Origin of the sequence: Oceanibaculum nanhaiense (genome assembly GCF_002148795.1) — a bacterium.
Lineage (GTDB): Bacteria > Pseudomonadota > Alphaproteobacteria > Oceanibaculales > Oceanibaculaceae > Oceanibaculum > Oceanibaculum nanhaiense.
The window spans coordinates 280,456-462,339 of sequence record NZ_MPOB01000003.1 but is presented as its reverse complement, the minus strand read 5'-3'; the positions used below and the strand labels follow the sequence as shown (position 1 = coordinate 462,339).

The following is a 181,884-nucleotide window of genomic DNA, read 5'->3' as shown; positions in this document are numbered from 1 at the left end:
ATCACAGCCGATTCCAGCCCCGCAAGCCGGAATCGCCAACCGACTCTGTCGACTCACAAACTCCCCGGACGGACACTAAGCAGGGTCGCTAGTTTTCAGTGCAGATGGCGGTGGGGTCTAAGGCCGTGCGCCAGGCCGCAGGGCATCGCCGCCAAACGCGCCACCGAAGGGCGACGGGTTGCCGGGGGCCGCGCCGCCGTCATTTTCCTTTGGGGCCGGGGCCGGGGCCGGGGCCGGGGCCGGTGCGGGTGCAGGCGAATCGCCCGGCCGCAGCCCGCCACCGAAGGCGCCGCCAAAGGGCGAGGGATTGCCCGATGCCGCCCCTGGTGCCGCCCCGCCGCCGGCAGGGGCCTGCAGCGCAGGCGGGGTGGCCCGGCGCTGTTCCTGTCGCAATTGCTCCTGCAGGGCGCGCTTGTCAGCCTCGATCTGCGCGATGCAGGCCGTCGAATCGTGCCGGCTGCCCTGCCAGATGAGGCCGGCTGCCAGCAGCACCAGCACGGCCCCCACGCCCGCCGGATGGGTCAGCACCCGCGCCACCGGATTGGCGTAGAGCCGCGATGCCCGGGGCCGGCCGGTGCGCAGCAGCTCCTGCCGGCGGACATGCGCCTCATGCACCATCGCGCCGATCAGGGTCAGGCCGATGATGATGACCGCCAGCGCCGACAGCGAAGGGTCGGTGCCGTGCCGCACCTTGGAGGCCAGCGCCGTGGTGAAGGTATTGTCCGACAGGATGGTGAAGACGGTGGTGTTGTAATTCTCGAAGGAGGCCAGCAGGGTGAGGAACGCAGCCGAGGCTATAGCCGGCTTCAGGAAGGGCAGCATGATCCGGCGGAAGGCCTGGCCCGGCGTGGCGCCGAGGTCGAGGGCGGCCTCGGTCAGTGTCGGGTCGAAGCGTTGCAGCCGCGCCATGAAGATAAGCATGGCATAGGCCGAGATGAAGGTCGCCTGGCCCAGCAACGTCAGGAAGATGCCGTTATAGAAGCCGCTGCCATAGCCGACGCCCAGCCCGCGCGCGACGCCGCCCCAGAACACGATGGTGGAGATGCCCAGCACCACGCCCGGAATCAGGATCGGCGTGATCAGCACGGCATAGAGCGCCGAGCGCAGGCGCGGGCCGATCTCGCTGAGCGCCAGCGCGCCGGCCAGACCGACCGGGACGGCCAGCGCCACCACGCCGATGCCGATGCCGATGCTGGTGACCAGCCCCGCCATCAGCCGCTGGTTGTCGATGAGGACGCCGAACCAGTCGGTGGTGAAGCACTCCCAGGGCGTAACCCTGGGAAAGGCGGAGGAGTTGAAGGCGGTGATCACCATGATGATCAGCGGCCCGAACAGGAAGGCGAAGAACAGCAGGGAGAACCCCGCCGCGAACGCGCCGTCGCCGGTCATCCGCCTCATCGTCCGATCGCCCCGATGGAGACCTTGAAGACGCGCATCGTCATCAGCACGAAACTGAGGCAGACCATCAGCAGGATGGTGGCGTAGGCGGCCCCGCGCGGCCAGTCGCCGGCCTCGTTGAACCATTGATAGATCAATTGGGTGAACCACAGGTTGGACGGGCCGCCCAGGATCTGCGGCGCGGCCAGCGCGCCTGCGGTCAGCATGAACACCATGGTCGCGCCCGACGCGATGCCGGGCTTGGCCACCGGCAGCACGACGCGCCAGTGCACCCGCCACCAGCTGGCGCCCATGTCGCGGGCCGCCTCGATCTGGTTGCGGTCCAGCGCCTCGACGGCGTTGTAGATCGGGAACACCATCAACAGGATGTAGGCGTAGGTCAGCCCGGCATAGAGCGCGACGTCGGCGCGGATGAAGTCCAGCGGCGCATCCCACAGCCCCATCCCCATGCCGACGCTGTTGATGAGGCCGGTTGAGCCGAACAGCACGCGGAAGGCGAAGGCGCGCAGGATCTCGTTCACCCAGAACGGCACGATCAGGCCGATGACCATCAGCCGCACCGCTACCCCCCTGGCCGAGTGGGCGAGGATGAAGGCGATGGGGTAGCACAGCGCAATGTCGATCAGCGTCACGAACAGGGCGGCGAGGACGGTTCTGAACAGCACGCCGATATCCAGGCTGTTCAGGCCCGCATCGCGCCCAAACAGGAAATAGCGGTAATTCTCCAGCGTATAGACGTCGTTCGGGCCGCCGATCTCCGGCGGTGGCAGATTGTGCCGGAAGGAGAAATCCAGCATCGACAGCTGCGGCAGCACGATCAGCACGAGCACCCACAGGAAGATCGCGATGCCGACGAAGATCGCGACGCCCAGACCGTGCCGGCCGGCCAGACCGGCGAAGGCCGTGCGCAGCGCCTGGATCATGCCGCGGCTCCCGGCATCTCTTCCTCCGGCAGGGCGATGGCGAAATCCGCATCGAACGTCACATCAATGGCGTCATCGGCGCGGCGCCCGGTGGCGGTGGAACCGTCATTCACCAGGCTGACGCGCAGGTCGCTGCCGCCCGCCCGCAGGAACAGATGGCGGATGCTGCCCTCGAACTCCTCCTTTACGTGCCGGGCGCGGATCAGGTTGCCGCTTTCGCTTGCAGAGTTGGCCAGCCGCAGCCTTTCCGGCCGGATGAACAGGACGCATCGGTCGCCCGGCCTGTAGGTCCGTCCGCCGCCGGCGCGGCCCGACAACCGGCCAAGCGGGGTGTCGAGATGGGCGATCTGCCCGTCCTGGCCGACCACAATGCCGGCGATCTGGTTGGTCTCCCCGACGAAGGAGGCGACGAAGGCGGTCTTCGGCCGCTCATAGACCGACTCCGGGTCGCCGACCTGTTCGACCACCCCCTGTTTCATGACGGCGACGCGGTCCGACATGGTCAGCGCCTCGCCCTGATCGTGGGTGATGTAGATGAAGGTAAGGCCGACCCGCTGCTGGATCGCCCGCAGTTCGGTGCGCATATGCTGGCGCAGCTTCAGATCGAGCGCCGACAGCGGCTCGTCCAGCAGCAATATGTCCGGCTCGACCGCCAGCGCCCGGGCGATGGCGACGCGCTGGCGCTGGCCGCCGGACAGCTCATGCACCTTCTTGTCGCCGGTGCCGGTAAGGGCGATCAGCTCCAGCAGCTCGTCGGCGCGCTTGCGTCGTTCCTTGCGGCCGATGCCGCGCACCTCCAGCGGGAAGGCGATGTTCTCGGCCACGCTCATCAGCGGGAACAGGGCCAGATTCTGGAAGATCAGCGCGGTGGGGCGCTTGTTCGGCCCGACATTCTGCATGTCCTTGCCGCCGATCAGCACGCGGCCTTCGCTGGGATCGACAAAGCCGGAAATGCAGCGCAGCAGCGTGGTCTTGCCGCAGCCGGACGGCCCGAGAAAGGAGAAGAACTCCCCGCCCTTGATCGTCAGATAGGCATTGTCCACCGCCGTATAGGTGCCGAATCGGATGCTGACGTGGTCGAGCAGGATATCCTTACTGGTCATTGAACGCCTTTATCCGGTGCCAAGGGGGGTAGTGATTGGCAATGATAGGAGGCGATGCGGCAAACCGGCCGCATCGCCGCATATCGTTAGCGGTCGGATAATCAGGCGCTCATGAACTTGTTCACGAACTCCGTGCGGGCCGTGGCGTACCAGGGCATTTCGGCGGGCCAGGGGTTCAGCTTCGCCAGCGCCTCGCCGGGATAGGCATCGGCGAAATTCTTGGCATAGATTTCGCCGCCGAACTTGTCGGCGCCGAGGACCGGCGAATTATAGCCATGGCTCTTGATCGCCTCGCCGGCCAGCTTGGCGTCGTAGGCGGCCTCGATGAAGGCGTAGATCTGGTCGATGTTCTTGGCGCCGATGGGCATGGCAAGACCGTCCACCCAGGCCATGGCGCCCTCGACAGGCGCCCGGTACATCACCGGTTCGCCGGCGGTCTTCAGCGCGATGGGCGGGCCATCCCAGGTCTGGCCGACGATAACGCCTTCGTTCAGCAGGCCGTTTTTCTGGGTGTCGGCATCGTTCCACAGCAGCTTGATGTTCTTCTTCTTGGCGATGGCGGTTTCGGTCAGCTTGGTCCAGACCTCCTTCATCTTGACCTCGTCCTTATAGGCCGCCCACATCGAGCCCGGCGCCATCTCGCCGCGCCGCTCCAGCCCGAGGCCGAGGCCCAGCATCATCGAATGGGCGCGGCCCATGGTCTTGCCGGCATTGGCCTCGTCCCAGACATCGTAATAGCTGGGGAATTCGCCGGCCGGCTTGAAGGCGTCGGTACGCCAGGCCACACCCTCGGTGCCCCAGATATGCGGCAGCCAATGCGTGCCCTTGCCGCCGAAATTCCAGTGCGCCTCGCCCAGCGCCATCGCCGGGTTCACCTTGTCCAGCGGCACCCGCTTCATGTCGAAGGGCTGCAGCAGGTTCAACTCGGCCCACAGCGGATTGCGGTTCACCGTCGGGGTGACGATGTCGAAGCCCTGGCCGCTGGTCGCGCGCAGCTTGTTGATGATCTCGTCGTTGGAGCCGATACCGGTGAAGTTGATCTTGATGCCGGTCTTGTCGGTAAACCCCTTCACGAAGCTTTCCGGCAGGTAATCCGACCACATCATGATGTTGATCTCGCCCGACGAGGCGAGAACGCCGCGGCTGACGATGGCCGGCATGGCAAGGCCGGCACCGGCCAGCGCTGTGGATTTCAGGAAGGTTCGCCGTCCCAGACTGGTCTTGAAGCTGAAATTCCGCATGTCCCATTCTCCTGTTCTGTCCGGCTGGCCATGATAGGCCGCCGGTTTATTGCCCCTGCTTTCCCGCAAGGTGCTGTCTGTCGCGTGCGTGTCTGTTCTTGTGGTTTTGTTTCCGCACTGCAAAAATCTTATTGCTCCGCAGCATTGCGGCTTAGAGCCACGGGTTGAAAACTATGGGGCCAGGGACTGACAACCGCGCCTGCGGCGCATGCTAGAGCGCTTCTTTGCAGCGCCCCTCGACCCCGCCAAGCGTCTGCAGCAGCAGATTCAGGAGCGGCTGGTGGAGGCGATTTTGGCCGGCGCCCTGCCGTTTCACGAGCCGCTGCCGGCGACGCGCGTGATGGCGCAGCGCATCAAGGTCTCGCGCAACACGGTGACGCTGGTCTATGAGCGGCTGGCCGAGGACGGCTATCTGAAATCCGTCAACCGCCGTGGCTATTTCATCGATGAGCGCTATGTCCGCGAACAGCTGAACATCAAGGTGGATGACCGGGCGCGGAACCTGATCCCGGCGGCGGCGGCATCGATCGATTTCCGGCACCGGCTGCGGCGCTCCTTCTCCGGCCAGCAGAACATCGTGAAGCCGGCCAACTGGAACGACTTCCCCTATCCCTTCATCTATGGCCAGACCGCGCCGGACAGGACCTCCCTCAGCCGCTGGCGCGACTGCGTGCGGATCGCCGGCACCACGCTGCATTCAAGGGACTGGATGGCGGACCACATCGATGCCGACGATGCCATGCTGGTCGAGCAGATCATCCGCCGGGTCCTGCCGCAGCGCGGCTTCCGCACGGAGCCGGAGAATCTGCTGATCACCGTCGGCGCGCAGAACGCGCTCTATCTGGTTGCGGTGCTGCTGTGCGGGCCGGGCACCCGGGTGGATATGGAGGATCCGGGCTATGTCGATGCCCGCAACATCTTCCTATCGCACGGGGCGGTGCTGCACGGCCATGCAGTGGACGGCAATGGCATCTGCGTGACTGAGGCGCTGGCGGGCGCCGGCCTGGTCTATGTCACGCCGGGGCATCAGTCGCCGACCAGCGTCACCATGACGATGGACCGGCGGATGTCGCTGCTCTCAGCGGCGGAGCGCCATGATTTCCTGATATTGGAGGATGATTACGAGCATGAGCTGAATTTCGTCGGCCCGCAGCGCCCGGCGCTGAAGAGCTTCGACCAGAATGGCCGGGTGATCCATGTCGGCAGCCTGTCGAAACCGCTGTTTCCGGGCCTGCGCCTCGGTTTCATCGTCGCTGAACAGCCGCTGATCGCGGAATTGCGGGCGCTGCGCCGGCTGATGTACCGGCACACCTCCACGCTGGACCAGCGGGCCATGGCGATCTTCCTGGCGGAGGGTCATTTTGACGCCCATATCCGCCGCCAGCGCGCCAGCCTGTCGAAGAAATGGCAGATTGTGATGAGCGCCACCGCCCGGCTGCTGCCGGAGTGCGACGTGACGATGACGACCGGCGGCTCGGCGATCTGGCTGACCCTGCCCAAAGGCATGTCAGCCGCGGACGTGGCTGAGCGCGCCGCCAAGGCCGGGTTGCTGGTGGAGCCGGGCGACGTCCATTACCTGCGCCCGGACCCGCCGCGCAACCGCCTCAGGCTCGGCTTCGCCGCGATCCCGCTGGAAGCTATCGAGCCGGGCCTGAAGCTGCTGGCCGAAATCGTGCGGGAACTGCGTCCTTAAAGGTCGCTGCGGCCCAGCACCCGGCGCAGGCTGTCGATCATCTGGTCGAGGTCGGATTCCTCGGAGACCAGCGCCGGCGCGAAGATCAGCGCATCGCCGGTCGCCTTCACATGCAGCCCGTCCTTGAACAGCAGGCGCTGCACGATGGAGCCTTTTTCGCCCGGCGCCTTGCCCGGTGTCAGCTGGATGCCGGCCATCATGCCATGGCCGCGCAGATCATAGACCTGCGGCAGGTTGCGCAGGCCGAATACACCGTCGAGGAAAGTGCCGGACATCGCCTTGCCGCGCTCGAACAGCTTCTCGTCGCGGTAGATGTCGAGCGAGGCGAGCGCCGCCGCACAGGCCACCGGATGCGCGGAATAGGTATAGCCATGCATCAGTTCCGGCCGGTCCGCCGTGACCGAGGCGATGACGGCCTGCTGGATTTCCGTCTTCACCGCCACGGCGCTCATCGGGATGGTGCCGTTGGTAAGCGCCTTCGCCATGGTGATGACGTCCGGGGTGACGCCGAATTCCTGCGAGGCGAAGGCCGCCCCGGTGCGCCCGAAGCCGGTGATGACCTCGTCGAACACCAGCAGGATGCCGTATTTATCGGCGATCTGGCGCAGACGCTGCAGATAGCCCTGCGGCGGCACGATGGTGCCGATGGAGCCGGCAATCGGCTCGACGAAGACAGCGGCGATGGTCTCGCCGCCATAGGTCTTGCACAGATCCTCCAGATCGTCCGCCAGATGCGCGCCGTCCTCCGGCTGGCCCCTTGTGAAGCGCTGCTCCTCGTTCCAGGTGTGGCGCATATGCACGACATCGCAGGTGACGCCGGAGAAGTCGCGGCGGTTGCCGACCATGCCAGCCAGCGAGGTGCCGCCCAGATTGACGCCATGATAGCCCCAGGCGCGCGAGACGAAGCGGGTGCGCTGTGCCTCGCCGCGCGCCCGGTGATAGGCGAGGCAGATCTTCATCGCGCTGTCGACCGCCTCGGAGCCGGAGGAGCCGAAGAACAGCCGGTCGATGCCGTCCGGCAGGATTTCCGCGAGGCGGCGCGCCAGCTCGAAGGAGATCGGCGCGGCGCGCTGGAAATGCGGCGTGTAATCCAGCTCCATCAGCTGCTTGTGCACCGCATCGGCAATCTCCGGCCGGCCATGCCCGGCGGCGGAGCAGAACAGGCCGGAAGACCCGTCGAGGATTTCCTGCTCCTCCGGCGTCCAGTAGCGCACGCCCTTCGCCCGCGCGAAGATCTGCGGCTCCTGGTGGAACAGCCGGTTGTTGGTGAAGGGCAGCCAGTGATTATCCATGGTGGTGGGCATGTGGGTCATGAGCCGGTCCTCGGAAAGTATGACGCTTTCCTGACAGCTACTCCCACGCGCGCGCCATCCCTAGAGCCACGGCGGATATTCGTGTGGGCCAGGGGCGGGCGGGACCCTATTCGTAGGCGCGCTGGCGCTGCCGGTGGGTCAGCAGCACGAGGAGGGCCGCCGTCAGGATGAAGCCCGCCAGGGTGCGGAACACGGTGCCGTAGGTGAACAGCTCCAGCAGCCCGCCGGTGGCGACCGGCCCGATGACCTTGCCGAGATTCTTCATGGTGCCGTACACGCCGAGGCCGAGGCCGGTATGGCTGGCCGACACCGCATTGCCGACCAGCGCCACGGTCGAGGGAAAGATCAGCCCCTGGGCGATGCCGCTCAGCACCGCGACGGCCACCAGCTCCGCCCCGGTCGTGGTCGCCGGCAGCAGCAGCAGGGCGGCACCCATCACCACCATGCCGCCGGATATCGCCGGCAGGTAGCCGCTGCGGTCGCCCAGCCGCCCGCCGACCGGCCGGGTCAGCATGTGCGCGGCCTCCTGCACGGTGAAGAACAGGCCGGCGGCCAGCACGCTGAATCCCGCCTCCTGCACCGCGAAGATCGGCAGGAAGGCCTTCAGCCCGTAGGTCACGCAATAGACCGTCACCTCAAGGCTGCTGGCGAACCACAGCTCGATGCGGCTGGCGGTATGGCCGAAACCGCTGGCGAACTGCCGCCACAGGCTGGGGCGCTGGCCGCGCTGCGCCTGCAGCGGGGTGGTGCCATGCTTCATGAAGGCGATGGGCACGAAGGCAAGGCAGCTCAGCAGGCCGATGATGGTGAAGACCTGTTCCGGCGGCAGGATGGTCAGCAGCCAGCCGGTGATCGCCGGGGCGAAGAAATAGCCGCCGGAGCGCGCCATCTCGAACCAGCCCAGCCGGGTGGCCCGCTCCTCCCGCCCCATCTCGATGATGTAGGCCAGCGTGACCGGCCCGAAGATGGCGGTCGCAGTGCCGTGGAACAGGCGCAGCAGGAACAGTTCGTCCGGCGTCGTCACAAGCTGGTAGAGGAAGGGCGTGCCGGCGAACAGCGCCACCGCCAGCCACAGCCACAGCCGGCGGCCCCAGCGGTCGGACAGCGCGCCGATCAGCGGCTTCAGCAGCATGCCGGTCACCGTTGAGACCGCCACGATGCTGCCGATCAGCATCTGCCCGGCGCCGATGGCCGCTGCGAACAGCGGCAGCACCGGCGTCTTGCCCATCTGATAGGCGGTGCGCAGGATGAAGTCGGCACCGAACAGATGCCAGAAGCTCGCCGGCTGTTTCAGCATCGACCGCCTGTTTTTCCCTGGCTTCCCTTAGGCCGACAGATGCGTGAAGCCGGCGGTTTTCGCCGCCGCGTTCAGCGCCGCCACATCGCCTTTCAGCAGCGCCTCGAAGCCGGCGATCTTTTCATCCACCTTGCCGATGATCTCTTCCGAGACCTCACGGGCCTGCTTGGTGGGCGCGGCGTCGGCGATGGCCACGACATTGATCAGATCGACCAGCGTATCGTCGAGTCCGGCCGGGTTGCGCAGCACGTCGCGCGAGCCTTCCCGCTTGATATCGACCAGCGCGGCCTCGATGGCCTCCAGCTTGCCGATCAGCCCGCCGGCCTGTTCCGCCACCGCCTTGCCGTCAGCGCGGCCCTTGATGTCGGCGGCCTGGCGTTTCAGCAGGCGGATGCGGTTGACCGTGCCGTTCAGCCGCGACAGGCAGTCGTGCAGCTCCTTATGCAGCGCGAACTGTGCGGTGAAATCCGCCGGCTTCGTGCTGACGCGCGGATCCTTCTCGATGGTGAAGCTTTCGCTCTGCGTCTTGCCGGCAGCTTCCAGCACGACGCTGTAGCTGCCCGGCACCACCGGCGGGCCTGCCGGCGGCTCGCCATTGCCGGCCAGCGGCTTCACCTTCTGCGCGCGCAGTGCATCGTCGATCTTCACCGCCGCCGGGTACTTCATGTCCCAGATGAAGCGGTTCAGGCCCGCCTTTGTGCCGGGCTTGCGCGCCGGGGCGGCATCCTTGTCGTCGCTGGCGAAGCTGGCGATCTCGGCACCGGCTGCATCGCGGAAGCTGAGCCGCACCGGGCCGTCCGCATCCTTGTCCAGCCAGTAATAGACGATGGCGCCCTGCGGCGGATTCTCGCCGACATCGAGATGCAGGCGCTGCTTCGTACCGTCCGGCAGCGTTACATTCTCGGTGCTGCCGGAAATGCCGAAGGCCGGACCGTAGGTAATGCCGTCGCGGCCGTGGCGGCCCGCACTCCACACCAGCTTGCTGCGGATCGACGGGCGCGGCGGGAACAGCTGCACGCCCTTCGGCTGCGCCCGCAGCTTCCGCAGCGGCGTCACATCGTCCAGGATCCAGAACGACCGGCCATGGGTGGCGACCACCAGATCGCCGTTCTTCACCTTGATGTCGTAGACCGGCACGACCGGGAAGCCGCCGCCCATGCGGGTCCAGTGCGCGCCATCGTCCAGGCTGTAGAAGACGCCGGTCTCGGTGCCGGTATAGAGCAGCCCGGCGCGGACCGGGTCGGCGCGGAGAACGCGGGTGATCTCGCCCTGCGGCAGGTCGCCGGTGATCTTCTTCCAGCTCTTGCCGCCATCGGTCGAACGGAACAGGTAGGGCTTGTAGTCGGCCAGCTTGTAGCGGGTGGCCGAGACATAGATCGTGTCGGCATCCAGTTCGGACACCTCGACGCTGCCGACATAGGCCAGCTCCGGCATGTCCTTCGGCGTCACATTCTGCCAGCTCTTGCCATCGTCGCGCGTGACATGCACCAGCCCATCGTCGGTCGAGGCCCAGATCTCGCCCTTGCGGTGCTTCGATTCGTACACGCTGGCGCAGCTGGCATAGGTTTCCGCCCCGGCGCTGTCGCGGTTCAGCGGCCCGCCGGAATAATCCAGCTTGCTGGTGTCGTTGCGGCTGAGGTCAGGGGAGATTTTCTCCCAGCTCATGCCCTCGTCGCGGGTGCGGAATATGTGGTTGCCGCCAGCATAGAGCGTGCGGCTGTCATGCGGCGAGAACACGATGGGGAAGGTCCAGGCGAAGCGGTAGCGCATGTCCTTCGGCGCGATGCCGGTGGATTCCTCCGGCCAGACATTGACCAGCTGCATCTGCCGCGTGCGGTGGTCATAGCGCTGCAGCGCGCCGCTGCCGCCGGGGCTGGAGCCGATGGCGCCGATATAGACGATGTTCGCATCTTCCGGGTTCACGGCGATGAAGCCGCTTTCGCCGGTGCCCGGATAGCTGCAGTCAGCCAGCGTGATGACGCCCCATTCCGAGGCGCTGGGCACCGAGATCGAGGTGTTGTCCTGCTGCGTGCCATAGACCCGGTAAGGGTACTGGTTATCGACATCCAGCCGGTAGAACTGTGCTGTCAGCTGATTGTAGATCGACGACCAGCTTGCCCCGCCATTGAAGGAGACGCAGGCGCCGCCGTCATTGCCCTCAATCATCCGCTTCGGGTTGGCCGGGTCGATCCACAGATCGTGATTGTCGCCGTGCGGCGTGGTGACTTCGGTGAAGTTCTGGCCGCCATCGGTCGATTTCCACATCTGGAAATTGGTCACATAGACGGTGTCGGCATGGCCCGGATCGGCAAAGACATGGGTGTAGTACCAGGGCCGGTGCATCAGGTCGCGGTTGCGCGACACATGGGTCCAGCTGTCGCCGTAATCGTCCGAGCGGTAGAGGCCGATCTTGTCGTCCCCAGCCTCGACCAGTGCGAACACCCGGCCGGCCTTGGCCGCCGAGACGGAGACGCCGACCTTGCCCAGCAGGCCGCCGGGGAAGCCGGATTTTTCGGTCACTTCCTCCCAGCTGTCGCCGCCATCGAAGGAGCGGAACAGGCCGCTGCCGTCACCGCCGCTGGACAGGCTCCAGAAGCTGCGCCGCGCCTGCCAGAAACAGGCGAACAGGATGCGCGGATTGTTCGGGTCCATCGACAGCTCGACGGCACCGGCATCGGGCCCGCGATAGAGGATCTTCTCCCAGCTCTCGCCGCCATCGCGCGAGCGATAGACGCCGCGCTCCTCATTGGGGCCGAAGGCATCGCCCAGCGCCGCGACATAGAGCAGGTTGGGGTCGGTCGGATGCACGCAGATGCGGCCGATATGATGGGTCTCGGTCAGACCCATATGGCGCCAGCTGCGCCCGGCATCGGTCGAGCGGTACAGCCCGTCGCCATAGGACACGTCGAGGCGGATGGTGGTCTCGCCGGTGCCGGCATAGATCACGTTGGAATCCGACCGCGCGACGGCCAGCGCGCCGATGGTGGCGCTGGTCAGGTAGCCATCGGTCACGCAGCGCCAATAGACGCCGGCATCCTCGGTCTTCCACACACCGCCGGCGCAGGCGCCGAAATAGAAGGTCATCGGGTCATTGGCATCGCCCGCCACCGCAACCACGCGCCCACCCCTGGACGGACCGATACAACGCCACTTCAAGGCATCCAGATGTCCGGACACCGCCCCGTTTTCGTGAGCCATCCCTGTTCCCCGCCGCTGATTATCGAATGAATATTCGAAAAGACTCTTGAGACTTTCTCGCAATCCTTGCGCGGTTGGAAATGGAAATGCAAGCGCGCGCGGGCAGGGCTGATCTGCGCTGCCGTTGCATCCGGCCAGTGCGGCCGGGATATCGGCCATCCCGGTTCCCGGCGGGGAATGGATTGGCGTAAGCATCCCGGAAGTGATAATCACTCGCATTGACAGCTGAGAGATGGCTGTCCGCGAGAGGGAAATCATCGGGTGGCTGGCAATCCGGACAGGCTGGATCTGTTTCTGGCGCATCGCGGCGCATTGCTGAACTATGCCAGCAGGATCGTTGGCGACCGCGCCCATGCCGAGGATGTCGTGCAGGAGGCGTTCCTGCGGTTCGACGCCGCCGTGGTGGAGCAGGGGCCGGGCGGGCAGGGGCTGAGTGAGCCGCTGGCCTATCTTTACCGTATCGTGCGCAATCTTTCCCTCGATCTGCGCCGCAAGCTGGGGCGCGAACGCAACCGGCAGGTCGCGGATTCCGAAGAGAGCTTGGCGCAAATCGGCGAGGACCGGCCCTCGCCCGAAGCGGCGGTCGGGGCGCGGCATGAACTGGCCCTTGTCGTAGCAGCGATGGCCGAATTGCCGGAGCGAACGCGCGTCGCCCTGGAGATGCACCGTTTCGGCGGCTGCAGCCTGCGCGAGATATCCGCCCATCTCGGCATTTCGGTCGGGCTGGCGCACAGCCTCGTCACCGATGGGCTGGAGCATTGCCGCCAGCGGTTGTACCGGCGATGACGGGCAGGGCGATGACAGGCGGGGCGATGACGGGCGGGGCGATTGAACAGGACCGGGTGCCGGAGCGTCTATGATGCAGCGGGATCGACGGCACCTCGAAGGGACGGAACCAGCCATGGAACAGCGGATGGAACCGCGCAAGGCCAGCGACTGGATGGTCGCGCTGCTGGACGCGCCCGGCGATATCGCGCTGCATGCCGGCTTTGAGCGCTGGCTGGCCGCCGATCCGGCGCATGCGCGCGACTGGGAGGAAATCCGCCATACCTATGAGGTGATGGGTATAGCCACACCGCTGCATCGCCCCGAATGGGCGGCGGCGGGCGGCGCCGGGCCGCGCCCGGTGCCATCCCTGAAACCGGAAGAGAGTGCGTCACCGCCGGCCGATGGGCGCGTTGTCGCCTTCCCGCAGCGCCGCCGCGCGCTGGTGCTGGCGGTGGCGGCGATGGCCGCCTGCCTCGCTGTCATCCTGCTGCCCGATGCCGTGCTGCGCCTGCGTGCCGACCATATGAGCGCGCGCGGCCAGATCATGGAACTGGCGCTGGCCGATGGCAGCGTGGTCCAGCTTGCCCCGGACAGCGCGATTTCCGTCGATTTTGCGGAAGGCCGCCGCGCCGTCACGCTGCTGGTCGGCCAGGCCTTCTTCGAGGTGAAGCCGGATCCGGCGCATCCCTTCGAGGTTACAGCGGATACGGTCCGGACCACGGTGCTGGGCACGGCTTTCGAGGTGCGCGACGCGCATGATGTGATCAGCGTCGCCGTGCGCGAAGGCCGGGTCCGGGTTGCCGATGCCTCGGCCACGGAGATGCTGATTGCGGGCGACTGGGTGCGGTTCGGGCCGGGCGGGGCCCATCAGCGGGGCAGCATGAACCCGCAGGAGGTGGCGGCGTGGCTGGACGGGCGGCTGATCGCCCGTGACATGCCGGTGGAGCAGGCGGTGGCGGAACTCCGCCCGTACTACAGGGGCGTCGTCATCCTGCGCGGGGACAGCCTCGCCCGGCAGCCGCTGACCGGCGTGTACAGCCTGAAAGACCCGGATGCTGCCCTTGAGGCCATTGCCGCCGCGCAGGGCGCGTGGCTCTACCGGCTGTCTCCCTGGATCACCGTCATCTCCGGCGGATAAAAAAATCACTATGCCGCGTTTTTTCTGAACAGCGGCCCGCGCGCCATCGTCCTTAGGTCAGAAACTAACATTGCGTCGTATTCGCAAGATGGCGGATCGGCGTTTTCCGCTGTTCATGGGGGAGCGAAGGCATGACGGGTCATATCGGGGCAAAGAATCACGCGAAGGGGCGGGCGAAGGCGCGGGCGGCGCTGCTGGCGGCGCTGGCATTGACGACCGCCATCGGCATGGCGCTGGCGGCGCCGGGGATGGCGCAGGCGCAGGCAGCGGGGGCCGCCGGGGCCGTCGGGGCGGTCGCCCAGGCGGAACAGCGCCGCTTCGACATTCCGGCCCAGCCGCTGGCGCAGGCATTGCCCACCTTCGGCCAGCAGGCGGGCATCCAGGTATCGGCCCATGGCGATGTGGTGCGCGGCATCGCGACGCCGGGCGTCAGCGGCACCATGACGCCGGCGGCGGCGCTACAGCAGCTGCTGGCCGGCACCGGTCTCGGCTTCCGCATGACCGGCGGTGGGGCGGTGATCCTGGCGCAGCCGGAGAGCAGCTCTTCCGCCACCATGCTTTCCCCGGTGGTGGTCGAGGGCGCGGCCTCGGCGGACCCCCATGCCGGGGCCGCGGACCGCGCCAATTCCATCACCATCGGCCAGGAAGAGCTGGAGCGCCGCAATCCCGGCTCGATGAAGCAGGTCTTTGCCGGCGAGGCCAGTGTCTCGGTCGGCGGCGGCCAGCCGATGAGCCAGAAAGTCTATGTCCAGGGCGTGGAGGAGACCAACCTCGCGGTCAGCATCGATGGCGCCCGGCAGAACAACAAGGTGTTCCACCATAACGGCACCAACCTGATCGACCCGGAATTGCTGAAGCTGGCGCGCGTCGATCCGGGCGTCGCCCCCGCCGATGCCGGGCCGGGCGCGCTGGGCGGTTCCATCGTCTATGAGACGGTGGATGCCGGCGACCTTCTGAAGCCGGGCCAGTCGGTCGGCGGTTTCGTTGGCACCGAGTACAACACCAATGGCGATACGCTCGCCTTCAGCGGCTCGGCCTATGCGCGGCATGAGGGGTTCGAGGTGCTGGGCTTCTTCAAGGATGCTGACGGCAGCAACTACAAGGATGGCGATGGCCGCTCCGTCGAGGGCACCGGTGCCGGCCTGCAGAGCGTGCTGGGCAAGCTGGGCTATGAGAGCGAGTCCGGCCATCGCTTCGAGGTCTCGGCCGAGCAGGTGCATGACGAGGCGGTACGCCCGTTCCGCGCCAATATCGGCCGGCTGACCAACCGCAATGAGGGGCTGCGCGTCTATGATCTGAAGCGGCAGAACTTCGTGTTCAATTACTCTACGCCGCATGCCGAGGGGTTGTTCGACCCCAAACTGGTGCTCGGCTTCGGTCGCACTGAGCTGGGTGTGCCTACGCCCTTCGGCAGCGCCGGCGTGACCAGCAGCCTGTCCGGCAAGGTCGAGAACGACTTCAACCTCAGCCCCGGCAACACCGTGACCGTCGGCGTCGATTTCTACGATGACGAGGCGGAATACAGCGACCCGACGGTGACGATCCGCGAGGCTGCCACCAATGTCGGCGCCTATGCGCAGGCACGGCTGACCCCGATCGACCGGCTGCGCCTGTCCTTCGGCGCGCGCGCCGACCGCCACGAATTCGAAGGCGTGGACGGCAGCACGACCGATAATGACGGGGTCAGCGGCAATGCCTCGGCGGCCTATGACGCCACCGACTGGCTGACGCTGAAGGCGGGATATTCCCGTGTGTTCGGCGGCGTGGCGCTGGCCGAGAACTTCATCCTGAACGAGAACTGGACCTATACCGGCGGCATCGAGGCGGTGCGCTCCGAGAACACCAATCTGGGTTTCGAGACTCACTATAAGGGCTTTACCTTCGGGGCCGGCATCTTCCGCAGCGATTTCGACAATGCCCGCAATGAGAGCTATGGCGGCGGGGCGGCGCTGACCGCCGATTTCGAGACCAAGGGCTATAACCTCTCGGTCGGTTACAATTGGGGCCCCGGCTTCGCCCGGCTGACCTATACCGACACGGATTTCGAGATCAACGGCCAGCCCGGCGATTCCGATTTCGGCCAGTATCTCGGCACGCCGGTCGGCCAGATCTTCGCGCTGGAGGTGGCCCACAGCTTCCGGGATATCGGTCTGATGGTCGGTGGTACGCTGGATGCGGCGTTGAAGAATGATGATCCGGAGACGGCCGGGCTGCGCCCGCTCGACAGCTATGAGGCGGTCGGACTCTATGCCCAGTACACCCCGCCTTCGATGGACTATCTGACCCTGCGGGCGGAAGCGAACAACATCTTCGACGAGACCTATGCCGACCGCGCCACCTATGGCCAGGAATTCGGCAATGTCATTCCGCTCTACGAGCCGGGCCGGTCCTTCCTGGTGAAGGCGAAGGTCCGCTTCTGATATCCAGTCCCCGGTGCCGCGGCGGGACTGCATCCCGCTGCGGCATCTTCCGGCGCCGCCGCTGGATTTCATTCTGGCCGATCCTCTATGCCAGCGGGTAATGTGCAGTCTGCTCGGCCGGTTGGCTGCGTGCCACCGGCTCGGGACAAACATTTCCCGTGAGGTACTGGTGCATATCGAGACCGAGATGACGCCCCCCTGTTGGGGGATTCCTGCAATCGGTCAGGGATCGGCGCTGTGATCGACCGGCTGATCCAGAACAACCTGGCCTGGTCGATCAACCGCCAGAAGCGCGATCCCGATTATTTTCGCCGGCTGGCTGCCCAGCAGGCACCGGAGTTCCTGTGGATCGGCTGCGCCGACAGCCGGGTGCCGGCGAACGAGATCGTCGGCCTCGATCCCGGCGAGCTGTTCGTGCATCGCAACATCGCCAATCTGGCGATCCCGACCGACATCAACTTCCTGTCCGTCCTGGCCTTCGCGGTGAACGCGCTGAAGGTGCGCCACATCATCATCTGCGGCCATTATGGCTGCGGCGGTATCCGCGCCGTTCTGCGCGAGGAGAAGCATGGCATCGTCGATCACTGGCTGGAGCCGGTGCGCGAGGTGCATCGCGGCCACGCCGGCAAGCTGGCGGCCATCGGCAGCCCCGATGACCGGGCGAACGCACTGTGCGAGTACAATGTCGTTCGCCAGGTCGGCAATGTGGCGCAGACCGTCACCCTCCGGGATGCCTGGGCGCGCGGTCAGGATGTGTCGGTCCATGGCTGGATTTATGGCCTGTCAGACGGGCTGGTGCGCGACCTCGACGTCACCGTGACCGGCCCCGCTGATAGGCATAACTCCTAGAAGCTCTTGTTGTTTCGATTATTCTGGAAATACGGTTGACAGCCACGTGCGCCGGCCGCATATTCATGCCATGAACGATCTCGAAACTGCCGCTGCCCGGCTTGAGGCACTTGGAAACCCGTCCCGCCTGCGGATCTTCCGCACGCTGGTGCGCGCGGGCGATCCCGGCCTCGCGGTCGGGCAAATCCAGGAGAAGCTGGGCCTGCCGGCCTCCACCCTGTCGCATCATCTGCACCGGCTGCTGATCGCTGGTCTGGTGACGCAGGAGCGGGCGGGAACCACACTGATCTGCCGCGCCGATTTCAGCGTCATGCAGGGGCTGATCGGTTATCTGGCCGACGAGTGCTGCAAGGATGTCGGCATTATCTGCGGGAGCGAAGACGCGGCCTGAAGCCGCATTTTTCGCTACTTTATTTCTATAATTCTGGAATTATGGATTCCGGAAGGTTGCTGAAGAAAGGAACCACGATGTCCGTCGCTGAAGCCCTTCGCGCCACCCGGCTGCCAAAGCCGGACGGCGCGCTTGTCGCCCTGATCGTCATCCTGCTGGGGCTGGCGCTGTTCGCGCGAGATCAGCTTGCCCCCAGCATCGGTTTCACCGTCGATGCTTTCCTGGGGGTGCTGCCGTTCCTGCTGGTCTCTGTGGCGCTGGCCGCTGGCGCCAAGGCCAGCGGTGCGGACGCGCTGATCGCCCGCGCCTTCGTCGGGCGCGAGGTGCAGATGATCACCTTCGCCGCGCTGATCGGCGCGCTGTCGCCCTTCTGCTCCTGCGGTGTCATTCCGGTGATCGCGGCACTGCTGTCGATGGGCGTGCCGCTGGCGCCGGTGATGGCGTTCTGGCTGGCCTCGCCGATCATGGATCCGACCATGTTTGTGCTGACCCTGGGCACGCTGGGCCTCGATTTCGCCCTGGCCAAGACGGCGGCTGCCATTGGTGTCGGCCTGCTGGGCGGTTACGGCACCTATGCGCTGACCCGGGCCGGCGCGCTGGCTGATCCGCTGCGCGCGGGCATCGGCAATGGCGGCTGCGGCGCCGCCTCGATCCGCAGCCACAAGCCGGTGGTCTGGCGGTTCTGGGGCGATGATTCAAGGCTCGCCAAATTCTCCCGCGCCTCCTTCGACACGCTGCTGTTCCTCGGCAAGTGGCTGGCGCTCGCCTTCCTGCTGGAATCGCTGATGCTGGCCTATGTCCCGGCGGAGGCGGTGCGGGCCCTGGTCGGCGATGGCGGGTTCCTGTCGATCCTCGCGGCCACGCTGGTGGGTGTGCCGGCGTACCTCAACGGCTATGCCGCCTTGCCGCTGGTCGGCGGCTTCATCGGGCAGGGTATGGCACCGGGCGCGGGCATGGCTTTCCTGGTGGCCGGCGGTATTACCTCCATTCCGGCGGCCATCGCGGTCTGGGCGCTGGCGAAGAAACAGGTCTTCGCGCTCTATATCCTGTTCGCGCTCGCCGGCTCGCTGCTCAGTGGCGTGCTGTTCCAGCTCGCAGTGGCGTAAGCGGTTTCCGAATCGGCGACAAAACGCCCGGTACCCTCAGGTGCCGGGCGTTTCGTCATCAAACATTCAAATAGTTTTGCTACGGTCGAACTGTGGAAACGACAACAGCGATACGCCGCCTGACCGCGCTGGCGCAGGAGACAAGGCTGGCGATCTACCGCCTGCTGGTCCCGGCCGGGGAGGAGGGGCTGTCCGCCGGTGTGATCGCGGAGCGATTGGGCGTCTCACCGGCAACGCTCTCCTTCCATCTGAAGGAGCTGGAGCGCGCCGGGCTGCTGCAGGCACGCCGCGAGGGACGCTCGATCTGCTACGCCGCCGATTATGACGGCATGCGCGATCTGCTGTCCTTCCTGGCCGAGGATTGCTGCCATGGCCGGCCGGAACTCTGTGCGCCCCTGTCCATTCTTGCAGCCGGGGAGAAACGGCAATGACCCTGCGTGTCGGCATCAACGGGTTCGGGCGCATCGGGCGGCTGGTGCTGCGCGCGCTGGAGGACAGGCGGGCTGATCTGGCCGGGCTGGAAGTCGTCCATATCAACGAGGCCAAGGGCGATGCCGCTACCGCCGCGCATCTGCTGGAATTCGACAGCGTGCATGGACGCTGGCTGGTTCCCGTGACAGCGGAAAAGGACGCGCTGACCGTCGCTGGACGGCACATCGGCTACAGCAGCGCCACCAGCCCGGTTGACGGTCCGTGGCGGGAGGCCGGCGTCGATCTGGTGCTGGAGGCGACCGGCAAGTTCAAGACCGTCGCCGCGCTGGCACCCTATTACGAGCAGGGCGTGGGAACGGTGATCGTCGCTGCCCCGGTGAAGGAGGAGGGCGCGCTGAACATCGTCATGGGGGTGAACGACCATCTCTATGACCCGGCGCGGCACCGGCTGCTGACGGCGGCGTCCTGCACCACCAATTGCCTCGCCCCGGTGGTGAAGGTGATCCATGAGGGCATCGGCATCCGCCACGGCATGATCACCACCGTGCATGACGTGACCAACACCCAGACCATCGTCGATGCGCCGCACAAGGATCTGCGGCGCGCGCGCTCCGCCCTCAACTCGCTGATCCCGACCTCGACCGGATCGGCCACCGCCATCGGCAGGATCTTCCCGGAACTGGAGGGCAGGCTGAACGGCATCGCGGTCCGGGTGCCGCTGCTGAACGCCTCGCTGACCGACGCGGTGTTCGAGGTCGCGCGCGCGACCGACGTGGCCGAGGTGAACGCGCTGCTGAAGGCCGCCGCCGAGGGGCCGCTTGCCGGCATCCTGGGCTATGAGGAACGGCCGCTGGTCTCCGCCGACTTCCTGAACGACACGCGCTCGGCCATCGTGGATGCGCCCTCGACCATGGTGGTGGCCGGCACGCAGGTGAAGATCCTCGCCTGGTACGACAATGAAACCGGTTATGCCCACCGCATGGCCGAGCTGGCGGCGAAGGTGGCGCACAGCCTGTGAGTGTCTCCCCAACTGCAGCAGGCGATATCCGCCGCTACGCTATCGTCACCGCCGCCTATTGGGGCTTCACGCTGACCGATGGCGCGCTGCGCATGCTGGTGCTGCTGCATTTCCACACGCTGGGCTACACGCCCTTCGAGCTGGCGCTGCTGTTCCTGCTGTATGAGCTGGCGGGGATGGCGACCAATCTGGTCGGTGGCTGGGTCGGCGCGCGTTTCGGGCTGAAGCTGACGCTGCATCTGGGGCTTGCCCTGCAGATCGTGGCGCTGGGGATGCTGGCGCTGCTCGATCCCGGCTGGCCGGGACTCGTGGCGGTGGCCTATGTGGTGGCGGCGCAGGGCCTGGCCGGTATCGCTAAGGATCTGACCAAGATGAGCGCCAAGAGCGCCATCAAGCTGGTGGTGCCGGGGGAGAGCGCGGGGCTGCTGTTCCGCTGGGTGGCGCTGCTGACCGGCTCCAAGAACGCGCTGAAGGGGGTGGGCTTCTTCCTTGGCGGCGCGCTGCTGGGCGCGGTCGGCTTCGCCATGGCGCTGTGGATCATGGCGGGCGCGCTGGGGATCGTGCTGCTGGCCGTGCTGGCCTTCCTCTCCGGCGATCTTGGCCGGATGAAGCAGAAGCCGGCCTTTGCCAGCCTGTTCGCCAAGAGCAGCGCCGTGAACCGGCTGTCGGCGGCGCGGTTCTTCCTGTTCGGCGCCCGCGATACCTGGTTCGTGGTCGGCGTGCCGGTCTTCCTCTATGACGTGCTGGGCTGGAGCTTTACCGAAGTCGGCGGTTTCCTCGCCCTCTGGGTGATCGGCTATGGTTTCGTGCAGGCGGCGGCGCCGGCACTGGTGCGCCGGTCAGGCGACGGCGTTTCGCATGAGGTCAGCGCGGCGCGGCTCTGGGCCCTGCTGCTGGCGCTGCTGCCGGCCGGAATCGCCTATGCCCTGGACCGGCCGGATGTGCTGGCGCCCGATCTCGCCATCATCCTCGGCCTTGGCCTGTTCGGGCTGGTCTTCGCCATGAACTCGGCCCTGCATTCCTACCTGATCCTGGCCTATACCGACCGGGAGCGCGTGGCGCTGGATGTCGGCTTCTATTACATGGCCAATGCCGGCGGGCGACTGCTGGGCACGCTGCTGTCCGGCCTGGCCTATCAGTCGCACGGCATAACGGGCTGCCTGCTGGCGGCGGCCCTGCTGGCGGCCCTCAGCTGGCTGCTGGCGCTCAGATTGCCGCGAAACCGTCAGCCTGCTCAGGCGTAGAAGGCAGCGTCGATATCGGCGGCGGTGAGCTGGCTGATGCCGAGCAGGGTGATGGTGGCGCCGGCGACGGTCAGGACCACGCCAGTCCCGGTCACGGTCTGCATGGCGATGGCGGCTTCCGGTTCCGCCAGTGTCGCGTTCTCCACCGCCAGCCGGTCCACGCCCTGCTCGAAGTCCGTGATGGTGGGCGTCAGCACAGCGTTCGGGAAGGCCGGATCGAACCCTTTCAGGAAGAATTTGTCCGCGCCGGTACCGCCGCTCAGCGTGTCGTTGCCCATGCCGGAATAGAGCACATCGTCGCCACCGCCGCCGGTGATCGAATCATGCCCCTTGCCGCCGCGGATGGTGTCGCTGCCCTGGCCGCCGATGATGGTGTCGCTGCCCTGATTGCCCTGCGCCCAGTTATTGCCGCCGCCGGTCATGTCGATGATGTCGTTGCCATCGCGGCCGGACAGGATGTCGTTGCCGGCACCGCCGGTGATGGTGTCGTTGCCGATATTGCCCGAAAGGATGTCGCTGCCGCCACCGCCGGTGAGTTCGATGGGCTCCGGCCCGTTATGGATGGTGACGGTATCTGGGTCGGGCGGCGGCGGGGGCGCGACAGGAATCCCCCGGACCGTCAGCACGGCATCGTTGCCGGTGCCGCCGGCATAGCTGATCTGGAAGGTATAGCCGCTGCGCGTCAGGTTCGTGCCTTCGGCGAGGCCGTCGAAGGTGCCGGTGATCCCGTCCACACCGTCATTGTCGATGAGTATCAGGTTGTCGCCGATGCTGAAGCTGCCGCCGATCGAGAGGTCCAGCGTGGCGCCGCCGAGATCGACCGTGCCGGTGACGTCGATCTGGTCGTATTGGGTGCCGGCGGTGGCGCCGTTCAGCTCGAAGCTGGCGGTACCGCCGGCATTCAGGGCCAGGTCGCCGGTCTTCAAGGTGCCGGGACTGGCGCCCGCCGCGATGGTGCCGCCGCTCTGCACCGTCACGGTACCAGCCACGATACCGGTGCCGCCCAGCGTGCCGCCTGACGCGACGGTGACGGCCGAGCCGGCGGCCAGCACTCCCGTTACCGCCAGCGTGCCGGCCGAGATCATCGTCGTGCCGGTATAGGTGTTCGTGCCACTTAGCGTCAGCGTGCCGGTGCCGGTCTTTTCCAGCGACCCGGTGCCGAGGATGACATTTCCCATCGTCAAGGCGATGGCGCTGGAGAGTTCCAGCGTGCCGGCATTGGCGATATTGCCGGTGATGGTGGAGCCGGATTCCAGCGTCAGCTTGTTGGTGCCGCCGGTGAAGTTGATGGCGTTGGCGCGGGTCGTGCCGTCGCCGCCCAGACCGCCGCTGATCGTGCCGCTGTTGGTGATGGTCAGGCCGCTGCCGGTGATGCCGACGCCGCCCGTGCCATGGGTGCCGGCATTGCCATCGACGCCGCCGGCCCCCCGTTCGCCGCCGGCCCCGCCCTGGATTGTGCCGGAATTGGTGATCGGGATCGCAGCGCTGACAGTTGAGGTGATCGCCGCGCCACCAGCGCCGCCATTGCCGCCATCGCCGTCGCGGAACAGGGTTCCACCGCCATCGCCGCCATCGCCGCCGCTGATTGTGCCCTGATTATCGAGAGTGGAGTTGGTTCCGGCCAGCCTTACCGCAAACTCGGCGCCGTCGCCGCCGGCCCCGCCATCCTCGAACAGGGGCGCCAAAGTGGCTGGAAACGGCCCGGTAAAGCCCAGCGCTGTCAGCGGCGTGTTGTTGTTGTTAGTCAAAGTGATGGTTTCGATGACACTGGTGCCCTGGCCGATGGTCATCGTGTCATTGGTGCCGGTCGCGGTGGCGCTGGCGGAAATGTTCGTGAAGGCGGCATCGATCTTGGCGGCGACATCCACCAAAGTCTCGCCAGCATTGATCGTTATGGTTTTCGTGGTGCCATCGACCTTGACATCGATGCTGTCGCCGGCGGCGATGCCGGCCTGGCCCGCCAGGGCGACGGTGCTATCGATGCCCGCGGTGGTGCTGATGTTGCTCTTTGCATCGCCGGCAACCAGCCCGCGACCTTTGCCGCCATTGCCGCCATTGGCTCCGCCGGTGCTCGTAAACACCGTGTCACCATCACTGCCGAGAGAAACCGCACCAGTACCGTTGGCACCGGCATTACCCACCGTACCGGTAAAACCCGACCCATCGGCGCCAGCGGGTCCGTTTGATATAGTAGTAAACGTGGTCATGGTTCCGCCTGTGTTTCAGCGCACATTCCAGCGCACGGTTGCGGAACCCATGCGCGAATACATCCGGGAAGGAAACCCAACTTCCAAAAAAGACAAAGATTCCAATCAGTGCGTTTAATTTTATATATAATTTCCATGTTATTTGATTTTTCATTCGGCAGGCTTAATCGCAGAAAACCTTTCATTTTTATCGCATTTGGAGAGATATTGCTTTTTCACGGAAAGAGTTTCGCGTTTCCCCTTGAATTTTCTCTCAATAGCGGCATTTTCAGATTTCCAATTATTGGAAATTGGAAATTATCGATTCGCTGGTTCCACCAGCCTCCCCGTCCGCATCACCAGGTTGCGATGAGCATCGATTTTCCGCAGAAGCTTCGCCTCGTTCAGATCGTCACCGGATGCGCGACCCAGAAGGAGATGTATGCGCGCTTCAAGGCGCTGAACCCGCAGACCGGCTACGACCCGCAGCGTGCGTATAAATGGCTTCAGGGGCGCTCCACCCCGCGCGACGCCTCGGTGTTCGAGGATATCGCCCGGCTCCTGGATCTGGAGGTGCCCGGCGAGGCGGTTCGCAACAGCACCATCGACGAGTTCCGCGCCCTGGTTGAAGCGCGCAAGGGGCCGCTGCCGGCGGAGGTGGTGCCGGTACTGTCGGCCGGTACAATGCGGTTGCCGGCTTATCTCGCCGGTCGCTATCTGGCAATCTCCAGGGCATGGGCGCCGGATCGGCGCGAGTCTATCCTGGCGGGTATCCTGACGCTGGCATTCGATTCCATGGCGGGCATGACGGCCCGTTATGAGGAATATCTGCCGGCCGGCCATCTGGATGTGACAGGGGCGATGCAGCGGGTCGGCCGCAGCATGCGGGCGACGGGAATCAACATCGAGGACGAAATCTTCATCGATTTCTGCCTGCAGATTCCGCCAGCGCCGGCGACCATGCTCTACGGCATTATCAGCGGCGCGGCGTTTCACGATCTGGAGATGCGCCCGTCAGCCTGCAAGATCATCTGCCTGCGTGCCGATTCGGTGCCCTTTGATACCCTCCGGGAGGTCAGCGGTTACCATTCCAACGCGCCGGAGACGATCAGCGATGTGGTTCTGGCGGCCGGATTGCCCCGGGAGCAGGCGTCGGTTTTCGGCAAGGGAACGCATGCGTTCCTCGCCGCGAGCGAACCCGGCCTGATCAGCGTGACACCATCCGAACTGGCGTCCCTGCTTGCGAGCGCCTACCCGAAGGGGTGACGCGGCTAAACCGCCTTCTGCGCGTGCTCTCAGCCTGAGGCCGCATCCTGGGGCAGGGCGTCGAACACCGCCATCTGGCTGGGGCCGCCAAGCGTCGGGTGATGGCCGGCGATATCGCGGCAGACCATGGAATATCGCTGGCGTTCGGCAACGCCTTCGGCCCATTTCAGGAATTTCGCGCGGTCCCATTCGAAGCGGTGGCCGGGATGACGGAAACGGTGTGGAGGCACGCCTAGCAGCGGATTATATTCGGCATTCGGCGTGGTGATGATCACGGTCGCCGGGCGCATCGCCACGAAAATATTGCGCTCCAGCACCGACAGCCGGCCCGGATCGATATGCTCGATGGTTTCCAGCAGGATCGCGCAATCGAAGCCGGCGAGCGCAGCACCACCCTCCGTCATCGAGCCATGGACCAGCCTGATCTCCGGTCTGTTTTCGCTGGCGGCCTCTTCGAGGCGGCGTTGCAGTCGAGACAGCGCGGCAGGGTCGGTATCCACGCCGACGATCCGCTCGATCCCCGGATCGAGGGCAAGCGGCAGGAGAAGATCGCCATCGCCGCAGCCGAGATCGAGGATGCGGCGCGCGCGCCTGTCGCGGATAATGGCGCGCACGGCATTCAGCCGTTCCTCATGCAGCCATGTCGTCAACTTGCAACCCTCCCGGCTACATCTAAAGTTTGCGGAAGATCCATACGCTTTGCTCCGCCATGACCAGTTTCCATCCCAGCCAGGAAGCCAGCCACTCAAAGGTTTCGGGCGCGTAGAAGCTGACATGGCTGATCTCGCGTGCGTACCACCAGTTCGGAAAATCGGTATCCCCGGTCAATGGCTGGGTCATGAGGCCAAGCAGGGCACCTGGCTTCAGCAGCCGCTGCAAAATGGCGAAGTCGCGCGCCGGCACATGGAAATGTTCGACGGCTTCCGTGCAGGTGACAAAATCATACTGCCGGGAAAGGCAATCACGGTCCGGCACGTAAACAGGATCGTAATTCACCATGTGATGACCCTGTTCGCGCAGTATCGTCGCGATCGCCGGGCCGGGACCGCAGCCAAAATCCAGCCCCTGCGACCCCGGCTCGATCAGCGGCAGCATCCGGTCCAGCAGCTTTGCCAGAAAGCGCCTGTAGCCAGGGTCGGCCGGGTCGTTCTCGTGCAGGTCGTATTCCGCCTTTTCCGCCGCGCGGGAGGGCAGGTGGGACGGTTCCAGGAATGTCAGGTGGCACTGGCCGCAGCGCTGGTAGGGGCGCCCGTACGCGACTTGCCAGGGGGCGGCCGATGTCGCGCCGCAGAGCGGGCAGGACTGTCGGGAACGGGGTTCGCTCGTCGATAAAATGAATTTTCTCCAGGGCAATGCCTGTGCAGATAAGCGCGGATCGCGTCCCGTATCCAGCCCTTCGGGACAGGGGTGTGGATTGGAGCAGGTTGATGCGGATGCCGGTCAGCGCCGGTTCCCGCCTCTCAGGCCCGCCTCTTAAGACAGGAAGCGCCTGAAGCGGCGCAGCGCCAGGAAGAACAGCACCGCGCCGATGGCCAGCAGCCCCAGCAATTGCGGCCAGACCGCCGCCAGCCCGGCGCCCCGGAACAGCACAGTCTGGGCCAGGATGACGAAATGCGTGTTGGGCGCGGCCAGCATCAGCATCTGGATGATCTCCGGCATGCTCTCGCGCGGCGTCATGGCGCCCGAGAGCATCTGCAGCGGCAGCAGCACCAGGATCATCAGCAGGCCGAATTGCGGCATCGAGCCGGCGACGGTGGCCAGGAAGATCCCCATGCAGGTGGTGGCGAACAGGTGCAGCGCCATGCCGGCCATGAACAGCGCAATGGAGCCCTGGATCGGGACATCCAGCAGTCCCTGCACCACGACCAGCAGCGAGAAGCCGGCGGCGACCAGCACGACCAGCCCCATCGCCCAGATCTTCGCCAGCATGATTTCCACCGGCGCCACCGGCATGACCAGCAGATGTTCGATGGTGCCGTGCTCGCGCTCGCGGATCAGGGCGGCGCCGCTCAGCACGATGGACAGCATGGTGATCGCATCGACGATCTCGGTGATGGCGCCGAACCAGCCCTTGTTCAGCTCCTGATTGAAGCGCGCGCGCAGGGTCAGTTCGACCGGCAGCACTGTTTCGGCGCGGTGGCCTTCCAGGAATTCGTCGATATCGCTGGTGACGATGGACTGAATATAGCCACCGCCGGTGAAGGCCTGGGTGATGCGGGTGGCGTCGATGTTGAGCTGCAGCGTCGGCGACCGGCCGGCCAGCAGGTCACGCTGGAAGTTCGGCGGGATATCGAGCGCGAACGTGTCCAGCCCGGCATCCATGCGGCTGTCCATTTCGGACTGGCCGATGAATTCGGGCGGTACGAAGAAGGGCGGGTAGAAGGCGTTTGCGAGGCGCGCCGACAGTGGCGAGCGGTCCTCGTCCACGATGGCGATGCTGGCGCGGCTCAGCGTTTCCGGCATCGCCTTGGAGGCGATGTAGATCGAGGCGGTGAAGGCATAGGCGATCAGGATCATCAGCGCGGGGTCGCGCGCCAGGCCCCACAGCTCCTTCACGCCCAGCCGGTAGATGGTGGATATCCGCATGGCTCAGCGCGCCTGTTTTTTCAGCAGCAGCGTGCCGAGGCCCAGCAGCACCGGCACGGCGATCAGCAGCGGCAGGAAGGAACCGGATAGGTCGCCGAAATCCAGCGCCTTGGAGAAGGTGCCGCGCGAGATCGTCACGAAATACGTCGTCGGGTAGATCCGGCCGATCAGCGCGCCAGCACCCTCCAGCGTGGAGACCGGGTCGATGATGCCGGAAAACTGCACCGCCGGGATCAGCGTCAGCAGGGTGGTGCCGAAGATCGCCGCGATCTGGCTGCGCATGAAGCTGGAGATCACCAGCCCCATCGCGGTGGTCGCCAGCACATAGAGCAAGGCGGCGACGAAGAAGGTCAGGAAGCTGCCGGTGAAGGGCACGCCGAACAGGAACACCGCGCAGCCGGCCAGGATCAGGAAGTTCAGCAGGGCCAGCCCGACATAGGGAAGCTGCTTGCCGAGCAGGAATTCCAGCCTTGTAACCGGCGTCACGTAGAAATTGACGATGGAGCCCAGCTCCTTCTCGCGCACGATGCTGAGCGCCGCCAGCATCGCCGGGATCAGCATCAGCAGCAGCGGGATCATCGCCGGCACCATGGCGACCAGGCTGCGGATATCGGGGTTGTAGCGGTAGCGCATGGCAAGCTGGAAATCCGGCGTGATCGCCGCGTCGCCATAGAGTTCGCGCGCCTTCTGGGTCAGCCAGTGGGCGTGGATACCCTGCACATAGCCGCGCACCGTCTCTGCCCGTGTCGGCATGGCGCCGTCGATCCAGGCGCCGACCTCCACCGTGCGGCCGCGCGCGATGTCGCGGGCGAAGCCGGGCGGGATTTCGATGGCGAGGCTGAGATCGCCGCTGCGCATGCGGCGGTCGAGATCGGCATAGTCGCTGAGCGGCGGCATTTCGATGAAATAGCGCGATCCGGCGAGTTGCAGGCTGTAATCGCGGCTGACCGTGGTGTCGTCGCGGTCGAGCACGGCGAAAGTCAAATCCTCGACATCCATGTTGATGCCGTATCCCATCACGAACAGCAGGATGAGGCTGCCCAGCAGGGCGAGCGTCGCGCGGATCGGGTCGCGCCGCAGCTCCAGCGCCTCGCGCTGGCTGTAGGCCAGCATCCGCCGCGGATCGAATGCCAGCGGAGCAGGTGCCGGCACGGACGCTTCCTCCTGGGGCAGGGCGATGCTTTCCGCGACCCCATTTTCGGCCTCACCGCCGTCCGCCGCCCCACCTTCTAAGGCGATGGCGTCCTCCAGATAGGCGATGAAGGCATCTTCCAGCGTTGCCACGCCGCACCCCTCGACAATGGCTTGCGGCGCATCGCTGACCAGCACCTTGCCGGCATGCATCAGCGAGACGCGGTCGCACAGCGCCGCCTCGTTCATGAAGTGGGTGGAGACGAAGATCGTCACATTGTCCTGGCGCGACAGGTCCGCCAGGATTTCCCAGAACCGGTCGCGCGCCACCGGATCGACGCCGGAGGTGGGCTCGTCGAGGATCAGCATTTCGGGGGCGTGGATCATCGCCACGGCCAGCGACAGGCGCTGCCGGATGCCCAGCGGCAGGGCGTCGGGGAGCGCGTCCATGACATCCTCCAGCCCGAAACGGCTGGCCATCTCCGCGATGCGGGCGGGGATCGTCGCCGGCGGCAAGGCGAACAGCCTGGCGTGCAGCTCCAGATTCTGGTGCACCGTCAATTCGGTATAGAGCGAGAAGGCCTGCGACATGTACCCGACCCGCCGGCGCATCTCGAAATTACCGGACTCGACCGTCCGCCCGAACAGCCAGGCCTCGCCCTCGCTGGCCGCCAGCAGGCCGGTCAGCATCTTCATGGTGGTTGTCTTGCCGCAACCGTTGGACCCCAGGAAACCGAAAATCTCGCCGCGCGCGATGGTGAAGCTCACCTTGTCCACGGCGGTGAAGTCGCCGAACCGCATCGTCAGGTTTTCGGCGCGGATCGCGATATCTTCCGGCCCATCGGCCGGGCGCGGCGGCATGGCGATGGCGTGGTAGCCCTGTCGTCCATCCTCCGGCAGCAGGGAGATGAAGGCGGTATCCAGAGTCTCCGCACCGGTGCGCTTCAACAGCTCGTCCGGCGTGCCGGTGGCAAGCACGCGCCCGGCATTCATCGCCACCAGCCAGTCGAAGCGTGCCGCCTCTTCCATATAGGCGGTGGCGACGATCACGCTCATGCCCGGGCGTCCGGCCCGGATGCCGTCGATCAGTTCCCAGAACTGGCGGCGCGACAGCGGATCGACGCCGGTGGTCGGCTCGTCCAGAATCAGCAGGTCGGGGTCGTGGATCAGCGCGCAGCACAGGCCTAGCTTCTGCTTCATGCCCCCTGACAGCTTGCCGGCCGGGCGGTCAGCGAAGGCGGCGAGCCCGGTATCCTTCAGCAGTGCGGCGATACGGCGCTGCCGTTCATGTCGGGCATGGCCGAACAGCCGCCCGAAGAAATCGACATTCTCGAACACCGAGAGGGTGGCGTACAGATTGCGCCCCAGCCCCTGCGGCATATAGGCGATGCGCGGGCCGGCCGCCTGCCGGTGCCTTGTATCGGCCATGTCGCCGCCCAGCACCTCGATGCGGCCTTCACGAATCATCCGCGCGCCTGCGATCAGCGACAGCAGGCTGGATTTCCCCACCCCGTCCGGGCCGATCAGCCCGACGATACGGCCCGCCGGGATGTCGAGGCTGACACCCTCCAGCGCCCTTGTCTTTCCGAAGGACAGGCCGACGCCGGACAGGCGCGCGACGGGTGCCGGCGTGGCGTTCATTGCACGAGATTGCGGTCGAGTTCGGCCGGCCACGCGACCTGCGGATCGACACGCAGATAGGCCATGCCGGGCAGGCCGGTCTTCACCTGCCTGATATGCTTCTGCAGCAGTTCCTTGTCGATATGCGCCTTGATCCGGAACATCAGCTTCTGGCGCTCCTCCGCCGTCTCCACGGTTTTCGGCGTGAATTGCGCGACATCGGCGACAAAGGTGACCCGGGCGGGGATCACATATTGCGGGGCGGCGTCGAGGACAAGCCGTACCTCGGTGCCGATGGCGATGCGCCCGGCCTCGCCGGTGGGCAGGAAGAAGGTCATGTAGACATCGCTGAGATCGACCAGGTTCAGGATGCGCCCGCCGGCAGACAGTACCTCGCCAGACTGCGCCACCCGGTATTGAACGCGGCCGTCGCGCGGCGAGACGAGGGTGCTGTCGTCGATATCCGCACTGATGCTCTCGATGGCGGCCCGGGCCGCATCGACCGACGCCTCGGCATCGATCACCTGGGCCTTCGCGGCGCCGATCGCGGCCTCGTTGGCGGCCAGCTGCGCGCGGGCTGCCTCCAGCGCTGCCTGGGCGCCCTGGGTGGCGGCGCGGTCGTCGTCCAGAACCTGGCGGGAGACATTGCCGCGCTGGGCGAGCTGTTCGGAGCGTTCGAGCTTGCTGGTAGCGGCGTCGAGCTGTGCCTAGCGCTGGGCGATGATGGCCAGCGCCGCGGCGCGCTCCGCCTCGCGCTGCACCACCAGGCTTTTCGCCGTGTCGATGCCGATCCGCGCGCGCTGCAGCTGTGCCTCGGCCTGCCGGCGCTGCGCCTCCAGTTGCGTTGTGTCCATGCGCGCCAGCACCTGGCCGGCCTCGATGAAATCCCCCTCATTGACGAGAATCTCCGCGATGCGGCCAGGGGCCTTGGTGGAAACGTCGATCTCCACCGCCTCGATGCGGCCATTGCCACTGGCGATGCCCTCCGGCAGTCCGCCATCGGCCAGCTTCTGCCAGGCGACATATCCGCCGCCGAGGGCGAGCAGCACGGCCACCAGCAGGATCGATGATCGTTTTGTCCAGGCACCCATCGGCAGGCCTCATCTGAGTCAAAAGAAGAAAGCAGAATGACAGATGCCGGCGATCCCGTTGAGTGGAACCGCCGGCGTCAGGTCATATCAGGCATGGTTCCCGCTTATGCCTGCGGGGGCAGCTGCGTGGCGTCCTGCATCAGTTTTGCCGATTTCGTCGCTTCGCTGGCATAATCTTCCATGGCGCCGCGAAAGAACGCCGTCTGCCGCTCGAGAAGCTCGGACGGGTTCCGGCATTTCGCCAGCGACTGCATGTGGTCGGCCTGTGCGCGCAGGCGCTTTGCCGTGAAGCTCAGCATCTCGTCGCACAATTGCAGGGGAGTATCCGACAGGGATTTCATCCAGTCGGTGCCGAAGGCGAAGGGCGGGAAGGCCGGCGCTTGCTTCGGGGCGGCAGTCTTGTCGCTAGACATGGCGTGACTCCTTTCCAAGAAGACCAAGGTGCTTATTTTGGCAGTGCAGCAAAATTACGCATTGATCTAGCTCAACTGCGCGCAGCAATATTTTCTCTATGCTTTACGCGGCCGGCAGGTAGCTGGGTATGCTGCGATGCAAAAAGGCTTTGGAGATCATGCAGGACAAGAGCGACGGACATCGTCCGGTTTTTACTGGGCCTGACCCCGACGAAGGCCTCGGCAGCGAGGCTTTCCGCGCGATTGACCGGATACGCGAGGCGCTGAGCGCCCGGGTGACCGGCGGCATTTCCCCGGCAGCGGTAGCGCTGGCCTATTTCGACTGGTCGATCCACCTTGCCTCGGCGCCGGGAAAACGCCTGGAACTGATCGACAAGGCGATGCGCAAGACGGCGCGCCTCTATGCCTGGCTGCTGATGGCCGGCATGCATCCCGACACGCCGCCCTGTATCGAACCGTTGCCGGGCGACAGCCGGTTCCGGGACGATATCTGGCGCCAGCCGCCCTTCTGCTTCTATGCCCAGTCTTTTCTGATGGCCCAGCAATGGTGGCACAACGTCACGCATGAGGTGCCGGGCGTCAGCCCGCATCACGAGAATGTGGTGTCCTTCATCGCGCGCCAGCTGCTCGATACCGTCTCGCCCTCTAACCTGCCTTTCACCAATCCCGAGGTGATCCGCAAGACCATCGAGACCGGCGGCGCCAATTTCCTGCGGGGATGGCAGAACTGGCAGGAGGACATCACCCGCCTGGCCACCAACCAGCCGCCTGCGGGCGCGGAGAAATTCGCGGTTGGCCGGGATGTCGCGGCGACACCGGGCAAGGTGGTGTTCCGCAACCACCTGATCGAGCTAATCCAGTATGCGCCAGCGACGGAGACCGTGCTGGCGGAGCCGGTGCTGATCGTGCCGGCCTGGATCATGAAATATTACATTCTCGACCTGTCGCCGCACAATTCACTGATCCGCTATCTGGTGGAGCAGGGCCATACGGTGTTCTGCGTCTCCTGGCGCAATCCGACCGCCGCCGACCGCGATCTCTCCCTGGACGATTACCGCCGCATGGGGGTGATGGAGGCGCTTGACGCCATCGCCGCCATCCTGCCCGGCCGCAAGGTCCACGCGGCGGGCTATTGCCTCGGCGGAACCCTTTTGGCCATTGCCGCGGCCGCCATGGCGCATGGGGCGGCGCATGGCCCGGATGATCGTCTGGCCACGATCACCCTCATGGCCGCGCAGACCGACTTCACTGAACCGGGCGAACTGGCGCTGTTCATCGACCACAGCCAGATGCATTTCCTCGAGAGCATGATGTGGAACCGGGGCTATCTCTCGGAAGATCAGATGGCCGGCGCCTTCCAGCTGCTGCGCACCAACGATCTGGTCTGGTCGCGCCATGTTCACGACTATCTCATGGGCGAGCGTACGCCGATGAATGACCTGATGGCGTGGAACGCGGATTCGACGCGCATGCCCTACCGGATGCATGCGGAATATCTGCAGCGCCTCTATCTCGGCAATGAACTGGCCGCCGGTTGCTTCATGGTGGAAGGGCGCGCCGCCGCGCTGCAGAACATCCGTGCGCCGATGTTTGTCGTCGGCACCGAGCGCGACCATGTCGCCCCCTGGCGGTCGGTGTACAAGCTGCACCAGATCACCGACACGGACATCACCTTCGTGCTGACCAGCGGCGGGCACAATGCCGGCATCGTCAGCGAACCCGGCCATTCCCACCGGCATTATCGCATCGCGCTGCACCGCGACGCCGATCCCTATATCGGCCCCGACGAGTGGCTGAAGGCGTCGGCGCTGCAGGAGGGCTCCTGGTGGCCGGCATGGTCGCGCTGGCTGGCGGCCAATTCCGGCGAGGAGCGCGTGCCGCCGCCGCCGATGGGGGCCGCGCGCAAGGGCTACAAGCCGCTGGGGGATGCGCCCGGCAGCTATGTTTTCCAGAAATGACGCGGTGTCGTAGGGAACGATACCGCCATTATGGTGAAGTCAGCAGGATGAGGAGCAGGATGGGTGAAACTCCCATCCGAAAAAATAAATGGTGACGTTGATAAATTAAAAGAAAACTGGCGGAGGGAGCGGGATTCGAACCCGCGAAGAGCTATTAACCCTTACACACTTTCCAGGCGTGCGCCTTCAACCACTCGGCCATCCCTCCGGCCTGACGGCGCGCGCCGGAGCGCACCCGTTTTGGAAGCGCCGCAACCTAGCCGAGAGCGCCCCCGGATGCAATGGCCGATACGCGCCGGAGGCAATCTTCCGCTTATGGTGCCGGAAGCGCGCGTCACGGGCCGTCACGAAACCGTTATGCGGCCGGCCGCGCCCCAATGAATCATTGCCGCCGCAGGGGGTTAACGGCACACTACTCCAGTCTTCCGCGATTGGAAAATCATGCGTATCGTCGGTCAAGTCCTGGGGTGGGTGCTGATTCTGGCCGCAGTTGCGGTGATCGGGGCCGATGTGCTGGCGGCACTCGACTCCGGCCAGTTCATGCCGCGCCCTGCCGGCCAGCTCTGGTTCCAGCTTGATGTCGGCAGCCTCAATCTGCTGCAGGCCGTGGTGCAGCGCTATCTGCATCCCTCGATCTGGGACCCCGGTATCGTCTCCGTGCTGCTGCTGCCGGCCTTTGTCGTGCTGGCCGTGCCCGGTGTGCTGCTGGCGCTGCTGTGCCGGCCCCGGTCGGATCGCCGCAAGCCGTTGTTTTACTGAGGTATTTGCTCTGCGACCTGATGGCCGGCGGTGAGGTGATCCTGCGCGAGGCAATGGCCATGGCTGTGGTCGGACAGCGTCTCGATGACCCGGCATTCGGCAATGCGGCCGCCCGCACATTCCGCAATCATGCGGACCAGCTCTTCCTCCAGCGCCTGCAGCCGCGCGATCTTGTGCCGGACATCGGCCAGGTGCCGGGTGGCGATCCCGTCGGCGGCGGCGCAGGATTCCTCGGGCGTGCTGTAGAGCGTCAGCAACTCGCGGATCGTCTCCAGCGAAAACCCCAGCTCCCGCGCATGGCGCAGAAAACCCAGCTGCTTGCGGTGGCGCTCGTCATAGCGGCGCTGCCCGCCCGCCGTGCGCCCGACCGCCGGCAGCAGGCCCTGTTCCTCGTACCAGCGCACCGTCTGCTCGTTGCAGCCGGCCTCGCGCGCAATTTCGCGGATTCCATAGCTGGTCATTTTTTCCCCTTGAAGCTCAAACGACTGTAGCTCTCATCTTCAGATGCGAAGCCCCTGCGGCAGATGCAAGAGGGCGGCTATTGCAAGAGGATGGAAAGATGAGCGGCTGTTGCGGTCCTTCGCACGACCATGGGGGGCACGATCATGGACATGACCATGGCGGGATGTTCGATGGCGCCACGCCGGCCTACCGCCGGGTGTTGCTGATCGTGCTGGCGATCAACGCGGCGATGTTCGCGGTCGAAGTGGCGGCCGGCGCCGTGGCCGGATCGGTCGCGCTCTATGCCGATGCGCTGGATTTCGCCATGGATGCGGCGACCTACGGCATTTCCTTCTGGGCCATCGGCCGGGCGGCGGAGACCCGTGCCCGCGTCGCGCTGCTGAAGGGGGGAAGCCTCGGGCTGATGGGGACGGGCGTGCTGGCGCTGGCACTGTGGCGGCTGTTCGACGGATCGCCACCGGAGCCGTTCACCATGGGCGCCATCGGGCTGCTGGCGCTGGCCGCCAATGTGGTCAGCGCGGTGCTGCTGTATCGCTGGCGCGATGGCGATGCCAATGTCGCCTCGGTCTGGCAATGCTCGCGCAACGACGCCATCGGCAATGTGCTGGTCTGCGTGGCGGCGCTGGGTGTGTTCGGCACCGGCAGCGCGCTGCCGGATCTGATCGTGGCGTCGCTGATGGCCGGGCTGTTCCTGAACTCGTCCTTCCGCATCGTGCGGCAGGCGCTGGGTGAGCTGCGCATGGCAGCAGCGCAGGCGGGATAGGCGGGGAAGCTGCGCGGGCCACTGGATTTTGCCTGTCCCGCCTGCTACCTGTTGCGCCGAACCCAGAACAGCAAGGCGGGCCGCCGAAGCGCCGCCCGGCACCAGCAGATCGAGGCAACGCCCCATGGTCGATTTCGTCTATCAGGACATGTTCCCGCTGGGGGAGGACAACACCCCCTACCGCAAGCTCACCGACGACTTCGTCTCCACCGCCACGCTGGACGGCACGGAGATCCTGAAGGTCGACCCACAGGCGCTCACCCTGCTGACCGATGAGGCGTTCAAGGACATCTCGCATCTGCTGCGTCCCGGCCATCTGGCGCAGCTGCGCGCCATCCTGGATGATGCGGAAGCCTCGCCCAACGACAAATATGTCGCCTTCGACCTGCTGAAGACGGCGAACATCTCGGCCGGCGGCGTGCTGCCGATGTGCCAGGATACCGGCACCGCCATCATCATGGGCAAGAAGGGCCAGAAGGTGTGGACCGGCGGCGGCGACGAGGCGGCCATCGCGCGCGGCGTGTTCAAAACCTATACCGAGACCAACCTGCGTTACAGCCAGCTGGCCCCCTTGAGCATGTTCAAGGAGAAGAACACCGGCTCCAACCTGCCGGCGCAGATCGAGATCTACGCCACCGAGGGCGACGCCTACAAATTCCTGTTCATGGCCAAGGGCGGCGGTTCGGCCAACAAGGCCTTCCTCTATCAGCAGACGCCGGCGGTGCTGAACCCGGAGAAGCTCTTCGGCTTCCTGGAGGAGAAGATCAAGACGCTGGGCACGGCGGCCTGCCCGCCCTACCACCTGGCCATCGTCATCGGCGGCACCTCGGCCGAGCTGAATATGAAGACGGTGAAGCTGGCCTCGGCGCGCTATCTCGACGGGCTTCCGACCCAGGGCAGCGAGACCGGCCATGCCTTCCGCGATCTGGAAGCCGAGGCGAAGGTGCTGGAGATGACCCGGCAGATGGGCATCGGCGCGCAGTTCGGCGGCAAGTATTTCTGCCATGATGTGCGCGTCATCCGGCTGCCGCGCCATGGCGCCTCGGTGCCGATCGGCCTTGGCGTTTCCTGCTCCGCCGACCGCCAGGCTGTCGGCAAGATCACCAGGGAAGGCGTGTTCTTGGAGGCGCTGGAGCGCCATCCCGAGAAGTACCTGCCGGAAGTCACCGACGACAAGCTGGGCGGCGAGGTGGTCCAGGTCGATCTGAACCGGCCGATGGCGGAAATCCGCAAGCAGCTCTCGCAGTACCCGATCAAGACGCGGCTGTCGCTCTCCGGCCCGATGATCGTCGCGCGCGATCTGGCGCATACCAAGATGAAGGAGCGGATCGACAGCGGCGAGGGCCTGCCGGATTATTTCAAGGAACACATCATCTATTACGCCGGCCCGGCCAAGACGCCGGCGGGCTATGCCTCCGGCTCGTTCGGCCCGACCACGGCGGGGCGCATGGATTCCTATGCCGAGATCATGATGAAGAATGGCGGCAGCTTCATCTCGCTGGCCAAGGGCAACCGCTCGGCCCAGGTGAAGAACGCCTGCAAGACCTATGGCGGCTTCTATCTCGGCTCGATCGGCGGCTCTGCCGCGCGGCTGGCGCAGGACTGCATCAAGAAGGTCGAGCTGCTGGAATATCCCGAGCTTGGCATGGAAGCGGTCTGGCGCATCGAGATCGAGAACTTCCCCGCCTTCATCATCATGGATGACAAGGGCAACGACTTCTTCGCCGACCTGCTGCCGGAGTAGGGATGCGGGGAGAACGGCGCAGGCCACGCCATTTCACCAGACGTCATTCCCGGCCCCAAGCCCCATGGGTGCCGGGAATCCAGGGTTCTCAGCCTGCTCGACTGACATCCATCGAGCCGAGGCCTGGACCCCCGCAACAAGTGCGGGGGTGACGACCGGAGTAGATGGTGGGGCGTCGGTTGTTTTTTGCCGGCTTACGCCTGCTTGGCCTCGATGATGCCGCGGCGGATGGCACGGGTGCGGGTGAACATCTGTTCCAGCGTGTCGGCCTCGCCCCAGCGGATCGCCCGCTGCAGATGGGTGATGTCCTCGGAGAAACGTTGCAGCATCTCCAGCACGGCTTCCCGGTTGTTCAGGAAGATGTCGCGCCACATCACCGGATCGGAGGCGGCGATGCGGGTGAAGTCGCGGAAGCCCGAGGCGGAGAATTTGATGACCTCGTTCTTCGTGCTTTCCTCCAGCCCGACCGCCGTGCCGACGATGGTGTAGGCGATCAGATGCGGCAGATGCGAGGTGATGGCCAGCACCTTGTCGTGATGCTCGGCATCCATCTCCTCGATCATGCTGCCGGCCCCTTCCCAGAACCGCCGCAGTTTCGCCGTGGCCGCCGGATCGCCGCCGGGCAGTGGGGTGAGGATGCACCAGCGCCCCTCGAACAGCTCGGCGAAGCCGGCGTCCGGGCCGGAATGCTCGGTACCGGCGATCGGGTGGCCGGGGATGAAATGCACGCCCTCGGGGATATGCGGCCCCATGTCGCGCACCACGGCCTGCTTCACCGAGCCGACATCGGTGACAATGGCGCCGGGCTTCAGATAGGGCGCCATCGCCTCGGCCGCCGCCCCGCAGGCGCCAACCGGCGTGCAGACGATGACCAGCTCGGCGTCGGTCACCGCGCCCTTTATGTCTTCATGCAACGAATCGGCGAAGCCCAGCTCCGCGATCCGCTGGCGTGTTGCCGCGCTGCGCGAGGTGACGGCGACATGCCGGGCCAGGCCCTTCTTGCGTGACGCCCAGGCCAGCGACGACCCGATCAGCCCGCCGCCGATCAGCGCAATGCGGTTGAAGACGGGTTCGGTCCCAGGGGTGTTCTCTTGGGGGGTGTTCTCTTGCATGCTCATGTCAAAAACTCTGCCAGCGTGTCCACGACGATCTTCATTTCCTCCTCGGTACCCACCGAGAAGCGCAGATAGTCGGGCAGGCTATAGCTGCGCATTTCGCGCACCAGGATGCCGCGGCTGTTCAGGAAGGCCAGCGCCGCGTCGGCATTCTTCGCCGGATCGGACGGGAACCGCACCAGGAAGAAATTGGCGACCGTCGGCACGCACTCCAGCCCCAGCTTGGCAAAGGCGTCCTGCGTCCAGGGCACCATCTTCTCGTTATGCGCGCGGGCCTTCTCCTGGAAGGCAGTATCCTCCAGCGCGGCGATGCCGGCGGCCTGCGCCGCCAGGTTCACGTTGAAGGGGCCGCGCACCCGCTTCAGGATGTCGATCAGATAGGCCGAGCCATAACACCAGCCGAGCCGGAGGCCGGCCATTGCATAGAGCTTGGAGAAGGTGCGCATCATGATGACATTCTGCGCATTCTCCACCATCTCGATCCCGGCGGAGTAATCGTTCTTGCTGACGAACTCGGCATAGGCCGCGTCCAGCACCAGCACGACATTCTCCGGCAGCCTGGCGTGCAGGCTCTTCACTTCCTCGACCGTGTTGTAGCTGCCGGTCGGGTTGTTCGGGTTGGCCAGGAAGACAATCTTCGTCCGCTCCGTCACCTTCTCCAGGATCGCCTCGATATCGACGTGGAAATCCTTCTCCGGCGCCATCACCGGGGTTGCCCCCAGCGACTGCGTGGTGATCGGGAACATGCGGAAGCCGTACTGGGTGTAGATCACCTCGTCGCCGACGCCGGCGAAGGCCTTCACGATGACCTCGATCAGCTCGTCCGAGCCGTTGCCGCAGATCACCCGCGCCTCGTCCAGCCCGTGCTTCTTCGCAATCGCATGGGCCAGCGTGCCGGAGCCGCCCTCGGGATATCGGTGCAGATCGGCCGCCACGCTCTTATACGCCTCGACCGCCTTCGGGCTGGGGCCGAGCGCGCCCTCGTTCGCCGACAGCTTGATGACGCGCTGCTGCGTCGTCTTGCCGTGGGTGGCGACGTAGGGCTTCAGGGTAAGGACACCGGGACGCGGCTGCGGCAGCGACATGGGACACCTGGCAGTTGGTTGGGTTGCGGACTGTAAAGCAGGAACGGGGAAAAATCTCGAGGCGCTTGGCGCGGCGTATCAGCCCTGATGGGGCGTGGTATAGGGCGCGGCATAGCAGCCGAGATGGCAATATCGATGGATAAGCGGGGAGGGCAGGGGGAGGCTGGCATCGGGGGCGATGAAACGGTCGATCTCGACCAGTCGCCATCGCCCGTCCTGCATATCGGCAGATGCGAGAATGCGGCCCGTTTCGCCGAGCGCCGTAAGGACCGCCTTGTCGCTTGCATCGGCAGCGGCCAGCACCGCTAGCAGCGTGCGGTCCTCGCCGGTCTCCTCGACATCGAGGCGGGCCAGCGCGAAGGCATCGCCGCCCTGTGTATCGCGGCGGTTCGGCGTGTCGAACAGCGGCAGCCGGGCGACGGCGCGGATATCCTTCTGTTCCGTCAGGGCCAGCCACCAGGGCGACGCCTCGCCTTGCAGCGGTGCCGGCACCACGGCGACGGACAGGTCGCCGCCGGCCACGGCACTGACCAGCGCGTCCGCGCTGTCCTGCTCGGTCATGGCGATGTAGCTGCCGAAATGATCGCGCGCCAGGTTCCACAGTTCGCCGGCCTTGTCGGCGAAGATACCGACCGAGAAGCTGCCCTGCAGCGCCAGCGAGGCGCCCATGATCTCCTGCCAGACGCGCACCAGCGCGGCATCCGGGCAGTTGCCATTGTGGCGGCTGACCAGCGCGCGCAGCAGCTGCGCCTGCCGGCCCGGCCGCCAGTTATTGGCGCTCTGCTGGCTGCGCTTCAGCGCCGCGACCCGGCCCGTCACCTCGAATCGGCGCATCAGCAGCGTGTGCATCTCGCGGTCGAGCGAATCGATCTCGCGGCGCAGCGCTTCAAGCTCGTTCTGGTCGATGGTCGGTGCGGTCAGGGTCATGGATTCTCACGGGCTCGCGACAAGCGGCTAGATTTAGTCCGCAGCGTACCCAAAATCAAAGAAAACATTGACAGAGAGTGCCGGCGGTCCGTAGCAATCGGCACTTTTGTTTCGCAAGGGTAGCGGGTGCAGCGGATCATGGCCAACGCCACGAATGCGGAAACGTCCCACGACGCGCCGGCCCGTCCGGTGAGTGCGGAAGGCCGCGCTTTGCCTGGCCACAGCTTCGTCATCGGGACGGACGCGCCGCTGAAGCTGGAGTGCGGCGTCGATCTGGCGCCGGTGACCATCGCCTACCAGACCTATGGCACGCTGAATGCCGACCGGTCCAACGCGGTGCTGGTCTGCCATGCGCTGACCGGGGACCAGTTCTGCGCCGAACCGCACCCGGTGACCGGCAAGGAAGGCTGGTGGACCAGCATGATCGGGCCGGGCAAGCCGCTCGACCCCGCGCGGCATTTCATCATCTGCTCCAACGTGCTGGGCGGCTGCATGGGCTCGACCGGCCCGGCCTCCATCGATCCGGCGACCGGCAAGCCCTATGGCCTCACCCTGCCGGTCATCACGGTGGGCGACATGGTGCGCGCGCAGGCGCGGCTGATCGACCATCTGGGCATCGACACGCTGTTCTGCGTCATCGGCGGCTCGATGGGCGCGATGCAGGTGCTGGAATGGGCGGCGAGCTATTCCGAGCGGGTCTTCTGCGCCATTCCGATTGCCGGCGCGGCGCGCCACTCGGCGCAGAACATCGCCTTCCACGAGGTCGGAAGGCAGGCGATCATCGCCGACCCGGACTGGCGTGGCGGCGATTATGCCAGCCATCAGGTCAGGCCGGTGCGCGGGCTGGCGGTGGCGCGCATGGCGGCGCACATCACCTATCTGTCGGAGCCGGCGCTGCACCGCAAGTTCGGCCGCAATTTGCAGGACCGGCAGGCGATCACCTATGGGTTCGACGCCGATTTCCAGGTGGAAAGCTACCTGCGCTATCAGGGCTCCAGCTTCGTGGACCGGTTCGACGCCAACTCCTACCTCTATCTCACCCGGGCGATGGATTATTTCGACCTGGCCTATGAGCATGGCGGCGTGCTGGCCAATGCCTTCAAGGGCACGAAGACGCGCTTCTGCCTGGTTTCCTTCACCTCCGACTGGCTGTTCCCGACGCCGGAAAGCCGCGCCGTGGTGCATGCGCTGAACGCGGTCGCCGCCAATGTCAGCTTCTGCGAGATCGAGAGCGACAAGGGCCATGACGCCTTCCTGCTGGAGGAACCGGAAATGTTCGCTGTGCTGGGCGGCTTCCTGAAGGGCTGCGCCGAACATCGCGGGTTGGGCGAAGGCGGGCTGGTATGAAGCAGACACCAATTCGCACCGCGCCCCTGCGCGTCGATCTGCGGCTTATCGCCGACATGGTGGCGCCGGGCAGCCGCGTGCTGGATATCGGCTGCGGCGATGGCGACCTGCTGGACTGCCTGTGGCGCGAGAAGCAGGTGGACGGGCGCGGCATCGAGATCAGCCAGGCCGGCGTGAACGCCAGCGTGACGCGCGGCCTGTCGGTGATCCAGGGCAATGCCGACACCGACCTGGCGGATTTCCCGGCCGGCATCTTCGACTATGCGATCCTCAGCCAGACGCTGCAGGCGACCTATAATCCCAAGCGCGTGCTGGCGGAGCTGGTGCGCATCGGCAAGCGGGCCATCGTCTCGTTCCCGAATTTCGGGCACTGGCGGGTGCGCCGGCATCTGCTGACGCATGGCCGGATGCCGGTGACCGGCGCGCTGGCGCATGCCTGGTTCGACACGCCGAACATCCATCTGTGCACCATCGCCGACTTCGTCGAGCTGTGCGGGGAGCTTGGCATCGAGATCGAGCGCGGCCTGGCGCTGGATCTCGGCGGCCGGCCGCTGCCCGGCATCTCCGGCACCGGCTGGCGCGCCAACCTGTTCGGCGAACAGGGACTTTTCCTGCTGAGCAAGGCCGGCTGACGGCTTTCCTGTCGGCAAGGTCTTGCTGGTGATGTATCCTTCTCTGGCTGAAGGAGGGGGGATTGATGCCGGCACCGAATCAGAGCGGATTTTACTATGAAGACGCGAGCAACAGTGGTGATTACCGCATTGACAGCCTGATTGGCGGTTACTACTGGCTCAGCGAGAGTTCTTCTGCTTCCGCTACCGTCATCACCTATTCCTTCGCGGGTTACGGCAGTTTCTGGGGAACCAGCGTTTACGAGCAGAATGATTCCGAACCATGGGATCCGGGTTTCGCGCCGCTGAACGACTGGCAGCAGGACGCCGTACGCGCCGCGCTGGAAAGCTGGAGTGACGTTGCCAACATCCAGTTTGTCGAGGTCGCGGAGACCTCCAGCAATGTCGGCACCATGCGCTTCGCTTTCACTGGCTACGAGATGGATGGATCGGCCGCCTATGCCTATTATCCTGGCTATTGGCCGAATGCCGGCGATGTCTGGATCAACCCGACATATGCCAACGATTCTGATTGGAGCGCCGGTACCTACAATTTCTCGACGCTGGTGCATGAGATCGGCCACGCGCTGGGGCTGAAGCACCCGTTCGAAGGCGGCGACAATGGCATGACCCTGTCGCTGGCCGAGGACGACTCGGCCAATTCGGTAATGTCCTACAGCGCGCTCGACGGCAATCAGAGCACCTACAACGTGCTCGAGCCATCGACCCCGATGGCCTACGACATCCTGACGATCCAGGCGCTCTATGGCGCGAATGCCAGCCACAACAGCGGCGACAGCACCTACAGCTTTGCCGCCAATGGCAGCTATTACGAGACGATCTGGGATGCTGGCGGTACCGACACCCTCGTCGCCACCGGCAGTCAATCGGTGCTGATCGACCTGACGGCGGGCAACTGGAGTTCCCTGGGCGCGCCGATCCAGATCTATGGCGACGGCATTGCCGACTATGTCTATCAATCCTCGACCGTGCGCATCGCCTATGGCGTGACCATCGAGAACGCGACCGGCGGCAGCGGCAACGACACCATCACCGGCAATGATGCGGACAATGCCATCACCGGCGGGGGCGGCAGCGATTCCATCGTGGCAGGTTTCGGCAGCGACTATATCGATGTGGCCGGCACCGGGAACAGCACCGTGAATGGCGGCAACCAGGGCGACACCATCCTGGGCGGTTCCGGCAATGACGAGCTGCGCGCCGGCAAGGGGCTGGACTACATCAATGCCGGGGCGGGCAACGACACGCTCTATGCCGGCCTCGGCATCGACACCATGGTCGGCGGCGGCGGGTCGGACGTGTTCGTGGTGCGCGGCTATGATGCGCGTAACCCTGGTGCATTGCTGCGCCCGACCATCACCGACTTCGAAGACGGCTTCGACCGCATCGCCATTCAGGGTGTGTCTGATATCGAGGCTGTCCTCAATACGCAGACGGCAATCGACGGCGGCGTGACGCTGACGGTGGACGGGCCGAGGCCGGCCATCATCACGGTGATGGGCGTCTCCACCCTCGATACCGGCGATTTCCTGTCAGGCGGTTCGTTCGTGTGATCCATTAAGGGCAAGGCGGTGGCATTTCGGTGCCGCCGCCTTATTGTCTCATGCGTCAGGTCCGCCTATGTTGGGGCTATCCCTCAACAAGGTTGCCATCATGCCCACGGAAAAGCACACCAAGCTCCTCATCATCGGGTCCGGCCCGGCCGGTTACACCGCCGCCATCTATGCCGCGCGCGCCAATATCAGCCCGATCATGGTGCAGGGGCTGCAGCCGGGCGGGCAGCTGACCATCACCACCGATGTGGAGAATTACCCGGGCTTCGCTGACGTCATCCAGGGCCCCTGGCTGATGGAGCAGATGGAGGCGCAGGCGCGCCATGTCGGCACCGAGATCATCTTCGACATCATCACCGATGTGGATTTCAGCCGCCGGCCATTCCGCGCCACGGCGGATTCCGGGGATGTCTATATCGCCGAGACGCTGGTGATCGCGACCGGCGCGCAGGCGCGCTGGCTGGGTCTCGAGTCGGAGAAGAAGTTCCAGGGCGGCGGCGTGTCGGCCTGCGCCACCTGCGACGGCTTCTTCTTCCGCGGCAAGGAGGTTGCCATCGTCGGCGGCGGCAACACCGCGGTGGAAGAGGCGATCTACCTCACCAACCATGCCAGCAAGGTGACGCTGATCCATCGCCGCGACAGCTTGCGCGCCGAGAAGATCATGCAGGACCGGCTGTTCCGCAATCCCAAGGTCGCGGTGATCTGGAATCACACGGTGGAGGAGGTGCTGGGCACCGAGAACCCGAACCAGGTGACCGGCCTGCGGCTGAAGAGCACCGAGGACGGGACCGAGCGCACGCTCGCCGCCGAGGGCTTCTTCGTCGCCATCGGCCACGATCCGGCGACCAGCCTGTTCAAGGGCAAGCTGGACATGGATTCTGAAGGCTATATCATCACCCGGCCTGATTCGACGGCGACCAGCATTCCCGGCGTGTATGCGGCGGGCGATGTGAAGGACAAGGTGTTCCGCCAGGCGGTCACCGCGGCCGGAATGGGATGCATGGCGGCGCTGGAGGCGGAACGCTTTCTGGCGGCGCAGGAGCATGATACCGTTGGACAGGCAGCCACCGTGGCCGCGCAGTAACGATACGCTCGCGCAGTCATTCCGCCAAAACCCTTGGCCAAACCCTTGGGGCGTAACGGTTTCTGTTGCGTTCCTGTAATCAGGTCGTCATCATCCAGCCATGGATTGGGATAAACTGCGCGTCTTCCACGCGGTAGCGGAAGCCGGCAGCTTCACGCATGCCGGAGAAACACTGAATTTGAGCCAGTCGGCCGTCAGCCGCCAGATCAGCGGGCTGGAGGAGCGGCTGCGTGTGCCGTTGTTCCATCGCCATGCGCGCGGCCTGATCCTGACCGAACAGGGCGAGATCCTCTACCGCACCACGCGGGAGATCTTCTCCAAGCTGGCGATGACCGAGGCGATGCTGGCGGAGGGGCGGGAGAAGCCCAAGGGGCCGCTGAAGATCACCACCACGGTGGCCTTCGGCTCGACCTGGCTCACGCCGAACATCAAGAGCTTCATCGACGCCTATCCGGAGATCGCCGTCACCCTGCTGGTGGACGATAACGAGCTGGATCTGTCGATGCGCGAGGCCGATGTGGCGATCCGCATGGCGCCGCCGCGCCAGCCGGACCTGATCCAGCGCCATCTGATGAACATCCATTTCCGCCTCTACGCCTCGCCCGCCTATCTGGAGCAGTTCGGCGAGCCGAAGTCGGCGGCGGAGCTGGGCAAGCACCGGCTGATCATCTATGGCGAACGCAGCCATCTGCCGTTCCCGGATGCCAACTGGCTGCTGCATCTGACGCGGCGTGAGAGCGGCGTGGCCACGCTGCCGGCGCTAACGGTGAACAATTACTATGCGATCTACCGCGCCTGCCTGACCGGCATCGGCATCGCGGCCCTGCCGGACTATATGGTGCGGCAGGATACCGAGCTGAAGCAGGTGCTGCCGGAAGTCGAGGGGCCACAGGTGCCGGCCTATTTCGTCTATCCGGAGGAGCTGCGCAATTCCAAGCGCATCACCGTGCTGCGCGAATTCCTGCTGCAGAACGTCGCGAACCAGCAATTCTAGGCGAAAAAGTCGCTAAAGGGCGGGAACGGAACGCAGATTCCGCCGTTTCGCTTTCCAGATGCTGGTGACGCGGCATCGCCTGCCTCGGATGCAAAGCATTTCGTATTAATGTTTTTGCAATACTTAAGACAGGGTCATGCAACTGGTGCATGACGGGCGTGAGAATTTATGCATGGAATTTCGGCAAGCGAGAGCATAAATCTTAGTCACTTCGATGTTGCGTTGCAGCATCAGGGTTCTCCGGAACCCGCGTCTCCCAGACGTGAAGCCTCCCTGTTCAACTTGCCGGCAATCCAATGGGTTGCCGGCATTTTTTTGCCTGATTGTCAGCCTGGCTTCCGGCTGTTCCCTTGTCATTGCCGGGTCAAGCTCGGGGGTGACAGAGAGTGTGGGACGGCTGGCGTCTGAAAATAAATGGCGGTGATCTGCGAAGAGCGCTCTTGGCGCCTTTCCCTCTACGCCGCGATGGCGTCCGGCACGAAGAAGGAATCGGCGTCGAAGCGCGTGCCGGCGCGCAGGCAGAAGACCGGGCGCAGCAGCTTCTCGCTGACCACTTCCTCGCCGGTATTGTCGGACAGAAGGAATCGGCCGCTCTCCAGCTTCAGCACGCTGATATCGGCCTCGCGGCCCGGCTGCAGCGTGCCCAGGCTGTCTTCCATGCGCAGCATGGTGGCCGGGTTCGCCGTCACCATCGCCACCACCTGTTCCAGCGACAGGCCGAGATGCAGCAGCTCGGTCATGGCGATGGTCAGGTTGAACGGGGCAACGCCGAAGAACGGGTTGCCGGTGCGGTCGCTGTCCTCGTTGGAGTTCGGCACCTGCACATTATAGCCATGCATGTCGGCGCCCAGCGTGAACGGCACCACGCCGGCCTCCAGCACCTTGCGGGCGGCGGCGAAGCTGAAATGCGAGCCATGGCCGACATCGACGCGCACGCCGCGATTATGGACCGCCTCCAGCAGGATCGGGTGGACTTCGCCGGTATCGGAGACGAAGCCGCCGGGATGCCGGGTGAAGGGGTGGGCCAGGATGTCGCCCGGCTCCATGATCGGCACCAGCTCGCGGATCAGCTCGTCCGGGTCGGGGATCGGCGCCGACTCGGCAGTCGGCCAGAGCTGGCCCAGATGGATATAGAGCGGCAAATCGAGCTGGCTGGAAATCTGCTTGCCCAGCTTGATGACCTCGATCCCCCAGCGCGACTGGCCGCCGATCTCGGCATGCGCCTTGATGCCCTTCACCAGATCCAGATTCTGCCGGGCGACGCGTACCGTATGCTGGACATTCACGCCGTTCGGCCCGTAGAGGTCCGGGTAGAGATGGCCTTCCAGCCCGCCCACCAGATAGGCGGATATGAAGCACAGCACGCGGCTGGCCGCCGGCTCCGACACATAATTGCGGAAGCCACCGATGGTCATGCAGCTGGGGCCGCCCTGATCGACCAGCGTGGTGACGCCGGAGCGCACGCCGACCATGTCCGGGTTCAGGCCGAACTTGCCGGTGACATGCTGATAGACATGGGCGTGGGTGTCGATCATGCCGGGCAGCACCAGCAGGCCGGCGGCATTGATCGTCTCTTTCGCGCGGGCCTGTGAGAGGTCGGGCGCGATGGCGGCGATCTTTCCATCCTGCACGGCGATATCGTAACGGCCATTGCGGCCGGCGGCGGGGTCGATCACCGTGCCGTTCAGGATCAGCGTGTCATACACCGGCTGCTCGCTCATCGAAATCTCCTCGCTGGCTGCGGGCGAAGCGCGGTCCGGGGTGTTCGGACAGGCAGTTCACCGGCGCTTCGGAAAAAAGTTGTAATACGGATCGTTGTACTTAAACTCTTTCTCAAAAGCTGTGCCAGCGGCCTCGAACTGTCAAGGGGCTGTCAAGGCGAAGCAGCATGAGGGTCAGGGGTACGGCGACAGCCGCGCCAGGCCGGATGGATCGATTCTGGATTGGGGCCGAAAGGGGGCCGCGATGGCGACGGAGTCCGGGCAAAACGAGAGTGGAAAAGGCATCGGCGCGCGCCTGCCGCGGCGGGAGGATGACCGTTTCCTGCGTGGGCGGGGCCGCTTTGTCGGCGATATGAAGCTGCCCGGCATGCTGGAGATGGCGTTCGTGCGCAGCCCGCTGGCACATGCCCGTATTCGTGGTGTCACCAAACCGGCCGAGGGCGGGCAACACGTCTATACCGTTGCCGACCTGATCGGCGTGAAGGGCATGCGCGCCGATTCCGGCCTGCCCGGCTTTCGCGGATCGGTGCAGCCGATCCTGGCCGAGGGCAAGGTGCGCCATGTTGGCGAGCCGGTCGCCGCCTGCCTGGCCGAGAACCGTGCCCTGGCCGAGGATCTGGCGGAGCTGGTCGAGGTCGATTTCGAGGAGCTGCCGGCGGTCCACGACATGACGAAGGCGTGCGATGCCGACGCACCCCTGTTGCACGCGCATTGGGAGAAGAACGCCTTTCTGGAATCCGCCGTCGATATCGGTTTCGAGGCGGCGATCAAGGATGCTGCCGCCGTGGTCACGCGGCGCTACCGCACCGCCCGGCAATGCATGGCGCCGCTGGAAGGGCGCGGCGTGCTGGCGGTCTGGGACCGCAATCTGGAAATGCTCACGCTGCATTCCGCGACGCAGATGCCGCATGTGGTGCGCACCGGGCTTGCCGAATGTCTGGGCCTCGATCAGGGGCAGGTGCGCATCGTCGCGCCGGATGTCGGCGGCGGCTTCGGCTACAAGGGCATATTGCTGGCGGAGGAGGTCTGCGCCGGCTATCTGGCGATGAAGCTGGACCGGCCGATCCGCTGGCTGGAGGACCGCAGGGAGCATCTGACCGGCAACGCCAATTGCCGCGAACATTCCTATGAGATCACCGGTTATGCCGCCGCCGATGGCGAGCTGCTGGCGGTCGATTGCAAGGCCATCGTCGATTCCGGCGCCTATTCGATCTACCCCTTCTCGGCCTGCCTGGAGGCGGCGCAGGTGCCCAGCATCCTGCCCGGCCCCTACCAGATGCGCGGCTTCCGCTGCACCACCATGGCGGCGGCGACCAACAAGCCGCCGATCCTGCCGTTCCGGGGCGTGGCGCGCACCGGTGTGTGCTTTGCGCTGGAACTGACGCTGGACGGGCTGGCCCGCGAACTGGGCATCAGCCAGGAGGAAATCCGCCGGCGCAATCTGGTGCGGCCCGACCAGATGCCCTTCATCAACATCACCAACAAGCATTTCGACAGCGGCGACTATCCCGAGGCGCTACGCCGCGCGGTGGAGGCCATCGACATTCCCGCTGTGCGCAAACGCCAGGCGGAGGCCACCGGCAATACGCGCATCGGGCTGGGCTTCGCGCTGTTCTGCGAGCAGGGGGCGCATGGCACCTCGGTCTATTCCGGCTGGGGCATCCCGATGGTGCCGGGCTTCGAGCAGGCGACGGCGCGCCTTACCCCCGATGGCGGGCTGGAACTGCGCGTCGGCGTGCACAGCCACGGCCAGGGGCTGGAAACCACGCTGGCGCAGATCGCCAATAGCGAGATCGGCGTCGATCCGGCGAAGGTGAAGCTGGTGCATGGCGATACCGCCTACACGCCCTATTCGACCGGCACCTGGGGGTCGCGCTGCGCGGTCATGGCCGGCGGTGCTACCGGCACGGCCTGCGCCGCGCTGGGCGAACGCATCCGCAAGATCGCCGCGCATCTGATGCAGGCGAAGCCGGAGGAGGTGGTGCTGGCAGACGGTTTTGCCCGCGCCGGATCAAGCCAGATCTCAATCGCGGAGGTGGCGGCCACCTGGTACCAGAAGCCGCAATTGCTGCCCGACGATGTCGATCCGCGTGGGCTGGAGGCGACCGAGGGCTACAAGACGGTGCGCGACACCGGCACTTTCTCCTATGCCTGCCATGCGGTGGTGGTCAGCGTCGACCTTTCGCTCGGCCATATCCAGTTGCTGGACTATGTGATCGTCGAGGATGCCGGCACCATGCTGAACCCGATGATCGTGGACGGCCAGGTCTATGGCGGCACGGTACAGGGCATCGGCACGGCTTTGTTCGAGGAGATGCCGTTCGATGCCGCCGGCCAGCCGCTGGCCTCCACCCTGGCGGATTATCACCTGCCGGTGGCCGCCGACATCCCGCCGATCCGCATCCTGCACATGGAAACGCGATCACCGATCAGCCGGTTCGGCCAGAAGGGTATTGGCGAGAGTGGCGCCATCGGCCCGCCGGCCGCCATCGCCAATGCGGTGAATGATGCGCTGGCCCCGCTGGGGGCCGCTGTGAACGAAATTCCGCTGACGCCGGAACGCGTGCTGCGCGCGCTGGCCGAGGCCCAGCCGAAGATGGCCGCCGAATGAAGCCCGCCCGGTTCGACTATCTCTCCGCCGCCGATATCGCCGGTACCGTTTCCCTGCTGGCCGAGGGCGCTAAGCCGATGGCCGGCAACCAGTCGCTGGGGCCGATGCTGAATCTGCGGCTCGCCCGCCCCGGCCATCTGGCCGATATCGCCCTGCTGCCGGAACTGCGCGCGGTCGAGGAAACGCCCGATGCCGTGCTGCTGGGGGCGGCCATCACCCATGCCGAGATCGAGGATGGCGAAGTGCCGGACCCGACCGGCGGCTGGCTCCGTGCGGCGGCGGCGAACATCGCCCACCGCGCGGTGCGCAACCGCGGCACCATCGGCGGCAGCCTTGCCCATGCCGATCCCGCCGCCGACTGGCCCATCGTGCTGACCGGGCTGGGTGTTTCCGTGCGGTTGCAGGGCCCAGAGGGCGTAAGGGAAATGCCGGTGGCGGACTTCCTTACCGGGCCGTTCTCCACGGCTTTACGGCCAGATGAGTTGCTGACGGCGGTGATCCTGCCGCGCCCGTCGAAGGGGGCACGCTGGGGCTACTGGAAATTCTGCCGGCAGGTCGGCGAATTCGCCAAGGCCAGCGCCGCCGTGCTGATCGACCCGAACGGGTTGGGGCTGCGCTGCGCGGTCGGCGCGCTGGGCCGCCAGCCGCTGCTGCTGGACGATCCGGCGGCGCTGATCGAAGGGCGGGTAAGCCCGGTCGAGGCGCTGGCCAAGGCACTGCCCGACCGCGCGCCAGCGGAACTGACGCTGCATGCCACGGCGCTGACCCGCGCCCTGATGCAGGCGAAAGGCGAGGAGTAAGATGAGCCTGCAAGAGATCACCCTGACACTGAATGGCGAAACCGTCACGAAGCCGGCGGAGCCGCGCACCCATCTCGCCGATTTCCTGCGCGAGGATCATCTGCTGACCGGCACCCATCTGGGCTGCGAGCAGGGCGTGTGCGGCGCGTGCACGCTCTATGTCGATGGAAGGCCGGTGCGCTCCTGCATCACCTTTGCCACATCGTGTGAGGGCGCCGATGTGCGCAGCATCGAAGGCTTCGAGGCCGATCCGCTGATGGCGCGGCTGCGCGCCGCCTTCACCAAGCATCATGGCCTGCAATGCGGCTATTGCACGCCCGGCATGCTGGCCACCGCCTATGACATCGTGCGCCGCCTGCCCGACGCCGACGAAACGCGTATTCGTGCGGAACTGTCGGGAAATATCTGCCGCTGCACCGGCTACGCCGGCATCGTCGAGGCGATCCGCGATGTGCTGGCCAACGATCCGCCGCAGGCTGCACTTCAGCCCCTGACGCGCAAGCGCCGGGCGGCAACGGATAACTCTTCCATATTGGCCACAGCGGTCCCGGCTGACGAACCCGCTGCCGATCTTCCGCTGTTGGACGTGACAGCACTGGCGGACGGGGTGGAGCTGACGCGCGAGATCGCGCTGGCGGCGCCCGCCGGCAAGGTCTGGTCGGTGCTGAGCGATATTCCCGCCGTGGTTGCCTGCATTCCCGGCGCATCGCTGGACGGTCCGGTCGAGGACGACATCGTGCGGGGCCGCTGCGTCGTCGCACTGGGGCCGATGCGGGCCAGCTTCGCAGGCTCGGCGCGGATTAAGCTGGATGCGGCGGCGCAGACCGGCACGGTGGCCGGCAGCGGCCGCGACCGGCTCAGCCGCTCCAGCCTGGACGGGGCGCTGAACTTCGCGCTGAAAGCGGAGGGCGAAACCGCCTCCCGCCTGTCTCTCGCCATGCGCTACCGGTTGAAGGGGCCGCTGGCGCAGTTCGGCCGGCCGGCGCTGGTGGCGGAGATCGCCGACCGCATCCTGGCCGATGTCGCGGCCAACATCGCCGCGCGCGCCAGCGGGCAGGCCGCACCCGCACAGCCGCAGGCGCTGAACGGGCTGGCGCTTTTGGTCGCGGCGCTGAAACGCCTCTTGCGGCTGGGCTGATCCGTGACCGATGGTGTGGACCCGATCACGTTCAGAACAGGACAAATCATGACTGTCGCCAAGACAGCGCGGACGGAGGAGTCCGCCATTGTGAAAAATTCCGCGCCGTCCGAGGAACCGGGCTGGCGCGGCGGGGTGCTGCAAGGCCGGCCGGGATTCCTGATCCGCCGCCTGCACCAGATCCACACCGCGCTGTTCCTGCAGGAATGCGGCGAGGAGAAGATCACCCCGATCATGTATTCGGTGCTCTCCGCGCTGTCGCAGATCGGCCCGGTGGACCAGACCACGCTGGCCAGGGCGGTGGCCATCGACAAGACCAACATGGCCGACATTCTGGAACGGCTGCGCAAGCGCGGGCTGATCCGGCGCCGCATCTCGACCAAGGACCGGCGCGTGCGGCTGACCGGCCTGACCGATGAAGGCCGCGACCTGCTCGACCGCATCGACGAAAAGGCGGAACGCGCGCATCTGCGCACGCTGGAGGATTTGCCGCCGGCGGAACAGGCGCAACTCGTCACGCTGATGACCCGCATCGTCGAGGCCAAGGATACCAGCACCGATTCCACAGGCACCGATTCCACCGGCGCTGGAGATTCCGTCGTCGATTGAGTGCAACCCGCAAACCGAGAGGCCTGATGTGACCGGCTCGTCCCCCGCGACCCAACAATCCTACGAAAGGCTGCTGGCCGTCGAACCGGTGCTGTCCCGCATCGCCCCCTTGCGCGATCTGGTCTCGGACCTGCCGCCGAAGACCCTGTTTCATGCCGGACCGCCCTTCGCGTCCGGCAAGGCGCTGCCGGCCCCGGTGCTGAACAGCGTCCTTGCCGCCATCCGGCATGAAGGCTGGGCGGAGTCGGTGGCCGGCGCCAAAGCGGCGCTGGAGCAGGGCCAGGTGGCGCTGGCCCCGGCGCAGGATATCGGCCTGGTTACGCCGCTGGCCTTCGTCGTCGGGCCGTCGATGTACTGCCTCGCCGTCTCCGATGCGAAGAACCCAAGGGCGCTGCGCCTGTCGCCGCTGAATGACGGGCCGCTGCCGGACTGCCTGCGCTTCGGCACCGGGCGCGAGGGCGGGCTGGCGCTGCTGCGCGGCCTGACCGGCGGCATCGGCGCCGATCTGGCCGCCAACCTGAAGCCGGCCCCGCTACTGCCGGTGCTGGCGGCGGGCCTGTCCGGCGGCGACGATCTGCATGGAAGGGTCAGCGCCGCGCAGGCAGCGGTGCGGGGGTTCTTCGGCGCTCATCTGGCACCTGAAAGCGAACAGTATCTCACCCAGGCCAACCAGTTCGTGCTGAACGTCATCATGGCGGCGGCAGCGCTGATGATCGGCGCGGGCGCGGGCGTGCCCGGCAGCACCATGGTGGTGGCCAGCGGCGGCAACGGTATCGATCATGGCTACAAGCTGGCGGCGGAGCCGGAACGCTGGATCGTGCGGCCAGCCAGTCGCCCGATCGGCCCGAAGATGCAGGACAAGGCCGCCGCCCTGCCGGCCATCGGCGACAGCGCGGTCATCGATGCGGCCGGCTTCGGGGCCGCCTGCCTGCGCTTCGCGCCCGACCTTGCTGGGCTGAAAGGGCATGTGGACGATGCCTATTTCACGGAAGCCGCGCATGACGCCTTCATCGGCCCGCATCCGGCGCTGAAATTTCCGGGATTGAGGGTGGGGCTTGATCTCGCAAGGCCGCGCGCCTGCCTCGGCGTGATGCTGGGCATGGTCGGGGCCGGCGGCACCGAGGGGCTGGTCGGGCGCGGCGTGGCGCCCTGGCCTGAAGGCTAGGGGCCGGAAGGCTAGGGCAACGGCACCAGCGGATCGGGCAGCAGGACCACCCCCTCATGCAGCTTCGTCGCATAGCGCTTCAGCGGCGGCAATTTCCAACCGGAACCGCAAATCCCGTCACTCAGGCGGAAGCGCGCGCGGTGGTGCGGGCATTCGATCCAGCCCTTGACGATACTGCCCTGCGCCAGCCGGGCGAACTGGTGCGGACAGCTGCCCTGAAGCGCCAGGACCTCGCCGCCCTCGCGCAGCAGCAGCACGAGTTGCCGGGCGATCAGCACATCCTTTGCCACGCCATCGGTCAGCGTCTCCAGCCGCATCGCGAATTGCCAGCCTGCCGGCGTCTGCATCAGTCTCTCACCTCATCTGGAAACCTATCATGAGCATCCCGCCCGAGCAGGACGATTACGTCAAGCCGACCAACGGCTTCTGGCAGGAAATTCTGCCAGCCGATGACCCGCTGGGCGATCCTGGGGGACAGGCAGAAGCCCCCTATCGCTACGGCTACCCGGCGCTTCTGCCGGACGGACGTTTCCTGGTGCTGCCGCTGCGCCGCCTGCCGGATGGCGGCCGGGCCGTCGCCTCGCTGATCGCCAACCAGGCCAGCTTCGCGGTGACCGAGGCGCTGGCCGGCCACATGGCGGACAAGGCGCGCGCCATCGGGGCCGACCTCGTCATCGGCGTGCCGACGCTGGGGCTGGTCTTCGCCCCCACCGTGGCGCGGCTGCTGGGCCATTCGAATTTCGTGCCGCTGGGCTATTCCCGGAAATTCTGGTACCGCGACGAACTGTCGGAGCCAGTGCAGTCCATCACCAGCCCGGGTGCGCGCAAATCCGTCTTCATCGATCCCAACATGCTGCCGCGCCTGAAGGGAAAGCGCGTGGCGGTGGTGGATGATGCGGTGTCCAGCGGCACCACGCTGCTGTCGGTGCTGTCGCTGCTGGAACGGCTGGACTGCACGATGGCCGGCATCGTCGTGGCGATGAAGCAGGGGGTGGGCTGGCGCGCCCGCCTGAACGAGCGCGACCCGGCCCTCGCCGGCATGGTGCATGGCGCCTTCGCCGCCCCGGTGTTCGAGCGGGTGGAGGGCGGCTGGGCACCGGTGCCGGGGACGCTCGCGGAGTAACCTAGACCCGGCCGGCTTTGGCCGCCTGCTGGATATCCTTGCTCTGGTAGCGGCTCCACATGTCGGTCAGGAACTGGATCGAACGCGGATCGAGGTCGATGCGCGGCACCGGATCGTCGTCCCAGTGATTGTGGCGGTCCTCGCCGCGTACCTTCAGCGCCGTGCGCCGCCCCAGGGTCGAGGCGACATGCGTGCCGATATAGAAGAAGGCGAGCCCGATCCGGCGGTCAGCGGTGAAATTGCCCAGACTGCCATGGGCGGTGCGCACGTGATGGATGGAGAATTCGCCGGGCTCCAGCTCCAGATAGGCCGCCTTGTCGTCGTCCAGCCCATGGATGGTCTGGCCGCGGGCCAGCAGGTTCTGCGGATCGTAGGTCTCCTCATGCTCGTATTGCGGGCCGAGATGCGAGCCGGGCAATACGCGCAGGCAGCCATTGGCCTTGTTACTGGGCGTGAAAGCCAGCCAGACCGTTACCGAATCGTTCGGTTCCAGCCCGTAATAGGCGGAATCCTGGTGCCAGGACACGAATTTGCTGCTCTGCGCCGCCTTGGCGAACATGGAGGAGCCGAACAGCAATATGTCTGGCCCAAGCAGGGATTCTACGGCGTCCAGAATTAGAGGGTGCCGCGCAAGGTCGGTCATCCAGGGCGATACCAGATGCGCCTTGATCTTCATGCGGACATTGCAGTCCTCGCCGAGCGCTTCCTCGAAGGCCTCGATACGGGCGCGGCAGTCCGCAGCGTGGGCCGCGGAAATGGCGCGTTTCTTCACGAAATAGCCTTGCGCGTTAAAGCTGTTGACTTCGGCTGGGGTGAGACTGCCGGACATGGTCGGTATCCTTCTGCAGGGACTCAGTTCAGCTTCATTTTGGCTGAGGCGATGGCGGCCGGGGCGAGGACAACCGGCTTGCCACCCTGAATCTGGATGATCGGCAGGTCGCGGTTATCATTCAAACCATCCGCACGGAACTTGATCGGTCCGTAGAAGGTCTTGATGTCAATCTCGCTGAGCGCTTTGCGAACCGCCTCGCGGTCCAGTGTACCGGCCTTCTCGATCGCCTTCTGCAGCACGATCAGTGCGGCGGCGGAGGAGGCGTGGACATAGTCGGGCTCCTGCCCGGAGGCCTTCACAACGGCGTCGTAGAAAGCCTTGGTCGAGCCGAACACGTCATCGCCTTCATAGATGGCGGAATAATGCCACCAGGAGGCGCTGGTCACATTCTCCGCCAGCGGCCCCAGCGTATCGGCATATTCCTTGTAAGCGGGGCCGGTGATCATGGTCACGATGGGCGCTTTCACGCCCAGATCATTCATCTGCTTGGTTACCAGAATCAGATCGGCGGTGTAGCCGGTGACGTAGATCCAGTCTGGCGCTGCCGACTTCATGCTGGTGATGGCGGTGGCGTGGTCCATGGCCCCGACGGGATACAGCTCGTTATAGGCGACTTTCAGCCCGGCCTTCTCCGCGCCCTTGGCCATCAGGCTGGCCATGATTTTCGGGAACACATCGTCACGACCCAGGATTGCTATGCTCTTCAGATCCGGCTTGGTTTGCTTGAACAACGTCAGCATGCCGTCGATCAGGCCGCTGGACGGGGCAAGCGTACCGAACAGGTACTTGAAGCCCTGGTCGTGTACCGGCTCGGAGGAGGCGACGGCGACGATCGGCACGCCGTACCGCTCGGCCACGGCGGCAGTGATCTTGGTGTGGCCCGATCCGAAAGGGGCCGTCAGAAAATCCACCTTGTCGTCGGTGATCAGCTTCTCGGCCAGCTGCCCGGCGCGCTTGCCGTCAGTCTGGTAGTCATAGGTCACGAGCTCGACCAGCATTTTCTTGCCGCCGACCTGGATGCCGCCGGCGGCGTTCACGCGCTCCAGCCACAGATCATAGGCCAGCTTCTGCTTGCCGCCTTCGGCGGCCAGCGCCCCTGTGAGCGCCAGTGGCGAGCCGATGCGTATGGTGTCCGCGGCCACGGCGGCGCTGGCAAGCGCAGAGGCTAGGGCGCCGGTCAGGGCAAGAGTACGAAAGAGGGCGGCGCTCCTGCGGATCGGGTGGGCTGTGCGTGCGTGCATTGTGCGTGCCTTTCTCCAGAGTGGCCGCGGAATAGCGGTGCGGTGGAGGCAGCAATATGCATGCCAAATTTCTCAATCAGACAAACTGTAGTTATTACAACAGTTATATACGCTATGATCTTCTTGCAGTGCCTTTCCCGCAAGCTGTCCGCCGCGAATTTCGGCAGCGGCCGCCCAGGAAACGTGCAGCCGTATCAGATCCCCATATAGGCTTCGCGGATCTTCGGGTTCTCGCCGAGATCCGCCGTGGTGCCGGCCATCGAGACCCGGCCGGTCTCGATGACGAAGGCGTGGCGGGCGATCTCGAAGGCGGTCAGCACGTCCTGTTCGACCAGCAGGATGGTGAGGCCGGTGCGGTTGATCTCGATCAGCGACTCGCCCAGCTTCTCAACCAGCCGGGGGGCAAGGCCCAGCGACAGCTCGTCGATCATCAGCAGCTTCGGGCGGGACAGCAGGCCGCGTCCGATGGCGCACATCTGCTGCTCGCCGCCGGACAGGGTGGTGGCGTCCTGCTTGCGCCGATCCTTCAGGATCGGGAACATGTCATAGACGAAGTTGAGGTCCGCCTCGATCTCCGGGCGGTCGCGCCGGAGATAGGCGCCCAGCAGCAGATTATCCTGCACGGTCAGGCCCTTGAACAGACGCCTGCCTTCCGGCACATGGGCAATACCGCGCGCCAGCACCCCATCCGGGTCCAGGCCGCCGATCTCCGCCCCATCCAGCCGGATGCTGCCGCCGCGTGGCTTCAGCAGGCCGGAGATGGTGCGCAGCAGGGTGGTCTTGCCGGCGCCGTTGGAGCCGACGATGCAGGTGATGCCGCCGCGCTCGACGGCGACCGAAATGTCCCACAGCACCTGCACGTCGCCATAGCCGGACTGTAGCTTGTCGATGGTCAGGAAGGCGTCAGCCATGTGCGGCTCCCTCAGCGTTCGTACCGGCGAAGCGGGCGGCGAATTTCGCACCCAGATAGGCCTCCACCACGCGCGGATCATTGACCACGGCGGTCGGGTCGCCCTGCGCGATCAGCTCGCCATGATGCAGCACCAGGATGCGCTGCGAGATCGACAGCACCACCTTCATCAGATGCTCGATCAGGATGATGGTGATGCCGCGCGCGGCGATCTTGCGGATCAGGTCGAGCGCACCGTCGATCTCCGCCGCGTTCAGCCCGGCATTTACCTCGTCCAGCAGCAGCACCTTGGGTTTCATGGCGAGGCTCTTGGCCAGCTCCAGCCGCTTGCGGTTGGGCAGGCTCAGCAGCGCCGCCGGCTGATCGGCGACCGGGCCCAGCCCGACAAATTCCAGCTCGTCGCGGGCGGCCTGCATCGCCGCACCCATGCCGGCATGCCCGCCGCCGAACAGCGATCCGGCGGCGACATTCTCCAGCACCGTCATTTCCGGGAAGGGCTGCACGATCTGGAAGGTGCGGGCAAGGCCGCGCCGCGCCGCCTGGAACGGCTTCTGCCGGCTGACGTCGGTGCCGGCGAAGATCACCTTGCCGCCGGTCAGCGGATGCACCCCGGTGATGAGATTCACCAGTGTGGTCTTGCCGGCGCCGTTCGGGCCGATCAGCCCGACGATCTCGCCTTCCTTCAGCGTGAAGGAGACGTCATTCACCGCACGGATGCCGCCGAAGGCCTTGGAGACCCCCTCAAGACGCAATATCCCGGTCATGCCGCACCTCCCTGCTTCGCCGGGGCGGGCTTGCGGCGCAGCAGCTTCCGGTAGTCCAGCTTCAGGAAGCCGCCCGGCAGGAAGAAGATCAGGAAGACGATGATGCCGCCCAGGATGGCGCGGTTCCATTCCAGGAAGTTCGCCCAGAAGAACTCCTCCAGCAGCACGAACAGGCCGGCCCCGACAACTGGGCCAAGCACCGTACCGGCACCGCCCAGCAGCACCATCACCGGCACCTTTACAGTCAGCAGGATGGAGAAGCTGTCGGTCGGATCGATATAGCCGACCCAGGAGGCATAGACTGCCCCAACCGTGCCGCAGAACAGGGCGGACAGCGCATAGGCCATGATCTTGTAGCGCGTGGTGTCGATGCCGACCATGTCGGCGGCGTCCTCGTTCTGGTTGATGCAGCGCAGCCCGAAGCCGAGCCGTGCGCGGTCCACCAGTACGGTCGCGACGAAGGCGGCCAACATCACCGCCAGCATGACGTAGAGCACGGTGGACGCCACCCGGTCCGGTCCGCCTTCCAGCAGCGGCACGTTCAGCCCGTCGCCGCCGCCGGTCAGGCTGCCCCAGGAGGAGATCACCAGGCGCACCACCTCGACCACGGCGATCGAGCCGATGGCGAAGTAATGGCCCTTGAGGCGCAGGATGATCGCCCCAAGGGCCACGGCGAAGGCGGTGACGAACAGCGTCGCCAGCGCCCAGGCCAGCACCAGCGGCACGCCGTTGCGCTGCGCCAGCGCGCCGGCATAGCAGCCCAGCCCGAAGAAGGCGGCGGTGGAGAAGGAGGGATAGCCGGCGAAGCCGCCGATGAAATTCCACGACAGCGCCATCGCCGAATACATCGCCACCGTGATGGCGATGCGCACCGTGTAATTGTCGGCTACCAGCGGGGTCGCCGCCAGCAGCACGATCCAGGCCGCCAGCAGGGCGTAACGCAGCGGATGCGATATCATTATTCGTATCCCTTCACGCCGACCAGGCCGGTCGGGCGTACCACGAGCAGTACCAGCATGATCAGGAAGCCCAGCGTGATGGCGTGCTGCGGGCCGATCAGATAGCCGGCGAAGCTTTCGATGATGCCCAGCGCGATGCCGCCGACCAGGGCGCCGGGCACGCTGCCCAGCCCACCGATGACGCAGATCACGAAGGCCTTGCCGAGGAAGGTGCCGGTCAGGTTGGTGGTCACCGGGAACACCATGGCGAAGACGGCACCGGCGGCACCGGCCATCAGCGCGCCGATGCCGAAGGTGATGGCGTAGATGCGGTTCACCTGGATGCCCATCAGCGCGGCGGCTTGGCGGTCCATGCGCACGGCGACGATGGCCCGACCGATGCGCGAGCCGCGCATCACCAGATAGAGAATGCCGGTCAGCACAAAGGCCAGCGCCATGCCCAGGAGCCGGTCCTTCGGCATCACCGCGCCCAGCACCTCGATGCTGCCGAGGTCCATCGTCACGCGGCGTGGCGTGGCGGTGAAGAACACGGTCATCAGGTTATAGAGGATCATGTCCAGCCCGAAGGTCAGTGTCAGCGTCGTCAATACCGGCGCCGTCACCACCTTGTTGATGAACAGATATTGCAGCGCGAAGCCCAGCCCGTAGAGGATGGCTGCCACCACCGGCAGCGCCAGCACCGGGTCGATCTGCAGATGGAACCAGGCGAAGAAGGTGAGATAGCCGCCGAGGATGATGAAGGAGCCGTGCATCATGTTGATGACGTTCAGCACGCCCCAGACCAGCGAGAAGCCGACAGCGATGCAGGCGTAGAGCGCCCCCAGCACGATGCCGTTAACGAGAATTTGCGTGAAATCCACGGCCGGGTTCCCTTTTGCGGTGCCGGACGGACAGGAGGAGGAAACCGGGGGAGGGAGGCTCCCCCGGTCCGGTGCGGATTGACGCCTACTTCACCAGGGCGAGGTCGGCATTGGCGATGCTGGCCGGGTACAGGACCTTGATGTCTTCGCCCTGCACCTGGATCACCGGCATCTCGCGGCCCTGGTTCATGCCGTTGGCGCCGAACTTGATCGGGCCATAGAAAGTCAGCATGTCGGTTGCCGCCAGCGCGTCGCGCACCGCCTTCTTGTCGGTCGAGCCGGCCTTCTGCACCGCGTTCACCAACACATCCGCCGCTGCCGCGCAGGAGGCGTGGACATAGTCCGGGTCGGTCTTGAAGGCGGCGGTGAAGTCCTTGTAGAAACCCGCCGTGGTGCTCCAGGCGCCGACCGCGCCAGTATAGGCGGTGGCATGGTGCCACCAGGTCGAGCTGGTGACGCCGTTGGCGAGATCGCCGAGGCCTTCAGTGAATTCGCGGTAGGCCGGGCCGGTGACCATGGTGATGATCGGCGCCTCGACGCCCAGATCCTTCATCTGCTTGCGGCCGAGGATCAGGTCCTGGGTGTAGCCGGTCATGTAGATCCAGTCGGGCTGGCCCGCCTTGATCGCCGACATCGCGGCGGAATGGTCCATGGTGCCCACGGCATACAGCTCGTTATAGACGACCTCCAGCCCGGCGGCCTTGGCGGAGGCTGCCAGCGAGGTTGCCATCGCCTTCGGGAACACGTCGTCGCGGCCATAGACAGCGACCTTCTTCAGCGACGGCAGCTTTTCCTTGAACAGCGCGGCCATCGCGTCGGTCATGCCGGTGTTCGGGGCCAGCGTGCCGAACAGATATTTGAAGCCCTGGTCATAGACCGATTCGGAGGAGGCGACGCAGGCCAGCAGCGGCACCTGATAGCGTTCCGCCACGGCGGCGACGATCTTGGTATGGCCGGAGCCGAACGGCGCCATCAGCACGTCAACCTTGTCGTCGGTCACCAGCTTTTCGGCCAGCTGGCCGGCGCGCTTGCCGTCGGTCTGGTAATCATACTTCACCAGCTCGACCTTCATGGTCTTGCCGCCGACCTTGATGCCGCCGGCTGCGTTCACCTTGTCGAGCCAGAGCTGCCAGACCCCGTCCTGCTTCTTGCCCTCGTCGGCCAAGCCGCCGGTCAGCGCCAGCGGCGCACCGATACGCAGTACGTCGGCCGCATGGGCCGCGGAAGGAAGGCTGGCGGCCGAGACGAGAGCGACGGCTGCCGCGGCGACGAAGGCGGTATCCTTGAATTTCCCAAACATGATGCGACCCCTAGCGTTTGCCATGGTTGTTGCGGTCGGCCGCATGCCGGGCTCCTGTACTGTCTGGACGTTGTCGCGGGACGCCCTGTTCGTCCCGGTCGCCGTCCGGCGGTTGCCCGGCATAGCCGAATATGCTTCTCCGCAAGCGGCATGCCAAAAGCCGTAACGCCAATAGTTTCAATAGCAACTAATTGGTTTGGTGGAGGCTTTGTCAGGGAAAATGTCTAATGTTTGAGCGATCCTGTGCACAGTTGGCGAAAAACCGGGCAGCGGCGTCTTGCCGCAACCGGTCCGGCTTGCCGGCGGCTTTCATCCGCCACGCTTCGCCGCTGGCGTCCGGATTGGCGACCGGCTAGGATCGCGCCAGGACAGTGTGCAGCGCTGCTCAGGGCGCTTGCCGTGTCCTTATCTATTGAACAGGGGATGTTTCCATGAAACTGAAATTTGCATCGCTGGCCCTTGCTGCCGGCCTCATCGGCGGTCTCGCGCTTTCCAGCCAGGCCGATGCGCAGCAGCGCGTGTTCTTCGGCATTGCGACCGGCGGCACCGGTGGCACCTATTACCCGCTGGGCGGCATGCTGGCCCAGGTGCTGTCCAACAACGCCGTGATCGACGGCAAGAAGCTGGCCGCCACCGCCGAGACCGGCAATGCCTCGGTCGCCAACGCCAAGCTGCTGGGTCGCGGCGAGATCGAGAGCGCCTTCATCGCCGCCGATATTCTGGACGCCGCCTATAAGGGCGAGAACCAGTTCAAGGACGGCGCGGTGAAGAACATCCGCGCGCTGGGCGCACTCTATCCGGAGACCGTGCAGCTCATCGTGCGTGCCGATTCCGGTGTGAAGAAGTTTGCCGACCTGAAGGGCAAGTCGATCTCCTCCGGCTCGCCGGGCTCGGGCCAGTGGCAGCTGCTGGGCGACCTGCTGGAAGTGCACGGGCTGAAGCGCGAAGATGTGAAGGAGGATTTCTCCTCCTTCGCGCAGTCGGTGGACAAGATCAAGGACGGCAATCTGATCGCCAGCCTGATCACCGCCGGCACGCCGACTTCCTCGGTGCTTGATCTCGCCAACGGCCACGCCATCAGCATCGTGCCGCTGGCCGGCCCGGAGGTCGAGGCGCTGAAGAAGAAGCAGCCCTACTATGCCTCCGTCACCCTGGCGGCGGATACCTACAAGGGCCAGACCGCTGCCGTCGAGACGCTGGCGGTGATGGCGATCTGGGCCAGCCATGCCGAGCTGTCCGACGAGGTTGCCTACGCCGTGGTGAAGGCCGCCTACGAGAACACCGAGACGCTGGCCAAGGTGCACACCCAGGGCAAGAACATCACCCTGGCGACCGCGCTGCAGTCGGTCTCTGTCCCGCTGCATCCGGGTGCGGAGAAGTTCTACCGCGAGAAGGGCCTGCTGAAATAAGCCGCCTGACCGCTACAGGCAGGGCGGCCCTGGCCGCCCTGTTCCTGCTTGCCGGCTGCGCCGGAACGCCGGAGACAATTTCCTGCGTTCCGCGCATCGGCATTTACGGCCATCCGGACGGCACGCTTCTGGCGGAGGTCGAGACAACACCGGGCGGCACTTTCGCGCTGCGCTATATCCATTCGGTCGCGCTGACCCCGGTGGTCAGCCGGTACCGGCTGGAAGAGGACCGGATCGTGCAGACCGCGGAGGAATTCGACCAGCATGGTTTCGGCCTGCCCTATGGCGCCGACCGGCCGGGCGAAAGGTTTGAGTTGCGCGACGGGCGCTTCCTATTGCATATGCACCGCGCGGTCGGCCCGCTCTATGTGCGGGTGGGGGCGGCCTATGGCAATCGGCTGGAGGCAGCGGGGAGCCTCGATCTGACGCAATGGGGCGCGCGCCGGCTGGAACTGGTGCCGCTGCCCTGCGGGTAAGGCATATCGAAGGGGAAACAGGGTGACGGATCGCGAGAAGAACGCGCAGCCGGAAGAGGCGCTGTCCAAGGACCAGATCAACCGGCTGGTCGAGGAATATGATCCGGAATCGAATTTCCGCCAGCTGATCGGCGCCGCCGCCATCCTGGTCACCGTGATGGGCGTGCTGCTGTCGCTGTTCCACGTCTATACGGCGGGCTTCGGCCTGCTGAACGAGATCGCCCACCGTTCCATCCATCTCGCCTTCGTGCTGGCGCTGATCTATCTGGTGTTCCCGGAGCAGCGGCGTGCCCGCCCCACCGTGGAATGGCCGGTCAGCCTGGGTTTCGTCGCCTTCTACCTCTATCTCGCCTATGACATGGCGCGCGCGCTGGAAGGCCGCGGCGAGGGCGAGGGGACATGGCTGTTCGTGCTGCTGATCGCCGGCGTGTCCTTCCTGACGCTGCCCTTCAAGTTCCTGGGCACGGAGCGCAACCGCATCCCCTGGCGCGACTGGATCATGGCCGCCGTCGCCGCCTCGGTGTCGCTGTATTTCGTCGTGTTCTTCGAGGAGATCTTCATCGGCCGGGTCGGATCACCGATCGGCCAGGACTACATGATGGGCGTGCTGGCGATCATCATGGTGGTGGAGGCGACGCGCCGGACCATGGGTCTGTCGCTGCCGATCATCGGCGTCATCTGCCTGCTCTACGGCATGCTCGGGCCGTATCTGCCCGGCGTGATGGGGCATCGCGGCTACAGCATCCTGCGCATCGTCAACCACATCTATATCGGCACCGAGGGCATCTACGGCATCGCGGTCGGCGTGGTGGCGACCTACGTCTTCCATTTCGTGCTGTTCGGCGTGCTGATGCAGCTGACAGGCCTCGGCCAGCTCTTCATGAACCTCGCCACCATCGTCGCCGGGCGCTATTCCGGCGGTGCGGCCAAGGTCTCGGTGGTGTCCTCCGGCCTGTTCGGCATGATCTCCGGCTCCTCCATCGCCAACACAGTGACGACCGGCGCGCTGACCATCCCGATGATGAAGCGCAGCGGCTTTTCCTCGCGCTTCTCGGGCGCGGTCGAGGCCTCGGCCTCGTGCGGCGGGCAGATCACCCCGCCGATCATGGGCGCCTCGGCCTTCGTCATGGCCGAGATGCTGGGCGTGCCCTACAACCATCTGATCCTGATCGCGATCTTCCCGGCGATCTTCCATTATTTCGCCATGCTGCTGATGGTGCATCTGGAGGCCAAGCGCCTCGGCCTGTCCGGCATTGACCGGCGCTATATTCCGGTCTTCCTGGAAGTCATGGGCCGGTCCTGGCACCTGCTGATTCCGCTGGTGGCGATGGTGACGCTGCTGCTGATGCAGTACACGCCGTTCCTGGCGGCGTTCTGGGGCATCATCCTGACCATCGTGTGCGGCTACCTGCCGCTGATCCTGCGGCCGATGGGCTTCAAGTCGCTCGACCCGTCCTCGGCGCTGAAGCCGCGCCAGCTGATCGAAGGGTTCGAACTGGGGGCGAAATACGCGCTGGGCATCGGTGCCGCCTGTGCGTGCGTCGGCTTCATCCTCGGCATCGCCACCCTGTCGGGCATCGGCTTCAAATTCTCGGGCGCCGTGCTGCAGCTCGCCTCCTCGGCGGCCGAGACGGTACTGGCCTTCGACTTCACCGGCTGGATCGGTCAGCAGGGCGTGACGTTGTTCTTCGCGCTGGTGTTCATCGCGATGGCCTGCATCCTGATGGGGGCCGGCATCCCGACGACGCCGACCTACATCATCCTGGCCTCGATTGCCGCCCCGGCGCTGCACGATCTGGGCGTGCCGCTGCTGGTGACGCATTTCTTCGTGTTCTATTACGGCGTGCTGGCCGATGTGACGCCACCCGTGGCGCTGGCTGCCTATGCCGGGGCCGGCATCGCCGGGTCGGAGCCGATGCGCACCGGCACCACCGCCTTCCGCCTGTCGATGGGCAAGGCACTGGTGCCCTTCATGTTCGTCTATGCGCCCAGCATGCTGCTGGTGGATTTCACCTGGCTGGAATTCACCCAGGCGATGCTGAGCGGCCTGCTGTCCGTGCTGTGCCTGTCGGTCGCCTATATCGGCCATTTCCGCGCGGCGGTGTCGGGCTGGACGAAGCTGGCCCTCACCATCGCCGGGCTGCTGCTGATCTTCAACGATCTGCGCGGCATTCTGGTCGGCGCGGCCATCGCCGCCCTGGCGCTGGGCGGCAACTGGCTGGCGGCGCGGCGGCTCGCCGAAGGTGGGAAGGGCGGTTAGGAGACCGCACCCGCGCCATAGGTGCCGCGCAGCGGCTGCCCCTCGGCGAAGCGGGTGAAGCGATAGGGCTCAAGCGGCTGGTCGGTGGGCAGGCCAAGCGCCGCCTGGGCCAGCAGCCGGCCGATCATCGGCGACAGCTTGAAGCCATGGCCGGACAGGCCAAAGGCGGCGGTCAGCCCTTCGATGCCGGGCAGCGGCCCCAGCACCGGGTTCCAGTCCGGCGTGGTGTCGTACAGGCCGGACCAGGAGGTCACGAAGCGTGCCTCCTCGAATTTCGGCATGCGGTGGGCCAGCGCCGCGCCCTGCTCGACGATCCAGTCCAGCGGGATGTCGGCATCGCCGGTTTCCGGCGAGTCGGTCTCCACGCCCTCATCGCCGGTGCCGACCAGGATCTGGCTGCCGGAGGTCGAGCGGGTATAGAGCAGGCTGGGCGAAGCCAGATCCTTCAGGATCGGGAGGCGCGGCGTGTAGGGCTCGTCCACCTCGAAGGCCAGCACGTCGTGTCTTGTGATGCTCATCGGCAGCTCGACGCCGGTCCAGCGGGCCAGATCATGGCTCCAGACATTCATCGCCGATACCACCGCGCCGGCCTGCACATCACCGTCCGAGGTTTTCAGCCCGGTGACGCGGTTGCCATCCATCAGCAACCCCTCGACGGTCACAGCCTGGCGGATATCCGCCCCGGCGCGCTTGGCGGCGCGGGCGAACCAGCTGGCCGTCAGATAGGGGTCGGCGAAGCCGGCGCCCGGCTCGTAGCCGATGGCGTCGATGTCGTCGAGGTTCAGCCAGGGGTGCAGTTCCAGTGCCTCTGCCTTGTCGATCAGCCGCGCCTCGATGCCGATGCCGGCCTGATGCGCGATGGCGCCGCGTACCGCCTTCGACGAGTCGCCCTCCGGCGCCACGATCATATAGCCGCAGCGGATGAAGCCGGCAGCGGCCTCTTCATCGCCGATCAGCGCCTGGAAACCCTCGAACATTTCCAGCGAGGCCTTGGCCAGCGCCATATTGGCCGGCACGGAATAATGCGCGCGCAGCAACCCGCTGGACTGCGCCGTGGTGCCGCCGGCGATCTGCTGGCGCTCGAACAGCGCAACGCGGCCCGCACCGAGGCGGGTCAGGTGGAAGGCGACGGCGGTACCGATGGCGCCGCCGCCGATCACCGCGACATCATAGCTCTTGCTCATCGTGCGGCCTTCTTCTTCTCGGCGTTGGCGAAGCCCAGGCAATCTTCCATGATCGCGGTCAGCACCGTGCGGATCGGCGCGGCATAGGCGGGATCGTAGGGTGTCGGCCAGTTGTCTTCGGACACCGGCCCTAGCGGTTCTTCCATATAGCCGCGGCAGCCCAGCTCCATCTGCACGGCATGCACGCCCTCGGCGGGCTGACCGTATTTCCGGGTTATGTAACCGCCCTTGAAGCGGCCGTTCAGCACGGCGGGGAACTCGCTTTGCGCGCACTGCCCGCGCACCGCCTCGGCCAGTTCCGGCGCGCAGGAGGCGCCGGAATTGGTGCCGATGTTGAACACCGGCAGCGTGTCCTCGAACAGGCGCGGAATCACCGAGCGGATCGAATGGCAGTCATACAGCACCACGACCGGGTGGTTTTCCCGCAGCCGCGCGATCTCCGCCGCCAGCGCGTCGTGATAGGGCTGGAAATAGGTCGTGCGGCGCGACGCAATCTCCGCCTCGTCCGGCTCCTGACCGTCCTTGTACAGCGGTTCGCCATCGAAGCTGGTGAGCGGGCACAGGCCGGTAGTCGCCTGGCCGGGATAGAGCGAGGCGCCGGACGGGTCGCGGTTCACGTCGATGATGGTACGCGAAATGCCGGTGCGGACCATTGTGGCGCCGAGATCGGCCGCGAAATCATACAGTTTCTCGATCCACCAGTCGGCATCCTTGCGGGCCAGCCAGGGCGAGACCAGCCGGTTCTCGAACGCCGCCGGAATATCCGTGCCGGTATGCGGGAAGCTCAGCACGAGGGGCGCATCGCCCCGGCGGATGGTCAGCCAGTCGGTCATCGGTACTCTCTGAATGTCATGGGCATGCGGGTGCCTTGGAAGGCCGGAGTTCGATTGTGCGAAGATGAAGCCCCGCTCGCGGATTATGTCTAGACATAATTTTCGCAGCCGAGGAATGATGCGCGCGAATTATGGAGTAGGCACGATGCGCCGGCTGATTTTCGACCATGCCCTGCTGCCCGATGGCTGGGCCGACCGGGTCGCCCTCACCATTTCCGATGGCTGGATCGAGACCATCGAGCCGGATGCCGCGGGCGAGGGCGAACGCATTGCCGGCATTGCGCTGCCCGGCATGCCCGACCTGCACAGCCACGCCTTCCAGCGCGGCATGGCGGGGCTGGCCGAGACGCGTGGCCCGGCGTCGGATTCTTTCTGGACCTGGCGGCAGGTCATGTATCGTTTCCTGGACCGGCTGACGCCCGAGAGCGTGGAGGCGGTCAGCGCCTATGCCATGATGCAGATGGTCGAGGGCGGCTTTACCGCGCTGGCCGAATTCCACTATCTGCACCATGATTCGGCGGGACAGCCCTATGCCGACCGTGCCGAGCTGTCGGCCCGCATCGCCGCGGCGGCGGGTGCCAGCGGCATCGGCCTGACCCTGCTGCCGGTGTTCTACGCCCATAGCGGCTTCGGCGGGCTACCGCCGACCGAGGGGCAGCGCCGCTTCGTGAACGATCTCGACGGTTTCGCGCGGCTGCTGGAAGGGGCCGGGAAGGCGCTCGCCGCCTTGCCGGATGCGCGGCTGGGCCTCGCCCCGCACAGCCTGCGCGCGGCAACGCCGGAGGAGATCACGGCGCTGGCCGGGATGGTCCCGGACGGACCGGTCCATATCCACATCGCCGAGCAGATGCAGGAGGTCGAATCCTGCCTCGCCTGGTCGGGCCGCCGGCCGGTCGAATGGCTGCTGGAGAACCAGCAGGTGGACGGGCGCTGGTGCCTGGTGCATGCGACGCACCTGCTGCCCTCGGAGACCGCCGCGCTGGCGGCGTCTGGCGCGGTCGCCGGGCTGTGTCCGCTGACCGAGGCCAATCTGGGCGACGGCATCTTCGACGGGGTGAACTATCTGGCTGCGGGCGGGCGCTATGGCATCGGCAGCGATTCCAACATCGAGCTGGATGTTCCCGGCGAGCTGAAGATGCTGGAATACAGCCAGCGCCTGCGCGACCGGGGCCGCAACCTGATGGTGCGCGGACAGGAAGGGTCGTCCACCGGGCGCGCCCTTTACGATGCCGCGTTGGCGGGCGGGGCGCAGGCGCTGGGCCGGCGCATCGGCGCGCTGGCGGTAGGCCACCGCGCCGATATCGTGGTGCTGGACGCCGATCATCCCGATATCGCGCTGGCGCAGGGCGACCGCTGGCTCGATGCCTATATCTTCGTCGCCGGCAAACCTGCCATCGACAGGGTCATCATCGGCGGCGAGACGCTGGTGGAAGGCGGCCGGCACCGCGCCCGCGATGAACTGGCCGCGCGCTACCGCGCCGCGCTGGACGGCTTGCGGGCCTGAGTTATTCGGCCAAGCCTACTCAGCCGCCGCCGGGGCAGGCATCTTCTTCTCCGAGGCCCCCGTCGGCATCAAAGCGGCGGCCAGCGTGATGATCGCCGCCAGCACGGCCAGCACCAGTATCAGCGTGGCGAAGCCGCCACCGCCCTGGTGCAGCCCGGCGATCATCGGCACGGCGGCGGCGCTGACGCCCAGCGACAGCACATATTTCGCCGCATACATGCGCGAGCGCCACTCCGCCGCGCCATAGCGCGCGACGATGGCGTCGTTGATCGGGATCGCGCCAAACACCAGCAGCATCATGCCGATGGCGGCGGCGACCATGGGCACGCCCTCGGCGGTGGCGGCGATGAGGAACAGCGGCACCTGCAGCACGATCACGCCGACATAGATCAGCTTCAGCGGGTAACGGTCGATCAGATGGCCAACGACGATCTGCGCGCAGGCAGCGATGACATAGATCGCGGTCACCAGCGCGCCGATCTGCGTGGTGGTGCCGGCGAACTCTGCGGTGCGTTCGGCGATCAGCTTCGGCAGGCCGACGGTGGTGGCGTGGAAGATGATGCCGCCGCACAGGGTGGCGACGATCACCACGCCGAACAGCAGCTTCATCTGCGAGGGCGTCAGTGCGATATGCGCGCGCGCCGGCTTCTTCGTCACGCCCTTCGCCGCCTGTCGGCGGGCGAAGACCATATAGGCGATGCCGGTGGCAATGGAGACCAGGCCGGGCAGGATGAACACCGCGCGCCAGCCCCACTGGTCGGCCAGCGCGCCCGCCGTGATGCCGGCGGCGGCGACGCCCAGATTGCCCCACACGCCATTGATGCCGAGCGCCTTGCCCAGCTTCTCCGCATCGGCGGCGACCATGGCGATGCCGACCGGATGATAAATCGCGGCGAACAGGCCGATCAGTGTCAGCCCGGCGGCCAGTTCCAGCGGCGAGCGGGCGAAGCCGGTCAGGATCGAGGCCGCGCCGATGCCCAGGAAGAACACCGACATCATGCCGGTCTTGCTCCAGCGGTCGCCCAGCCAGCCGGCGGGGATCGAGGCCGCGCCGAAGGCGACGAAGCCGAACACCGACAGCGACAGCACATCGGCGTAGGAGCCGCCGAACACCGGATCGGCGGCCATCGCCAGCACCGCCGTCGGGAACAGCAGCATGAACAGATGGTCGTAGAAATGACCGATATTCAGGAAGAGGAAGCCGGTCCGGTCGCGATGCACGCTCATGGGTGTCCTCGTTCGCCTTTCAGGTTCGGATGGGCCAGAGTAAGTGACTATTCGGCTCTATCCACTCATGCCATCTCGACTCTAGGCCGCGCCGGTGCGACCATCTTGCGATGGTTAGCCAAGAGATATCGCAAACCGGTCAAAGCTACCGTCCCAGCCTGGAAGTGAAAGGGCTGGAGGATGTGCCGCGCCCGGTTGTGCCGCTGGCCATCGATTTCCCGGACGGGCACATCATCCCGCCGCATGTGCACCGGCGCGCCCAGCTGATCTATGCCGCGCGCGGGGTGATGACCGTCTCGGTGCCGGTGGAGGGCGGCGGCCTGTGGGTGATCCCGCCGCAGCGCGCGCTGTGGATGCCGGGTGGCATTTCCCATTCCATCCGCATGACCGGCGCTGTCGAGATGCGCACGCTCTATCTGAGCGGCGCGGTGTCCGGCCTACCGTTGGACTGCCGGGTGGTCGCGGTCTCACCCTTGCTGCGCGAGCTGATCCTGCGGGCGATGAAGATTCCGCCGCTCTATGACGAGCAGGGGCCGGACGGGCGGCTGATGGCGGTGGTGCTGGACCAGCTGCATGTGCTGCCGATCATGCCGCTGCACCTGCCGATGCCGGCGGACCGGCGGCTCGCCGCGATCTGCCGGGCGCTGCTGGCTGACCTTGCCGATAACCGCGCGCTGGAGGAATGGGGCCGGCAGGCTGGCGCCAGCGTCAGCACGCTGGCCCGGCTGTTCCGGCGCGAGACCGGCATGGGCTTCGCCGCCTGGCGCCAGCAGGCACGGCTGGTGCGCGCGCTGGAGCTTCTCGCCGCCGGACGGCCGGTCACGCAGGTCGCCTTCGACCTTGGCTATGACAGCGTCAGCGCCTTCATCGCCATGTTCCGCCGTGCCTTCGGCGTGCCGCCCTCGCGCTATTTCCGGGGGTGAGCGGGACAGGTCTGCGTCCCGCCCCCTTGACCCTGCCGCCACTCTGGCCGAGACATCATCGGAACAGAAACCAGGGGGAAGAAATGGCCGACCAGCCGAGCTACATCCAGCTGCGCTATGACGATCACGGGGCAAAGGGCCGCGTCGCGCGCGTGACCATCGCCAATGCGCGCAAGCTGAACACCATGAGCACGCCGCTGATGGCGGAGTTCACTGCCACCTTCGCCGAGCTGGCGCGCGACGATAGCCTGCTGGCGGTGGTGCTGACCGGCGAGGGCGAGAAGGCCTTTGTCGGCGGGGCCAACATCGACGAGATGGCCGGGCTGGACGAGCACAAGGCGCGCGCCTTCATCACCCGCGTGCATGGCTGCTGCAACGCCGTGCGGCAGGTGCCGGTGCCGGTGATCGCGCGGATCAACGGCTATACGCTGGGGGCCGGGCTGGAGCTGGCGGCGGCCTGCGATCTGCGCATCGCCGTGGACAGCGCCGTGTTCGGCATGCCGGAGGTGAAGCTGGGCATCCCCTCGGTGGTCGAAGCGGCACTTTTGCCCGGTCTGATCGGCTGGGGCCGCACCCGTCAGATCCTGCTGCTGGGCGAGAATTTCAGCGCCGCCGAGGCGGCAGACTGGGGCTTCGTCGAGAAGCTGGTGCCTGCCGCCGATCTCGATGCGGCGGTCGATGCGTGGCTGCATAGTCTCGTGGAATGCGGGCCGGTGTCGATCCGGCTGCAGAAGAAGCTGATTCGCGACTGGGAGGATCTGCCGCTGCGTGCCGCCGTGGCCGCCGGCATCGACAGTTTCGCCACCGCCTGGAAGGGCAAGGAACCGCGCCGCATGATGGACGGTTTCCTGAAAGCGCGGGAGGAACGCCGCAAGGCGAAGTAGGGGGCACCAATCTAGTGTCACCCCCGGGTCAAGCCCGGGGGTGACAGGTTGGAGAGGTAAGCCTTACCAGCTGGTGACGACCGCACCCTTGAAGCGGGTCTGGATGAACTCCTTCACCGGCTGGGTGTGATAGGCCTTCAGCAAAGCGGCGACCCAGGGCTTGCCCTTGTCCTGTTCGCGCACGGCAATGATGTTGGTGTAGGGCGAGTCGGCATTCTCCCGCGCGATGGCGTCCTTCACCGGGTCGAGGCCGGCCTCGACGGCGTAGTTGGTGTTCACCGCCGCCGCCGTGACGTCATCGAGCGAGCGCGGCAGCTGCGCCGCGTCCAGCTCGATCAGCTTCAGCTTCTTCGGGTTTTCGGCGATGTCCAGCAGGGTCGGCTTCAGGCCGACGCCGTCGCGCAGCGTGATCACGCCCTTGGCCTGCAACAGCAGCAGCGAACGGCCGCCATTGGTCGGGTCGTTCTGGATCGCCACGGTGGCGCCTTCCGGCAGTTCCTCGAAGGACTTCACCTTCCTGGAATAGAAGCCCATCGGGAACACCACGGTCTGGCCGACCGACACCAGCTTGAGGCCGCGATCCTTCACCTGATTGTCCAGATAGGGCAGGTGCTGGAACGAGTTCGCCTCGATATCGCCCGATGCCAGCGCGGTGTTCGGCACCACGTAATCGGTGAATTCGATGATCTCGATGTCCAGCCCGTCCTGGGCCGCGACCTTCTTCACCTGGTCGAGGATTTCGGCATGCGGGCCGGCGGAAACACCGACACGGATGGTCTCGGCCGAGGCCGCGGTGGCGATGCCGGTGGACAGCAGCAAAGCGGCGGCAAGGCCGCGCAGGATACGCGTGTTCATGAGAGATACTCCTTTGGTTTGGACGTGACTAAATCAGGCGGTGCGCAGGCGCTTATTCACCCGCCGGGCGAGGCGTTCGCCGAGCGACTGGATGCCTTGCACCAGAACGATGAGAAGCAGGACGACGATGGCCATCACCTCCGGCATGAAGCGCTGGTAGCCGTAGCGGATACCGAGATCGCCCAGCCCGCCGCCGCCGACCGCGCCGACCATGGCCGAGTAGCCGATCAGGCTGACGATGGCCAAAGTCAGGCCCAGCAGGATGCCGGGCAGGGCTTCGGGCACCAGCACCTTGGCGATGACCTGGTAGGGCGTGGCGCCCATCGCCTCCGCCGCCTCGACCAACCCGCGATCGACCTCGCGGATCGCCGTCTCGACGATGCGCGCGATAAAAGGCACGGCGGCCACGGTCAGCGGCACGATGGCGGCGCTGGTGCCGATGGAGGTGCCGGCCACCAGCCGCGTGAACGGGATGATCGCCACCACCAGGATGATGAAGGGCGTCGAGCGGGTGGCGTTCACCAGCACCCCGCCGATGCGGTTGAACAGCGGGGCGGCCAGCATCTCGCCCCGGCCGGAGGTCGCCAGCCAGACGCCGAGCGGCAGGCCTAGCGCGGTGCCGATGGCGCCGGACAGGGCGACCATGTAGAGCGTGTCGAGCGTGGCTTCAGCCAGCAGCACGAAGAGCTGGTGCGACATGGCCCAGGACCTCCACGGAAAGTTGATGGGATTGGAAGAAGGCGAGCGCGGTGCCGAGCGTCTCGCCGCCGGGCAGGGCGACCACCAGCGTGCCGAAGGGCCGGCCCTGGATATGGTCGATGCGCCCCGACAGGATGTTGGCGTCGATGCCGTGATGCCGGGCAAGCCGGCTGAGGATCGGCTGGTCGGCGCTGTCCCCGATGAAGCGGACCAGCAGGATCGCCTCGCCGCCGGGCTGCGGCTCTGCCTGCAGCTGGTTGGCGAGAACCGGCGGCAGGTCGATGCCGGTCACCATGCCGATGAAGGACCGCGTGGTCGGGTGCTGCGGCCGGGTGAACACCTCGAACACGCTGCCCTGTTCGATTACCTTGCCGGCCTCCAGCACCGCCACCTTGTGGCAGATCTCCTTGATGACATGCATCTCGTGGGTGATCAGCACCACGGTCAGCCCCAGCTTGCGGTTGATCTCGGCGATCAGCCGCAGCACGTCGCGCGTGGTTTCCGGGTCCAGCGCGCTGGTCGCCTCGTCGCATAGCAGCACCTTCGGCTCGGTCGCCAGCGCACGGGCGATGCCGACGCGCTGCTTTTGCCCGCCGGAGAGTTCGGCGGGGTAGCGGTCGCGCTTGTCGGACAGGCCGACCAGCTCCAGCAGCGGCTCGACCTTGGCCTTGATCCCGTCCTTCGACACGCCGGCCAGTTCCAGCGGCAGCGCCACATTGTCGAACACGCTGCGCGAGGACAGCAGGTTGAAATGCTGGAAGATCATGCCGATGCCCCGGCGCTCGCGGCGCAAGGCGGCACCGGACAGGGAGGATATCTCCACGCCATCGACCAGCACCCGGCCGGCGGTGGGTTTTTCGAGCTGGTTGATGACGCGGATCAGCGTCGATTTGCCGGCACCGGACCGGCCGATGATGCCGTAGATCTCGCCGGCCCCGATGGTGAGGCTGACATCGTCCAGTGCCGTGACTGCGGGGCCACCCTGCTTGGGCGGCGGGTAATGCTTGGAGACCTGATCGAGCTGGATCATGTCTGGGACTCCTGACTTAGAGAGCACGAACGGTCCCCGCCTGCGGGCGGGTTCGGTCGCTATGGGAAAAGGAGAAAAGGGCCGGGCGCTCTAGGGCGAGGGCCAGGCCAGGCCGGCTGTCAGGTGCGACAGCGGCAGCGGCGCATTCGGCGGGTTGCGCCGGGCAGCGACGGGAAATCAGGCAATAAAAAAAGCGCACGCATGGCTCACTCCATCAACAGACGGGGAAACCACGAATACGCTCCGTGGCGCTTTAGCGTTTGTTGACGCGGCGCAAGCTGCTCCCTCAAATCACCGCGAGACAGGTTGCCCTGTCTGTCCCTGAAAATAGGGACGGCTGTTTTTCCGTCAAGCGGAAATGCACGCAGGAGGGGGCTGAATTTTTTGCAACGCACAATGGGGCTGATATCCCTCGCCCCCTTCCGGGGCGAGGGGAGAGGGAAGTGCCCCTACATCACCGCCTGGCCGACGGTGAGGCCGCCGCAGACATTCAGCACCTGGCCGGTGACGAAGCCGGCCTCATCGGACATGAAATAAGCGCAGGCCGCCGCCACTTCCGACGGCTGGCCGATGCGGCCGACCGGCACGGTGGCGATCAGCGCCTCGGCCTGCGGGCTGCCGGGTGGGTTGGCGTCGCGGAACAACTCGGTCTCGATCGGGCCGGGGGCGACACAGTTCACGGTGATGCCGTCGCGCGCCAGTTCCAGCGCCCAGCTGCGGGTGAAGCCGACCACGGCGGCCTTGGTGGCGCCATAGGTGCCGCGCCCGTCCTTGCCCAGCGCCGCGCGGCTGCCGATATTCACGATCCGGCCATGCCGCTTCGCCTTCATCGCCGGCAGCACGGCCTGGCTGCATTGCATCAGCGCGCGCATGTTCACCGCGATCATCTGCTCGAAGGCGGGCAGGGTGGCCTGCTCCAGCCGTTCCACGGTGATGAGGCCGGCATTGTTCACCAGATTATCGACCTGATAGCTTTTCGCTATCTCGGCCAGCGCGCGGGCGGTGTCGGCTGCGTCCGACAGATCGCCGGTCACATAGTCGCCGGGAAAACCGTCCTTCGGCGCGCTGCGTGACAGACCGATCACATGATGGCCGCGCGCCGCCATGTCTTTCGCCAGCGCCAGGCCAATGCCCCGGCTGGCCCCGGTGATGAGGGTGATGGGTTTCGGCAAATCTTCCTCCCTGACGACTTTTGTCGCAAATTGTGCTGTCGCAAACTTGTAAAGTTTGCTGACGACTTTGTTTTCTGTGCGTAGCATGATGCCGATAAGCGCCCGGACCAATCAAGGCGTGAGATCGAACACAATTTTTCGCATCGGGAATCACCATGTCCAAGCGTGTGCTCATCGCCCAGATCATGCACGAAACCAATACGTTCAGCCTGCTGCCGACGGATGAGGACTCCTATCGCCGCCGCTATCTCGGCATCGGCGACGAGATCGTCGGTCAGTTTCGCGGCACCCGCACAGAACTGGGCGGCTTCATCGACGCCGCCGAGCGCTTCGGCTGGACCACGGTGAACGCCGTCGCCGCCAATGCGACGCCATCCGGCAAGGTGACGGCGGCGTGCTGGACCCTGCTGAAGGGCGCCGTGCTGGACGCGCTGGACAAGCAGGGGCCGGTCGATGGCATCTGCCTTGCCCTGCATGGCGCCATGGTGACGGAAACCGAGGACGATGCAGAGGGCGCGCTGCTGGAAGCGCTGCGCCGCCGCCTCGGCCCACGCGTGCCGATTGCCGTCACGCTGGATCTGCACGCCAATGTCAGCGATGCGATGGCGGAAAATGCCAATGCCATCATCGCCTACCGCACCTATCCGCATATCGACCAGTTCGAGCGCGCGGTCCAGGCCGCCGATCTGGTGAATGAGATGATGGAGGGCCGGCTGGAACTGTCCTGCATCGTCGCCCGCCCGCCCTCGCTGGATGGCTGTGATCATGGCCGCACCAGCGCCGGTGTCGGCCCGATGGTCGACCTGCTGGCCCGGGCAGCGGAATATGAGAAGGAGACCGGGATCCATGCGATCTCCATCCATGCCGGGTTCCAGTGGTCGGACATCCATATGGCCGGCCCGTCCGTCTCGATCAGCCACAATCCGGCAGTGACGCGGCGCGCGAAGGATATTCTGGACATGCTGGTGCGCGAGATCTGGGACACCCGCGACAAGCAGACTGTGCATTACCAGACGCTGGGGGTCGCGGTGGCCGAGGCGCTGAAGGGCGAGGACGGCACTGGCAAGCCGCTGGTCATCGCCGACCCGACGGACAATCCGGGCGGTGGCGGCTATGGCGACACGACGAACCTTTTGCGTGCGCTGCTGGAGGCCGGGGTGAAGAATGCCTGCTTCTGCCCGATTACCGATCCGGCGGCGGTGCAGGCCGGCCAGAAGGCCGGTGTGGGCGCCACCATCAGCGTCGATCTGGGCGGCCATACCGACCCTGCCTTCGGCGCACCGATCAAGTGCACCGGCGTGGTGAAGCATCTGGGCGACGGCCGCTTCGTGCATGACGGGCCGATGTGGAAGGGCGTGGTCATGCAGATGGGGCCGACCATGGTGCTGGAGGTGGACGGCATCGAGATCGTCGTCACCAGCAACCGGCAGCAGACCACCGACCATCAGGCCTTCCTGACCAACGGTATCGACCCGCTCAAGAAGAGCGTTATCGTGGTGAAGAGCGCGCATCATTTCCGTGCCGCCTTCGAGCCGATCGCGCGGCAGGTGATCGCGGTCGATTCCGGCTCGCTATGCTCGCATGACTGGTCGCGCTTCGACTTCAAGAAGCTGCGGCGGCCGATCTGGCCGCTGGAAGAAGTTATTTTCTGAGCCCGACTGCACGACAAGAGGAACAGCCATGGCCGAACTGACGCTCTCCAACGGCGCCACGCTCTATTACGAGGTGCATGGCGACGGACCGCCGCTGGTGCTGGCCGCCGGCCTGTCGGGCAGCGCCACCTTCTGGAACCCGCATGTGCCGGAACTGTCGAAGCGATATAAGGTCGTGCTGCACGATCATCGCGGCACCGGGCGCAGCAGCCTGGACCGGATCGAGTATTCGGTGCCGCAGATGGCTGATGACGTGCTGGCGCTGATGGACCATCTCGGCATCGAAAAGGCGCATTTTGCCGGCCATTCGACCGGCGGCGCGATGGGCCAGCATATCGCCCTGGAGCATCCGGGGCGGATCGACCGGCTGGTGCTGAGCGCAACCTGGGCCGGCTTCGACGGCTATTTCCAGCAGCTGTTCCGGGTGCGCACGGAAATCCTCGACGCCATGGGGCCAGGTGCCTATCTGCGCGCCAATATCCTGTTCATGCTGCCCAGCGACCATCTGCGCGACAATCCCGATGCCGGCCGGATTACTGACGAGGCCGCGGCGCAGCAGGTGCCGGTGCCGGAAATCGTGAAGTCGCGCATCGCCGCCATCATGGCGCATGACCGGCGCAAGGATGTGCCCACTATCCAGCACAGGACGCTGGTGTTCGGCGCGCGCGACGACATGGTGACGCCGGCCTATCTCAGCGAGGAGCTGGGGCGCCTCATCCCCAACGCCGAGACGGTCATCCTGCCGCATGGCGGGCATTTCTACCCGGCCGTTCACCCGGAGCGCTTCCGCGAGGTGCTGACCGGTTTCCTGGAAAGCTGACGCGACGGAAATTCCTGCCAGCCGCGTACTGGGGGAAGAGGCATCGCCCTTGGAATGCCTTAGTTGCTGCCTACATTATGCGTTAAGAACGGCTCGCAACACTACCCTACCGGGAGAGCAATCATGAGCGCTGGCACATTTTCTCCTGCCGCCGGCAGAACAGGAACCGCGACGAAGCTGGCCCTTGTCGCCGGGCTCGCCCTGCTGGTTGCCGCCTGCGCCCAGCCGACGCCTTACAAGCCGCGGCTGGACAGCTCGACCGGTTTTTCCGAGCAGCAGATTGACGGCAACCGCTTCCGCGTGACCTTTTACGGCAATGACGTGACGCCGCGCGAGACGGTGGAGAATTACCTGCTCTACCGCGCCGCCGAGCTGACGCTGCAGCGCGACGGCGATCATTTCGTGCTGGTCGAGAAGGATGTCGAGCGCGTCACCGATTATTACAGCAATGGCGGCTGGCCGGGCGGTTACAGCATCTATGGCGGGCGCTGGCCGGGCAGTTATGGCTATGGCATGGGCTGGAATTCCAACACCTATGCGCAAAACCGTTACCAGGCCTATGCCGATATTCTGATCTTCAAGGGCAAGACGCCGAAGGACGACCCGAAATCCTTCGACGCCCGCACGGTCATTCAGCAGCTTGGGCCGACGCTGCGCTATCCGCAGCCGCGCTAAGCCTCATCGCCGGCGGTCGGGCTGCTGGTCAGGTCGTCGTCAGTCTTCGGACTTGTCGGCGTCCGATATCCCGGTGCCGAAGGCGTGCGGCAGCAGGTTCGGGTCGATGTCGGCGCCCTGGCTTTCCGGGAAACCCTCGACCGACCCCATGCGGATCGAATCGCGCTTGGCCGTCGGCGGGCTCTGCATATACAGCGCGATCAGCTCCGCCAGATTCTCCAGCGCGCTTTCGTGGATACGCTCATAGCCGTGCGAGGCATCAATGCCGAAGGTGAGCAGCGCGGTGCGGATATCGTTGCCGGCCTCCACCGCCGAGGTGCCGTCGCAGCGGTAATAGCGGAAGATGTCGCGCTGGTGCGGGATGCCATGATCCTTGGCCAGCCCGATCAGCTTGTGCGTCAGGTGATAGTCGAACGGCCCGGTCTGGTCCTTCATGGCGATGGTCACACCGGTCTCGCGCGAATTCTGCCCGGCGGCGGTGGTGCCATTGTCGATGCTGACCAGCTCCGCCACATCGCCATGCAGCACGGCTGAAGCGCCCGAGCCTACCTCCTCGGAGATGGTGAACAGCAGATGGCAGTCCATCGGCAGTTCCATCTTCCCGTCGATCACCGCCTTGGCGGCGGCCAGCATGGTGGCGGCGCCCGCCTTGTCATCGAGATGGCGCGAGACGATGTAGCCGGTCTCCAGGAATTCCGGCTGCGGGTCGATGGCGACATAATCGCCGATATTCACCCCCAGTTTTTCCAGGTCCGCGCGGTTGTCCGCCTGCGCATCGATGCGCAGCTCGACATGGTCCCAACTGACCGGCTGGCTGTCGATCTCGCGGTTGAAGGTGTGGCCGGAGGCCTTCAGCGGCAGAATGGTGCCGCGATAGGCGCTGTCGTCGGTGAACAGGGTGACGCGCGCGCCCTCGGCGAAGCGTGATGACCAGTGGCCGATCATCACCAGTTCCAGCCGGCCATTCGGCTTCAGGTTCTTCACCATCGCGCCCAGCGTGTCGAGATGGCTGACGACGGCACGGTCGGGGCTGTATTGGCGGCCGGGCAGGTCGGCGCGGATGGCGCCGCGCCTTGTCAGCTCATAGGAAATGCCAAGCCGTTCCAGCTCGCGGCTGACGAACAGCACGACCTGATCGGTAAAGCCGCTCGGGCTGGGAATGCACAGCAATTCGCTGAGAATTCCCTTCAGATAGGCCATGTCGATGGTCGGCTTCAGCATGATTTCCCCTGTGGTTTCAAATGTGTGGTTTCGGAAAGCTGCCTACCGCATGTCCTTCGGGGGCCAGCGGTCGATCGCGGTCTGCGGGAACAGCAGGTCGATGAAGCGTTCCGCCGTCGGCTGCGGTTCGTGATTGGCGAGGCCGGGCCGCTCGTTCGCCTCGATGATCGCGTAATCGGGCCGGGCCGGGCTTGGCACGATGAAATCCAGCCCCACCACCGGAATGTCGATGGCGCGCGCGGCCTTCACCGCGGCATCCACCAGCGCCGGGTGCAGCTGGTCGGTCACATCGTGGATGGTGCCGCCAGTATGCAGGTTGGCGGTCTTGCGCACCAGCAGGGTCTCGTTCTCCGGCAGGATGCTGTCCAGCTGATAGCCGCCCATGGAGACGCAGCGTTCGGTCTCCAGGTCGAGCGGAATCCCGCTTTCGCCGCCGGTCGCGGCGGCCCGCCGGCGGCTCAGCTTCTTGATCAGCTGCTCCACAGTGTGCTGGCCGGTGCCGGTGACCATCGGCGGGCGGCGCACGGCAGCGGCCACCAGCTTGAAGCCGATGACGATGAGGCGCAGATCCTCGCCCTGGACCAGTTCCTCAAGCAGCACCGTGTCGCAGGTGCGGCGCGCCGTCTCGATGGCGGTCTTCATTTCCTCGACGCCGCGCACATCGACGCTGATGCCGCGGCCCTGCTCGCCGCGCGCCGGTTTCACCACGATTGAGTTGTGTTCCTTCAGGAAGGCGATATCAGCCTTGGTGTCGCCGGCGGTGCGCTGGGCCGGCACGCGCAGCCCTTCCTTTTCGAGCAGGCGGCGGGTCACCGCCTTGTCGTCGCAGCGGCTCATGGCGACGGCGGTGGTCAGTTCCGACAGGCTCTCGCGGCAGGTGATCGAGCGTCCGCCATGGGTCAGCCGGAAGAAGCCGCCCTCGGCGTCCAGCACCTCGACCCCGATGCCGCGCCGCCGGGCTTCGTTCACCAGCAGCATGGCGTAGGGGTTCAGATTCTCGTCCACCGGCGGGCCGGCGAACAGTTTCTCGTTGATCGTGTTCTTGATCTTTACCGCGAACACCGGCACGCGCTGGAAGCCCAGCTTCTCGTAGAGCGCTATGGCCTGTTCATTGTCGTGCATGACCGACAAATCCATATAGGCCCGCCCGCGCGCCGCGAAATGTTCCGCCAGATGGCGCACCATTACCTCGCCGATGCCGGGATAGGCGGCCTGCGGATCGACCGCCAGGCTCCACAGGCTGCTGCCGTTCTCCGGGTCCTTGAAGGCATTCACATGATCGACGCCGGTCACGGCGGCTAGGACCTTGCCGGTCGCCATATCCTCGGCCACCAGGAAGGTCATGTGCTTCTTCATCCGGTTGGTCCAGAAGAAGCCGGGATCGACCTGCACCATGCCGCGCGCGGCATAGATGTCGTTCACCGCCTGCGCGTCGGCGATGGTGCGCAGCCGGCGCACGGCAAAGCCCTTGGGGCGGCGCTGTGCCGGCCGGTAGGCCGACATCTGCAGCCGGTAGGTGTGCGACGGGTCGAGGAACAGCGCCTGCGGCGCCTTGGCCAGCATCACATGCGGTTCATGCACATAGATGGCGATATCGCGCTGGCCGGCCGGTTCCGCGCGCAGCGCTTCGACCAGGCTGTCCTGATCGGTGAAGGTATGGGCGAAGATCAGCCGCCCCCAGCCGCAATCGATGGCGACGTCGTGCGGCCATTCCTCACCCTTGATGCGGTCGCCCTGACGGGCCGATTCGCGCAGGCTGACGGCGGTGTGGCGCTGCAGCCGCTCATTGCCGCCGCGCTGGCGGCGGGGCGGGGCGGGGCGGGCGCTGGTCCGAGCGGTCATGCTTCTTGTCCTACCATTCTCAGGGAAGGGGGCTTACGCCTGGTTCTGCTGCAGCCACAGCTCCAGCAGGGCGCACTGCCACAGCTTGGAACCGCGCAGCGGCGTCAGATGCGCGTCAGGATCCTTGAGCAGGGTCTCGACATAGGCCGGGTTGAACAGCTTGCGGTCACGCGCGGCCTGCGAGGTCAGCGCGTCGCGCACCATCTCCAGGAACGGACCGCGCAGATATTTCAGCGCCGGCACCGGGAAATACCCCTTCGGCCGGTCGATGACCTCCTTGGGGATCACCTTGCGGGCGGCTTCCTTCAGCACGTATTTGCCGTCGCCCTCGACCTTCATCTCCGGCGGGATGCGGGCGGCCAGCTCGACCAGCTCATGGTCGAGGAACGGCACGCGCGCCTCCAGCCCCCAGGCCATGGTCATGTTATCGACGCGCTTCACCGGGTCATCGACCAGCATGATGCCGGTATCCAGGCGCAGCGCCTTGTCTACCGCCGTATCGGCGCCGGCCATGCCGAAATGCTCGGCGATGAAGGCGCGGCTGTGGTCGCCATCCACGAAGCGCGGATCGACCGCCTGACCGAATTCCGCATGGGTGCGGTCGCAGAATACGCGGGCGTAATCCTCGACCGGGTTGGTGCTGTTCATCAGCGGCGGGTACCAGTGATAGCCGGCGAACACCTCGTCCGCCCCCTGGCCGCTCTGCACCACCTTCACATGCTTCGCCACCTCCTGGGAGAGCAGGTAGAAGCCGATGGCATCGTGGCTGACCATCGGTTCGGCCATGGCGGCGATGCAGTTCTGCAGCTCCGGCAGGGCGCGGCTGGAATCGACGAACAGCTGGTGATGGTCGGTGCCGAAATGCTTCGCCACGATGTCGGAATACTGGAATTCGTCGCCGCGTTCCTCGCCCACCGTCTCGAAGCCGATGGAGAAGGTCTTCAGATCCTGCTGGCCCAGATTGGCCAGCAGTCCGACCACCAGGCTGGAATCGAGCCCGCCGGACAGCAGCACGCCGACCGGTACGTCGGCGACCAGCCGGCGCTTCACCGCGAGGGTGAGCGCGTCCAGCGTCTTTTCCTGCCAGTCCTCGAAGCTGAGCTTGGCCTCGTCGGCGTGGCGCACGAAATCCGGCTGCCAGTAGCGGTGCTGCTTTCGCGCACCATCCGCCTCGATGATCATGAGGGTCGCCGGCGGCAGCTTGCGCACACCCTTCAGGATGGTGTAGGGCGCCGGTACCACCGCATGGAAGCTCATGTAATGATGCAGCGCCACCGGGTCGATGTCGGTATCGACCAGCTCGCCCGATGCCCGCCCGGCGGCCAGCAGGGCCGGCAGGGAGGAGGCGAAGCGGAAGCTGTGCGCCGTCTCGGCGTAATAGAGCGGCTTGATGCCCAGCCGGTCGCGCGCCAGCGTCACGCGGCCGCTGTCGCGTTCGGTCACGGCGAAGGCGAACATGCCGTGGAAGCGCGACACGCAGTCCGGGCCCCAGGCGTGGAAGGCCTTCAGCACCACTTCGGTGTCGCCGGTGGAGAAGAAGCGGTAGCCCTTGGCCTCCAGCTCGGCCATCAGCTCCTTGTAATTATAGATGATGCCGTTGAAGACGATTGTGAGGCCGAGGCCGTTATCCACCATCGGCTGCTGCGCACGCTCGGTGAGGTCGATGATCTTCAGCCGCCGGTGTCCCAGCGCCACGCGCCCTTGCAGGAACAGTCCTTCGCCATCCGGCCCGCGCGGGGCCATCCGGTCGGTCATCGCCGCAATCGCGGCGCTGGAGGCGGGGTGATCGTCGAACCGGATTTCACCGGCAATGCCGCACATCTTATCTGTTCTCCGTCCTTGGTCTGTGTCCTTGAAACGGATGACGGCCGGCAAGGTTCGCATGCTCGCCAGTATTGCGGTCAGTATGACCCGATAGTGACAAAAAGATAACCGCCGGAACCCGCATTTCTGCGTCCGTCATCGATTTTTCATGGAGTAATGGATTGGTCGTTCGTGATCGAAGGGATCGGGCGATGCGGCCTGATGCTGCGCAGGATTACCTGCACGCGACGGGCCGCGTACGTCAATACCTAAGAAGAAAATCCGTCAATTCAAGGAAAAGATTGAATTTTGTCGGATGATTGGGAGGAGGTTGCGCCCTGCGCTCCTCTTTCTTCGTCACCCTCGGGCTTGACCCGAGGGTGACGAAGGAGAAAGGGGTCGGCTGTCTCAAACTGGCTTCAGCAGGGCGTGGCGCTTCTTGCCGGCGGACAGCTTGATGACGCCGTCGGCCAGATCGGCGGGGGAGAGCGCGGCGTTCTCGTCGGCGATTACCGCATCGTTCAGCCGGGCGCCGCCGCCCTTGATCAGGCGGCGGGCCTCGCCGTTGGAGGCGGCAAGGCCGGCGAGGCGCAGCGCCTCATAGGCTGGCAGGCCGGCGGCCAGCTGCGCCTGCGGGATATCCACGGTCGGCAGCCCTTCGGCGGTGGCGCCTTCCTCGAAGGTGCGGCGCGCGGTCTCGGCGGCCTCATTGGCGGCCTCCTCGCCATGGCACAGGCGGGTCGCCTCGAAGGCCAGCACCTTCTTCGCCTCGTTGATCTCCGCGCCTTCCAGCGATTCCAGTCGGGCGATCTCGTCGAGCGGCAATTCGGTGAACAGGCGCAGGAAGCGGCCGACATCGGCGTCTTCGGTATTGCGCCAGAACTGCCAGAAATCATAGGGCGACAGCCGGTCGTCATTCAGCCAGACCGCGCCATTGGCGGTCTTGCCCATCTTCGCGCCGGATGCGGTGGTGATCAGCGGGCTGGTCAGGCCGTAGAGCGCGGCATCCTCGACCCGGCGGCCCAGCTCGATGCCGTTCACGATGTTGCCCCACTGGTCGGAGCCGCCCATCTGCAGCTGCACGCCATCGCGCCGCCACAGCTCCACGAAATCGTAGGCCTGCAGGATCATGTAGTTGAATTCGAGGAAGCTCAGCGACTGTTCGCGCTCAAGGCGAATCTTCACCGACTCGAAGCTCAGCATCCGGTTGATCGAGAAATGCCGTCCGTAATCGCGCAGGAAGGAGATGTATTCGAGCTTGTCCAGCCAGTCGGCATTATTGACCATCACCGCGTCGGTCGGGCCGTCGCCGAAGGTGAGGTACTTGCCGAACACGCGCTTGATGCCGTCGAGATTGCGCTGGATGTCCGCGTCGGACAGCAGCTTGCGCGCCTCGTCGCGGAAGGACGGGTCGCCGATCCGCGAGGTGCCGCCGCCCATCAGCACGACCGGCTTGTGACCGGTCTTCTGCAGCTGGCGCAGCATCATGATCTGCACCAGCGAGCCGACATGCAGGCTGTCCGCCGTGGCGTCGAAGCCGATATAGGCCGGCACCGGCGTTCCTTTCGCCATTTCGCCGTCCAGCGCCTCCAGATCGGTGCACTGGTGCATATAGCCGCGCTCGACGATGGTGCGCAGGAAATCGGACTTCGGGCTGGTGGTGGGGCTGGTCATGGCAGGGCTCGCCGGTCAGGAAGGTGTGGAGCGGCGGTTTAGCACAGGCTTGCGCACCGCGACAATCGGCCCGTCACCGCTTTGTCCCATCACCGCTTCATCAGGTCGCGCAGCTGCCAGTACCAATAGACGGCCTGTGCCGCCAGCGGACCGGCGGGGCCGCCGGCAAAGCTGAGGCCGAAGGGACGGAACAGCTTCCAGCTCTCGTCGCCCAGCGCGATGGCCTTGGCCACCGTCTCGCCGCCCGCCGTGGTCGCGCACATGCCATGCCCGCCGAAGCAGCTATTCACCCACACACCGGGCTTCAGCTCGCCGATCAGCGGCATCTTGTGCGTGGTGTAGCCCATGGTGCCGGGCCAGGCGACATCGACCTTGGTGCCGGCAAGCTGCGGATAGACCTTCAGCATGTCGCCCAGCATCAGCCGGTCGAGATCGGCCGGGTTGGTGGCCATGCTGATGCGCCCGCCCCACAGGATGCGGCTGTCGGGCAGCGCGCGGTAGTAATCCGGCGCGAAGCGGTTGTCGGAGACCGCATGGTTGGCGCGGATCGCGGTTTTCAGGCGGTCGCCCAGCGGTTCGGTCAGCATGACATAGGTGCCGATCGGCAGGATGGAGAGGCGCAGGCGCGGCAGCATCCAGTTCAGGTAGCCGCTGGTGCACACCACCACCTGCTTCGCTTTCACCGTGCCGCGCGCCGTGCGGATGCGCTTCACATCGCCATCGAGGCTGAGGCCGGTCGCCGGGCTGTCCTCGAAGATCCGCACGCCCAGCCCTTCGGCGGCGGCCGCCGTGCCGCGCGTGAAGTTCAGCGAATGGAAGTGGAAGCTGTCGGGATTATGGATCGCGTCGAAATAGCGCTTCGACAGATAGAGGTCGCGGACCCTGGCGCGCGGCCAGAATTCCAGCTTGGTGCCGAACGTCTGGTTCATGAAGGCGATGTTGGCCTTCTGCTCCTTCGGCCGGTCGAACCAGGAAATGTTCAGCTTGCCGTGGACCAGCGGACCGCAGGGCATGGCATATTGATCGACGCGGCGGCGGATGACGTCCATCGCCTGCTGCGTGAGGCCGAGGAGCGCCTTCGCATTCTCCACGCCGACGCGCTTCACGATGGCGGCCGGGCTGAGGGAATAGCCCGCCGAGACGAAGCCGCCATTGCGCCCCGAGGCGCCGAAGCCGACCTGCTTGCCTTCCAGCACGACCACGTTGGTCACACCGCGTTCGGCCAGCCCGAGCGCGGTGGCGAGGCCGGCCATGCCGCCGCCGATAATGCAGACATCCGCCTCCACCTCGCCCTCCAGGGGTGCGCGGCGATAATCGTCGGCCAGGGTGCGGCTGTAATAGCTGTCGATATAATCGTGCGTCATGGCGGCGAGATTATCCGAACAAGCCGGCCACTGGAAGCCGGCTTGCATCCTGTCCGCCGGCCCCGTTAGATGGGCATTGATTTCCCGAAGGAAGAGCAAGGCGCATGACCGTAAAGACGGCAATCGGGCTGATGAGCGGCACCTCGATGGACGGCATCGATGCCGCGATCCTGACCAGTGACGGGCACCGGATCGAGACGCTGGGACCGGCCTTGACCTTGCCCTATGATTCGGGCTTCAGGGCGCGCCTGCGCGGCGTGATGGGTGCGCCGGAAGGGGCCGATATCGCCGGGGTGGCACGCGCGCTGACCGAGCGCCATGCCGAGGCGGTGGCGCGGCTGTTGAGCGAGACCGGGATGGCGGCGGCGGAAATCGATGTCGTCGGCTTTCATGGCCAGACCATCCTGCATCAGCCGGCACAGGGCCAGCCCGGCAAAGGGCGGACGCTGCAGATCGGCGATGGCGCGCTGCTGGCCGGCCTGACCGGCATCCCGGTGGTCAATGATTTCCGTACGTCCGATGTGGCGGCGGGCGGTGAGGGCGCCCCTTTCGCACCGGCCTATCACGCGGCGCTGACGGCGCATCTCGGCCGCCCGGTGGCGATGCTCAATCTGGGCGGGGTCGGCAATGTCACCTGGATCGGCGGCGAGACCGATTTGCTGGCCTTCGATACCGGGCCGGGCAATGCGCTGATCGATGATTGGGTGCACCGTCACACCGGTGCCGCCTGCGACGAGGATGGAAGACTGGCAGCGCAGGGGAAGGTGGACCGGGTGCGCATCGATACGGTGCTGGAAGGGCCGTATTTCCAGCGCCGACCGCCCAAGTCGCTGGACCGTGACGATTTCTCTGCCACCCTTGCCGAGGGCCTGTCGCTGGAGGATGGCGCGGCGACGCTGGCGGCGCTGACCGTGGCCTGTGTTGCCAAGGCCGCCGACTGGTTTCCGCAGCCGCCGCTGCGCTGGATCGTCACCGGCGGCGGGCGGCGCAACCCGGTCATCATGGAAGGGCTGCGCGCCGCGCTGGATGTGCCGGTACAGGCAACGGAAGAACTGGGCTGGGACGGCGATGCGCTGGAGGCGCACGCCTTCGCCTATCTGGCGGTGCGGTCGCTGGCCGGGCTGCCGCTCAGTTTTCCGGGCACTACAGGTGTCCCCCACCCGTTGCCGGGCGGGGTGCTGAATCAGCCCTGATTGGAATCAGGCTTCGGTCTTCACCAGCGCCTTGTCGAGATAATTATCGACATGCCCGATCATCTCGTCGAGCTGGCCGGTGAAGAAATGGTTGGCGCCCTCGACCAGCCGGTAATCGATGGTGATGCCGCGCTGATGCGACAGCTTGTCGACCAGCTTCTTCACCGATTCCTGCGGCACGATATCGTCGGCCGTGCCCTGCACCACCAGGCCGGAGGCCGGGCAGGGGGCAAGGAAGGTGAAATCATAATTGTTGGCGGGCGGCGCCACTGAGATGAAGCCGCTGATCTCCGGCCGGCGCATCAGCAGCTGCATGCCGATCCAGGCACCGAAGGAGAAGCCGGCGATCCAGCACTGGCCGGCATTGGGGTTGTAGGTCTGCAGCCAGTCCAGCGCCGAGGCGGCGTCCGACAGCTCGCCCTCGCCGCGGTCATAGACGCCCTGCGAGCGGCCAACGCCCCGGAAGTTGAAGCGCAGGACCGAAAAGCCGCGCTGCACGAAATTATGATAGAGCGAATAGACGATCTTGTTGTTCATCGTCCCGCCATGCTGCGGGTGCGGGTGCAGCATCAGCGCAATCGGCGCGTTGGGCTGGCTGCCGTGCTGGTAACGCCCCTCAAGCCGTCCTTCCGGACCGTTGAAAATCACTTCGGGCATGGGCCTTGCGTTCTCCTCATATGCGTGGTGCCCGCATTAAGCCGACCAATGGAGTCGGACTTGCACCGCTGTTTCCCGTAAAAGCGGCGCACAATACTTGATCGCATAACTGGGACATTCTATATCGACTAAGTGTGCGCTTGCCGGCCGCGCTGGCCGCATGGCCCGGCGCATCCTTTGGCGGGCCGGGACTATATCATGCTGGGGTGGGCAATGTTCAAGAAACTCGGTGAGGATATCGATGCCATCATGGCGCGCGACCCGGCGGCGAAGTCCCGGATCGAGGTCATGCTGTGCTATCCGGGCTTTCATGCCCTGCTGTTCTACCGCATCGGCAATGCCGCCTGGCGGCGCGGCTGGCGGCTGCTGGGCCGCTTCCTGTCGCATATCGGCCGGGTGCTGACCGGCATCGAGATTCATCCGGGGGCCACCATCGGCCGGCGCTTCTTCGTCGATCACGGCATGGGCGTGGTGATTGGAGAGACGGCGGAGGTCGGCGATGATGTCACCCTGTATCAGGGCGTCACGCTGGGCGGCACCTCGCTGCATCAGGGCAAGCGCCATCCGACGCTGGGCGACGGCGTCATCGTCGGCTCCGGCGCGCAGGTGCTGGGCCCGCTGACCGTCGGTAAGGGCGCGCGCGTTGGCGCTAACGCCGTGGTGCTGAAGGATGTGCCGGAAGGCGTCACGGTGGTCGGCATCCCGGCCCAGGTGGCGATCAGCCGGTCGAAGCAGGAGGATGCGTTCTGCGCCTATGGCACCTCGGTGGATATGCCGGACCCGGTGGCCCGCGCGCTGGACGGGTTGCTGGGCGAGGTAACGGCGCTGAAGGCGCGTGTCGTGGAGTTGGAGGGCAGTGCCGCTCCGGTGGCGAAAAAGGCAAGCAACGGGCGCAGTCACGCGGCGTCGCGCGACGGAAATTAGGGAGGCGCTTCCATGAAGCTCAGCACCAAGGGACGCTATGCCGTCATGGCGATGGTCGATCTGGCGGCCACCAGCGAGGGCCAGCCGATCGCGCTTGCCGACATCGCGGAACGGCAGGAAATTTCGCTCTCCTATCTCGAACAGCTGTTCGCCAAGCTGCGGCGTGGCGGCCTGGTACGCAGCGTGCGCGGCCCGGGCGGGGGCTATCTGCTGGCCCGCACGCCCGAGGAGACGCGGGTTTCCGATGTTATTCTGGCGGTCGATGAGCCGATCCGCGCCACCCGCTGTACGCCGGGATCGCCGGCTGGCTGCAAGAGCAACAAGGCGCGCTGCCTGACCCATGATCTGTGGGAGGAGCTGGGCAACCAGATCCACCTCTATCTCGGATCCGTCAGCCTGCAGGATGTGGTGGCGCGGCAGGTGCGGTCCACGGGTTTTCCGCCCGCGATGGCGCCAAAGCCCACGATGGGCGCCGCCGCCGAATAGAAAATGGCCATTACCTATCTTGATCATAACGCGACCACGCCGGTACGGCCGGAGGCGATGCAGGCCGTCCTTGCGGCGATGCAGGAGGGCGGCAATCCATCCTCCGTCCATGCCGCCGGTCGCACCGCCCGCAAGCGGCTGGAACAGGCGCGGCGCGAGGTAGCGGCGCTGATCGGCGGCGATCCTGCCGGGCTGGTCTTCACCAGCGGTGGCACCGAGGCGAACGCGCTGGCGCTGCTGGGCAGCGGCCGCCCGCGCATCCTCTATTCCGCCATCGAGCATGATTCCGTGCGTGCCGTGCATCCGCAGGCTGAGCCCGTGCCGGTAACGTCGGACGGCGTGCTCGATCTCGGGGCGCTGGACGCGCTGCTGGCGTCAGACAGCCGCCCGGCCATCATCTCGCTGATGCTGGCGAACAACGAGACCGGCATCCTGCAGCCGGTGACCGAGGCGCGCGAGATCGCGCGCCGCCATGGCGCGCTGATCCATTGCGACGCCATCCAGGCCGCCGGCAAGCTGCCCCTCGATGTGACGGCACTGGGCGTCGATCTGATGAGCCTCTCCGGCCACAAGATCGGCGGGCCGCCGGGCGTCGGTGCGCTTTATATCCGCCCCGGTCTCGATCTGGCGGCGATCCAGCGCGGCGGCGGTCAGGAACGGCGGCTGCGCGGCGGTACCGAGAATCTGCCCGGCATTGCCGGCTTCGGCGCGGCGGCGCGGGTGGCGGCGGATATCGACCGGGTGCAGGCGCTGGCCGTCTGGCGCGACGCGCTGGAAGCGGGCGTGCTGGCGGCGACGCCGCAGGCGGTCATCGTCGGACAAGACATGCCGCGCCTGCCGAACACCAGCTGCATCGCGCTGCCCGGCATGAAGGCGGAGAATATCGTCATGGCGCTCGATCTCGCCGGCGTGGCGGTCAGTGCCGGTTCCGCCTGTTCCTCGGGCAAGGTCACAGCCTCGCATGTGCTGGCGGCGATGGGTCTGCCGCCCGGGATCGCCGGCGGCGCCATCCGCGTCAGCTTCGGCTGGACCAGCATGGCGGCGGATGTGGACGCGTTCCTTGCCGCCTGGTCGCAGACCGCCCGGCGGCTGCGGCCGATGGCAGTGGCCTCGTGAGAGGCCTTGCCATGGCGGGGATTGCACCCATCTAGGGTGCCTGATAAACCGACCCGTTCCTAACCCCACCCGGTTCTTTCGTCACAATCGACAGCGCGTTTGAGGAAGGCAGCATGCCGAAGATGGTGTTCATCGATCCCGACGGTACGCGGCACGAGGTCGAGGCCCCGGTCGGCCTTTCCGTGCTGGAGGTCGCACATCGCAACGGCATCGATATCGAGGGCGCCTGCGAAGGCTCGCTCGCCTGCTCGACCTGCCATGTCATCGTCGATCCCGCCGATTACGATCGGCTGGAAGAAGTCAGCGAAGATGAGGAGGACATGCTCGATCTCGCCTTCGGGTTGACCAAGACCTCGCGGCTGGGCTGCCAGATCGTGATGACCGAGGAGCTGGACGGCCTCACCGTCCGGCTGCCGTCCGGCACCAACAACATGATGGGCTGATCCGATGACGGAAGCGCTGGTCCCGCAGCTGGCCCCCCAGGGCAGCCTGTTCGACCGCCTGCGCGCCGCCGCGCAGCCGCATTGGGGCGACTATACCGATCACCGCTTCGTGCGCGGGCTGGGCGACGGCACCCTGCCGGAGGCGGCCTTCCGCTACTATCTCGGCCAGGACTATCTGTTCCTGATCCATTTCGCGCGGGCCTATGCGCTGGCGGTCTATAAGTCGGAATCGCTGGAGGATATGCGCGCCGCCAACGATGCGGTCGGCCATATTCTGGCTGAAACCTCCCTGCATCTGCGCTATTGCGCCGGCTGGGGCATGAGCGAGGCCGATGTCGTGGCGCTGCCGGAAGACCCGGCCTGCATGGCCTATACCCGCTATGTGCTGGAACGCGGCATGGCCGGCGATATCCTCGACCTGCAGGTGGCGCTGGCGCCCTGCGTCGTCGGTTATGCGGAGATCGGCCTGGCGCTGAAGGCCGATCCGCGCACAAAGCTGGAGGGCAACCCCTACCGCGACTGGATCGAGACCTATGGCGGCGATGATTATGTCGGCGTCGCCAGGGCCAGCATCGCCACGCTGGACCGGCTGTTCGCCCAGCGTGGCAGCGAGGCGCGCATTCCCAGCCTGTCGCGCACTTTCACCGAGGCAACGCGCCTGGAAGTACGCTTCTGGCAGATGGGACTGGATGCGATGACCCGGAACGCGGAATAGATTATATTCCAGCCCATGAATTCTCTCGGGATCGATAAGCGGCCGCAGGATACCCGCGTGGTCGTCGCCATGTCGGGCGGGGTGGACAGCTCCGTCACCGCGGCGCTGCTGCATGAGCAGGGCTATGAGGTGATCGGCATCACGCTGCAGCTCTACGATCACGGCATGGCCCTGCAGAAGAAGGGCGCGTGCTGCGCCGGACAGGATATCTACGACGCCCGCCAGGTCTGCGACCGGCTGGGCATCCCGCATTACGTGCTGGATTACGAGAGCGCCTTCCGCGAGGCCGTGATCGACGATTTCGCCGACGCCTATCTGCGCGGCGAGACGCCGATCCCCTGCGTGCGCTGCAACCAGCGCGTGAAGTTCCGCGACCTGCTGCAGACCGCGCGTGAGCTGGGCGGGGAGGTGCTGGCGACCGGCCATTACGTGCAGCGCGCGATGGGGCCGGCAGGGGCGGAGCTGCGCCGCGCCGTCGATGCCAACCGCGACCAGAGCTATTTCCTGTTCGCGACCACGGCGGAGCAGCTGGATTATCTGCGCTTCCCGCTGGGCGGCATGGAAAAGCCGGCGGTGCGTGCTCTCGCCCAGCGCTTCGGGCTGGAGGTGGCGGACAAGCCGGACAGCCAGGATATCTGCTTCGTGCCCACCGGGCGCTATGGCGATGTGGTGCAGAAGCTGCGCCCCGGTGCCGTGGAGGCCGGCGAGATCGTGCATGTCGACGGCACCGTGCTGGGCCGCCATGACGGCGTCATCCATTACACGGTCGGCCAGCGCAAGGGGCTGGGCATCGGCGGCCGTGTGGATTCGACCGACGCGCTCTATGTCGTGCGCATCGAGCCGGAGGCGCACCGTGTCGTGGTCGGCCCGCGTGAGGCGCTGGCGAAGCCCGGCGTCACCCTGACCGAGGTGAACTGGCTGGCCCATCCGCCGGTCGAGGGCCTGCCGGTGCTGGTGAAGCTGCGCAGCGCCATGGCGCCGATCCCGGCCTTTATACGGGCGACACCGGCGGGCGCTGTCGTCAGCTTTGACGATCCGCAATATGGCGTGTCGCCGGGGCAGGCCTGCGTGTTCTATGACCGCGACAGCGGCGAGCGCGTGCTGGGCGGCGGCTGGATCCTGCGCGAGGAACAGGCGCTGGCCGCCTGAGTTAGCGCCACACGCCGGGTCTGACGCCGATGGCGGTCACCAGCCCATAGGCGGTGATGCCCAGCGCCACGCCGAGGAAATGCCCTTCCAGTCCCATACCGGCGACATTGGCCAGCAGCCAGCCGCCGCCGACCGCGATGGTGATGCGGGAGAACGCCGCCACCACCGCCCAGCGCATCCGCCCGGCGCCCATCGCGGCGAAATAGAGCGCCATGCCGAGGCCGAAGCCGCCGAAGGCGAAGCCGGTATAGGCGAGGCCGCGTGCGGCGATCTCGATGACCGCCGGGTCGTCGCTGAAGGCACTGGCGAAGGTGTGCGGCGCGAGACCGACGGCAAGGCCGGCGGCACCCGCCATCGCGAAGGCCAGCAGCCCGCCGGTCCAGGCGATGCGCCGGCCATTCTGCCAGTCGCCGGCCCCGACGGCACGGCCGACCAGCGCGGTCAGCGCCGAGCCGACGCCGAAGGCCAGCGGGATCATCAGGAATTCCAGCCGTGCCGCGATGCCGTAGGCGGCCACCGCCGCCGGCCCGTGATGCGCGATCTGCGCCGTCACCAGGATGGTCGTCAGATTGGCGACGGAGGCCAGCGCGCAGGCGACCAGCCCGACCGACAATATGCGGGTGAACAGGGGGCCAGACGGGCGGATGCGCAAGGAGGGGGTGAACCCGGCACCGCCGCGCAGCACCACCAGCACCATCGCCAGCGCCGAGGCCCAGAACACCAGCGCGAATGCGGCGCCGATGCCAGCCAGCCCCATGCCCAGCGGCTCCGCCAGCAGCCAGGACAGCGGCGGATAGACGATATAGCCCAGCGTCAGCACGCGGGCCGCCAGCCCGTGCCGTCCGCCGCCGCGCAGTACCGAGGCCAGCGTGTTGGCCAGCCACAGCGGAATGGCGCCCGCGCCGAACAGCCAGATCGCATAAGGAGCGGCGGCCTCCGCCGCCACCGGCCCGGCGATCAGCCCGAGAAGGGTGAGGGGAAACACCGCCAGCACAAGGGCGAACAGCCCGCCGCCGATGATGGCGATCAGCGCCGCGTGCAGCACCAGAGAGGAGGCCTCCTGCTCGCGGTTGCCGCCCAGCGCGCGGGCGATGGCGGACACCACACCGCCGCCCATGGCGCCCGCCGACATCTGCTGCATCAGCAGCGCGAAGGGCAGCACCACGGCCCAGCCGGCCAGCGCCGCCGTGCCCTGCCGGGCGGCGATCCAGGTTTCCAGCAACTGCGCGGCGATCTGCAGGAAGGCCAGCAGCGCCGTCGGCGTTGCCAGTTTCTGGATGCGGCGCAGGATGGAGAAGATAGGTTCGGCGGGGGGCGCGGCTGCCGCGAGAACCGTCATTCGCCGTTACCGAAGCGCTCATCACTGAAACGCTGGCGGATCGCCCGACCGGCGCCGGGGCCCGGCAGCACACGCAGATTTTCCAGCGCCAGCGGTGCACCGGTGCTGTCCAGCAGCGGCGGCGCGGCCACCTCGTGACCGGTATCGGCCTCGACCAGCCGGATCACCGGCCCCTCCGGTCCGGCCATCCAGCGGTCGCCCCAGCGCTTCAGCGCCAGATAGGCGGGGAAGAAGTCGCGCCCCTTCTCGGTCAGCCGGTATTCGTGGCGCACGCCCTTCTCCGGCGCGGGCACGCGGTCCAGCACGCCATGCTCGACCAGCTTGCCGAGGCGCGCGCTCAATATGTTGGAGGCGATGCCGAGATGGCGCAGGAAATCGTCGAAGCGGGTGGTGCCGTAATAGGCCTCGCGCAGCACCAGGATGGCCCAGCGTTCGCCCAGCACCTCCATGGAGCGGGCGACGGGGCAGCGCATGCGGGAAAAATCGGTGCGGACCATTGCCGGCTCCAGCTTGCATGATGCAACTTAATAGATTGCATAATGCAAGTCAGGTGACCGGTCAACGCTCCATCAGCAGGCGCTGGCGTTCGAACCGCTCGCGGCGGTCAAGCCGTTCCTGGAACGCCCTGTCTTCCTGCTGGCGGCGGTCCGAGTCCAGCAGCGGGCTGCGCGGCCGTGTCGGGTCGGGCGTACCGGGGGAGAGGATTGGCGCGCGCGGACCGTTCGGGTCGCGCATCGTATCGGGCAGGGCGGGACGCTCGGGCAGCCGCTCGATGGGCTCGCGCTGCGCCGGGTCCAGGGACGGGTCGCGCAATTGGCCCCGCGACTGGTCCCGCGACTGGCGCTGTTCCAGCAGATCGTAGATCAGGCTGCGCCTGTCGGTTTGCGCGTGGGCGTTCTGTACCGCGTAAAGCGCTGTGAGGGCGCATATGACCGTCAGCAAGAGGGGGAATTTTGCCATACCAGCCATGTGGGGGCGCTGCCCGCGCCAGCCAAGCCGGAAGGCGAGGCCGGAAAGGGCACGCACATGCGTTCGGATACTTGACAGGTGGCGCGTCGCCAGCCTATACGCATGCCCTCGCAAACAGAGATGGCGGTGCCTGTCTGTTTGCCGGAACCGCATCTGCGGCGGGGTAGCTCAGTTGGTTAGAGCAGGGGAATCATAATCCCCGTGTCGGGGGTTCGAGTCCCTCCCTCGCTACCAAATAGTTCTGAATGATTTCAGCGATTTACCGGCGCCTGGGCAACTGGGCGCCGGTTTTCGTTTGGCTCTCACGCGTCGGCCCGTTGGCCCCCCATCGCTCCGCCATGGCGGTGGTCGCGGTTATGGTCCATGCTGTCTGTCTGGTTGTGTGTCGGAGGATTCAAGCCACAAATGTGCGGCCGCTTCGCCCAGACCCTGGCGCCCGAGGCCATGCGCCGGCTGTTCAAGGCCACGGGCGATTATGCGCCCTGGCAGCCGCGCTATAATGTGGCGCCGCAGAGCGATATCCCGGTCATCCGCGCCGCCGGACGGGAGGGTGGACGCCAGCTCACATCCATGCGCTGGGGGCTGATCCCGCACTGGGCGAAGGATGCCGCCATCGGTGCCAACCTCATCAACGCCAGGGCGGAAACCCTTGCCGAGAAGCCCTCCTTCCGGGACAGTTTCGCGGAACGCCGCTGCCTGGTGCCGGTGAGCGCTTATTACGAATGGCGGAAGATGGCCAGCGGCAAGCAGCCCTATGCCATTCGCCTGAAGGACGAACCGGGTTTCGCCATCGCCGGCCTGTGGTCGGCCTGGCGCGCGCCGGAGGGCGAGATTCAGCTCACGGTCTGCCTCATCACCACCGCCGCCAATCCGCTGCTGGCACCGATCCATGATCGGATGCCGGTGATCGTTTCGCCGGTGCATTACGATCTCTGGCTGCACGGCCCGAAGGAAGCGGCCCAGCATCTGCTGGTGCCCTTTCCGGCCGAGCGGATGGAGGCCTGGCCGGTGTCCAGATCCGTCGGCAATCCGCGCAATGAAGGGGAGGGGCTGCTGGCGCGGCTGCCGCCCCGCCGGGCGCAACCCTCCCTGATTTCCTGATATCCTGCCGGTACCGGCATTTTCCCTTGAGGACAGCATGACAAGCCCTGCCCACCAGACGCCTGCCCGCCAGACGCCCGCCCATCAGCCGCCTGCGGATGCCGCGCGCCGCCGCGCGGCGGCGGTCACCGTCTGTTATCCGGTGGACCGGCTGCCGCCGTACAACCGCGCCTTCTACGAGGATGCGCGGCAGGGCATGGTGCTGGTCGGGGAGATCGTGGTGCCGCCGCGCGAGGCCCGCACCTTCACCGTGCCGGCGGGGCATCTGTTCCGTGTCGTCAGCATCGAGGGGCCGCAGGTCGGGGACCTGAACCTGTGGAACGCGCACGACCTCTCGGAGCGCTTCTTCAGCGGCAAGACGCGGCAGCTGCACGCCACCCATGTGACCACCGGCGACCGGCTGTGGAGCAATATGCCGTTTCTGCGCCCGCTGGCCACCATCACCAGCGACACGCTGGACTGGTATGGCTGGGACGCCGATGGCGGCGGCGTGCATGACGTGATCGGCACGCGCTGCGATCCCTATACAAACCGCCTGCTGACCGGCGGCGAGTACCATCATTGCTGTCATTCCAATCTGACACGGGCACTGGCGGCGGAACGCGGGCTGAGTCTGGAGGAGGCGGAGGCGCATGTGCATGACGTGCTGAACGTCTTCATGTGTACCGGCTTCACCCATGACACCCACCAGTATTTCATGAAGGCCAGCCCGGTGCGCCCCGGCGATTATCTGGAGATGTTCGCGGAGATCGACCTGCTGGGCGCGCTGTCGGCCTGCCCCGGCGGCGATTGCGGCAGCCAGCATTCCAGCGACAGCGCCGCCTGTTATCCGCTGAAGGTGGAGATCTTCGCACCACGCTCCGGCGCGCTGGAGGGCTGGACACCGCCGGCGCCGAACGCCTATTCGCGCAGCCACGGCCTCTGATCAGTCCTCCAGGCTGGTATAAGTCCGCCGTCTAGGTCAGGTGCCGGCACTGCTCGAAGCCTCTCCCGCGTTGGCGCTCAGCCGGGGCATTCGCCTAAGAGCCGTGAATAGTCCGATGGTCGGTCATTTTGCTTCCTGGCGGGTCATCCGGCTGCATGAAACTGGTTAACTATATTTTTAGAGTTTACAGGCATTCTGTCTTTTCGACGACATGGGGTCTGACATCTTCGAATCGTATCGAATGCCATGGTATGCCCATAATTTGCTGCCCGGCATGATGCTTCCTCCAAGAGTTATTCCTGAATGAAACTCAACGCTTTTGAATTCTTGGATAACTTCGCCCTCATGGCGCTTGCGGCCGTGCTGTATGGCATCATCCTGCGGCTGGACTATCCTCGTGATGTGCGGCGTATCCTGGGCGGTATTATGTTCGGTGTCGGCGCCGCCGTCTCCATGATGGACCCGTTGCGCGTCGCGCCAGGTGTCATCGTCGATCTGCGCAGCCTTTTTATCGGTTTTTCCGGCGCCTTTCTGGGGCCCGTGGCCATGGTGATCTCGCTCACGATCGGGGCCGTGACCCGGTATCAGATCGGTGGCACTGGCGTGGTACCGGGTATTGTTGCGATGACTCTTGCAGGCTGCAGCGGCACGCTCTGGGGCTACCTTATGCGCAACCGGTCGCGCGCGCGCGTCCGGCATTTGCTGCTGCTGGGCCTTATGCTGTGCGTCGGCCTGCTGGCTTTCCTGTTACTGCCGCCGGAAATCCGTATAAAGGCATTCAAGAATGCCGCGCCCTATGCAGCCGCCTCCTATATTCTTGGCGCCCTGCTGCTCGGGACCTTCGTCGAACGAGAGCGTTTTTATGCCATGCGCGAACGGCGGCTGACCAACGAGGTGAACACCGATCCGCTGACGGGTCTTTTGAATCGGCGGGGGTTCCAGAGTGGTTTCGAAGCGGCGCAGGAAGAAACCGTTTCGGAAAATGGTGCGGCGATCCTTCTGGTCGATCTCGACCATTTCAAGAAGCTGAACGATACCTACGGCCACGACATCGGCGATCTCGTCCTGCAATCGGTTGGAGCAACCCTGCGCAAGGCGGTCCGCCAGAGCGACCTGCTGGCTCGTCTCGGCGGGGAGGAGTTTGTGGTTTACCTGCCGAATGCGAGCATGGCTGACGCCCGGAACATTGCCGAGCGTATCCGCGCCGGTATCGAGACGAGCAGCGTTGCCAGCAACGGTTCTTCGATTAAGGCCAGCACCAGTATTGGTGGGTGCTGGAGCCTGAATGCCATGGACCTGACGACGGGCCTGAAACGCGCCGACGTGGAACTCTACAAGGCCAAGCAGGGTGGCCGGAACCAGGTTCGCTTTACCCCCACCATCAAGAGCGCCGCCTGACAGTCAGCAATGTTTCCCCCTGCCAGTGTGGGGCGTCAAGTAACCCAACAGGCGCAGCCTTTCTGCCAGTGTGACAAATCTGCCGGATTGCAAAAGTGTTTCGATTTGCCAGCGCACTAGGTCTTGAAACTTTCCTCTCCTCATGTAATGCGAATGACTCTTAGTGTAATTCGCATGGACGCCGGGGGTCGGCGTCCGGGTCATGGCTATCCGATACGGGAAGGGGAAAGACGATGCACAGGCGTTCCGCAGGAAAGGGGCTGCGCCCTGCGCTAAAAGGGGGGGCGGCGCTGATGGGGGGCACGGCGCTGCTGCTGTGCCTGGCGCTGCCGCAGCCGGGCTTCGCGCAGGACAAGAAGCCGGAGCAGGAGAGCAAGGACGAGAAGTCGGTCGAGCTGGCGCCGGTCAATATCGAGGCGCTGCGCAGCATCACCTCCTACGAGGCGACGGAAGGCTATGTCTCCTATTTCTCGGTGGCGGCGACCAAGTCGGACACGCCGGCCATCGAGACCCCGCAGTCGGTCTCGACCATCGGCCGTCAGGAGATGGAGGATCGCGGTGCCAAGACCATGGCGGAGGCCGTGCGCTATTCTCCCGGCGTGACCGTCGATAATTACGGCGTCGATCCGCGCGGCTATGATTCGATCACCATTCGCGGCTTCTATTCCTCGACCACCGGGTCGTTCCGCGACGGTCTGCGCATGGACGGCAACGCTTTTGCCGCCTACACGACGGAGCCCTACGCCATCGAGCGTATCGACATCATGCGCGGCCCCAGCGGCGCGCTGTATGGCCAGGCGGAGGCCGGCGGCGTCATCGACCGCACCACCAAGCGGCCGAACGCCGACATGCGCCAGGAAGTGAAGGTCGAGGCCGGCAGCTGGGACCATTTCCAGGGCGCCTTCGATATGGGCGGCAAGGCCAATGAGGATGGTAGCCTGCTGTTCCGCCTCACCGGCGTGGCGCGCGATTCCGACACCGAGTTCGATTATAATGACGGCACCTCGCAGAAGAACAACCGGCTGTTCATCGCGCCGTCGCTGACCTGGAAGGGCGACAAGACCGAGATCACCTTCCTGGCCGACTATATGAAGGACGAGCGCTCGCCGCTGTTCAACACCTTCGCCAACGAGACGGTCGGGCGCACCAATGTGGTGTCCGGCGAGCCCGGCTTCGACAAGTTCGATCAGGAGCAGTTCTCGGTCGGCTACGCCCTCGCGCACCGCTTCGACGACACTTTCACCTTCCGCCAGACCGCGCGCTATTTCGAGGTCAGCGTGGATTACCAGACGGTGTCGGCGAACGGCCTCTCGGCTGACAACCGCACGCTCAACCGCTATGTCTGGGCCGCCCCCGACGATCTCGCCCAGACCGCCATCGACAACCAGCTGGAGGCGCGCTTCGACTTCCAGGGCATGCGCCACACCATGCTGTTCGGCTTCGACTACAGCCGCAGCGTGGACGAGTTCCAGTATTACAACGGGGCTGCCACGTCGATCGACCTTGTCAATCCGGTCTATACCGGTGCGGTGCTGCCGGCAGCACCTTATCTCTCGAACGAGCAGACGCTGACCCAGACCGGCGTTTATATTCAGGACCAGGTCAAGCTGGATAACTGGATTGTGACTCTGGGCGGCCGCTACAGCTGGGTCGATCTCGATACCGACGATTTGCTGACCAACACCACCCAATCCTTCGAGGACAGCGCCTTTACCGGCCGTGTCGGCGTGACCTACCTGTTCGAGAATGGCCTGGCGCCCTATGTCAGCTTCATCCAGGGTTTCACGCCGAAGCAGGGCACCGATCTGTTCGGCAAGCCGTTCGAGCCGGAGGATTCGACGCAGTATGAAATCGGCGTCAAATACCAGCCGGTTAATTACAACGCGCTGTTCACCGCCTCGGTCTATCACCTGACCAAGACCAATGTGCAGACCCGCGATCCGGCGGACATCAACAACACGCTGCAGACCGGCGAGATCGAGGTGCGCGGCCTGGAGCTGGAGGCGAAAGCCGGCCTGTTCAAGGGGCTGGATCTGACTGCGGCCTATGCCTTCATGGATGCCGAGGTGACGGAGAGCAATGACGGCAATGTCGGTTTGAGCCCGGTGCTGATCCCCGAACACACCGCCTCGCTGTGGGCGGTGTACAGCCTGCAGCAGCCGGAACTGCGCGGCCTGCGCTTCGGCGGCGGGTTGCGTTATGTCGGCACGGCCTATAACGACACGCTGAACACTTCGGAGAACCCGGACTATCTGCTGGTCGATGCGCTGGTCAGCTACGCGTTCAACGAGAACATGACGCTGGATCTGCGCGCCAGCAATCTGCTGGACGAGGAATACACGACCACCTGCGCCTTCGGCTCCTGCTATTACGGGCCGGGCCGCTGGGTCACCGCCGGCATGACCTACCGCTGGTAGGTTTCAGCCCTCGATATCGGCCGCGATGCGCAATTCCCGCAAGGGGCGCACGCGGTCGATAGAGCGCTGGTAGAGCGGGTCCTGCTTGTAGGCATCCAGCGCCGCCTGGTCCGGGAACTCGCCATAGACGACGAGATCGACATCATTGTCGAACAGGTCGCGGCGCAGATTGCGCTTCACCTCCAGCAGGGTCGGGTAGGGGCTCTGCTCCAGCAGCTTCAGCCCCGTCTCGACCGCGTCCAGCTGCGCCGGGTCCTTTACCGAAAAGAACACGATGTGCCGGATCATCGCGCCTTGTCTCCTCAGGCGGCGTTGCGCTGTGCGCCGTCGTGCAGATGGCATTCGACGCTGCTGCCATCGACGACCAAGGACCGGGGCGCCACCTGCCGGCAGACATCCATGACCTTCGGGCAGCGCGTATGGAAGGTGCAGCCTGAAGGCGGATTGATCGGGTTCGGGAAGGTCGCGCCCAGCTGCGCGTCCGGCACGCCCTTGCCTGGCTCCGGCGTCAGCACGGAGGCCAGCAGCGCCTCGGTATAGGGATGCTTGGGCGCGCGGAACAGCGTGTCGGTGTCGGCTTGCTCGACGATGCGGCCGAGATACATGACCGCGACCGAGGTCGCCATATGCTCGACCACCGCGAGATTGTGGCTGATCAGCACATAGGTCAGCCCCAACTCGCCGCGCAGATCCTGCAACAGGTTCAGAATCTGCGACTGCACCGAGACGTCCAGCGCCGAGGTTGGCTCGTCGCAGATCACCACTTCCGGCTGCATGACCAGCGCGCGGGCGATGGCGACGCGCTGGCGCTGGCCGCCCGACAGCTGGTTGGGATAGCTGTCATAGACCCGCTTCGGCAGGCCGCAGAGGTCCATCATCCGCTCGACCGTGCCGCGCCAGGAGGCAGGATCGCCGACACCATGCACGCTGAGCGGCAGGGTGATGATGGTGCCGATGGTCTTGCGCGGATTCAGCGAGGAATAAGGATCCTGAAAGATCGGCTGGATGCGCCGCGCGATCTGCTTGCGGGTAAAGGCCGTGGTCGCCTGCCCGTCGATCCGCACATCGCCGGACGTCGGCATCTGCAGGCCCAGCAGGATGCGCGCGAAGGTGGATTTGCCGCAGCCGGATTCGCCGACCAGCCCCAGCACATCGCCCTTGTTGACCTTCAGCGAGACGCCGTTCACCGCATGCAGCGGCTTCTTCGGCTTGAACATGCCCTGACGCACCTGGAAGGTGCAGCGCAGGTCGCGGGTTTCCAGGACGGGAGGAATAGCCGTCATCACGCGACCTCCTTCGCATTCTCTATGCATTGCTCATCGCTCAGCAGGCAACGATAGCCGCGGCCGGGCGTGGTTTCGGTCAGGGGCACGTCCACGCGGGTGCAATCCTCGAAAGCGTAACTGCAGCGGTTGCGGAAGGCACAGCCATGGATGTCGCCGATCAGCGACGGCACGATGCCGGGGATCGAGCCCAGATGCGCGCCGCGCTGGGTCTTGCCCGGCACCGGAATGCAGCGCAGCAGGCCCTGCGTATAAGGGTGCATCGGATTGTCGAACACCTCGTTCACCGTGCCGCTCTCGACGATCTGGCCGGCATACATGACAGCCACCTTGTCGGCGACGCGGGCGACGATGCCGAGATCATGGGTGATCAGGATCATGCCCATGCCGAACTCCTTCTGGAGTTCGATCATCAGGTGCAGGATCTGCGCCTGGATGGTCACGTCCAGCGCCGTGGTCGGCTCGTCCGCCAGGATCAGTTCCGGCCCACACATCAGCGCCATGGCGATCATCACGCGCTGGCGCAGCCCGCCCGAAAGCTGATGCGGATACTGGCCGAGGCGGCTGGCCGCACCGGTGATGCCGACCTTCTCCAGCAGATGCACGGCGCGGTCGCGCGACTCCTTGCGGGAGATGTTACGGTGGCGCAGCAGCGCCTCTTCCAGCTGGTTGCCGATGGTGTAGGCCGGATTCAGGCTGGTCATCGGCTCCTGGAAGATCATCGCCATCCGGTCGCCGCGGATGTCCGACATCTGCGACTGGCCGATGCGCGACAGATCGATACCGTCGAAGGCCAGTTTATCGGCGCTGCGCACCGCCTTGGGCGGCAGCAGATCCATGATCGACAGCGAGGTCAGCGACTTGCCGCAGCCGGATTCGCCGACGATGCACAGCGTCTCGCCGCGATCCACCTGGAAGCTGATACCGCGCACGGCATGCAGCGTACCGGCGGCCAGCGGGATATCGACGCGGAGATTTTCGACTTCGAGAAGAGCGGCCATCGGGTCAGCTCCGGTTTTCGGGGGCGGTCACGTCGCGCACGCCATCGCCGAGCAGGTTGATGGCCAGCAGCAGCGCGAACAGGCAGATGCCGGGAATGGTGATCAGCCAGGCGTCGAACAGCAGGTAGTCCTTGCCTTCCGAGATCATCAGTCCCCAGGAGGGCAGGGGCGGCTGCACGCCAAGGCCGAGGAAGCTCAAGGCCGCTTCCAGCAGCACGGCATGGGCGACTTCCAAGGTCGCCACCACGATCAGCGGGTTCATCACGTTGGGCAGGATCTCGGAGACCAGGATGCGCCAGGTCGAACAGCCGGCCGCCGAGGCGGCGGCGACATAATCCAGCGAGCGCACCTGCATGGTGGCGCTGCGCATGACCACGGCATAGCGGTCCCACAGCAGCACGCCCAGCACGGTGACCACGATGGTCAGCGAATTGCCCAGCATGGCGACCACCGCCAGTGACACCAGGATGACCGGCATCGACAGCCGGCAGGTGATGAGGAAGGTGACGACGAGATCGACGCGCCCGCCGAAATAGCCGGCGGCCACGCCCATCACGGTGCCGATGACACCGGAGATCAGCGCCGTGGCGAAGCCGATGAACAGCGAGATCTGCGCGCCATACATCAGGCGGGAAAGATAGTCGCGGCCCAGCCCGTCGGTGCCCAGCGGATGCACCCAGCTGCCGCCTTCGGCCCAGACCGGCGGCACCAGACGGTTGCTGAGGGTCTGGGCATAGGGATCGTAGGGCGCCAGCAGCGGGGCCAGCAGGGCCACCAGCAGGATGAAGCCAAGGATGACGGCGCCGATCATGACGCCGCGATGGCCGAGGATGCGCTTGCGCAGCCGCTGGCCCGGGGTCGGGCCGACGATATCCTCGGCAGCGGGAATGGTGATTGCGGCCATCGGTCAGCCCACGCGGATACGGGGATCGAGCCAGGCGTTCAGCAGGTCGGCCAGGAACGTCAGCACGATATAGATGAGGGAGAAGACCAGCAGGATCGCCTGCACGGTCGGCAGGTCATAGCGGCGGATCGATTCCCAGGCGAGATAGCCGGTGCCATGCAGGGCGAAGATGGTCTCCACCACGATGGAGCCGCCCAGCATGAAACCCAGCTGCACGGCGGACAGGCTGACCACCGGGATGATCGCGTTGCGCAGCGCGTGCTTGAACAGCACGGTGCGCGGCCGCAACCCCTTGGCACGGGCGGTGCGGATATAGTCCGCGCCCAGCACTTCCAGCATGCCAGTACGGGTCAGCCGCATGATCGCCGGCGTTGCGTAATAGCCCAGCACGATGGTCGGCATGATGAAATGCACCCAGCTTTCCGAACCCGAGGGCGGCAGCAGCGGGTACATGAAGGAAAACACCATGATCAGCAGCAGTGCGAACCAGAAGCTTGGCAGCGCCTGGCCCATCACGGACATGGTCAGCGCCAGCCGGTCGATCAGGCTGTTGGGATAGCGCGCGGCCAGCACGCCCAGTGGAATCGACAGGATGATCGCGAAGGTGATGGCGGACAGCCCCAGCCCCAGCGTGACCGGCAGCCGCTCGAAAATGAGATGGGTAACCGGCACCTTGAAATAGAAGCTGGTGCCGAAATCGCCCTGCAGCGCGCGCCCAACCCAGGCGAAATACTGCTCGTGAATGGGTTTATCGAACCCGTACTGCATGCGGATCGCCTGGATGGCGGCGTCGTCGGCGCTTTCGCCGGCAATCGTCGTCGCCGGGTCGCCGGACAGGAACAGCAGTCCGAAACTGATGAGCGAGATCGTCAGCGCCACAAGCAGCGCCACGACCAGCCTTTTTGCGGTGTAAATCAGCATGTGCCGGGGTAATGCCCTATCTGAAATCGATCCGGGCGGCATGACCGGCATGCCGCCCGGAGCTTAGTCTATAGCGGATGGCCGCCAGTTACTTCCACGAAGCGGTCCAGAACCGCGGGATTTCGTCGGCCGTCGGCTTGAAGTCGAGGTCGTTGGAAATCGCATAATTCGTGGTGTAGGTCCAGGTCGGCACCCAATAGGCCTGCTCTGCGATCTTCTGCAGCGCCTTCTTGTAGGCTGCCTTGCGCTTATCCTGGTCGAGGGTGGACTTGCCCTCGACAAGCAGGGCCTGCACCTCCTCATCCTGGGACAGATCGTCCGGCAGGCCGCCGAAGAAGACCGGCAGGATGGCATCGACGTCGGGGATCGAGTTGGAGCCCCAGGTCAGGCTGCCGATCGGAACCTCGCCCTTGCGCAGCGCGTCGCGGGTCGCGGCGTACTGGCCGTAGCGCAGCTCCGCCTTGATGCCGACGGCGGCGAGATCGGACATGATCGCCTCGTTGTGCGACCGGTCGCGATAGGCGTAGAGCACCGTGGAGAAGCCGTTCGGATAACCGGCCTCGGCCAGCAGGGCCTTCGCCTTGGCAACGTCGTACGGATATTTCTGCACATCGTCGGTGCAGCCGAACTGCTCCGGATAGCAGGCCGAGTGGATGATCTGGGAGGAGCCGCGCACCAGGTTCTTCACGATGCCGTCGAGGTTGATGGCATGGTTGATCGCCTGGCGCACCTTCTGCTTGCGCAGCGGTGAATCCTCCGGCCCCTTGGCGGCGTTCAGCTGCAGGTAGCCGACGCGCATGGTGTTGGCGTTGATGACCTCGACCCGGCCGCTCTTGGTCAGACGGTCGGCCTGGTCCTGCGCCACGCGCCAGATCCAGTTGAGGCGGCCACTGGCCAGCTCGACGACCTGGGTGTTCATCTCCGGGATCGTGCGCTGCACGATATTCTTGATCTTCGGCTGGCCCTTCGGGCTGTCGTAATAATCCTCGAAGGCCTCGAACACCAGGCGCTTGCCGGGATCGACCTCGGTGATCTTGTAGGGGCCGGTGCCGACCGGCTTGGTCCCCATGCCCTCGGGCCCGACTTCCTCATAATATTTCTGAGGATAGATGCCGATTTCGCCCATATAGAGCAGGATCAGCGGGTTGGTGTTCTTGGCGGTGATCCGGACCTTGGCATCGCCGATCTTCTCCGCCTTATCGATCCAGCTCGTATAATTACGGTTCAGAATGCCGTTATCCGGCTTGGCGAGATAATTGTAGGTATAGACCACATCGTCGGCGGTCATCGGATCGCCATTGTGGAACTTCACGCCCTGACGGATATCGAGTTCGATGGTCTTGTCATCGACGATGTTCCAGGCGGTCGCCAGCAGCGGCTTGAAATCGCCCGAGGCCGGATCGCGCCAGATCAGCGCGTCCCAGACGTGATGGGCGATGATGACGCCGTTACGCGAGGTGTCGAAATACATGTTCACATTCGGCACCTCGACATCCCAGGCGATGTTGAGGGTGTCGTCGGCCTTTCCCGCCATGGCCGACGGTGCCGCCAGGCAAAGGGCCACGGCGGCCGTGCCAGCCAGGGCCCAAAGCTTTGTCCGCGCAAACCGTCTCATCGTTATCCAGCCTCCTATTGTGCTTCAGTCGTAAAATATCGTGATTTTTTGAAGGGTTATGCCCTTCTTTTGATGCGTCCGGGCGCCTTAAGTTGTAAGGCTTGAAAACAGGCCCACGGCGCAGACTAGTCGGCACGGCCAGCGAATGCCAGTACATATTGGCTCATTTTCCTGACCGGCCGGGCATGGCAGATTGTGACGAACGCAAGCCGGAACCGGCAACAACAATACGAAAAGGCAAGGGATGAAACCGCTCGAAGGAATAAAAATCCTCGACCTCAGCAAGGTGATCGCTGGCCCGCTATGCGGCCAGTATCTGGGCGATCTGGGGGCCGAGGTGGTGAAGGTGGAGCCGGTCGGCAGCGGCGACGATACGCGGGGCTGGTCGCCGCAGGAGAAGGGCCAGTCGGCGCTGTTCCTCGCCTTCAACCATAACAAGCGCAGCATCGCCCTGGACCTGAAGAGCGATGAAGGGCGGAAGATCGTCCACGATCTGGCGAAACGCGCCGATATCGTGCTGCAGGGCTTTGGCGGCGGCACCGCGGCGAAGCTGGGCGTCGATTACGCGACGCTGTCGGCGCTGAACCCGCGGCTGATCTATTGCGAGATTTCCGGCTATGGCCGCGACGGGCCGATGGGCAAAACGCCGGGCTATGACGTCATGCTGCAGGCCTTCTCCGGCATGATCTCGACCATGGGCGACCCGGACGGGCCGTACGCCCGGGCCAGCTTCTCGCCGGTCGATCAGGCCACCGGCATGCATGCGTTGAGCGGCGTTCTGGCCGCCCTGCTGGAACGGCAGAAGACCGGCAAGGGGGTGTATCTCGAAGTCTCCCTGCTCGACAGCGCGATGGGTCTGATGGGCTATCTGGCGCAGAATTACTGGCGATCCGGCGCGCTGCCTGAGCGTATGGGCACCGGCCATCCCTCGCTTGCACCCTATCAGGCGTTCGCGGCGTCGGACGGCGCGCTGATGGTCGGCGTCGGCAATGATGGGCAGTGGCGGCGGCTCTGCGTGCTGCTGGGGCTGGAGGATTATGCCGCGCATCCCGACTTTGCGACGAACGCGGCGCGGGTGCGCAATTTTGCCCGCACCGTGGCGCTGGTGCAGGAGAAGGTGAGGGCGCAGCCCGCCGCGCACTGGCTGGCCGTCTTGTCCGAGGCCGGCCTGCCCTGCGCGCCGATCCACACGCTGGACCAGGCGCTGGACCATCCGCAGCTGGCGGCACGCGGCCTGCTAGTGGACAGCGATCATCCGGCGCTGGGGCCGATCCGCAATATCGGCTATCCGGTGCGCTTCGCGGGGGAGGCGCGACAGGCCAGCCGCACGCCGCCGCTGCTGGGCCAGCACAGCGCGGAGATATTGCGCGAGCTGGGCTATGACGAGGCCGCCATCGCGGCGCTGGCCGAGGCTGGCCATGTCGGCATAGTGAATAAAGAGGAGGAGCCGGCATGACCGACACCGAGTTCGATCCCGCCGCGCATCAGGTCGCCGAACTGCGCTGGTTCGAGGATTTCCATGTGGGGGAGCGTTATTGCCTGCCCAGCCGTACGGTCACGGAATCCAACTTCGCCGCCTTCCAGACCGTGTCCGGCGACAATCACCCGATTCATTACGATGTGGAATATTGCCGTGCGCACGGGCTGCCCGGCATGCTGGCGCACGGGCTGCAGGTGGTGTGCTTCACGGCGGCGGGGGCGGGGCGCTTCCCGCATGAGGTGTCGCAGTCGCTGATCGCTTTCCTGGATCAGTCCTCACGCTTTCTGAAGCCGGTGTTCCTCGGCGACACGCTCTATCCGGCGCTGGAGATCGCGGAACTGACGCCGCAGCGTACGACGGGCGTCATCGCCATGCGCTCGACCATCCACAACCAGCGCCGGGAGCTGGTGCTGGACGGGCAGCACCGATACCTCGTGCGCAAGCGTCAGGCCCCGGATACTCAGGCGTAAAGCGTGCCCTCGGCGACGATCACCGCGTCGCCGCCGATCTCGGCGAAGGCAAGTGCACCCTGCTCGATGACCAGTTGCAGGGCGATCAGGCTGGGGCGGCCCATCTCGTAGCCCTGCTCGATGACGAAATCGTGCGTGCCGTCGCCCAGCTTCTCGAACTGCATCAGCGCGCCGGAGAAGGCGGCGGCGGCGGAGCCGGTCGCCGGATCCTCGGATATCCCCATGCCGGGCGCGAACATGCGGGCATGAAAGCGCGAGCCCGCCTCCACCGTCTCGGCGGTATAGACATAGGCGGCCGGATGGTCGCTGTCGCCGAACGCTTCCATGAAGGCGGCGGTCGGTCGGGCGCGCCCGATGGCATCCAGCGAGGCGACCGGCACCAGGTCGAAAGCGACGCCGGCGGAATGGCGGCTGGGCAGATGCCGACCGAAGCCGATCTCGGCGGGCGTCAGCCCCAGCGCACGGGCGGCCTTATCCACGCTCACACCCTCACCCCAGATTTGCGGCAGGCGCGGCAGGCGGAAGCGCGCCCGGCCCAGCCGCGCGCCCTTCGGTTCCGCCACGCAGGGCACGATGCCGATCTTCTCCTCAAGCCCGAAGGCCTCGGCGCTGGCGCCTTTCGCCTTGTCCAGCAGCGCCAGCAGTACCGCCGTGCCGACCGTCGGATGGCCGGCAAAAGGCAGTTCCCGCCCCGGCGTGAAGATGCGGACGGCGGCGCGGTGGCGCTCATCCGCCGGCGGCAGCACGAACACCGTTTCCGACAGGTTGAATTCTCTGGCGATGGCCTGCATCGCGGCGTCGTCCAGCCCGTCCGCGTCCAGCACCACGGCCAGCGGATTGCCGGCCAGCGGGCGGTCGGCGAAAACATCGAGGATGGTATAGCGGCGCGGCTTGGCCATGGCTGATCTCCCGGTTGATGCTCGACGGGAGGCTAGGCACGGAATGGCGAAACCTCAAGCAAGAGCTTGTCACGGCGACATTTCTCCTGAACGTGCCGGTTAACGCAATTTTAAGCGTGCCCGCGTGAAACTAGAGCGCAGGCAGCCGATAGAAATCGCATGACCATGAAATATGTACCTGGAAATCTGGGACCGACAGGATCGGACACGATGTTGCGCGTCTATGATTCATTGAAAGGCGAGGGCATTGTGATTGCCGATCCGGCGATGGCCATCGATCCGGACCTGAAGATGCTTTTCGAATATTGGAAGCGGTTGCGCCGCCCCGATGGCGATGCGCATTACCTCGACCTCGATTTCTCGACGCTGCCGCGCCGGCTGCTGCCCTGGCTCTATCTGATTGAGGTGGAGCGAGGAGAGTCGATACGCCTGAAGGTGCGCACGGTCGGCGAACTGGTCACCCGGCATATCGGTATCGAGCTGCGCGGGCGCTATCTCGACGAGGTGAAGGGCGCGGAGGAGACCAGTCAGCGCATGCGTTTCTGCGTCGAGCGCAAGCTGCCCTACCGCATCCGCAATACCGCGAAGTGGGACAATGTCACCTGCACCAGTTACGAGGCGCTCGTGCTGCCGCTCTGCGACGAGGTGGGGCAGGTCGCCTATGTGCTGACGGTGGCGAAATACGACCATGTCGAACCGGTCGCAGTCAGCGATTCCAGCCTGTCCAACCTTAACGCGCCGGTGAACCTGCCGCGCTTCACTTCCAGCGTCCTGGACGAGGGCTTCGCCTATTGGGACCAGATTCGCGGGGACCGCCGGATGCCGCGATTCACCGATATCGATGCGATCGATATCCCGAAGCTGTTGCCCCATGCGCTGGTGCTGGACGTGGAAGCCGAGCCGCTCGATTTCCGCTACCGGCTGATCGGCGAGCATGTCGGCAAGTTCGGGCGCAAGGGGCTGAAAGGCCGCAGTTTCCGGGAATTCGACGAGAAGAAGCCCGGCAACACTATCTTCGATACGCTGGCGACCGTCGTGTACGGGAAGTTGCCGCGCTTCGGCCGCTCGGACTATGCTGGCGAGAACCCAAAGATGCGGATGTTCCAGGAAATCCTGCTGCCGCTCTCCGATGATGGAGAGAACGTGAACCGCGTTCTGATTTTCGTGGAATTCCGGGGCTAGGGACCGGTGTCCTAGCTTGCGATGTCGGTATAGCCGCGCTCAATGGCGCGTTCCATCGCCTCGAAGGCGCGCATCAGTTCCTCATAGGCTTCGCGTGCCTGGCGCAGCTCCTGGATTTCCGTGGCGTTCGGCCGGCCGGCGCCGCCGGCGAAGGTCAGCGCCTTGGCCAGATAGTCGGCCCGCAGCTCCGCCACGCGGGTTGCCAGCCGCAGGAAGTTCTGCTGATTGAGGTTCTGCACCTTCTTGTGGATGACCTCGCGGTTGGCCGCGAAGACCGACATCTCGATGCCTTCCATGAAGCGGATCAGCTTTATACGAGCGTCCTTGTCCAGCATGTCGCGTGACATCAGGTGATCGACCTTCTCACCGATATTGACCCGTGTGATCTTCGGCATCCGAACTCTCCCGAGCCGAGGTTGGCCCTGCTACGCAAGCATATCAGAAAGTGCTGGAAAACCTAGACGAATCCGTTTCCGGCCAGACTTACAGATAGGCGATCATCCGGCCGGCGATCAGCACGCCAAGCCACAGGAACAGCGAGGCGATGGCCGCCAGCCTGGCGCCCGGCGGCGGGGCGTCCGTTGGCCAGGCGGCGACACTGCGCCACGCGCCGCGATGCAGCAGCAGCGCGTTCAGGCCGGCAAGGAAGATCAGCCCTATCTTCACAAGAAAGGCAGGGTTCACGCCAACATGCGCGGCCTCCGTCGTCAGCAGCAGCAGGCCGCTGGGCAGCGCCAGCGCGAAGCCGGCAATGGAAAGCGGCAGGGTGAGGCTGGCCAGCTGTGCCACGGGCATTGCCGCCATGCGCCAGCCCAGGAGGCGAAAATCCAGCGCGACGATGGTGCCGATCAGCAGGGCAAAGCCCAGGATATGGACGATCTCCACCGCCGGGAACAGCCACAGGCTTTCCCGCATGGCGCGGCCGATGGCGCCATCCTGCAGCCAGTGCAGAAGGGCGGGCCCCTGCGAATCGGGGGGCATCAGCGCAGTTCGACCGTCTTGCCGTCCACGGTGATGCGTTCAGCGCGCAGCTCCTGAGGATCGCGGCGGTTCTGATAGCCCTCGACTGTCACTTCCTTGCCCTCGGTCAGCATGCCGCGTTCGAGGCCACGGCTGTCCATGCGGAACGGCGGAGCAAGGATGACATTCCACTCCTTGCCCTCGGCGGTCATGTCGAGCGTGCCGTGCGGGTTGTCGTAGCTGGCGGACTTGATTGTCCCGGTCAACGTGACGAGCTTCGCGGAATCGTAGCTGCTCCAGCCATGATGCGCGTTGGCGTTTTGATGCAGCGCGAAAGCCGCAAGGGCGGCCAGACCCAGCATCAGCATCAGCCGGCGGGCCAGGGGACGCAGCGCGATGGGCTCAGGTTTCATGTCTCTCCCTCCTGTCTGTTCGCCTGATGTTAAATGTCTAACTGCGACGAATTTTGGGCAGGGCAAGGGCCGCCCGCAACTGTCGCGGAACCATCATTGAAATCCGCTGGACGGCGGCGCCGCGTAGGCGATGATGGGCCGCCGCAAGAGGGGGGACTTCATGGCCGTGACGAAACCGCGCAACATTCTGCTGATCACCGCCGACCAGTGGCGCGGCGACACTGTGGGCGCGGCGGGCCATCCGCTGGTGCGCACGCCCAACATCGATGCGCTGGCGGTGGAGGGCACCTTCTTCCGCCGGCATTACGCCAATGCCTCGCCCTGCGGCCCGTCGCGCGCCAGCCTGCTGACTGGCCTCTATCCGCACAATCACCGCTCGATCCGCAACGGCACGCCGCTGGAGGCGCGCTTCACCAACATCGCGCTGGAGGCACGCAAGGCCGGCTATGACCCGGTGCTGTTCGGCTATACCGACAGTGCCGCCGATCCGCGTGAGCTGCCACCCGGCGATCCCCGGCTGGAAACCTATGAGGGGGTGCTGCCCGGCTTCACGGTGGGGGTGCGCATGGCCGAGGATTCGAAGCCCTGGCTCGCCAGCCTGAAGGTAAAGGGCTACGCCGTGCCGGGGCCGGGTTATGCGATCTACCGGCCTGACCCGGCGGCGGTCACGCCCGATAAGGGCCCGACCTTCGCGCCGGCCCGCTTCAGGGCGGAGGACAGCGAAACCCACTGGCTGACCGACCGCGTCATCGAGCATCTGTCGATGCAGGGGGCGGAACCCTTCTTCGTCCACCTCTCCTACCTGCGCCCGCACCCGCCCTTCATCGCGCCGGAACCCTATCATGCGATGTACGATCCGGACGCGGTGCCGCCGCCGCTGTGCGGCGACATCGCGGAGGACAAGGCCCAGCATCCGCTGCTGAAGGCGATGCTGGAGGCGATCCCGCAATCGGCCTTCTTCCAGCATGGGGTAGGATTGGCCGCCGAGATGAGCGCGCGCGACATGCGCCAACTCCGCGCCACCTATTACGCGCTGTTGAGCGAGGTGGACGACAATCTGGGCCGGCTGTTCGGCTTCCTGAAGCGTGAAGGCCTGTGGGATGACACGCTGGTCATCCTCACCAGCGATCATGGCGAGATGCTGGGCGATCATTTCCTGCTCGGCAAGCAGGGCTGGTTCGATGGGGCCTTCCACATCCCGCTGATTGTCCGCGCGCCGGGAATGCCGGGCGGGCGGCAGGTGACCGACTTCACCGAATCGGTGGATGTGATGCCGACCGTGCTGGAGGTGCTCGGCCTCGAGGTGCCGGACCAGTGCGACGGCCGCCCGCTGACCGGCTTTCTGGAGGGGCAGCCGGCTCCCGAGGACTGGCGCGACGCCGCCTGCTTCCTGTTCGATTTCCGCGACGCCCGCCTGCCGGTGCTGCAGGAACCGCTGGGGCTGAAGGCCGACCATTGCACGCTGATAGCGATGCGCGGGGAGCGCTGGAAATATGTGCATTTCACCGCGCTACCGCCACTGCTGTTCGACATGCGCGACGATCCGCAGGAGACCCGCAATCTGGCCAATGATCCGGCCTATGCCGGTGTGATGCTGGAGTGCGCGCAGCGCCTGCTGTCCTGGCGGATGGAGCATGAATATGGCGCGCTCGCCAACCTCATGCTCGGCCCCGGCGGGGTGGTGCGGGGGCGCTAGTCGAAGCGGTACATGTCCATCGCCAGCACGCCGCCATCGATGCTGTGGTGGACGCGCTTTCCCTTGCCGTCGCTGCCCGCGCCCAGTGCGGCGAACAGCGGCAGGAAATGCTCGTCCGTCGGGTGGTTCTGCACGGCGTATGGGGCGGTCTCGCGGTAGGCGAGCAGGTCATCGGTGCGGCCCTCCGCGATGGCGCGTTCCGTCCAGTCAGCGAAGTCCGCCACCCAGCCCGGCGTCGCGCCGCTGCCATCTTGCGTGAAGAAGGCGCGCAGATTGTGCGTCAGGCTGCCCGATCCGAAGATCAGCACATTCTCCTCGCGCAGCGGGCGCAGTGCCTGCCCCAGCGCCAGATGGTGCGCCGGGCCGTAGCAGGTCTGCACGGAAAGCTGGAAGACCGGCACGTCCGCCGCCGGGTACATCAGCGACAGCGGTACCCAGCTGCCATGATCGAGGCCGTGCCCGGCATCGGTCGTTGCCTCATGGCCCGCCGCGCGCAGCAGGCCGGCGGCCTTTGCGGCGAGGTCCGGTGCGCCGGGGGCGGGATAGTCGATATCGAACAGTGCCTGCGGGAATCGGCTGAAATCATGGATGGTGGCCGGACGCCCGGCGGTGGAGACGGTCGGCTGTGCCGCCTCCCAATGGGCGGAGACGGACAGGATCGCCGCCGGCTTGCTGAGCGTGGCGCCGTAGCCCTTCAGGAAACGGTGCGCCGGCCCGTCCTGGATCGCCAGCATGGGTGAGCCGTGCGAGACGAAGAGCGTGGGCATGGTCATGGCGGTTTTCCTTGAAGCGGCAGGGGCGGCCCGTTTCCAGGCAGCCCCCGCCAGTTTCGGTTATGACGCCAGCTTCGTCTCGCGCAGCACCGGCAGCCGGTCGGCCAGCGCATAGGCGCCGTTGCCCAGCAGAACCGCCACCACCGAGGTCGCGATCAGGAAGGCCGGGTACTCCCAGCCGCCGCCGGGGGCGGAGAACAGCCAGCCCTTGTCGGCATGCACCAGGAATAGGGCGCCCAGCAGGGCCGGGATCAGCGCCGCCGAGACCAGCCGCGTGCCGATGCCGGCGATCAGCAACAGCCCGCCGCCGACCTCCGCCAGGATGGTCAGGTAGGCGAGGAAGCCGGGCAGGCCAATCGACTCGAAGAACCCCACCGTACCGGCCGGGGTGAAGACCAGCAGTTTCAGCAGGCCATGGGCCAGATACATCACGCCCAGCGACAGCCGGGTCACAAGCGCCGCATAAGCGACGTTTTGGGTATTGGGTTGGGTATTTTGGGTTGCTGTCATCATCTCTCATCCCTCCGTGTTTGGATCGTGTGGCCGGCCCGGCTGAGTTGCCGTCCGGCCGCCGTTGGGGATGAAGATACGCTTTTTCGAATTGGATACAATTCAGGTTAATCGAAACATATTGTCGCCGATTTGGAGACAGTTTGTGCAAGCTAAGCTGACTAAGAAGCAGTGACTTCGCCTCATCCTCATGCCGTCACCCCCGGTACAAGGCCGGGAATGACGGATGGAGTGAGTGTCTTATTTCTGAGCAGACCAAACTCCGGTTGCACCCGACGAGGTGCAACCGTATTTTGAGAGAGGTGCAACCCGCCGCCCGGAGCAGGCCATGAGCAGCAGCGTCAAGACATCCTCCACCACCATCGGCGTGAAGATCGACGAACGCTTGCGCGCCCGGCTGAAGGCAGTGGCGGAGCAGGTCGGCCGCTCGCCGCACTGGCTGGTGAAACAGTCGCTGCTGAACACCGTCGAGCAGATCGAGCGTGGCGGCACGCTGGCCGCGATCCTGGGCGAGGAGGGCGACGATCTCGACATGGTCGAGGCGGCGGAGGATGCAGCACTGGCGCCCTTCCTGGACTTCGCCCAGACGGTGCAGCCGCAGAGCGTGCTGCGCGCCAAGATCACGGCGGCCTACCGCCGGCCGGAGCCGGAATGCCTGCCGCTGCTGCTGACCCAGGCCGCCTTGCCGAAGAGCGTCACCGATCCGGCGAAGGCGCTTGCCGGCACGCTGGTCGAAGCGCTGCGCGAGAAGATGCACGGCGGCGGCGTCGAGGCGCTGATCCACGAATATTCGCTGTCCAGCCAGGAAGGCGTGGCGCTGATGTGCCTGGCCGAAGCGCTGCTGCGCATCCCCGACCGTGGCACCCGCGACGCGCTGATCCGCGACAAGATCGGCGTCGGCGACTGGGAGGCGCATATCGGCCACAGCCCGTCGCTGTTCGTGAACGCCGCCACCTGGGGGCTGCTGGTCACTGGCAAGCTGACCGGCACCAGCAGCGAGGCCGGCCTGTCCTCGGCCCTGACCCGGATCATCGGCAAGGGCGGCGAGCCGCTGATCCGCAAGGGCGTCGATATCGCCATGCGGATGATGGGCGAGCAGTTCGTCACCGGCCAGACCATCGCCGAGGCGCTGGCCAACAGCCGCAAATATGAATCGCGCGGCTTCCGTTATTCCTACGACATGCTGGGCGAGGCGGCGGTCACGGCGGCGGATGCCGACCGCTATTATCGCGATTATGAGCAGGCGATCCACGCCATCGGCAAGGCGGCGGGCAAGCGCGGCATCTATGAGGGGCCGGGCATCTCGGTAAAGCTGTCGGCGCTGCACCCGCGCTATTCGCGCAGCCAGTATGAGCGCATGACCGGCGAGCTGCTGCCGCGCCTGAAGACGCTGGTGCTGCTGGCGAAGCAGTATGATATCGGCCTGAACATCGACGCGGAGGAAGCCGACCGGCTGGAAATCTCCCTCGATCTGCTGGACTCGCTCTGCTTCGATCCCGATCTCGCCGGCTGGAACGGCATCGGCTTCGTCATCCAGGCCTATCAGAAGCGCGCGCCCTTCGTGATCGATTATGTGATCGACCTAGCGCGGCGCAGTGGCCACCGCCTGATGATCCGGCTGGTGAAGGGTGCTTATTGGGACGGCGAGATCAAACGCGCCCAGCAGGACGGTCTGGAGGGCTTCCCGGTCTATACCCGCAAGCTCTATACCGACGTTTCCTACATCGCCTGCGCGCGCAAGCTGCTGGCCGCCCCCGATGCGGTATTCCCGCAATTCGCCACCCATAACGCGCACACGCTGGCGACGATCTATCACATGGCGGGCGCCAATTATTACGCCGGCCAGTACGAGTTCCAGTGCCTGCACGGCATGGGCGAGCCGCTCTATGACGAGGTGGTCGGCCATAACAAGCTGAACCGGCCCTGCCGCATCTATGCGCCGGTCGGCACGCATGAGACGCTGCTGGCCTACCTCGTGCGCCGCCTGCTGGAGAACGGCGCCAACACCTCCTTCGTGAACCGCATCGCCGACCGGTCGATCCCGGTGGAGGATCTGGTCGCCGATCCGGTGGCGCAGGCCGCCGCCATCACGCCGGTCGGGGCACCGCATCCGAAGATTTCCCTGCCGCGCGACCTGTTCCGGCCGGCGCGGCCGAATTCCGCCGGCCTCGATCTCACCAACGAACAGCGGCTGGCTTCGCTGTCCGGCGCCCTGTTGAGCGGGGTGGAGATGCCCTACCGCGCCGAGCCGCTGCTGGCCGACGGCCCGGCAGACGGTGTCGAGCGGGCGATCCGCAACCCAGCCAACCACCGCGATCTCGTCGGCGTCTGCTTCGATGCCACGCCGGAGACTGTCACGGCGGCGATGGGCCATGCCGCTTCTTCCGCGCCAATCTGGCAGGCGACCCCGCCGGAGGAGCGCGCGGCCTGCCTCGACCGTGCCGCCGATCTGATGGAGGCACGGATGCAGGCGCTGCTCGGCCTCATCGTGCGTGAGGCCGGCAAGTCGCTGCCCAACGCCATCGGCGAGGTGCGCGAGGCGGTGGATTTCCTGCGCTACTACGCCGTGCAGGTGCGTGACGGCTTCGCCAATGACACGCACCGCCCGCTGGGGCCGGTGGTCTGCATCAGCCCGTGGAACTTTCCGCTGGCGATCTTCACCGGGCAGGTGGCAGCGGCGCTGGCAGCCGGCAATGCCGTGCTGGCGAAACCGGCCGAGGAAACGCCGCTGATCGCCGCGCAGGCCGTGGCCCTGCTGCAGGAGGCCGGGGTGCCGGCCGGTGCCCTGCAATTGCTGCCGGGCGATGGCCGGGTGGGTGCTGCGCTGGTCGCGGATACGCGCACGGCGGGCGTCATGTTCACCGGCTCGACCGAGGTGGCGCGGCTGATCCGCAGCAAACTGGCCGAGCGGCTGAACGCCGACGGCAAGCCGGTGCCGCTGATCGCCGAGACCGGCGGCCAGAACGCGCTGATCGTGGATAGCTCTGCCCTGCCGGAACAGGTGGTGCTGGACGTGCTGATGTCGGCCTTCGATTCCGCCGGCCAGCGCTGCTCCGCCCTGCGCGTGCTGTGCCTGCAGGAGGAGATCGCCGACCGGGTGCTGGAAATGCTGCGCGGCGCGCTGGCCGAACTGACGGTCGGCAATCCGGACCGGCTGGCGACCGATGTCGGCCCGGTCATCACCGAGGAGGCGCGGCAGACCATCCAGACCCATATCGAGGCGATGCGCGGCAAGGGCCACAAGGTGGAGCAGGCGGAACTGCCCCCGGCGGCGCGGCACGGCACCTTCGTCGCCCCGGCGCTGATCGAGATCGGCGATATCGGCGAGTTGGAGCGCGAGGTGTTCGGCCCCGTCCTGCATGTCGTGCGTTATCGCCGCCCGAAGCTGAAGGCGCTGGTCGAGGCAATCAACGGCACCGGCTATGGCCTGACCTTCGGCGTGCACAGCCGCATCGACGAGACCATCGCAAAGCTGACCGCGCAGGCGGAGGCCGGCAATATCTATGTGAACCGCAATCTGATCGGCGCGGTGGTCGGCGTGCAGCCCTTCGGCGGGCGCGGCCTGTCCGGTACCGGGCCGAAGGCGGGCGGGCCGCTCTATCTGCACCGGCTGCTGTCGCGCCGCCCGGCGGACAAACATGCCGACCTCGCCCCCTCGAAAAAGGCGCTGGCCCCGGCTCTTGCCTATCGCGACTGGCTGGCGGCGTCGGGTAAGTCAACGGTGGCTGAAACCGTCACCCGCTATATTGACCGCAGCCTGCTGGGCGCCTCGGTCGAGCTGCCCGGCCCGGTCGGCGAACGCAATCTCTACTCGCTGACGCCGCGCGGCACCATCGCCTGCCTGACGCAGGGCGAGGAGGGGCTGCTGTGCCAGGTCGGCGCGGCGCTGGCGACCGGCAACCGCGCGCTGGTGCCGGCGGATCGGGCCACGCTGTTCGCGGGCGTGCCGGACGCCGTGAAGCCGCTGATCCAGCCGGTCGAGGATGTGGCGAAGGCTGCGTGTGCGGCACTGCTGTTCGAGGGCGACAGTGACGCGCTGATGGCGCTGAACCGAGCGCTGGCCGAGCGTCCCGGCGCCATCGTGCCGGTGCATGGCGTCACCCGCGCGGATCTGGCCGAGGGCCGCGACGACTATCCGCTGTTCATGCTGCTGGAGGAACGCGCGGTCAGCATCAATACGGCGGCGGCCGGCGGCAATGCCAGCCTGATGACCATCGGGTAGGGGTGAAATAGTAATAGTTAAATTCGTATTGCTTTGGATAACATGCACTTAATAATTGTGCGTGTTATCAGGGAGGCAATACGGGAATGGCGATACCGAATTTCCAGGAATTGCTGATGCCGGTCCTCAAGGCATCAGCGGATGGCGAGGTGCATATCGCTGAGGTGGAAAATCGTATTGCCGCTGATCTGCATTTGAGCGCTGACGATCTGGCGGCCCTGTTGCCATCGGGCAAACAAGGGGTGTTCGCGAATCGGGTACGCTGGGCGAAAAGCTATCTTGGCAAGGCAAAATTGATCGAGCTGACAGGCCGTGGGCTGTTCCGTATTTCGGAACGCGGGCTGAAGGTGATGGAAAATCCACCTGCCGCCCTGAACGTCAAGTTCCTGAAGCAGTACCCCGAGTTTTTGACGTTTCATCAGCCCGCCGAAGAGATACGTGCAACGCACGAACCGGCAAGCGAGGATACTGATCAAGCTGCCACGCCTGACGAATTGATCCGCGAAGCCCATGCCGGTCTTGAGGCGGAGTTGTCTCAGGAAATCCTGCAACGTATTCAGGCGGCTCCGCCGGCTTTTTTCGAGCGGATCGTGGTGCAGCTTCTCGTCGCCATGGGCTATGGCGGTTCGACCGGGCAGGCCGGCGAGGCGCTGGTGATCGGGCGTAGCGGCGATGGCGGCATTGATGGCGTGATTGATCAGGATGCGTTGGGGCTGGACCGGGTCTATGTCCAGGCAAAGCGCTATGCCGATGGCAATATCGTTGGCGCGGGGGCGATCCGAGATTTCTTCGGCGCGCTGGACGGGTTCAAGGCAGCCAAGGGGCTGTTCGTCACCACCTCCGGCTTCAGCGCCTCGGCGAAGCAGACGGCGGAGAGCTTGAGCAAGCGCATCGTCCTCATAGACGGTCCGCAGCTCGCGCGGCTGATGATCCGCTACGATGTCGGCTGCCGTATCGAAGAGACGCTCTACATCAAGAAGATCGACGAGGATTTTTTCGAATAGCCTCCGGCGTCCTCCCTGGTGCCCGCTGCCGGACTCGAACCGGCACTTCCCGGAGGAAAACAGATTTTAAGTCTGCTGCGTCTACCGATTCCGCCAAGCGGGCAGGGGGAGTAGCCGCGCCCTTGATAGCGCGTCCGGGCAGGCCAGGACAATCGCCGATGGTGGTGGGATTCGTTTTCCCCCTCACCCAGCTCCGCCTACTTCGCCGCTGCTTCCTTCACCGGCTCGCCCTCGACGGGTTCGCCGCCGAGGCTGCGGATCAGGACGCGCACTTCCTCCGCCGCCGTGTCCAGCGCCGCCTCGTCGGTGCCGCGCAGCACCAGCGACACGCCAAAGCCGCCGCCGGCGAAATAGGGGTAGCTGCCGATGTCGATGTCGGGATGGCGCGCCTGGATGGCGCCCAGCCCCTGCGCCAGCGTGCCTTCGCCCAGCCGGCAAGATACGGTGCGCGAGGCGATCGGCGCGCCAGTCGCCAGCTCGCCGCGCACGCTGTCGAACATCGCCTGCATGATGCGCGGGATGCCGGCGAACACATAGACATTGCCGATGCGGAAGCCGGGCGCCTTGGAGACCGGGTTCTCGACCAGCGTGGCACCTTCCGGCACCTCGGCCATCTTCTTGCGCGCGTCGTTGAACTCCGCCCCGGTGGCGGCATAGTGCGCGGCCAGCACCGCCATCGCGTCGGGGTGGCGGATGAGCTTCACCCCGAAGGCCGCGGCAATGCAGGCCGAGGTGATGTCGTCATGCGTCGGCCCGATGCCGCCGGTGGTGAAGACATAGGAGTAGCGTGCGCGCAGCGCGTTCACCGCCTCGACGATATTGGCCTCGATATCGGGCACGATGCGCACTTCCATCATGCGGATGCCCATCTCGGCCAGCTGCGCGCCCAGATAGGCGAGGTTCGCGTCCTTGGTGCGGCCGGACAGCACCTCATTGCCGATGATGACGAGTGAGGCTGTGGGGGCGGGGTTTGATTCCATGGGATGAAACCTTAACTTTCTTGCTTTACGGATGCAGGCCGCAGAGGAAAACGCAAGGGCGCGCCGGGAGAAGATAGGCCGCCTCATGCGTGCAGGAAAGGGATAGCAGCAGAATGACCCCCGCCAAGGCAGCGCCGTCTGCAATGCCGCGCCCCATGCGCATCGTCAGCCCGCGGCTGCAGAAACTCTATGCGCTGTGGCTGCATGCCGCCGACGGCTACCGCATGCCCGATCCCGGCCGTATCGGACCGGTCGATCTGGCGGACGAGCTGCCGAATCTGCTGCATGTCGAGGTTGTCTGGCCGGAGAATGGGGCGCCATCGCGCTTCCGCTACCGCACCATCGGGATGGCGCTGCAGCGCTTCTATGGCAGCAATCCCGAAGGCAAATATGTCGATCAGATGCCGAATCCGCTGTTCCGCCGCATCGCCGGCGCGGCCTATCGCGAGGTGGTGGAGAGCCGCGCACCCACCTGCCAGACCCAGCGCTTCTACAAGGATTTCTGGTTCGCCGCCTATGAGCGGCTGCTGCTGCCGCTGTCGGCGGACAGCGACACTGTGACCTCGATCATCGGCTGCATCGTGCCGAAGGTCGGCGTGGTGAAGGATGGGAAGGAGGCGCCGCTGGAACAGGAAATGGCGGCGGTGCTCACCGCATCACGGAAGGGCTGATCTGCCGTAAAAGCAGGTGACGCGCCATCCCGTCATCCCCATCTGGCTGGACAAGTGGGGTCGCTTGGCGGTATAGGCCGGGCTTTTACGCCGGATGACCGTGATTTCGGCCTCTTTCTATGCGATAAGGATCAGGTCATGGAAGACCTCCGACGCGAAGAGCGCAGCATCAAAATTCACACCGCCGCCGACTTCGATGGCATGCGGCGCGCCGGGCGGCTTGCGGCCGAAACGCTGGATTTTATCACGCCGCATGTACAGCCTGGCGTGACCACCGGCGAACTGGACCGGCTGTGTCATGACTACATCGTCGAAAATGGCGCGGTGCCGGCGCCGCTGGGCTATCGCGGCTTTCCGAAATCGATCTGCACCTCGGTCAATCATGTCGTCTGCCACGGTATTCCCGGCGACAAGAAGCTGGTCGAGGGCGACATCCTGAACATCGACGTGACGGTGATCCTGGATGGCTGGCACGGCGATACCAGCCGCATGTTCGGGGTCGGCAAGATCGGCGTGAAGGGCCAGAAGCTGATCGATGTCACCTATGAGGCGATGATGCTGGGCATCCAGGCGGTGAAGCCCGGCGCCACGCTGGGCGATATCGGCCATGCCATCCAGACCCATGCCGAGGGGCAGCGCTTTTCCGTGGTGCGGGATTTCTGCGGCCACGGCCTGGGCAAGGTGTTCCACGACGCACCGTCGATCCTGCATTACGGCAAGCCGGGCAAGGGCATCGCGCTGCGCCCGGGCATGTTCTTCACCGTCGAGCCGATGATCAATGCCGGCCGCTATGACGTGAAGGTGCTGGCCGATGACTGGACGGCGGTCACCAAGGACCGTTCGCTGTCGGCGCAGTTCGAGCATTCCATCGCCGTGACCGAGGACGGGTTCGAGATTTTCACGGCCTCGCCCAGGGGCTGGGACCGCCCACCCTACGTCTGACCTGCGTCTGAACCGGACCGGCTTCTTCGGGGGCTGGTCAAACGCGCCTCCGCTTCGCTAAGGTCTGCCCAACGGAACAGGGTAGGCCAATGACAAACGACAATATCGACATCTGCTATCTTCCCGCGACGGAGCTGCTGAAGCACTACCGCCGCAAGAGCCTGTCGCCGGTCGAGGTGACCAAGGCGGTGCTGGCGCGTATCGAGGCGGTGGACCCGCATGTGAACGCCTTCTGCCTGGTCGATGCCGAATCGGCGCTGGCCGCCGCCCGCGCCTCGGAAGCGCGCTGGATGCAGCGCGAACCGCGCGGCATGGTCGATGGCATCCCGGCGACGGTGAAGGATCTGATCCTGAGCGAGGGCTGGCCGACCCTGCGCGGCAGCAAGACCGTGGCGCGCAACCAGAACTGGCCGGAGGACGCGCCCGCCGTGGCGCGGCTGCGCGAGGAAGGGGCCGTTCTGGTCGGCAAGACCACCACGCCGGAATATGGCTGGAAGGGCGTCACCGACAGCCCGCTGACCGGCATCACCCGCAATCCGTGGGACACCTCGAAGACGCCGGGCGGTTCCTCCGGCGGGGCGGCGGCGGCGGCGGCGCTTGGCATGGGATGCCTGCATATTGGCACCGATGGCGGCGGCTCGATCCGCATGCCCTCGGGCTTCACCGGCATCTTCGGCCTGAAGGCGCATTTCGGCCGGGTTCCCGCCTTCCCGGCCAGCCCGATGGGCACGCTGTCGCATGTCGGGCCGATGACCCGCACCGTGGGCGACACGGCGCTGATGATGAACGCGATTGCCATGCCGGATGCGCGCGACTGGTTCTCCCTGCCTTATGACGGACGCGACTACCGCATCGGGCTGGAGGATGGCGTCGAGGGGCTGCGCATCGCCTACAGCCCGGCGCTGGGCTATGCCAAGGTCGATCCGGAGATTGCCGAGGCGGTGAACCGGGCGGTGCAGGTCTTCGTCGATATGGGGGCGGAGGTGGACGAGGTCGATCCCGGCTTCGAGGATCCGGCCTGGGTGTTCCGCACCCACTGGTATTTCGGTGCCGCCAACCTCTATCGCAAGCTGACGCCGGAGCAGCGCAAGCTGATGGATCCCGGCTTCGTCGAGGTGGCGGAGGAAGGGCTGACCTATACCTCGGAGCAGATCGCCAAGGCGGCCGAGGCGCGCTCCTCGCTTGGCCTTACCATGAATTTGTTCCATGAGAGCTACGATCTGCTGCTGACGCCGACCCTGCCGCAGCCTGCCTTCGATGCCGGCATCGAATTCCCGGCGGGCAAGGGCTTCAGCCGCTGGCCCGACTGGGCGCCGTTCAGCCATCCCTTCAACCTGACGCAGCAGCCCGCCGCCAGCGCGCCCTGCGGGTTTACGAAGGCGGGACTGCCGATCGGGCTGCAGATCGTCGGACCGGCCCATGCCGATGCGCTGGTGCTGCAGGCCGCCCGCGCCTATGAATCGGCGCACCCCTTCGTGATGCCGAAGGACGCGAACGTCACCCATTGAGGGGGGGAGAGACACCCCCCTTGCCAAGCCGCGCGCCGCACCGTTCAATGGCGGGAACGCCAATCAGGAATGGTGCGGCATGGCCCGGCACAATGCACGGCAGGCGACGGCGGAAGCGGCAGAAGAAGAGACGGAACGGCCGCATTATCACGGCCACCGCAAGCGCCTGCGCGAGCGCTTCCTGGCGGCCGGCGCCGACGCGCTGCCGGATTACGAACTGCTGGAGCTGGTGCTGTTCCTGGCCCAGCCGCGCGGCGACATGAAGCCGCTGGCCAAGCGGCTCATTGACCGGTTCGGCAATTTCGCCGAGGTCATCAGCGCCGACCCGCACGCGCTGTCCGAGATCGAGGGGGTGGGGGAGAGCGCGCTGGCCGCGCTGAAGAGCGTGCAGGCGGGCGCGCACCGGCTGTTGCGCCAGCGCATCCTGAACCGGCCTGTGATCTCCTCCTGGCGCGACCTGCTGGATTATTGCCGCGCCTCCATGGGCTTCGAGAAGCTGGAGCAGTTCCGCGTGCTGTTCCTCGACCGCAAGAACATGATCATCGCCGACGAGCTGATGCAGAAGGGTACGGTGGACCAGACGCCGGTCTATCCGCGCGAGGTGATCCGCCGCGCGCTGGAACTGCACGCCTCCGCCCTCATCATGGTCCACAACCACCCGTCCGGCGACCCGACGCCCAGCCGCGCCGACATCGAGATGACGAAGGAGGTGCAGGCCGCCGGCAAGGCGCTCGGCATCGCGCTGCACGACCATGTCGTCATCGGCCGCGACGACCATGCGAGCTTCAAGGCGCTGGGGCTGTTGTAGAGCTCTCATCTTGTCATTGCCGGGCTTGACCCGGCAATCCAGGGCGGCAGGCAAATAAGATGCAGGCAGAGCACCGCCCCTGGACCCCCGGATCAAGTCCGGGGGTGACAAGATAAGGGTTTTCCCGCCGGTGCTTCGCTCCCTCAAGCAGGAATGCCACCGAAACCTAGTATCCCCACCTTGCCGCCCGGCTTTTTCCGGCGCTAAACTCCGGGCTTCCGTTCCCTACCCGGTGGATATCAGGACATGAGCAGGCAGGCAGCGATCGCGGACGCGGTGGCGCAACTCGACAATGGGACTTTTCTGAAGGACCTCGCGCGGCGCGTGGCGATCCCCACGGAAAGCCAGAACCCGGAGCGCAAGGACGCGCTGCTGGCCTACCTCACCGACGAGATGCAGCCGACGCTGGAGGCCATCGGCTTTTCCTGCCGCATCCTGCCGAATCCGGTCGCGCATGGCGGGCCGTTCCTGATCGCCGAGCGCATCGAGGGCGAGGGGCTGCCGACCGTGCTGAGCTATGGCCATGGCGATGTGATCCGCGGGCTGGAGGACCAGTGGCGCGACGGCATCACCCCGTGGGAGATGAAGCAGGAGGGCGACAAGCTCTACGGGCGCGGCACGGCGGACAATAAGGGCCAGCACTCGATCAACATCCAGGCGCTGACATCGGTGATCGGCGCGCGCGGCAATCTCGGCTTCAACTGCAAGCTGCTGATCGAGACCGGCGAGGAAACCGGCTCCCCCGGCCTGCGTCTGTTGTGCGAGCAGGAGAAAGACGCGCTGGCCGCCGATTTGCTGCTGGCCTCCGACGGTCCCCGTTTGCAGCCGGGCCGCCCGACCATCTTCCTGGGCGCGCGCGGCAATTTCAATTTCGACATGTGGCTGGATCTGCGCGAGGGCGCGCATCATTCCGGCAATTGGGGTGGGCTGCTGGCCGATCCCGGCGTGATCCTGGCGCACGCCATCGCCTCGATCTGCTCGCCGACCGGCAAGATCCTGGTCGATGGCTTCCTGCCGACGCCGATCCCCAATTCGGTGCGCGCGGCGCTGGCCGACTGCACCGTCGATGGCGGCGAGGACGGGCCGAAGATCGACGCATGGTGGGGCGAGCCGGGCATGACCCCGGCGGAGCGCGTCTATGGCTGGAACAGCTTCGATGTGCTGGCCTTCAAGACCGGCAATCCGGAGCGCCCGGTGAACGCCATCCCGCCCTCGGCCAAGGCGCATTGCCAGATCCGCTTCGTGGTCGGCAGCGACCCGGAGAATTTCCTGCCGTCTTTACGCAAGCATCTGGACGCGCGCGGCTTCCAGGCGGTGCAGCTGGCGGCCAGCCGCGATGCCTATTTCAAGGCGACGCGCCTGGACCCGGACGATCCCTGGGTGAAGTGGGCGGTCGGCTCCATCGAGGCGACGCTGGGGGCGAAGCCCGCCGTGCTGCCCAATCTCGGCGGCTCGCTGCCCAACGACATTTTTACCGACGTGCTGAAATTGCCTACCGTCTGGGTCCCGCATTCCTATGCGTCCTGCTCCCAGCATGCGCCGAACGAGCATGCGCTGCTGCCGATCATCCGCGAGGGCTTGCAGATGATGGCCGGGCTGTTCTGGGATCTGGGCGAGAAATCGGTGCCGGCGCGTAAGGCCGCGTGACGGGCGGGGGCGGGCCAGGGAGGTATGGCCCGCATCTTGCTTGGCTGTGCACGAGATTCTTCTGGACTCGTGCGGAGGCTATGCTAATGTTCATCTCGTGGAATTGGGCGGTAAAAGGCCTGCCCTACGCCCACCGGCAAGAGAAGTGACAGAAGCGTCATGGTAGCCAACGTCGCCTATATGAGCGGTGTCTCCGCAGCACTCTCCTTCCAGATGCTGCAGAAGAACACCTCGCAGCAGATCACGCAGTTCGGACAGACTGCGCAGGTCATGCGCGAGGTCGAGTATTTCAAGAAAAAGGCCGGCTCCATCGAAAGCGTGGACGATCTCATGAAGGATCGCCGGCTGATGAATTTTGCCCTGTCGGCCTTCAGCCTGGAAAGCGAAGCGCAGTATCCCGGGCGCCTGAAGAAGGTGCTGGAAAGCGACCTGGACGACAACAGCTCGCTGGCCAACCGGCTGTCCGACAACCGCTACCGCGAAATCGCCGGCGCCTTCGACTTCGCGAACAGCGGCATGTCGAAGCTGCAGGACGCGGCTTTCCTGGAAGACCTGTCGCAGAAATATATTCTCAACGAGTTCGAGAAGGCGCTGGGCAACAACAATCCGGCACTGCGCGAGGCGACCTACTTCCTGCGCAATATCGGCAATGTCACCAGCCCCTACGATATCCTGGGCGACAATGTGCTGCGCTCGGTCGTCACCTTCACGCTGAACCTGCCGGCGCAGATTGCCGTGCAGTCGGTGGAAACGCAGGCGCGGCTCATCGAAGGGCGGCTCGACCTCGAAAAATTCAAGGGTGTGGAGAGCACGGCGCAGACGGGCAGCGGCTCGATCCGCATCGATGATGCGCGCGACGACCAGACGCTGCTCTATAATGGCGTGCAGCTGTCGAAGCAGGCGATTGCCCAGGTCGATGCGATCCAGAGCCAGCTTGAGCTGATCCGCGCCGGCTATGGCGCGCTGGATGCGGTGCAGGACCCGGCCGGCGAATTCCAGGCGGAAATCCCAGTGCAGGAAGCCGCCATCCCCGAAATGGTGCGCCAGAACGGGTTGCTGGCCGCCGCCAATGATTCGCTGGGCCGCATTCAAGGCTATGTCAGCCGCATGAACACGCTGGTCGGCCTCGCCAGCGACCCCGCCAACGCCGCCAGGCTGGACAGCTACAAGACCGAGTTCGCGGATCTGCGCGACAAGATCAACACCGCCTATAGTGAGGCGACCTATTCCTATGACGACGGCGATGCGGATGCTGCCGGCACGCTGGAAAACCTGTTGAGCGGCGCGCTGCCCGACCTGTCCGTGCAGTATAAATCGACCGGCGAGACCCTGACCACGCGCTCGCAGGACCTCACCGGCTTCCTGGCCGATATCGATGCCGCCAACGCCAGCTTCCAGGCCGTCACCGGCTCCGGCGACGCCGGCAATCTGGCGACCGCGGGCGGTATCGTCACCAGCAGCACGACGGAGCTGGCCAATGTCCGCAAAGAAGTCACCGCCGACCGCACGGCGCTGACGGACGCGATTGCCTCGATCCCGCAATTCGCCGCGACCCTGAATTCTGCATCGCTCTATCCGGGCGCGGAAGCGGTACGCGATGCCGGCTCGCGGCTGAGCGAGATCAATCTGCTGCTGGGTGAACTGCGTGGCCTGGCGGTGGAGTCCACCGCGCTGCCCGCCAGCTCCAACCGTACCGGCTTGCAGACCCAGTATGACGAGATTGTCGGCAAGATCGGCGACCTGATCAACGATCCGCGCACGGCTGGCCTCGACAATCTGCTGGCCGGCGGTAATCAGAGCTACGAGCTGCTGAACGGTTTCAATATCGAGGCCCGCGGCCGCGATCTGACGACCAGCGTGCTGGCCGAACTGACCGGCCGCGACATCAGTTCCTTCGCCAATGCCCAGGGCGTTCTGACCGCGCTGGACAATCAGATCGCGACCGCCACCAGCACCGCCTTCCGCGAGATTTCCATCGACGCCAGCTCCTTCAACCTGGCGTCGGAGACGCTGGACCCGCGCGCCGCGGTGGACAGCGCCTATCGCAGGCTGTCGAACGATTTGCAGACCTATATCAACGCTGCCGCGTTTGAGGGACGGAACCTGCTGTCCGCTGACCAGGAAAACATTGAGTACCGTGTGGAATCCAGCGGCCGGCTTATGAGCGTCGATGCGATCAGTGATTTCGCGACCAATTTCGGTGCGATCCTGCGTGGCGGGGCCGATGGCCTGCCAAGCGATGGCGGTGACAGCACCGGTGCCATCGCGGCGCTAAACGACGCGCTGTTCTCGCTGGGGCGGGTGCGTGAGACGCTGAATTCCGATCTGCGCACGCAGCAGATGGAAAAGAGCATCGTCGATGCGACGCTGGCCCAGTTTGTCGGCAGCGAGTCGTCTGAAACGGAGGACCCCTATGCCGGGTCCAGCAAGTTCGCCGTGGAGTTCATCCAGAAATTCCTGGCGATGAAGGATGCTGAGTCCGCCACCTCGCAGCTGGGTCTGGGCTCCGGCAGGGACGCCTATCTGCTGAACCTGGTCCAGCCGATCAATTTCAACTTCAACGTCTGATCCTTAGCGCCGCTCCGGCGGCCTGCATGGCCTGCATGGCTGGCATCCGGCGATGGTTCACGCTGCCTGCTTGCCATCCGGCACCGGGCCGCTAGTCTTTGCCGCAACGAAAAGCGGGGAGACGAACAAAGCATGAAGCCGGAAATCAACTATCGGTTCAGTGAGCTGCCCGAGGGCGGCACGACGATGCGCGTGGCTGACGGCGTGTACTGGCTGCGCATGCCGCTGCCCTTCGCGCTGGACCACATCAACCTCTGGCTGCTGGAGGATGGCGAGGGCTGGACCATCGTCGATACCGGCATCGGCGGCGAGAAGACCCGCACCCTGTGGGAAGGCGTGTTCGCCAGCACGCTGGGCGGCCGCCCGGTGACGCGCATCCTGGTCACGCATTTTCACCCCGATCATATCGGCCAGGCCGGCTGGCTGACGCAGCGCTGGAACGCGCCGCTGTGGATGACGCAGGCGGAATGGCTTTATGGCCGCCATCAGCGCGCCGAGGATGATGGCAGCCGCGAGGCCGTCGCCCGTGCCTTCTACACCCGCGCCGGCGTCAGCGAGGAGCAGATGCCGGCGCTGCTGGAGCGCGTCGGGCGCTACCGCAAGGGGGTGGAGCCGATCCCGGCAGCCTATCGGCGTATCTTCGGTGGCGAGACGATCCGCATCGGCAACCGCGATTGGCAGATCATCATTGGCGAGGGGCATTGCCCGGAGCATGCCTGCCTCGCCTGCCCGGAGGACAGGCTGCTGATCTCCGGCGATATCATCCTGCCGCGCATCAGCCCGAACGTCTCGCTGTGGCCGCAGGAACCCGATGGCGATCCGCTGGCCCGCTATCTCGGCTGTCTCGACCGGTTCGCCGGTCTGCCGGACGACACGCTGGTGCTGCCCTCGCACGACACGCCTTTCACCGGCGTACACGAACGGATATCCAATCTGCGCCAGCATCACCAGCACCGGCTGGACCTGATCCTGGAGGATTGTGCCAGGACGCCGCGCACCGGCGTCGAGGTGATGAACGCGATGTTCACCCGCAAGCTGGACATGATGCAGCTCGGTTTCGCCATCGGTGAGGCGCTGGCGCATCTGAACCGGCTGCTGCATGAAGGCCGGCTGGCGCGCGAAACCGGAGCGGATGGGGTGGACCGCTACCGCACCCTTTGACCGTTACCCTTGACCGTTTCTGCCGGGTGCCCGATGCCGACCCGGCAAAAGCTGCCATGAGCCTAGTGTCGGCTATGGTGATTTCGCCTTAATCGGCTGATTTTACAATTGTTTTCGGTTGTCGTGGCGATTGGCACGGCGGTTGCTTTCTGTACTGGCGAGGCCCATTTGGGGCCACCCGCTTTACGCCAGGAGGGAACATGTCTCTGATGACCGCCACCCGTTTCGCCGCGCCGCGCCGCGAGGCCAGCACCGAAGCCGATGCGCCGCAAAATCCTGTGATTTCTCCCGCCAAGGCGGTGCGCCCTTCGATCCGTGCGATAAAGCCGCAAGCGAAGCCGGAAGCCAAGCCGGCGGCACGCCCGGCCGAGCCGCTGCGTGCTGAGCGCAACACCGACCGCGGCGCCGAGCGGACTGAACGGGCCGAGCCGCAGGCCGCCTGGCTGCAGGGGCAGGGTGCCGGCCTGCCGCGCAAGGGTGTGAACCGCCAGCAGCTGCTGCGCGAGCTGGATGGGTTCCAGCGCCAGCAATTCGCCAGCGAGGCGCGCAAGACCGTCATGGACGTGTCCGCCCGCGAGATCGAGGGCATCGTCACCATCGCCGCGAAGTTGCGGGGCCGCTACCTGGCGAAGCTGCTGGACAGCGGCGCCAGCGGTCGCGGCCCGGTCACCGAGGGCGAGATGCGTGAGATCGCGCGCTGCCGCGAGATGTACGAGGAAGCCCGGCGTGGCGTCGAGGAGCTGAAACAGGCCCTGGAGCAGGGCGAGATCGTCCTGCAGGGCATGGAGAATAGCTGATTTCCGGTCCCCGAATTTTCTGAAAGCCCCCCAACTGGGCGTCGCCATGGCAGGCGGCGCCCTTTTTCTTGTTGATGAAAATAACTAATTTTCCTTTTCTATCAATCATCTTCTGAATATTGCAGCCCAGCGAGGTTGACAAATCGGGCTGTGGCTCTAAAAATCCTAGTCCATCCCAATCGAGCGCTCTGTCGTTCGGTCGGCATTTTGCAAATGATGTGTGCGGAGATTTTCTTGGATAGCCACTGATACTGGCCGCTCCAATAAAAATCGTATTATCTATTTAGACATGATGTCGGTTGATCGAGACGTTGAGTAAAAACATGATTTTTTACTTGATGAAAGCGGCGCAGCGACCCATGAGACAGCGGGAGATACATTCATGAGCGACACGCCCAAAAACGGCATTCACCCCTATATCCCCAAGCTCGCCGACCAGCTCGGCAAGGGCCGCATTGGCCGGCGCGACTTCCTGCGCACGGCGACCCTGCTCGGCGTTTCCGCCGGCACGGCCTACACCATGGCCGACAAGCTGATGGGCACCAGCTCCGCGGCGCTGGCGCAGACCGGCACCCCGAAAAAGGGCGGCAATCTCCGCATCTCCATGAATGTGAAGGAGATCACGGACCCCGCGACCTATGACTGGTCGGAGAAGGGCAATGTCGGCCGGCATATCGTCGAATCGCTGACCCAGGTCGGCTCCGACAATGTGACGCGCCCGCACCTCGCCGAAGGCTGGGAGACGTCCGACGATCTCAAGACCTGGACCTTCCGCCTGCGCAAGGGCGTGAAATGGTCGAATGGCGACGAATTCGGCGCCGATGACGTGATCTTCAATTTCGAGCGCTGGCTCGACCCCGCCACCGGTTCCTCCAATCTGGGCCGCTTCAGCTCGATGATGGTCGAGGAGGGCGGCAAGCAGAAGATGGCGCCGGGGGCGATCGAGAAGGTGGACGAGCACACAGTCCGCTTCAAGCTGCAGACCGCCGATATCGCCCTGCCGGAATCGATGGGCGACTATCCGGCGCTGATCGTGCACCGCGATTTCGCGAAGATGGGCGGCAATCTGGTCGATAACCCGATCGGCACCGGCCCGTTCGCGCTGAAGGATTTCCGCGTCGGCGAGACCGCCCGCTTCGAGCGCCGCGAGGGCAAGTACTGGGGCGGCGATGTCTATCTGGACGGCGTTACCTATATCGACCATGGCGACGACCACTCCGCCTGGCTGGCCGCACTGGCCTCCGACCAGGTCGATCTGTTGTACCGCCTGATCACCGAGAACGTGCCGGCGGTAAGGCAGATGTCGCATCTGCAGATTTACGAGACGGTGACCGGCCAGACCGGCGTCGCCCGCATGAAGGTGACGGAAAAGCCGTTCGACGATGTGCGCGTACGCCAGGCAATCCAGGCCTGTATCGACCATAAGCGTCTGCTGGAACTGGCCTATCAGGGCTTCGGCGTGCCCGGCGAGGACCATCATGTCAGCCCGGTGCATCCGGAATATGCCGAGCTGCCGGCGATGAATCAGGATTACGACAAGGCCAAGAAGCTGCTGGCAGAGGCCGGTTATGCGAACGGTCTGGAAATCACCATCGATTGCGTGACCCAGCCGTCCTGGGAGCCGAACACCTGTCTCGCCATTGCCGAGATGGTGAAGCCGGCCGGCATCAACCTGAAGGTCAATATCCTGCCCGGCGGCACCTACTGGGACCGCTGGACCACCACGCCCTTCGGCTTCACCTCCTGGACGCATCGCCCGCTCGGCGTGCAGGTGCTGAACCTTGCCTATCGTTCCGGCGTGGCCTGGAACGAAAGCTCCTACGCCAATCCGGAGTTCGACAAGCTGCTCGACAATGCGATGGGCGTGCTGGACCCGGAGAAGCGCAAGGAGAAGATGGTGCCGGTCGAGAAGATGCTGCAGCAGGACGCGGTCATCATCCAGCCTTACTGGCGCTCGATCTTCACCGCCAGCAACAAGAAGGTGAAGGGCTTCCAGATCCAGCCGGCCGAGGAGATGCACGTCAACAAGATCTGGCTCGACGCCTGATCGTGCGCAGGCCGGTGTGCCACCTTGACGCCAACCCCACCCCTCCCCCTTGCCGGGGGAGGGCGATGGGCCTTTTTCCGCCCCCCTTGCGGGGGTGGATTAGGGAAAAGGGTGTGCGCACCGCCGCTGCTGGAGACTATCGAGAATGGTGATTTTTCTGGCCAAGCGATTGGCCTTCATGATCGTCACCATGCTGGTGGTGTCGATCCTGCTGTTCCTCCTGCTGGAGGTGAATGGCGAGGCGGTGGCAGTCAAGGTTCTGGGCCCCTACACCTCCATCGAACAGCGCAATATCTGGCTGGAAAACAACGGTTATTTCCGGCCGCTCTATGTGCGCTACTTCGACTGGCTGTTCAGCATCGCCAGTGGCGATTTCGGCCAGTCCATCCGCTTCAAGGTGCCGGTTTCCGACGTTCTGTGGGACCGGCTGGGCAACACTGCGATTCTGGGGGCGGCGACCTACGCCATCATGGTGCCGACCTCGCTGGCGCTGGGCGTGCTGGCCGGCATGAAGGAGGGCTCGGCCCTCGACCGGGTGATCTCGCTGACCTCCATCGGCACCACCTCGGTGCCGGAATTCGCCAGCGCCGTGCTGCTGGCCTTCATCTTCGTCTTTACGCTGGGCTGGCTGCCCGGCACCAGCGCGATGAGCGGCGGCTTCGATCCGGTGCAGCTGATCCTGCCGGTTTCGGTGCTGTTCCTGTACGGCTTCGGCTATCTGGTGCGGATGACCCGCGCCTCGATGGCCGAGGTGATGCAGACGCCCTATATCCGCACCGCGGTGCTGAAGGGGCTGCCCTACCATCAGGTGATCCTGCGCCATGCGCTGCGCAACGCGCTGATCGCGCCCTTCACCGTCATCATGCTGCAGATCAACTGGCTGCTGTCGGGCGTCATCGTGGTGGAGTTCTTCTTTGCCTATAAGGGCTTCGGCGCGCTGCTGCTGGAGGCTTCGCTCAACCAGGACATCTATATGATCCAGGCCTGCGCCATGGTGGCCGTGTTCGTCGCGGTGACGACGCAGACCATCGCCGATATCGGCTATACCTATCTCAATCCCCGCATCCGGTTCGCGTGAGGAGGCGGCAATGACAGACAGCGCGCTTCCGACCCGTTCTCCTGGCCTCCTGCTGCGTAACTGGCGCCGTCTCGCGCTGATCCGCGAAAGCGGTGTCGGCACGGTCGGCCTTGCCATCATCCTGTTCTGGTGCCTGCTGGCGCTGCTGGCGCCGCTGATCGCGCCCTATCCGCCGAATTCGCAATATGTGCCCTTCCAGGTGCCGGGCGTGACGGCGCCCGATGGCGGCACCTTCTGGCTCGGCACCGACCATCTCGGCCGCGACATCCTCTCGCGCCTCGTATGGGGTGCCAGGACCGTACTGTTCTACGCGCCGCTCGCCACCTTCTGCGCCTATGCCGTCGGCATCGTCATGGGGCTGGCGGCGGGCTACAAGCGCGGCTGGATCGACGATGTGCTGAGCCGCGCGGCCGACATCATCCTCTCCTTCCCGGTGTTGGTGCTCTATGTCGTGGTCATCACCACCTTCGGCGCCTCGGGCATCAACATCATCATCGCCGTCACCTTCGCCAGCGCGCCGGGCATCATGCGCATCGTGCGCGGCCTGGTGCTGGATCTGCGTACCCGCGACTATGTGGCGGCCGCGCAGACCCGTGGCGAATCGGCCTGGTACATCATGTTCGTGGAGATCCTGCCGAATGCACGCGGCCCGCTGATCGTCGATGGCTGCCTGCGCCTTGGCTACGTCATCATCACCATCGGCGTGCTCGGGTTCCTCGGCCTCGGGCTGCCGCCGCCCGATCCCGACTGGGGCGGCATGGTGAACGAGACGCGCGGCATGGCGATGGTCTTCCCGCACATGACGATCTTCCCCTGCATCGCCATCTCCTCGCTGGTGCTGGGCTTCAACCTGCTGGCCGATGGCCTGCGCGAAATATCGCTGAAGGACTGAACCAATGGCGATAAACGGCAAGAGCGACACACCCGTACTGGAGATCGAGAATCTCTCGATCTCCTACTTCACCCGCGCCGGCGAGATTCCGGCGGTGGTTGACTTCAACCTCACGCTGAAGGAGGGCGAGACCGCCGGTCTGGTGGGCGAATCGGGCTGCGGCAAATCCACCGTCGCCATGGCGATCATGAACTATATGGGCGACAATGGCGGAATCGTCGGCGGCTCCATCAAGTTCCGGGGCCGCGATATCGTGCAGATGCCGCCGGACGAGCTGCGCCGGCTGCGCGGCGGCGAGATCGCCATGGTCTATCAGGAGCCGATGGCGGCGCTGAACCCGTCCATGACCATCGGCAGGCAGCTGGCCGAAGTGCCGATCTGCCATGAGGGCGTGGACGAGCGCACCGCCATGAAGCGCGCGGCGGAGTTGCTGGATGCGGTGCGCCTACCGGATGCGCAGCGTATTCTGGACGCCTATCCGCACCAGATTTCCGGCGGCCAGCAGCAGCGCGTGGTGATTGCCATGGCGCTGCTGTCGAAGCCGTCGCTGCTGTTGCTGGACGAACCGACGACGGCGCTGGATGTGACGGTGGAGGCCGGCATCGTCGAACTGATCGCCGACCTCAGCCGCGATTTCGGTACCTCCAACCTCTATATCTCGCACAATCTGGGGCTGATCCGGGAGACCTGCGACCGCGTCTTCGTGATGTATTCCGGCGAGGTGATCGAGGAGGGCAGCATCGACGAGGTGTTCGCCACCACGCGCCATCCCTATACGCACGGGCTGTTCGGCGCGATCCCGATGCCGGGGTCGGACAAGTATGCCCGCCCGCTGATGCCGATCCGCGGCCAGCTGCCCTTGCCGCATGAGCGCCCGAAGGGCTGCAATTTCGGGCCGCGCTGCGATCATTTCGAGTCCGGGCGCTGCGATACCGGCGGCATCCCGCTGGAGACGGTTTCGGGTGCGCCGCGTCCGCATGCGGTGCGCTGCCTGCGCTGGGAAGAGATCGACTGGAGCGCCTATGCACCCGATGCCGAGACGCTGGAGCCGATGGCGCCGGGCGAGCGGGTGCTGCGCGTCGAGGAGATGCGCAAATATTACGAATTGTCCGACAATTCCCTGCTGGCGCTGCTGAAGGGCCGCACCATCCGCTATGTGAAGGCGAACGAAACGCTGAGCTTCGATGCCCGCCGCAAGCAGACGGTCGCCATCGTCGGCGAATCCGGTTGCGGCAAATCCACCTTCGCCAAGGTGCTGATGGGGCTGGAGACGGCCAGCGAGGGGCGTATCCGCTTCAATGGCGACGATATCGGCGACCTGCCTGTGGAACAGCGTTCACCGGAGCAGATCGGCTCCCTCCAGATGGTGTTCCAGAACCCGAACGATACGCTGAACCCCAGCCATACGGTGGGCGGTCAGATCGCCCGGGTGATCCGCAAGTTCGGCGTCGCCAGCGATCCGAAGGAGATCGAGCAGCGCGTCCTGAAGCTGCTGGACATGGTGAAGCTGCCGCGCGATTTCGCCAAGCGCCGGCCGCGCCAGCTGTCTGGCGGGCAGAAGCAGCGCGTCGGCATCGCCCGCGCCTTCGCCGGCAATCCCGATATGGTGATCGCCGACGAGCCGGTCTCGGCGCTGGATGTCTCGGTGCAGGCGGCGGTGACGCAGCTGCTGATGGAGATTCAGCGTAATTCCGGCACGACCCTGCTGTTCATCAGCCATGACCTGTCGGTGGTGCGCTATCTGGCGGACCGCATCGTCGTGATGTATCTGGGCCAGATCATGGAGCAGGGCACGACCGAGGAAGTGTTCTCGCCGCCTTACCATCCCTATACCGAGGCGCTGCTGTCGGCGGTGCCGGTCGCGGATACGTCCATCGAAAAGCGCCGCATCGTGCTGGAAGGCGAGCTGCCCAGCGCACTGAGCACACCGAAGGGCTGCCCCTTCGCGTCGCGCTGCCCGAGCAAGCTGGGCGATATCTGCGATCAGGAAAGGCCGCCGGTGCTGGAGCCGGAGAAGGGGCACCGCATCGCCTGTCACATCCCGCTGCAAAAGCTGCGGAACGTGCCGCCGGTCTTCAGCACGAAGGAAGATGATGACGGCAACGATCCCGCCGCCGCGGCCTGAATTCTACTGAAGCGGTTTGGCGTCGGTCCTGGCGGCCCAGCCGATCAGCTTGGCGCTGGGCCATACCCAGGCGATGCCGGCCACCAGATAGAAGCCCAGCTCAGCCGCCCAATGGTCCGGCAGGAAATAGGTGCCGACCACCATGGCGAGCAGGGAATAGATCACCAGTCCGACCAGGATCAGCAGTACGGCCACGGTGGAACGCCACCGGAAGGGAAGGAAATCGCGCGACATGCCGGGGAAGATAGGTGGTGCATGCGCCCGCGCCAAGGGGCTTGTCCTGCCATCTTGCGGCAAATGTTATATTCGCACACACTGAAGTCGGGGAAGTCACCAGGGGCAATGCCACTCAGAGAGAGGTTGGCCATGCGCTTGCTTTTCCCGTTTCTTCTGGCCCCGTTTCTTCTGGTCCTGTCCATCCTGCTGAGTTTGCCCGTCCCGGTGCGCGCCGCCGGGCCGGCGGTCGATCTGGTGCTGGTGCTGGCGGTCGATGTTTCCGGCAGCATGGACGAGCACGAGATGAGCCAGCAGCGCCAGGGCTATATCGACGCCATCCGCCACCCCGCCGTGATCCGCGCCATCCAGGATGGCGAGCAGGGCAAGATCGCCATTGCCTATGTCGAATGGGCAGGGGCGGAGTTCCAATGGACGCTGATCGACTGGACGCTGGTGGACGGGCCGGAGACGGCGGAGGCGTTCGCCAGCCTGCTGGAAAGCAAGCCGCTGAACCGCTCCATGTGGACGGCGATTGGCTCGGCCATCGATTATTCCGTTGGCGTGATCGAGCGCGCACCGTTCGACGCCAAGCGTAAGGTGATCGACATTTCCGGCGACGGGCCGACCAATCGCGGCGTACAGGCCGCGCCGGCGCGCGACCGTGCGGTTGCCAAGGGCATCACCATCAACGGCCTGCCGATCCTGAACGACCGGCCGCAGCCTTTCGGCTCGCCGACACCGCGCGAGCTGAAGCTGGATCTCTATTACGAGAACCAGGTAATCGGCGGGGAGAATGCGTTTCTGGTGGTGGCGGAAGGCTTTGACGATTTCCGCGTCGCCATCCTGCAGAAGCTGATCCGCGAGATCGCCGGCCTGTCCGGGCCGGTCCGCACGCAGTTTGCGGTGCGTCCTGTGGGCGATTAGGCAAAAAGAAAGGCGGGGTTTCCCCCGCCTTTCCGTCTACTCGGCTATTCCCGTTTCCGGGCCCGTTTCCGGGGTCAGTGCCGCGGCTTAGTAAAAGCCGACCTCGGCATTTGCGGCCGGGTTCTGCGACAGCTGAGCCTGGCTCGGCGCGGCGTCGCCATCGATCACATTGACCGCGAGATTGCGGTTACCGGCGGTCGGGTCGGCATCGCTGGCGCCCGAGGCAACGCCCGGCAGGCTGCCACCGACCATGGGTACCATGCCGGCCTGCGAGCGCTGGGTCTCGCTGACCATGTTCAGGTAGGTCGGGCTGGCGTCGCTTGCGCCCCAGGCGGTCACCTGCGCGGCGCTGGCACCGGCGGCGCCGAGGCCGATGAAGCCGGCAACCAGAAGGGCGGGAAGGGCGGTCTTGTTCATCAGAGTGCGGATGGTCATCGTAAATCTCCTTGATCTCTTCGGTGAAGCCGACGATGGGTGCCGGCCTCGATGAACAGGAGATGGGGATGAAAATTTCCTTTTAAACTCAACGTCTTTTCACATCGATGTGATCGATTTGTGAAGGAACCATTTCGCTGCTCAGTTCGTATATCCGGGGTTTGTCCGATCCAGCAGGCGCAGCAGCGCCGGCCATTCCCGTTTCCCGCCGGGTGTCGGATCGCGCTCATATTGCTGGGCGGTATATTCGGCGACCTCATGGCTCGGCAGCACCAGTTCCGCGCCGCCGGTGACAGCCGGCACCTGCACCTGGCAGGAGCGGACCAGATAGAACATCAGCACGAAAACCTCGGGTATGGTGCGGCCGACCACCAGCATGCCGCGCCCCTTGCGCATCAGCGCGGGGTGCTGGCCCAGCGCATGGGCCGCGCGCTTGCCGGCCGCCAGATTGTCGCCCGGTCCGGCCAGCTCCTCGGTGCCGATGCGGTTGTAGAACTGCAATGAGAACTGGCTGATCGGCAGCAGCCCTTCCGGACCGCAGGCGACCGCGGCGGCGGCGCCCGCCGTCACCTCGAACACCACCATGATCTCCGGCCGGGCCGCCAGGATGGCGCGGTGCGCTGCCAGCGTATCGGCATCGACGCGGCCTTCCGGATCGCTCTCCGCCCCATCGGCGACGAACACCGCGTCGGAGGCGCGCATGTCGCCGAACGCCACATCGTCGGGTTTCGCCAGAACGCCGCCCGGCATTCTGACCGTGATCCGCCCATCATCGATATGGGCCAGCCGGTACAGGCCGAACAGCCGGCAGGTCGCGGCGATATCGCGGCGCAGGACGGGTTCCTCGAACGAGGCTTCGTAAAAGGTCGTGTCGGTCATGCGTTCCTCGTATTGTAGATGCGTTGGACAGTGCGGGCTTGCACCCAACCTGTCAATCCGACTTACTGCTTTACCTCCTTGATCTGAAACCGGACGACCACGATGACCGATACTCCGCCCCTGGCCCATGGCGCCGACAGCGATTATGGGCTGCTGACCGATGTGCTGCTGTGCGAACCCGGTAATTTCAAATGGTTTCCGGCCAATTCCGTGGCCGAGGAGACGTTGCGCCGGGGCACCTCCTTCGATCTGCAACTGGCGCAGCGGCAGCACCGCGAGATGGTGCAGGCGCTGGAGAGCGCCGGGGTGACGTGTCATTTCGCCGCGCCGGACCCGAACCTGCCCTATCAGGTCTATACCCGCGATCCCGACGTGATGACGCCCTGGGGCGTGCTGGTGACGCAGATGTTCCGCCCGCAGCGGGTCGGCGAGGTGGCGCCCATCGTGCGCTTCTACCAGGGCCACGGCATTCCGGTCTGGAACTGGGCCACCGCCGGCTCCATCGAGGGCGGCGACATCCATCTGGTGCGGCCCGGCACGCTGCTGATCGGCTATAGCGGCGACCGCACCAAGGAGGCTTCGGCCCGGCAGGTTGCCGGCTGGTTCGAAGGGCAGGGGTGGCAGGTGCGCTGCCAGCCCTTCGCCCAGCATTTCCTGCATATGGATCTGCTGTTCGCGATGGCGGCGGAGAAGGTGGCGCTGGCCTGCCTGGAGGTGCTGCCCGACGATTTCGCGGCCTGGCTGCGCGGTCTCGGCATCGAACTGGTGCCGGTCAGCTACAAGGAGGCGATGGAGCTGAACGGTAATGTGCTGGCGCTGGGCGGCGGCAAGGTGCTGTCCGCCGCCGGCTCGACGGGCGTGAATGCGAAACTGCGCGCGCTGGGCCTCGACGTGCTGGACCCGGACCTCACCATGTTCACCATGGGTGGCGGCGGGCCGCGCTGCATGACGATGCCGATCCGCCGGGCCTGACCGCCCGATGGCGAAGAAGCGCCTCGATGTGCTGCTGGTGGAACGCGGGCTGGTGGAGAGCCGCGCCCGCGCCCAGGCGCTGGTGATGGCCGGGCTGGTCTATTCCGACACCAGGCGGCTGGACAAGGCGGGCACGGCGCTGCCGGAAGACGCACCGCTGGAACTGAAGGGGCAGGATCACCCCTGGGTCTCGCGTGGCGGGTTGAAACTGCAACATGGGTTAGATCATTTCGGAATCGATCCGAACGGTATGACCTGCCTCGATGTCGGCGCCTCCACCGGTGGCTTCACCGACGTGCTGCTCAGCCGCGGCGCGGCTAAAATCTATGCGGTTGACGTGGGACACGGGCAGCTTGCCTGGAAGCTGCGGCAGGATGACCGGGTGGTCGTGCTGGAGCGGACCAACGCCCGGCATCTGACTGCGGAGCAAATCCCCGACGCCATCGATCTCGTGGTCTGCGACGCCAGCTTCATCGGGCTGGAGCTGGTGCTGTCGCGGCCGCTGGAACTGACCGGGCCGGGCGCTTTTCTGGTGGCGCTCATCAAACCGCAATTCGAGGTCGGCAAGGAACGTGTCGGCAAGGGCGGGGTGGTGCGCGATCCGGACCTGCATGAGGAGGTATGCCAGCGCATCGCGGGCTGGCTGGCCGCACAGCCGGGCTGGACGGTGCTGGGCATCGATCCGTCGCCGATCCTGGGGCCGGAGGGCAATCGCGAATTCCTGATCGCCGGCCGCAAGACGGCGTGATGCCTACATCAGGCTGCGGATATAGATATCGCTGACGACATTGCCGAACTGCTGGTTGAGCACCTCGATCGCCTTCAGCTTGAAGGTGCGGATACGCTGCTGGCTGGGCCTGCCGTGGGAATAGAGCTCGATGGCCAGCGGCAGGAGCATCGCATCGATCAGCTGGCTGTTCTGGGTCAGCGCGGTGCGGGCATTCAGATCCTTAGCCTCGATGGTGAGCGCCAGGCGGCCGGAGACCGGTTTCTCGTCGAGATAGAAATTGATGAGATAGGGGCCGACATTCACGAAGCGCACGGTGCTGCCGCTATCCGATTTGCCGCCGGATGCCGCACTGGCTGTCATCGGCGCGAATGTAATCGCGGCGAAGGCCAGCACGGAGGCGAGCATCAGGGCGACGAGCAACAGGTGCGGGGTGCGGGACATCATGCTGTTATCCTTGCCGGGTTTCTGCGGCAAAAGGAAGGCGCATTGTCGCGCCGGTCACCGCAGTTCCGGTAATGGCGTGCGCAGCGGCTGCGGCGCTTCCATCGCCCCGCCCAGCATTGTCTCGTAATGCGTCAGCAGCGCCGAGAGCCGCGACAGGCCGGACAGCGCCTGCAGGAAGTCGCCGCCGCGCAGCAGGTCGAGCATGGCCTGGAACGGGTCTTCCGGCGCCGGGAAAGGCTGCAGCTTCAGCGGTGCGCCCTGCGGCAGAGTCAGCAGCGTCCGCAGCGCCTGCTTCGCCTCGGCATAACCGCCGACTGCATCGACCAGGCCAACCTCCCCGGCATCGGCGCCGGTGAAGACACGGCCGCGCGCCGCCCGGTCGATCTGCACGCTGTCCAGCCCGCGCGCCGCTGCCGCCTTGCCGGTGAAATCGGCATAGATGCGGTCCAGCGTGCGTTCCATCTGCTGGCGCTGGGCGGTGGTGAAGGGTTCAAGCGGGCTGTACAGGCCGGCATTTTCCCCGGCCGCGACCCGGTCATGGCCGATGCCCAGCCGGTCCAGTGCGCCGGCGAACACGATCTTGCCGCCGGCCACGCCGATGGAGCCGGTCAGCGTCATCGGCTGCGCCACGATCCGGTCCGCCGCCATGGCGATGAAATAGCCGCCGGACGCCGCGACATTGCCCATCCAGGCGACCACCGGCTTGCCGGATTCCTTCGCGCGGCGGACCGCCTGCCAGATGCTGTCGGAGGCAACATAGGAGCCGCCCGGACTGTCGATCCGCAGCAGGATCGCCCGCACCGACGGGGCGTTCACCGCCGCGTCCAGCGCATCGGCCAGTTGTCCGGCGGCGGCCATATCCTCGCGGAACAGCCCGTCCGGTGCTGCGCGCACGATCGGGCCGCTGACAGTGATCAGCGCGATCTGTGCCGATGGCGCTTCGGGATTCGCGGGCGGGGTGCGGGCGTAGTCGCCCAAAGTGATCGGCCTTGCCTCGCCGCCGGCAAGCGCCAGCGCCGCCGCGCGTGCCTCGTCGCGGTAGCCCAGCCGGTCCACAAGGCGGTTCTCCAGCCCTGCCGTCGCGTTCAGCGGGGCGGTGTCGACCAGCGCGCGCAGCCGCTCGGGGGCGATATCGCGGCGCATGGCGATGTCGCCGATCATCCGGCCATACAGCGATTCCGCGATCTGCCGGTAATTTTCGCGTACCGGCAGGGTCAGGCTGCGTTCGGTCAGCGTCTCGACCACGCCCTTATATTCCTGCCGCCGCATCATCTGCGGCTCGATACCCAGCTCGTCCAGCGCCTCGCGCAGGAACATGAACTCCATCGATATGCCGGTCAGGCCGATATCGCCGGATGGTTGCAGCCAGATATGGTCGAAGGCGCTGGCGATGTAATAGGCGGTGTTGCCGGACTGGCCCTCGCCGAAGGTATCGGCGAAAGCGATGGTCGGCTTGCCGGCACTGCGGAAGCGCAGGATCGCCTGATGCAGCTCCTGCGCCTGCGCATGGCCAAGCTGGGCGTGGCTGAGATCGGCAAGGATGCCGCCGACGCGCGGATCGATGGCGGCGCGGTCCAGCGCCTCCAGGACCTGCCGCAGGCTGGATTGATGCTGCCGCCGGACGAGCGCCTGCACCGTACCGGTTTCCTGCTCCGGCAGCGGCCCGCCGAGTTTCAGGTGCAACAGCACGCGCGGCGGCATCTCCGGCGCCTGCCAGCGCGATTCATACTGTTCGAAAAGCTGCGCCGACAGCAGATAGAGGCCGCCGGCCACCACCACCACCACCAGGCCGACAAGGGCCAACAGGCCGACGATCACGCGGCGCAGCCAGCCCAGCATGGCGCTATACCTTCCCGGTCAGGGCGCGCTGGCGCAGCACATGGTCGGCCAGCACCAGCGCCATCATCGCCTCGCCCACCGGTACGGCGCGGATCCCGACGCAGGGATCGTGCCGGCCCTTGGTGCGGACCTCGACGTCACGGTTGTTGCGATCCACTGAGCGGCGCGGCGTGAGGATGGAGCTGGTCGGCTTCACCGCGAAGCGCACCACGATATCCTGGCCGGTGGAGATGCCGCCCAGAATCCCGCCCGCCTTGTTCGACAGGAACTCGACCTGGTTGCCGGCCATGCGCATCTCGTCGGCATTCTGCTCGCCGGTCAGAGAGGCCGCCTCGAAGCCGGCGCCGATTTCCACACCCTTCACCGCGTTGATCGTCATCATGGCGCGGGCGAGGTCGCTATCCAGCTTGTCATAGATCGGTTCGCCCAATCCTGCGGGGAAGCCGCTGGCCACCACCTCGATGACCGCGCCGCAGGAGGATCCCGCCTTGCGCACGCCGTCCAGATACTCTTCCCACTGCGCCGCCGCCTTGACGTCCGGGCACCAGAACGGGTTGTTTTCGGTCTCCGCCCAATCCCAGGCCGCGCGGTCGATGCCATGCGGGCCGACCTGCACCAGCGCGCCGCGGATCGCGATATCGCCGCCCAGAATATGATGCAGCATCTTGCGGGCGATGCCGCCGGCGGCCACGCGCATCGCGGTCTCGCGCGCGGAGGACCGGCCGCCGCCGCGATAATCGCGGATGCCGTACTTCGCCTGATAGGTGAAGTCGGCATGGCCGGGGCGGTACTGTTCGGAGATTTCCGAATAATCCTTGGAGCGCTGATCGACATTCTCGACGATCAGGCCGATCGGCGTGCCGGTGGTCACGCCTTCGAACACGCCGGAGACGATTTTGACCTCGTCCGGCTCGCGGCGCTGGGTGGTGAAGCGCGACTGGCCGGGCCGGCGCCGGTCCATCCAGTGCTGGATGTCGGGCTCGCTCAACGGTACCAGCGGCGGCACGCCATCGACGACGCAGCCGATGGACGGTCCGTGGCTTTCGCCCCAGGTGGTAAAGCGGAAGGCCGTGCCGAAGCTGTTGCCGGCCATGGCTCAGACGACGGAGATGTCGGGCGCGTCAACGGCCTTCATGCCGACGACATGATAGCCGCAATCGACATGATGGATTTCGCCGGTGACACCGGTCGAGAGATCGCTGAGCAGATAGAGGGCCGACCCGCCGACATCCTCCAGCGTCACATTGCGCTTCAGCGGCGAATTATACTGGTTCCACTTCAGGATATAGCGGAAATCGCCGATGCCCGAGGCGGCCAGCGTCTTGATCGGGCCGGCGGAGATGCCGTTCACCCGGATGCCGCGGTCGCCCAGATCGACGGCGAGGTAGCGGATGCTGGCTTCCAGTGCCGCCTTGGCTACGCCCATCACATTGTAATGCGGCATGACGCGCTCGGCGCCGTAATAGGTCAGCGTCAGCAGGCTGCCGCCATCATTCATCATCGGCACGGCGCGCTGCGCCACGGCGGTGAAGGAATAGCAGGAGATATCCAGCGTATTCAGGAAGTTGTCCCGGCTGGTATCGACATATTTGCCCTTCAGCTCGTCCTTGTCGGAATAGGCGACGGCATGGACGATGAAGTCCAGCTTGCCCCACTCCTTCTTCAGCGCGGCAAAGGTGGCGTCGATGCTGGCCTCGTCGGTCACGTCGCAGGGCAGCAGCAGGCTGGAGCCGATGGAGGCGGCCAGCGGCTCGACCCGCTTCTTCAGCGCATCGCCCTGATAGGTGAAGGCGAGCGTGGCCCCCTGCGCCGCGATGGCGCGGGCAATGCCCCAGGCGATAGAGCGATCGTTCGCGACACCCATGATGAGGCCGCGTTTGCCGGCCATAAGCGCCGAGGCGTTGGTCATCTAGTCCCCACTGGTACAGAAACGGGTCGAAAGAAAGGTCGGGCATCCTACACGAAAGCGCGAAGCAGGGTAAAGCTGCGGCATTGTTTCAGTTTGTAACGCTGGCGTTCGGTTTGCTTGTTCCGTCACCCCCGCAAACAAGTGCGGGGGTGACGGATATAGCTATGGTCACGGCCATCACAGCGCTCCCTCACCGCCCGGCGTATCTAGCACCGGCAGATGTCTATTCCATCCCCAGCGCCTTGCGCGGGTTGAAACTGTTCTTCGGCTTCCAGCGTTCCAGGAAATCGGTGAGCTCGCGGTCGGCCGGGTCGGGCAGCATGATGCGCAACCGCACATACTGGTCGCCGCGGATGCCGCTCTTGCGGTCCAGCACGCCCTTGCCCTTCAGGCGCAAGGTGGTGTCGCCGTTGGATCCGGCGGGAATGCGCAGTTGCACCTTGCCGTCGATGGTCGGCACGGAAACCGAGGCACCGAGGGCTGCCTCCTGTAACGCCACCGGCAGATCGAGATAGATGTTGATGTCCCGGCGCTCGAAATAATGGTGCGGCTTCACCGTGACCTCGACATAGGCATCGCCCGGCGGGCTGCCCTGGGTGCCGGGGCGGCCCTGACCCTTCAGGCGCAGCGTCTGGCCGCTTTCGGTGCCTGCCGGGATGGTGATGTCCAGCGACTTGCCGTCGGGGAAGGTGGCGCGCTTCTTGGCACCGGCGGCGGCTTCCAGGAATTCGATATCCAGCTTGTAGCGCACCTCCGCGCCGCGCTCGGTGTCGCGCGTCCTGGTCTTTGCGCCGGCTCCCTGACCGGCATCCGCCCGTGTCTGGCCAGCACCCGTTTGGCCAGCCCCTGCTTGCCCAGCACGGGCCTGGGCCTTCACATCCTCCGGCTTCATGCCGGCGGCACGGAAGAATTCCGAGAAGAAATCCTCGGCGGTACCGCTCGATCCGCCAAAGCCGAAGGGGCCGCGCGGGCGGCCGGAACTCGTGCGGGTGCCGGCGCGCGTGCCGCGATAGCCGCCGCCGGAGAAGCGCCGCTCATTGCCCTCCGCATCCAGATCGCCGCGGTCGAACTTGGCGCGCTTGTCGGGATCGGAGAGCAGGTTATAGGCGGTGTTCGCCTCCTTGAACTTGCGCTCCACATCCGGGTCGCCGGCATTCACGTCCGGGTGGTATTTCTTCGCAAGCTTGCGGAACGCCGCCTTGATGTCAGCCTGAGACGCGTTCGGCGCCACGCCCAACACGTCATAGGGATCGCGCATCTTTGTTCCTGTCCTCGCCGGTTATTCGACGATCTTCCAGCTGCCGTCCGGCTGGCGGCAGGCGGTGCCGTAGGCATTCTCGCTCTTGCCGCCAATGATGACGGTCTGCTGGAATTCGCGGCAATACTCACCGCTGGCGGTGGTGCCCTCGCGGACCGGCGTCACGCTGCCGGAATTGCCGCTGTTCGGGTTGTTCCAGGTGATGGTCTGGCCGACCGGGGCGGCCTGCGCGCGGTTCATCGCCGAAGTCGCGCGCTGACGGTCCACCTCGTCGAGATCGCTGCCGATCTGGTTGCCGAGGAAGCCGCCCAGCAGCGCGCCGGCGGCCACGGCTGCCAGCCTGCCCTTGCCGCCGCCGATCTGCGACCCGGCGACAGCACCGGCGATACCGCCCAGGATGGTGCCGGCGGTCTGCTTGTTCTCGTGATTGCCGTTCTCGCAGGCCGCGAGCAGCAGCAGGGCGGAAAGGGCGATAGCGGTTTTCTTCATCATCCCGATGGTGACCTTAATGCAGGTTTCCGGCGTTTGCTGCCCACCGGATGTCACACGATATTAGCGTAGGGCAGCACACAGACCCACAAGATAGTGAGACAAAGCCCCAATCCAACAGGATTTTTTGCAGATCGGCTCCGCGCCGGGCGGGGCCGTCGCGGCAGGCCGCGCTGTTCTGCCTGCATGGCTGTTTTTGCCAGTCACCGCTGGACCCGGCGGCAGGCTCTGACTACCTTAACCGCCAACCCGCACGACGCCGAGGCCCGACTTTAATGAGCGACACGCAGCACGACGATCCCTTCGATCTCTTCGCCAAATGGTTCGGGGAGGCGAAGGAGAAGGAAATCAACGACCCCAACGCGATGGCCGTGGCCAGCGTCGATGCCAGCGGGCGGCCGTCGATCCGCATGGTTCTGCTGAAGGATTTCGATGCGGGCGGTTTCGTCTTCTACACCAATTACGAAAGCCGCAAGGGCACGGAAATCCTCGGCAACCCGCAGACGGCGCTGCTGTTTCACTGGAAATCGCTGCGCCGGCAGGTGCGCATCGAGGGGCCGGTGGAGAAGGTGAGCGACGCCGAGGCCGACGATTACTTCCACAGCCGGCCCCGGCAGAGCCAGATCGGCGCCTGGGCCTCGCAGCAGTCGCGGCCGCTTGAAAGCCGCTTCGCGCTGGAGAAGGCGGTGGCGAAATATGCCGCCAAATACCCGGTCGGCACCATTCCGCGCCCGCCCTACTGGTCAGGCTTCCGCATCCGTCCGGATTATTTCGAGTTCTGGGAGGACCGGCCGTTCCGGCTGCATGACCGGCTGATCTTCAAGCCGGCGGGCAATGGCTGGGCGACCGAGAAGCTGTATCCTTAAGGACAAGGTCCGCATCGTATGACCGACGCCCCCGCATCGAATAACGCCAATGGCCGCCTGATGCGGCTGGCGAGCTATGTCGCGGTGTCGGTGGCACTGGTGCTGATCGCGGCAAAGCTGGGGGCGTGGCTGCTTACCGGCTCGGTGGCGCTGCTGTCCAGCCTGATCGATTCGGTGCTCGACGCCTTCGCCTCAATCGTCGCCCTGGTGGCGATCCGTCAGGCGCTGACCCCGGCGGACAAGGAGCACCGTTTCGGCCATGGCAAGGCAGAACCCATCGCGGCGCTGGGGCAGGCGGCCTTCATCGTCGGGTCAGCGCTGTTTCTCAGCGTCGAGGCGGTGCGCCGGCTGTGGTCGCCGCAGCCGGTCGGGCAGCAGGAAATCGGCATCGCCGTCATGGTGTTCTCGATCCTGGTGACGCTGGCGCTGGTTGCCTTCCAGGCTCATGTGATCCGCCGCACCGGCTCGCTGGTCGTCTCCGCCGACAGCCTGCACTACAAGGGCGACCTGCTGATCAACCTGTCGATCATCGCCTCGCTGGTGCTGACCGGCTGGTTCGATTTTCCGCTGGCCGATCCGGTCTTCGCGCTGGGCATCGCCGCCTATCTGCTGTGGAACGCCAAGGGGATCGGCGGCGAGGCGCTGGACATGCTGATGGACCGAGAACTGCCCGACGAGGAACGGCAGACGATCCTGGCGCTGGCGCGTGCCCACTCCGGCGTGCTGGGCGTCCACGATCTGCGCACCCGCGCCGCCGGGCCAATCCGGTTCATCCAGATGCATCTGGAACTGGATGGCGATACCCGCCTGGCCGAGGCGCACGAGATCGCCGATGCGGTGGAGGCGGAGATCGAGGCGGCCTTTCCGGGTGCCGACGTCATTGTGCATCAGGATCCGCACGGCATTCCGGATGCACCGCGCGAACCCAACCCGCCGGCGGGGGCGGCATGACTGGCGAGTCCCAGCAGGCCGTCGTCGATTTCCTGTCACGACCGGAGGCCTATGGCGTCGCCGGACCAGTGGAGCGGCTGGAGACCCACACCGCCCATGTCTTCCTGGCCGGCGAGCGGGCCTACAAGCTGAAGAAGGCGGTGCATTTTCCCTATATGGATTTCTCCACCGTCGAAAAGCGCCGGTCTTTCTGCGAGGAGGAACTGCGCCTGAATCGCCGCACCGCACCGGAACTCTATCTGGAAGTGCGGGCGGTGCGGCGTCTGCCCGATGAGACGCTGATTCTGGGGCAGGAAGAGGGGGAGGCGCTGGATTGGCTGGTCGTCATGCGGCGCTTCGACCAGTCGGCGCTGTTCGACGCGATGGCGGAACGCGGCGCGCTGACCGAACCGCTGATGGACGGGCTGGCCGATGCCGTGGCCGATCTGCACGAAGCGGCGGAACCGGCGCCGGATCGCGGCGGTGCACCGGCGTTCCGGGGGTATGTCGAGGGCAATGCGGTGGAGCTGGAGCGCGCCATCGGCACGGTGTTCGAGGCGGGCCGGGTCGAACGGGTCAATGAGGACTGCCGCGCCGCGCTGAAGCAGGTGGCCGGCGTGCTGGATGCACGGCGTTCGGCAGGCCATGTGCGGCGCTGCCATGGCGATCTGCATCTGCGCAACATCTGCCTGATCGATGACCGGCCGACCCTGTTCGACTGTATCGAGTTCAACGACGATTTCGCCCTTATCGACACGCTGTATGACCTCAGCTTCCTGCTGATGGACCTTGGCTATCGCGGTCTGCACGGCCCTGCCAACCGGGTGCTGAACCGCTATCTGGCGCAGACCGGCTATGACGGGCTGGCGGCGCTGCCGCTGATGCTGGCCTGCCGGGCGGTAATCCGTGCCCATGTGACGGCGCGGCTGGTTGATAGTCTGGAGGGCGAGAAGCGGGAGAGGGCGGCGGCCGAGGCGCGGGCCTACCTCGATCTGGCGCTGTCCTATCTCGATCCCGCTCCGGCGCGGCTGGTGGCGGTCGGCGGGTTGTCCGGCACCGGCAAATCGACGCTGGCGCGCGGTCTGGCGCCTGCCCTTGGCGGGGCCCCCGGCGCTGTCGTGCTGCGCAGTGACGTGATCCGCAAGCGGCTGTTCGGCGTGGCGGAAACCGAGACCCTGCCGCAGGAGGCCTACAAGCCGGAGGTCTCGCGCCGCGTCTTCGCGGAGATCGAGCGGCTGGCGGCGGAGGTGCTGGCGCAGGGCCATGCCGTGATCGCCGATGCGGTCTATGGCGAGGACTGGCAGCGCAGCGGCATCGCCGCCGTTGCCGGCAAGGCCGGGGTGGCTTTCGACGGGCTGTGGCTGGAGGCACCGCAGCGCGTCCTGGAGGAACGCGTCGATAACAGGCGCGGCGATGCCTCGGATGCTACATCCGCCGTGGTACGCGCACAGGCCGCCCGGATCAGGCCGCCTGCCGGCTGGGCAAGGGTCGATGCCGGCGGTGGCAGGGACGCGGCGTTGGTGGCGGCGCGGGCAGCACTGGGTATGCCGTAAATCTATTGAGAGTCGCTCGCAATACCTCCCGCGCGACCGCGCGATGGTATATGCTGCGCCGCAGAAGCTTCCACCTGTATCCCGTGCCATATCCGAGAGTGCGTCATGTCCGAGAATGCCTGCCCGATGGACCGCAAGACCGAGCCCGCCCCGGACCTTTCCGCGCCGGATCTGTCAGATGCCAAGACCTGCATCGTCACCGGCGCCAGCCGGGGCATCGGCCATTCCACCGCGCGCTATTTTCGTGACCGGGGCTGGAAGATAATCACCTGCAGCCGCGACGAAGCACCGGCGGAATGCCAGCGCGATCCGTACTGGACGGCGCATATCCCGACCGATCTGTTCGATCCTGCCAGCGTGAAGAGCTTCATCGACGAGGCGAATGCGCTGCTCGATGGCGGCCCGGTCCATGCGCTGATCAACAATGCCGGCTGGTCGCCCAAGACCGATTTCAAGGAAAGGCTGGGTTGCCTGAATGGCGATATCGACGCCTGGCAGCAGGTGTTCGAGCTGAACTGCTTTGCCCCCCTGCGTCTGGCGCGCGGCTTTGCCGCAGCATTGCACAAGGGCAAGGGCTCGATCGTGAATATCACCTCGATTGCCGGCCATTCGATTCACCCCTTTGCCGGATCGGCCTATTCGACCTCGAAGGCGGCGCTGTCGGCACTGACCCGCGAGATGGCGGCCGATTTCGCGCAGCTTGGCGTGCGGGTGAATGCGGTGGCGCCGGGCGAGATCGAGACCGCGATGCTGTCGCCGGAATATGAGATGCTGCTGCCGCGCATCCCGATGCACCGCCTCGGCAAGCCGGAGGATGTCGCCTCGACCGTCTTCGCGCTGTGCTCCGACCAGTTCGGCTATGTGACCGGCACCGAAATCTTCGTCACCGGCGGCCAGCACCTCTATTGAGGGCGCGCCGCGCGAATTTTTTCGTGTCCGCAGGGATCGAGCGGTTAAATTGGCACTGTCCGAAATGACAGGAGCTCCCATGCGAGCCGCCGCCGTCCGCGCGCCCGAGATCGACCGCCCCGGCCTCGTCTGGTTCAATGTGCCCGAGCCGCTGTCGCTGGCCGATCTGCGCGGCAAGCTGGTGATCCTGGATTTCTGGACCTTCTGCTGCGTCAATTGCCTGCACATCCTGCCGACGCTGAGGCGGCTGGAGCAGGCCTTCCCCGAGGATGTCGCGGTGATCGGCGTGCATTCGCCGAAGTTCGCCGCCGAGCGCGAGCCGGAGAATGTACGGCGCGCCATCGCGCGCCATGGTATCGCGCATCCGGTGGTGCACGATCCGGAGTTTCTGATCTGGCAGGAATATGCAGTGCGGGCCTGGCCGACGCTGATCTTTGTCTCGCCGGACGGCTATGTGATCGGCCAGCATTCCGGCGAACCGGATGCCGAGCGGCTGCTGGAAGTGGTCGGCCAGACCGTGAAGGACTACCGGCGCAAGGGCGCGATGGACCCGCGGCCGCTCGACCTCGCGCCGGAGGCGGTGCCCGCCGCACAATTCTGCTTTCCCGGCAAGATCAAGCCGCTGTCGGAGGCGCCGGAAGCCCCCGGAAAGCTTTGGATGCTGGCCGATTCCGGGCATCACCAGATCGTCCTTCTGGATGATGAGGGGCGGGAGCTGATGCGCTTCGGCAGCGGCGAGGCCGGCTTCGCCAACGGGCCGTCCGACCGGGCGCGGTTCCGCGACCCGCAGGGGCTGGCGGCGGATGCCGGGGCGATCTATGTCGCCGATACCGGCAACCACGCGATCCGCCGCATCGACCGGCAGACCGGCCAGGTCACCACACTGGCCGGCAATGGCCGGCGCGGCTATGTGCTGGAGAGTGCGGTGCCCTTCGGCGATGCCGAGCTGGCCTCGCCCTGGGATCTGGCGTTGTCCGGCGGCACGCTGTATTTCGCCAATGCCGGTACGCATCAGCTGGGCTATATCGATTTCGCCCGCGCCGAGGTGGTGCGGCTGGCCGGCAGCGGCGGCGAGAACATCACCGACGGACCAGCCAGGGAGGCGACGCTGGCGCAGCCCAGCGGCCTCGCGCTGTCGCCCGATGGCGGCACGCTCTACTTCGCCGACAGCGAGACTTCCGCGATCCGCGCCATCGTCAGCACGCCGGAAGGCCCGCTCGTGGAGACGCTTGTCGGCAAAGGGCTGTTCGAGTTCGGCCATTTGAATGGCGATTACGACAGCGCGCGGCTCCAGCACTGCCTCGGCCTCGACTGGTGGCAGGAAGCCGGGCCGGAAGGCGGGCTGCTGGTTGCCGATAGCTACAACAACGCACTGCGCGTGGTGGATTTCGCCAGCCGCACGCTGCGCGACCTCGATGACGGTTTCCTGTGCGAGGATTCGCTCTGCCTGCCGCTGGCCGAGCCTGCCGGTATTGCTGCGGATGGCAGCGACAGGCTGCTGGTCAGTGACACCAACAATCACCGCATCCTGGAATATTTCCCCGCCGCACGCCGCTACCGAACCTGGGCGGGGTAGGGGGGCTCAGAACATCCGGCCGCAATCGACCACGACGGTCTGGCCGGTGACCGCCTTGTTGGCGCAGAGATAGACCATCGCGTCGGCGATATCCTCCGGCTCCACCATGCGCAGCAGCATGGTGTTGGCGACCGAGCGGTCCTTGCGTTCGGCGGGCCAGGTATCGGTCCAGGGTGTGCGGGTGAGGCCGGGGGCGACCGCGTTAACGCGGATGTCCGGCCCCAGCGCCTTGGCGAGGTTGCGTGTCAGGTTGATAAGGCCGGCCTTGGCCGCGCCATAGGCCAGCGAGCTGGCATTGCCGCCCATGCCGGCGATAGAGGCGGTGGAGACGATGCAGCCGCGCGATTCGCGCAGGTAAGGCACGGCGGCGCGGGTGCAGCGGAATGGCCCGACCAGATTGGTGGACAGCAGCGTGCCCCAGAATTCCTCGGTCATTGCGTCGAGATCGGCGAAGGGGATCGGCTCCAGCGAGCCCGGCGTCGCCGCGTTGTTGATGAGGATGTCGAGCCCGCCCAGCGCTTTCGCCGCCGCCTCGACCATCGCCGCTGCCTGTTCCGGGTTGGACACGTCACCCGGCGCCGCTACCGCCGTGCCGCCGGCCTGCCGGATCGCGGCCACCGCTTCCGGTCCGCGCGGATCGTCGGCCAGATGATTCACCGCGACGGCAGCACCGCAGGCGGCCAGCGCCCGGGCGGTTGCTAGTCCGATGCCCGAGGCGCCGCCTGTGATCAGGGCGCGTTTTCCGGTGAAGTCGGCTTTCAGCATTGGGCTATCCTCCTGTTTCGATTGCCGGGCATGCTCCACGGCATTTATCGGCTTTTCAAGTTGGCTGTTGCGGATGCCCGCGGTGCTGGCTATTTTTGATGTGTGAAATTCAATTCCGCAAATGCCGAGTTGCGGCAGAGGAGTGAATACGGATGTATCCCCCTGTCGGTGGGGTACAGGCAACGAAACGATAACGCGGCCGCATTCGGCAAAACCGAGAAGAACCGGAGCGGCCGGTACCTTAAGGGAGGTAACTTATCCATGACATATCTGCGTTCGAAATCCGTCTGGGGCGCCGTTCTGGCGGCTGGCGTGGCGTTTTCCGCCGGTTCTGCCCTTGCCCAGGGCAAGGTCGATCTGCCCTCGACCATCGCCTGGACGGCCTATGATGTCGGCTCCGCCGGCTATAACCAGTCGGTCGCCATCGGCAAGGCGCTGAAGGATGCCTATGGCACCGATCTGCGCGTGCTGCCGGGCAAGAACGACGTGTCCCGCCAGGTGCCGCTGCGCGCCGGCAAGGTGCATTTCTCGGCCACCGGCGTCGGCGCCAGCTTCATGGCGCAGGAAGGCGTGTTCGAGTTCGGCAGCAAGGAGTGGGGCCCGCAGGAGAACCGCGTGCTGCTCGCCTCCAACAGCGAGGGCAATATGTCGGTCGGCGTCGCCGCCGATATCGGCATCAAGACCATCGCGGACCTGAAGGGCAAGCGCGTCGCCTGGGTCGTCGGCGCCCCGGCGCTGAACGAGAATGTCCGGGCGATCCTGGCCTTCGGCGGCCTCACCTGGGACGATGTGGTGAAGGTGGAATTCGGCGGTTTCGGCCCGTCCTGGGACGGCATCGTGAACGGCCAGGCGGATGCCGCCTTCGCCTCCACCACCTCGGGCAAGGCCTATCAGCTGGAAGCCTCGCCGCGCGGCCTGTTCTGGCCGCCGCTGCCGCATGGCGACAAGGAAGGCTGGAAGCGGCTGCAGGCGAACGCGCCGTTCTTCGCACCCAACATGGGCACGGTCGGCGCCGGCCTGTCGGCGGAGAAGCCGCATGAGGGCGCTGCCTACCCCTACCCGATCCTGATCGCCTACCCGACACAGGACAAGGGCCTCGCCTATTCCATGACCAAGGCGATGGTCGAGCAGTTCCCGAAATATAAGGGGGCGGCACCGGGCATCAATGGCTGGGCGCTGGACCGGCAGATCCTGAAGTGGGCGGTGCCCTATCATGAGGGCGCCATCGCCTATCTGAAGGAAGCCGGCGTCTGGAAGGACGCGCATCAGAAGCACAATGACAAGCTGATCGAGCGTCAGCAGGTGCTGAAGAAGGCCTGGGCCGAGGTCACCGCCAAGAAGATCGGCGACGATGAGGCCTTCAAGAAAGCCTGGATGGAAGCCCGCGCCAAGGCGCTGGAAGCCGGCGGCTTCGACGTGGTCTATCGCTGATCGACGCCAGTCTGAAGACGGCGCCCGGAATCCCACCGGGCGCCGTTTTTTTCCTTATCCTTGACCCATTCCGTTTCGCGCAGGGCTTCCCTCGATGACTTCGGCAGAGAATGATGGCGCTGATGGCGCCAAGTCCCTATCGGATGTGCTGCAGTACCGTACGATCCACGGCCCGCTGAGGACAATTTTCGTCATCCTTACGCTGGCTGCCGTGCTGCTGTCGGTAAACCAGCTGTTCAATCTGCAGCTGTTCGGCATCGTTATTCTGGACAACCGGTATCTCTATTCGCTGGCCGGTATCTTCCTCTGCCTGACCTTTATCGTCTTTCCGCTGCGCGGGAAGGGCGATACCGCAGGTGCGGTGCCCTGGTACGATATCCTGCTTGGCGCCCTGTCTCTGGCGGTCGCCGGCTATTTCATCTGGACCGGCGAAGAGGCGCTATCCTCCGGCTGGGAATATGCCGCACCCCAGACGGCGATGATCCTGTCCTTCGTCTTCTGGATCCTGATCCTGGAGGCGACGCGCCGCACCGGCGGTACCATCATCTTCGCCATCGTGCTGCTGTTCTCGCTGTATCCGGCCTTCGCCGACAAGGTGCCGGGGCCGATTTCCGGCTATCCGCTGCCGCTTGAAGACGCGATTGCCTTCCACATCGTCTCCAGCGAAAGCTCTTTCGGCATTCCGATGCGGGCGTTCGGCGAGCTTGTCGTCGGCTTCATCGTGTTCGGCGCCGCCCTTCAACAGACTGGCGGCGGCAGGTTCTTCAACGATCTGGCGCTGGCGCTGGTCGGCCAGTTCCGTGGCGGCGCGGCGAAGGTCGCGATCTTCGCCAGCGGCTTCATGGGCTCGATGAGCGGCAGCGTGATCTCCAATGTGCTGACCACTGGCGTGGTGTCGATTCCGGCAATGCGCCGCACCGGCTTCTCGCGCGAATATGCGGCCGGGACCGAGGCCTGCGCCTCCACGGGCGGCGTGCTGATGCCGCCGGTGATGGGCACTACCGCCTTCGTCATGGCCTCCTTCCTCGGCATTCCCTATATCGAGATCGCCATGGCGGCTGCGCTGCCCTCGATGCTGTATTATTTCGGCCTGTTCGTGCAGCTCGATTCCTATGCCGCGCGGCGCGGCCTGAAGGGGCTGGAGCGGGCCGAGGTGCCGAGCCTGCGCGAAACCTTCCGCGAGGGCTGGCAGTATCTCTTCGTGTTTGCGGTGCTGATCTTCGTGATGGTGGTGTTCCGCCAGGAAACCCTGGCGCCGTTCTACGCCACCGGCCTGCTGCTGGTGATCACCCAGATTTTCCCGAGCACGCGGCTGTCCCTCGACGCCTTCCTCAGCCTCGTCCAGGCCATCGGCCGCTCGCTGGCGGAACTGGTGTCGGTGCTGCTGGGCGTCGGCCTGATCGTCGGCGCCTTCTCCGCGACCGGCCTTGCCGGCACGCTGGTGAACGACCTGCTGTTCATCGCCGGCGATGCCACCATCGTGCTGCTGATCATGGGCGCCATCACCAGTTTCATCTTCGGCATGGGGATGACCGTCACCGCCTGCTACATCTTCCTTGCCATCGTGCTGGCCCCGGCGCTGGTGCAGGCCGGTATGAACCCGCTGGCGGTGCATCTGTTCATCATGTACTGGGGCATGGTGTCCTTCATCACGCCGCCGGTGGCGCTGGGCGCCTTCGCGGCGGCCACCATTGCCGGGACCGGGCCGATCAAGGCCGGCATCGCGGCGATGCGGCTGGGCAGCGTGATCTATTTCGTGCCCTTCTTCTTCGTACTGAACCCGGCGCTGATCGGCCAGGGCACGACGGCTGAGGTGCTGCTGGTGCTGGCGACGGCCTTCCCCGGCGTCTGGCTGATCGCCTCGGCGACGCAGGGCTATCTCGCCTTTTTCGGCAAGTTCGCCGATGGCTGGGCCAGCCTGTTCAACCGGGCGCTGCTGTTCGTTGGTGGCATCTTGCTGATCTTCCCCGGCTTCGAGGAATTCCATCTGAGCCAGATCGAGCTGACCGCCATCGCGCTGGCGCTGGTCGGCGCGTCGCTGCTGCTGGAAACCGGCAGGCGGAAACTGGCGGCGGCCTGACCCAACCTCCCTGTCCAAACGACATCACCCCCGGCGCCAGTCCGGGGGTGATTGTTTCTGGGTAGCTGTAGCGTGCGGGTTACAGGCCTGTGGCTTCCTGCTGCAACTGGTGGCGCAGGATCTTGCCGGTCGGCGTCGCCGGCAGCGTGTCGCGAATGAGGTACTGCGAGGGATGCTTGTAGGGCGCCAGCCGGTCGGACACGAAGCTGTCCAGCGCCTCCGCCGTCACGCTGCGGCCGGGGATCGGCTGCACGAAGGCGACCACCTCCTCATTGCCGTCGCGGGACCGGCCAACGACCACCGCCATCGCGACATCGGGATGGCTGGTGATGACGCCCTCGACCTCGGAGGGATAGACGTTGAAGCCGGAGCGGATGATGAGTTCCTTCAGCCGGCCGACGATATAGAGGCTGCCATCTTCTTCCATGCGGGCGAGATCGCCGGTCTTCAGCCAATGGTCCGGGGTCAGCACCTCGGCGGTGCGCGCGGGATCGCGGAAATAGCCCTTCATCACCAGGCCGCCCTTCACCCACATCTCGCCGACGCCGCCGGTGGGAACGTCCTTGCCGGTGGCGGGATCGACCATGCGGACCTCGACGCCATCCAGCAGCGTGCCGACGGAATCATCGTCGCGTTCCTTGCCGATCATCGTCATGCAGACGGTGGGCGCGCTTTCGGTCAGCCCATAGCCATTGTTCAGCGGGATACCGAACATCGATTCCACCCGCTGCTTCAGCGACAAATCCAGCGGCGCGCCGCCGACCGACATGTAGCGCAGCTTCGGCGCCCGGACCGGCTGGCCGGTGCTGGCCGCGAGGCTGACCAGATGGCTGAACATCGCCGGCACGCCATGGAAGGTGGTGATGCCATCCTCGGCCAGCGACCGCGCCGCCTCCGCCGGGGCGAAGCGCGAGACCAGCTTCAGCTGCGCGCCACGATACATATTGCCAAGGAACACCGAGGCCAGCCCGAAGACATGGCTGATCGGCAGCACGGCATAGACCTTGTCGGCCGGCGTGGTCAGCCGCGCCTGGCTGCTGCGCCCGGCAATGAACAGCAGATTGCCGTGCGTCAGCATGACGCCCTTGGGGTTGCCGGTGGTGCCGGAGGTATAGATCAACGCCGCTACCCGGTCGCGCTGTGGCCCGAAGGCGGGCATGCGATGGGCGACAGTGTCGGCGGGCGCATAGAGCAGCCCGGCCTCCTTCAGGCTGGGGGCCTCTCGTGCGCCATGCCGTTCGGCATGGGCCAGGGCGTCTTTGGAGACGTCCGTGGTGTAGAGCGTGAGGCGCGGGCCGGCATGCTTGCGGATCTCGTCGATCTCGCGCACCGACAGGCGCGCGTTCAGCGGAATCGCCCAGGCGCCGAGCCGCATCGCCGCCAGCATGCCGGCAATCGCGCCGATGCTGTTTTCCATGACGAACAGTACGCGGTCGCCGGCTGCGACGTCGTGCGCGCCGAGGAAATAGGTCAGCCGGTCCACGGCCTGGCCAAGCTGGCCATAGCTCCAGACGGTGCCTTCCTGGTCGATGGCGGGCAGGTCGGGGGCGGTCTCGACCCAGTGCCGGATCGAGCCCCAGACATTATCGTAGATATCCAGCGCCGGCGTATCGGCGTGTGTGGGGCGCATGGCGGCGGCTCCTTCCGCCGGCTTAGCCGGCGAACCGCTTCAGCATTTCGCGGGCGATGATGAGCTGCTGGATCTGCGAGGTGCCCTCATAGATGCGGAACAGCCGGACATCGCGGTAGAAGCGCTCCACATTATATTCCGCCAGATAGCCGGCGCCGCCATGGATCTGCACGGCGCGGTCGGCGACACGGCCGACCATCTCCGAGGCATAGTATTTCGCGCAGGCGGCTTCCTGGATGGTGTTCTCGCCACGGTCGCGCTTTTCCGCCGCGTCCAGCACCATCATCTTGGCGGCGTAGCATTCGGTCTGCGAATCGGCCAGCATCGCCTGGATCAGCTGGTAATTGGCGATGGCCTGGCCGAACTGCTTGCGCTCGGTGGCGTAGCGCAGACTTTCCTCGATCAGCCGCTGGGCGACACCGACGCAAGCCGCGGCGATGTTGATGCGGCCCCGGTCCAGCACCTTCATCGCGGTCTTGAAGCCCATGCCTTCCTTGCCGCCGATGATCGAATCGGCGGGGATGCGCACATCCTCGAAGATGACGTCGCAGACATGCGCGCCCTTCTGGCCCATCTTCTTGTCGGCCTTGCCGAATTTAAGGCCGGGCAGGCCGTTCTCGACGATGAAGGCGGAGATGCCGCCGGCGCCCTTGTTGTCCGGGTCGGTGCGCGCCATCACGGTGAACACGCCGGCATGCGGCGCGTTGGTGATGTAGCGCTTGGTGCCGTTCAGCACATATTCATTGCCGTCCATCCGCGCGCTGGTGCGCAGCGAGGCGGCGTCGGAGCCGACATCCGGCTCGGTCAGGCAGAAGCTGCCGATGATCTCGCCGCTGGCCAGCTTCGGCAGGTATTTCGCCTTCTGCTCCGGCGTGCCGTCATTGACGATGCCCTGCGAGCCGATGCCGTTATTGGTGCCGATGATGGAGCGGAAGGCGGGCGAGGTGTAGCCCAGCTCGAAGGCCAGCTTCACCTCCTCGGTCACGGTCAGGCCGATGCCGCCATATTCCTGCGGAATCGACAGGCCGAACAGGCCCAGCTCCTTCATCTCATTGACGATATCGTCGGGGATCTTATCGGCCTCATCGACCTGCCGCTCAATCGGCACCAGCCGTTCGCGGATGAAGCGGCGGACAGTCTGGACAAGCTGGTCGAAGGTTTCCGGATCGAGGGCCACGATGTCACTCCCATATGCGTTTCTTTAGCGGTTGCCCGACTATAGGAAAGCGAAAGGGCATTCTGCAATGCGAAATTGCAAGAATCAGAGCAGCCGTGCGCAGCCGATGAAACCGAGCACGGTCGCATAGGCCATCAGCGTATAGACGCCGTTCCAGCGCCAGGATATCTGCGTGCCCGGCCGGTTCAGCAGCCGGCCGAGGATCAGGCAGGGGATGGAGAAGGGGGAGCCGGGCAGCGCCAGCATCCAGCCGGAGGCCAGGGCCAGCGCCAGGATCGTCGGCTCGACCGGCAGGCCGGGCACCCGGATCAGCGCGCCGCCCAGCACCACGACCGAGATGATCGGGTTGAAGGCGATTTGCGAGGCCAGCGGCACGATGGCGATGATGATGGCCAGCAGCAGCAGCGGCTGGTCCTCGAGCGGCCGGATTGCCGCCGCCACCAGCTCCGGCGGCAGCAGCGCCGCCACCAGCACGCCGATGAAGGCGGAGGAGCTGAGGGTCAGTGTCTCCGGCGAGGCGTTGGGGAAGGACATCGTCACGATCTGCGACAGCCGCTGCCCGGCAGCGGCGATGGCGGTTCCAAGACCTTGCCCGGTATTTTGCAGCATGATCCAGACCAGCACCACGCAGGGGATGGCGGTGATGAGCGCCGGCACGATGGGGATGTCGAGCGCCAGTTTCACCAGCACCACCGACCCGGCCAGGGCGAGACAGATGAACGCCATGCCGCCGAATGCCCGCCACGGGGCCGGCGGTGGCGGCGGCCGCTTGATATGGGCGCGGGCGCGCTGGAATTTGTGCCAGCGCACGCGGTCCTCCAGCCAGCCGACCCCCAGCATGATGAGGGTGAGGACAAGCCCCAGCGTCAGCAGCCGCGCGGCATCGACGCCCGGCAGCAGGCTGATCATCAGCGCCTGGGTGATGGTGGCGGGCGACCACAGAAGGATGGTGGGGAAGCCGCGCAGCACGGCGGAGATCTGGCGCTGTTCGCGGATTTCCGCCAGCGCCGGGTCGCCGCTTTCGACGCCGCGCCGGATCATCGGGCCGAGCAGGTTCAACACCCCGAAATTCAGCAGCAGGCCCAGCAGATGGCCGCCGACATGCAGCGCCGCATAGCGCCGCCCCGGCGGCTGCTGGGTGAGATAGATGCCGCATTCCAGCACGTCGGGGGAGGTTGCCGCCGCGGTACGCAGCATGCCCAGCGTCAACAGGAAGGTCGCCATGTAGGTCGCGGTATCCAGCCCCTGCAGCAGGATCGCCAGCGGATCGTCCTGCCAGAGGATCGCCAGCGCGGTGAGGAGCGCCGCGACCGACAGCAGGACCGCCTCGCGCCGCCCGAGCCTGTGCAGGCAGCCCAGCACGAAGGCCAGATAGGCTGCCGCCGCCACATATTGCGCGTCGTGCAGGCCGAAGGCCCGCTCCGCCAGCGTGGCCAGCACCACGAGCAGCAGGGCAAGCCCCAGGACAGGGCGGGCCGGCAAGGCTGGCTGAATCTGTGACGCCATTCCGTTATGATCCGTGGCCGGTTTGTTGCGGTGGTTTGTGCCACGGGGTGGATATATTCCGCGTGGCAAAACGAAATTCCGTTATACTGATGTGATAGTAAAGAGAATGCTGCGCTGCAACAATGCGCGGCGGATAGCGGACGGGGTTGCACGGGGCACATAATGCTGAAATCTGTGGACGTTGGCGGGAAGAGTGCGCCGCTCTACGAGGACGATCTTCTGGATGAGGACGCGAAGGAGCGGCAGTTCGTCACCGCGCTGGCGCGGGGACTGGACGTGCTGCGCTGCTTCCGGCCCGGCGATGTCGGGCTCGGCAATCAGGAGATCGCCGAGCGCACCCGCCTGCCGAAGCCGACCATCTCGCGCCTGACCTACACGCTCACAAGGCTGGGGTATCTCACCTATTCCGAGCGGCTGGGCGTCTATCAGCTCGGCTCCGGCGTGCTGGCGCTGGGCTATGCGATGCTGTCCGGCCTCGATATCCGCGAACGCGCCCGCCCGTTGATGCAGGAACTTGCCAACGACGCCAACGCTTCGGTGGCGCTGGGCACCCGCGACCGGCTGTCGATGGTCTATGTCGAATGCTGCAAGGGGCCGGGCACGGTAACGCTGCGGCTCGATGTCGGCTCGCGCGTGCCGATCGCCACCACGGCGATGGGGCGCTCGCTGCTCAGCGTGCTGCCGGAGACCGAGCGCACCTATCTGATGGACTCGATGCGCGAGCGGTTCCCCGACCGTTATCCGGATGTGAAGGCCGGCATCGAGAAGGCGATGGAGGAGATGGACCGTTACGGATTCTGCCTGTCGCTGGGCGACTGGCAGTCCGATGTGCATGCGGTGGGGGTGCCGCTGCTGTCGGCGGACCGGTCGGCGGTGTTCGCACTGAATTGCGGTGGCCCGTCCTTCATCCTGTCGCCGGATTATCTGAAGAATGAGGCCGGCCCGCGCCTGGCCGAGATCGCCCGGCAGTTGACGGCGCGTTAGGCCCGGTCAATCCTGCGGCCATGATGTCCACGATCCAGAACTTCGTCGCCGGCCCGTTCGGCCAGAGCGCCTTCTTTCCGTTCATCGCCGCCCTGCTGGTGGCACTGGTGATGCGGCTTGCCGGCGGGCCGGGGCGCGGCGCGCTGCTGGCCGGTGTCGGTATCCCGGTCGGCTGGCTGGTCTGCTACTGGCTGACCTTCGGCCTGCCGCCCTTCCTGCCGCCGGCAGCCTTGCCGAAACTGGCGCATGTCGGGATTGCCGCCGCCGTGCTGGGCTTCCTGCTCGATACACGGCCGGTGAAGCGCTCGACCGCGCTGGCGGTGGCAGTGCTCGGGCTGGCCGGCGTGCTGGTCTGGCTGGGCTGGAGCCCGCTGTTGCGCACGCCACTGGGCACCGGCATCGCGCTGGCCCTCTGCTGGGCGCTTGGCGGCATCGCGCTGTGGCGCCTGACGCTGGTGGCCGAGGATGGCGCGGTCGCTGCGGCGAAGCTGCTGGCGGCGGGGTTTGGCCTAGCGCTGGTCGTCACGCTGACCGGCAGTGCCGCCTATGGCCAGATGGCGGGCGGCATGGCCGCTGCCATTGCCGGCTATTTCGTGCTGGCCTGGCTCGCCTTTTCCAGCCCGTTCGGTGCCGCTGCACTGTTCGCCGGGGTGGTGCTGATGGCACTGGCCGGGATGGCGGCGTTGTTCGGCAATGCCAATCCCATCGCACTGGCGCTGCTGGTGCTGTGCTTTTTTGGCGATCCGCTGGCGGCGCGTCTGCGCTTCGGTTCCGGCGGGGTGGCGAAGCTGCTGGTGCCGGTGATGCACGGGCTGGCGGCCTTGCTGCCGGTTGCGGCGGCGGTGCTGGTGTCGCTGCTGCTGGGCGGCGGCCTACCTTACTGAGGGGCGGTCTTCAAAGGCATGGCCAGCGGCTCGTAATAGACCGCCTTGAAGTCCGCGAGGTCGCGTGAGCGCGTGTTGAAGGGCGGCTTAAGCAGGCCGCGGAAATATCGCCGAACAAGATCGTGGTAGGTTGAAACCGGCTCGACCCCGCGCCGTTCCGCCTCCCATTCGAACCAGCGCCGCCCGGCGGCGACATGGGTGATCTCGTCGTCATGGATGATCTGCAACGCCCCGGCGCTGGCCTCGTCGCCGGCGGTGCGCAGTTTTTCGACCATGGCCGGCGTCACGTCCAGCCCGCGCGCCTCCAGCACCAGCGGCACCACGGCAAGCCGCGCCAGCAGGTCGTGCGCGGTGTTCTGGCTCGCTTCCCACAGCCCGTCATGGGCGGGCAGGGCGCCGTAGAAACTGTCCAGCGCCGCCAGCCGGTCGCACAGCATCAGGAAATGCCGCGCCTCATCATCCGCCACCCGCACCCAGTCATCGAAGAAGCCGCGCGGCAGATCGCAGCCGGCAAAGCGCGCCGCGATGTCCCAGGCCAGGTCGATGGCGTTCAGCTCGATATGCGCCAGCGCGTGCAGCAAGGCGGCGCGTCCGGCGGGCAACGCCGTGATCTTGCGCTTCTTCACCCGGTTGGGCGGCAGTAGCTCCGGCTTTTCCGGCCGCGCCGGTCGGTCGGGCGGGATGGCGCTGCCGATTTCGACCAGCACACCCTCGCGCCAGGCCCCGGCAACCTGGCGGCCGAGCCGGGCCTTCTCCACCGGGTCGCGCGTTTGCAGCACGGCGACAGCGGCCTCGGTCAGGCTCGTGAAAGGCAGGATTTCCATTCAGCTCAGGCGGGCGTGATGAGCTTCAGACCGACGATGCCGGCAACGATCATGGCGATGCAGCCGATGCGGATGACATCGGCGGCCTCATTGAACAGGAAGATGCCGAGCACCACCGTGCCCACCGTGCCGATGCCGGTCCAGATCGCGTAGGCGGTGCCCAGCGGCAGGCTCTTCAGCGCGAAGGCCAGCAGGAAGAAGCTGGCCGCCATCGCCGCGATGGTGCCGAGCGACGGCCACAGCCGGCTGAAGCCCTCGGTGTATTTCAGCCCGACGGCCCAGCCAATCTCGAACAGTCCGGCGAAGAACAGGGCAACCCACGCCATCGGAACCTCCTTCGGCGTCAGATCGCCTGCACGGCCTTCAGCACCTCGTCGGCATGGCCATCGACCTTCACCTTGCGCCAGACATTGCGCACGATGCCCTGGCCGTCGATGACGAAGGTGGCGCGCTCCATGCCCATATATTTCTTGCCGTACATGCTCTTCTCGACCCAGGTGCCATAGGCGTCCGAGGCCTTGCCGTCCTCGTCGGAGGCGATGGGGAAGTTCAGCTCGTACTTCGCCTTGAACTTGTCGTGCTTGGCCACCGGATCGCGCGAGACGCCGATCACCACCGCATCGACCCCGGAAAAGTCGGGCAGGGCATCGCGGAAGGCGCAGGCCTCCTTGGTGCAGCCGGGCGTGTCGTCCTTCGGGTAGAAATACAGCACCACCTTCTTGCCCTTCAGTCCGGACAGCGAGACGCTGCCGCCGCCATCGGTCGGCATCGAGAAGTCAGGGGCCTTGTCGCCAACAGTCACGGTCATCGCGTCTTCTCCTGCGGGGATTTGTCTGGAAGTGCGGCGGCGGGGTCGTCGATCAGCGCACGATAGCACGCCTGCGCCGCCCCGGCGGTGGCTAGGATATTCTGTTTCAAGGCGTCGAAGTCAACCGCATCGCCGGCCCGCAGCAGGGCATCCTTCTGGTCGCGGGTGGCGGCCTCCTCATCGAAGGTGGCATCGCCCACAGCGATGCGCAGCAGCCCCTGCAGGCGGCGCCACAGCCGGGTGGCGGCGATCAGCGCCGCACCGTTCTCCGGGGCGAGGTGCCCGGCCCCGATCAGCTTCTCGAAGGCGGCGGTGGTGTTCTGGTCCAGCACAGAGGGATCGTCGGCGGCATGGCGCAGCTGCAGGTACTGGGCAATGAACTCCACATCGACCAGCCCGCCGCGCCCCATCTTCACATCCCACAGGATATCGCCGGGTTTTTCCTTGGCGATTCGGGCGCGCATGCTGGCGACATCGGCCAGCAGCGTCGCCGGATCGCGCGGTTGCGTGAGGATGTGCCGGATCGTCTCTGCCGCCTTGTCCAGCAGCGTTCCCGGGCCGGCGATGGGCCGGGCGCGGGTCAGTGCCATGAACTCCCAGCTCCAGGCGCTTTCGGCATAATATTTCGCGAAGCTTTCCAGGCTGGAGGCGATCGGCCCGGTCTTGCCCGAGGGGCGCAACCGCATATCCACCGGATAGACGTCGCCTTCGCCGGTCTGCGCGGTCAGCGCCGAGATCAGCCGCTGGCCGAGCCGCGCGTAATACTGCACGGCGGGCAGCGGGCGTGGCCCGTCGGACTGGGCGTCGATCGGCGCGTCGTACAGGAAGACGAGATCCAGGTCGGAGCCTATGGTCATCTCGCCGCCGCCCAGCTTGCCCAGCGCCACCACCGCGATGCCGCCGGTCTCCCCGCTGCTGATCCCCCCGCCGCTGATCCCCCCGTCCGGGCCGGGCGGCATGCCATGCTGGCGCGCAAACTCCGCCTCGACATGCGGCAGCAGGGTGCGGATCGTGGTTTCCGCGACCCGGCTGAGCAGCGGCCCGGCGGCGTCCGCGTCCAGCTTGCCGGACAGGATATGCAGCCCGATCAGGAAGCGCCGGTCATTGTTCCAGCGCCGCACGATATCCAGCACATCCTGGTAATCCTTGGCCAGCCCCAGCGCGTGGTCGAGATCGCCGCGCAGCGCCTCGGTGGATTGAAGGGTCGCGACATCCGGCTCGGTCAGCAGGCTCTCCAGCAGTCCGGGCCGGCGGCTGAGCTGCTCCGCCAGAAAAGGCGCGCCGCCCATCACCTGCGCCATCGCCTCCAGCAGCTTCGGATTGACCTGGAACATGGAGAACAGCTGCACGCCCGCCGGCAGCCGCGACAGGAACTGGTCGAAGCGCAGGAAGGCGGTATCGGGCGAGGCGGCCCGCGACAGCGTTTCCAGCAGCAGCGGCATCAGCTCGGTCAGTATCTGCCGGGCGCGTTCGCTGCGCGTCGCGCGATAGCGGCCATGATGCCAGCCGCGCACCAGGCTGGCGACGCGCTCGGGATTGTCGTAGCCCATCTCGGCCAGCGTCTCCAGCGTGTCCGGATCGCTTTCGCCGCCGGTGAAGACCAGGTTGCCGCGGGTCTGTTCGCCGGCCACCGTCAGGCTGGGGGATTCCTCGAACAACTCGCTGTAATGGGTTTCCACGGTTTCCAGATGGTGCAGCAGGTCGCGCCGGAAGGCGGCGCCATCGGGATAGGCCAGGAAGGCAGCCAGCCGTTCGATGCCGGCCTCGTCCTTCGGCAGGGTCTGGGTCTGCGCATCCTCGATCATCTGCAGCCGGTGCTCGACCTGGCGCAGGAAGCGGTAGGCCGTCTTCATCTCCTCGGCCGCCGCTTCCGTCAGCCGCCCGGCGCGGACCAGAGCATCCATCGCGCTGCAGGTGTCGGAGATGCGCAGCTCGGCGTTGCGGCCACCCCAGATCAGCTGCTGGGTCTGGGCGAAGAACTCGATCTCGCGGATGCCGCCGCGCCCCAGCTTGATGTTGTGGCCCAGCACGGCGATGGTCCGACCGCCCTTGTGCGCGGCGATCTGGCGCTTGATCGAATGGATGTCCTGGATCGCCGCGAAATCCAGATGCTTGCGCCAGATATAAGGGGCGATGTGCGACAGGAAGCGCTGGCCCGCCTCAATGTCGCCGGCGACCGGGCGCGCTTTGATCATCGCCGCGCGTTCCCAGTTCTGGCCGACGCTGGTGTAGTAGCTCTCGGCGGCCGCGACCGACACCGCGACCGGTGTGGCGCCGGGGTCCGGGCGCAGGCGCAGATCGGTGCGGAAGACATAGCCGTCCACCGTGCGCGCCTCGATGATCTGCACCAGATCCTGGGTCAGGCGCACCATCGGCTGGCGCAGGCTCTCGATATCGGCATAGAGCGGCAGCTCGTCGTCATAGAAGACGATCAGGTCGATATCGCTGGAATAGTTCAGCTCGCGCGCGCCCAGCTTGCCCATGCCCAGGATCACCAGGCCGCTGCCTTCGCTCGGATTGTCGGGGTTGGCGAGGGGAATCTTGCCCTGCTTCGCCAATGCCCGCAGCAGGTGATCGGCGGCGACCTGCAGGCTGCGTTCCGCCAGCGCGCTCAGGCCCTGCGTCACCTGCTCCAGCGTCCATTGCCCGGTGATATCGGCCAGCGCGATGGACAGGGCGGCCTGCCGCTTGGCGATGCGCAGCCCCTTCATCAGCGCCTTCATATCGTCGCTTTCGCCTGCTAGGTCACACTGGGCAAGTGCGGCGGCGAAGCCGGAATCGACACCGTCTCGGAACAGCAGCCGGGCGAAGCCGATATCCTTCAGCAGACAGTCGGTCAGGAAGGGCGAATTGCCGAACAGCCCTTCCAGCAGGGCGCGGGCCTCCGGCGTTTCCGCCACCTGCCGGGCGAAGCTGGCAAGCGCCGGGTCGTCGGTGCGGTCCGCCGTTTCGATCCAGCGTTCCAGCCCGATGGCCGCAGCCTGCGGATTTGCCGGGCGCGGCAGTTGTTTTGATTGAAGTAGCAGGGTCAAATTGGTCATAACGCTATGCTGGGGGTGATCGCCATGCCGACGTCAAGCCCCTGCATGACGGTCGTTCGGCGGTCGCGCAAGCCAAAATCCCGCAGCGGAAGGAATGAAACACAGTGATTCGGCGCCCGACCTTGCGGCGAAGCGCCGTCATCGCCCTTGAGGTGATGGCCGGCTCGGTCGCGGCGCTCAGTGTCCTGCTGATGCTGGCCTTCTGGCGCCTGACCGCCGGGCCGATCGCGCTGGATTTCCTGCGTCCCTACACCGAATCGGCCCTCGAACAGGCTTTGCCCGGCTACGATATTGCGCTGGAACGCACGCAGATCGTCTGGGAGGCCGAGGAAAAATCGCTGAAGCTGGAGGCGACGGATGTTCGGATCGCCGGCCATGCGGGCGGGCCGACCGCATCGGTGCCGGCGATCCAGATCCGGTTCAGCCTGCGCGGCCTGCTGCGCGGCCTGCTGGCGCCGGTGGAAATCGAGGCGGTCGAGCCGGCCTTCTCCGTCGTGCGGCTGCGCGATGGCAGCCTGCGCCTCGGACCGCCGGACAGCCTGCCGGATGAGGTGAGCAAGACGGCGGTGACGGACGATGCGCTCACCCTCATCGCCGAGGAGCTGAACCGCGCGCCCGACCCGGACAGCGCCACCGGCTATCTGGAGATCGTGCGGGTGCGGCGCGCCAGCCTCACCATCATCGATCTGGCGCTGGGCACGCAATGGTCGGTGCCCAGCGCGGATATCCTGCTGCGGCGTGGCGAGAGAGGTGTGCGCAGCCGCGGCATGCTGGAATTCGATCTTGGCACCATGCCGTTGATGGTGAGCTTCGAGGGCAGCCATCGCCTGGACGACCGGACCTCGCGCCTGTCCGTCGAGTTCAGCGGGCTGGAGCCGGATGCGCTGGCCCGCAAGGTGCCGGAACTGGCCGCGCTGTCGGCCGTCGGCGTGCCGCTGTCCGGCAGTGTGGAGATCGAGGCCGAGGCGCTGACCGTGGCGCGCAGCATCGAGGTGAATGTGCGCGGGCAGGGCGGACAGATCGACCTGCCCACGCTCTACGATCTGCCGCTGCCGGTGCGCGCCATCCAGGCGACGGTGAATTACCGCCGTGAGAGCGCGATGGTGATGCTGCCCAGCCTGGTCATCGATCTGGGAACGGCGGCGAAGGCGGGGCCGCGGTTGAGCCTTACCGGCACGCTCATCGATGTGGGCAATGCCGACAGCTACGGGCTGGTCGCCGAGGCGGTGGCGGAGAATGTCACAACCGACGATCTCGCCGGATACTGGCCGCGCGAGGTTGGCCGCAACCCTCGGCGCTGGGTCACGGCGAATCTGGAAGGCGGCGGCGTCTCAAGAGCGCGCATCTCGCTGCGCGGGCGGATGGCGCGGGACGATCCCAGCGACCTCGCCGTGGAGGATTTTGACGGCGAGATCGCCTTTTCCGGCGTCACCACCCATTACATGCGGCCCTTGCCGCCGGTGCTGGAAACGACGGGTCGGGCAGAATTCTCGCCCGGACGGTTCAAGATCGATGTGGAAAGCGGTCGGCTGTACGATCTGGCGGCTGGCCCCGCCACCATCGATTTGACCGGGCTCGACGGCAAAAAGGAACTGGCCGATATCGAGGTGGTGGTACGCGGCCCCTTGCGCGATGTCATGCGGGTGATCGATCACAAGCCACTGGACTATGCGACGGCGCTGGGCATCCCGCCGGCCAATGTGGACGGGCTGGCGGCGGCGCGGCTGGTGTTCCAGTTCCCGCTGGTCAACGATCTGGGGCTGGACCGGGTGAAGCTGGCGGCGGCGGCGAACATGCGCGGCGTCTCCCTGCGCAAGGTGTTGCTGGATCAGGATTTCCGCGACGGCGAACTGGCCCTGACGCTGGACGGGCGCGGCATGACCATCGAAGGGACGGGGCGTTTCGCCGATGTACCGATCCCGGTGACATGGCGCGAGGAATTCCGCAGCAATGTCGAGGTGCGCCGGCGCATCCAGGCCTCCGGTATTCTGGACGATGCCGCGCGCATCCGGCTTGGCTTCGATTTCCAGCCCTATCTGACCGGGCCGGTCGCGACCGAGATCGATTACCGGCAGGCCAGCGACGGCACCGACCGCATCGCCGCGACCCATGATCTGCGCGACGCCACCTTGTCGCTGCCGGAGGTGGGCTGGACAAAGCCGCCGCAGATCGCCGGCATGGCGCGGCTGAATATCGCGATCCCGAAGGGCGGAGACCCCCGTTTCGAGCGGTTCCAGATCGCCGCTTCCGATCTGGCGGCGGTGGGCCAGGCCGAATTCACACCGGATTTCGAGCATCTCCGCCGGGTTGATTTCACCGAGCTGAAGCTGGGACAGACCGATATCGAGGGCAGCGTCGTCCGGCAGCCGGACGGGGGGCTGGACATCGACCTGTCGGGACGCAGTCTCGATCTGCGCCCGGCCCTGGCGGAGGAAGAGGGCGAAGCGGACGACACGCCGCCGACCTTTCCGGCGCTGCGGCTGAATGGCCGGTTCCAGCGCGTGCTGCTGGAGGATGACCGGCTGCTGGACGGGGTCGAGGCCAATCTGGTGCATGATGGCACCACCTGGCGCGATGTGAAGATCGCCGGCCGTCTGGCGGAAGCCGGACGCTTCGATCTTGTGGCCACGCCGATCACCGGTGCCAGCGGCCACGAATTCATTCTGGTTTCCGACGATGCCGGTGCGGCGCTGCGCAGTTTCGGCCTGTTCGACCGGATGGTGGGGGGGCGTCTGCGTGTCGATGGCCGCGCCGATTTCGACGATTTCCGGAAACCGATCCAGGCTGCGCTCGACATTGCCGATTTCCGGATCGTCCGGGCCGAGGCGCTGGCCGAGGTGCTGCGCGTCACCGGATCGCAGGATATCCAGTCGGCCCTGGCCGGAGAAGGCATCGTCTTTACGCGTCTCACCGGCGATATCGAACGCCAGGACAAGGTGACGCGTATCCGCAATGCGCGCGCCGTGGGGGCGGCGCTGGGCCTGTCGGTCGATGGCGTGATCGATGACGGGAACGGTGGCATCAATGTCTCCGGGCTGATCGTGCCGGCCTATCAGCTGAGCCAGGCACTGGGCTCAATCCCGCTGCTCGGGCCGCTGATCGTCGGCGGCAAGGATGAGGGGCTGCTGGCGACCGAATTCCGTCTCGACGGGCCGGCGGATAATCCGCGCGTCACGGTGAATCCGCTGACCGCGCTGGCGCCGGGTTTCCTGCGCGATTTGTTCCGCTTCTTCGGCGACCGTGGCGGCGACACTGCGCCGGCGCAGCCCACGCGCTGAACCGCGTCAGTACCGGGCGGGTATTTCCCGGCCATTGCGCGGTTGCAGCGGGCGGGCATTGCCGCGTCCGCCCACCGCTTCGCGCAGCAGCTTCGCCTGTTCGGCGGACAGCGTGACCGGGGTGCGCAGCACGACCCAGTCGACCCGTTCGGTGCAGGGCGGGGTGGTCAGCGACCCGGTATAGCGGGCATAGGAAAAATCGGCGGGCAGCAGCTCGTGCGCGGAAAAAGCCTGGTCGGGCAGGGTGCGTTCCAGCCCCGGCCCGCTCGGCAGGGCGGCCAGCACCCGGTCGATGGCGCGGTTCGCCCGGCCTTCTTCCATCAGCACCGACAGGATGGCGACATGGCCGTCGGCGCGCTGATGCACAAGCTGCAGTTCGGCGGCGAATTCGCGTCCGTCCAGCCGGTGTTCCGCCGGCACCCTTATGTCGATATGGCGCAGGTTATAAGCGCTCCAGCCGCTGTCCAGCACATCGCGCGGCCCGCCGCGCAGCTTCAGCAGACGGCCGGTATGCATCACCGACAACGGGCCGCCGGGATAATGCAGCGTCAGTTCCGGCAAATCGGCCGGGGTCAGCGCGGTCACGTCGATGGGCGATTGCCGTGTGCCCTGCCCGCACGCCCAGTAGGATGGCGACAGCGTACCCCAGTGCACGGGGCCGTTCGGTCCCTGATAGTCCCAGCCGGGCGCGTATGTCTCGGCCTGATTGACGATCGGAGTCGCCTGCGCGGGCAGCGTGAGCAGCGCGGCAAGCGCAATGAACAGACAGGGAAGGGCAGGTCGATGCATCATGGCAGCGGATGCTAGTGCAGTTTCCGCTCCGTGTGAATCTCCCGCGTGGCGCCCATGCGCGGTGCGCAATGTTTAACCGGCTTTTCTTATGTGTATGCTAGGAGCGAAAGCCAATCAGCCACTCTGGCCAACCAATCACTCTGGGAGGAAAAGACCGATGAGCAGCAATGTGGTGCCGATGACCGAAGAGCTTGCGCCGGGCAAGCCGGGCAAGAATTTCGTGCGTGTCCCGCTGCCGATGGATGCGGCGCCGGAACTGGTGATCGACACCTCCGGCGATGACGAGCGCATGTGGATGCAGCTGTCTGACAATGTCTGGATCCGCCCGCTGATGCTGAATGTCGTGCAGGGCAGCTGGGTGAACATCCTAAAGGCCAAGGCCGGCGGCATCGTCAGCCGCCACCGCCATCCGGCGATGGTCACCGGCTACACGCTGGACGGCGCCTGGGGCTATCTGGAGCATGATTGGGTCGCCACCAAGGGCACCTTCATCTTCGAGCCGGCGGGCGAGACCCATACGCTGGTGGTCGATCCCAAGGTCGGGCACATGACCACCCTGTTCCACAATATGGGCCCGCTGCTCTATGTCGATGAGAACGGCAAGCAGACCGGCTATGAGGATGTGTTCACCCGCATCGAGAAGTTCCGCGCCTACTACCGCCAGAACGGCCTCGGCGAGGGCTTCATTGAGCAGCTGATCCGCTAACCCGCTACAGACGCGGCGGCGTCAGCCCGGCGCGGGCGCAGGCGAGATCGACCAGCACGGTCCAGTCGGTCTCCGCATGCCCCGCCGCCCGGGCCAGGCCATAGCATTCGCGTGCCGCATGGCCGAGGAACATCGGGATATCGGCGGCGCGTGCGGCGTCCAGCGCCAGGTTCAGATCCTTGTCGGCCAGCTTCACCCGGAAGCCGGGATCGAGATCGCCGCCCAGCACCTTGGCCGGGTAGTTGCTGACGAGGTGGCCGTTGGTCGCCGTCGTGCCGTTCACCACATCCAGCGTCTGCTGCAGGCCGAGGCCGAAGCTCTGGATCAGCGCCAGCGCCTCGGCATTCACCTGGTTCATGACGATGGCGATGTAATTGTTCACCAGCTTGGTGCGGATGCCCGCACCCGGCGCGCCGCAATGATGGATGGTGTTGCCCATCGCCTCCAGCAGCGGCTTCACCCGGCCGAAATCGTTCGAGCTGGCGCCGACCATGAACAGCGACTTGCCCTGCTCGGCGAAGGTCACGGTGCGGCCGACCGGGGCATCGACGAAGCCGTGGCCGCGCTCGCCCAGCGTCTTCGACAACCGGTCGGTAACGGACGGGTCGATGGTGCTCATATCCATCACCAGGATTTCCGTTTTGGCCGAGTCGGCCAGCCCGCCGGGGCCGAGCACGACCGCCTCCACATCCGGCGAATCCGGCAGCATGGTGACGATGATGTCGGCATTGGCCGCGACCTCGGCAATGCTGCCGGCGGCTTTCGCCCCTTCGGCGACCAGCGCCGCGACGGCGTCCGGGTTCATGTCATAGACGATCATCTCCGCCCCGCCGCCCGCCCTGAGGCCACGCAGCAGGTTGCGCGCCATCGGCCGCCCCATCGCGCCCAGGCCGATAAAGCCGATCCGTTCCATAGATTCCTCCAGATTTTTCAGTTTGTTATGAGGCTTTCTTTTCATCCCCGCGCCAGCGACAGCGGGGAGACCTGTTCGGCGCTGCGGCCGAGGCGGTCGCGGCTGGAGACGGCCTGCAGCATGTCGGCCTGCACCTTCTGCAGCGTGTCGGCGGCGGCGTCGCGGTCCACGGTCAGCACTTTGCCGTCGCGCACCAGCTGCTGGCCATCGACATAGACCTCCTTCACTGCGCGGTCGGCGGCGGAATAGACCAGGCTGCGCAGCGGGTCGCGCACCGGCCGCATGGCGGGATGGGTCAGGTCCACCAGCACGATATCGGCCTTGGCGCCCACGGCGATGCGGCCCAGATCGTCGCGGCCCAGTGCCTCAGCGCCGCCGATGGTGGCGGCATGGAACACCTCGCCGATGTTCGTATCCTCCACATGGCGGCCACCGATCCGGCCCAGCGTGGCGGCGAGGCGCATCTCCTCCAGCATGTTGTGCGGCTGGGTGTCGGTGCCGATGGCCATGGCGACGCCGGCCTTCACATACTGGCCGAAGCTTTCCATCATCTGGCCATAGCGGCTGAACACCAGCGGGCAGTGCGCGACGCGGGTGCCGGTCTCGGCCAGCAGCGGCACGTCGCGGTGGGTGTGCCAGCGGATCCAGGAATGGTGATCCAGGAAGATCGCATGGGCCAGGATCATGCGGTCCGACAACAGGCCGATATCGCCCAGCCATTGCACGGGGGTGAGGCCATGCCGGCGGGTGATCTCCAGATGGTCCCAGACGCACTGGCCGGTATGCAGGGTGATTGGCCAGTTGCGCTCGCGCGCCATATCGTTGCTGTCGCGCAGCAGTTCGACGGAGCAGGTATCGACCTGCGCCGGGCTGACCATGGCGGACAGCCGCCCGCTGGGATGCTGCACGGCAAGGTCCATGGTGCGGAAAGCAGCCTCCATCGCCTTGCGGCCGGCCTTTTCGTCCCAGTCATACTCGACCGTATGGCCGGTGCGCGCGACCCAGGCGGCGGAGCGGTACATCGGCGCGGCAACGGCGCGGATGCCGGTGTCGGCCAGCGTGTCCAGCCAGCCCTCATAGGGGATGGCGAGATCGACCACGGTGGTGGTGGCGCTCATCAGCAATTCCGAGATCGCCATGCGGGTGGCGGCGCGCAAGCCCTCGGCGGACAGGGTGTCGCTGTCCATCGAATGGCCGGGCAGGAACAGCGGCTTCGGGTCGGCGACGCCGCTCATATACAGCGCGGGGTTGCCGATCTCCTCGGTGACGCCGCGCCCGACATTCTCCGACAGCAGATGGGAATGGATATCGACCAGCCCCGGCATAACCATCAGGCCCGTGCCGTCGATGGTGCGGTCCACCTTTTCCGTGTAGCCGTCGCCGATATGGGTGATGCGGTCATCGGTGAAGACGATGTCGATGCCCTGCTTGTAGACGTGCCGTTTCGCGTCCGCGTCCCAGATGATGGCCCAGCCGATATCGGCAATGCGTGTCGTGGTCATGAGGCTCCCCTTTGTTATTGTGGTCATTGCAGCGCGGCCAGGCTTCATGCGCAATCGCTTATCGGCGGCGCGTCGCGCATGGCGGCATGCAAAGGGGAAAGGAGAGGGTGAGGGGAGAGGGCAGAACGGGCGTTTTGCCATCGTCTTGCCGCGAAGTTCGGATTATCTATGCAGCATGAAAACTCTTTCGCGCCTGACCTTCGCCGCTTCCCTGCTGCTGCCCGCTTCCGTTCTGGCCGATGTGCCGGCGCTGGACCGGCTGATCGAGAGCAACCGGTCGGTCTGCGAGACCAAGCCGGCGCAGCGCTGCATCGATGCCGGCTGGGCCTTTGCCGACGCCAACCGTGATGGCGTGCTGGAGCTGACGGAAATCCAGCGCGTCCGCCGACTGACCGAGCAATGGGTGCTGAGCAAGGGCAAGAGCCTGCCGCCGCGCCAGCAGGGCTCAATCGTCATGGGGCTGATGCTTGTCGATTCGGCGGGGCTGCCGACGCTATTCGGCAATTACGATCTGAATGGCGACGGCAAGCTGACGCAGAAGGAATTGTTCGCCGACGTGAAGCTGGACAACAGGCCGCTGCCTTGGATTCTGGCCGACCGCGATGCCGTCGATCTGCCGACGAGCCGCCGCAAGCTGGGGGCGCTCGGCCCGCTGCTCGACGGCGTCATCGCCCGCAGGTAAGCCCTTACGCCAGGAGCGTATCGGCAGCAAATACGTCGCTGCTGTCGAGGCTCGACACGCCCATGACAGTAATGGTTGCCGGCTTCGTACCCGCCACGGTGATGGTCACGCCGATCTGGCCGGACAGGCTCTGCTGCGTGGCCAGAATCGTGGCAATGTCGGCGTCGGTCACGCCCTCGATGCCGATACGGTCGATGCCATCCTGGAAATCGGTGATGGTCGGCTCAAGGTCGGCTAGCGGAAAGCGCGCATCATAGCCGCGCACCACGAAGACATCATTGCCCGATCCGCCGGTCATCGTGTCGAAGCCGAGACCGGAATAGAGCGTATCGTTACCGTCCCCGCCGATGATCAAATCATGGCCCTTGCCGCCGCGCAGATCGTCATTGCCCAGCTCGCCGCGCAGCGTATCGCCGCCGCGCTGGCCGAAGATCACATCGCCCAGCTCGGTGCCCAGAATCCATTCGCCGCCATCGGTGCCGGTCTGACGCAGTGTCAGCGTCGTGGGGTCCCATTCCGTCGCGTAATTGGCCGAGCCATAATAATGCTGTACCGCTTCGACATCGACCGAGCCCAGCTCCGTTGTCGAGCGCGAGCGTTCGTAGGACATGACGGTCAGCGTGCCCAGGGCCAGGCTGTCCTGGACGCTGGGCGATCCCTCGAAGGGATGCTTGAAGCCGATGGCGTGGCCGATCTCGTGCAGGGTAATGGAATAGCCGCGCTGGCCCGGCGCCAGACTGGAGGCATCAGCGAAGGTGACGGAATTCAGGTAAACGTCGCCGCCAATGGCATTGAAATAGGTCGAGACGGTGCTTGCCCCATTTACGGTCGTCGTGACGGATTGCGGGTAATAGCCAAAGCCGCTGAGCGGATTGCCGACGGAATTGGTCTGCCCGGCCGCTGCCATGTCGAACATGGCGAATCGAATCTGACCGCCGGCACTTTCCGGCACCTGCACGAAGGCGATACCGCTGGCCGCCGCCCATTTGCCGAGCGCCTGCGTTACATAGGCCTGGTGGGCCTCGGACATGGCTGTGAAGCCGGGCCGGTTACCGGTGTCGTAGCTCTGTTGGCTGCTGGAGAACGCGTAGGTCACGACGACCGGCGTTCCGACCGGCGCGGCCTTGTTCCAGCGATAAGGATCGTCATAGCCGGTGATCGCGAGCGCGTTCGTGGACAGTGCCATCTCAGACTCGTTTTTCCTGTTACGATGGAAGAATTATAAGAGCGCAGGAGATCGAGTCCACACTATTGGCCTGTTGCCGCCAGTAATGTCATGCCCTTGTAACCCGCAGGGATCGCGCTTCTTTATTGAAGATGAAGATATTCGTTGTCCTGGCCATCATTCTGCTGGCGCTGCCAAGCCTTGCGTCGGCGCAGCCGGTCGATGCGAGGCTGACCGAGGCCGGCTGGCGGTTGCTGACCTTCGATCCGCCGCCCGCACAATTCCGGCAGCTGGAAGAGGGCGGCATCGAGGCGGAGGCCAGGGGCAGCGTCGCCGTGCTCTATCGCGGGGTCGACAAGGCGGAGGCGGCGAAGCCTTTGCTGTCCTGGCGCTGGCGGGTGGACCGGTCTGATATCCAGCCGGTCGATCTCGGCCGGAAGGAGCGCGCGGACCGGCCCATTGCCCTGCATGTCGGCTTCGAACAGGATGACAGCACCGACGGTTTCATGCGCACGCTCGCCGCCCGGATGACGGGGGCGCCGCCGCCGGGCCGGGTCATCACCTATACCTGGGGCGGCACGCAGGCAGCGGGCGCGGTGCTGGTCAGCCCCTATCTGGGCGACGAGGGGCGGATCGTCATCCTGCGTCCCGGAAATGCGCCATTGGGCGACTGGGTGGAGGAGCGTGTCGATCTGCACGCCGATTTCCAGCGCTTCTTCGGCTATGCGCCGCCGCCGGTCGCCTATATCGCGATTTCCGCCGACGCCGACGACCAGCCCGGCCATACGCTCGCCCGCATCGCGGATATCCGGTTTCAGGGCGTGGAGTGACGGATTTCTGGGACAGTACTCTGTCCGTCGCCCCCGCACTTGTTGCGGGGGCCCAGGGTTCAGCCAGTCTTGGCAATGCCGGAGCGAACTGAAGTCTGGGTTCCCGGCACAAGGCCGGGAATGACAGCCTGAGAGGACCGGCAGGCCCGTCCATCAAACCAGAAAATTATCGGCCTGATCCCGCCATCTTGACATTGCTGACGAGATTGTTGACAAATCTGTCATCATATTTCGTTGACGGGCCGCGCCGCCGGTCCGATCATTCCTTCCTGCGAATTCAGCCCATTCGCCAGCCGTTCAGGAGAGGCCATTCATGGCAACCAATCAGCTATCCGGCGCCGATGCTTTCGTGCGCATGCTGCAGCATCACAAGGTGGAGATCGTGTTCGGCCTGTGCGGCGACACCAGCCTGCCGCTGTATGACGCCTTCTACCGCCTGGACCATGGCATCAAGCACATCCTGACGCGCGATGAGCGCTCGGCGTCCTACATGGCGGACGGCTATGCCCGCACCTCCGGCAAGGTCGGTATCTGCGAGGGGCCGAGCGGCGGCGGCGCCACCTACATCCTGCCGGGCGTGGTGGAAGCCAATGAAAGCTCGATCCCGATCCTGGCGGTGACCACGGATATCGCGGTTTCCTCGCGCGGCCGCTACACGCTGACCGAGCTGGACCAGAACGCGCTGTTCCGCCCGCTGTCGAAGTACAACACCGTCATCGATCGGGCCGAGGATATCCCGCGCACGCTGCGCGCCGCCTTCCAGCAGATGACCACCGGCAAGCCGGGTGCCGCGCATCTGGGCCTGCCCTTCGACGTGCAGAAGGGCCCGGTGGATGAGAGCGATGTCTGGGCCGATCCGGAGATGGGTTCCTACCCCTCGCGCCGCTACGGGCCGGACCCGAAGGATGTGGAGAAGGCGGCGGAGCTGATCCTGGCGGCGAAGAAGCCGCTGTTCGTCTGCGGCGGCGGCGTTGTCATCGCCGGTGCCGAGGCGATCCTGCTGAAACTGGCCCAGGCGCTGGGCGCGCCGGTTGCCACCACGATCAGCGGCCAGGGCTCGATCGGCGAGGGGGATGAGCTGTCGGTCGGCGTCGTCGGCTCCAATGGCGGCGTTGTGGAAACCCGCGCGATCGTGAATTCGGCCGATCTGGTGATCTTCATCGGGTGCCGCGCCGGCTCCGTCACCACGGAACGCTGGCGCTATCCGGCGCCGGGTTCGGCGAAGATCGTGCATATCGACGCCGATCCGATGGTGCCGGGGGCGATCTATCGCACCGACGCGACGCTGATCGGCGATGCCCGCGTGGCGCTGGAAGCGCTGTATGACGCGATGGAAGGCGAGTTCAAGACCCACAAGCCGACCACGGCCTGGGGGACTTCCGTTGCCGACGCCAAGCGCAAGAAGTTCGAGGCGTTCCGCGCCCTGGCGCAGAGCAATGACGCGCCGATCAAGCCGGAGCGTGTGGTGGCGACGCTGAACGAGATCCTGCCGGAAGATTCGATCATCGTCTGCGATCCGGGCACGCCGTGCCCGTATTTCTCCGGCTATTACGAGTTCCTGAAGCCGGGCCGACATTTCATCTCCAACCGGGCGCATGGTGCGCTGGGCTATTCCATGGCGGCCTCGGTCGGCGCGCATTATGGCCGGCCCAGTGCCAAGACTGTCGCCATCATGGGCGATGGCAGCTTCTGCTTCACCGCCGGCGAGATGGAGACCATCGCCCGCATCGGCGCGCCGGTGACGATGATCGTCATCTCCAATTCGGTCTATGGCTGGATC

159 protein-coding genes, 3 tRNA genes and 1 riboswitch (1 of these 163 only partly in view) are annotated in these 181,884 nt (G+C 65.7%); of the genes, 82 read left to right on the top strand and 80 right to left on the bottom strand.

All coding sequences use genetic code 11. The features are described 5' to 3' along the window. Positions 1–117 precede the first annotated feature (117 nt). The 4 genes from BKM74_RS07460 to BKM74_RS07445 all read right to left on the bottom strand — a co-directional run bounded on the left by BKM74_RS07460 (position 118) and on the right by BKM74_RS07445 (position 4,665). Positions 118–1,389, bottom strand: a complete 1,272-nt coding sequence (locus tag BKM74_RS07460; RefSeq protein ID WP_245825854.1) for an ABC transporter permease — start codon at positions 1,387–1,389, stop codon at positions 118–120. 5 nt (positions 1,390–1,394) lie between these two features. Continuing rightward, complete coding sequence (locus tag BKM74_RS07455; RefSeq protein WP_086465051.1) at positions 1,395–2,321, bottom strand: ABC transporter permease; 927 nt, start codon at positions 2,319–2,321, stop codon at positions 1,395–1,397. Then, positions 2,318–3,424 (bottom strand): ABC transporter ATP-binding protein, encoded by a 1,107-nt coding sequence (locus BKM74_RS07450; RefSeq protein ID WP_086465050.1) that lies wholly within the window; start codon positions 3,422–3,424, stop codon positions 2,318–2,320. Before BKM74_RS07450 ends, BKM74_RS07455 begins: the two co-directional genes overlap by 4 nt. Before the next feature lie 101 nt (positions 3,425–3,525). Next, a complete protein-coding gene (locus BKM74_RS07445; RefSeq protein ID WP_086465049.1) occupies positions 3,526–4,665 on the bottom strand; it encodes an extracellular solute-binding protein in 1,140 nt (379 codons plus the stop codon). A gap of 208 nt (positions 4,666–4,873) precedes the next feature. On the opposite strand from BKM74_RS07445, the gene BKM74_RS07440 reads away from it, so the two are divergent. After that, positions 4,874–6,358, top strand: coding sequence for an aminotransferase-like domain-containing protein (locus BKM74_RS07440; protein ID WP_086465048.1), 1,485 nt, complete (start codon positions 4,874–4,876; stop codon positions 6,356–6,358). Here the strand turns inward: BKM74_RS07440 and BKM74_RS07435 are convergent. The 3 genes from BKM74_RS07435 to BKM74_RS07425 all read right to left on the bottom strand — a co-directional run bounded on the left by BKM74_RS07435 (position 6,355) and on the right by BKM74_RS07425 (position 12,166). After that, positions 6,355–7,671: an aminotransferase class III-fold pyridoxal phosphate-dependent enzyme gene (locus BKM74_RS07435; RefSeq protein ID WP_217895448.1), complete on the bottom strand. Its 1,317-nt coding sequence runs from the start codon at positions 7,669–7,671 to the stop codon at positions 6,355–6,357. The genes BKM74_RS07440 and BKM74_RS07435 overlap by 4 nt on opposite strands. 106 nt (positions 7,672–7,777) lie before the next feature. Then, the gene (locus BKM74_RS07430) at positions 7,778–8,968 is read right to left on the bottom strand and encodes an MFS transporter (RefSeq protein ID WP_086465047.1); all 1,191 of its coding nucleotides are present in this window, start codon (positions 8,966–8,968) and stop codon (positions 7,778–7,780) included. Between the two features lie 27 nt (positions 8,969–8,995). Continuing rightward, the gene (locus BKM74_RS07425) at positions 8,996–12,166 is read right to left on the bottom strand and encodes a WD40/YVTN/BNR-like repeat-containing protein (protein WP_086465046.1); all 3,171 of its coding nucleotides are present in this window, start codon (positions 12,164–12,166) and stop codon (positions 8,996–8,998) included. Positions 12,167–12,427: 261 nt separating this feature from the next. Between BKM74_RS07425 and BKM74_RS07420 the strand changes: the two genes are divergently transcribed. From BKM74_RS07420 to arsJ, 9 genes are all read left to right on the top strand, one after another. Then, a complete protein-coding gene (locus BKM74_RS07420; RefSeq protein ID WP_086465045.1) occupies positions 12,428–12,952 on the top strand; it encodes a sigma-70 family RNA polymerase sigma factor in 525 nt (174 codons plus the stop codon). A 115-nt stretch (positions 12,953–13,067) separates the two neighbouring features. Continuing rightward, entirely contained in the window at positions 13,068–14,072 is a 1,005-nt protein-coding gene (locus BKM74_RS07415) for a FecR family protein (protein WP_176342435.1), read from the top strand. 131 nt (positions 14,073–14,203) lie between these two features. Continuing rightward, on the top strand, positions 14,204–16,492 hold the full coding sequence (locus BKM74_RS07410) for a TonB-dependent receptor (protein ID WP_086465043.1): 2,289 nt from the start codon (positions 14,204–14,206) through the stop codon (positions 16,490–16,492). 237 nt (positions 16,493–16,729) lie between these two features. After that, positions 16,730–17,341, top strand: a complete 612-nt coding sequence (locus tag BKM74_RS07405) for a carbonic anhydrase (RefSeq protein WP_086465042.1) — start codon at positions 16,730–16,732, stop codon at positions 17,339–17,341. A gap of 70 nt (positions 17,342–17,411) precedes the next feature. Next, positions 17,412–17,732: an ArsR/SmtB family transcription factor gene (locus BKM74_RS07400; protein WP_086465084.1), complete on the top strand. Its 321-nt coding sequence runs from the start codon at positions 17,412–17,414 to the stop codon at positions 17,730–17,732. 77 nt (positions 17,733–17,809) lie between these two features. Then, the gene (locus BKM74_RS07395; protein WP_086465041.1) at positions 17,810–18,838 is read left to right on the top strand and encodes a permease; all 1,029 of its coding nucleotides are present in this window, start codon (positions 17,810–17,812) and stop codon (positions 18,836–18,838) included. Positions 18,839–18,930: 92 nt separating this feature from the next. Beyond that, positions 18,931–19,269, top strand: a complete 339-nt coding sequence (locus tag BKM74_RS07390) for an ArsR/SmtB family transcription factor (protein ID WP_086465040.1) — start codon at positions 18,931–18,933, stop codon at positions 19,267–19,269. Further along, positions 19,266–20,288, top strand: a complete 1,023-nt coding sequence (locus tag BKM74_RS07385; RefSeq protein WP_086465039.1) for an ArsJ-associated glyceraldehyde-3-phosphate dehydrogenase — start codon at positions 19,266–19,268, stop codon at positions 20,286–20,288. Before BKM74_RS07390 ends, BKM74_RS07385 begins: the two co-directional genes overlap by 4 nt. After that, positions 20,285–21,532: an organoarsenical effux MFS transporter ArsJ gene (gene arsJ, locus BKM74_RS07380; protein ID WP_140056041.1), complete on the top strand. Its 1,248-nt coding sequence runs from the start codon at positions 20,285–20,287 to the stop codon at positions 21,530–21,532. The genes BKM74_RS07385 and arsJ overlap by 4 nt, the downstream gene beginning before the upstream one ends. Here arsJ and BKM74_RS18715 read toward each other — a convergent pair. Continuing rightward, positions 21,523–23,739: a beta strand repeat-containing protein gene (locus tag BKM74_RS18715; RefSeq protein ID WP_086465038.1), complete on the bottom strand. Its 2,217-nt coding sequence runs from the start codon at positions 23,737–23,739 to the stop codon at positions 21,523–21,525. The two genes, arsJ and BKM74_RS18715, sit on opposite strands and share 10 nt — an antisense overlap. A 135-nt stretch (positions 23,740–23,874) precedes the next feature. Between BKM74_RS18715 and BKM74_RS07370 the strand changes: the two genes are divergently transcribed. Next, entirely contained in the window at positions 23,875–24,984 is a 1,110-nt protein-coding gene (locus tag BKM74_RS07370; protein WP_140056040.1) for a hypothetical protein, read from the top strand. A 29-nt stretch (positions 24,985–25,013) separates the two neighbouring features. On the opposite strand, the gene BKM74_RS07365 is transcribed toward BKM74_RS07370, so the two are convergent. The 7 genes from BKM74_RS07365 to BKM74_RS07340 form a co-directional block, all read right to left on the bottom strand. Continuing rightward, positions 25,014–25,634: a methyltransferase domain-containing protein gene (locus BKM74_RS07365; protein WP_086465036.1), complete on the bottom strand. Its 621-nt coding sequence runs from the start codon at positions 25,632–25,634 to the stop codon at positions 25,014–25,016. A 22-nt stretch (positions 25,635–25,656) separates the two neighbouring features. Then, on the bottom strand, positions 25,657–26,337 hold the full coding sequence (locus BKM74_RS07360) for a class I SAM-dependent methyltransferase (protein ID WP_217895447.1): 681 nt from the start codon (positions 26,335–26,337) through the stop codon (positions 25,657–25,659). A 120-nt stretch (positions 26,338–26,457) separates the two neighbouring features. Next, a complete protein-coding gene (locus BKM74_RS07355; protein WP_086465035.1) occupies positions 26,458–27,570 on the bottom strand; it encodes an ABC transporter permease in 1,113 nt (370 codons plus the stop codon). A gap of 3 nt (positions 27,571–27,573) precedes the next feature. After that, positions 27,574–30,342, bottom strand: a complete 2,769-nt coding sequence (rbbA, locus tag BKM74_RS07350) for a ribosome-associated ATPase/putative transporter RbbA (RefSeq protein WP_086465034.1) — start codon at positions 30,340–30,342, stop codon at positions 27,574–27,576. After that, the gene (locus BKM74_RS19170; RefSeq protein WP_407668673.1) at positions 30,339–30,866 is read right to left on the bottom strand and encodes an HlyD family secretion protein; all 528 of its coding nucleotides are present in this window, start codon (positions 30,864–30,866) and stop codon (positions 30,339–30,341) included. Before BKM74_RS19170 ends, rbbA begins: the two co-directional genes overlap by 4 nt. A gap of 162 nt (positions 30,867–31,028) precedes the next feature. Then, positions 31,029–31,412: an HlyD family secretion protein gene (locus BKM74_RS19165; protein WP_407668669.1), complete on the bottom strand. Its 384-nt coding sequence runs from the start codon at positions 31,410–31,412 to the stop codon at positions 31,029–31,031. 104 nt (positions 31,413–31,516) lie between these two features. After that, positions 31,517–31,825, bottom strand: coding sequence for a phasin family protein (locus BKM74_RS07340; RefSeq protein ID WP_086465033.1), 309 nt, complete (start codon positions 31,823–31,825; stop codon positions 31,517–31,519). Between the two features lie 158 nt (positions 31,826–31,983). Between BKM74_RS07340 and BKM74_RS07335 the strand changes: the two genes are divergently transcribed. Further along, complete coding sequence (locus tag BKM74_RS07335; protein WP_086465081.1) at positions 31,984–33,783, top strand: PHA/PHB synthase family protein; 1,800 nt, start codon at positions 31,984–31,986, stop codon at positions 33,781–33,783. 117 nt (positions 33,784–33,900) lie between these two features. Here BKM74_RS07335 and BKM74_RS07330 read toward each other — a convergent pair. Further along, positions 33,901–33,991: transfer RNA gene (locus tag BKM74_RS07330), tRNA-Ser, on the bottom strand. A 233-nt stretch (positions 33,992–34,224) separates the two neighbouring features. Here BKM74_RS07330 and BKM74_RS07325 point away from each other — a divergent pair. Further along, complete coding sequence (locus tag BKM74_RS07325) at positions 34,225–34,542, top strand: hypothetical protein (protein WP_086465032.1); 318 nt, start codon at positions 34,225–34,227, stop codon at positions 34,540–34,542. Here the strand turns inward: BKM74_RS07325 and BKM74_RS07320 are convergent. Next, complete coding sequence (locus BKM74_RS07320) at positions 34,536–35,003, bottom strand: MerR family transcriptional regulator (protein WP_086465031.1); 468 nt, start codon at positions 35,001–35,003, stop codon at positions 34,536–34,538. The genes BKM74_RS07325 and BKM74_RS07320 overlap by 7 nt on opposite strands. A gap of 98 nt (positions 35,004–35,101) precedes the next feature. On the opposite strand from BKM74_RS07320, the gene BKM74_RS07315 reads away from it, so the two are divergent. Beyond that, on the top strand, positions 35,102–35,767 hold the full coding sequence (locus tag BKM74_RS07315; protein WP_086465030.1) for a cation transporter: 666 nt from the start codon (positions 35,102–35,104) through the stop codon (positions 35,765–35,767). 124 nt (positions 35,768–35,891) lie between these two features. Beyond that, entirely contained in the window at positions 35,892–37,511 is a 1,620-nt protein-coding gene (locus BKM74_RS07310; RefSeq protein ID WP_086465029.1) for a fumarate hydratase, read from the top strand. Between the two features lie 194 nt (positions 37,512–37,705). Here the strand turns inward: BKM74_RS07310 and BKM74_RS07305 are convergent, their stop codons facing one another. The 3 genes from BKM74_RS07305 to BKM74_RS07295 all read right to left on the bottom strand — a co-directional run bounded on the left by BKM74_RS07305 (position 37,706) and on the right by BKM74_RS07295 (position 40,638). Then, complete coding sequence (locus BKM74_RS07305) at positions 37,706–38,629, bottom strand: prephenate/arogenate dehydrogenase family protein (RefSeq protein ID WP_245825853.1); 924 nt, start codon at positions 38,627–38,629, stop codon at positions 37,706–37,708. Further along, a complete protein-coding gene (gene hisC, locus BKM74_RS07300; RefSeq protein WP_086465028.1) occupies positions 38,626–39,711 on the bottom strand; it encodes a histidinol-phosphate transaminase in 1,086 nt (361 codons plus the stop codon). The genes BKM74_RS07305 and hisC overlap by 4 nt, the downstream gene beginning before the upstream one ends. A gap of 78 nt (positions 39,712–39,789) precedes the next feature. After that, positions 39,790–40,638, bottom strand: coding sequence for a chorismate mutase (locus BKM74_RS07295; protein ID WP_086465027.1), 849 nt, complete (start codon positions 40,636–40,638; stop codon positions 39,790–39,792). A 138-nt stretch (positions 40,639–40,776) separates the two neighbouring features. Here BKM74_RS07295 and metX point away from each other — a divergent pair, with 138 nt between their 5' ends. The 5 genes from metX (at position 40,777) to BKM74_RS07270 (ending at position 46,248) form a co-directional block, all read left to right on the top strand. After that, positions 40,777–41,985, top strand: coding sequence for a homoserine O-acetyltransferase MetX (metX, locus tag BKM74_RS07290; protein WP_099045572.1), 1,209 nt, complete (start codon positions 40,777–40,779; stop codon positions 41,983–41,985). Continuing rightward, on the top strand, positions 41,982–42,617 hold the full coding sequence (metW, locus tag BKM74_RS07285; RefSeq protein WP_086465026.1) for a methionine biosynthesis protein MetW: 636 nt from the start codon (positions 41,982–41,984) through the stop codon (positions 42,615–42,617). The genes metX and metW overlap by 4 nt, the downstream gene beginning before the upstream one ends. A 65-nt stretch (positions 42,618–42,682) precedes the next feature. Next, the gene (locus tag BKM74_RS07280) at positions 42,683–44,170 is read left to right on the top strand and encodes a M10 family metallopeptidase C-terminal domain-containing protein (RefSeq protein WP_086465025.1); all 1,488 of its coding nucleotides are present in this window, start codon (positions 42,683–42,685) and stop codon (positions 44,168–44,170) included. Between the two features lie 100 nt (positions 44,171–44,270). Continuing rightward, the gene (trxB, locus tag BKM74_RS07275) at positions 44,271–45,254 is read left to right on the top strand and encodes a thioredoxin-disulfide reductase (RefSeq protein ID WP_176342434.1); all 984 of its coding nucleotides are present in this window, start codon (positions 44,271–44,273) and stop codon (positions 45,252–45,254) included. 100 nt (positions 45,255–45,354) lie between these two features. Further along, positions 45,355–46,248: a LysR family transcriptional regulator gene (locus BKM74_RS07270; RefSeq protein ID WP_086465023.1), complete on the top strand. Its 894-nt coding sequence runs from the start codon at positions 45,355–45,357 to the stop codon at positions 46,246–46,248. A 455-nt stretch (positions 46,249–46,703) separates the two neighbouring features. Here the strand turns inward: BKM74_RS07270 and BKM74_RS07265 are convergent, their stop codons facing one another. Beyond that, on the bottom strand, positions 46,704–47,969 hold the full coding sequence (locus BKM74_RS07265) for an amidohydrolase/deacetylase family metallohydrolase (protein WP_086465022.1): 1,266 nt from the start codon (positions 47,967–47,969) through the stop codon (positions 46,704–46,706). A gap of 244 nt (positions 47,970–48,213) precedes the next feature. On the opposite strand from BKM74_RS07265, the gene BKM74_RS07260 reads away from it, so the two are divergent. Genes BKM74_RS07260 through BKM74_RS07240 form a run of 5 tightly spaced genes read left to right on the top strand, consistent with a single transcriptional unit; the run spans position 48,214 to position 54,292 of the window. Next, positions 48,214–50,580 carry a xanthine dehydrogenase family protein molybdopterin-binding subunit gene (locus BKM74_RS07260; protein ID WP_086465021.1) on the top strand — a complete coding sequence of 789 codons (2,367 nt, stop codon included), beginning with the start codon at positions 48,214–48,216 and terminating at the stop codon, positions 50,578–50,580. Further along, on the top strand, positions 50,577–51,380 hold the full coding sequence (locus tag BKM74_RS07255) for an FAD binding domain-containing protein (protein WP_086465020.1): 804 nt from the start codon (positions 50,577–50,579) through the stop codon (positions 51,378–51,380). Before BKM74_RS07260 ends, BKM74_RS07255 begins: the two co-directional genes overlap by 4 nt. 1 nt (position 51,381) lies before the next feature. Continuing rightward, positions 51,382–52,518 carry a xanthine dehydrogenase family Fe-S subunit gene (locus tag BKM74_RS07250; protein WP_086465019.1) on the top strand — a complete coding sequence of 379 codons (1,137 nt, stop codon included), beginning with the start codon at positions 51,382–51,384 and terminating at the stop codon, positions 52,516–52,518. 48 nt (positions 52,519–52,566) lie between these two features. Next, complete coding sequence (locus BKM74_RS07245) at positions 52,567–53,127, top strand: MarR family transcriptional regulator (RefSeq protein WP_086465018.1); 561 nt, start codon at positions 52,567–52,569, stop codon at positions 53,125–53,127. A gap of 28 nt (positions 53,128–53,155) precedes the next feature. Beyond that, entirely contained in the window at positions 53,156–54,292 is a 1,137-nt protein-coding gene (locus BKM74_RS07240) for an oxamate carbamoyltransferase subunit AllG family protein (protein ID WP_176342433.1), read from the top strand. Between the two features lie 11 nt (positions 54,293–54,303). Here BKM74_RS07240 and BKM74_RS07235 read toward each other — a convergent pair whose 3' ends face one another. After that, positions 54,304–54,639: a Rieske (2Fe-2S) protein gene (locus tag BKM74_RS07235; RefSeq protein ID WP_086465016.1), complete on the bottom strand. Its 336-nt coding sequence runs from the start codon at positions 54,637–54,639 to the stop codon at positions 54,304–54,306. 29 nt (positions 54,640–54,668) lie between these two features. On the opposite strand from BKM74_RS07235, the gene BKM74_RS07230 reads away from it, so the two are divergent. Then, positions 54,669–55,415, top strand: coding sequence for a phosphoribosyltransferase (locus BKM74_RS07230; RefSeq protein WP_086465015.1), 747 nt, complete (start codon positions 54,669–54,671; stop codon positions 55,413–55,415). A 1-nt stretch (position 55,416) separates the two neighbouring features. Here BKM74_RS07230 and BKM74_RS07225 read toward each other — a convergent pair whose 3' ends face one another. The 7 genes from BKM74_RS07225 to BKM74_RS07195 form a co-directional block, all read right to left on the bottom strand. Continuing rightward, positions 55,417–56,244 (bottom strand): phytanoyl-CoA dioxygenase family protein, encoded by an 828-nt coding sequence (locus tag BKM74_RS07225; RefSeq protein WP_086465014.1) that lies wholly within the window; start codon positions 56,242–56,244, stop codon positions 55,417–55,419. A 23-nt stretch (positions 56,245–56,267) separates the two neighbouring features. Next, entirely contained in the window at positions 56,268–57,389 is a 1,122-nt protein-coding gene (locus BKM74_RS07220) for an amino acid ABC transporter substrate-binding protein (protein WP_245825851.1), read from the bottom strand. Between the two features lie 293 nt (positions 57,390–57,682). After that, positions 57,683–58,399, bottom strand: coding sequence for an ABC transporter ATP-binding protein (locus BKM74_RS07215; protein ID WP_086465013.1), 717 nt, complete (start codon positions 58,397–58,399; stop codon positions 57,683–57,685). Continuing rightward, positions 58,392–59,162 (bottom strand): ABC transporter ATP-binding protein, encoded by a 771-nt coding sequence (locus BKM74_RS07210; RefSeq protein ID WP_086465012.1) that lies wholly within the window; start codon positions 59,160–59,162, stop codon positions 58,392–58,394. The genes BKM74_RS07215 and BKM74_RS07210 overlap by 8 nt, the downstream gene beginning before the upstream one ends. Continuing rightward, complete coding sequence (locus tag BKM74_RS07205; protein WP_086465011.1) at positions 59,159–60,121, bottom strand: branched-chain amino acid ABC transporter permease; 963 nt, start codon at positions 60,119–60,121, stop codon at positions 59,159–59,161. The genes BKM74_RS07210 and BKM74_RS07205 overlap by 4 nt, the downstream gene beginning before the upstream one ends. Next, complete coding sequence (locus BKM74_RS07200) at positions 60,121–60,981, bottom strand: branched-chain amino acid ABC transporter permease (protein WP_086465010.1); 861 nt, start codon at positions 60,979–60,981, stop codon at positions 60,121–60,123. Before BKM74_RS07200 ends, BKM74_RS07205 begins: the two co-directional genes overlap by 1 nt. A gap of 85 nt (positions 60,982–61,066) precedes the next feature. Then, positions 61,067–62,281 carry an amino acid ABC transporter substrate-binding protein gene (locus BKM74_RS07195; RefSeq protein ID WP_086465009.1) on the bottom strand — a complete coding sequence of 405 codons (1,215 nt, stop codon included), beginning with the start codon at positions 62,279–62,281 and terminating at the stop codon, positions 61,067–61,069. A gap of 431 nt (positions 62,282–62,712) precedes the next feature. Between BKM74_RS07195 and BKM74_RS07190 the strand changes: the two genes are divergently transcribed. Genes BKM74_RS07190 through BKM74_RS07180 form a run of 3 tightly spaced genes read left to right on the top strand, consistent with a single transcriptional unit; the run spans position 62,713 to position 66,426 of the window. Continuing rightward, a complete protein-coding gene (locus tag BKM74_RS07190) occupies positions 62,713–63,690 on the top strand; it encodes a TAXI family TRAP transporter solute-binding subunit (RefSeq protein ID WP_086465008.1) in 978 nt (325 codons plus the stop codon). After that, on the top strand, positions 63,687–64,166 hold the full coding sequence (locus BKM74_RS19140; RefSeq protein ID WP_086465007.1) for a DUF1850 domain-containing protein: 480 nt from the start codon (positions 63,687–63,689) through the stop codon (positions 64,164–64,166). Before BKM74_RS07190 ends, BKM74_RS19140 begins: the two co-directional genes overlap by 4 nt. A gap of 22 nt (positions 64,167–64,188) precedes the next feature. Further along, positions 64,189–66,426 carry a TRAP transporter permease gene (locus BKM74_RS07180; RefSeq protein ID WP_086465006.1) on the top strand — a complete coding sequence of 746 codons (2,238 nt, stop codon included), beginning with the start codon at positions 64,189–64,191 and terminating at the stop codon, positions 66,424–66,426. Here the strand turns inward: BKM74_RS07180 and BKM74_RS07175 are convergent. Both BKM74_RS07175 and hutG read right to left on the bottom strand, forming a co-directional pair. Then, positions 66,423–67,610: an NAD(P)/FAD-dependent oxidoreductase gene (locus BKM74_RS07175; protein WP_086465005.1), complete on the bottom strand. Its 1,188-nt coding sequence runs from the start codon at positions 67,608–67,610 to the stop codon at positions 66,423–66,425. The genes BKM74_RS07180 and BKM74_RS07175 overlap by 4 nt on opposite strands. Then, positions 67,607–68,443, bottom strand: coding sequence for an N-formylglutamate deformylase (hutG, locus tag BKM74_RS07170; RefSeq protein WP_086465004.1), 837 nt, complete (start codon positions 68,441–68,443; stop codon positions 67,607–67,609). Before hutG ends, BKM74_RS07175 begins: the two co-directional genes overlap by 4 nt. 145 nt (positions 68,444–68,588) lie before the next feature. On the opposite strand from hutG, the gene BKM74_RS07165 reads away from it, so the two are divergent. After that, entirely contained in the window at positions 68,589–69,947 is a 1,359-nt protein-coding gene (locus BKM74_RS07165) for a formimidoylglutamate deiminase (protein WP_176342430.1), read from the top strand. A gap of 15 nt (positions 69,948–69,962) precedes the next feature. On the opposite strand, the gene BKM74_RS07160 is transcribed toward BKM74_RS07165, so the two are convergent. Further along, entirely contained in the window at positions 69,963–71,174 is a 1,212-nt protein-coding gene (locus tag BKM74_RS07160; protein ID WP_086465003.1) for an MFS transporter, read from the bottom strand. Positions 71,175–71,284: 110 nt separating this feature from the next. Here BKM74_RS07160 and BKM74_RS07155 point away from each other — a divergent pair, with 110 nt between their 5' ends. Both BKM74_RS07155 and BKM74_RS07150 read left to right on the top strand, forming a co-directional pair. Beyond that, entirely contained in the window at positions 71,285–72,097 is an 813-nt protein-coding gene (locus BKM74_RS07155; protein WP_245825849.1) for an AraC family transcriptional regulator, read from the top strand. Between the two features lie 83 nt (positions 72,098–72,180). Further along, the gene (locus tag BKM74_RS07150) at positions 72,181–72,981 is read left to right on the top strand and encodes an enoyl-CoA hydratase (protein ID WP_086465001.1); all 801 of its coding nucleotides are present in this window, start codon (positions 72,181–72,183) and stop codon (positions 72,979–72,981) included. A 63-nt stretch (positions 72,982–73,044) separates the two neighbouring features. Here the strand turns inward: BKM74_RS07150 and BKM74_RS07145 are convergent, their stop codons facing one another. The 4 genes from BKM74_RS07145 to BKM74_RS07130 form a co-directional block, all read right to left on the bottom strand. Continuing rightward, the gene (locus BKM74_RS07145; protein ID WP_086465000.1) at positions 73,045–73,836 is read right to left on the bottom strand and encodes a MetQ/NlpA family ABC transporter substrate-binding protein; all 792 of its coding nucleotides are present in this window, start codon (positions 73,834–73,836) and stop codon (positions 73,045–73,047) included. Between the two features lie 33 nt (positions 73,837–73,869). Then, complete coding sequence (locus tag BKM74_RS07140) at positions 73,870–74,535, bottom strand: methionine ABC transporter permease (RefSeq protein WP_086464999.1); 666 nt, start codon at positions 74,533–74,535, stop codon at positions 73,870–73,872. Then, positions 74,504–75,565 carry a methionine ABC transporter ATP-binding protein gene (locus tag BKM74_RS07135; protein ID WP_086464998.1) on the bottom strand — a complete coding sequence of 354 codons (1,062 nt, stop codon included), beginning with the start codon at positions 75,563–75,565 and terminating at the stop codon, positions 74,504–74,506. The genes BKM74_RS07140 and BKM74_RS07135 overlap by 32 nt, the downstream gene beginning before the upstream one ends. Positions 75,566–75,798: 233 nt before the next feature. Beyond that, positions 75,799–75,873, bottom strand: a riboswitch (SAM riboswitch). A gap of 141 nt (positions 75,874–76,014) precedes the next feature. Next, positions 76,015–76,737, bottom strand: a complete 723-nt coding sequence (locus BKM74_RS07130) for an SDR family oxidoreductase (RefSeq protein ID WP_086464997.1) — start codon at positions 76,735–76,737, stop codon at positions 76,015–76,017. 155 nt (positions 76,738–76,892) lie between these two features. Between BKM74_RS07130 and BKM74_RS07125 the strand changes: the two genes are divergently transcribed. The 3 genes from BKM74_RS07125 (at position 76,893) to BKM74_RS07115 (ending at position 79,884) form a co-directional block, all read left to right on the top strand. Then, complete coding sequence (locus tag BKM74_RS07125; RefSeq protein WP_086464996.1) at positions 76,893–78,389, top strand: M81 family metallopeptidase; 1,497 nt, start codon at positions 76,893–76,895, stop codon at positions 78,387–78,389. Between the two features lie 28 nt (positions 78,390–78,417). After that, entirely contained in the window at positions 78,418–79,209 is a 792-nt protein-coding gene (locus BKM74_RS07120; RefSeq protein WP_176342429.1) for an alpha/beta fold hydrolase, read from the top strand. A 123-nt stretch (positions 79,210–79,332) separates the two neighbouring features. After that, entirely contained in the window at positions 79,333–79,884 is a 552-nt protein-coding gene (locus tag BKM74_RS07115) for a CC0125/CC1285 family lipoprotein (protein WP_086464994.1), read from the top strand. Positions 79,885–79,923: 39 nt separating this feature from the next. On the opposite strand, the gene BKM74_RS07110 is transcribed toward BKM74_RS07115, so the two are convergent. The 5 genes from BKM74_RS07110 to BKM74_RS07090 all read right to left on the bottom strand — a co-directional run bounded on the left by BKM74_RS07110 (position 79,924) and on the right by BKM74_RS07090 (position 87,788). Beyond that, complete coding sequence (locus BKM74_RS07110) at positions 79,924–81,105, bottom strand: osmoprotectant NAGGN system M42 family peptidase (RefSeq protein ID WP_086464993.1); 1,182 nt, start codon at positions 81,103–81,105, stop codon at positions 79,924–79,926. Positions 81,106–81,147: 42 nt separating this feature from the next. Continuing rightward, entirely contained in the window at positions 81,148–82,947 is a 1,800-nt protein-coding gene (gene ngg, locus BKM74_RS07105) for an N-acetylglutaminylglutamine synthetase (protein ID WP_086464992.1), read from the bottom strand. A 33-nt stretch (positions 82,948–82,980) separates the two neighbouring features. Further along, positions 82,981–84,768, bottom strand: a complete 1,788-nt coding sequence (locus BKM74_RS07100; RefSeq protein ID WP_086464991.1) for an N-acetylglutaminylglutamine amidotransferase — start codon at positions 84,766–84,768, stop codon at positions 82,981–82,983. Between the two features lie 390 nt (positions 84,769–85,158). Next, positions 85,159–86,424: a tyrosine--tRNA ligase gene (gene tyrS / locus BKM74_RS07095; RefSeq protein WP_086464990.1), complete on the bottom strand. Its 1,266-nt coding sequence runs from the start codon at positions 86,422–86,424 to the stop codon at positions 85,159–85,161. Between the two features lie 89 nt (positions 86,425–86,513). Then, on the bottom strand, positions 86,514–87,788 hold the full coding sequence (locus BKM74_RS07090) for an NAD(P)/FAD-dependent oxidoreductase (RefSeq protein ID WP_086464989.1): 1,275 nt from the start codon (positions 87,786–87,788) through the stop codon (positions 86,514–86,516). Between the two features lie 104 nt (positions 87,789–87,892). On the opposite strand from BKM74_RS07090, the gene BKM74_RS07085 reads away from it, so the two are divergent. After that, on the top strand, positions 87,893–88,981 hold the full coding sequence (locus BKM74_RS07085) for an anhydro-N-acetylmuramic acid kinase (RefSeq protein WP_086464988.1): 1,089 nt from the start codon (positions 87,893–87,895) through the stop codon (positions 88,979–88,981). 6 nt (positions 88,982–88,987) lie between these two features. On the opposite strand, the gene BKM74_RS07080 is transcribed toward BKM74_RS07085, so the two are convergent. Then, positions 88,988–89,638: an alpha/beta hydrolase gene (locus tag BKM74_RS07080; protein ID WP_086464987.1), complete on the bottom strand. Its 651-nt coding sequence runs from the start codon at positions 89,636–89,638 to the stop codon at positions 88,988–88,990. Positions 89,639–89,836: 198 nt separating this feature from the next. Between BKM74_RS07080 and cysE the strand changes: the two genes are divergently transcribed. The 6 genes from cysE (at position 89,837) to mnmA (ending at position 94,471) form a co-directional block, all read left to right on the top strand. Beyond that, complete coding sequence (cysE, locus tag BKM74_RS07075) at positions 89,837–90,562, top strand: serine O-acetyltransferase (protein WP_245825847.1); 726 nt, start codon at positions 89,837–89,839, stop codon at positions 90,560–90,562. Between the two features lie 12 nt (positions 90,563–90,574). After that, positions 90,575–91,048, top strand: coding sequence for an Rrf2 family transcriptional regulator (locus BKM74_RS07070; protein ID WP_086464986.1), 474 nt, complete (start codon positions 90,575–90,577; stop codon positions 91,046–91,048). Between the two features lie 3 nt (positions 91,049–91,051). Continuing rightward, positions 91,052–92,164 (top strand): cysteine desulfurase family protein, encoded by a 1,113-nt coding sequence (locus tag BKM74_RS07065; protein ID WP_086464985.1) that lies wholly within the window; start codon positions 91,052–91,054, stop codon positions 92,162–92,164. Positions 92,165–92,277: 113 nt separating this feature from the next. Further along, positions 92,278–92,607 carry a ferredoxin family 2Fe-2S iron-sulfur cluster binding protein gene (locus BKM74_RS07060; protein WP_086464984.1) on the top strand — a complete coding sequence of 110 codons (330 nt, stop codon included), beginning with the start codon at positions 92,278–92,280 and terminating at the stop codon, positions 92,605–92,607. A gap of 4 nt (positions 92,608–92,611) precedes the next feature. After that, positions 92,612–93,322, top strand: coding sequence for a thiaminase II (gene tenA / locus BKM74_RS07055; protein WP_086464983.1), 711 nt, complete (start codon positions 92,612–92,614; stop codon positions 93,320–93,322). 15 nt (positions 93,323–93,337) lie between these two features. Next, a complete protein-coding gene (mnmA, locus tag BKM74_RS07050; protein ID WP_086464982.1) occupies positions 93,338–94,471 on the top strand; it encodes a tRNA 2-thiouridine(34) synthase MnmA in 1,134 nt (377 codons plus the stop codon). A 1-nt stretch (position 94,472) separates the two neighbouring features. On the opposite strand, the gene BKM74_RS07045 is transcribed toward mnmA, so the two are convergent. The 3 genes from BKM74_RS07045 to BKM74_RS07035 form a co-directional block, all read right to left on the bottom strand. Beyond that, positions 94,473–95,810: an MATE family efflux transporter gene (locus BKM74_RS07045; protein WP_086464981.1), complete on the bottom strand. Its 1,338-nt coding sequence runs from the start codon at positions 95,808–95,810 to the stop codon at positions 94,473–94,475. Next, complete coding sequence (locus tag BKM74_RS07040) at positions 95,807–96,307, bottom strand: winged helix-turn-helix transcriptional regulator (RefSeq protein WP_086464980.1); 501 nt, start codon at positions 96,305–96,307, stop codon at positions 95,807–95,809. The genes BKM74_RS07045 and BKM74_RS07040 overlap by 4 nt, the downstream gene beginning before the upstream one ends. 61 nt (positions 96,308–96,368) lie before the next feature. Beyond that, positions 96,369–96,752: a hypothetical protein gene (locus tag BKM74_RS07035; protein WP_140056039.1), complete on the bottom strand. Its 384-nt coding sequence runs from the start codon at positions 96,750–96,752 to the stop codon at positions 96,369–96,371. Between the two features lie 184 nt (positions 96,753–96,936). On the opposite strand from BKM74_RS07035, the gene BKM74_RS07030 reads away from it, so the two are divergent. From BKM74_RS07030 to BKM74_RS07010, 5 genes are all read left to right on the top strand, one after another. Continuing rightward, positions 96,937–97,013, top strand: a tRNA-Met gene (locus tag BKM74_RS07030). 171 nt (positions 97,014–97,184) lie between these two features. Then, positions 97,185–97,880: an SOS response-associated peptidase gene (locus BKM74_RS07025; RefSeq protein WP_086464978.1), complete on the top strand. Its 696-nt coding sequence runs from the start codon at positions 97,185–97,187 to the stop codon at positions 97,878–97,880. A gap of 37 nt (positions 97,881–97,917) precedes the next feature. Next, on the top strand, positions 97,918–98,805 hold the full coding sequence (locus tag BKM74_RS07020) for an urea carboxylase-associated family protein (protein WP_086464977.1): 888 nt from the start codon (positions 97,918–97,920) through the stop codon (positions 98,803–98,805). A gap of 303 nt (positions 98,806–99,108) precedes the next feature. Continuing rightward, positions 99,109–100,203 carry a GGDEF domain-containing protein gene (locus BKM74_RS07015; RefSeq protein ID WP_086464976.1) on the top strand — a complete coding sequence of 365 codons (1,095 nt, stop codon included), beginning with the start codon at positions 99,109–99,111 and terminating at the stop codon, positions 100,201–100,203. 233 nt (positions 100,204–100,436) lie between these two features. Then, the gene (locus BKM74_RS07010; RefSeq protein WP_140056038.1) at positions 100,437–102,620 is read left to right on the top strand and encodes a TonB-dependent siderophore receptor; all 2,184 of its coding nucleotides are present in this window, start codon (positions 100,437–100,439) and stop codon (positions 102,618–102,620) included. A 3-nt stretch (positions 102,621–102,623) separates the two neighbouring features. Here the strand turns inward: BKM74_RS07010 and BKM74_RS07005 are convergent, their stop codons facing one another. From BKM74_RS07005 to BKM74_RS06980, 6 genes are all read right to left on the bottom strand, one after another. Next, positions 102,624–102,908: a Dabb family protein gene (locus BKM74_RS07005; protein ID WP_086464974.1), complete on the bottom strand. Its 285-nt coding sequence runs from the start codon at positions 102,906–102,908 to the stop codon at positions 102,624–102,626. A 14-nt stretch (positions 102,909–102,922) separates the two neighbouring features. Next, positions 102,923–103,903 (bottom strand): ABC transporter ATP-binding protein, encoded by a 981-nt coding sequence (locus tag BKM74_RS07000; RefSeq protein ID WP_086464973.1) that lies wholly within the window; start codon positions 103,901–103,903, stop codon positions 102,923–102,925. Beyond that, positions 103,903–104,904 (bottom strand): ABC transporter ATP-binding protein, encoded by a 1,002-nt coding sequence (locus BKM74_RS06995; protein WP_086464972.1) that lies wholly within the window; start codon positions 104,902–104,904, stop codon positions 103,903–103,905. The genes BKM74_RS07000 and BKM74_RS06995 overlap by 1 nt, the downstream gene beginning before the upstream one ends. Positions 104,905–104,908: 4 nt before the next feature. Continuing rightward, positions 104,909–105,808 carry an ABC transporter permease gene (locus tag BKM74_RS06990; RefSeq protein ID WP_086464971.1) on the bottom strand — a complete coding sequence of 300 codons (900 nt, stop codon included), beginning with the start codon at positions 105,806–105,808 and terminating at the stop codon, positions 104,909–104,911. 3 nt (positions 105,809–105,811) lie between these two features. Next, positions 105,812–106,729: an ABC transporter permease gene (locus BKM74_RS06985; protein ID WP_086464970.1), complete on the bottom strand. Its 918-nt coding sequence runs from the start codon at positions 106,727–106,729 to the stop codon at positions 105,812–105,814. An 88-nt stretch (positions 106,730–106,817) separates the two neighbouring features. Then, on the bottom strand, positions 106,818–108,263 hold the full coding sequence (locus BKM74_RS06980) for an ABC transporter substrate-binding protein (protein ID WP_245825845.1): 1,446 nt from the start codon (positions 108,261–108,263) through the stop codon (positions 106,818–106,820). A gap of 325 nt (positions 108,264–108,588) precedes the next feature. On the opposite strand from BKM74_RS06980, the gene BKM74_RS06975 reads away from it, so the two are divergent. Both BKM74_RS06975 and BKM74_RS06970 read left to right on the top strand, forming a co-directional pair. After that, the gene (locus BKM74_RS06975) at positions 108,589–109,800 is read left to right on the top strand and encodes a CaiB/BaiF CoA transferase family protein (RefSeq protein ID WP_086464968.1); all 1,212 of its coding nucleotides are present in this window, start codon (positions 108,589–108,591) and stop codon (positions 109,798–109,800) included. Then, entirely contained in the window at positions 109,797–110,294 is a 498-nt protein-coding gene (locus tag BKM74_RS06970; RefSeq protein ID WP_086464967.1) for a MaoC family dehydratase, read from the top strand. The genes BKM74_RS06975 and BKM74_RS06970 overlap by 4 nt, the downstream gene beginning before the upstream one ends. On the opposite strand, the gene BKM74_RS06965 is transcribed toward BKM74_RS06970, so the two are convergent. Beyond that, positions 110,285–111,193 carry a PhzF family phenazine biosynthesis protein gene (locus BKM74_RS06965; RefSeq protein ID WP_086464966.1) on the bottom strand — a complete coding sequence of 303 codons (909 nt, stop codon included), beginning with the start codon at positions 111,191–111,193 and terminating at the stop codon, positions 110,285–110,287. The two genes, BKM74_RS06970 and BKM74_RS06965, sit on opposite strands and share 10 nt — an antisense overlap. A 210-nt stretch (positions 111,194–111,403) precedes the next feature. On the opposite strand from BKM74_RS06965, the gene BKM74_RS06960 reads away from it, so the two are divergent. Next, positions 111,404–112,375 (top strand): PAS domain-containing protein, encoded by a 972-nt coding sequence (locus tag BKM74_RS06960; protein WP_176342428.1) that lies wholly within the window; start codon positions 111,404–111,406, stop codon positions 112,373–112,375. 11 nt (positions 112,376–112,386) lie between these two features. On the opposite strand, the gene BKM74_RS06955 is transcribed toward BKM74_RS06960, so the two are convergent. The 3 genes from BKM74_RS06955 to BKM74_RS06945 all read right to left on the bottom strand — a co-directional run bounded on the left by BKM74_RS06955 (position 112,387) and on the right by BKM74_RS06945 (position 113,748). After that, on the bottom strand, positions 112,387–112,770 hold the full coding sequence (locus BKM74_RS06955; protein WP_086464964.1) for a hypothetical protein: 384 nt from the start codon (positions 112,768–112,770) through the stop codon (positions 112,387–112,389). Positions 112,771–112,858: 88 nt separating this feature from the next. Beyond that, the gene (locus tag BKM74_RS06950; protein WP_086464963.1) at positions 112,859–113,356 is read right to left on the bottom strand and encodes a hypothetical protein; all 498 of its coding nucleotides are present in this window, start codon (positions 113,354–113,356) and stop codon (positions 112,859–112,861) included. Then, positions 113,356–113,748 carry a DUF6152 family protein gene (locus BKM74_RS06945; protein ID WP_086464962.1) on the bottom strand — a complete coding sequence of 131 codons (393 nt, stop codon included), beginning with the start codon at positions 113,746–113,748 and terminating at the stop codon, positions 113,356–113,358. Before BKM74_RS06945 ends, BKM74_RS06950 begins: the two co-directional genes overlap by 1 nt. 160 nt (positions 113,749–113,908) lie before the next feature. Here BKM74_RS06945 and BKM74_RS06940 point away from each other — a divergent pair, with 160 nt between their 5' ends. Beyond that, positions 113,909–115,444: an alkaline phosphatase family protein gene (locus tag BKM74_RS06940; RefSeq protein ID WP_245825843.1), complete on the top strand. Its 1,536-nt coding sequence runs from the start codon at positions 113,909–113,911 to the stop codon at positions 115,442–115,444. On the opposite strand, the gene BKM74_RS06935 is transcribed toward BKM74_RS06940, so the two are convergent. Together BKM74_RS06935 and BKM74_RS06930 are read right to left on the bottom strand one after the other, a co-directional pair. Continuing rightward, positions 115,441–116,217: a DODA-type extradiol aromatic ring-opening family dioxygenase gene (locus BKM74_RS06935; protein WP_086464961.1), complete on the bottom strand. Its 777-nt coding sequence runs from the start codon at positions 116,215–116,217 to the stop codon at positions 115,441–115,443. The two genes, BKM74_RS06940 and BKM74_RS06935, sit on opposite strands and share 4 nt — an antisense overlap. Before the next feature lie 60 nt (positions 116,218–116,277). Next, on the bottom strand, positions 116,278–116,727 hold the full coding sequence (locus BKM74_RS06930; protein ID WP_322096627.1) for a DoxX family protein: 450 nt from the start codon (positions 116,725–116,727) through the stop codon (positions 116,278–116,280). Positions 116,728–117,055: 328 nt separating this feature from the next. Between BKM74_RS06930 and putA the strand changes: the two genes are divergently transcribed. Both putA and BKM74_RS06920 read left to right on the top strand, forming a co-directional pair. Continuing rightward, positions 117,056–120,949 carry a trifunctional transcriptional regulator/proline dehydrogenase/L-glutamate gamma-semialdehyde dehydrogenase gene (putA, locus tag BKM74_RS06925; RefSeq protein ID WP_086464959.1) on the top strand — a complete coding sequence of 1,298 codons (3,894 nt, stop codon included), beginning with the start codon at positions 117,056–117,058 and terminating at the stop codon, positions 120,947–120,949. Positions 120,950–121,035: 86 nt separating this feature from the next. Next, positions 121,036–121,953 (top strand): restriction endonuclease, encoded by a 918-nt coding sequence (locus BKM74_RS06920; protein WP_086464958.1) that lies wholly within the window; start codon positions 121,036–121,038, stop codon positions 121,951–121,953. A gap of 16 nt (positions 121,954–121,969) precedes the next feature. Here BKM74_RS06920 and BKM74_RS06915 read toward each other — a convergent pair. Beyond that, positions 121,970–122,056 (bottom strand) — tRNA-Leu (locus tag BKM74_RS06915). Positions 122,057–122,150: 94 nt separating this feature from the next. Beyond that, the gene (locus BKM74_RS06910; RefSeq protein WP_086464957.1) at positions 122,151–122,933 is read right to left on the bottom strand and encodes a competence/damage-inducible protein A; all 783 of its coding nucleotides are present in this window, start codon (positions 122,931–122,933) and stop codon (positions 122,151–122,153) included. 113 nt (positions 122,934–123,046) lie between these two features. On the opposite strand from BKM74_RS06910, the gene BKM74_RS06905 reads away from it, so the two are divergent. From BKM74_RS06905 to BKM74_RS06850, 12 genes are all read left to right on the top strand, one after another. Then, complete coding sequence (locus tag BKM74_RS06905; protein WP_086464956.1) at positions 123,047–123,604, top strand: PAS domain-containing protein; 558 nt, start codon at positions 123,047–123,049, stop codon at positions 123,602–123,604. Positions 123,605–123,742: 138 nt separating this feature from the next. Beyond that, positions 123,743–124,546 (top strand): type I methionyl aminopeptidase, encoded by an 804-nt coding sequence (map, locus tag BKM74_RS06900; protein ID WP_086464955.1) that lies wholly within the window; start codon positions 123,743–123,745, stop codon positions 124,544–124,546. An 89-nt stretch (positions 124,547–124,635) separates the two neighbouring features. After that, on the top strand, positions 124,636–126,054 hold the full coding sequence (locus tag BKM74_RS06895; protein WP_086464954.1) for an amidase: 1,419 nt from the start codon (positions 124,636–124,638) through the stop codon (positions 126,052–126,054). Positions 126,055–126,133: 79 nt separating this feature from the next. Beyond that, on the top strand, positions 126,134–126,862 hold the full coding sequence (gene radC, locus BKM74_RS06890) for a RadC family protein (protein ID WP_086464953.1): 729 nt from the start codon (positions 126,134–126,136) through the stop codon (positions 126,860–126,862). A gap of 246 nt (positions 126,863–127,108) precedes the next feature. Continuing rightward, a complete protein-coding gene (locus BKM74_RS06885) occupies positions 127,109–128,509 on the top strand; it encodes a M20 family metallopeptidase (RefSeq protein ID WP_086464952.1) in 1,401 nt (466 codons plus the stop codon). Between the two features lie 159 nt (positions 128,510–128,668). After that, a complete protein-coding gene (locus BKM74_RS06880; protein ID WP_086464951.1) occupies positions 128,669–131,077 on the top strand; it encodes a DUF1217 domain-containing protein in 2,409 nt (802 codons plus the stop codon). Positions 131,078–131,209: 132 nt separating this feature from the next. Further along, positions 131,210–132,238, top strand: coding sequence for an MBL fold metallo-hydrolase (locus tag BKM74_RS06875; protein WP_086464950.1), 1,029 nt, complete (start codon positions 131,210–131,212; stop codon positions 132,236–132,238). Between the two features lie 200 nt (positions 132,239–132,438). Further along, positions 132,439–133,035: a hypothetical protein gene (locus tag BKM74_RS06870; protein ID WP_140056037.1), complete on the top strand. Its 597-nt coding sequence runs from the start codon at positions 132,439–132,441 to the stop codon at positions 133,033–133,035. Between the two features lie 382 nt (positions 133,036–133,417). Next, positions 133,418–135,082 (top strand): ABC transporter substrate-binding protein, encoded by a 1,665-nt coding sequence (locus BKM74_RS06865; RefSeq protein ID WP_086464948.1) that lies wholly within the window; start codon positions 133,418–133,420, stop codon positions 135,080–135,082. Between the two features lie 145 nt (positions 135,083–135,227). Beyond that, a complete protein-coding gene (locus tag BKM74_RS06860) occupies positions 135,228–136,160 on the top strand; it encodes an ABC transporter permease (protein WP_086464947.1) in 933 nt (310 codons plus the stop codon). Positions 136,161–136,170: 10 nt separating this feature from the next. Continuing rightward, positions 136,171–137,052, top strand: a complete 882-nt coding sequence (locus tag BKM74_RS06855) for an ABC transporter permease (RefSeq protein WP_086464946.1) — start codon at positions 136,171–136,173, stop codon at positions 137,050–137,052. 4 nt (positions 137,053–137,056) lie between these two features. Further along, entirely contained in the window at positions 137,057–139,177 is a 2,121-nt protein-coding gene (locus BKM74_RS06850) for a dipeptide ABC transporter ATP-binding protein (protein WP_086464945.1), read from the top strand. A 3-nt stretch (positions 139,178–139,180) separates the two neighbouring features. Here BKM74_RS06850 and BKM74_RS06845 read toward each other — a convergent pair whose 3' ends face one another. Then, the gene (locus tag BKM74_RS06845; protein ID WP_217895446.1) at positions 139,181–139,372 is read right to left on the bottom strand and encodes a DUF2842 domain-containing protein; all 192 of its coding nucleotides are present in this window, start codon (positions 139,370–139,372) and stop codon (positions 139,181–139,183) included. Positions 139,373–139,543: 171 nt separating this feature from the next. On the opposite strand from BKM74_RS06845, the gene BKM74_RS06840 reads away from it, so the two are divergent. Continuing rightward, positions 139,544–140,317, top strand: a complete 774-nt coding sequence (locus BKM74_RS06840; RefSeq protein WP_086465074.1) for a DUF1194 domain-containing protein — start codon at positions 139,544–139,546, stop codon at positions 140,315–140,317. A gap of 87 nt (positions 140,318–140,404) precedes the next feature. On the opposite strand, the gene BKM74_RS06835 is transcribed toward BKM74_RS06840, so the two are convergent. Together BKM74_RS06835 and BKM74_RS06830 are read right to left on the bottom strand one after the other, a co-directional pair. Then, positions 140,405–140,752: a hypothetical protein gene (locus BKM74_RS06835; protein ID WP_086464944.1), complete on the bottom strand. Its 348-nt coding sequence runs from the start codon at positions 140,750–140,752 to the stop codon at positions 140,405–140,407. 141 nt (positions 140,753–140,893) lie between these two features. Continuing rightward, the gene (locus BKM74_RS06830; RefSeq protein ID WP_176342427.1) at positions 140,894–141,631 is read right to left on the bottom strand and encodes a class II aldolase/adducin family protein; all 738 of its coding nucleotides are present in this window, start codon (positions 141,629–141,631) and stop codon (positions 140,894–140,896) included. 102 nt (positions 141,632–141,733) lie between these two features. Between BKM74_RS06830 and BKM74_RS06825 the strand changes: the two genes are divergently transcribed. Continuing rightward, positions 141,734–142,603 (top strand): dimethylarginine dimethylaminohydrolase family protein, encoded by an 870-nt coding sequence (locus BKM74_RS06825; RefSeq protein ID WP_086464942.1) that lies wholly within the window; start codon positions 141,734–141,736, stop codon positions 142,601–142,603. A gap of 7 nt (positions 142,604–142,610) precedes the next feature. Next, positions 142,611–143,351, top strand: a complete 741-nt coding sequence (locus tag BKM74_RS06820) for a TlyA family RNA methyltransferase (protein ID WP_086464941.1) — start codon at positions 142,611–142,613, stop codon at positions 143,349–143,351. Positions 143,352–143,354: 3 nt separating this feature from the next. Here BKM74_RS06820 and BKM74_RS06815 read toward each other — a convergent pair whose 3' ends face one another. The 6 genes from BKM74_RS06815 to BKM74_RS06790 all read right to left on the bottom strand — a co-directional run bounded on the left by BKM74_RS06815 (position 143,355) and on the right by BKM74_RS06790 (position 149,275). Next, on the bottom strand, positions 143,355–143,777 hold the full coding sequence (locus BKM74_RS06815) for a hypothetical protein (RefSeq protein WP_086464940.1): 423 nt from the start codon (positions 143,775–143,777) through the stop codon (positions 143,355–143,357). Positions 143,778–143,831: 54 nt separating this feature from the next. Next, positions 143,832–145,616 (bottom strand): signal peptide peptidase SppA, encoded by a 1,785-nt coding sequence (gene sppA / locus BKM74_RS06810; protein ID WP_086464939.1) that lies wholly within the window; start codon positions 145,614–145,616, stop codon positions 143,832–143,834. Positions 145,617–145,620: 4 nt separating this feature from the next. Further along, positions 145,621–146,709, bottom strand: a complete 1,089-nt coding sequence (gene aroC, locus BKM74_RS06805; protein ID WP_086464938.1) for a chorismate synthase — start codon at positions 146,707–146,709, stop codon at positions 145,621–145,623. A 3-nt stretch (positions 146,710–146,712) separates the two neighbouring features. After that, positions 146,713–147,525: an enoyl-ACP reductase FabI gene (gene fabI / locus BKM74_RS06800; RefSeq protein ID WP_086464937.1), complete on the bottom strand. Its 813-nt coding sequence runs from the start codon at positions 147,523–147,525 to the stop codon at positions 146,713–146,715. Between the two features lie 223 nt (positions 147,526–147,748). Further along, positions 147,749–148,783: a DnaJ C-terminal domain-containing protein gene (locus BKM74_RS06795; protein WP_086464936.1), complete on the bottom strand. Its 1,035-nt coding sequence runs from the start codon at positions 148,781–148,783 to the stop codon at positions 147,749–147,751. A 21-nt stretch (positions 148,784–148,804) separates the two neighbouring features. After that, complete coding sequence (locus BKM74_RS06790) at positions 148,805–149,275, bottom strand: RT0821/Lpp0805 family surface protein (protein WP_086464935.1); 471 nt, start codon at positions 149,273–149,275, stop codon at positions 148,805–148,807. 272 nt (positions 149,276–149,547) lie between these two features. On the opposite strand from BKM74_RS06790, the gene pdxH reads away from it, so the two are divergent. From pdxH to BKM74_RS06765, 5 genes are all read left to right on the top strand, one after another. Further along, positions 149,548–150,138: a pyridoxamine 5'-phosphate oxidase gene (gene pdxH, locus BKM74_RS06785; protein WP_086464934.1), complete on the top strand. Its 591-nt coding sequence runs from the start codon at positions 149,548–149,550 to the stop codon at positions 150,136–150,138. A gap of 18 nt (positions 150,139–150,156) precedes the next feature. After that, the gene (locus BKM74_RS06780; RefSeq protein ID WP_140056036.1) at positions 150,157–151,089 is read left to right on the top strand and encodes a cation diffusion facilitator family transporter; all 933 of its coding nucleotides are present in this window, start codon (positions 150,157–150,159) and stop codon (positions 151,087–151,089) included. Then, on the top strand, positions 151,086–152,621 hold the full coding sequence (locus BKM74_RS06775; protein WP_086464933.1) for a bifunctional aminoglycoside phosphotransferase/ATP-binding protein: 1,536 nt from the start codon (positions 151,086–151,088) through the stop codon (positions 152,619–152,621). Before BKM74_RS06780 ends, BKM74_RS06775 begins: the two co-directional genes overlap by 4 nt. A gap of 126 nt (positions 152,622–152,747) precedes the next feature. Next, positions 152,748–153,530: an SDR family NAD(P)-dependent oxidoreductase gene (locus BKM74_RS06770; protein WP_086465072.1), complete on the top strand. Its 783-nt coding sequence runs from the start codon at positions 152,748–152,750 to the stop codon at positions 153,528–153,530. A 79-nt stretch (positions 153,531–153,609) separates the two neighbouring features. After that, positions 153,610–155,106 carry a thioredoxin-like domain-containing protein gene (locus BKM74_RS06765; RefSeq protein WP_086464932.1) on the top strand — a complete coding sequence of 499 codons (1,497 nt, stop codon included), beginning with the start codon at positions 153,610–153,612 and terminating at the stop codon, positions 155,104–155,106. Positions 155,107–155,112: 6 nt separating this feature from the next. Here BKM74_RS06765 and BKM74_RS06760 read toward each other — a convergent pair whose 3' ends face one another. Continuing rightward, positions 155,113–155,871, bottom strand: coding sequence for an SDR family NAD(P)-dependent oxidoreductase (locus BKM74_RS06760; RefSeq protein WP_086464931.1), 759 nt, complete (start codon positions 155,869–155,871; stop codon positions 155,113–155,115). Between the two features lie 261 nt (positions 155,872–156,132). On the opposite strand from BKM74_RS06760, the gene BKM74_RS06755 reads away from it, so the two are divergent. Together BKM74_RS06755 and BKM74_RS06750 are read left to right on the top strand one after the other, a co-directional pair. Beyond that, complete coding sequence (locus BKM74_RS06755; RefSeq protein WP_086464930.1) at positions 156,133–157,302, top strand: TAXI family TRAP transporter solute-binding subunit; 1,170 nt, start codon at positions 156,133–156,135, stop codon at positions 157,300–157,302. A 94-nt stretch (positions 157,303–157,396) separates the two neighbouring features. Continuing rightward, entirely contained in the window at positions 157,397–159,382 is a 1,986-nt protein-coding gene (locus tag BKM74_RS06750; RefSeq protein ID WP_086464929.1) for a TRAP transporter permease, read from the top strand. 79 nt (positions 159,383–159,461) lie between these two features. Here BKM74_RS06750 and BKM74_RS06745 read toward each other — a convergent pair whose 3' ends face one another. The 3 genes from BKM74_RS06745 to BKM74_RS06735 all read right to left on the bottom strand — a co-directional run bounded on the left by BKM74_RS06745 (position 159,462) and on the right by BKM74_RS06735 (position 163,695). Beyond that, complete coding sequence (locus BKM74_RS06745) at positions 159,462–161,012, bottom strand: class I adenylate-forming enzyme family protein (protein ID WP_086464928.1); 1,551 nt, start codon at positions 161,010–161,012, stop codon at positions 159,462–159,464. A gap of 22 nt (positions 161,013–161,034) precedes the next feature. Continuing rightward, positions 161,035–162,189 (bottom strand): acyl-CoA dehydrogenase family protein, encoded by a 1,155-nt coding sequence (locus BKM74_RS06740; RefSeq protein WP_086464927.1) that lies wholly within the window; start codon positions 162,187–162,189, stop codon positions 161,035–161,037. Positions 162,190–162,273: 84 nt separating this feature from the next. Beyond that, complete coding sequence (locus tag BKM74_RS06735) at positions 162,274–163,695, bottom strand: hypothetical protein (RefSeq protein ID WP_140056035.1); 1,422 nt, start codon at positions 163,693–163,695, stop codon at positions 162,274–162,276. Between the two features lie 162 nt (positions 163,696–163,857). Between BKM74_RS06735 and BKM74_RS06730 the strand changes: the two genes are divergently transcribed. Together BKM74_RS06730 and BKM74_RS06725 are read left to right on the top strand one after the other, a co-directional pair. After that, complete coding sequence (locus BKM74_RS06730) at positions 163,858–164,679, top strand: IclR family transcriptional regulator (protein ID WP_086464925.1); 822 nt, start codon at positions 163,858–163,860, stop codon at positions 164,677–164,679. Positions 164,680–164,699: 20 nt separating this feature from the next. Next, positions 164,700–165,563 carry a hypothetical protein gene (locus BKM74_RS06725; RefSeq protein WP_086464924.1) on the top strand — a complete coding sequence of 288 codons (864 nt, stop codon included), beginning with the start codon at positions 164,700–164,702 and terminating at the stop codon, positions 165,561–165,563. Here BKM74_RS06725 and BKM74_RS06720 read toward each other — a convergent pair. Genes BKM74_RS06720 through BKM74_RS06705 form a run of 4 tightly spaced genes read right to left on the bottom strand, consistent with a single transcriptional unit; the run spans position 165,557 to position 170,236 of the window. Continuing rightward, a complete protein-coding gene (locus BKM74_RS06720) occupies positions 165,557–166,387 on the bottom strand; it encodes a ferritin-like domain-containing protein (protein WP_086464923.1) in 831 nt (276 codons plus the stop codon). The two genes, BKM74_RS06725 and BKM74_RS06720, sit on opposite strands and share 7 nt — an antisense overlap. A 5-nt stretch (positions 166,388–166,392) precedes the next feature. Beyond that, positions 166,393–166,713, bottom strand: a complete 321-nt coding sequence (gene sugE / locus BKM74_RS06715) for a quaternary ammonium compound efflux SMR transporter SugE (RefSeq protein WP_086464922.1) — start codon at positions 166,711–166,713, stop codon at positions 166,393–166,395. 17 nt (positions 166,714–166,730) lie between these two features. Next, positions 166,731–167,195 carry a thioredoxin-dependent thiol peroxidase gene (gene bcp, locus BKM74_RS06710; protein ID WP_086464921.1) on the bottom strand — a complete coding sequence of 155 codons (465 nt, stop codon included), beginning with the start codon at positions 167,193–167,195 and terminating at the stop codon, positions 166,731–166,733. Then, positions 167,192–170,236 (bottom strand): bifunctional [glutamine synthetase] adenylyltransferase/[glutamine synthetase]-adenylyl-L-tyrosine phosphorylase, encoded by a 3,045-nt coding sequence (locus BKM74_RS06705; protein ID WP_086464920.1) that lies wholly within the window; start codon positions 170,234–170,236, stop codon positions 167,192–167,194. The genes bcp and BKM74_RS06705 overlap by 4 nt, the downstream gene beginning before the upstream one ends. Before the next feature lie 104 nt (positions 170,237–170,340). On the opposite strand from BKM74_RS06705, the gene BKM74_RS06700 reads away from it, so the two are divergent. Then, positions 170,341–173,514: a YhdP family protein gene (locus BKM74_RS06700; RefSeq protein ID WP_140056034.1), complete on the top strand. Its 3,174-nt coding sequence runs from the start codon at positions 170,341–170,343 to the stop codon at positions 173,512–173,514. 6 nt (positions 173,515–173,520) lie between these two features. Here BKM74_RS06700 and BKM74_RS06695 read toward each other — a convergent pair whose 3' ends face one another. Beyond that, entirely contained in the window at positions 173,521–174,306 is a 786-nt protein-coding gene (locus BKM74_RS06695; RefSeq protein WP_086464918.1) for a carbonic anhydrase, read from the bottom strand. A 157-nt stretch (positions 174,307–174,463) separates the two neighbouring features. On the opposite strand from BKM74_RS06695, the gene BKM74_RS06690 reads away from it, so the two are divergent. Then, a complete protein-coding gene (locus BKM74_RS06690) occupies positions 174,464–175,012 on the top strand; it encodes a 2,4'-dihydroxyacetophenone dioxygenase family protein (RefSeq protein WP_008942702.1) in 549 nt (182 codons plus the stop codon). Positions 175,013–175,016: 4 nt separating this feature from the next. Here the strand turns inward: BKM74_RS06690 and BKM74_RS06685 are convergent, their stop codons facing one another. Then, entirely contained in the window at positions 175,017–175,970 is a 954-nt protein-coding gene (locus BKM74_RS06685) for an NAD(P)-dependent oxidoreductase (protein WP_140056033.1), read from the bottom strand. Then, entirely contained in the window at positions 175,967–177,427 is a 1,461-nt protein-coding gene (locus BKM74_RS06680; protein ID WP_086464916.1) for an amidohydrolase family protein, read from the bottom strand. Before BKM74_RS06680 ends, BKM74_RS06685 begins: the two co-directional genes overlap by 4 nt. Positions 177,428–177,602: 175 nt before the next feature. Here BKM74_RS06680 and BKM74_RS06675 point away from each other — a divergent pair, with 175 nt between their 5' ends. Next, positions 177,603–178,109 carry a hypothetical protein gene (locus tag BKM74_RS06675; RefSeq protein ID WP_086464915.1) on the top strand — a complete coding sequence of 169 codons (507 nt, stop codon included), beginning with the start codon at positions 177,603–177,605 and terminating at the stop codon, positions 178,107–178,109. A 4-nt stretch (positions 178,110–178,113) separates the two neighbouring features. Here the strand turns inward: BKM74_RS06675 and BKM74_RS06670 are convergent, their stop codons facing one another. Continuing rightward, positions 178,114–179,295 carry a M10 family metallopeptidase C-terminal domain-containing protein gene (locus tag BKM74_RS06670; protein ID WP_086464914.1) on the bottom strand — a complete coding sequence of 394 codons (1,182 nt, stop codon included), beginning with the start codon at positions 179,293–179,295 and terminating at the stop codon, positions 178,114–178,116. Between the two features lie 131 nt (positions 179,296–179,426). Here BKM74_RS06670 and BKM74_RS06665 point away from each other — a divergent pair, with 131 nt between their 5' ends. Both BKM74_RS06665 and BKM74_RS06660 read left to right on the top strand, forming a co-directional pair. After that, positions 179,427–180,104: a DUF3047 domain-containing protein gene (locus tag BKM74_RS06665; RefSeq protein ID WP_086464913.1), complete on the top strand. Its 678-nt coding sequence runs from the start codon at positions 179,427–179,429 to the stop codon at positions 180,102–180,104. A 313-nt stretch (positions 180,105–180,417) separates the two neighbouring features. Next, positions 180,418–181,884, top strand: the 5' portion of a protein-coding gene (locus tag BKM74_RS06660) for a thiamine pyrophosphate-binding protein (protein WP_086464912.1). 234 nt of this gene lie beyond the right edge of the window; only the first 1,467 of its 1,701 coding nucleotides appear in the window; its start codon is at positions 180,418–180,420; its stop codon lies beyond the right edge, outside the window.

Excerpts from the sequence above, each read along its gene's own strand:
- BKM74_RS07460 (WP_245825854.1), bottom strand. The coding sequence starts at position 1,389 with ATGACCGGCGACGGCGCGTTCGCGGCGGGGTTCTCCCTGCTGTTCTTC.
- BKM74_RS07455 (WP_086465051.1), bottom strand. The coding sequence starts at position 2,321 with ATGATCCAGGCGCTGCGCACGGCCTTCGCCGGTCTGGCCGGCCGGCAC.
- BKM74_RS07450 (WP_086465050.1), bottom strand. The coding sequence starts at position 3,424 with ATGACCAGTAAGGATATCCTGCTCGACCACGTCAGCATCCGATTCGGC.
- BKM74_RS07445 (WP_086465049.1), bottom strand. The coding sequence starts at position 4,665 with ATGCGGAATTTCAGCTTCAAGACCAGTCTGGGACGGCGAACCTTCCTG.
- BKM74_RS07440 (WP_086465048.1), top strand. The coding sequence starts at position 4,874 with ATGCTAGAGCGCTTCTTTGCAGCGCCCCTCGACCCCGCCAAGCGTCTG.
- BKM74_RS07435 (WP_217895448.1), bottom strand. The coding sequence starts at position 7,671 with ATGACCCACATGCCCACCACCATGGATAATCACTGGCTGCCCTTCACC.
- BKM74_RS07430 (WP_086465047.1), bottom strand. The coding sequence starts at position 8,968 with ATGCTGAAACAGCCGGCGAGCTTCTGGCATCTGTTCGGTGCCGACTTC.
- BKM74_RS07425 (WP_086465046.1), bottom strand. The coding sequence starts at position 12,166 with ATGGCTCACGAAAACGGGGCGGTGTCCGGACATCTGGATGCCTTGAAG.
- BKM74_RS07415 (WP_176342435.1), top strand. The coding sequence starts at position 13,068 with ATGGAACAGCGGATGGAACCGCGCAAGGCCAGCGACTGGATGGTCGCG.
- BKM74_RS07410 (WP_086465043.1), top strand. The coding sequence starts at position 14,204 with ATGACGGGTCATATCGGGGCAAAGAATCACGCGAAGGGGCGGGCGAAG.
- BKM74_RS07400 (WP_086465084.1), top strand. The coding sequence starts at position 17,412 with ATGAACGATCTCGAAACTGCCGCTGCCCGGCTTGAGGCACTTGGAAAC.
- BKM74_RS07395 (WP_086465041.1), top strand. The coding sequence starts at position 17,810 with ATGTCCGTCGCTGAAGCCCTTCGCGCCACCCGGCTGCCAAAGCCGGAC.
- BKM74_RS07385 (WP_086465039.1), top strand. The coding sequence starts at position 19,266 with ATGACCCTGCGTGTCGGCATCAACGGGTTCGGGCGCATCGGGCGGCTG.
- BKM74_RS18715 (WP_086465038.1), bottom strand. The coding sequence starts at position 23,739 with ATGACCACGTTTACTACTATATCAAACGGACCCGCTGGCGCCGATGGG.
- BKM74_RS07370 (WP_140056040.1), top strand. The coding sequence starts at position 23,875 with ATGTTATTTGATTTTTCATTCGGCAGGCTTAATCGCAGAAAACCTTTC.
- BKM74_RS07355 (WP_086465035.1), bottom strand. The coding sequence starts at position 27,570 with ATGCGGATATCCACCATCTACCGGCTGGGCGTGAAGGAGCTGTGGGGC.
- rbbA (WP_086465034.1), bottom strand. The coding sequence starts at position 30,342 with ATGAACGCCACGCCGGCACCCGTCGCGCGCCTGTCCGGCGTCGGCCTG.
- BKM74_RS19165 (WP_407668669.1), bottom strand. The coding sequence starts at position 31,412 with ATGGGTGCCTGGACAAAACGATCATCGATCCTGCTGGTGGCCGTGCTG.
- BKM74_RS07340 (WP_086465033.1), bottom strand. The coding sequence starts at position 31,825 with ATGTCTAGCGACAAGACTGCCGCCCCGAAGCAAGCGCCGGCCTTCCCG.
- BKM74_RS07335 (WP_086465081.1), top strand. The coding sequence starts at position 31,984 with ATGCAGGACAAGAGCGACGGACATCGTCCGGTTTTTACTGGGCCTGAC.
- BKM74_RS07325 (WP_086465032.1), top strand. The coding sequence starts at position 34,225 with ATGCGTATCGTCGGTCAAGTCCTGGGGTGGGTGCTGATTCTGGCCGCA.
- BKM74_RS07320 (WP_086465031.1), bottom strand. The coding sequence starts at position 35,003 with ATGACCAGCTATGGAATCCGCGAAATTGCGCGCGAGGCCGGCTGCAAC.
- BKM74_RS07315 (WP_086465030.1), top strand. The coding sequence starts at position 35,102 with ATGAGCGGCTGTTGCGGTCCTTCGCACGACCATGGGGGGCACGATCAT.
- BKM74_RS07310 (WP_086465029.1), top strand. The coding sequence starts at position 35,892 with ATGGTCGATTTCGTCTATCAGGACATGTTCCCGCTGGGGGAGGACAAC.
- BKM74_RS07305 (WP_245825853.1), bottom strand. The coding sequence starts at position 38,629 with ATGAGCATGCAAGAGAACACCCCCCAAGAGAACACCCCTGGGACCGAA.
- hisC (WP_086465028.1), bottom strand. The coding sequence starts at position 39,711 with ATGTCGCTGCCGCAGCCGCGTCCCGGTGTCCTTACCCTGAAGCCCTAC.
- BKM74_RS07295 (WP_086465027.1), bottom strand. The coding sequence starts at position 40,638 with ATGACCCTGACCGCACCGACCATCGACCAGAACGAGCTTGAAGCGCTG.
- metX (WP_099045572.1), top strand. The coding sequence starts at position 40,777 with ATGGCCAACGCCACGAATGCGGAAACGTCCCACGACGCGCCGGCCCGT.
- metW (WP_086465026.1), top strand. The coding sequence starts at position 41,982 with ATGAAGCAGACACCAATTCGCACCGCGCCCCTGCGCGTCGATCTGCGG.
- BKM74_RS07280 (WP_086465025.1), top strand. The coding sequence starts at position 42,683 with ATGCCGGCACCGAATCAGAGCGGATTTTACTATGAAGACGCGAGCAAC.
- trxB (WP_176342434.1), top strand. The coding sequence starts at position 44,271 with ATGCCCACGGAAAAGCACACCAAGCTCCTCATCATCGGGTCCGGCCCG.
- BKM74_RS07270 (WP_086465023.1), top strand. The coding sequence starts at position 45,355 with ATGGATTGGGATAAACTGCGCGTCTTCCACGCGGTAGCGGAAGCCGGC.
- BKM74_RS07265 (WP_086465022.1), bottom strand. The coding sequence starts at position 47,969 with ATGAGCGAGCAGCCGGTGTATGACACGCTGATCCTGAACGGCACGGTG.
- BKM74_RS07260 (WP_086465021.1), top strand. The coding sequence starts at position 48,214 with ATGGCGACGGAGTCCGGGCAAAACGAGAGTGGAAAAGGCATCGGCGCG.
- BKM74_RS07255 (WP_086465020.1), top strand. The coding sequence starts at position 50,577 with ATGAAGCCCGCCCGGTTCGACTATCTCTCCGCCGCCGATATCGCCGGT.
- BKM74_RS07250 (WP_086465019.1), top strand. The coding sequence starts at position 51,382 with ATGAGCCTGCAAGAGATCACCCTGACACTGAATGGCGAAACCGTCACG.
- BKM74_RS07245 (WP_086465018.1), top strand. The coding sequence starts at position 52,567 with ATGACTGTCGCCAAGACAGCGCGGACGGAGGAGTCCGCCATTGTGAAA.
- BKM74_RS07235 (WP_086465016.1), bottom strand. The coding sequence starts at position 54,639 with ATGCAGACGCCGGCAGGCTGGCAATTCGCGATGCGGCTGGAGACGCTG.
- BKM74_RS07230 (WP_086465015.1), top strand. The coding sequence starts at position 54,669 with ATGAGCATCCCGCCCGAGCAGGACGATTACGTCAAGCCGACCAACGGC.
- BKM74_RS07225 (WP_086465014.1), bottom strand. The coding sequence starts at position 56,244 with ATGTCCGGCAGTCTCACCCCAGCCGAAGTCAACAGCTTTAACGCGCAA.
- BKM74_RS07215 (WP_086465013.1), bottom strand. The coding sequence starts at position 58,399 with ATGGCTGACGCCTTCCTGACCATCGACAAGCTACAGTCCGGCTATGGC.
- BKM74_RS07210 (WP_086465012.1), bottom strand. The coding sequence starts at position 59,162 with ATGACCGGGATATTGCGTCTTGAGGGGGTCTCCAAGGCCTTCGGCGGC.
- BKM74_RS07205 (WP_086465011.1), bottom strand. The coding sequence starts at position 60,121 with ATGATATCGCATCCGCTGCGTTACGCCCTGCTGGCGGCCTGGATCGTG.
- BKM74_RS07195 (WP_086465009.1), bottom strand. The coding sequence starts at position 62,281 with ATGTTTGGGAAATTCAAGGATACCGCCTTCGTCGCCGCGGCAGCCGTC.
- BKM74_RS07190 (WP_086465008.1), top strand. The coding sequence starts at position 62,713 with ATGAAACTGAAATTTGCATCGCTGGCCCTTGCTGCCGGCCTCATCGGC.
- BKM74_RS07175 (WP_086465005.1), bottom strand. The coding sequence starts at position 67,610 with ATGAGCAAGAGCTATGATGTCGCGGTGATCGGCGGCGGCGCCATCGGT.
- hutG (WP_086465004.1), bottom strand. The coding sequence starts at position 68,443 with ATGACCGACTGGCTGACCATCCGCCGGGGCGATGCGCCCCTCGTGCTG.
- BKM74_RS07165 (WP_176342430.1), top strand. The coding sequence starts at position 68,589 with ATGCGCCGGCTGATTTTCGACCATGCCCTGCTGCCCGATGGCTGGGCC.
- BKM74_RS07160 (WP_086465003.1), bottom strand. The coding sequence starts at position 71,174 with ATGAGCGTGCATCGCGACCGGACCGGCTTCCTCTTCCTGAATATCGGT.
- BKM74_RS07155 (WP_245825849.1), top strand. The coding sequence starts at position 71,285 with ATGGTTAGCCAAGAGATATCGCAAACCGGTCAAAGCTACCGTCCCAGC.
- BKM74_RS07150 (WP_086465001.1), top strand. The coding sequence starts at position 72,181 with ATGGCCGACCAGCCGAGCTACATCCAGCTGCGCTATGACGATCACGGG.
- BKM74_RS07145 (WP_086465000.1), bottom strand. The coding sequence starts at position 73,836 with ATGAACACGCGTATCCTGCGCGGCCTTGCCGCCGCTTTGCTGCTGTCC.
- BKM74_RS07140 (WP_086464999.1), bottom strand. The coding sequence starts at position 74,535 with ATGTCGCACCAGCTCTTCGTGCTGCTGGCTGAAGCCACGCTCGACACG.
- BKM74_RS07135 (WP_086464998.1), bottom strand. The coding sequence starts at position 75,565 with ATGATCCAGCTCGATCAGGTCTCCAAGCATTACCCGCCGCCCAAGCAG.
- BKM74_RS07125 (WP_086464996.1), top strand. The coding sequence starts at position 76,893 with ATGTCCAAGCGTGTGCTCATCGCCCAGATCATGCACGAAACCAATACG.
- BKM74_RS07120 (WP_176342429.1), top strand. The coding sequence starts at position 78,418 with ATGGCCGAACTGACGCTCTCCAACGGCGCCACGCTCTATTACGAGGTG.
- BKM74_RS07115 (WP_086464994.1), top strand. The coding sequence starts at position 79,333 with ATGAGCGCTGGCACATTTTCTCCTGCCGCCGGCAGAACAGGAACCGCG.
- BKM74_RS07110 (WP_086464993.1), bottom strand. The coding sequence starts at position 81,105 with ATGCTGAAGCCGACCATCGACATGGCCTATCTGAAGGGAATTCTCAGC.
- ngg (WP_086464992.1), bottom strand. The coding sequence starts at position 82,947 with ATGACCGCTCGGACCAGCGCCCGCCCCGCCCCGCCCCGCCGCCAGCGC.
- BKM74_RS07100 (WP_086464991.1), bottom strand. The coding sequence starts at position 84,768 with ATGTGCGGCATTGCCGGTGAAATCCGGTTCGACGATCACCCCGCCTCC.
- tyrS (WP_086464990.1), bottom strand. The coding sequence starts at position 86,424 with ATGACCAGCCCCACCACCAGCCCGAAGTCCGATTTCCTGCGCACCATC.
- BKM74_RS07090 (WP_086464989.1), bottom strand. The coding sequence starts at position 87,788 with ATGACGCACGATTATATCGACAGCTATTACAGCCGCACCCTGGCCGAC.
- BKM74_RS07085 (WP_086464988.1), top strand. The coding sequence starts at position 87,893 with ATGACCGTAAAGACGGCAATCGGGCTGATGAGCGGCACCTCGATGGAC.
- BKM74_RS07080 (WP_086464987.1), bottom strand. The coding sequence starts at position 89,638 with ATGCCCGAAGTGATTTTCAACGGTCCGGAAGGACGGCTTGAGGGGCGT.
- cysE (WP_245825847.1), top strand. The coding sequence starts at position 89,837 with ATGCTGGGGTGGGCAATGTTCAAGAAACTCGGTGAGGATATCGATGCC.
- BKM74_RS07070 (WP_086464986.1), top strand. The coding sequence starts at position 90,575 with ATGAAGCTCAGCACCAAGGGACGCTATGCCGTCATGGCGATGGTCGAT.
- BKM74_RS07065 (WP_086464985.1), top strand. The coding sequence starts at position 91,052 with ATGGCCATTACCTATCTTGATCATAACGCGACCACGCCGGTACGGCCG.
- BKM74_RS07060 (WP_086464984.1), top strand. The coding sequence starts at position 92,278 with ATGCCGAAGATGGTGTTCATCGATCCCGACGGTACGCGGCACGAGGTC.
- tenA (WP_086464983.1), top strand. The coding sequence starts at position 92,612 with ATGACGGAAGCGCTGGTCCCGCAGCTGGCCCCCCAGGGCAGCCTGTTC.
- mnmA (WP_086464982.1), top strand. The coding sequence starts at position 93,338 with ATGAATTCTCTCGGGATCGATAAGCGGCCGCAGGATACCCGCGTGGTC.
- BKM74_RS07045 (WP_086464981.1), bottom strand. The coding sequence starts at position 95,810 with ATGACGGTTCTCGCGGCAGCCGCGCCCCCCGCCGAACCTATCTTCTCC.
- BKM74_RS07040 (WP_086464980.1), bottom strand. The coding sequence starts at position 96,307 with ATGGTCCGCACCGATTTTTCCCGCATGCGCTGCCCCGTCGCCCGCTCC.
- BKM74_RS07025 (WP_086464978.1), top strand. The coding sequence starts at position 97,185 with ATGTGCGGCCGCTTCGCCCAGACCCTGGCGCCCGAGGCCATGCGCCGG.
- BKM74_RS07020 (WP_086464977.1), top strand. The coding sequence starts at position 97,918 with ATGACAAGCCCTGCCCACCAGACGCCTGCCCGCCAGACGCCCGCCCAT.
- BKM74_RS07015 (WP_086464976.1), top strand. The coding sequence starts at position 99,109 with ATGAAACTCAACGCTTTTGAATTCTTGGATAACTTCGCCCTCATGGCG.
- BKM74_RS07010 (WP_140056038.1), top strand. The coding sequence starts at position 100,437 with ATGCACAGGCGTTCCGCAGGAAAGGGGCTGCGCCCTGCGCTAAAAGGG.
- BKM74_RS07005 (WP_086464974.1), bottom strand. The coding sequence starts at position 102,908 with ATGATCCGGCACATCGTGTTCTTTTCGGTAAAGGACCCGGCGCAGCTG.
- BKM74_RS07000 (WP_086464973.1), bottom strand. The coding sequence starts at position 103,903 with ATGACGGCTATTCCTCCCGTCCTGGAAACCCGCGACCTGCGCTGCACC.
- BKM74_RS06995 (WP_086464972.1), bottom strand. The coding sequence starts at position 104,904 with ATGGCCGCTCTTCTCGAAGTCGAAAATCTCCGCGTCGATATCCCGCTG.
- BKM74_RS06990 (WP_086464971.1), bottom strand. The coding sequence starts at position 105,808 with ATGGCCGCAATCACCATTCCCGCTGCCGAGGATATCGTCGGCCCGACC.
- BKM74_RS06985 (WP_086464970.1), bottom strand. The coding sequence starts at position 106,729 with ATGCTGATTTACACCGCAAAAAGGCTGGTCGTGGCGCTGCTTGTGGCG.
- BKM74_RS06980 (WP_245825845.1), bottom strand. The coding sequence starts at position 108,263 with ATGGCGGGAAAGGCCGACGACACCCTCAACATCGCCTGGGATGTCGAG.
- BKM74_RS06975 (WP_086464968.1), top strand. The coding sequence starts at position 108,589 with ATGAAACCGCTCGAAGGAATAAAAATCCTCGACCTCAGCAAGGTGATC.
- BKM74_RS06970 (WP_086464967.1), top strand. The coding sequence starts at position 109,797 with ATGACCGACACCGAGTTCGATCCCGCCGCGCATCAGGTCGCCGAACTG.
- BKM74_RS06965 (WP_086464966.1), bottom strand. The coding sequence starts at position 111,193 with ATGGCCAAGCCGCGCCGCTATACCATCCTCGATGTTTTCGCCGACCGC.
- BKM74_RS06960 (WP_176342428.1), top strand. The coding sequence starts at position 111,404 with ATGTTGCGCGTCTATGATTCATTGAAAGGCGAGGGCATTGTGATTGCC.
- BKM74_RS06955 (WP_086464964.1), bottom strand. The coding sequence starts at position 112,770 with ATGCCGAAGATCACACGGGTCAATATCGGTGAGAAGGTCGATCACCTG.
- BKM74_RS06950 (WP_086464963.1), bottom strand. The coding sequence starts at position 113,356 with ATGCCCCCCGATTCGCAGGGGCCCGCCCTTCTGCACTGGCTGCAGGAT.
- BKM74_RS06945 (WP_086464962.1), bottom strand. The coding sequence starts at position 113,748 with ATGAAACCTGAGCCCATCGCGCTGCGTCCCCTGGCCCGCCGGCTGATG.
- BKM74_RS06940 (WP_245825843.1), top strand. The coding sequence starts at position 113,909 with ATGGCCGTGACGAAACCGCGCAACATTCTGCTGATCACCGCCGACCAG.
- BKM74_RS06935 (WP_086464961.1), bottom strand. The coding sequence starts at position 116,217 with ATGACCATGCCCACGCTCTTCGTCTCGCACGGCTCACCCATGCTGGCG.
- BKM74_RS06930 (WP_322096627.1), bottom strand. The coding sequence starts at position 116,727 with ATGACAGCAACCCAAAATACCCAACCCAATACCCAAAACGTCGCTTAT.
- putA (WP_086464959.1), top strand. The coding sequence starts at position 117,056 with ATGAGCAGCAGCGTCAAGACATCCTCCACCACCATCGGCGTGAAGATC.
- BKM74_RS06920 (WP_086464958.1), top strand. The coding sequence starts at position 121,036 with ATGGCGATACCGAATTTCCAGGAATTGCTGATGCCGGTCCTCAAGGCA.
- BKM74_RS06910 (WP_086464957.1), bottom strand. The coding sequence starts at position 122,933 with ATGGAATCAAACCCCGCCCCCACAGCCTCACTCGTCATCATCGGCAAT.
- BKM74_RS06905 (WP_086464956.1), top strand. The coding sequence starts at position 123,047 with ATGACCCCCGCCAAGGCAGCGCCGTCTGCAATGCCGCGCCCCATGCGC.
- map (WP_086464955.1), top strand. The coding sequence starts at position 123,743 with ATGGAAGACCTCCGACGCGAAGAGCGCAGCATCAAAATTCACACCGCC.
- BKM74_RS06895 (WP_086464954.1), top strand. The coding sequence starts at position 124,636 with ATGACAAACGACAATATCGACATCTGCTATCTTCCCGCGACGGAGCTG.
- radC (WP_086464953.1), top strand. The coding sequence starts at position 126,134 with ATGGCCCGGCACAATGCACGGCAGGCGACGGCGGAAGCGGCAGAAGAA.
- BKM74_RS06885 (WP_086464952.1), top strand. The coding sequence starts at position 127,109 with ATGAGCAGGCAGGCAGCGATCGCGGACGCGGTGGCGCAACTCGACAAT.
- BKM74_RS06880 (WP_086464951.1), top strand. The coding sequence starts at position 128,669 with ATGGTAGCCAACGTCGCCTATATGAGCGGTGTCTCCGCAGCACTCTCC.
- BKM74_RS06875 (WP_086464950.1), top strand. The coding sequence starts at position 131,210 with ATGAAGCCGGAAATCAACTATCGGTTCAGTGAGCTGCCCGAGGGCGGC.
- BKM74_RS06870 (WP_140056037.1), top strand. The coding sequence starts at position 132,439 with ATGTCTCTGATGACCGCCACCCGTTTCGCCGCGCCGCGCCGCGAGGCC.
- BKM74_RS06865 (WP_086464948.1), top strand. The coding sequence starts at position 133,418 with ATGAGCGACACGCCCAAAAACGGCATTCACCCCTATATCCCCAAGCTC.
- BKM74_RS06860 (WP_086464947.1), top strand. The coding sequence starts at position 135,228 with ATGGTGATTTTTCTGGCCAAGCGATTGGCCTTCATGATCGTCACCATG.
- BKM74_RS06855 (WP_086464946.1), top strand. The coding sequence starts at position 136,171 with ATGACAGACAGCGCGCTTCCGACCCGTTCTCCTGGCCTCCTGCTGCGT.
- BKM74_RS06850 (WP_086464945.1), top strand. The coding sequence starts at position 137,057 with ATGGCGATAAACGGCAAGAGCGACACACCCGTACTGGAGATCGAGAAT.
- BKM74_RS06840 (WP_086465074.1), top strand. The coding sequence starts at position 139,544 with ATGCGCTTGCTTTTCCCGTTTCTTCTGGCCCCGTTTCTTCTGGTCCTG.
- BKM74_RS06835 (WP_086464944.1), bottom strand. The coding sequence starts at position 140,752 with ATGACCATCCGCACTCTGATGAACAAGACCGCCCTTCCCGCCCTTCTG.
- BKM74_RS06830 (WP_176342427.1), bottom strand. The coding sequence starts at position 141,631 with ATGACCGACACGACCTTTTACGAAGCCTCGTTCGAGGAACCCGTCCTG.
- BKM74_RS06825 (WP_086464942.1), top strand. The coding sequence starts at position 141,734 with ATGACCGATACTCCGCCCCTGGCCCATGGCGCCGACAGCGATTATGGG.
- BKM74_RS06820 (WP_086464941.1), top strand. The coding sequence starts at position 142,611 with ATGGCGAAGAAGCGCCTCGATGTGCTGCTGGTGGAACGCGGGCTGGTG.
- BKM74_RS06815 (WP_086464940.1), bottom strand. The coding sequence starts at position 143,777 with ATGATGTCCCGCACCCCGCACCTGTTGCTCGTCGCCCTGATGCTCGCC.
- sppA (WP_086464939.1), bottom strand. The coding sequence starts at position 145,616 with ATGCTGGGCTGGCTGCGCCGCGTGATCGTCGGCCTGTTGGCCCTTGTC.
- aroC (WP_086464938.1), bottom strand. The coding sequence starts at position 146,709 with ATGGCCGGCAACAGCTTCGGCACGGCCTTCCGCTTTACCACCTGGGGC.
- fabI (WP_086464937.1), bottom strand. The coding sequence starts at position 147,525 with ATGACCAACGCCTCGGCGCTTATGGCCGGCAAACGCGGCCTCATCATG.
- BKM74_RS06795 (WP_086464936.1), bottom strand. The coding sequence starts at position 148,783 with ATGCGCGATCCCTATGACGTGTTGGGCGTGGCGCCGAACGCGTCTCAG.
- BKM74_RS06790 (WP_086464935.1), bottom strand. The coding sequence starts at position 149,275 with ATGATGAAGAAAACCGCTATCGCCCTTTCCGCCCTGCTGCTGCTCGCG.
- pdxH (WP_086464934.1), top strand. The coding sequence starts at position 149,548 with ATGAGCGACACGCAGCACGACGATCCCTTCGATCTCTTCGCCAAATGG.
- BKM74_RS06780 (WP_140056036.1), top strand. The coding sequence starts at position 150,157 with ATGACCGACGCCCCCGCATCGAATAACGCCAATGGCCGCCTGATGCGG.
- BKM74_RS06775 (WP_086464933.1), top strand. The coding sequence starts at position 151,086 with ATGACTGGCGAGTCCCAGCAGGCCGTCGTCGATTTCCTGTCACGACCG.
- BKM74_RS06770 (WP_086465072.1), top strand. The coding sequence starts at position 152,748 with ATGGACCGCAAGACCGAGCCCGCCCCGGACCTTTCCGCGCCGGATCTG.
- BKM74_RS06765 (WP_086464932.1), top strand. The coding sequence starts at position 153,610 with ATGCGAGCCGCCGCCGTCCGCGCGCCCGAGATCGACCGCCCCGGCCTC.
- BKM74_RS06760 (WP_086464931.1), bottom strand. The coding sequence starts at position 155,871 with ATGCTGAAAGCCGACTTCACCGGAAAACGCGCCCTGATCACAGGCGGC.
- BKM74_RS06755 (WP_086464930.1), top strand. The coding sequence starts at position 156,133 with ATGACATATCTGCGTTCGAAATCCGTCTGGGGCGCCGTTCTGGCGGCT.
- BKM74_RS06750 (WP_086464929.1), top strand. The coding sequence starts at position 157,397 with ATGACTTCGGCAGAGAATGATGGCGCTGATGGCGCCAAGTCCCTATCG.
- BKM74_RS06745 (WP_086464928.1), bottom strand. The coding sequence starts at position 161,012 with ATGCGCCCCACACACGCCGATACGCCGGCGCTGGATATCTACGATAAT.
- BKM74_RS06735 (WP_140056035.1), bottom strand. The coding sequence starts at position 163,695 with ATGGCGTCACAGATTCAGCCAGCCTTGCCGGCCCGCCCTGTCCTGGGG.
- BKM74_RS06730 (WP_086464925.1), top strand. The coding sequence starts at position 163,858 with ATGCTGAAATCTGTGGACGTTGGCGGGAAGAGTGCGCCGCTCTACGAG.
- BKM74_RS06725 (WP_086464924.1), top strand. The coding sequence starts at position 164,700 with ATGATGTCCACGATCCAGAACTTCGTCGCCGGCCCGTTCGGCCAGAGC.
- BKM74_RS06720 (WP_086464923.1), bottom strand. The coding sequence starts at position 166,387 with ATGGAAATCCTGCCTTTCACGAGCCTGACCGAGGCCGCTGTCGCCGTG.
- sugE (WP_086464922.1), bottom strand. The coding sequence starts at position 166,713 with ATGGCGTGGGTTGCCCTGTTCTTCGCCGGACTGTTCGAGATTGGCTGG.
- bcp (WP_086464921.1), bottom strand. The coding sequence starts at position 167,195 with ATGACCGTGACTGTTGGCGACAAGGCCCCTGACTTCTCGATGCCGACC.
- BKM74_RS06705 (WP_086464920.1), bottom strand. The coding sequence starts at position 170,236 with ATGACCAATTTGACCCTGCTACTTCAATCAAAACAACTGCCGCGCCCG.
- BKM74_RS06695 (WP_086464918.1), bottom strand. The coding sequence starts at position 174,306 with ATGATGCATCGACCTGCCCTTCCCTGTCTGTTCATTGCGCTTGCCGCG.
- BKM74_RS06690 (WP_008942702.1), top strand. The coding sequence starts at position 174,464 with ATGAGCAGCAATGTGGTGCCGATGACCGAAGAGCTTGCGCCGGGCAAG.
- BKM74_RS06685 (WP_140056033.1), bottom strand. The coding sequence starts at position 175,970 with ATGAAAAGAAAGCCTCATAACAAACTGAAAAATCTGGAGGAATCTATG.
- BKM74_RS06680 (WP_086464916.1), bottom strand. The coding sequence starts at position 177,427 with ATGACCACGACACGCATTGCCGATATCGGCTGGGCCATCATCTGGGAC.
- BKM74_RS06675 (WP_086464915.1), top strand. The coding sequence starts at position 177,603 with ATGAAAACTCTTTCGCGCCTGACCTTCGCCGCTTCCCTGCTGCTGCCC.
- BKM74_RS06670 (WP_086464914.1), bottom strand. The coding sequence starts at position 179,295 with ATGGCACTGTCCACGAACGCGCTCGCGATCACCGGCTATGACGATCCT.
- BKM74_RS06665 (WP_086464913.1), top strand. The coding sequence starts at position 179,427 with ATGAAGATATTCGTTGTCCTGGCCATCATTCTGCTGGCGCTGCCAAGC.